Source organism: Vibrio coralliilyticus, assembly GCF_024449095.1.
GTDB lineage: Bacteria > Pseudomonadota > Gammaproteobacteria > Enterobacterales > Vibrionaceae > Vibrio > Vibrio coralliilyticus_A.
The window spans coordinates 57,672-288,357 of sequence record NZ_CP024627.1 but is presented as its reverse complement, the minus strand read 5'-3'; the positions used below and the strand labels follow the sequence as shown (position 1 = coordinate 288,357).

Below are 230,686 nucleotides of genomic sequence, written 5' to 3'. Positions count from 1 at the left end.
GGGCTGATTAGTAGGTGGTCTAACGCGCCCACTTCATCATTGTACGAGTAGCTCCAGCTATTTGGGTGCTTCATCGCAACAGCATTAATGTAGTTGTATCCTTCAGTAATCACCGCACCGTTATCACCAAACTGCTCTGTGTCACCAATAAAGGTATTACGTGCCGCTTTGATCTGCTTACCGTATTTCTCTTCACTGTAATCGGTCAGAACCAGCATCGGATCTTCCATACCGTAAGAGTTCAAGTCACCAAGAATCACTTTATGACCTTTTATGTCTTTCAGCGCGTCGCCCAGTGCAACCGCCGCTGCAACACGGAAGTTTTCACAAGAACCTTGCTGATCAGCATCTACACCGCCCTGACCACCTTGGTCAACGGGTGCTGCGTCTTCCCAACATTTAGAACCTTTCGATTTGAAGTGGTTAATCGCAACTGTGATCTTCTCATTAGTGCCTTTGATCTTGAACGTTGGCGCTAGAGAGTTACGCTGATAATTCTTACCATCTTCGATCACTTTACCGTCGTCATCTAGTACTTCAGGTGCTTGCTGACTTGGCATCTCGATAACGCGTACTTCTTTCAGCTTCGCCACTTTAGAACGGTAAATAACGCCTGTTGTGATAACGTCAGTACCAATTGAGTCGTTCTCATCCGTCACTTTATCGCCATTGCTGTCAACGGCAACGAAGTCGTAACGGTCTTTCTTCTTATCGATACGCTGGTTTAGCTGCTCAACAAGCTGGCGAATAGCACCACTGTCACCAAAGCCATTGTTTTCGATTTCCATCAAACCAATGATATCAGCGTCAAGGCGTAGAATTGCGTTAACAATTTTCGCCTGCTGAACTTCAAACTCTTCAAAGCTGTTGGCACCACGGTTGTCGCCGTGCTGGTTAGCGTCACCACCAAATGGGGAATTGAAGTAGTTGAGTACGTTGAATGTCGCGATACGCAGATCGCCTTCTTCCATATCGATGCCTTCAGTACGAGGATCGTTACGTACGAAGTTGTCGTTAGTTAGCGTGTTGGTGGCAATCAGACGGTAATCACCGTAGCTGTAGCTTAGAACCCCTTCTAATCCAACGATGGTATCATCGATGCGGATGTAATCTTCTGTTGAGCCATTCTGGTCCGCGTCAGTGCGGCCGAAATCTGGGTAGTAAGGAACCGTGCCATCCGCGGCCTTGGCATCAGACTCAATGAACAGGCGACGCTGTGCGTTTTCAGTGCTCTGCTGTTTCGCTTCGTCAGAACCTGCAGCAAAGTTCTGGTTAGGGTGCATATTGATACGGCCTTGAGCAACCACCATGTTATTACGACGCGATGCGTAATCGTAACCAAAGGTGCGAGTCACGCGCATATCCAACGCTTCAGTCGTCTTAACCAGCATGCCTTCATAGCGCTCTAACGTCTGATCGAAGTTAGCGTCATCCGCCATCACTTCAACTGCCGTCGCTGATGGGGCTGCTTGCTCGCCTTGTTTCACCCAGTTGTTGTTTTCGGCTTTCAGTTGCGTCAGATTGTAGTATTCCTGAACCTTACCTTTGACACACACTACATCGCCAGGCTGAAGATCAGAACTTGATTGGTTAGTGTGGACGAATAAACCTTCCGATGTTTTCGGGTTGTAATCATCTTCTAGTGCTTGTAGATAGAAGCCCTTTGTTAGGCCTGTGGTCACTGCACTAACCACACCTTTGACGAAGAAATCTTCATCTGTGATGTATGGATAGCCATTGATGAATGGGGACGTATCACCTTCACCTTGAATTTCTTGAATCGATGTAAAGACAGGCTCAGCACCATCTTGAGTACAAGCGAACGGCTCTGGTGTCTCACCGCCATCCAGTACTCCTAAACCTTCGATACTGTCTTTTGCCAGCGATGACCATTGAGAAGCGTCATAAGTAGAAGAAGGCGTCATCGCATCAACATTACGTACTAGAGTGACATCCTTTGCGAAATCTGAGCCGCCCATGTTACCCAAGATGTCATGTACGTTGCCGTCTTTCAGTAGCGCAATCGGATCATTACCGTTAAATCCGATCACTGAACCATTTAGGATATCGCTTACTGCTTTGATTTCATCACTTGAACTTGTGTGTGCAACAACCAGAACGCTTTGTGCTTCCAGTACACGGCCACCTAGAGCCAGTTTGCTGCCCCACTCACCGCCGCCGTTGGTCGATTTCGCTAGCTCATAGCCATCCAGCGTCACTGCTGAATCACCAGTGTTGGCAATCTCAATAGCTTTATTGTTACTGCTACCTTCAACGTACTGAGAAATTACGATATCCGCCATTGCTGGAGCGGAGAGAGCACTTGCGACCACTGCTGCAAGTAAGGTTGGGGTTAGTTTTTGTTTCATTCTGTCCACCTTGCATCGCTTTCCGTGTTGTATAGGGTTGAGAAAGCGTGTTCCAAATCACCTTTTCTATTGAGAAAAGACTTATAAAGCACGACAAGTGTTTATCTTTTTCATGAAACTAAAAACAACATTCAGTGACAGTGAGATTTCGATCTCATAGATATGCTGAATATTTGAAGAGACTTCAAAGTTTAAACATAAGGTGAAACGTTTGTTGAACAAATGAGAATAGATCGCTGATTTAGTTTAGCTTTTGCTTATAAATAGAATTAAAGCTCTAGAGGCAAATACAAATAAAGGCGCTGTGACTGCGCCTTTATTTATCAGGTGTTCGCGAGGTTTTGTCCGTTAATTGAGGCGATTATTATCGTCTCCATCCTTACGCTCATATTCCCCTTCAAACGTATTACCGTCTTTAGGTTGGTGATTAAACGGGTCTTGATCAAAAGGGCCTTGTTGGAAGTTTCCAGAACCGAAGCCGCCTTGAAAACCACCACCGACAGACTGCACCGTCATCTTACTCATAAGGTATCTTGCCATCGCAGCGCGTGGTGCCGGTAATAGCACCAACATGCCAAGCGCATCGGTCATAAAGCCCGGTGTCAGCAGTAGTACCCCTGAGACCGCTAGCATCACGCCTTCAAGAATTTGCTGAGCAGGCAGCTCGCCTTGCTGCAAGCGGTTTTGCACTGACATCAAGGTCTGCAAACCTTGGCTGCGTACCAAAGACGCACCGGCAAACGCGGTGATCAGTACCAGTGCGATCGTCGGCCACAATCCTAAGTAACCGCCGACCGAAATAAACAGGCCTATTTCAATAATAGGAACGAAAATAAACATCAATAATAAGATAGGAAACACACGCCCTCCTTTGTTAGGCCCAGTGTAAGCCCAAAGCTGATTCAAGCTCAAATTAAAGCTGTAAAAAAGAGTGATAGAAACCCCAACAAACCACTACTACTTTGTAGTTATTAATACCCTGTTCATATCTTGCAAAAGTTTAACTAAACAAAAGCAAAAAAGGTGATCAAGCTACTATTTTTATCTGCTGGGTACAGTATTATGAGCCCCATAAGTCAGGACGGATTTTACAGCCAAAAATTCTGACGAAAGGATTCTTACACTGCAGAATGGCTAGCATTTTACTTTATCATCAGAATAATTATCTAAGGATCCTGTGATGGCTACCCTAACTGATACTCCTAGCACTACCGCTGCCACTCGTATCGAAGAAGACCTACTTGGCGAACGCCACGTTCCTGCCGATGCTTACTACGGCATCCACACACTACGTGCTATCGAAAACTTCAACATCTCTAATGTCACGATTTCAGATGTCCCTGAATTTGTCCGTGGCATGGTGATGACCAAGAAAGCCGCGGCGTTAGCAAACAAAGAGCTAGGCGTTATTCCTAAAGATGTCGCGAAATACGTAGTCGAAGCGTGTGATTTGATCCTTGAAACAGGTAAGTGCATGGATCAATTCCCTTCAGACGTCTTCCAAGGCGGTGCTGGCACATCAGTCAACATGAATACTAACGAAGTGATCGCCAACGTCGCACTTGAGCTGATGGGCAAGGAAAAAGGTCAGTACGAATTCATTAACCCAAATGACCATGTTAATAAGAGCCAGTCGACCAACTGTGCTTACCCAACGGGTTTCCGTATCGCCGTTTACAATAGCGTTCACACTCTGATTGAAGCGATTGAATACCTGAAAGGTGCGTTTGAACTTAAAAGCCAAGAGTTCAAAGACGTGCTTAAAATGGGTCGTACTCAGCTTCAAGACGCGGTACCAATGACAGTTGGCCAAGAATTCCACGCATGGGCGGTGACTCTGAATGAAGAAATCCGTGCCCTTGAGTACACTTCAAAACTACTGCTAGAAATCAACTTAGGTGCCACTGCGATCGGGACTGGTTTGAACGCAGCTGAAGGCTATCAGAAACTGGCAGTGAAACACTTAGCTGACGTGACAGGCCTAGATGTAGTCCCAGCAGAAGATCTGATTGAAGCGACATCAGACTGTGGTGCTTATGTAATGACACATGGTGCACTGAAGCGTTTGGCGGTTAAATTGTCTAAGATCTGTAATGATTTGCGTCTGCTTTCTTCTGGTCCACGTGCCGGACTCAACGAACTTAACCTGCCAGAGCTACAAGCAGGCTCTTCTATAATGCCAGCTAAGGTTAACCCTGTGGTACCAGAAGTGGTCAACCAAGTCTGTTTCAAGGTACTGGGTAATGACAACACTATCTCATTTGCCGCAGAAGGTGGTCAGCTACAGCTAAACGTGATGGAACCTGTCATCGCGCAAAGCATGTTCGAGTCCATTTCTCTGCTGTCTAACGCATGTGTCAACCTGCGTGATAAATGTATCGATGGCATCACGGTCAACAAAGAGATCTGTGAAGGCTACGTTTACAACTCAATCGGTATCGTAACTTACCTGAACCCATACATTGGCCACCACGAAGGTGACATCGTCGGTAAGATTTGTGCAGAAACGGGTAAAAGCGTTCGTGAAGTAGTGCTGGAGCGTGGCTTACTGACCGAAGAAGAGTTGGACGATATCTTGAACGTGGAAAACTTTATGCATCCTAAGTATAAAGCGAAACGCTACGAATAAGATTGCTACCAAGGAGGGCCCAATAGGGCCCTTTTTTAGGCACCAATACGGTTAACCACAGTTTTATAAGGGTTAATGCCTATCCAATGGGTCCCTCCTTCAATTATCTAAACGTTTAGGCACTGAGTGTTCAGATAATCGAATTTAAGTTAACAATATGAGGTAATTATCATGGTAGCGGTCGAACTATTAGTCGTTCTGCTCTTTATCTTTTTAGGAGCCAGAATAGGTGGGATTGGCATTGGCTTTGCGGGTGGTGCAGGCGTTATCGCATTGTCATTAATTCTTGGCGTACCGACCAGTCAGGCCTACATTCCTGTGGATGTAATTCTGATCATCATGTCGGTCATCACAGCGATTGCCGCGATGCAGGTCGCCGGTGGTATGGATTGGTTAGTACAACTGGCAGAAAACTTCTTGCGCAAAAACCCAGAGCGCATCACCTTTTATGCGCCTATCGTCACTTTCCTTATGACATTAATGGCAGGTACGGGTCACACCGCATTTTCAACGCTGCCTGTTATTGCGGAAGTCGCAAAAGGTCAAGGGGTGCGTCCATCTCGTCCTCTCTCTATTGCTGTGGTCGCATCGCAAATCGCGATTACCGCTTCCCCAATCTCAGCAGCCGTCGTGGCATTCGCTGCGATGCTGGCACCAATGGGGGTTGATTACCTGACACTACTTGCGGTGTGCATCCCAACCACCTTCATTGCTTGTATGATTGGCGCCTTTGTCGCTAACTTTATGGGCAGTGAATTAAAAGATGACCCGATTTATCAGGAGCGCTTGGAGAAAGGTCTGATCAAACTCGCAACGGAAAAGCAGCGTGACATTCTTCCAACAGCGAAAACAGCCACATATATCTTCCTTGCAGCAATTGGTTTCGTGGTTTGCTACGCGGCGGCCATCTCTAAATCCGTAGGCCTGATTGTTGATCCAGCACTTGGCCGTAATGAAGCCATCATGACAGTGATGCTGGCCGCAGCAGCAGCGATCGTTTTATTTACAAAGATTGATGCAGCAAAAATTCCTAACGCCTCAACGTTCCGTTCTGGAATGACCGCTTGTGTGTGTGTTCTAGGTGTGGCTTGGTTAGGTTCAACCTTCGTCAACGCGCATGTGGATGGCATTAAAGAAGTGGCAGGTGCGCTGCTGTCTGATTACCCATGGCTACTGGCGATGGTACTGTTCTTTGCTTCTATGCTGCTTTACTCGCAAGGAGCAACCACAGTGGCTCTGATGCCAGCAGCACTTGCAATCGGTGTCGCTCCGCTCACAGCAGTGGCTTCTTTCGCCGCAGTAAGCGCACTATTCGTTCTACCGACTTACCCAACTCTGCTTGCCGCAGTGGAAATGGATGACACAGGTTCAACTCGCATCGGTAGCTATGTCTTTAACCACCCATTCTTCATTCCGGGTGTGGTGACCATTGCTTCAGCGGTTGGATTAGGTTTCACTTTCGGTGGTTTACTGATCTAACCAAAGGGAAGAACGAACCTCCCGACATATTCAAAAGAATAAAAAAATCCCCAAGCTAGGCTTGGGGATTTTTATTATCTTCTTAGTTCGCGATTACTCGTCAGCAGAGAAACCTGCGTTTAGCAATGCTGCAAGATTGTCAGTGGCTTGCTCTGCTGAAGGACCTTCTTGTTCTTCAGTGCGCTTAGCTTGACGATCTTGGTGGTAAGCGAAACCTGTACCTGCTGGAATTAGACGACCAACAATGACGTTTTCTTTCAGACCACGTAGCTCATCACGTTTACCAGAAACAGCTGCTTCTGTTAGTACGCGAGTTGTCTCCTGGAACGATGCCGCAGAGATGAACGATTCAGTCGCTAGAGATGCCTTAGTAATACCAAGTAGCTCACGCTCGAAACGTACTAACTCTTTGCCTTCAGCTTCTAGCTGACGGTTAGCAATCTTAACGTTCGCGTATTCAACCTGTTCACCAACTAGGAACTCTGTAGAGTCACCTGCGTGAGTGATTGTACACTTACGTAGCATCTGACGAACGATAGTCTCAATGTGCTTATCGTTAATCTTAACGCCTTGCAGACGGTATACTTCTTGAACTTCGTTCGCGATGTACTGAGTCACAGCGTGGATACCACGTAGACGTAGAATGTCATGTGGAGACTCTGGACCATCTGCGATCACGTCACCACGTTCAACTTTCTCGCCTTCGAATACGTTAAGCTGACGATGCTTAGGAATCATCTCTTCGTAAGCGTCACCGCCTTCACGAGTGATTACTAGACGACGCTTACCTTTCGTTTCTTTACCAAAGCTCACAGTACCTGTGTGCTCAGCAAGGATCGCAGGCTCTTTAGGCTTACGAGCTTCGAATAGGTCAGCTACGCGTGGTAGACCACCGGTGATATCTTTGTTACCGCCAGATTTCTGAGGGATACGAGATAGCGTATCACCCACGCCTACTTCTGCGCCATCTTCGATGTTTACAATCGCTTTACCAGGTAAGAAGTAGTGAGCTGGCATATCTGTACCAGGGATCATTACGTCGTTACCTTGCTCATCAACAAGTTTGATAGCTGGACGCATATCTTTACCTGCTGCTGGGCGAGCGGCAGCTTCTGTAACTTCGCTTGAAGATAGACCCGTTAGATCATCGGTTTGACGAGAAACTGTCACACCATCGATCATGTCTACAAACTGGATGCGACCTGCCACTTCAGTAATGATTGGCATGGTATGCGCTTCCCAGTTCGCTACTGTTTCACCAGCTTCAACGGCATCGTTGTCGCCTTTAGAAAGTAGAGAGCCGTATGGCAGTTTGTGCTTCTCTTTAGTACGGCCAAATTCGTCAATGATGGTTAGCTCTGATGCACGAGAAGTGATCACTAGCTTGCCATCTTTGTTTGTAACGAATTTCGCGTTATGAAGCTTAACCGTACCTGTAGTCTTAGCTTGGATGCTGTTCTCTGCAGCTGCAGTCGATGCTGCACCACCGATGTGGAACGTACGCATTGTAAGCTGTGTACCTGGTTCACCGATAGACTGAGCAGCAATAACGCCGACAGCTTCACCTTGGTTCACTAGGTGACCACGTGCTAGATCACGGCCGTAACACTGTGCACAACAACCGAAGTCCGCATCACAAGTAACTACAGAGCGCACTTTCATGCGGTCAACTGAGTTCTCTTCCATGATCTGACACCACTTCTCATCAATTAGAGTGTTACGTGGGATCAGAACATCGTCCGTACCTGGCTTCAGTACGTCTTCTGCAACAACACGGCCTAGAGCAAGCTCAGAAAGCGCAACTTTAACGTCACCACCTTCAATGTGCGGCATCATGTCGATACCTTCGTGCGTGCCACAGTCATGCTCGTGTACAACAACGTCTTGAGCAACGTCTACTAGACGACGAGTTAGGTAACCCGAGTTCGCTGTTTTCAGTGCCGTATCCGCAAGACCCTTACGAGCACCGTGCGTTGAGATAAAGTACTGAAGTACGTTTAGACCTTCTTTAAAGTTCGCTGTGATCGGCGTTTCGATGATTGAACCATCTGGACGCGCCATCAGACCACGCATACCTGCAAGCTGACGAATCTGAGCTGCAGAACCACGTGCGCCCGAGTCAGCCATCATGTAGATGCTGTTGAACGATTCTTGTTGCTCGTCTTCACCTTCACGGTTCACTACCGTTTCAGATGAAAGGTTTTCCATCATCAACTTCGCGACACGATCGTTGGTTGAAGCCCAAATATCGATCACTTTGTTGTAGCGCTCACCCGCAGTTACAAGACCAGATTGGTACTGTTCTTGAATTTCGCGAACTTCTGCTTCTGCTTCTTCGATCTCAGTGTATTTCGCATCTGGCACAACCATGTCGTCGATACCAACCGATACACCAGAAAGTGCTGCATAAGCAAAACCTGTGTACATGATTTGGTCAGCGAAGATAACCGTATCTTTCAGACCTAGCTTACGGTAAGCCTCGTTAAGTAGGTGAGAGATTTGCTTCTTACCTAGCTTCTGGTTAACGATGCTGAACGGAAGACCAGATGGCACGATTTGCCATAGCATTGCACGACCGATAGTAGTATCAACTAGCTTAGTCTTTGTAGTGCTGTTGCCATCTTCATCTTTCACTGTCTCAGTGATACGAACTTTAACGCGAGCGTGTAGCTCTGCAGACTTAGTACGGTATGCTTTCTCAGCTTCAGCTGGGCTAGCAAGGTACATACCTTCGCCTTTGACGTTGATCTTGTCACGAGTCATGTAGTAAAGACCCAATACAACGTCCTGCGAAGGTACGATGATCGGATCACCTGACGCTGGCGACAGAATGTTGTTTGTCGACATCATCAGAGTACGAGCTTCAAGCTGTGCTTCTAGAGTTAGAGGCACGTGAACCGCCATTTGGTCACCATCGAAGTCCGCGTTGTACGCCGCACACACAAGTGGGTGTAGCTGAATCGCTTTACCTTCGATCAGTACAGGTTCGAACGCCTGGATACCTAGACGGTGAAGTGTAGGGGCACGGTTCAATAGTACAGGGTGTTCACGGATTACTTCGTCTAGGATATCCCAAACGACCGCTTCTTCACGCTCTACCATCTTCTTAGCCGCTTTGATTGTCGTTGCTAGGCCACGAGTCTCAAGCTTGCTGTAGATAAATGGTTTGAATAGCTCAAGTGCCATCTTCTTAGGAAGACCACACTGGTGCAGACGAAGGTATGGACCTACTGTGATTACAGAACGACCAGAGTAGTCTACACGTTTACCTAGAAGGTTCTGACGGAAACGACCTTGTTTACCCTTGATCATATCAGCAAGAGATTTCAGAGGACGCTTGTTCGAACCTGTGATCGCGCGACCGCGACGACCGTTGTCTAGTAGCGCATCAACAGACTCTTGCAACATACGTTTTTCGTTACGTACGATGATGTCCGGAGCAGCAAGCTCTAGTAGACGCTTCAAACGGTTGTTACGGTTGATTACGCGACGGTATAGATCGTTCAGATCAGAAGTCGCGAAGCGACCGCCATCTAGTGGTACTAGAGGACGTAGATCTGGCGGAAGTACCGGAAGCACAGTTAGGATCATCCACTCTGGGTTGTTACCAGATTGAACGAACGCTTCAACTAGCTTCAGACGCTTAGTGATCTTCTTACGCTTAGTCTCTGAGTTAGTAGACTGAAGCTCTTCACGCATTTCTTCGATTTCAGCAGGCAGATCCATAGACGCAAGTAGGTCTTTGATCGCTTCTGCCCCCATCTTAGCCGTGAATTCATCGCCCCACTCTTCTAGACGATCCAGATACTCTTCTTCAGTCAGCATCTGAGATTTTTCTAGATCCGTCATACCTGGTTCAGTTACTACGTACATTTCGAAGTAGAGAACACGTTCGATATCACGTAGAGGGATATCCATTAGTAGACCGATACGAGACGGTAGCGATTTTAGGAACCAGATGTGAGCAACTGGTGAAGCAAGCTCGATGTGGCCCATACGGTCACGACGAACTTTAGTTTGTGTAACTTCAACGCCACACTTCTCACAAATAACACCACGGTGTTTCAGACGCTTATATTTGCCACAAAGACATTCGTAGTCTTTAACTGGACCAAAGATACGCGCACAGAACAGACCATCACGTTCAGGTTTGAACGTACGATAGTTGATCGTTTCAGGTTTTTTAACTTCACCGAAAGACCATGAACGGATCATGTCCGGTGAAGATAGACCGATTTTGATTGCATCAAATTCTTCGGTCTTATGCTGTGCTTTTAGAAAGTTTAATAAGTCTTTCACAATCAGCTCCTGTAAGGAGTTAAAAGGAGCCCACCCGCAAAACTAGGTGAGCACCTTCAACCAAATAACCCCGTGGGGATTACTCTTCGTCTTCTAGCTCGATGTTGATACCTAGCGAGCGAATCTCTTTCAACAGTACGTTGAACGATTCTGGCATGCCAGGTTCCATGCTGTGGTTACCGTCTACGATGTTTTTGTACATCTTAGTACGGCCGTTAACGTCATCCGACTTAACCGTTAGCATTTCTTGAAGCGTGTAAGCAGCACCGTATGCTTCTAGTGCCCATACTTCCATCTCACCGAAACGCTGACCACCGAACTGAGCTTTACCACCAAGTGGTTGCTGAGTTACTAGGCTGTACGAACCAGTAGAACGAGCGTGCATCTTGTCATCAACAAGGTGGTTCAGTTTCAGCATGTACATGTAACCAACCGTTACAGGACGCTCAAACGCATCACCTGTGCGACCATCAAACAGCGTTAACTGACCAGATTCTGGCAAGTCACCGAGTTTGAGAAGCTCTTTGATTGACGTTTCATTCGCACCATCAAATACTGGTGTCGCGATTGGCAGACCACCACGCAGGTTGTTGATCAGCGTACGAACTTCATCATCAGAAAGCGATGCAATGTCGACTTGCTGACGAGTTTCGCCAAGATCGTAAACTTTCTGTAGGAAGTCACGGAACTTAGCCAGTTCTTGCTGCTCTTTCACCATTTGGTTGATCTTGTCACCGATGCCTTTCGCTGCCAGACCTAAGTGAACTTCTAGGATCTGACCGATGTTCATACGCGAAGGTACACCCAGTGGGTTCAGTACGATGTCAACCGGCTGGCCTTTCTCATCGTAAGGCATGTCTTCAACAGGGTTGATCTTAGAGATTACACCCTTGTTACCGTGACGACCCGCCATCTTATCACCAGGCTGGATACGACGTTTAACCGCAAGGTAAACCTTAACGATCTTCAGTACGCCAGGTGCGAGATCATCACCTTGTGTGATCTTACGACGCTTGGTTTCAAACTTCTTATCGAAATCAGCACGTAGCTCGTCATACTGCTCAGCAAGCTGTTCAAGTTGAGTCTGTTGAGCATCATCTTCAAGCGTTAACTCTAGCCACTTCTTACGATCGATAGTGTCTAGTTTCGCTTCAGTGTAACCACCATCGATGAGTACAGCTTTAACGCGGTTTAGAAGGCCACCCTCAAGAATCTGGAATTCTTCAGTCAGGTCTTTCTTCGCTTCTTTTAGCTGCATCTGTTCAATTTCAAGTGCACGTTTGTCTTTTTCGACACCGTCACGAGTAAATACTTGAACGTCGATGATCGTACCGGATACAGAGTTTGGTACGCGTAGAGACGTGTCTTTAACGTCTGATGCTTTCTCACCGAAGATAGCACGTAGTAGCTTCTCTTCAGGCGTTAGCTGAGTTTCACCTTTAGGCGTTACTTTACCTACAAGGATATCACCGCCTTTCACTTCCGCACCGATGTAAACGATACCTGACTCGTCTAGTTTAGACAGAGCAGATTCACCTACGTTTGGAATGTCAGCTGTAATTTCTTCAGCACCAAGCTTAGTATCACGCGCCACACAAGATAGCTCTTGAATGTGGATAGTCGTGAAACGGTCTTCTTGAACTACGCGCTCAGATACTAAAATCGAGTCTTCGAAGTTGTAACCGTTCCAAGGCATAAACGCGATACGCATGTTCTGACCAAGAGCTAGTTCACCAAGGTCTGTTGAAGGACCGTCAGCAAGAACGTCGCCACGTGCTACAGGTTCACCCGGCATCACACATGGACGCTGGTTGATACACGTGTTTTGGTTAGAACGAGTGTATTTAGTTAGGTTGTAGATATCGATACCTGCTTCGCCAGGGATCAGCTCGTCTTCGTTAACTTTAACAACGATACGAGAGGCATCTACAGACTGGATTACACCACCACGTTTCGCTACCGCTGTAACACCAGAGTCAACGGCGATGTTACGCTCGATACCAGTACCAACTAGAGGCTTGTCAGCCTTAAGTGTTGGAACGGCCTGACGTTGCATGTTCGCACCCATCAATGCACGGTTCGCATCATCGTGTTCTAGGAACGGGATAAGCGATGCAGCGATAGATACAACCTGGTTAGTTGCAACGTCCATGTAGTCAACATGTTCGCGTGGGTGTAGGCCAGATTCACCTTTCTGACGAGCTGTGATTAGCTCTTCAGCAAATGTACCTTGCTCAGAAAGTACCGTGTTCGCCTGAGCGATAACGTACTGACCTTCCTGAATAGCAGATAGGTAATCAACTTCGTCTGTTACTACACCATCTACTACGCGACGGTATGGAGTCTCAAGGAAACCGTACTCGTTACAACGTGCAAACGCAGATAGGGAGTTGATCAGACCGATGTTTGGACCTTCAGGCGTTTCGATAGGACACAGACGACCGTAGTGAGTTACGTGTACGTCACGTACTTCGAAGCCAGCACGTTCACGAGTAAGACCACCAGGACCCAAAGCAGAGATACGACGCTTGTGCGTAACTTCTGATAGCGGGTTGTTTTGGTCCATGAACTGTGACAGCTGTGAAGAGCCAAAGAATTCTTTAACCGCAGCAGAGATAGGCTTAGCGTTGATTAGGTCTTGAGGCATGATTGCATCAAGATCACCAAGGCTTAGACGCTCTTTAACAGCACGTTCAACACGTACTAGACCAACGCGGAATTGGTTTTCTGCCATTTCGCCAACAGAACGGATACGACGGTTACCTAGGTGGTCGATATCGTCCACTTCACCGATGCCGTTACGGATAGCGATAAGCTTCTTCATCACTTCAACGATATCAGTTTCGTCAAGTGTGCCTTGCTCTTGAGCATCTTCACGTTCGATAGAGCTGTTAAACTTCATACGACCAACAGTCGATAGATCGTAACGCTCTTCTGAGAAGAATAGGCTGTCGAATAGTGCTTCAGCAGCTTCTTTCGTTGGTGGCTCACCAGGGCGCATCATGCGGTAGATTTCTACCAGTGCAGAAATACGATCAACCGTGCTGTCGATACGTAGCGTGTCTGACATGAATGGACCGTGATCTAGGTCGTTCGTAAATAGAACTTCTAGAGCTTTATGGCCTGCCTGAGATAGATTCGCTAGTGCTTCAAGACTGATTTCTTGGTTAGCCGCAACGATGATCTCGCCAGTCGCTTCGTTGATGTAGTCTTTCGAAGACACTTTGCCTACGATGTACTCTACTGGTACTTCGATGTGCTCAACGCCATCTTTTTCAAGCTGACGGATGTGGCGTGCCGTTACACGACGGCCTGTTTCAACGTAAGTCTTGCCGTTTGCTTCGATATCGAATGACGCAGTTTCACCACGTAGACGATCAGGAACCAACTCCATAAGTAGAGTTTGATCTTTAACCTCGAAGTTCACCTTCTCAAAGAAGATGTCCAGGATCTCTTCTGTCGTCTTACCTAGTGCGCGAAGAATGATAGATGCTGGTAGCTTACGACGGCGGTCAATACGTACGTATAGGTTGTCCTTAGGATCAAACTCGAAATCAAGCCATGAACCACGGTAAGGAATGATACGTGCGTTATATAGAACTTTACCTGAAGAGTGGGTCTTACCTTTATCGCTGTCGAAGAATACACCTGGGCTTCTGTGCAGCTGGGATACGATAACCCTCTCGGTACCATTGATAACGAAGGTACCATTGTCTGTCATAAGCGGAATTTCGCCCATGTAGACTTCTTGTTCTTTAATGTCTTTTACAGTACCTGCTGGCGCGTCTTTATCAAAGATAACTAGGCGTAGTTTTACGCGAAGTGGTTTTGAGTAAGTTACGCCGCGAATTTGACATTCTTTAACATCAAAAACTGGCTCACCAAGACGGTAGCTAACGTATTGCAGCTCGGAATTGCCGTTGTAGCTCTGAATTGGAAATACAGAACGGAAAGCAGCTTCAAGACCGTATTGACCTTCAGGATCCTGTTCGATGAATTTTTCGAACGAATCGAGCTGGATCGATAGCAGGTATGGAATGTCCAACACTTGTGGACGAGTACCAAAGTCCTTACGGATGCGCTTTTTCTCGGTATAAGAGTAAACCATGGGGTTCCTCAGCTCGCTGATAAGTGACCCAAACTGTCTCCAATCGTTATGAGACAGTGACTAACACCTGTTTGAATGTAGTGACATTTCATTAAGCTGTAATGAAATGTTTTTTGCTAGGAACCTGGGTGCTCAAACAGCGGAAAAATCACCCAACCCCTACAGCGCAAAAAGGCCGGTGGTTATAAAACCACCAGCCATTAGCCGTTAGGCTAAGAAACTATGCAATAATTACTTAACAGTAACACTTGCACCAGCTTCTTCTAGCTGAGCTTTAAGAGCTTCAGCTTCATCTTTCTCGATGCCTTCTTTTAGAGGTGCAGGTGCGCCGTCTACTAGAGCTTTAGCTTCTTTAAGACCTAGGCCAGTTGCGCCACGTACTGCTTTGATTACAGCAACTTTGTTACCGCCAGCAGATTCTAGGATTACGTCGAATTCAGTTTGCTCAGCAGCAGCTTCGCCACCAGCAGCGCCGCCAGCTACAACAGCAGCAGCAGCAGAAACACCGAATTTCTCTTCCATTGCTTCGATTAGTTCAACAACTTGCATTACAGACATTTCTGCAACTGCGTCTAGGATTTGCTCGTTAGTAATAGACATAACAATTCTCTTTTAAAATCAACAATAAGTTTAATTAGCAACCAGTAAAAAGCAAGGCTTATGCCGCAGCTTCTTCTTTTTGATCGCGTAGTGCAGCGATAGTACGTACCAGCTTGCCTGCAGAAGCTTCTTTCATGCACATCATTAGGCGTGCAATTGCTTCGTCGTAAGTTGGTAGTGTCGCTAGTACTTCAGCATCAGTAACTGCGCCTTCGAATGCAGCAGCTTTGATCTCGAACTTGTCGTTCTCTTTAGCGAAGTCTTTGAAAAGACGCGCTGCGGCACCTGGGTGCTCGTTAGAGAATGCGATTAGAGTAGGACCAGTGAAAGTGTCTGTTAGACACTCGTAGTCTGTACCTTCAACCGCACGACGCGCTAGAGTATTACGAACAACTTTCAGGTAAACGCCCGCTTCACGAGCTTGTTTACGTAGAGAAGTCATCGCGCCTACTTCAACGCCACGAGAGTCAGCTACAACTGCAGAAAGTGCACCACTGGCAGCTTCGTTGACTTCAGCAACAATTGCTTTTTTGTCTTGAAGGTTTAAAGCCATCTTGGATTTACTCCTGGTTGTCGTTACACCACTCACTATTATCACAACAGTGAGAGCTATTGAGGTGCTTCCCAGAAGAAAGGTAACTATTTACATAGAGCTTTCTGTCAGTTCGGGCACCATCTACGTAGGGTAATTAAGTCTTTATTTATCAAATAAATTCAGACGCCTACGGTCTTGGACGGAGACTGGGTCTTAATTCTTACAGAACCAAAGTTCAGCCCCAACCACAAATATTAGGCGCGAAATTATACACAAATTTCGCGCCTAAGCAAATATATTAGTTTGCTAGAGTGTTCAGGCTAGCCTGATCAACAGCAACACCAGCACCCATAGTAGTAGAGATGCTTACTTTCTGCAGGAATGTACCCTTAGCAGAAGATGGCTTAGCTTTCTTCAGAGCAACTAGAAGTGCTTCTAGGTTCTCTTTGATCTGCTCAGCAGAGAAGTTTGCTTTACCGATAGTAGTGTGGATGATGCCGTTCTTGTCGTTACGGTAACGAACCTGACCAGCTTTAGCGTTCTTAACTGCTTCAGCAACGTTAGGAGTTACAGTACCAACTTTAGGGTTTGGCATTAGACCGCGAGGACCTAGGATAGTACCTAGTTGACCTACAACGCGCATTGCATCTGGAGAAGCAACAACTACGTCAAAGTTCATTTCGCCTTTCTTCACTTGCTCAGCAAGATCTTCCATACCAACGATATCTGCGCCAGCTTCTTTAGCTGCTTCAGCGTTTGCACCTTGAGTGAACACTGCAACGCGGATTTCGCGGCCAGTACCGTGAGGTAGTACAGTCGCACCACGTACGTTCTGGTCAGATTTACGAGCATCGATGCCTAGGTTAACAGCAACGTCTACAGACTCAACGAATTTAGCAGTTGCTAGTTCTTGAAGAAGAGCAACAGCTTCGTTGATTTCGTATTCTTTAGTTACGTCAACTTTTTCGCGGATTACGCGCATGCGCTTAGTTAGTTTTGCCATGATCTTAACCCTCTACCACTAGGCCCATTGAACGAGCAGTACCCGCGATTGAACGCTTCATTGCTTCGATGTCAGCACCAGTCATATCAGCAGCTTTAGTTTCTGCGATTTCTTGGATTTGAGCGTCAGTTACAGTACCCACTTTTTCAGTGTTTGGACGACCTGAACCAGACTTAACGCCAGCCGCTTTCTTAAGAAGAACTGCAGCAGGTGGAGTCTTAGTGATGAACGTGAAAGAACGGTCGTTGTATACAGTGATAACAACAGGAGTCGGGAGACCTTTCTCGATAGATTCTGTTTTTGCGTTAAACGCTTTACAGAATTCCATGATGTTAACACCGTGTTGACCTAGAGCAGGACCAACTGGTGGACTTGGGTTTGCCATACCAGCAGCAACTTGCAGCTTGATGTAAGCTTCAACTTTCTTAGCCATGATTTTTCCTAATTTTGGGTACAAACGCTAATCGACCGATCAGCTCCCCGTTTACGTAAATAACTTTTTGCTTCGACAGAAGCAAAAAGGCGCGAAATTATAGTCATAATTCGCGCCTTAAACAACCCTAAAAAGGTGTTTTTTTAATCAAGTTTTTCAACCTGACCAAACTCAAGCTCAACTGGTGTTGCACGACCAAAGATCGATACAGACACTTTCAGGCGGCTCTTCTCATAATCCACTTCTTCAACCGTACCGTTGAAGTCAGCAAATGGACCATCAGTAACACGTACCACTTCACCGGCTTCGTACATAGTACGCGGGCGAGGAGACTCGCTCGCTTTCTCAAGACGGTTAAGGATAGCATCAGCTTCTTTATCAGTGATAGGAGCTGGACGGTCAGAGGTACCACCAATGAAGCCCATGACACGCGGCACGCTGCGTACTAAGTGCCATGATTCATCGTTCATAATCATCTGAACGAGGACGTAACCTGGGAAGAATTTACGCTCAGACTTACGACGTTGACCTGCACGCATTTCCACTACTTCTTCAGTAGGAACAAGAACTTCACCAAACAGCTCTTCCATGCCATGCATTTTGATATGCTCGCGAAGAGACTGAGCTACACGGCCTTCAAATCCAGAGAAGGCTTGAACCACATACCAGCGTTTTTTAGGAGCTTCACTCATGAATTAAAACCCTCTATACCCCAGTCACAAAGTTGACAAGACGAACCATAATGCCGTCAATGCCCCAAAGTGCTAGAGCCATTACAATACTTACAGCTAAAACGATCAAAGTAGTTTGCATAGTTTCTTGACGTGTAGGCCAAACCACTTTACGAACTTCCATACGAGATTCTTTAGCGAACTCGATCGCAGCTTTACCTTTTGTTGTTGTAGCAGCAACACCTAGTGCCGCAGCAATCAATACAACAACACCTGCAGCGCGAATCACTACAGACATTTCACCATACAGGTAATTACCCACAACAGCGGCAGTCAGCAGAACGAAAGTGACAATCCACTTGAAGATATCTGCGCCATTTGAGCTTTCAGGAGTTTCAGCATTATTTGCTTTCATAAAACCAAACCTGTCACAAGTCTTAATATAGACGACAACAACCCCGCTGTTGCAGGGCAAATCCATGAGACGCTAACCTTACTCGATTGGCGAACTCTCTTAATGACCAAGAAGCAACATCTTGGGCAAAAAATCCTGCTTAATATTTGCTTGGATAAGAAATTAGCAAACATTATATTTAGTGCAGAAAAAGGGCATCAAATGATGCCCTTTTTGCTACTGGTTCGTCAAATCTTATTCAAAGATTTTTCAGAAGTCTTCAGCAATTCCTAAGAATTAGTCGAAGATCTTAGCAACAACACCAGCACCTACTGTACGGCCACCTTCACGGATCGCGAAACGAAGACCTTCGTCCATTGCGATTGGTGCGATTAGCTCTACAGTCATCTTGATGTTATCGCCTGGCATTACCATTTCTACGCCTTCTGGTAGCTCGATGTTACCAGTTACGTCAGTTGTACGGAAGTAGAACTGTGGACGGTAGCCTTTGAAGAACGGAGTATGACGGCCGCCTTCGTCTTTAGAAAGTACGTATACTTCTGACTCGAACTTAGTGTGTGGGTTGATTGACTTAGGAGCTGCTAGTACTTGACCACGCTCTACTTCGTCACGCTTAGTACCACGTAGAAGTGCACCAACGTTCTCACCCGCACGACCTTCGTCTAGAAGCTTACGGAACATCTCAACACCAGTACAAGTAGTTGTTGTAGTTTCTTTAATACCTACGATTTCTACTTCGTCACCTACTGTTAGGATACCACGCTCGATACGACCAGTTACTACTGTACCACGACCTTGGATTGAGAATACGTCTTCGATAGGCATTAGGAATGGCTGATCGATTGCACGCTCTGGCTCTGGGATGTAGTTGTCTAGTGCTTCTGCTAGCTCAACGATTTTCGCTTCCCACTGCTCTTCGCCGTTTAGGGCGCCTAGTGCAGAACCTTGGATAACTGGTAGGTCATCACCTGGGAAATCGTACTCAGATAGAAGTTCACGAACTTCCATTTCTACTAGCTCAAGTAGCTCTTCATCGTCAACCATGTCACATTTGTTCATGAATACGATGATGTATGGGATACCAACCTGACGGCCTAGTAGGATGTGCTCACGAGTTTGTGGCATTGGGCCATCTGTCGCAGCAACAACTAGGATACCACCGTCCATCTGTGCAGCACCTGTGATCATGTTCTTAACATAATCCGCGTGTCCTGGACAGTCTACGTGTGCGTAGTGACGAGTTGGAGTGTCGTACTCAACGTGAGATGTTGCGATTGTGATACCGCGCTCACGCTCTTCTGGAGCGTTATCGATTGATGCGAAGTCTTTCGCTTCACCGCCGTACACTTTAGATAGAGTTGTACAGATTGCAGCAGTTAGAGTTGTTTTACCGTGGTCAACGTGGCCGATAGTACCAACGTTTACGTGCGGTTTCGTACGTTCAAATTTTTCTTTAGACATGAGTTGTCCCTCTAGGTACGGATTTAGGTGGCTTTGATGACCACGCAACCAAAAAGTCTTGGTGATAAACTTCTCTTAATCACTAAACGTAGTTTAGTTAAAAGAAAGTATCAAAAGGAAACATTGCTTAGAGCTGGTGCTGATAGGCAGACTCGAACTGCCGACCTCATCCTTACCAAGGATGCGCTCTACCACCTGAGCTATATCAGCACTCAAATTAGAGTGGAGCGGGCAGCGGGAATCGAACCCGCATCATCAGCTTGGAAGGCTGAGGTAATAGCCATTATACGATGCCCGCAACACGTAACTCTGAGAGCTATTTCCTTAAGAATATGGTGGAGGGGGACGGATTCGAACCATCGAAGGCAGTGCCAGCAGATTTACAGTCTGATCCCTTTGGCCACTCGGGAACCCCTCCAAATTTTTCATCCATTCCTCTCATAAAAGGAGAAATGGTGCCGACTACCGGAATCGAACTGGTGACCTACTGATTACAAGTCAGTTGCTCTACCTACTGAGCTAAGTCGGCATAAGTGGTGCGCATTCTATTGAAGGATTATCGACCTTGCAATAGCTAAATTAAAAAAAAACCAGATTTTATCCACTTTCGGTTTGTTTGCTGAAAAATCACACAAAATCATCGACAAAACGGCCTCTTCCTTGCCTTGTCATTTGGCAATTTGCACAGGTTGTTGTATTTTCGCAGCTCTTATCGCGAATCTCAGTTAGGAAGACTATGACGCCATATCTCTCTTTTAACCGTCAACAATGGGCAGAACTACGTAATTCTGTCCCTATGACGCTATCCGAAGAGGATCTTATCGAGCTACAAGGCGTCAATGAAAGCCTGACGATGGAAGAAGCTGTTGAGATCTATCTGCCATTGGCGCGACTTCTCAACTTATATATCGCAGCGAGGCAAAGTCGCAATTCTGTACTGAACAACTTTCTCGGCAATCAAGAAAGTGCGCCACCTTTTATCATTGGTATTGCAGGCAGTGTCGCGGTCGGTAAGAGCACTACGGCTCGCTTATTAAAAGCTTTGCTATCCCGTTGGGAAAACCACCCCAAAGTCGAACTGGTGACGACAGATGGTTTTCTGTACCCGAAAAAAATACTCAATGATCGCGGGATCATGCATCGTAAAGGTTTCCCAGAGTCTTATGACATCAAGCGTTTGGTAGAGTTTGTTTCTGATGTAAAAGCCGGAAAGCCCAACCTCGAAGTTCCGGTCTACTCGCATATTACTTATGACATTACCGATGAGGTAAAGGTCGTTGATCGACCTGATGTGTTGATCATTGAAGGGTTGAATGTACTTCAAAGTGGGATGGACTACCCTCATGATCCCCATCGTGTATTTGTTTCCGATTTCTTAGATTTCTCTTTGTACGTTGATGCAAAAAGCGATGTGATTGAGCAGTGGTACGTAGAACGGTTCTTAAAGTTCCGTTTCGGCGCATTTACCAAACCTGGTTCTTACTTTAGCCACTACACAGAACTCACAGAAAAAGCAGCGATAGAAAAAGCACATTCAATCTGGCAATCCATCAATGGCATTAACCTAACAGCCAATATATTACCGACCAAAGGGCGTGCTCAGCTGATTTTGAAAAAAGGCCAAGATCACAGAGTAGAAGAAATATTACTCAGAAAATAGCACACTGTAATGGCTCAATGTGAGTTAATGCAGCGAGCCTTTATTCGCAGTTACACCCGATTGAGGACTGCCCTGAGCTTGAGCGGTTTGACTGGCTTAGGAATAAAGCTAAATCCGTTAGATTTAATCCCCTCCATCATGTCGTTGGTTCGATCCGCACTGATGATCACACCTTTAAAACTATCTCCTAAACGCAGTCGACATTGCTGTAAAACTTCAAGCCCAGTGCGACCATTATCCAAGCGGTAATCAGAGAGAATTACATCAGGCAGCCACTCTTCGTCTAGACACTTCAAACTCGTTACCAAGTCAGTCGCCGTGCGCACATTACATCCCCAGCGCGCCAGCAAGTTTTCCATCCCGACCAAGATTTCCGGCTCATTGTCGACACAGAGTACATTCAGGTGACTAAGATCAGAGACGGCAGCTGAAGGCGCTGCTTGCGGCTGTACCAAAGCTTCATTGCTACGATTGAGCGTAATTGAGAACACGCTACCTTTACCTGGCCAAGATCGCATGGCAATCTGATGACCCAGCACGTGGGCGATGCCTTTCGAAATCGCTAAACCAAGTCCAAGCCCTTGATCCGAACGCACCTGACTACCGCGGGTAAACTCTTCAAAAATTTCCTGCTGTTTGTCTTCATCGATACCGGTGCCGTTATCCCACACTTCAATCCTCGCCTGTTGACCTACCCGCCTTACCCCTAGCACCACCTTGCCTTTGGGATTGTAACGGAAAGCATTGGTCAGGAAGTTCTGCACCACCCTGCGCAGCAGTTTCGGGTCAGATTGAACAATCAGCTGGCTTGGCACCATCTCAAACTCAATCCCCTGCTGTTTTGCCAATGCACTGAATTCAGCGTTTAGATTGGAGAGAACGTCATTAATTGCAAAGCCATGCACATTAATATCAAGTTTGCCTGACTCCAACCGAGAGATATCAAGCAAGTCACCGATCAGATCTTCAGCGGCCTCCAAAGCGCTTTCAATATGCTTGGAGAGGCGCTTGGTTTCCTCTTCTTGTGCCACCTCAGACAATGATGAAGCAAATAAGCGTGCGGCATTGAGCGGTTGCATCAGATCATGACTGACCGCCGCAAGAAAGCGCGATTTCGATTGAGATTCATGCTCGGAACGTTGAGTGGCAGAGACCAGCTGTTTGTTGAGTTGCTCCAGCTCTTGAGTTCGTTCATGCACCCGTTCTTCCAAACTTTCGTTAGCGTCTTTCAGTGCCTGCTCTGCATCACGGAACACCGTAATGTCAGTAAAACTCATCACAAAACCACCGCCGGGCATCGGGTTGCCCTGCACTTCAATAACCCGACCATCAGGCCGAACTCGTGAAGAAGTATGACGGGTGCCTTGTTCAAGGTGATAGATACGGCGACGGACATGGTCTTCTGGGTCACCGGGGCCACATAGCCCCTGCTCAGCATTGTGACGAATCACATCCGCGATCGGCCTTCCCACCTGAATCAACCCTTGAGGAAAAACAAACAGCTCCAGATATCGTTGGTTCCATGCCACCAGGCGAAGCTGCTTATCCACCACAGCAATACCTTGGCCAATATGCTCAATCGCCCCTTGGAGAAGCCCGCGGCTAAAGTCGTACAGCTCAGAGGCTTCATCGACAATAGTCGCAACTTCTTCCAGTTGCATGTTGCGCCCTTGCAGGGCAGAGGTCAGGACCAACTTTGCTGAAGAGGCGCCAAAGACGCCAGCCAACACTCGCTCCGTATGGCGGATTAAACTGGCAGGTGCCTGCTGATTTGGCAACATAGTTTCGTGTTGCTGGGCCCAGTACTGTTCAAAGGCGTTTCGAACCCTTTGCCGGCCCACGAATCTCGATGCCAGCATTTCCAGCTCCCCTACCGTCACGCGGCTTTGGTAGAGGCTGATGTTCTCACTTTCTGGCATTGGCGTACCGACAAAAGACGCCGACTGCAAACGCTCACTCAGACTTGAACGCGTCATTAACGAAACCACTACATAGCACAGCGCGTTGATCGTCACGCTGAGGACAATTCCCCAGTCAGAACCTTTAATACCTGCAGCCTGTAAAGCCTCTGGCGGTGTCACTAGCCACAGAAGGAAGTTACTGTTGGCATCGCCAGCCAGCATATCGGTCTGACTCATTAAGGTAATAAGCCATAAGCCAAAGCCAAACGCGAGGCCAACATAGACCCCTTTTCGGTTACCATTTCGCCAGTACATTCCACCCAGAAGAGCAGGCGCGAACTGAGTAATCGCTGCAAATGAAAGAAAGCCAATCGCCGATAGGGAGTGGATATTGCCCAGTGCCTGATAGAAGCCCCATGCACCAAGTAACAGCAATAGAATCAAACCACGTCGAATAACCAGTAATAAGCCTGAAAAGTGGCGGTGGTTTCGCTGAGCAAGCTTCATCCGGCGCAGCAACAGCGGCATCACCAAATCGTTCGACACCATGATGGCTAACGCAATGGTCGAGACAATAACCATGCCGCTAGCGGCAGACGTCCCACCGAGAAAAGCCAGCAAAGCAATATCCTGTGCACCTACGGCCATCGGTAAGCTAATCACATACGTATCAGGGCTCGCACTACTAAGCAGCCCCTGCCCTACCCAAGCAATAGGCAAAACAAAGATCCCCATCAACACCAGATAGACGGGGAATAACCAGCGCGCCGTATGCAAGTCCTGCGCGCGCTCGTTTTCCACTACCATGGTATGGAACTGACGCGGCAGACAGACAATCGCCATCATGGTCAGCACAGTATGAATTAATAATGTCGGCAGGTTTGGTGACTGATAGGTGTCAGAGGCAATCGACATCAGCTCGATGTCGCTGCGATTGAGTGCCAGATAGAGGATGAAACACCCAACGACGAGGAATGCCACCAGCTTGACGAGCGACTCATATGCGATCGCCATCATCATTCCGCGATGATGCTCTGTGTTGTCGATGTGGCGCGTACCGAACAACATGGTAAATATCGCCAATGCACCAACCACAAACCAAGATACATCCATGCCCTGAGCGTTAAATGCTTCCGGTAATTCCGGAGAAACGATCTCCAACCCCATGGTAATGCCACGCAGCTGTAAGGCGATGTAGGGCAAGATCCCCGCAACCGCTATCAATGTAACCACCACAGCCAGGCCTTGAGATTTACCATAGCGAGCAGCGATAAAATCGGCAATCGATGTGATGTGTTCTCGTTTCGCAGTGATCACCAAACGTGCCAGTACACGCCAACCAAGAGTAAACACCAGTATCGGCGCAATATAAATCGGCAGGAAGGACCACGGATTGTCACTAGCTTGGCCCACCGTGCCGTAGAAAGTCCATGAAGTACAATAGACCGCAATCGACAGACTGTAGATCCACGGCCGCCAGCGAGCTAGCCAACGATGCTGCTTATCGCCATACCAAGCAATGAGAAAGAGGAGTCCGAGGTACATCAGTGATACGGTGATCACTAGCCAGCCTTGCATCTGATTTCCTTATCGTATTGAAGTCTGCTGCGTTATTTATACAAACAAAAACCTCTCCATATTGGAGAGGTTTCATTTAACTAAGGAAGCGAATTGAACTCAAACAGTTCCGCTTAATTCTGTGCTTTAACGTCGATAACCGAGGCACGCTCACGTTTTGGTTCAACACGAATAAACAGTGCCAGAATGCCCATCACTGCCATCGCCCAAAAAACGTTCGCACCCCAATTCTCATACCCCCAGCCACTCAAGGCGGTCATCAGAGCGATGAATGCACCGAGCGGAATCGCATTGTACAGTGCTTGAAGAGCGACCATTTTTCTTGGCTCCGAATGCTGGATGTATTGAATAGCAGCGATGTGTGCGACGGCAAACGTCACACCATGGAGTAATTGGATTAAGACAAGCCCTATCAGTACCGTTGTCGAAGCGGTCAACCCCCAGCGAACCACGACGCCAATAGCAGCAACTAAGAACAGTGCACGTAAAGACCAACCGGCAAACAGGCGTTTACTTAAGGCGAAAACTGCCACTTCCGCCACCACACCTAGGCTCCACAGATAACCAATAATATCTTCAGAATGCCCGGCTTCTTTCCAGTATATTGAGCTAAAACTGTAGTAAGCGGCATGACTGCCCTGAATCAAAGTCGCCAGAGCGAGGAACTTCAAGACGGAAGACTCCTTTAGTAGATCGGTCAATTTCGGTCTTTCTGCCTGCTCTTCTTCCGTCGTGACAGGCATCGGATTGGTGTTACGCATCCCGACCAAAATGGCAAAAAATACCCCCGCTAGCGCGGTATACAAAATCATATCAGTGCCGAATTTGGCCACCAAATAGCCGACCACCGTCGAACCCGCAATAAAGGCCACGGATCCCCAGAGTCGAGCACGCCCATAATCGAGCATCTTCAGCCGCGCATAGTAGTTCGCCATCGCATCAGACAGCGGCACAATCGGCCCGCAGCAGAGGTTAAACAGCACAGTTGCACCCGCCATCAACCAAAAACTGCCGCCAGTAAAGAAGTGAAAACCGATAAAAATTAGGGCAGCGATGCTCAGCCAACGCAGTGCAGGCATCAGGTGCTCAACCTTATGAATACGTGGCGTTAACACCATATTGGCGACACAACGAGTCGCAAAACCAATGCCGACTAATAAGCCGATATCCGTGGCTGAAACGCCCTGTTCCTCAAACCACAACGCCCAGAATGGCAGATAGACACCATAGGCAAAAAAGAATCCGACAAAGTATTGAGATATCCAGCCGTAGGGAGACGGATTGAGCATTATGACCTCTGAATGCGATATGAGAGCAGATGCTGCATTATCTCTGCTTACTTGCTGAATAAAAAGGGAAGATTACTCACCAATCTGTTTCCGCACAGCCATCCTAAATTAGAGTAATTCGACCAAAGTCGTCTGGCACTTAAAAGGAAACTTGTCACACTTAAAGCATGGTTTCTTTTCTCACGTGGGTCCGGTATGCCAGATAAATTCAACATGCACTCTCCACCGTTTGATCGTCTCGACGAAAGACAGCAGAACAAGCTACGGGCCTCGTTGGATGTTGCCTACTTCCGAGATAAAGAAGTGTTGCTGGCGACCGATGGAGAAAGCCAGCACTTGCATATTCTGATTAAAGGCGCTGTTGAGGAGCGCAGTGCTAATGGAGAGGAAGTATTCGCCCATTACGCCAATGATGACTTATTTGATGTACGCGCGCTGTTTGAAGGTAAAGTCCGCCATCACTACGTTGCGCTGGAAGATACGCTCACCTATCTGCTACCTAAAGCGGTCTTTCTTGAGCTATACAACGAAAATGGCCAGTTTGCGGCCTATTTCGATAACAATCTCGCCAAACGACAGCAATTGATTGAAGCCGCCCAACAACAACAGAATCTGGCCGAGTTTATTCTCACTAAAGTTGACCGCGATATCTATCACCCTCCGATGATTCTTAGCCCTGAGCAGCCACTTAATGAGGTCACTCAGGTATTAAAGCAGAATGGAATTGATGCCGCTTTAGTCAGGCTTCATGACGACGACCCACGCTTGACCAACAATCCAAATCAGCTGCCTTTCGCTATCGTCACCCGAACCAACATGCTGCATGCCGTAATGCTTGACGGTCATCCGCTGGATACTCAGATCAGCGCGATTGCAACCTTTCCGGTGGTTCATGTCGACGATGGCGATTTTCTATTTAACGCGATGATAAAGATGACCCGTCAGCGTATGAAGCGGGTCATGGTGGCGGACGGTAAAGAAGCGGTCGGTATGCTGGATATGACCCAGATTCTCAGTGCCTTTTCTACCCATTCTCATGTATTAACCTTGAGCATAGCCCGCGCATCCAGCATCGAAGAACTGGCATTGGCATCCAATCGCCAACGTCAGTTAGTCGATAGCCTGCTAGGAAACGGCATTCGTACCCGTTTTATCATGGAGCTGATTTCTGCGGTCAACGAGCAAATTATCGAAAAAGCGTTTGAACTGATTGTTCCTCCTGCCCTTCACGATCATTGCTGTCTGATCGTTTTAGGCTCAGAAGGACGTGGGGAACAGATCTTAAAAACCGACCAAGACAATGCATTGATTATCAGAGACGGATTGGACTGGCCTCAGTGCGACACCGTTATGGCTCAACTGACCCACACTTTACAACAACTAGGCTACCCACTTTGCCCAGGTAATGTGATGGTCAACAACCCGAAATGGGTGAAAAGTCAGTGTGACTGGCAGACAACATTAACACGTTGGTCTAAGCCTTCTTCTGCTGAGCACGTCATGGATCTGGCCATTTTCACCGATGCTCACGCGGTCGCTGGCAACAAGACGTTGCTCACTCCTGTGCGACAACACCTCAAAGGGCTGATGCTGAATAATATGCTGGCGCTACAGGACTTCACTCGACCCGCGTTGCAGTTCTCTCTGCCACTGACTCTGTTTGGCAACGTCAAATCGGACAAACAAGGAGTCGATCTGAAAAGTGGCGGTATCTTCCCAATCGTTCACGGGATTCGCACCCTAGCACTGGAATATGGCTTAGAGGAAAACAACACCTTTGACCGGATTGAAGCGTTGCGTAACAAGCGCATCTTAGAGCCAGAAACCGCGGACAACCTCAATGAAGCATTGAAACTGTTCTTTAAACTCCGTCTTAGCCAACAGGTCGCGAATCAACATAGTCACAACCGCATCAACCTCAAACTGCTCGAACGCACGGAACGTGACTTACTGCGACACAGCCTGCATGTGGTCAAAAAGTTCAAACAGTTCCTTGGCTACCACTATCAAATTCGGGACTAATGATGAACTGGATTCAGCGCCGTTACTGGTATCACAAATTGAAGGGCTCTCCTTATCAGCCCCTGTTTGCCTCAGTCCAAAAGGGTGAGTATGTCTCGCTCGACTGTGAAACCACCAGCTTAGATCCAAAGCGCGCCGAACTGGTCACCATCGCAGCGACCAAAATCATCGACAACCGCATTATCACCAGCCAACCTTTCGAAGTGAGATTAAGAGCTCCCCAATCGCTGGATTCTAATTCGGTCAAGATCCATCAGATTCGCCATTCAGATCTGGCCGATGGTATCGATGAAAAACAGGCACTGACACAGTTACTGGCTTTTGTCGGCAATCGGCCACTGGTGGGATACCACATTCGCTATGATAAGAAGATCCTAGACTTAGCTTGCAAACGTCAACTAGGGTTCCCTCTTCCCAACCCTTTGATTGAGGTCAGTCAGATTTACCACGACAAACTGGAGAAACACTTACCTAACGCCTATTTCGATCTGAGTCTAGAAGCCATTTGCAAGCATCTCGATTTACCGATGCAGAGTAAGCACGACGCTTTGCAAGACGCTATATCTGCTGCTTTAGTGTTTGTTCGCCTCACTAAGGGAGATCTACCCAGTTTGAATTTCCCCTACACTCGCTAATCATTCCGTCGATCCAAATCGCAAAATCAAACATAACAGCGTCATTAATAAGCAGAATCAGCTCTCTCATCCTAAAGTCTAATTGTCGAATTACGCTAGGTGCTAGAAAGTGATAGATATAGGGATTTTCGACAAACGTGAAAACGTTTTAAACGAGCACTTGCTTGATTCGAGCAGAATTAAGCTCAAGGAGAGAAACAATGAGTGAAGCCCATATTTATCCGGTAAAGGACAATATCAAAACAAATACCCATGCGGATAATGACACCTACCTCGCCATGTACCAACAGTCTGTCTCTGACCCAGAAGGATTCTGGAGTGAGCACGGTAAGATTGTTGATTGGATCAAACCCTTCACCAAAGTAAAAAACACGTCATTTGACACAGGCCATGTCGATATTCGCTGGTTTGAAGATGGTACGCTCAACGTCTCTGCCAACTGTATTGACCGCCACCTAGCTGAGCGCGGTGACGACGTGGCAATCATCTGGGAAGGTGATGACCCAGCAGACGATAAAACACTGACATTCAACGAACTGCACAAAGAAGTGTGCCGTTTCTCTAACGCTCTAAAAGAGCAAGGTGTACGTAAAGGCGACGTCGTGTGTCTTTACATGCCAATGGTACCTGAAGCAGCCGTTGCTATGCTGGCTTGTACTCGTATCGGTGCAGTCCACACGGTTGTTTTCGGTGGTTTCTCTCCAGAAGCACTATCGGGACGTATCATTGACTCAGACGCCAAAGTCGTTGTCACAGCCGATGAAGGCGTGCGCGGTGGTCGAGCGGTTCCACTGAAAAAGAATGTCGATGAAGCATTGACCAACCCAGAAGTGAAAACGATCGATAAAGTATTAGTGCTGAAGCGCACTGGTGGTGATATTGACTGGCATGAGCATCGTGATGTTTGGTGGCATGAGGCAACAGCATCTGTTTCAGATGATTGCCCACCGGAAGAGATGAAAGCGGAAGATCCACTTTTCATCCTCTACACATCAGGTTCAACCGGTAAACCTAAAGGTGTCCTTCACACCACAGGCGGTTACCTAGTTTACGCCACCATGACTTTCAAATATGTCTTCGACTATCAACCAGGTGAAACCTTCTGGTGTACCGCTGACGTAGGTTGGATAACCGGCCACACTTACCTCATCTATGGTCCTCTAGCTAATGGTGCAAAAACCATTCTGTTCGAAGGGGTACCAAACTACCCAAACACCAACCGCATGAGTGAAGTCGTTGATAAGCACCAAGTCAATATTCTTTACACTGCGCCAACCGCGATTCGCGCGTTGATGGCAAAAGGCAATGAAGCGGTAGATGGCACTACCCGTGATAGCCTGCGTATTATGGGCTCAGTAGGTGAACCGATTAACCCAGAAGCATGGGAGTGGTACTACAAGACGATTGGTAATGAAAAATCTCCGATTGTCGATACTTGGTGGCAAACCGAAACCGGTGGCATCCTCATCACTCCACTACCAGGTGCTACGGCACTAAAACCTGGCTCTGCCACTCGTCCATTCTTTGGCGTACAACCTGCGTTAGTCGATAACATGGGTAACATCATTGAAGAGACCGCAGCTGAAGGTAACTTGGTGATCCTTGATTCATGGCCAGGCCAAATGCGTACCGTTTACGGCGACCATGAGCGCTTTGAGCAAACCTACTTCTCTACGTTCAAAGGCATGTACTTCACCAGTGATGGCGCTCGTCGTGACGAAGACGGCTACTACTGGATCACAGGCCGTGTTGATGACGTACTCAACGTCTCCGGTCACCGTATGGGGACCGCAGAAATTGAATCGGCTTTGGTTGCCCACGATAAGATTGCAGAAGCAGCAATTGTCGGCATCCCGCATGACATCAAAGGTCAAGCCATTTACGCTTACGTTACACTTAATGATGGTGAGTTCCCATCAGCAGAGCTGCACAAAGAAGTGAAGGACTGGGTACGTAAAGAAATTGGACCAATCGCTACGCCGGACGTGCTGCACTGGACTGACTCACTGCCGAAAACTCGCTCCGGTAAAATCATGCGTCGTATCCTACGCAAGATAGCCACTGGTGATACCAGCAACTTAGGTGACACCTCAACACTGGCTGATCCAAGCGTTGTTGATAAGTTAATCGCCGAAAAAGCCGAACTTGCGTAGAAATAGTAAGCAAGACTAAGCCGTCACATTTGTGGCGGCTTTTTTATTGGTTGGAACATATCTAGCGACCTAAAGTCCAAGGTAAAGCGGTCAAATTTGTTACCTTGGTAGCAGTTTTTTGTCTTCACCACAGGAGATTAGACCAGTAAATTGCTGCTAAATGTACTGAATTAGCTATAATCTGGGTCTATTTTAAAGATCTAGCGTAAATTTTTACAATATAATTACGCTGAGTCAGCAATATCATGGGAAGATTCCATTTCATATCATGAAGTAGGAAGATGGCAGCACAATGACAGCTAAATCACGCATTCTTGTCTTAAATGGTCCAAATTTAAACCTGTTAGGTCTACGCGAGCCGGGTCATTATGGTTCTCAGACCTTACCACAGATTATCGACACTTTGACTGAGCAAGCCCACAAAGCTGGCGTTGAGCTAGAGCATCTGCAATCAAATCGCGAATATGAATTGATTGAGAAGATCCACGAATCCTTTGGACAAGTTGACTTCATCATCATCAATCCAGCTGCATTTACCCACACCAGTGTTGCGCTGCGGGATGCCCTACTCGGCGTCTCAATCCCATTTATTGAAGTACATTTATCTAACGTGCACGCACGCGAGTCTTTCCGCCATCACTCTTATCTATCTGATAAGGCGCAAGGTGTGATTTGCGGTCTAGGTGCACAAGGTTACGAATTCGCTTTGTCTGCTGCCGTAAACACATTGCAGGCACAGTAGCTTATTACTATCACAGTAAATGAACACACTCTGCAGCTCACTAGAGCTGTCTTATTCACAAGATAAAAGAGAAAGAAAAGATGGATATCCGTAAAATCAAAAAGCTTATCGAGTTAGTTGAAGAATCTGGCATTGCTGAGCTAGAAATCTCTGAAGGTGAAGAGTCGGTACGAATCAGCCGTAACGGTTCAGCGGCACCAACTCCAATTCAATATGCAGCAGCACCAGTTGCAGCGGCACCAGCAGTAGCTCCTGCGGCGGCACCGGCAGCAGCACCTGCTCCAGCAGCAGAAGCAGCAGCGCCAGCAGTACCAGCGGGTCATCAAGTTCTTTCTCCAATGGTCGGTACTTTCTACCGTGCTCCAAGCCCTGATTCGAAATCATTTATCGAAGTTGGTCAATCTGTAACCGCTGGCGAAACACTGTGCATCGTTGAAGCAATGAAGATGATGAACCAAATCGAAGCAGACAAATCTGGTGTAGTTACTGCAATCCTAGTTGACGATGGTCAGCCAGTTGAATTCGACCAACCACTTGTTGTTATCGAATAATAGAGGCTGTCTCTTATGTTAGATAAATTAGTCATCGCGAACCGAGGCGAAATTGCGCTTCGTATTCTTCGCGCATGTAAAGAATTAGGCATCAAAACCGTTGCCGTACACTCAACAGCAGACCGTGATTTGAAACACGTACTTCTTGCTGATGAAGCAATCTGTATCGGTCCTGCTCGCGGTATCGATAGCTACCTAAACATTCCACGCATTATTTCAGCAGCAGAAGTAACAGGTGCAGTCGCTATCCACCCAGGTTACGGATTTCTATCTGAGAACGCTGACTTTGCTGAGCAAGTTGAGCGTAGCGGCTTTATCTTTGTCGGTCCAAAGGCAGAAACCATTCGCATCATGGGTGACAAAGTATCCGCCATCACTGCGATGAAAAAAGCAGGTGTTCCTTGTGTACCAGGCTCTGATGGCCCACTTGACAATGATGAAGTGAAAAACAAAGCTCACGCGAAGCGTATTGGCTACCCAGTCATTATCAAAGCCTCTGGTGGTGGCGGTGGTCGTGGTATGCGTGTAGTTCGCTCTGAAGCTGAGCTGGTAGAAGCTATCGCTATGACCCGTGCTGAAGCAAAAGCAGCGTTCAACAACGACATGGTTTACATGGAGAAATTCCTAGAAAACCCACGTCACGTTGAAGTACAGGTGATTGCTGATGGTCAAGGCGGTGCTATCCACCTTGGTGAACGTGACTGTTCTATGCAGCGTCGTCACCAGAAAGTGGTTGAAGAAGCGCCAGCTCCAGGTATCACAGCAGAAATGCGTAAGTACATTGGTGAACGTTGTACGCGTGCTTGTTTGGAAATTGGTTACCGCGGTGCAGGTACTTTCGAGTTCCTTTACGAAAACGGCGAATTCTACTTCATCGAAATGAACACGCGTATTCAGGTAGAACATCCAGTAACAGAAATGGTGACGGGCGTTGACCTGATCAAAGAGCAGCTTCGTGTAGCAGCCGGCCAGCCTTTGTCATTCACTCAGGATGACATCAAGATCCGCGGCCATGCGATTGAGTGTCGTATCAACGCAGAAGACCCTGAGCGCTTCCTACCTTCACCAGGTAAAATTGACCGCTTCCACGCACCGGGCGGTATGGGCGTTCGTTGGGAGTCGCACATCTACACGGGCTACACAGTACCACCGCACTATGACTCAATGGTCGGTAAGCTGATCACATTTGGTGAAAACCGTGATGTTGCGATTGCTCGCATGAAGAACGCACTCGGTGAGATGATCATCGAAGGCATCAAGACCAACGTTCCGCTGCAAGAAAGCATCATGAACGACGAAAACTTCCAACATGGTGGTGCGAACATCCACTACCTAGAGAAGAAACTCGGTCTGCAGTAATTCGATTACTGACACGATACAAATGCTCACTTCGGTGAGCATTTTTGTTTTCAGTGCAGTCTGGGCTCAAATACTCTCCCGAGTTCTGCTACACTCTGCGCAAATTTAAATCTAACCATCTAGACGAGCACATACCCATGCCTTGGATTCAAATCAAACTCAATGCGACCAATGACAACGCTGAGCAAATCGGCGACATGCTAATGGAAGAAACAGGAGCACTGTCTGTAACCTTCTTAGACGCGCAGGATACGCCAGTATTTGAACCTTTGCCGGGAGAAACTCGTCTGTGGGGTGATACCGATATTCTCGCTTTGTACGATGCTGAAGCAGATACCCAGTTTATTATTGAACAAACCAAAAACAGTAACTTGCTACCAGAAGGCTTTGCTTACAAAGTGGAGCAGTTGGAAGACAAAGACTGGGAACGAGAGTGGATGGACAACTTCCACCCAATGAAGTTTGGTGAGCGTTTATGGATCTGCCCAAGCTGGCGAGATGTCCCAGAGCCGGATGCGGTCAACGTGATGTTAGATCCTGGCCTCGCTTTTGGTACTGGCACTCATCCAACTACTGCGCTGTGCCTGGAGTGGCTGGAAGGGCTAGACCTATCGGGTAAAACCGTGATCGATTTTGGTTGTGGCTCTGGCATCTTAGCGATCGCTGCGATCAAGCTTGGTGCTGAAAAGGTCATCGGGATCGATATTGATCCTCAGGCTCTCATCGCTTCAAAAGACAACGCCGAGCGCAATGGCGTTGCCGATAAGCTCGAAGTTTTCCTACCACAAGATCAACCAGAGGGCCTGAACGCTGACGTCGTCGTCGCGAACATCCTTGCTGGTCCACTTCGTGAGTTGTCGCCGATTATCAAGTCTCTAGTCAAACCGAACGGCCAGTTGGCAATGTCTGGCGTGCTGGATACACAAGCAGAAGATGTGGCTAACTATTACCGTGATGAGCTTCACATTGATCCTATCAAGGAACAAAGTGAGTGGTGTCGAATCTCGGGCTGCAAGCAAGGCTAGACAAGACTTTCAGGGCTAATTGTTTGAAATTCATACAAATTACAAAAACAATTTGTAAATGCTCAAATATTAGTCTTTTCACAGCGGAAAAAAATGCGTAAAATGCGCGCCCTTGCTGGTACTAAGCTGTGAAGACGTTTTGAAAATCGGAAATCATCAACTTAAGAATAATCTCATCGTCGCCCCGATGGCGGGAGTGACCGATAGACCGTTTCGAGAGTTATGCCTCCGCTATGGTGCTGGGATGGCCGTCAGTGAAATGATGTCCTCAAACCCAAAGCTATGGAAAACGTCTAAGTCCAAGCAACGCATGGTGCATGAAGGTGAATCGGGCATTCGCTCTGTACAGATTGCGGGTGCGGATCCACAACTGATGGCCGACGCTGCTCAGTTTAGCGTTGAGAACGGTGCGCAAATCATCGATATCAACATGGGCTGCCCAGCAAAAAAAGTGAATAAGAAGCTTGCCGGTTCTGCACTGCTTCGCTTCCCAGATATCATCGAAGGTATCCTTAAAGCGGTAGTCAATGCAGTCGATGTCCCAGTGACACTCAAAACCCGAACAGGCTGGGACCCAGATAATAAAAACTGTGTCCAAATCGCTAAATTAGCCGAAGACTGCGGCATACAAGCGCTTGCTCTGCATGGCAGAACAAAAGCCTGTATGTACAAAGGTGAGGCAGAATATGACAGCATCAGAGCAGTCAAGCAGGCAATTTCGATACCGGTTATCGCAAACGGTGATATCGATAGCCCAGAGAAAGCCAAGCGCGTACTGGAGTACACCGGTGCAGACGCTCTGATGATTGGACGTCCCGCCCAAGGTCGTCCATGGATTTTCCAGGAAATCCAACACTTTTTGGAAAACGGCACCACGCTGCCTGACCTTCCGTCCACGGAAGTGAAAGACATTCTGCTGGGTCATGTGAATGCGCTCCACGATTTTTATGGAGAGTACTTAGGGCCACGAATCGCGCGTAAGCACGTAGGTTGGTACCTAAAAGAGCATGAGCAAGCAAGTGAGTTTCGCCGTACCTTCAACGCGATTGAGGCAGCAGAGCTGCAACTTGAAGCGTTAGAAGCGTATTTTGATAAAGCCTAACTATTTAAAGCGAACGCTTTAGATACAATAGGTAAACGTTGCATCATAATTAAGAGAAGAGCTAGACCGAATATGTTCGAACAAAATCTGACTTCAGAAGCATTAACAGTAACGACAGTAACGTCACAGGACCAAATTACTCAGAAACCATTACGTGACTCTGTTAAAGCGTCTCTTAAAAACTACTTGGCTCAACTAAACGGCCAAGAAGTCACAGAACTATACGAATTAGTTCTAGCTGAAGTTGAACAGCCACTACTAGATACCATTATGCAATACACTCGCGGTAACCAAACTCGCGCAGCAACTATGATGGGTATTAACCGCGGTACTCTTCGCAAGAAACTTAAAAAATACGGCATGAACTAATCGTTCTGACGAGTTTTTTCTAAGAAAGCCGATTCCTCAGGGATTCGGCTTTTCTCTTTATCATCGCTTGCCATTTATTCACTTAATTTCATAGTAATTATTTGGCTCTCCAGCTCAGCTAGTTCACTGATTTTAAGGCTAAAGCGTACAAACCAAGCGCATATTACGTCTCACTTTCACATCCTATAATTGAGCAAATAGTAAGCAAACTGTGATCTCTCACGATTGTCATCACTACCTGTCTAGATATAATGCGGTGTTCACCTATTGTTGGATAAAACTATATGCTTGATAAGCAAAGGGAAGCATGGCTGAGCCAGATTCTTAATGAACTTCCTGACCGACTTTTCGTTTTGGATCAATCGGGGCGCTTTATCGAGGGTTTTGGGGGAACGTTCCATTCTGTTCGCCTCGAAAAAAGTGGCTATACCAACAGAACACTCCATGACCTCCTTCCGCACGATAAAGCCGATCAATTGTTCAGCTATATACAAACGGTAACAGCATCAGCAAAGCCGCAGATTGTGCAGTACAGTGTTAGCCCTATCGAGTGTCTGCACTTCTCCATTAATGAACTGGACAATTTAAATGGGCGAGATGAAATGTGGTTTGAAGCGACGATCAAACCCCTGTGTATCGTGGATGGAGCTCAATATGTGCTGTGGCAAGAACGCGACATCACCAGTACTTACCACCGCCAAGAAGAACTGAAGCGACTTTCAGAAACCGATGAACTCACGGGTATCTTCAACCGACGAGCCTTCTTAGAAGCACTAGAAAGTGAGCTGACTAGCAGCAAAGACACACAGCATGGGCTATCGTGTTTGATGATTGATATTGACCACTTTAAAGAGATTAACGATCAGGTGGGCCACCTCTCAGGAGATGAAGTCATCACACATGTGGCGAAAATTTGCCAGCAACAAATCCGTGGTAGTGATTATATTGGGCGATTAGGAGGAGAAGAGTTCGGTGTCGTGCTGTCTAATATCAATGCGATAAAAGCTTACGACATCGCTGAACGCATTCGTCAATCCATCGAGAGTACCCCCTGCCATGTCGATGAACATATTATTCACCCAACCGTAAGCATCGGCATTGCGGAAAGCACACCTGACATCCAAAATGTCAAACAGCTGCTAATCCAAGCGGATAAAGCCATGTACTACTCAAAACAAACAGGTCGTAATCAGGTTACGCTTTACCACAGTAGTTTGCCCGATATGAAGGTGCAATCGGCTACCCAAGCTCGGATTCGTCAGGCGGGTTAATCTTCAGAACAACACGATTGTTCATGCTCTTCATTTCCCAGCGCACCTAAAATCGAACAGTGACTGGCATCATCATCAACATGACCACAACACGCATCGTTGATTTTCTTCAATGCTTGGCGAATGCGGTTTAGCTCTGCAATTTTTTCATCAATCACTTCGAGCTTTGCCGAGGTGATGGCTTTTACTTCGGCACAACTGTGCTCGGTGGCTTCTAGCTTTATCTCTAGCAGCTCGCGAATTTCTTCCAGACTTAGCCCTAAGTCTTTGGCTTTTAGGATAAAACCGACCTGTTTCTGATTTTCTTCGTTATAAAGACGATAACCCGATTCACTGCGCCCCATGGGGCGGATCAGTTCATTTTTCTCATAGAAGCGCAAAGTATCGGTGGTCACACCACAACGCTTTGCCAGTTCTCCAATCTGGAACATAACTTTCCTTATTAACTATCTCGTTACTTTTTAAGTTAAAAAGCACGGTTTTCATAATTATTTTTGAGATGCCAAACGATTGCGCGAGCTTTTTTGTAATAAATTAGTTAGAATGTGCGCCATCAAGTTTAGAGTCTAATATCTGTCCAGTCTCGACTGGCAAAAAGGTCTTTACCAAAACTGGCCAATATTTTATCCCTACGAGATAAAAACAAGTTCATTTTTGGCAAATATCTTTAGTTTAACTCCATGACTTTGAGGAAGATGGAAGCATGAACAACGCTCGTCCAATTCGCCGCGCCCTTATCAGCGTATCAGACAAAACCGGTATTGTTGAGTTTGTCCAAGCGCTTGCTGAGCGCGGTGTCGATATCCTATCCACTGGTGGTACAGCCCGCTTACTTGCTGAGCAAGGCATTAACGTTACTGAAGTATCCGATTATACGGGTTTCCCGGAAATGATGGACGGACGCGTGAAAACGCTACATCCAAAGGTTCATGGTGGTGTTTTGGGCCGTCGTGGCCAAGATGATGACGTGATGGAAAAACACGGCATCAAACCTATCGATATGGTTGTTGTAAACCTATATCCATTCGCAGAAACCGTTGCTAAAGAAGGCTGTACCCTAGCTGATGCGGTAGAGAACATCGACATCGGTGGCCCAACAATGGTCCGTTCTGCAGCGAAAAACCACAAAGACGTGACTATCGTTGTGAACGCTCACGATTACGACCGCGTGATCTCAGAAATGGACGCAAACGAAACGTCTCTTACGCTAGAAACGCGCTTCGACCTCGCTATCGCGGCATTCGAGCACACCGCGTCTTATGATGGCATGATCGCAAACTACTTCGGCACTATGGTTCCATCTTACGGTGAGAACAAAGAAGGTGATGAAGAGTCTAAATTCCCACGTACTTTCAACCAGCAATTCAAAAAGAAGCAAGACATGCGCTATGGTGAGAACAGTCACCAAGCAGCTGCTTTCTACGTTGAAGCAAACCCTGAAGAAGCTTCGGTTTCTACTGCTCGCCAAATCCAAGGTAAAGCCCTTTCTTACAACAACATCGCAGACACGGACGCAGCACTTGAGTGTGTGAAAGAGTTCAACGAGCCAGCATGTGTGATCGTAAAGCACGCGAATCCATGTGGTGTGGCTCTAGGTAAAGACATTCTAGAAGCTTACAACCGCGCTTACCAAACTGACCCAACATCTGCATTCGGCGGTATCATTGCCTTCAACCAAGAGCTAGATGCCGAAACAGCATCTGCGATTGTTGAGCGTCAATTCGTTGAAGTAATCATCGCACCTTCTATTTCTGCTGGCGCGATTGAAGTGGTTGCGGCGAAGAAGAACGTGCGTCTGCTTGAGTGTGGCGAATGGACAACTAAGACGACGGGCTTTGACGTGAAACGCGTGAATGGCGGTCTACTGGTTCAAGACCGCGATAAAGGCATGGTAAGCCTAGACGACCTAAAAGTAGTTTCTAAGCGTCAACCAACAGAAGAAGAGCTAAAAGATGCCCTATTCTGCTGGAAAGTAGCGAAGTACGTGAAATCAAACGCGATCGTTTACTCGAAAGGCGACATGACGATTGGTGTAGGCGCGGGCCAAATGAGCCGCGTTTACTCTGCGAAAATCGCAGGCATCAAAGCTGCTGACGAAGGTCTACAGGTTGAAGGTTGTGTGATGGCATCAGATGCATTCTTCCCATTCCGCGACGGTATCGATGCGGCAGCAGAAGCAGGCATCAAGTGTGTTATCCAACCAGGTGGTTCTATGCGTGACGACGAAGTTATCGCAGCAGCGGACGAACACGGCATGGCGATGATCTTTACGGGCATGCGTCACTTCCGCCACTAATTCTCTTGTCATCATTGGGGCGGTAACTGCGTTGACTACGCTCGCTTACCCTAATCACATAGCGAGCTATGCTCATAGGGATAAGCTCGCTTGTCGCCTTGTTAGCGCTCCCACTGATTTAAAGAGACCTCGAATAGTTGAATGGCGTACACACCAACTACTTTGAGCAAAACTTATTTAATTTAGCTAATTTGAAATACTCTTAGTTTCAGGAATTTTCATTTTAGAGCAAAGCCATATTGATAAGGTCAAGGAGAGCTCGCGGAGTTTATAACTATAAATGAGCAAGCTCGACGCAGAGATTAACAATATAGCGCAGCTATCAAAGGATAAATAAAATGAATGTACTTATTATTGGTGCCGGCGGTCGTGAGCACGCTTTAGGTTGGAAAGCAGCACAAAACCCGAACGTTGAGACAGTTTTCGTTGCGCCTGGTAACGCAGGCACAGCGCTTGAGCCAAAGCTAGAAAACGTAAACATTGGTGTTGAAGCAATCTCTGATCTGGTTGCATTCGCCAAAGAGAAGAAAATCGAGCTGACGATTGTTGGCCCAGAAGCGCCACTTGTTATTGGTGTCGTTGATGCTTTCCGTGAAGCGGGACTACCTATCTTTGGTCCTACTCAAGCCGCTGCGCAGCTAGAAGGTTCTAAAGCGTTCACCAAAGATTTCCTTGCTCGTCATAACATTCCGACGGCTGCGTACGCTAACTTCACTGAAATTGAACCAGCTCTGGCTTACGTTCGTGAGCAAGGTGCTCCTATCGTCGTAAAGGCAGATGGCCTTGCTGCAGGTAAAGGGGTTATTGTTGCGATGACGCTTGAAGAAGCGGAAGACGCAATCAAAGACATGCTGGCTGGCAACGCGTTTGGTGAAGCCGGTAGTCGCGTGGTGATCGAAGAATTCCTCGACGGTGAAGAAGCCAGTTTCATTGTCATGGTAGACGGTCAGAGCGTTCTGCCAATGGCCACCAGTCAAGATCACAAGCGTGTGGGCGATAAAGACACTGGCCCTAACACTGGCGGCATGGGTGCTTACTCCCCAGCACCAGTGGTAACCCCAGAGATCCACGAACGTATCCTTGAAGAAGTTATCTACCCAACCGTGCGTGGCATGGATGCAGAAGGTCACCCTTATACTGGTTTCCTTTACGCTGGTCTTATGATCGACAAAGACGGTACACCGAAAGTCATCGAGTACAACTGCCGCTTTGGCGATCCAGAAACGCAGCCTATTATGATGCGTATGGAATCTGACCTTGTTGAGCTTTGTCTGATGGCTATCGACGAAAAGCTTGATGCAGCCGAGTCTAAATGGAACCCACGTGCGTCTATCGGTGTGGTTCTAGCCGCAGGGGGCTATCCAGCAGACTACGCAAAAGGTGATGTGATTTCCCTACCGGCTACCGAAGTCGAAGGTCAGAAGATCTTCCACGCCGGCACTGCAAACAACGAAGCTGGCGACATTGTGACGAACGGCGGTCGTGTTCTATGTGCAACGGCTTTGGGAGATAGCGTCTCAGACGCTCAGCAGCAAGCGTACGCGCTAGCTAAGCAAGTCAGTTGGAATGGTATGTTCCATCGTAATGACATTGGTTACAGAGCGATAGAGCGCGAAAAAAGCGAATAACCTCTCAGAATCAAAAAAGGCGCTTTAAAAGCGCCTTTTATTTGTTGAGTAGCTTAATCCGAAAGCAAACTTGGCCTCTCGATACAAGAATGGTCTTCATCTGCTAACATCAATAGGTCTTCAACCGTCACCCGATTGGTTCGGGTTGAGCCTAAGAATGCGACATAGTTATCCACACCCGCCAAACGATTCACTACAAAAGAAGGCAGAGTCTGATTAAACTCAAGTCGAGAATAACTTTGCCCCGAGCAAGTTTCAAAGGTTGTACCATCCCAGTAACCTTGGATCAGTTCTTGACCTTTTTTATCTTGTTCTTTCGTTACACTGGTAACAGACTCGGCGTCACTCTTATAACGTTCCAGTTCAGCAGGTTTCACAGGAAAAACTTTTCCATCCAAACGATATTGCTGGTAAACCGCTTCACCCTCTTTGTTAAAGCGAACATGAACTCGGTACGACACCAGTCCTTGCTCCCCTTTTAATTGCTCACCTTCACGAATCAGCTCTCGAAGTTCACCTTCAATCCAGCGATAGTCTGTCTTGTACCAGCCGTAATCTCCAGCAGTGACATAGTCTGCAGCAGTGCTTGGAGAGGCTTGCTTTTCGGTATACCAATATAAACTTGTCGCATCACCCATACTCTTTCCACCCGTATAATATGCGAATTGGTCTAAGTTAGGTCGAGGAGCGTTGGAAGAACAACCAACAATAGAAGATATGATTAGTGAAGAGAATAAATATTTTTTCATGAGACAGTGATGCGCCAAGACAGAAGACTACCTTGGCGCATTATAAATTATTTCACTGCGTCTTTCAGAGCTTTACCTGAAACAAATGCAGGAACGTTTGCAGCAGCGATTTGGATCTCAGCACCCGTTTTTGGGTTACGACCAGTGCGAGCCGCGCGGTGGTTTACTTTGAATGTACCAAAACCAATTAGTTGAACTTGGTCACCCTCTTTAAGTGCATCAGTCACACCATCAAGAGTTGCTTCAAGAGCAGCCTTAGCTTGTGCTTTAGATAGATCTGCTTTCTCTGCGATAAAGTCGATTAATTGGGTCTTGTTCATTAGGTTTCCCTTCTCATATGTTATCGAATTCAACTCACTCTAAAGCATAAATGCCCCATCTGGCAAAGGTTTGTAAGCGATCTTTAGCTTTCATGACGTACTTTTAACCATAATATGAGTATTAACTCACAATTTGTTACCTTCCTCTCCTATGAGAAGGCTTGTTTTTCATCATAATTAACCTTATTTATAAAGCGCTGATGGTCCACGAAGCCTGATATTGTGGGGCTTGAAGCGAATATAAAATACTCACACCAATAATGCCCAGGCATAATGGCTCATTTCATGATTGATAATTTTGATGAGTGCATTGCAAAATTTGGTGCTGGTATAACCTATATAGGACACTTATGTTACTGCTAACCATATACGTCTCTGTTGCGATTGGCGTATCCTTTATCTGCTCCGTTTTGGAAGCGGTTCTTTTGAGTATTACCCCGAGCTATTTGGCTCAATTGCGTCAGCAGGGACACCCTGCGGCCAACAAACTCTCTAAGCTCAAAGCAGATATAGACCGCCCATTGGCGTCGATTCTAACCCTAAACACAATTGCTCACACTATTGGTGCGGCCAGCGCTGGTGCTCAAGCGGCTGTTGTATTCGGCAGTGAGTGGCTAGGGGTGTTCTCTGGTGTCCTGACACTGGGTATTCTGGTGCTATCTGAAATTGTGCCGAAAACGATTGGGGCGACCTACTGGCGACAGCTTGCCCCTCTAGCGGCAGTGATATTGCGATGGATGGTTTGGGCATTAACCCCATTTGTGTGGTTCTCAGAGCAGATTACTAAACGCCTCGCACGTGGCCACGAAGCCCCAAAAATGCGCGACGAGTTATCGGCGATGGCCATCCTAGCGAAAGAAAGTGGTGAGTTTGCTGAAGGCGAAACCAAAATCCTTAACAACTTACTGGGTATCCAAAATGTGCCAGTCACTCAGGTAATGACACCACGGCCAGTAGTATTCCGCGTTGATGCTGAAATGAGCATCAATGAGTTTCTTTCTGAATATAAAGAAACGCCTTTTTCACGCCCGCTGGTGTATAGCCAATCAAAAGATAACATCATTGGATTTGTACATCGCTTAGAACTCTTCAAACTCCAACAAGCAGGCTGTGGTGAAAAACAACTGGGGGCGGTAATGCGTCCTGTCCATGTGTTACTAAATAACTTGTCTCTGCCTAAAGCATTCGAGCAGATGATGGCTAAGCGTCTCCAGCTTGCGATGGTGGTTGATGAATATGGTACAGTGCAAGGTATTCTGACATTGGAAGACATCTTCGAGCACTTAGTGGGAGAAGAAATTGTCGATGAAGCGGATCGCGCAACCGATATGCAAGAATTAGCCTTTGAACGCTGGGAAAAGTGGAAAGAAACCCACGGTGTGATTGAAAGTCGAGACGACGACGAGGATCAAGCGTCAGAATTCAGTAGAAAAGAAGATAACTAATCATAACGGGAGCCTTGAGCTCCCGTTACAGATTAAAGGCTCACACCAATATTACTCATGCCTTCTTCTCTGAGCTCTAAACGAAGATCTTTAATTAAATCGATATCTCGTTCTTGAGCGTCTTTCAGTGGTCGGAAAATAGCCCACTGAACGTCCCACTCTTCACATACGGCTTCATTGTCTTTCTGATTTTCATTGGTTATACCAATACCCGTTTGAGCTTCCTCGAGCTGGGCAACTGTCTGTACTGATTGTTGACTGACCTTTTGCATACTTTCAAACAAGTCATCACGATCTAGCAAACCATGCAATAATGTCGACAGGCCAACACACGCATCAATAGCAGGCAACACCCCATAAAAGTCGAAATCTGCGGAGCTCGGAATAATCTCTTCTAATTTCTCTAGCTGACGTTCATAGTTTACTTTCGCATTTTTAACCGTCAGCTGTTCCCATACACTATCGAGAATATCGCGATAAATTCGTGCCTCAGCAAATTCCGTACTGTCACAAAACATCGCATAATTAGGGTACATACGTTCACACAGACACGCCATGAAGGTAATCTGCTTCCAAGGTTCTAACTTCTCGAGACGAAGTTGAAGAGGGTTCTGTAGCATAGGGACTCATTGGTTCAGAAAAAGACAGCGGAAGTGTACTTGATAACCATAGTGGAAAAAAGCAAAGCCGATGAACAATTTTACCAACAAAGTCTATTTACTGACTGAGCACAACGAAACTTACCAGCATCAGATCGACAAGCTGCAGTTACCGGATCTCGAGATCACCGACAATCCAGAAGATGCTTCTATTTTACTCGCATCTCCACCACTGGTCGCCAAGCGGCTTAGTGACTTTCCCAACGTAAAATGGATGCAATCTGTCTATGCAGGAGTGGATGCGCTCGCTACAGTAGAAAAGTCCGATTTTCTTCTCACCAATGTGAAGGGAATATTTGGTCAACAAATCTCAGAATATGTGTTGGGGTACCTCATCCAACACCATCGCCACTTTTTGCCCTATCAAGAAAGTCAGAATCAGGCCAAATGGGTGCCCAAACCCTACCAATCTCTAAGCGCACTCACTCTATTGGTCTTAGGGACAGGCTCGATAGGTAGCCACCTCGCCAAAACGGCTCAAGCATTTGGCATAAAAGTGATCGGCATTAATCGTAGCGGCATTCCGGCCATGCACTCGCCTTTCGCGGAGACTTACCATATTCAAGAGCTGGAAAGTGTACTCAGCCGAGTCGACGTTATTGTTAACACGCTTCCGAGTACACCCGATACACTGCATATTCTCAATAGCCAATCTCTTTCTCATTGTCGCTCTGCGCTACTGTTCAATGTTGGCCGTGGTAATGCTATCTGTGAATCTGGCCTATTGTCTGCGATTGAAAACCAATCTATCACTCACGCCTATCTTGATGTGTTTGAAAACGAACCACTAGAAGCCCAGCATCCCTTTTGGCATCATCCTGCCATTACTGTGACTCCTCATATCGCCGCGCTCAGTTTTCCTGAGCAAGTTGTCGAGATCTTTGCTGAGAACTATCAACTCTGGCGAGACGGCTTTTCACTCATCAATGAAGTCGATCTCGAGAAAGGTTATTGATGCTAGAAAAATTACTCAAAGAGGTTCGCCAGTGTAAGCTTTGTGAGCCAGAGCTACCGCTCGGTGCAAATCCAATCATTCAGGCAGGTAAGCAAGCCAAATTGCTAATCATAGGGCAAGCGCCAGGTACCCGAGTGCACAACACCTCCATCCCTTGGAATGATCCAAGTGGTGACAGGCTTCGTCAATGGCTTGATCTCGACAAAGCTCACTTTTATGACTCAAATAATATCGCCATCATGCCCATGGGGTTGTGCTATCCGGGTAAGGGGAAAAGTGGTGACCTCCCACCGAGAAAAGAATGCGCTCCTCAATGGCACAATAAAATTCTTGAGCAGTTACCCAATGTAGGGATGACATTGTTAATCGGCCAATATGCGCAAAATTACTACCTGCAAGATAAACCGAGGACGCTGACTGAAACCGTGAGAGTCTGGCAACAATGGGCCCCACGCTATTTACCTCTACCCCACCCTTCGCCGCGAAATACGCTCTGGCTAAAGCGTAACCCTTGGTTTGAGAATGAAGTAGTCCCGTTCATTCGACAATATGTGCATGAGCATTTAGGGCATTAAGTCACTATATAGATTCTAAGCGAGTCGCATTTTTGTAATAAAATTTCAACAAATATAGAAAACACCGTCTAGCCAAATTGATTACATTCATTTGCACAATATCTGCAAACTTAGCCTACACCATTTGACTCAAAGCGATATTTTTCGCTAGATTGTCTACTTAACAAGGAACAATGGATGTAATTTTTTTACAAGGCAGGATGACAATGAACGAGAAATACTCTGCTCTCAGAAGTAATGTAAGCATGCTAGGGCATTTACTTGGCAACACGATCAAGGATGCGCATGGTGATGCCCTTCTAGAAAAAGTAGAAACTATTCGTAAACTTTCTAAATCCGCGCTTTCTGGTAATCAATCTGATCGTGAAAGCTTGATTGAAGAGATCAAAAGCTTACCTGATGAGCAACTCACTCCTGTTGCGCATGCCTTCAACCAATTTCTCAACCTCACCAACATGGCAGAGCAGTACCATACGATCTCTCGTCATTGTGACGCGCACGTCTGTGAACCCGATGCCATCAATACCCTGTTTTCCAAACTAAGCCAAAATGGCATCAGTAAACTCGATACCGCTCAAGCGGTCCGTGACCTCAATATAGAGTTGGTACTTACAGCGCACCCCACTGAGATCACACGCCGCACGATGATCAACAAACTGGTCAAAATCAATAAGTGCTTATCGAAATTAGAGTTAAACGATCTGTCAGTGAAGGAACGTCAAAAGACAGAACGCCGCCTCGAACAATTGATCGCCCAAAGTTGGCATTCAGACACCATTCGCCAGCAGCGTCCGACTCCCCTTGACGAAGCTAAATGGGGATTCGCGGTTGTAGAAAATTCACTGTGGGAAGCAGTGCCTGATTTCCTACGCGAATTGGACGGCCGCCTACGAGGCTACCTTGAAGAAGGCCTGCCCATTGATGCACGCCCTGTCCACTTCTCGTCTTGGATGGGAGGGGATCGTGACGGTAACCCGTTTGTCACTCACACCATTACCCGTGAAGTGATGTTGCTGTCACGCTGGAAAGCGGCAGATCTATACCTTAATGATATCAATGAGTTGGTAAGTGAACTCTCAATGACTCGTTGTAATGATGCGGTACGTGCACTAGCTGGTGAAGATGAACATGAGCCTTACCGCGCGGTACTAAAGCAACTACGCTCCCTACTGACCGAAACCAAAGAAATACTTGATGCAAAAGTAAACGGCCAGAAGCTAGCCGTTAAAGCCCCACTTCAGCGTGTCGAACAACTATGGGCACCACTTTATGCGTGTTACCAATCTCTACATGAATGTGGTATGGGCATTATTGCAGATGGTTCTCTACTCGATACCCTGCGACGTATCAAAGCCTTCGGGGTGCATCTGGTACGCTTGGATATCCGCCAAGAGAGTACCCGCCATTCAGATGCGTTATCCGAATTGACTCGCTACCTTGGCATTGGTGACTACAACCAGTGGAGTGAGCAAGACAAAATCGCCTTTCTGACCAATGAACTGGCTTCTAAACGTCCACTTCTCCCACGTGACTGGCAACCATCAGAGCCCGTCCAAGAAGTACTGGATACCTGTAAGATTGTCGCAGCCCAACCGCGTGAAGCATTCGGGGCTTACGTTATTTCGATGGCGCGTACCGCCTCTGATGTTTTAGCGGTACACCTATTACTGCAAGAAGCGGGATGCCCATATCGTATGGATGTCTGTCCACTTTTTGAGACGTTGGACGATCTGAATAATGCAGAGTCAGTGATCAAGCAGCTAATGGGCATTGATCTCTATCGTGGTTTTATTCAAAACCACCAAATGGTCATGATTGGCTATTCTGACTCAGCGAAAGATGCCGGAGTAATGTCTGCAGGCTGGGCTCAGTACCACGCGATGGAGTCCTTGGTGAAAGTCGCTGAAGAAGAAGGAGTCGAGCTCACCCTATTCCATGGTCGAGGTGGAACGATTGGCCGTGGTGGTGCCCCGGCTCATGCCGCTTTATTATCTCAACCACCAAAAAGCCTGAAAGGTGGCCTTCGAGTGACCGAGCAAGGCGAAATGATCCGCTTTAAGCTGGGCTTACCAGAAGTGGCAGTAAACAGTTTCAACCTATATGCCAGTGCAATTTTGGAAGCTAACTTGCTACCACCACCAGAGCCGAAACAGGAATGGCGCGATCTGATGAATGTCCTATCAGAAGTGAGTTGTGAAGCTTATCGACGAGTCGTCCGCGGTGAACCTGACTTTGTTCCTTACTTCCGTCAGACTACCCCTGAATTAGAGCTCGGTAAATTGCCTCTTGGTTCTCGTCCAGCGAAACGTAACCCTAAAGGTGGAGTAGAAAGCTTGCGTGCGATTCCATGGATCTTCTCTTGGAGCCAAAACCGTTTAGTCTTGCCAGCATGGTTAGGAGCAGGAGAAGCCATTCAGTATTCTATCGACAAGGGCCATCAAACATTGCTTGAAGAGATGTGCCGTGAGTGGCCGTTTTTTTCCACTCGCCTAGGCATGCTCGAGATGGTTTATACCAAATGTAACCTTGAGATCTCCCGATACTATGACGAACGTTTGGTCGAGCCAAAGCTCTTACCTCTTGGCGATAAGCTTCGAACGCAGCTACAAAAAGACATCAAAGCCGTACTGAATGTCGAAAACAATGAGAACTTAATGCAAAGCGATCCTTGGGGGCAAGAGTCTATTCGCCTGAGAAATATCTACGTTGAGCCATTGAACATGCTGCAAGCTGAGTTACTCTATCGCACTCGCCAAAGTGAAACAGCTTCTCCTGAACTTGAAGAAGCATTAATGGTCACGATTGCTGGTATTGCAGCAGGTATGCGTAATACTGGATAAACCATTACCAAAGCACAAAAAGGCTGTCATCCTAGACAGCCTTTGCTATATCTGATTCTAAAAACGTCAAAGCAATTAGCATTATTTAAACAAAAAATAGTAACAATACAGATTCCACAGAATAATAATCCAAAATATTTATTTATTGAGCAAATTATCAGTTTTTTGGTTTATTTTGTTCTTCTATTCCACTTTATGCTTATTATTTAGATATAATGTTGCTCCCTTGCGATACACAACAACATCTACATATCGCTCTAGGTGATAAAACGGCTTTTTTAAGGTGACATGGCCAACTTTGTTGGCGCTGCTTAAATACATTCACTGATGATAAGTGCCAAAGAAGCACGACAGTAACTAAGCAGTTGTTAGTAGTTATTTGACCATTTGGATTGAAGACATGTCATTACCACACGTTATCCTGACAGTTCTAAGCACGCGCGACGCAACTGGATATGATATCACCAAAGAATTCTCGGCCACTATTGGCTACTTCTGGAAAGCCAGCCACCAACAAGTTTATCGTGAGCTAAATAAAATGGCTCAAAACGAGTTGGTTACCTGTGTTTTAGAGCCTCAAGAAGGCAAGCCAGACCGAAAAGTATATTCTATTACCGACTCCGGTCGTGTTGCATTAGGTGAATGGTTTGATCAACCCACAGCACACCCAACCGTTCGTGATGAATTCTCTGCGAAGCTGATGGCTTGTGCTGTTCAGCCTTCAGCGCCTTATCGTGAACAACTTGCAGAACTTGTTGAAGAATCACGCAAGTTAGTCGCTCACTATCAGGAAATTGAAAACGCATATTACTCAACACCTGCAACGCTGGATAAACAGCAACGCTTAGAACGTTTAACGCTTCGCCGTAATCTCTTGGTGCGCCAAGCATGGATTGAGTGGGCAGAAGAAGTGCTCGCGGAACTAAGCTCTCTAGGTTAAAGAGACAAAAAAGGGTTGAAGCCAAAGCTTCAACCCTTTTTCTTTTAAGAAAGAACCTTCTTAAATACCATCGCCACCAATAAAACTCTGCGAGCGCCCATTGAATTGTTGATCCATATCCAATGATGGCTTATCTGTCTTGGGTCGACCAACGATCTTAGCTGGTACTCCAGCCACAGTCGTATGAGCAGGGACAGCTTGCAGTACCACTGAGCAAGACCCAATTTTAGCACCCTCACCGACTTCAATATTACCCAAAATCTTAGCTCCGGCTCCGATCATTACGCCTTCTCGGATTTTTGGGTGACGATCACCGCACTCTTTCCCCGTACCGCCCAACGTCACGTCTTGCAAGATCGACACGTCATTTTCAACCACAGCCGTTTCACCAATCACTATGCCGGTTGCGTGATCCAGCATGATGCCTTGGCCAATTTTCGCAGCAGGATGAATATCAACTTGGCATGCAACTGAAATTTGATTTTGCAAGTAAGTCGCCAAAGCAATGCGCCCCTGGCTCCATAGCCAGTTTGCTACACGATAGCCTTGCAGGGCATGATAGCCTTTGAGGTATAAAAGAGGCATTGAATACATGGAAACCGCAGGGTCTCGATTCACTGTTGCACAGATATCACAAGCAGCGGCCTCCGTGATCGAGTGATCAGCGTTAAAAGCTTCTTCTACGACTTCACGAACAGCCATCGCTGGCATCGAAGCTGTGTTCAGCTTGTTCGCCAAAATATAGCTTAGAGCAGCAGCTAAGCTCTCATGCTTAATGATCGTCGCATGGTAGAAGCTTGCGAGCATCGGCTCCTGCTCTGACAGCTCTCGAGCTTCACGGACAATGGCTTGCCAGACTTTCTGTTTTTCACAATGTTTCATTTATCAACCCTTCACCTAAGCCGGCTTAAGTGCTTATCGCTTTCCATTTCTATCAGCGTTTACGCCTCTGATTTCTTATCTCGAGCAAGCAAATCTTTTGCTGCCAAGTGAGCATCTTTTCCTTGATACAATACTTGATAAATTTGGTCAACAATCGGCATCTCCACGCCCATTCTCTGAGACAGCAACCAAACCTCTTTTGTGTTGCGGTAGCCTTCAACAACTTGGCCAATCTCTTCCTGCGCCGTATCGACATCTTTACCTTGTCCTAGAGCGAGCCCGAAACGGCGGTTACGTGATTGATTATCTGTGCAAGTCAAAACCAAATCGCCAAGTCCTGCCATACCCATGAAGGTCTCTGGCTGCGCGCCTAATGCAGCGCCAAGACGCGTCATTTCCGCAAGACCACGGGTAATTAATGCCGTACGTGCATTCGCACCAAAACCAATGCCATCGGACATTCCAGCCCCTATAGCAATCACATTCTTCACCGCACCACCCAACTGCATACCGGTGAAATCGCTGTTGGCATATACTCGAAAGGTCTTACTGCAATGAATTTTCTCCTGCAGATCAGAAACAAAACCTTTATCAGGAGAAGCCACAGAGATTGCTGTTGGCATTCCCATCGCTAGCTCTTTCGCAAAGGTCGGCCCTGACAAAACCGCCATTGGGTGGTTTTCTCCTAAAGCTTCAACTGCAACTTCTTTCAACAATCGACCTGTTTCAGGCTCAAGCCCTTTGGTTGCCCAACAAATTCTGGAGTCCGGCCTTAGGTAAGGCTTAACATTATTCAGTACAATACCAAAAACATGGCTGGGTACGACAACCAATAGGTCACGACTTGCCTGTACAGCCTTTTCTAGATCTGATTCAATAATCAGTGAGTCAGGAAAATCAATCGCCGGTAAAAATTCGTGATTAGCTCTATCAGATTCCAAGCGCGCCATATGCTCAGGGTCATGCCCCCAAATCACCACATTCGCACCATTTCTCGCGAGTGAAATAGCTAGAGAAGTACCATAGGAACCCGCGCCAAGCACTGTCATTGCTATCTCTTTACCATAGCTGTTTTGAATGTCTGAGTCCGTCATTAATCCGCCTGATCGTATCTAATATGTGGAACTTGGAATGATTTCAGTGTAAGGCACTATTATCAGCAATAAATAAAAAATGCACAGCACATCCCTCGATGCTCTGTGCATTTCTTTAAGAAATAGCGATGAAACAATTAAGCTTCCGCTGTACCTTCTTGCTGAGCTTGCTGCTGTAGGTAGTTCATAAACAGAGCATCAAAGTTAACTGGTGCTAGGTTAAGTTGTGGGAACGTACCTTTAACCACTAAGCTAGAAATCGTCTCACGAGCATATGGGAATAGAATATTAGGGCAGAACGCACCTAGACAATGCGCAAGCTGGCCTGCTTCCATCTTGTCCGCTGTGAAGATACCACCTTGTTGTACTTCACATAGAAATGCTGTTTCTTCTTCGTTTTTAACCGTCACGGTTAGACGTAAAACCACTTCGTACACACCTTCACCTAGCTCACGGCTCTGGGTGTCTAAGTCCAATTTCACGTCAGGATTCCACTCTTTCTGGAACATATTTGGTGAGTTAGGCGCTTCAAAAGAGACGTCTTTTAAGAAAATACGTTGGATTGCGAAATTTTGCGCTTCTTGTTGGGGTGCTGCTTCAGCCATTTTAAAATCCTTTAATAGATCAAGTCGTCTGCTTGGAGACTAACTGAGAGAGTTGATTGTGACTAGGTTTTCCAAACAATTCGTGGAATTGTTCACATCTCTCTCTAATAAGCGCTGATTTTTTATTCAGCGCTTTCGTAAAATTCATGCCATTTACTTCTTGCCTTTTACCAGAGGCAAATTCGCTTCATTCCAGGCGATCAAACCATTCTTCAGCAAACTAACATTTTCAAAGCCAGCTTTTGCTAGGAGATTAGCACTCTCTTGTGCTGTTTGGCCCGTTTTGCATACCACAATAATTGGGTTAGATTTATGGTTTTCAAGACTACCTAAATTACCTGCTTTAATGTCAGAAGGTAAAATGTGAACTGCATCAGTAATATGCCCCTTACGGAACTCGTCTTTACTACGAATATCAACCACAACACCATTTTCACGATTCATAAGTTGTGTCGTTTGAGAGGCCGTCACTTCTTTATATGCCGCCGTTGTGGATTTTACGATATTCATGATTAAGGCAACCAAAAGGCCCACCCATACTAGAGAAAGTATCATGTTCTCTTGAAAAAATGCGATATATTCTTGCATGTCCTGTGCTCTTAAATTGTAGAGCGGCCTAAATATAAGCAGCTCTGGACTCAAATTCAGTTTGGGAGTATAGCGAGGATAAGAACTTAAGGCGAGAACACCTTAAGTTTGATAGTTAATTAGCTAGTCATTCTCTCGACGAAATGCATAACGAACCAATACAATAGCAACTCCCAACATCCCTCCCAGCAACGTCGCTAATACGCATATCAATGCTCGTTTGGGCCCGTTTTTTTCTTCTGGTACTACAGGAGGATCAATCACTTTAAATGCATATTCATCTTTCACTTCTGCTAGCATGAGTGTCTTAGTTTGTTCCTCAATCAATTGATAAAACACATTCTGCATATCTACCACTTTAGTTCGTTCTAATTGTTGTTCTAGATACTCAATATTGCGATTAGTTTCCGTTAAAGATTCTTCTTTCATCCATAAATTCAGCTCCTTCACCAACCATTGAGTCCATTGCTGAGCAACAAAAGGTGATAAATGAGTGATACTGACAGTGACAATTCCTGTGTCTTTTGCTTCAGATACATTTAAGAGTTCTTTAAATGCTTTATAAGCTTGCCAAGCGGTGGGTTCTAGTGATAGTTCAGAATTATCAGGATCATTTAACCAACGGGTGCCATCATAAAGCTCTGGGTCAAGTACCAACTTATTATTCTCTTTATCCCAAGATTGCGTTGCCATCAAAATCGGTAGTAATGCATACTTGTCAATAAAGGCATTGATAAACTTACGCGATTCCAATGTAGCTAAAGACAAAGACTTATCGTCCGTTTTTCCGCTATTCACATTAATACCAGCCAATGACGCTAGCCCACCAAATTGGCTGGCCATAGCCGCAAGGCCACCACTTTTTTCATCGTTAGCAGCAACTAAGGTGGCTGACGCTTGATAAGTGTTAGGTTGAGATAAAGCAAATAGCACACCGCCTATCGCAAACAATGCAGTCGTACAGAAAATGATCCATTTTCCCTTCCATATCGCCAAACATAATTCTCTCAAATCAATTTCATCTTTGGCTACTGAAAAGTCTTGCACATGCGTAAAATGGTTATCATGAATAATAGGTTTGTTCATAGTCTCTTCTTATAATATGAAGCCCTCTAACAATCGAGGGCTTCTTATACCACTAGTCTTTTATTGCACTCCAAGCCACACCAATTTGGTAAAGGATCTGTGTTGCTGAAGTTAAGGTGCTTAAGCCATCTAGGTAATCCGTATCGAGCGGCACAATAATCGTATCGCCAGGCTCTAAAGGCATCGACTGACGACTAAACCAAAATGAGTTGTTGGGTAACATAACGGAGCCATCAGCACGCACAACATAGATTCGGTCTGTATCCGCTTGTTTTTTCGTTCCACCAGCAGAGGAAATATAGTCTTCGATCGTCATCCCTGGAGTAAAGGTGTGGTTAGAAGAAAACTGAACTTCCCCCATCACACTGACAATGGGCTGCCGAGCAGGAATATATAGCTTGTCCCCTTTCTCGACCATAATGTCAGCGTTCGGTTCTCCTGAGAGCGCTTCGGGTAAATCAATCACTAAGCGACCAATGGCCTCTGCGGAGGCAAGCTCATCGGCAATAGCCATCGCTTCAGTAGGACTCGTAGTATAAGTAGCACTTGAATTCTGTCGGCGTAGCGCTAAATTACCAATCTCCTGTTTTAATTGTAGATTGAGTAGCTTTAAACGTTCTGCTTCTTGGCGACGTAAACTCTCACGACTAAACACCGCCCCTTGCGCATAGGCAAACTGGGTCAGCCCACCGGCACGCTCGATGAGATCTTGGATAGTTTCACCACGCTGGAATGTGTAAATTCCTGGAAAAACCACTTCACCTTGTAATTCGATAGCGTTACCGCGCTGCCAATTGGGCTGAGTCTTGATCACAATATGATCTTGAGCTTGAATATCGAGTTTCTCTTGACCACTCAATATTTCCTGAGGAGAAAAAGAGTAGTGTTGAACCACAAAGTCTTGTTTAACCTTCTCCGAACGACTTAACTCTGCGCTGTAGAGAAATGCTTGCTCAGCAAAACCACCGGCTGCACTAATAAGTTTTTCAAAACTGGCATTCTCTGTTAATGGATAAACACCGGGGTATTTTACTGCGCCAGTCACTTCAATAATCTTTGCCTGCTCAGAGAGATTTGCTTGAGCTTTCAGCCTTTCAATTATCGGTTTTAACAATGATTCTCGACTAGAAAGTCGGAAATCATCCGCTTCCGCAAATTTATCAGCGTCAGCAATATCGAGTTCCTTTTGCCGCTCTTTCTCTATTAGCGCTCCTGTCGCAGAATCTAATGTCGCAACACTTTTGGATTCCGTTACTGAGTTTTCTGTATTATTCCCACTGACGTGTTCACTCAGCTCTTTCGCTCTCTTTGAGCTGGTCGATTTCTGCTCTCGATACCAATAGTCAACGTTTAGGCCATTATCAAATACAAATAACTGGTCGCCTTTTTGAAGAGAGTAATTTTCGCTCGTACTTGGTGAAGTTAGCACTTCACCTAAGTTAAATTGCCACACGCTAATATCACGACTTTTAGGCTCTTCTCTAACCAGTAGCGCATAAGTCAGATCGGCATTTTCTTTCAAATCCTCGAAGCCAATCACATCACTGATCTGCAGTCCATTTTTGAATTGGTACGCCCCTTGACGAAACAACTCACCACGCAATGCTATCGCATTATCCAAGTTATCCCCAGTAGGTAACAAAGACACTTCGTCACCGGCTTGTAGCTTAAAGTTCTTTCCATGAGGTGATGACAGGTCCAATGTTAGCTGCTCAATACCATTTGCATTTCGTCTTTTAACGTTAGCTTTTGACAAGTACGCACTAGGTAAAGCGCCACCAGCAATATCAATTAAATCATTGATATTATTATCCTTGCCAAGCTCGTAATGAGCGGGACGAAGCACTTCTCCTTTAATCACCACATCAGATTTTTTCGCAGGGACAAGGATGGTATCTCCTGCTTGTAAACGAACATCTTGGCTAGAGTCACCATTGACAATCAAATCGTAGGCATCGAAGGTTACTACTGTTTTACCTAGCCGTTTTACTTTAATGCTTCTAAGACTACCGGATAATTTGATCCCACCAGCCGCAATCAAAGCTTGTGATAACGTCGTTAAACCATTGACATTGTAGGCTCCTGGCTGCTTGACATCACCAGTAACAAAGACTTGCATAGTGCGCATTGCACTTAAAGATACAACCGCTTCAACACCAATCGATTTGCGCTGAATAAGAGACGCTACGTAATTTTTTAACTCACTAAACGTCTGACCAGCCACATACTCCGGCCCATATTCAGGTATATTGAGCTTCCCTTCGCGATCAATTTTCAACTTTAAGTCACTAAACGATTTGCCAAATAATTGAATACGAACTTCATCTCCTGGCGCGATGATATAGTCATGAGGCACTGGTAAATGATCGACAGGTGTAAAGTCTAGCGAAACACCAGAGAACACATCGTAACCAAAATAAGGTAGCTCTGAAGCCATTACTTCTTTGCTTTTTCCACGAGCAGTCTTGGTCCCTCTGTCTGACGCATCAGTCGCTCTTTCTGGTTTTTTTACTTCAGGGGGCGCTGTATCTGTGCTTAAAGATGCGCTATCAAGAGAGTTTATACTAGAAAGATCGACTCCCATTTGTCGCGCAAGCTGCTCTTGTTGAGCCTTAGAAAGAGACTGGAACTGATTAATCTGTGCCTGAGTTGGCGTTGCAGCATGAATACTCGCACTTAGGAGCATTGGGATGGCCAACATATTTATGTTTATATTTAACTTCAACGTTCTGCTACTCATTAATTTATGTAATACTCTCTTCTCTGACATTAGTAACGCCAATCAAAACCTAAACTCATACTTCGAACCAAATACCGTTTCACTGGCAGTGGTACTTTTATTGATGTAATCAATGTTAAGCTTAATTTTTCCTTTGAGTGCAGGGAGCTGATAAGCCAACTGATATTGTTCCTGCTTTTCGTTGTTATCATTCAATAACTTTTTTGTCGAAATAATAGCAGAAATTTGATGGTCATTAACAAGCTGTAAATAACTACTCAATGACCAGCTAGCCTTATTCAAATAGCTAGACTGCAGATAATCGTCAATCCCATCACTAATAATGGACTGACTCTCCTCTGAAGACATTAATTGATATTCAGCCACTATACGTAATGAGCTATCAAATATCGACTTGTGTCCGCTCCAACCCACTAGATACGCACCTAATCCGTTATCTTTTTGAGCTGAAGACATTTCTGTATACAGTCCATGCTGCACACTATATATTTCCGGTAAGGTCAACTTTACATCAACAGCGACTTGCTTTTGGCTCTTCAAAGCTTGCTGCTTGTTTGCCTCAAACCAATAATGCTGAGTCAAGCCAAGTTCGAACCAACTATTTAATTTACTCGCATACCTTAATGAGGCTCTGTAATCATAATCAAGTTTGTCTAACTTTGACGTCACAACGTTTAGATTCCAAACACCCAATAGCGGATTCTCTCCGATCCAGCTCAAGCCAGCATCTAAATCTTTTCCTGATGTAGTTAAAATGAGACTATGATTCCAGCCGTGCCCCCACCACCTAGGAAGCATTCCTACATCAAATAGTGTGTGGCCAGCATTCAAGGCGATATAACTGTCCGTAAATGAAGTTTCTTTGCTCTCATCATTTTCTCGGTATGAAGAATTCAGCCTAAACGCATAACTATCAGTGAGGTGCTCATAACTTGCCTCCACCGTGCATTTGTCACGGCTAACATCAGAAAACCAACCATTGTCCAGATCCGAATTCCCTCCAGACATCACAAAACGACGATTACCTCGGTTGAGCTTAGCCGTATTCAGAGCGTATTTGAAATGCTCAAGTTCAGTACCAAGATGATTATTGACAGTGACAAGAGCGTCACTTCCTGCCACGGAAGACCAACGCAAAGGAAAATTACTTGTTACACCACTAAGTTTGCTTGCATCACTTAAAGCCGTCATGGATGACCTTAAAAAAGGGTCATTTGCTTCGATCCAAGGAGAAGAATAACTATTACTACTTATTAACAGAATAGGTATAAGTACTATCGATAAGCTGAACCTCTCAATCCTTGGCATGTGTCCTACTTTAATTTTCTAATTCACCTATAAAGCACAAATAATGTAGTGTGAATTGCCTAAAAATGAATTCATTATAAAGGCCGATTTAGATTAAGCAATCCACCATACTGTGATCGTCTTGCATTAAAGTTATTTTAATTTTTACAGATATAATAAAGTGAAATAGAATCAGAATTGGAGCAGGTGAAATTTGCTCCAACATCGATGTTAATTTGTAAATTTACAAAGGGATACTCAATGAAAAAAATTGCTCTAACCATGTTAGTGGCGCTATGTGCTTCTGCTGGGGCTTTCGCTGAGGAAAGTACCGCGGCGAGTACTGCAGGTGGCTCTACCGCTGGTGGTACAGCAGCTGGCTCTACTGCAGCTGCGTCTACTGCAGCTGCTGGCGTAGCAACCACGACGGCCGTCGCGGTAGGCGCAGCTGTTACTGTTGCTGCGGTTGCGGTTGCTGCATCAGATAATGATGGTACTGACGGCACAAACTAAATTAGTGCTACTAGTCACAAACACCCTTAGTTTTGCTAAGGGTGTTTTTTTGCAATATTAAGGCCTGAGCTTTCATAATGTCCAATAAAATACTTGCTCTATTTATCGCGACTTTAATCCTATTCTTAAGCGGCTGTACCCAACGCTTCTCTGATACTAACGAGACCCTTAAAGAGGCCTTTTGGGGATTTGAAGACGTGAATTTAGATAAAGAGTCGATAGAAAACATCCCTTACGCCAGCAGCTATTTTAAAATCAATGATGGGCCACAAATTTTCATGGTGCTTGCATTCGTTGAAAATAACCCCAACACAGGAAAAACTCAGTATAAGTGGTTATCCAGTGATAAAGCGATGATTGTGACCGAAGAAGGGCGTATCGTTAAAACATATAACCTTCCAGACGCAAACCTAAGGGGTACAATTCCTTCCAAAGAAATGACCCACTTTAAAACGCCTCAGTATACTTGGGATGCAGTTTATGATTGGCAACCAGGTTACCACTATAATCATCATGCCAAAATTATGACAGAATCCGTTGCTACGACTCAATTAAACTCGGTACTGTGGTCTCAACAAGTTAAGATTTGGCAAGAGTACATTTCATTTGAAAAGCTAGGCAAAAACATGCAAAGCACCTTTTGGGTAAACGATAAGGGCCATGTACTAAAGTCGGCTCAATGGGTCATTCCAGACCAGCTTTTTATCGAACAAGAAGTACTCAAGCCATATCAAGGATGAACTTAATGACACGTGGTTTTATATTTTTATTAACTTTGAGTTCTTTCGCAAACGCTATTGCCGCTAACGTCACTGTTGAACTTCCCAGTGAGCAAATCGTGATGGATTATACTGCTCCGATTCGTTTAGAAAGAGCCCTCGCTGACACCATAGAGCATAGTCAGAGAAATACTCCTTTTAGCTATCCGATCAATAACGCTCTATTCAACTTGGATAAACAAAGAGTTGCCAACAACAAAAAACAATCGGCACTGAATCTGATTGATAAACTCAAACAACAAGAAGCCGAACTGTATGAAAGTCTAGGTATTTTACGCGAGCAAGTTAAGACTTGGCAGGTAGGTTATCGAGAAAACCTCTCATTGGATCTCGACTTCGTTCGTCTCACTCCTTCTGCCAACCCTATGCTAACTGGCCACTATCAATTCGAATACCCAGAGCGGCCGACAACTATCACCCTAGAAGGACTGTTTTTCAGTCCGACGATGTCTGAAGTAAAACCCGATTGGACAGTGAAAGATTACTTATCAACATCCAAAGTACTTTCCAGCGCAAATAATAGTCATGCTTGGGTGATTTACCCAGACGGTCACTACAAACAAGTCGGTTTCGCTTACTGGAACGATGAAAAAACACCTCTGCCTCCAGGCTCTAGCATCTTCCTAGGGTTTAACAATCCATCCAAAGAACTCTCTCAACTTGAGCAAGAGATCGTCTCTCTGATTGCCTGGAGAAGAAATTACTAATGAAACTTAATCCAATCACAGCGCTATTTCTTTCCCTTGGTTTCGTTTCCATCAGTCAAGCAAGTGATAATCTCAAAGTCTCTCAAACGGATTTTGGTGGCGTCGGGCTAATGCAAATGCCTTCTGGACGCATGGCTGAAGAAGGTGAGTTCAACATAGGTGTCAGCATTAACGATGACTACCAACAATATACAGCATCAATTCAGTTGATGAGCTGGCTCGAGTCTACCGTCCGCTACACACGGGTACCCGATCTATTGTTTAGCAGCGATCCTGCCTATAGTGGAGATAATTTATATACTGATAAAGGAATCGACTTCAAAGTCCGCCTTTGGCAAGAGGGGTTCTGGCTACCTGAGACGTCAGTTGGGGTTCGTGATTTTGGCGGAACAGGGCTATTTGACGGTGAATTTGTTGCCGCCACAAAACGCTTTGGCAGTGTAGACATCACCCTAGGGCTTGGCTGGGGCTACCTAGGCCAACGCGGCAATGTGACCAACCCTTTCTGTAAAGCAAGCGATGAGTACTGTAATCGTGACAGTGACTTTAAAGGTACCGGTGGTAGTGTCGATTATGAGCGCTGGTTTAAAGGCCCTGCGGCGATATTTGGCGGTTTGGAGTATCAAACGCCTTACGCGCCACTTCGTTTAAAGCTGGAATACGACGGTAATGATTATACCCAGGACTACCCTGTTGTTCGCGCTGGTAAGCCTCTGCCTCAACATACTCCGTGGAATATAGGGGTTAACTATCGTTTAGGAGATTGGGGGGACGCCAAAGTCAGCTATCAACGTGGCGATACCATCACTTTTGGGATTAATCTCTACACCAACTTCAATGAGATGAAAGCAACATGGCGTGATGAGCCTAGACAAGCAATCAATAACACTGATACCCCTAATCCAGATTGGCAATCGGCAGCAAAACAGATTGAGTCAAACGCAGGCTTTGAGCAAAACTCTGTTACGCTTGATGGCGATACCATCATCGTCAAAGGCCAGCAGAAGAAGTACCGCGACAGAGAAGAAGCGCTTGACCGAACCGCAGCAATTTTGTCTAACCACTCAAACGACTTGATTCGTGTATTTAAAGTCGTTGAACAACAAGATGGTATGAACCTTAAAGAAACCACCATCGATAAACAGAAATACCTCACTGCGGCGAATTACTTATCAACTGAAGCAAAGGTCAAAGACAGTTTTGAAGAATTAGAGCCTAGCAATAATATTGCCAATGCACCTGCTGAAGAAAATAAGGAGCGTTGGGATTATGGCTTAGAGCCAGTGCTAAAACAAAGCATCGGAGGCCCTGAGTCTTTCTACTTGTACAGTTTAGGCATCAGCGCCAACTCAAGCTACAAGCTAATGGATAACCTCGAGTTCGGCGGTTCTATTATCTTCAACTTAATCGATAACTACGACAAGTTTAACTACGTTGAAAACTCTCCGCATGTAAGGAACTACTCGACACCGAGAGTTCGAACCATGTTCCGCGCCTACGTACATGATAATCCTGTCAGGCTTGACCACCTCCAGCTCACATGGTTTGAGCAGCCATTCGAGCAAGTTTATACCCAGATGTACGCAGGCTATCTCGAAATGATGTTCGCAGGTGTAGGTGGTGAGATCCTATATAGGCCGATGAACACAAACTGGGCGCTAGGCTTTGATGCCAACTTAGTGAGCCAACGTGATCCCGATTCATGGTTTGGCACATACAGCGAAGATTATTTCTTTTATGATGAGGCAAGCTGTAGTGATCCGATCCCTTCCTGCCAAGCATATGTGTTAAGTAAAGGGACAACGGGACATGTGACCGGCTACTATATGCCAAACTGGGATTTCCTCACTGGTACACTTTTCAAAGTCAGTGCAGGCAAGTTCTTGGGAGGTGATATGGGAGCGCGCTTCGATTTTTCTAAGCAATTTAATTCTGGAGTTATCGTCGGTGCATACGCGACCTTTACCGATCTGACAGCAGAAGAGTATGGCGAAGGAAGCTATAACAAAGGCTTCTATATTTCGATTCCTCTGGACATTATGACGATTAAGCCAAGTACCAGTCGCGCTGACATCTCTTGGGAGCCAATTACCCGAGATGGCGGGCAAATGCTGAAGAAACAATACAACCTATTTGAGAAAACAGACGTTCGTTCTCAATGGTATCAACGACCTAGCTCCGTTGAGTAGAATTGGCGAAGGCTGGCAGTGATGCCAGCCTTTTCCTCTTACGCTCTAGGGAAAGGGAATGCGGTTACCTTATCAATATGATCATTATTGGTTGCCAGCATAACTAGACGATCGACACCTAATGCTACTCCTGCGCATCGTGGTAAGCCTGCTTCTAATGCCTTAATCAAATAATGGTCAATGGGTTGTGTGGTTAGGCCCATTTGTTGTCGTTTAACGTTATCTAACTCAAAGCGTTTAAGCTGCTCTTCGGCCCTATCCAGTTCATGGAAGCCATTTGCTAACTCTATTTCTTTAAAATACACTTCAAAGCGATCGGCAACACGGCTGTCTTGGCCGTTTATCTTTGCCAATGCCGCTTGTGAGGCAGGAAAATCGTACACAAAGGCAGGAACTTGCTGACCAATTTCAGGCTCAACACCAATACTAAACAATAGCTGTAGCAAGGTGTCCCTGTCTTGCTCAGGTTGGGCAATATCACTGAGCCCGAGTTTATCAGCAGTCATCTTAAGCTCTTCCATCGTTCCCTCTAAAGGACACACACTTAGCACTTGTAGAAACGCCTGCTGATAGGTCATACGATCTGCGGCTCCAACCTTCAGAATCAGTTGCAGTAGCTCATCCATCTCATCCATCAACTGATGGTGATCAAAGCCAATCCGATACCACTCAAGCATGGTGAACTCAGGGTTGTGATATCGGCCATTTTCTTCATTGCGAAAAGATTTACAGATCTGGTAGATACAGCCACTTCCTGCAGCTAGCAAACGCTTCATATGAAACTCTGGGCTGGTCATTAGATAGAGATTCTTACCTTGAGAATAGCCAGGGCCAACAAATTTGGTTTGAAACGTGTGCAAATGAATATCTGTCACTGTTGCATGACTCATCGCGGGTGTATCAACCTCAAGGACGTTTTTATCCTTAAAAAACTGACGTATCTGCCCAATCAAATCCGCGCGTTGCCTTAACCGTTCAATGCTTGCCGTGGGTTGCCAATCTGCCTGCATAGCTCTTCTCTCGTGACGATGTATTGTGGCGCAAACTATCATCTTTCACTCAAATTGCAAATGAACAGCTCTTAGTCTGAAGCGTTAAAATAACGTACTACAAGAAATAATTCCCCAGCATTAACATTGATGAAATTAATAACAAATCTCACTCGCAACATACCCGTAACAGCGGGTTCTGCAGAGACTTAGAGCTAAAATAGGTTTGCCGTGATAGTAATCACATAACCTGTATTTTCTATGCTCTCATATGCATTACTGGGGAAAAAACCTAAATACATCAACTTTTCCATAACGATACTCTTCTACACTACCCCTACCACTTTTGGGGGAATTCCCTCATTTTATGATAACAAGCGGAACACTCCGCAATTTCACACTGGAGGATAACTGTGCAAACTATCATCACAGATATCGCAGTCATCGGCGCTGGCGGCGCTGGTCTTCGCACTGCTATTGCAGCAGCTGAAGCAAACCCTGATTTAGAAGTCGCACTGATTTCTAAAGTTTATCCAATGCGTTCTCACACAGTCGCAGCAGAGGGTGGCTCAGCAGCAGTTATCAAGGATGAAGATAGCCTAGACAATCACTTCAACGACACCGTTGGTGGTGGTGACTGGCTATGTGAACAGGACGTTGTCGAATATTTTGTAGAAAACGCGACTCGCGAAATGATCCAAATGGAGCAATGGGGCTGCCCATGGAGTCGTAAAGAAAACGGGGAAGTCAACGTACGCCGCTTTGGTGGTATGAAGGTTGAGCGTACATGGTTCGCGGCAGATAAAACTGGCTTCCACATGCTTCACACCCTATTCCAGACATCAATGAAGTACGACAATATCAAACGTTTTGATGAGTACTTTGTGGTGGATCTTCTTGTCGATGAAGGTGAAGTGCAAGGTCTTATCGCCATTCACATGTCAGAAGGTGAACTCGTTACGATTAAAGCTAAGTCTGTTGTTTTAGCAACAGGTGGCGCAGGTCGTGTTTATCACTGTAATACTAACGGCGGTATCGTAACCGGTGATGGCATGGCAATGGCTTACCGTCATGGCGTACCTCTACGTGATATGGAATTCGTTCAGTACCATCCAACTGGTCTTCCAGGAACAGGTATTCTGATGACTGAAGGCTGTCGTGGTGAAGGCGGTATCATCGTTAACAAGAACGGCTACCGTTACCTACAAGATTACGGTATGGGCCCTGAAACTCCAGTTGGCCAGCCAAAGAACAAATACATGGAACTCGGTCCTCGCGACAAGGTTTCTCAGGCTTTCTGGCACGAACAGCAGAAAGGCAACACCATTAAACACCCTCTAGGTGATGTGGTTCATCTAGACCTTCGCCACCTTGGTGAAGAGTACCTGCAAGAGCGTCTACCGTTTATCTGTGAGCTAGCGAAAGCATACGTTAACGTTGACCCTGCGAAAGAGCCGATTCCAATTCGTCCAACGGTACACTACACCATGGGTGGTATTGAAACGAACGGCGAATGTGAAACGCGCATTAAAGGTCTATTCGCGGTAGGTGAATGTGCTTCTGTTGGTCTTCACGGCGCTAACCGTCTAGGTTCTAACTCACTGGCTGAGTTCGTGGTATTCGGCCGTGTTGCTGGTGAACAAGCTGTGAAGCGTGCAGCAGAATTCAAGGGCTGGAACGAAGAGTCTATTGCAGCTCAAGTCAAAGACGTTGAGCAGCGTATCGCAGCACTAATGAACCAAGAAGGCGATGAAAACTGGGCAGATATCCGCACTGAAATGGGTCATACCATGGAAGCGGGCTGTGGTATCTACCGCCAAGAAGATTTGATGCAAGCCACCATAGACAAAATCACGGAGTTGAAAGAGCGTTACAAGCGTATCAGCATCAAAGACAAAGGCAAAGTGTTCAACACTGACCTTCTGTACGCTATCGAAGTCGGTTACGGCCTAGAAGTCGCAGAAGCAATGGTTCACTCTGCGATCCTGCGTAAAGAGTCTCGTGGTGCCCATCAGCGTCTAGATGATGGCTGTACTGAACGTGATGACGTAGAGTTCCTCAAACACTCGCTGGCTTTCTTCCAACCAGATGCAGCGCCAACTATCGACTACAGCAAGGTGACTATCACTAAGTCACAGCCTAAAGCTCGTCTATACGGTGAAGCTGCTGAGAAAGCAGCCGCTGAAGAAGCAGCAAAAGCGGCACAGAAGAACGCAGAGGAGCAAGCATAATGTCAGCAAATCGCATCCAAAAAGTAGAGATTCTGCGTTATGACCCAGAGAAAGACGCAGAACCGCATTTCCAGACCTTTGAAGTGCCATTCGATGAAACTATGTCGACCCTTGATGCACTTGGCTACATCAAAGATAACCTAGATAAAGATCTGTCTTACCGTTGGTCTTGTCGTATGGCGATCTGTGGTTCATGCGGCATCATGGTTAACGGCGTACCAAAACTTGCTTGCAAAAGCTTCCTGCGCGATTACCCAAACGGCGTGAAGATCGAGCCATTAGCAAACTTCCCAATCGAGAAAGACTTGATTGTCGACATGACACCATTCATTGAGCGCCTTGAAGCCATCAAGCCTTACATCATAGGTAACGATCGTAAACCTGAAGACGGCACTAACCTACAAACGCCAGAGCAAATGGCCAAGTACAAGCAGTTCGCTGGTTGCATCAACTGTGGTCTTTGTTACGCTGCGTGTCCGCAATTTGGCCTAAACCCAGAGTTCATAGGCCCAGCGGCACTGACTCTTGCCCATCGTTACAACCTAGACAGCCGTGACAACGGTAAAGATGAGCGTATGTCACTCATTAATGGCGAGAACGGTGCTTGGGGCTGTACCTTTGTGGGTTACTGTTCTGAAGTTTGTCCGAAGAATGTAGACCCTGCAGCTGCAGTAAACCAAGGTAAGGTCGAGTCTTCTATGGACTTCGTGATCTCAATGTTCAAGCCTGATGGCACACCAACAAAGACTACACAGGAGGCGTAAGATGAGTAACCGTAAACCTTACGTTCGCGAGGTAAAACGAACTTGGTGGAAAGATCATCCATTTTACCGCTTCTACATGCTGCGTGAAGCAACGGTACTGCCTCTGATCCTCTTTACGCTCTTCCTAACTTTCGGTTTAGGTTGCTTAGTAAAAGGGCCAGAAGCATGGCAAGGTTGGATTGAGTTTATGGCCAATCCACTTGTAGTCACGATTAACATCGTTGCGCTTGCGGGTAGCCTACTGCATGCTCAAACGTTCTTCAGCATGATGCCACAGGTAATGCCGATTCGCTTAAAAGGTAAGCCAGTGGATAAGAAAATCATTGTGCTTACTCAATGGGCAGCCGTGGCATTTATTTCTCTGATTGTGCTAGTAATCGTTTAAGGAGCTATGACTATGAAACCTAATTTTTCTGTAGATAGAGCTCCTAAGCGTTCTGATGAACCAATTTGGTGGGGACTGTTTGGCGCTGGCGGTACTTGGTTTGCCATGATTACACCAGTGACGATTCTGGTTCTTGGTGTACTTGCTCCATTAGGCATCATCAATGCAGAAGCCCTAAGCTATGAGCGAGTGGTTGATTTTGCCACAAGCATCATTGGCGCTCTATTTATCATTGGTACACTCGCGCTACCAATGTGGCATGCAATGCACCGTGTTCATCATGGTATGCACGACCTTAAATTCCATACCGGTTTGGTCGGAAAAATCGCTTGTTACGCATTTGCAGGCTTGATCTCTGCCCTCGCAGTGATCTTTATCTTTATGATTTAAACAACTGAGTTCTTAGGTGATAAAATAAGCCCGCTCAATGGAGCCAATGTAGATCAGATAAGGATCGGTTGACCGATCCTTATGATGAGAGACAATCGGAAATCTGTTTATAGGTTTCCGATTTTTTATGTCTATTCAACACTTCTTTGCCGATTTCCTTGAAGAAAACCCTGTTGATGTTGCCCAACTCACCACCTTTTCTGAACACATTCCCGATGCGTGGGTAGCTAAAGCAGCCTCACTGTCCGATAAAGCGACTATCCGTCGACGCCGATTACCGAGCGATATGGTGTTGTGGCTGATTGTGGGTATGGCTTTTTTCCGCAATGAACCCATTGCCGAAGTCGCTCGAAGAATGAATGTCTGTGCTGACGGTTTGGCTGATGAAGAGCTATTGGCAAAGAGCGCCTTAACCCAAGCAAGACAACGCTTAGGCAAAGCAGCACCCGAATGGCTGTTTAAGCAATGTGGGAAAACGTGGGGACTTGAGCGATACCCTGATGATACATGGCAAGGCTTACAAGTTTTTGCTGTCGATGGCGCTCTTTTTAGAACGGCTGACACACCAGAATTGAGGGAACATTTTGGCTCTGGAAATACGTCTAGCAACAGACAAACACCTCATCCAGTATTGAGAGTTGTGACTATGATGAATGTTCGCTCTCATGTCATCGTTGATGCGGCGATAAGCCCGTATCGCCGAGGTGAAATTCCTCTAGCGATGCCTTTCATCAACGCTCTACCAGACAACTCAGTGACGTTACTGGATAAAGGTTTTTATGGTGCAGATTTACTCCTTTCTCTGCAAAACAGTGGAATAAATAGACACTGGCTTCTCCCTGCAAGGAAAGGAGTCAAATATACTCTACTGGATGATAAAGAAAGCAGTGACATGCTTGTGGAGATGAAGGTCTCACCGCAAGCTCGTAAAAAGAATCCTCGTCTTCCAGAAAAATGGACAGTCAGAGCCGTCAGTTATGAGGTTCAAGGTAAATCCAAAACGGTGTTTACCTCGCTTCCTAGAGAGCTGTATGACGCTCAATCTGTGGCAGAGCTTTATCATGAAAGATGGGAAATCGAATTAGGTTATCGTGACATCAAGAGCTCAATGCAACACAACGCTTTAGTGTTGAGAAGCAAAACAGTCGAACTCGTCTATCAAGAGCTGTGGGGGTTATTACTTGGTTATAACTTGGTGAGACGAGAGGCTAGTCAAGCTGCCGTTGAACACGGACGCTTACCTAATGAAATCAGCTTTAAGTACGCTTGCCAATTTATAGCCAGCCAGCTCAAAATGATGAGTAAAGCGGAGTCTTTAGGTAACACGCCGAAACGCTTAAAGAGCCTTCGAGGAGATTTATCTATCCTCTTTATAGACAAACGCCCTAAGCCAAATCGGCCTAGGGCGGTAAAAATATCAAAGACCCGATACCCTGTTAATCGCTACGCAGCTCCTCTTAAGTGAACTACGTTGCGCTCAATGGAGCGGGCTTATTACTATCTAAGCGAAGCTAAAGAATAAAACGACTCAGATCTTCATCTTCGACTGTATTGCCCAGTTTGGCTTTTACATAGTCAGAGTCTATCGTCAATTTCGAGCCGGATTTATCCGTTGCTTCAAACGAGATCTCATCCATCAAGCGTTCCATCACCGTATGCAGGCGACGAGCGCCAATGTTTTCCGTGGTTTCGTTAACCGTCCACGCCGCTTCAGCAATTTGAGTAATACCATCCTCGGTAAATTCGATATCCACATCTTCAGTTTTCATCAGAGCAATGTACTGCTCTGTCAACGATGCTTTAGGCTCTGTCAGAATACGTTTGAAGTCATTGCTTGAGAGCGCTTCTAGTTCAACACGAATTGGCAAGCGACCTTGTAATTCAGGGATAAGATCTGATGGTTTTGCCACTTGGAATGCGCCAGACGTAACAAACAAAATGTGATCAGTTTTTACCATACCATGCTTGGTTGAGACCGTACTGCCTTCAATAAGCGGCAGTAAATCACGCTGAACACCTTCGCGAGACACATCTGGGCCAGAGCTTTCACCGCGCTTACAGATCTTGTCTATTTCATCGATAAATACGATACCGTTGTTTTCAACATTAAAGATCGCCTGCTCTTTTAGCTCCTCTTGGTTCACAAGCTTCGCAGCTTCTTCTTCTGTGAGCGCCTTGAAGGCATCTTTAATTTTCAGTTTACGCTTCTTCTTGGTGTCACCCGCTAGGTTTTGGAACATACCCTGCAGTTGGTTGGTCATCTCTTCCATACCAGGAGGCGCCATGATCTCAACCCCCATCTGCGGAGCTGCCACATCGATTTCGATCTCTTTGTCGTCTAGCTTGCCTTCACGTAGCTTCTTGCGGAAAATTTGACGTGTATTTGAAGCACTTTCGTCCTGTTGCTCGTTTTGCCCCCATGCATCTCGTGCGGGTGGTAAAAGCGCATCAAGAACACGTTCTTCAGCTTGTTCTTCAGCACGGAATTTTACTTTTTCCATTGCTTGCTGATGCGTCATCTTGATGGCAACATCCGTCAGATCACGAATGATAGTCTCGACCTCTTTACCAACGTAACCTACTTCAGTAAATTTGGTCGCTTCCACCTTGATAAATGGCGCGTTCGCCAACTTTGCAAGACGGCGAGCGATTTCCGTTTTACCCACACCCGTAGGACCAATCATCAAAATATTTTTCGGGGTAACTTCGGCACGCAAGCTTTCTTCTAGCTGCATACGACGCCAGCGATTACGTAGTGCAATTGCTACAGAGCGTTTCGCATTATCTTGACCGATAATATGGCGGTTCAGTTCATGCACAATTTCGCGAGGAGTCATTTCAGACATAATCAAATTCCTTAAATTGTAGTAGCCACTATCTTGGGTTATTCAGCACTTAATAGAGCTGGAATTTCTAGTTCTTCGATAGTGTGGTGATGATTAGTAAACACACAAATATCACCGGCAATTTTCAATGATTTTTCAGCAATATCACGCGCATCCAGTTCGGTGTTCTCTAGTAATGCGGTCGCTGCAGCTTGAGCAAAATTACCGCCTGAACCAATCGCAATCAGATCATTTTCAGGCTGAACCACATCACCATTACCTGTGATGATCAAAGAGGCAGTCTCATCCGCCACAGCCAATAGCGCTTCTAATTTGCGCAACGCACGGTCACTACGCCAGTCTTTGGCCAACTCTACCGCCGCTTTCGTCAAATGGCCTTGATGCATCTGCAGCTTGCTTTCAAACTTTTCAAACAGCGTGAAGGCATCCGCTGTACCACCAGCAAAGCCAGCAAGCACTTTGTTGTTGTACAGGCGGCGCACTTTGCGCGCATTACCCTTCATTACTGTGTTACCCAAAGATACTTGTCCATCACCAGCGATGACGACTTTGTTGTTACGACGTACAGATACAATGGTAGTCACGAGTAGGGCCTCATAATAGTTTTCATCTTAGTGTTAGAAGATATATGAGGTTAGCTTAAAGGGAATTCAAGGGCAGTCGGTGCTAAGGAACCACGCTTAAAGGAAGCAATGAGCATCAAGATATTGCTACAAGCACGTAGAACAAAATCTCTAGCGAACTTAGGCTCGATACAAGAAAGCGAGCCAATTGGCTCGCTTCATTTATCTACTGACTGTCTTTCCAGATCGCACAAGGTTCAATCTTAGCACGCTGAAGTTTGTGCTTATCTCGTTCTGCATCACGCTTGAACTTATATGGCCCTAACACCACACGATACCATTTGCTGCCCTCTTTCTTGCGGACCTTGCTGTTGATCCCCTGAAAAGCAATATCGAGCTTACGCGCTTCGGCCTGAGAAGCATTGGTGTACGCCCCACACTGCATGATATAAGGGATCTCGGACACCACCTGCTCCTTGGCTGTGACTTCAATCTCACGACTGGGAAGGGATTCAACGTAGTCCCACTTTTCTTCCGGAGGAGGTGGTAACACCTTATCAGCCTTTGGTTTAGGTTTCGGCTTGGTTTGTTGCACAACAGGCTGGGGGGGCTCAGGGTCATTGTTCAATGTATAAAGTCCGTAGCCAAACCCTCCTACCAGCAAAATTGCCAGTAACCCGCTTCGCCATGGCTTTCTTTTGGGAGCCGACTTTTTACGCACGGGTTTGCGCCCGCTGTTACCACGACCGCGCTTTACATAATCTCTATTTGCCACTGCTGTACATCAATGTCTATTACCTCTTTGGCTATGGTAATGCAGTTTGCGCCCTGATTACAGAGGGGAAATGGAAGCGGCGCATCAAAATGCACCGCTGAGGGGAAAGCTATCCTCAGATGACTCGCGGTGGAGCGGCACTTTCTCTGACCACTAACTGAGTTTCCAACAATCTTGAACCTGCTCGAACATCATGTCCTCGCAACAACTCCAACATCATCAACATCGCTTGACGGCCAATTTCGTAGCGCGGCTGAGAAATGGTGGTCAGCGGAGGATCGCAGTACTGAGCAAATTGAATATCATCGAAGCCAACGACTGAAAGATCTTGTGGTACTCGTAAGCCTAATTTCTTCGCTTCCTGAATCGCACCAATGGCCATTGCATCGTTGTGACAGAAAATAGCAGTTGGAGGCTCAGGTAGAGATAGAAGCTGTCTCACTGCTTTTGCGCCATCTTCAAACGAGAAATCACCGTAGATAGTGTAGTTGGGGTTCATCGTGATCCCCGCTCGACGCAGTGCTTGCTGGTAACCTTGGAAACGGAATTGACACAATACAGCTGAGTCCGGCCCAGAAATCTGGGCAATACGTTTATGCCCCATTTGTGTCAGATAGTTCACTGCTTCAAATGCCGATGTCAGGTTGTCAATGTGAACCGTCGGCAATTCCAACTCTGGAGCAAATTCACACGCCATCACCATAGGTGGCAAGTTTTTCTGCTCTGGTTTGCTGACGTCAAATGGCAGATCCGTACCAAGCAGCAACATACCATCTGCCTGCTTAGTAAAGACAAGGTTAACAAAAGAACTTTCTCGTTTTTTCTGCTGACCACTATCTCCTAGCAGTACTATGTACCCATGCTCCATTGCTGCATCTTCTATCCCGCGAATAATCTCTGTGTAGTAGGGATCACAAATATCTGGGATGATAGCAATAATGGTTTTGGACTCATTTCGGCGCAGGTTGCGCGCCAGAGAATTTGGTGAATATCCGGCTTCTAAAACTGCATCTTCGACCCGCTTCCTTGTGGCTGAAGATACTTTTTCCGGGTTCATTAGAGCACGCGATACTGTTGCAGTTGAAACACCGGCCAGCTGAGCAACATCCTTCATTGTCGCCATATATTAATTACCCTCTTTATTTCCTAAACATGGTAGCGCCTAGTGCCACCTAAACCGATTTTGATGAGCTGAAACCCATTCTTATGTTTATTGCCTAGAGCAATCGTTTACCTGTCTTATATCACTCAATTTATTCAATCAAGCTAATCCATAGTTTATTCATTTCGAAACAGAAAGTTACGGGAAGATTAACAAAATTAAACCCCGCAGCGAGACGTGAATCACAATTAAATGAAAAAGATGAAAATCAACTCAGATCTTGCGGCTCAATATCTAAAGACCAGCGAACCTTTTTTGCATTAGGTAGCATTTGGATCGCGGGTTTGGCACTAGCCAGTAGTTTTTGCATCCTTGGGCGAGTTTGCGTCTGCAACATTAGCTGCCAACGGTGCTTACCAGCTCGTTTTGCCAGCGGAGCCGGTGTGGGGCCCAAAACCTGACAATAACCGTCAAAGAGAGGATGAGCTTCCAAGGTATGACGAACCTGACGCAAAAATGCTTCCACGTGTTGGGAGTTATTCGCCTCGGCACGAAACAGTGTCAAATAAGAATAAGGTGGCAGCAGGGCAAATTTACGTTCCTGTAATGCAGTCTCAGCAAAATGGCGATAACTTTTGGTCAGCAGTGCCTGTAACAAACTGTGCTCAGGGTGATGGGTTTGTAGTATCACCTCCCCGGGTTTGCTCGCACGACCGGCACGCCCTGCTACCTGAATAAACAATTGAGCCAAACGCTCTGATGCCCTGAAATCACTGCTGTATAGTGAACCATCAACATCCAGCAATGCTACCAATGTCACATCAGGGAAATGATGACCTTTCGCCAACATCTGAGTACCAATCAATATTTGGTATTTACCGCTACGAATTGCACCTAGCGCTGATTCAAGGCTCCCTTTACGCCGAGTGCTGTCGCGGTCAATCCGTATGGTTTTATATTCAGGAAAGAGCTCACCCAGTTGCGCTTCAAGCTGCTCAGTACCAACGCCCACCGTTACTAAGTTGGATGAACCACACCCTTTACACTGATGAATAGTAGGCTGCTGAGAACCGCAATGGTGACAACGAATTTCATTGCTGTATTGATGGTAGGTGTAATACGCATCACAACGCTTACATTCGGCAATCCAACCGCAATCATGGCACATCAAGGCTGGCGAAAAACCGCGGCGATTGAGAAATAGCATCACTTGATTGCCCGCGCTGAGGTGTTGACGCATTTCAGCAATTAAAGACGCAGATAAGCCACTTTCCAGATACTGGCCTTTTACATCCAACACCTTATTTGTCGTCGGTACAGCATTGCCTGCGCGCGCTGTCAGTGTCAGATGGTGGTACTTGCCTGATAAGGCGTTATGCAGCGTTTCCAACGCAGGCGTTGCTGAGCCAAGAACAATCGGGATTTGTTCCTTATTGGCCCGCATTACGGCGACATCACGCGCATGATAGCGAAGGCTGTCTTGCTGTTTATAAGAAGCATCGTGTTCTTCATCAACAATGATGATGCCGAGATCTGAAAAAGGTGTCAGTAGTGCTGAGCGTGTACCAATTACGATGCCAGCCGCTTTATCACGAGCACTTAACCAAGCATTTAACCGCTCACTGTCATTGAGCCCCGAATGAATAACAGCAACTGGAACTTCAAACCTATGACGAAAGCGATTGATTGTTTGAGGCGTCAGACCAATTTCGGGGACCAACACCAATGCTTGCTGCCCTTTCTCTAGTACTGGCTTAATAAGATTTAGGTAAACTTCCGTTTTCCCTGACCCAGTGACACCTTCTAGTAGAAAGCAGCCAAATCCACTTAAGCTATTGACGGTTGCAATCGCCACAGCCTGTTCTTCATTAAGCTTTGGCTTATCAACATCCGCCTCCACCTGCTGGCTCCAATCGCGAATTTCTGGTTTTCGTTCAACTGACTCAATCCAACCTTTCTCATTTAATCCCTTAAGGACACTGGTACTGATCTCCTCATCAAGAAAATGCTGGTGTGGTACAGGACCAACTTCTAACCTATGCATCACTTTGGCTCGCTTCACAGTTAAACCAGAACCAAGCATTAACTGCTCACGACCAGAAGCGGTTAAACGCCATTCCACCAGCGAAGCAAAATCCGCTTTTTTTCCCTTACGTAACGCACTGGGCATAGCATTGAATAGCGTTTCGCCAAGCGGATAATGATAGAACTGGCTACACCACTGCAGCAACTCATAGAGGCTATCTGGCCAGACAGGCTGAGAGTCCAACACCTGTTTCAGCGGTTTGAGTTTATCAATGCTAAATTCTGATTGATTAACAAGCGCAGTCACCACCCCCACCAAAGTCTGGGGGCCAAAAGGCACAGACACACGTCCACCAATAACAGGGAATAGGTGAGCGGGGATCTGATAGTCAAATTGTTTGTCGAGCGGTACAGGCAAGGCTACTCGGGCAATCGTCGGTCGCATATAAGCTTAAATACAATCAAAGGTACCCAATTAGTCTAAGGGAAAAGCGCTAAACGGGGAAGCAACGACATCATGAACTTCAGTTCTGCGATGATTCAACCTCATAGGCGAAAAAAGTAGCAACTTTATTGGTAAATCGGTTGATCCCAGAGAACGTATTCATTACTATATCGCGCCTTAGTGATATGGCTTGCTTTTGAGCAGCGGTATCCAAAGTGACATTTTATTAACTACGTGTGGTGTCCGGCTTAGAATCGGATAGCGACACGGCCTATTACAGAGGTTCTCCCATGAAAGCTGGTATCCACCCAGAATACAAAGCAGTTAAAGCAACTTGTTCTTGCGGTAACTCTTTCGAGTTCAACTCAACTCTAACTAAAGAGTCAATCCACCTAGACGTATGTGACAAATGTCACCCATTCTACACTGGTAAGCAGCGTATCGTTGATACTGGCGGCCGTGTAGATCGCTTCAACAAGCGTTTCGGTGCTCTTTCTTCTAAGAAATAATTTCTTTTTAGATGAAGAGAAAAGGACGCTACGGCGTCCTTTTTTGTTATCTGCTTTTGCCCCAACCCATTCAGAATAATCTCTTCCACTGTTTGATATTCGCTAGCCATATCTCTACCCATCTGGTCTTATCTCCAGTGATTTAGCACATTTTATTGCTTTAGCTCGCATTCTGACCTAGGCAGCTTGACTTAGTTACTCTAGAATGGATTTCCCCTATCCTAATTATTATTAACGAGTACCTACACCTATGTCCGATGACAATCGCCAAGAACTATCCCCTGAAGAACAATTCCGTCAGCAAGCGCTGGATTACCATGCTTACCCAACAGCAGGTAAAATTTCGGTGGAGCTGACAACACCAGCCGAAACGGCAGGTGATCTGGCGTTAGCGTACAGCCCAGGCGTGGCTGAGCCTGTACGTGAAATTGCACAGAATGCAGATAATGTCTACAAGTACACCTCTAAAGGTAACATGGTGGCGGTTATCTCTAACGGAACAGCAATTCTTGGTCTTGGTAACTTAGGTCCACTGGCATCAAAGCCAGTCATGGAAGGTAAAGCTCTTTTGTTCAAACGCTTTGCAGGTTTGGACTCTATCGACATTGAAGTCAAACACCGCACAATCGAAGAATTTGTCGATACGGTTGCCAACATTGCCGATACGTTTGGCGGTATCAACCTTGAAGACATTAAAGCCCCAGATTGTTTTGAAATTGAAAAGCAATTAATCGAGCGCTGTGATGTGCCGGTTTTTCACGATGACCAACACGGTACAGCGATCGTAACCGCAGCCGGGATGCTTAACGCAATTGAACTGCAAGGCAAAAAGCTAGAAGACGCGACGATTGTCTGTCTTGGCGCAGGCGCTGCTGCAGTAGCTTGTATGGAGCTACTGATCAAATGTGGTGCGATGCGCGAGAAAATCTACATGCTTGACCGCAAAGGCGTTATCCACACTCGCCGTGATGATCTCAACGAATACAAGCAGCTATTTGCGAATAACACTGACAAGCGTACGCTGGAAGATGTTATTGAAGGCGCAGACCTGTTCTTAGGCGTATCTGGCCCGAACTTGCTCGCTCCTGAAGCTCTCAAACTGATGGCTGACAAACCTGTTGTCTTTGCGTGTTCAAACCCAGATCCGGAAATCAAGCCAGAGCTGGCACATGAAGTCCGTGATGATTTAATCATGGGTACAGGTCGCAGCGACTACCCGAACCAAGTAAACAACGTGTTGTGCTTCCCATTCATCTTCCGCGGTGCTCTCGATGTTCGTGCTAGCGAAATCAACGATGAAATGAAACTCGCTGCGGTGGACGCCATTCGTGAACTGGCGAAAGAAGAAGTTCCAGCGGAAGTACTGAAAGCCGCAGGTGTGGATAAGCTGGAATTTGGCCCTGACTACATTATTCCTAAGCCAATGGACTCCCGCCTATTACCGCGTGTTGCAAAAGCGGTTGCTCTAGCGGCAGTGGAATCAGGTGTAGCTCGTATTGAGATGCCAGAGAATTACATGGAAGCGTAAGCGTTTCTCTCTGAAACAAAAAACCGCTGAATATTCAGCGGTTTTTTTGTATTTAGCGAAATAAAAATAAGGTGTGCAGCTGGTGATTACTCTTCATCATACGCTTCGAATTCAATCCCCATCTCAGTCATGAGTTTTTTCACTTCCGCGGGAATATCATCTGGGCGATCTTTACGTAAATCTTCATCAGTAGGTAGTGGCTGGCCTGTATAAGCATGCAAAAACGCTTCACAAAGCAGTTCACTGTTGGTCGCATGGCGCAGGTTATTAATCTGACGACGGGTTCGCTCATCAGTTAAAACCTTCAATACTTTCAATGGAATAGAAACCGTAATCTTCTTTACTTGTTCACTTTTCTTTCCATGTTCAGCATACGGACTAATGTATTCGCCGTTCCAATCTGCCATTGCGCACCTTTATGATTCATTATGTATAAAATTAGAAAGCGTAATTTTAGCGGGATTTATGGCCACAAGCAAAGACATATAGACGTCTAGAAGTGTTGACGTCTTTAAAAATGAGAAGTAAAGTGAAGAGACATACGATTGGAATAACATATATCTAACATCCGGCAAACAGGTATAGTGTAATCTCCAGCCAAGTCACTACAGTTCGAAAGGAAACACTTATGAGCGCCCGTAAACCAGCCACAATCGCGGTACGTACTGGTATCGAGTCAGACACTCAGCATCACGCCGTTGTGCCACCTATTTACCTCTCGACTAACTACGGTTTTCCCGCCTTTGGCGAAGTGCCAAAATATGACTACACTCGCTCGGGTAACCCAAACCGTGGCTTGTTAGAAAAAGCTCTGTATGAGCTGGAGTCTGGTAAAGGTGCGGTAGTAACCAACTGTGGAACCTCTGCATTGAACTTATGGGTCTCTGCATTTCTTGGCCCAGATGATCTGATCGTCGCACCACACGATTGCTACGGCGGTACGTACCGTTTGTTTAATACCCGCGCTCAAAAAGGTGATTTCAAGGTCCAGTTTGTCGATCAGTCCGATCAAAAAGCCTTGGACGAGGCTATTGCAAAAAAACCTAAACTGATTCTGTTAGAAACACCGTCTAACCCTTTGGTCCGCGTAGTCGACATTGCCGCGGTATGTGAAAAAGCCCGTCAGGTTGGTGCACTGGTCGGCGTCGACAATACCTTTTTGACACCTGTGTTCCAAAAGCCTCTCGAACTCGGCGCTGACTTCGTCATTCACTCGACAACCAAGTACATTAATGGTCATTCTGATGTCATCGGTGGCGTGGTGATCACTAAAACTGAGCAGCATGCTGAAGATCTTGCTTGGTGGGGCAACTGTATCGGCGCAACAGGCACACCATTCGATAGCTACATGACATTACGCGGTATTCGCACCTTGGGCGCACGCATGAAAGTACATGAAGAAAGCTCAGCGCACATTCTCAATTACCTACAGTCTCAGTCTCTGGTAGGTAATATCTATCACCCTAGCTTGCCGGATCACCCTGGTCATGAGATTGCGAAAAAGCAGCAGTCTGGATTTGGCTCCATGCTTAGCTTTGAGTTTGCAGGCAGCTTTGAGCAGCTCAAACACTTTGTTGGTCAGCTAGAACTCTTCTCACTCGCTGAATCACTTGGCGGCGTAGAAAGCCTGATTTGCCACCCAGCGTCGATGACACACCGAGCAATGGGAGAAGCGGCACTAGCTGAAGCTGGTGTGTCCCAACAATTACTACGCCTTTCAGTTGGTCTAGAAGACGCTGACGACCTGATTGCAGACCTTGAGCAGGCATTTCATAAAACCAAGGAGGCGTTGTCATGAGTCAGCAACGTCAATTGCATAAATTTGGCGGCAGTAGCCTTGCGGATCCAGAATGTTACCGCCGCGTCGTCAACATACTCAAAGAGTATTCAGACAAAGAAGATTTGATTGTTGTCTCTGCTGCGGGTAAAACCACCAACCGTTTGATCGAATTTCTCGACGCATTAAGCAAAGATGGCCGCCTCGCGCATGAGGCATTGCAAACGTTGCGTCAGTTTCAAACCCAGCTGGTTGAGGAACTACTCCAAGGAGAGACTCAACAACAGTTGATCGCAACACTCAACGATGAATTCAGTACACTGGGTGAGCTAACAGCTCCGTTAACTAGCGCCGAGCGCGCAGCCGTATTAGGTCACGGAGAAGTGTGGTCTTCACGACTACTGGCAGCATTACTGAATCAAAATGACCTACAGGCTGTCGCTCAGGACGCAAGAGCCTTCCTACGTGCCGAAGCAGGCACACAACCTGAAGTTGACCGAGGCACCTCCTATCCGCTGATCAAGGAAGTGCTCGCTCAACACGCCCATCACCGCGTTGTGATCACAGGTTTTATGGCACAGGATGAGCAAAGCCATACCGTTCTGCTTGGTCGTAATGGTTCAGATTACTCCGCCACTGTCATTGGTGCACTAGCCGAAGTAAAACGCGTGACCATCTGGAGTGATGTTGCCGGTGTCTACAGCGCAGACCCTCGTTTAGTTTCGGATGCTTGCCTGTTGCCATTACTTCGCCTTGACGAAGCCAGTGAATTAGCCCGGCTTGCAGCGCCCGTTTTACACAGTCGTACTTTACAGCCTGTTGCACAAAGTGCGATGGATTTGCACCTACGTTGTAGCTATGACCCCGAAGCTGGATCAACTCGAATCGAACGTGTTCTTGCATCAGGCCGCGGTGCTAAAATTATCTCCTCGTTAAAAGAAGTACTGCTTATTCAACTCAACTTTGCCTCTGGGCATGACTTCAAACGCCTTGAACAGGAAACCTTGGCAAGTTTGAAACGAGCACAGCTAGAACCCTTAACCTACGAGGTTCAGGAAGATCAGCAAACCCTACGCCTCGCCTACACTGCCGAGATTGCAGGTGGTGCGCTCGAATATCTGCAAGATGCGGCGATAGAAGCAGAAATTAAGCTCAAAGAAGGCTACTCCCTGATTGCGGCTGTCGGCGCAGGCGTGACGAAAAATGCGAGCCATTGCTATGGTTTTTATCAGAAGCTCAAAGCTGCACCTATCGAGTTCATATCAGAATCCCAATCTGGTTTGAGCTTAGTCGCTGTACTGCGCAGTACGGATACTTCTGTTCTGGTTAAGTCAATCCATAGCCAGTTATTTCAAGCTCAAAAACGTGTCGGCATTGCTCTATGTGGTAAAGGCAACATTGGATCGAGCTGGCTCGAACTGTTCGCCGAACAAAAAGCTGAACTGGAAAAGCGTCGCGGCATGAACTTTGAACTGGTTGCCGTTGTTGGCAGCCAAAATTATTGGTTCAATCCTGAAGGGATTGATGCCAGTACCGTCAGCGATCACTATGAAGAAGAGGCCGTTGAATACCAAGGTAATGAGTGGGTAAGAAAGCTCGGCGCCATCCAAGGTTACGATGACGTAGTCGTACTTGATGTGACGGCAAGCCCACAGCTGGCAGAACGTTACCTAGAGATTGCAGAACAAGGCATGCACCTTATCTCGGCGAATAAGGTCGCCGGCTCTGCGTCCAGCAGTTATTATCATCAAGTGCAAGATGCCTTTGCCAAGATAAACCGCTACTGGCTGTACAATGCAACAGTCGGGGCAGGTTTACCCATTAATCATACCGTCAAAGATCTACGTGAGAGTGGTGATGATATTCATGCCCTATCCGGAATTTTTTCCGGCACGTTATCTTGGTTATTCCAACAATATGATGGCAGTGTCCCTTTTGCTGAGCTGGTGGATCTCGCTTGGCAGCAGGGGTTAACTGAACCCGATCCGCGTAGCGATCTCGACGGTTCCGATGTTATGCGAAAATTGGTTATCCTTGCTCGTGAGGCAGGACTCGACCTCGAGCCTGAAGCCGTCAAAGTCGAAAGCCTAGTTCCCTCTGAACTCGCAGAGTTATCTCTCGATGACTTCCTCGATAATAGCCAACTATTAAGTGAGCTATTAGCTGAACGTTTAGAAAAAGCTCAGCGTGAAGATAAAGTACTTCGTTATGTTGCTAGGTTGGAAAAGAACGGTTCTGCAACCGTGGGAGTTGAGGCACTTAGCAAAGAACATGTATTAGCTAACTTGCTGCCATGTGACAACATCTTTGCCATCGAAAGTAAATGGTACAAGGATAACCCTCTAGTCATTCGCGGCCCGGGCGCTGGTCGAGAAGTAACCGCAGGTGCGATTCAGTCCGATCTCAACTTACTTTCCAGCTTCTTATAATCGACTTTAGCGCAGCCCTCAGCTGCGCTTTTTCTTTCCCGCACAACTATTCACCTTTCAAGTTGAAAGCGTCTAATATTTAACTTGAGAAAAATTCATAATCGTATTGTTGACTTTAAATCGTATTCAATACATCCTGTGGACATATAGACGTCTAAACGTCGATTTGAGGAATTTGAGTTTTCGTGGTCTTGGTTACCACATGGAGAGAGTAAGATGGGATACACACACGCAGGCCATATTGATGCCTTAAATCAAAATATCGCCGAGCTTTCTGACAACATCAATGTGTCATTTGAGTTTTTTCCACCAAGCAGTGAAAAAATGGAAGAAACATTGTGGAACTCTGTCCATCGCCTCAAAACACTAAAACCTAAGTTCGTTTCTGTTACATACGGAGCCAACTCGGGTGAACGTGACCGCACTCACTCCATCATTAAAGAAATCAAGGCAGAAACCGGCCTAATCGCCGCTCCTCACCTAACGTGTATTGACGCGTCACGCGAAGAGTTAGTTCGCATTGCGGATGATTACTGGGCAAATGGTATTGAGAGCATTGTCGCCCTTCGTGGTGACATCCCACCGGGTGGCGGTAAGCCAGAAATGTACGCCTCCGATCTGGTAGAACTGCTGAAAGAGCGTCATGACTTTGATATTTCCGTCGCTGCTTTCCCAGAAGTGCATCCTGAAGCAAAAAGTGCTCAAGCCGATTTGCTCAACTTAAAACGCAAAGTGGACGCGGGAGCAAACCGTGCTATCACTCAGTTTTTCTTTGACGTCGAAAGCTACCTACGTTTTCGTGATCGCTGTGTTGCAGCGGGTATCGACGTTGAAATCGTACCAGGTATTTTGCCGGTTTCTAACTTTAAGCAAGCGTCACGCTTTGCCGCACAAAACAATGTCAAAGTACCAAGCTGGATGGCAAAACAGTTTGAAGGTCTGGATGATGATCCAACCACGCGTCAATTGGTTGGTGCAAGCCAAGCAATCGATATGATTCGAGTGCTGAGCCGTGAAGGTGTGAAAGACTTCCACTTCTACACACTAAACCGTGCAGAGATGACCTATGCACTTTGCCATACACTAGGTGTACGTCCTCAAGTGTAACCTGTCTGGTAACTCCTCTTCCTCTCAAACGTAAAAGGGTTGGCCACAAGCCAACCCTTTTCTCATTAAGACAGGACTTATTCGACTTCGTCCATCTTACCGAGCAGATTACGGATACGCTCCTGCCATGCAGAGTGCTCTTGCTGCATTTGCTGTGCTTTCTGTTCAATCTCTTCACGGCTAGAGCGAAGCTCATTAGCTTCTACAGCTAGCTTTTCTTTTTCTTCTTTCAGCTCTTCCACTTCCATTTGTAGAAGTGCAATGGTGTCAACTGCAGTTTGGATTTTCGCTTCTAGTTTTTCTAGTACTTCAAAAGACATCTTAGCCTACCTTGTATTGTCCGGTTATTGTGAAGAGCTTTCTCCACCTAATACTCTCATTCTACTTAGGCAGAGAGTGATAAACACGCCCTATATTCTATATTTCGTATCATTCGGTCAAAAAAACAGCATACATTGACAATGTACTGACGGAGAAGTGTTGCGGGTAATTTTTTTGGCGATTTGCACCTCATTTTGATCGAGTTCAATCTCACTAGCCTAAAATAGCAAACGTTTACTTACGAATGTGCTAAAATCCTGCGCGTTTAATTCATTCCCCTATTCTCTAGATTTGGAGTCCTCATGAAACGCGATTTAGCAATGGCATTTTCCCGAGTAACTGAAGGCGCCGCACTGGCTGGTTATAAATGGCTAGGACGAGGTGACAAAAATGCGGCCGATGGTGCTGCCGTTGAAGTAATGCGAATCTTACTTAACAAAACAGAGATCAGTGGCGAAATCGTAATTGGTGAAGGCGAGATTGACGACGCCCCCATGCTATATATTGGAGAAAATGTTGGCCTAGGCGGTGATGACATCGATATCGCAGTTGACCCTATTGAGGGGACACGCATGACAGCTATGGGTCAATCAAATGCCCTAGCAGTCCTCGCTGCAGGTGAAAAAGGCAGTTTCCTTAAAGCACCAGACATGTATATGGAAAAGTTGGTTGTTGGGCCTGGTGCGAAGGGCTGCATCGATCTCAACAAACCACTGAGAGATAATCTAGAGAATATCGCCCAAGCACTAAATAAAACCCTAGATACTTTGGTCGTTATTACACTGGCTAAACCCCGCCATGATCAGGTGATTGCGGAGATGCAGGCAATGGGAGTACGTGTCTTTGCTGTACCCGATGGTGACGTAGCGGCTTCTATTTTAACCTGCATGCCAGACAGCGAAGTCGATGTAATGTACTGCATTGGCGGCGCACCTGAAGGGGTGGTGTCTGCTGCAGTCATCCGTGCTCTGGATGGTGACATGCACGGCCGTTTACTGCCTCGTCATGAAGTTAAAGGCGATACAGAAGAAAACCGAATTTATGGCACGGCAGAGCTAGCACGCTGTAAAGAAATGGGTGTAGAAGCCAATGTCGTACTCACCATGCAAGACATGGCGAAGAGTGATAATGTGGTCTTCTCAGCAACTGGTATTACTAAAGGTGATCTGCTGGATGGCATTACTCGCCAAGGTAACATTGCTACCACAGAAACACTGCTTATCCGAGGTCACTGCCGTACCATTCGCCGCATTAAATCCACCCATTATCTTGAGCGCAAAGATGCTGAAGTAAGAGAGATTATTCTCTAACCTCTAGCAGAGTTATTTGATAGTAAATAAACCTCTGCTTATAAATCAGATATGAAAACGGAGCCTAAAGGCTCCGTTTGAATCACTACTGTGACTAAGAGTCGGAGCCAAACAGATCTCTTGTATAAACTTTATCAACAACGTCAAGAAGCTCATCCGCCATCCTATTTGAGACGATGACATCCGCTGTAGACTTAAACTCCTCTAGGCTTTGATAGACCTTTGAATTAAAGAACTCCGGTTCCTTCAAAACAGGCTCATAGACAATCACTGAAATACCTTTAGCTTTAAGTCTTTTCATAATCCCCTGAACAGAAGAAGCTCTAAAGTTATCTGATTCCGACTTCATAATTAGTCGATAAATGCCCACTGTGTGAGGATTACGCTTTAAGATTGATTCAGCGATATAGTCTTTACGTGTACGATTAGCCTCAACTATAGCTCCGATTATGTTATTAGGGACATCTTCGTAGTTAGCTAGAAGTTGTTTCGTATCTTTGGGCAAACAATAACCACCATACCCAAATGAAGGGTTATTATAGTGATTACCAATTCTAGGATCTAAGCCAACGCCTTGTATTATTTGACGAGCGTCTAACCCATGCGCTTCTGCGTAAGAATCCAACTCGTTAAAGTAAGCTACGCGCATTGCTAGGTAAGTATTAGAGAATAGCTTAACAGCTTCAGCTTCTGTCGAGTTGGTTAGTAGCACTTCAATATCTTGTTTTTTGGCTCCTTCAATAAGTAAACTTGCAAACTCACGAGCACGATCACTCTGTTCGCCGACAATAATTCTCGAAGGATATAGGTTATCGTGAAGCGCTTTACCTTCTCGTAGGAACTCTGGTGAAAAGATGAGATTATTACATTGCAGATCTTGTTTAACTCTCTCTGTATACCCAACGGGTACCGTAGACTTGATAACCATAACTGCTTGAGGGTTTATTTCCATCACATCTTTAATAACAGATTCTACTGATGAAGTGTTAAAGTAATTGGTTTCTGGATCATAGTCTGTTGGTGTAGCTATAATTACAAATTTGGCACCGACATAGGCGTACTCCCTATCTGTCGTTGCTTCAAAATCTAATGATTTATTTATCAAAAATTCTTCTATTTCGGTATCAGCAATCGGGGATATTTTGTTGTTCAACAGTTCCACCTTTTGCTCAATCACATCTAAAGCAACCACTTGATGATTTTGAGATAACAACATCGCATTTGATAGACCAACATAACCTGTACCAACAACCGCAACTTTCACAACGCACTCCATTATAAATCGATGGAAAAATCAGTCCTCTTTCCATTTGCATTAGAAAACTCAGACATAATAACACCACATACAGGTGGAGTTACTGTTAACACCGATGTCTAAGCTATTTTGTGGCAAAACAAAACGGAGACCAAAGTCTCCGTTTATACTTATTAAGCTAAGTAGCTCACGGGTAATTACATCATCCCCCCCATACCACCCATACCGCCCATGCCACCCATATCAGGCATCGCAGGTGCATCTTTCTGAGGTAGATCCGTAACCATCGCTTCTGTTGTGATCATTAGGCCAGCCACTGATGCCGCAAACTGAAGTGCAGAACGAGTGACTTTTGTTGGGTCTAGGATACCCATCTCAAGCATGTCACCGTACTCACCAGTTGCCGCATTGTAACCGTAAGAACCTTCACCACCTTTCACGTTGTTGGCAACCACTGATTCTTCATCGCCTGCGTTCATAGTGATTTGACGGATTGGTGCTTCCATTGCACGTAGAGCAACACGGATACCAACGTTTTGCTCTTCGTTATCACCTTGAAGTTCAGTGATCTTAGAAGCTGCGCGGATTAATGCTACACCACCACCAGCTACTACACCTTCTTCAACTGCAGCGCGAGTCGCGTGTAGAGCGTCTTCTACGCGATCTTTCTTCTCTTTCATTTCAACTTCAGTCGCAGCGCCAACTTTGATGACTGCAACACCACCAGCTAGCTTAGCAACACGCTCTTGCAGCTTCTCTTTGTCGTAGTCTGAAGTCGCTTCTTCGATTTGCTGACGGATTTGAGCAACACGGCCAGAGATCATTGCTTCTTCACCTACACCATCGATGATAGTAGTGTTTTCTTTAGTGATCGCAACACGTTTCGCTTGGCCTAGGTCTTCAAGAACCACTTTTTCTAGCTCTAGACCCACTTCTTCAGAAATGACCGTACCACCTGTTAGGATAGCGATGTCTTGAAGCATTGCTTTACGACGATCACCGAAGCCTGGCGCTTTAACTGCCGCCACTTTCACGATACCACGCATGTTGTTCACAACTAGCGTTGCTAGTGCTTCACCTTCTACATCTTCAGCGATAATAAGTAGAGGGCGAGACGCTTTTGCTACAGCTTCTAGAGTCGGAAGAAGCTCACGGATGTTTGAAACTTTCTTGTCGATCAGAAGAATGAATGGGTTTTCTAGATCAACAGAACCTGCCTCTTGGTTATTGATGAAGTAAGGTGATAGGTAACCGCGATCGAACTGCATACCTTCCACTACGTCTAGCTCGTCTTGCAGAGCCTGACCTTCTTCAACTGTGATAACGCCATCACGACCCACTTTTTCCATCGCTTCAGCAATGATGTTACCAACGCTTGCATCGGAGTTAGCAGAAATAGTACCTACCTGAGCAATCGCTTTAGTATCTGCACATGGAACCGATAGCGCTTTTAGCTCTTCAACTGCAGCAACTACGGCTTTGTCTATACCGCGCTTAAGATCCATTGGGTTCATTCCAGCAGCAACCGCTTTTAGACCTTCGTTAACAATAGCCTGAGCAAGCACTGTTGCCGTTGTTGTACCATCACCTGCAGCGTCATTTGCTTGCGAAGCGACTTCTTTAACCATCTGCGCGCCCATATTTTGGAACTTGTCTTCAAGCTCGATTTCACGCGCAACAGATACACCATCTTTAGTAATAGTTGGTGCACCGAAAGATTTGTCTAGAACTACGTTACGGCCCTTAGGACCTAGTGTTACTTTTACTGCGTCCGCTAGAACATTGACGCCTTCTAGCATTTTAATACGTGCGTCATTACCAAATTTAACGTCTTTAGCAGCCATCTTTAGTTTCCTTTTCTAAATTCTTCGTTTTGATTTGTCTTTGAACCTGAGCAAAAAATTACTCAATGATTGCTATTACTCAACGATAGCCATAATGTCATTTTCAGACATCACTAGCACTTCTTTACCGTCGATTTTTTCCGTTTTAGTACCGTAACCTTCAGCGAAGATAACAGTGTCGCCAACTTTAACGTCCAGTGGCATCACAGAGCCATTTTCTAGAATGCGGCCTTTACCCACAGCCAGAACTACACCGCGAGTTGATTTCTCTGCAGCAGAACCAGTTAGAACGATACCACCAGCAGACTTAGATTCAACTTCTTGGCGTTCTACGATAACTCGGTCGTGTAATGGACGAATGTTCATCGGTCGTCTCTCCTGATTAGTTTCCATATTTACATGATGAATGGCCATAACAGCCTAATGATGTCTATATGAGGACGGATAAGAGAAACCCAAGGGGGAAGGAGGAATTTTTGTGTGATTTAGGTCTTAGATGCTATTGAGAATGAAAAAGCCGGATGACTAGGAGGTCATCCAGCTAGAAGTCGGTCTCTATTTAATCTAGCTCTCGGCGGAAGGCGAAGCGTATCAGCACGATAGCCACACCCAACATACCACCAAGTAAGGTACCTAGGATTACTATAAGAGTACGTTTAGGTTTATCACGCGTAATCGGCTGCTCAACATCCTCTAAGAAACGGAAGGTTTGAAACTGGATTGAGCGGTTAACTTTGAGGTTATCCAACATTTCCAGTTTTGCATTAACTTGTTGAAGACGAGGTTCGATAACGCTTAAGTTTTTTATTGAACTTAGTACATCTAATTTAGCGGCTAGAGCTTTTGACCCCATATTAATATCGAAAATCTCTCTACTATCATGAGATTGAATCGGGGATGTGATACCTGCCGCTTGCGCTATACTCAATGCATAGCGAGACTTATCCGCCTCAACGAGTAAGCTGTTCTTCGCTTGCACTTCTAGGATTCTTTTTTGTTGTACCAACTCATTTTTTTTCGCTGATACTATTGCCTTTAAATTACTCAATGCATCTTGATGTACTTTAGCTTTAATCGCTTTAATATAATTCACTAACAGTAGATAGCTGCTTTCACTTGTCGTTGACTGGAAACTGATATTATAAGGCGTCCGCTTATTTTTAGAGTTTTCTTCTTTAGCAACAATCTTATCAAACCATTCGGAATAGAGAGTTCTCCTCGCTTTAATTAATGCCTCACCACTTAGTTCAGCATTAATTTTTTCTTTAAACTGCTGAAACTCTTCACTTGAGTCCAAAAAGCGGCGCTTATTATCACTCGAGTTGAAAGCACTAACAAACCTGCCAAATAGCACCTCAGGATCAGTTAACTCATCAAGCTCTTCACTCACCAAAACCGTTCCATCGTCTTGATAAATGTCAAAAACAGGCTGAAACTGCTTCACTTGTTGCCTGTATGCAGATATGTCTTGCGCTTGCGCCCAACCTACTTTTGCTTTTGAAGACCACCACTCTTGAGAATTCAATGCAACAGCCACCGCTGCTATCGCAAATAAAACTGTTGTAGCAATAATGATCAGCTTCCCACCCCAAAGAGCCTTGAATAATTCTCTTAGGTCAATCTCATCATTGCTTTGAAACGAAGAGGGTATTTGAGGTGAGTATTGCTGTTCTTGAGGTGATTGTTGAATTTGCCCGCTCACACTTAATCCTTTTAAGGCCATAAAGCCCTAACAACTATTTCAGAAATTCTATTTAGCGCGGAAGTGTAACATAGAGGCCACACTGTGAACATAGACAACTAGTTTGACTTAAGCCACAAGGTGTTAGCGCCACTCATCTAAAACGATAAGATCAATATCCTTATACTCCTTATCTAGAACATCGCCTTCAAGAGCCTCATGGAACTTACCCATTTGACTGACTAACTCTCGCATCAGCACGACATTGGTGTGATTCGGGTTCTTACAGTGCCCAACAACCCTATCTATATGACTTTGCTGGGCCCACAACCTCCCTTGCATTTCCTCAGAGGCAGAATTGATCATCTCCTTACACATATTCTTTTTAAAGCGATTAAACTCTTCTGGGTTATTTTGTGCTAGAGCCATGAGCTCATCAAAAGATGGTAAAGTTTGATTGATTAGTGCCGCACTCATGATTCCTCCCATATAGTGATAGTTTTATCACCACCATAAAAAGAGTTTAGATTAACGACAGAAAAAGGGAAATGTACAGTTCCACATTCTCATAAGTGAGAACATCTATTGCTCAATAGGGGTAATGTCATAGCAACAACGACGTTGTCCTTGGATGATGTGCTCCGTCCGAGTAATCACACACAAGTCTCCAAGAAGCTTCTGGAACACATTCAGTTCAGACTGACACAAAGAAGGACAATGCACCGCCGCATTACAAATAGGACAGTGGTTTTCGATCAATAGATAGCGATTATTACACTCTTCAAGCTCCGCCATATAGCCTTCTTGCTGTCTCAATTCCACCAGTTTAATCAAACGCTGTTCCAGTCCAGACAATTCGCTAAGTTGCATTTGATAGCTGAGAAAGGTGCTCCGCTCGCGTTCCTCTGCAACTTTTTTGAGCCCATCCTCACCAAATAGATGCTCCACCGCATCAATCACTTGGATAGTCAGCTCTCCATGACGATCCGCAAACTGCTTATGGCCCAAGGCCGTCAGTAACCAATGGCGTGTAGGACGCCCAATCTTTGCCTTGCGATCTTCATATGATAGCAACCCATTCTTCTCAAGCTTTTGTAGGTGCTGCCTGACTCCCATAGTGGTCATACCAAGTTCTTGTGCAAGCTCCTTAACCGTAACAGCGCCACGAGTTTTGATGACTTGTAAAATTTTCTCCGTGCTTTTCATATCACTTCCTTTCATCACAATAATCATTATTGCGCACGGGCTTAATAACGCAACTCATTGATATACTGATACATCACTGCAGCAAGAATTGCATTGGAACTAATTTCTTATTTCGGTTGTAACGATGAAACCGCTCTTTTAGTTGACCGGGCAAGCCTGAAGGTTCTATTGTTGCAAACCCATGCTGAGCGTAGAAATTTTCTAGGTGTTCGTAAGCAAAACAGTAGTCCCTACCAGCAAGGATATTAGCAGAGCAATATTGCATCAATTGATGACCTAAACCGAGTTGACGTTTATCAGGCACAACCAACATACCCGTAAGTAATCTGATATTTTCTATCGTTTTCAAGCGCACAACCGACACAATTTGATCATCGAGATACCCTACTAATGTCAGCTCATCCTTTTTAGCCTTACCGGATGGGTAAAACTGCTTATACAAACGCGTGACTAAAGGCAATTTTAGCGGATCAATCTGTTCTATCTGCATGGCGTTCATTATCACCCAACCTTTATTTGAGGTAGAATGTGCGCAGTTTAGATTACTCAATAAATCCGATGCAAATATTAGCTAACGCAGATCTTAGTCGCTTCCATACTTTCTCCATTTCTCAAACCTGCTCTTACCTAGTTGAAGTGACAAACGTTGAAGAGATTCAACAAGCCTATCAAAAACGAGAATGGTTGGATCTTCCAAAGCTCATTTTGGGTAAAGGCAGCAATGTTTTATTTACTCAACCCTATCAAGGCGTTGTAGTCGTGAATAATTTACTCGGTAAGTCAATCACTGAAAGCGACACTCATTGGCACCTGCACATTGCAGGCGGTGAAGATTGGCCTAGCTTAGTCAAATGGAGCGTTGAGCAAGGTTATTATGGATTGGAAAACCTCGCCCTTATTCCTGGTTGTGCTGGCAGCGCCCCAATTCAAAATATTGGCGCTTACGGCGTTGAACTGAAAGATGTTTGCGAATACGTCGACATACTTTGTTTGGAAACCTTCCATACAAAGCGATTGAGTACTGAAGAATGTCGATTTGGCTACCGAGACTCCATTTTTAAACATGAGCTGTTTCAGAAAGTCATGGTTGTCGCGATTGGCTTAAAGCTCCCCAAGCAGTGGTCAGCGAATATCGAATATGGCCCACTTCAATCTCTGCAAAGCGCCCCCCTCAACGCACAGCAAGTGTTTGAACGAGTTTGCCAAATCCGAACGGAAAAACTGCCTGACCCTACCAAGCTAGGCAATGCAGGGAGCTTCTTTAAGAACCCAGTGGTATCAAACCAGCAGTTCGAAAATTTGAGTAAACAATTCCCCAATATTGCCGCGTATCCAACACAAGGTGGCGTAAAAGTAGCCGCTGGCTGGCTAATAGATCAATGCCAATTGAAAGGCCATCAAATCGGCGGGGCTCAAGTTCACCCTAAGCAAGCCTTGGTGTTGGTGAATAAAGACAACGCAACAGCAAAGGACGTTGTCAAATTAGCTGCTACAGTGCGACAAACTGTGTTTGAAAAGTACCAGATAACCCTAGAACACGAGGTAAGATTTATCGGCTCTCAGGCAGAAACCAATCTTGAGGAGATATTGGAGAATCAGCAATGAAAGAACATTCCGTAAAGCTCTCTATCTTGAAGACTTTATCTCAAGGAGGCTTTCACTCGGGAGAGGAGCTTGGAGAGAAGTTTGGCGTCTCTCGAGCAGCGATAAGTAAACACATCAAAGGTATCCAAGCTTGGGGCGTCGATGTATTTCGCGTGCAGGGAAAAGGCTACCAACTCGCTAAACCTATCCAGCTACTCGATCAGGAAATACTCCAAAATAGCCTAGCTAACCACGTAGATCTAATCCCCATTATCGACTCAACCAACCAATATCTACTCGATAGAATCGATAGCTTAGAATCAGGGTCAGTTTGCCTTGCAGAGTATCAAGCCAAAGGCAGAGGTCGCCGAGGACGAGAATGGGTATCTCCTTTTGGCTCAAACCTATACCTATCGATGTTTTGGCGTTTAGATGCTGGTATGGCAGCCGCGATGGGGTTAAGCCTTGTAGTTGGCGTAGCAATTGTCGAAGCTCTCGAAGAAATGGGACTGACAGGTGTTAAGTTAAAATGGCCGAATGACCTCTATTATCAAGATAAGAAGCTCGCAGGCATTCTGGTCGAAATGTCAGGTCAGGCTGGTGCAGCGGCCAACCTTGTAATAGGTATGGGGCTCAACTTGATGATGTCAGACTCGACGGAAGGTATTAACCAACCTTGGTCTAGTCTCTCTGAGGTGGCAAACAATCAGGATATTGATAGAAACCAGCTCGCGATTTCCATGATAACTACACTGCATAAAGCGTTGACTGATTATGAACTATATGGAATGGTCGGGTTTGTGGAAAGATGGAACCGACTGGATAACTTCATCAACCGTCCAGTTAAACTGCTCATGGGACCGAGAGAGATCACTGGGCTCGCTAGAGGTATTAACGAACAAGGCGCGGTACTTTTAGAAACGAAAAATGGTTTAGAAACCTATATTGGTGGTGAGATCAGTCTTCGCTCAAATAAGTAAGTCACAAGCTTTACCACTGCGATTGTCGAAGCAAGATCTGGCCGCTAGGAACTGCTAGCACATTTTGCTAATATCCATGTCCACGTTAAGTAAAGGTAACCCATCCAACATGATGACTAATAGGAATTTATTCGAACAACTTCCTACTTTGGCGCAAGATCCCGCTCAGTTTGAAACCCTTTATGCGGCTAAAGATTTTCGGATTCGCTTAATTGAAGCGATTCGTCAGGCAAGTAAACGAATCTACCTGGTTGCTCTTTACTTAGAAGATGATGAAGCGGGAAGAGAAGTCTTAACAGAGCTCTATGAAGCCAAGCAGCGTAACCCTGGCCTAGAAGTGAACGTCTGTGTTGACTGGCACCGTGCTCAACGTGGTTTGATTGGATCCGAACCGGGGGAAACCAATGCTTCCATGTATAAAAACTTTGCAGATAGATACCGGCATAAAATTCCAATCTATGGCGTACCTGTTCGAGGACGTGAAGTCTTTGGCGTCTTGCACTTAAAAGGCTTCATTATAGATGACTCAGTCATCTACAGTGGCGCGAGTCTTAACAACATCTATCTTAATTATAAAGAACGCTATCGTTTTGATCGCTATCACGTTATGAACAATAAAGCACTTGCAGACAGCATGAGCAGTTTTGTGCAAAAAGAGATGATCGAACATCCGGCAGTGAATGATTTAGCTTGCCCGAGTAAGCCTGATACCAAAGAGATAAAAGTACAGATTCGCCAGCTACGTGCCTCTCTAGCGAAGTCCACCTATCAATTTGAAACTCAGAGTGTCTCTCAAGAACAAGTCGCGATCACGCCAATCGTCGGGGTTGGGAAAAAGCGTAATAAACTTAATCAAGGCATCAATCAATTACTAGCAAAAGCGAAAGATGAAATTTTCATCTGCACGCCCTATTTTAACTTCCCACGCAGTGTTGCCAAAGAAGTCAGAAAGGCCCTAAAACGTGGGGTAAAAGTGACTATCGTCGTAGGTGATAAAACAGCCAATGATTTTTATATCTCGCCTGAGGAAGAGTTTAAAACGATTGGTGGCTTACCTTATCTCTATGAGCGTAACTTGCGCCAATTTGCTAAATCTAATGAAGCCAATATCGCAAGTCGTAAGCTTTCTATCCATTTATGGAAACACGAAGAGAATAGCTTCCACTTAAAAGGCATTTGGGTAGATAAGCGCTACATGCTAATTACGGGTAACAACCTAAACCCAAGAGCTTGGAGTCTAGATCTCGAAAACGCGCTCTTTATTCAAGACCACTTCCACCACCTCACTTCTCAATTTGAGAAAGAGGTGGAGAATATTCTTCAGCATACTCAGCTAATTTGTACTTATAGGCAGTTAGAAAAAGCGGAAGATTACCCCGAGGCTGTGCAGAAGCTAATACGTAAGATAACTCGCGTAAAAGCAGATCGAGTGTTGAAGCAAATTTTGTAAGCTTCAAATTAACGTGAATAACAGTAATAAAACAGAAAGCAATTACAGTGAAAAAACATATTTTATCCAACTCAGTGATTAGCCATGGCTTAGGCATAGCATTAATTTTTTGCTATCTAGTAGTATTATCCGGTGGCGAATTTTCAACTCTTCCAGAGGCGGTCAAGTACAGTATATTTAGCGTTTTAATTACGTATGCCGCTGCTGCGAGCACACTCCCGCAGATAAGTAAGTATTTATTAGTAGAGAGGAAATATTACATACTCCCCGTCCTGCTAACAATGTTTGCTATTTTAGCTGGCGTTATTGCATTAACTAGACTTGAGTACTCTCGTACAATTATAGTTCATGGTTTTACCATAAGTTTTGCGTGGTTATACACAAGCAGTTTGATGAGAAAAAACTATAAGAAGCTCAAACTTTCTGCTATCGATAACTTTGACCTAGCTATATTTAAGAACCATAAAAATATTGAAGTTATACCTTTACCCCTTGATAGAAATATTGCTTCTATTCAGTCTGGACTCATTGTCAACTTACACAAAAAACTTAGCGCGGAAGACTCAAAGTTCGTGGCTGATTGCAGTATAAATAACATCCCAGTGTTCCACTCGGAGAGCATCAGGGAAATGATTGAAGGTAAAGTTCAAACATGCCACCTTTCAGAAAACGCAATTGGTACTCTTAACCCAAACCCTATCTATTTCAACTTGAAACGCATATGGGAATCGCTGCTAATCATAGCCTCAGCTCCAATAACAATCCCCATCATGGCTTTAACCGTATTGCTTATAAAAATAGAGAGTCCCGGACCAGCTTTGTTCACCCAAGAAAGGGTTGGGCAAAAAGGCAAATCCTTTAAAATCTATAAGTTCAGAAGCATGACCGTGAAACAACCCCATGATACAGATAAGTTTGCGACCGAAGAGCAAGCAAGAATCACAAAGATAGGTAAGTTTATTAGGAAAGTGCGTATAGACGAATTACCTCAATTCTTTAACGTCTTAAAAGGTGAGATGTCACTGATCGGCCCAAGACCGGAACAAGAGAGCTTTGTAAATAAGTTTGAACAAGATATACCATTTTATGGCTATCGCCATATGGTGAAACCAGGGATTACAGGTTGGGCTCAAACTGTACAAGGTTATGCAGATGATACTGACTCTACAAGAGAAAAGTTAGCTCATGACCTTTATTATATAAAGCACTTATCTTTTTGGCTAGATATGAATATTGTATTAAAAACAATACGTACGATGCTTACTGGTTTCGGCGCACAATAATTATAAAGCTCCCCTTCAGTGCAACGTAGTTCACTTAAGCGGTGCTGCGTTGCGATTAACCGGTGCTGCGTTGCGATTAACCGGATAGCGGGTCTTTGATATTTTTACCGCCCTAGGCCGATTTGGCTTAGGACGCTTGTCTATAAAGAGGACAGATAAGTCACCACGTAAGCTCTTCAGGCGCTTAGGTGTATTCCCTGGTGTTATTGCTTTGCTCATTACTTGCAACTGACTGCTGGCTATGAACTGACAAGCGTATTTGAAGCTGATTTCATTCGGCGAACGACCGTGTTCAACAGCAGCTTGACTGGCCTCTCTTCTTACCAAATTGTACCCAAGTAACAGCCCCCCATAGTTCTTGGTCAACAAGGTCTACGGTCTTACTTCTCAGCACTAAAGCGTTGTTTTGCATTGAGCTTTTTATGTCTCTATAACCAAGCTCTATCTCCCACCTCTCATGGTATAGCTCAGATACCTGGTCGCGAGATAGCGAGGTAAACACGGTCTTGGCCTTCCCTTGTACCTCATAGGTGACGGCTCTTACTTTCCATGTTTCTGGAAGGTTAGGATTCTTCTTACGAGCATTCGTCTTGCAACTGGTTCGTTGCGGAAGAATGCCATTCCAACGATGAGCCAAAGGACAATGTCACCGGGTAATCGACGTCGACGAATCGTTGCTTTATCTGAGAGCACAGCGGCTTTGGCTATCCACTTATCGGGAATGTGTTCAGAAAAGTGGTGAGTTGGGCGACATCAACAGGTTTTCTTCAAGAAAGTCAGCAAAGAAGTTTTGAATAGACATAAAAATAGGAAACCAATAAACAGATTTCCTTGTAGTGGCATAGTGAATTTGGCCACCTGATTAGAGGTGTTAAGATGCACCTCGTACATAACAGGTGGAACTATGAAAAAACGTACGAGCAGAACTTTCAGCCCAGAATTCAAACTTGAAGCAGCGCAGCTTGTTGTTGACCAAGGGTACTCTGTTGACGAAGCAGCCAAGGCCATGAACGTCAGCAAGTCGGCCATGGATAAGTGGGTCAGGCAGCTCAAACAAGAGCGAAAAGGTATTTCGCCAAAGGCCTCCCCCCTTACGCCCGAACAGATTGAAATCCGAGAGCTTAAAAAGCGGATCGCAGAGCTTGAAGAGTACAATGAAATCATAAAAAAGGCTACAGCTCTGTTAATGTCGGACTCACTGAAAAATTCTCGATAATCGAGCGACTCAAACAGAGCTACCGCATCACTACGCTATGCAAGGTCTTCTGCATCCACTGAAGTAGTTACAAGTGTTGGAAGCGGCGATCAAGAGCCATTCCTGCATTAGAAGTTCAAACTCGAGCGCTTGTACAAGAGGCTCATAGTGCCAGTAATGGGTCCGCAGGAGCTCGGACGGTAGCAGGGATCGTAACTAATTTGGGCATTAACTTGAGTCGCTATCGAGCAACTAAGATCATGAAAAAGCTTGGATTAGTGAGTCGACAGCTACCGAAGCACAGATATAAGATGCAGCCTCTCGAGCATGTGGAGATCCCGAATCACCTTGAACGACAGTTCGCGGTTACGGCCCCAAACCAAGTGTGGGTTGGTGATGTGACTTATGTCTGGACTGGCAACCGCTGGGCTTATCTAGCCGTTGTGCTGGACTTGTTTGCTCGTAAACCAATTGGTTGGGCGATGTCTTTTTCGCCCGACAGCCAGCTGACAAGCAAAGCCTTAAAAATGGCTTATGAAAGCCGTGGCAAGCCTAAAGAAGTGATGTTCCATAGCGATCAAGGTACGCATTACACTAGCCGTAAATTCGGCCAGACTTTATGGCGTTATCAGATAAAACAAAGTCTGTCGCGTAGAGGTAATTGTTGGGATAACAGCCCCATGGAGCGCTTCTTCAGAAGCCTAAAAACAGAATGGGTGCCAGCTAGTGGCTATCGGAATTTAACAGAGGCCTGGAACAGCATTGTTGGCTACATCATAAGATATTACAGCCAAATCAGACCACATCAGTACAATGGCGGTCTCACACCAAATGAGTCGGAACGGCTCTACTGGCAAACTTACAAAACCGTGGCCAATTTTACTTGACCACTACACCTATTGTCTCTCATCAGAAGGATCGGTCAACCGAACCTTATCTGATCTACATTACCCCTTCAGTGGCACAATTAACTTGGCTACCTGATTAAAGACGTTAAGATACAACTGATAGAAAACAGGCTACACTATGACCCAATCTACCAGAAGAAGTTTAAATTCAATGTTCCTGAGTAAGGCTACCCGTGACCGGATCTCCAACGAAATTAAAATGTAAATCAGCAATCGATAAATGATATGAATAGATCTGCAAGGCATGCCCGATACGCCCGACTTTGCGACTGTAGAGAGCTTCTATAGCGTACAGATAATAGTGTCGATCTCTAGCTTTTGAAGGAAAGAGTGTCATACCATCCATCCCCCTTGCCGGTGGCTTCGACGGCATTCTACTCCAATGAAGGCGTCGGTTATGAAGTTATACTCGACACTGAGACGATATACTCACTTTTATCAAGCAGTATCGTCACGATTCCGATTCTATTCGGAATTCAACTCGCGAACTCGAGAAAATAACATTGCGTTCCCTGGTCGTCTGTGTAGCAGTTTTAATGCCTTCTTTTTACTGGGGTAAAGCAATATTCACCCCCCAAAAAATTGATTAAACTTTAACAAAGGTCTCAATTAAGTCAGAGGAGGAAAACTTCATCTAGACTTTTCGTACTAACCCTTTATATACGTAACAACCAAAATATCTAACTGATTTTGTAAACGATAGTTTTTCTACATCTCGATATATACGCCATTGATAGCTTAACACATTAAACTTATTTGAAGACAAAGATTTAACACCGACCCTATATCTAGCTAAAGGTCTATCAACAATACCCTTTGCAACAACTCCAGATTTTAATATTTTTAACCATAGAGCCATATCCTGCCGCTTAGCAATGTTTGGCATATAAACTTTACCGAGAAGGTCGACACTATATATAGCGGTAAGACAACCTATTTGATTGGATTTCAATATATCAAAATATGTTAGCTCTTTAGGCGGGACTCTTAAACCTAGAACTTTACCATTATGATCAAAAACCTCATAAGAGCAATAAGAAAGAGCTACCTGGTTATCCAACATGAACTTTATTTGTCTTTCTAATTTCTCTGAATGCCAAATATCATCCGCGTCTAGGAATGCTATAAAACTACCTTTTGCTTCTGAAATACCTCGATTACGTGTTACCGCGGCACCGCCATTCCAAGAACGTTTGATATATTTAATCTTGGGGTCACTTTTAATTTGACGCTCAAGTTCGCTCGAGTGATTCAAAAATGAGCAATCATCGATTATAATATGCTCATAGTTTTGATACGTTTGCTTTCTGACACTTTTAATTGTTTCTAAAAGCTCAGAACCAGGATTAAAGCAAGGCGTTATAATTGAGACTAGCATAATATTAATGACTAACCATAATTTTAAAAAATAATATATTCATAAAAAAATCAGAGTTTTACAATAACTTGTGACCGCCGCTTGCCATGGGGAGAATCAATAGTTACGAATCGACCACACTCCGAGTATCGAGGATGAAAGTCAACTCGGTCGACTCCCCTATATTTAAAACGACTATAAACATCAAAAATAACAGTAGCAGTCAAATTTTCAGAATCACATTCATATAAAGACTGACGTCTAGATCTATCCGGGTAGCAATCAGTGATAAATTTACTTGAAAAACCGTTCTGCGTAAATGTCGAAGGGTGACCATCTCGCGCCAAAGCTTCAATATCTAATCTAATGAATTTCATTGTATCAACATTAAACACATAGTACCCATCGAGGCTATTTACAGAACAATAAGCTAATATCTCACTATCATTCAACCAGCATAAATGAGACACCATACCAGATGTGTTTAGCATTTTAACTTTACCTGTTTTCAAGTCTACGACTAGCAGTACTGACGTATTGTAATTCTTATTATTTGAACGATATAGGAAATAACAATACTCATCATTGGGACTAAATGATGAATGAGAGAAATATTCAAAGCCATGGCTTGACAAGTCAACAAAGTTTCTTGCATCAGATAAATCGAATTCAAAGATTTTTTTATTGCTCTCCAAGCAAAAAATGAAGAAGCTTGTATTTAATTCATCAGTGCAATCCCCATTGTCATAACCATAACCATAACCATAACCAGGCATACCTCGTTCAAATCTTTTAAAGCAAATAGATGTTAAATATTTTCTATTATTAGAGAGGGAATAAAAATGAAATGGTAGCTCTAACGATATATTCCCTGACATATCGAGGATTTGCGTTATAGGATTGCCATTAGACGACAGATTATTAAAAATCACTTTCTCCGAAGAAAACCAAGTGAGCATTGAACCTTGTTGGTAATTACAGCAAGTCGTAGACGCTAAAAAATTATACTTTTTCCCTTCATCTGAAACATCATAATAGCCAATTTTAGCCTCACCTTTACCATTAATAAATGGAGCAACTTCCTTGTGAGCCAACAAAAAACCAGATTTATTAAGGGAAATACGATCATGAAAACCAAAAAAAGAATCTTCATATACCTCATAAGTTTTACCAGATATAATTCTTGGTTTTATAAAACCTCCAACTGAAAATATAAATTGATATATATATAATACAGCGTTTTTCATTCTTCTATTTTTCTTAAGGTAGTCATATACTTTACTTTCTATTTTATTAATCACAAACTGCACTCCGAATATAATCAACCAATTTATTTCTTGGAACATTTAGCATCTTCTTTATAATAAAAAAAGCGAATAATGCACTACCAAGAAAATCTCCATATATATGTATAAACATATACTTCCTAGCTAAAACATTCCAGTGAGAGTAAAAGTCATGCCCACTATTTTCCTTTGGGTGGTAAGTTATAACGTGTGGTAAATACATTCCAACAGCGCCTTTACTTAGGAGGTCTGAGGCAAATATTGGCTGCTCGCATGCGGGATATAAAGATCCAAGTCCAAACATTTCATCAAATCGAACAGAATGTTTCTTGATAAATGACATATCATAGCAGTTTTCAATAGAAGACAATCTCAAGATAGTTCGTTTTGTATGGTAATAAGGTTTATCTTTATAATCTTTGAATAGCCCACCCATTTTATCGCCAATAATAAAAGAAAAGAAATGGGCATTTGAGTTGTTTTTTATTTCATTAGTAACAATTTGATATAGGTTATCGTTGTACGAATTATCATCATCACTAAATATTATGAAATCTGTTTTACATTTACTTAAAGCTATATTGCGACTAAGAGACAGTCCTTTTGTCCGGGAGATGATAATCTCGGCATTATTATGCGCTTTGACTTTCTTATATACCGATGAATACTCATCTTCTGTTGAGTCTAGTACTTGATGGATGACCAAATAGTTCATATTGTCATGTTGAGGATAAGAGTTCTCTAGAATCTTATGTATTCCTTGCCCCATGGTCGATATTGCAACAGTGATAGTATGCTTATTGTTCTTCAAAAAAATTCATCCTCGATAATAAAAATGAAAGAAATACCAGTGTAAAAATGAATCCCTCATGACTTATTGCAGACAGGGATAATATCATACCCAGACTAAAAACAAGCCAAGAAAAAAGAACTGATTTCCGTTTTAGACTCATATTAACATTTAATATTTTAACGAAAAATAAAGATAATGAAATAGAGAATAATGTGAAGCCAAATATTCCTGACTCAACCAATATATCTAGATAAGTATTATGTGTATGATGTGCGTCATTAAATAATGCCATATTCCATTTAGCAAAACTATAAACACCAACACCAAAATAAGGATTGTCGATAATAATATCAATAGCATTTGACCAAATATCAAAACGGCCGCTGGCACGGTGCACATCACTAAGCCTTCTTTCAATTAATTCTTGTAAAGAGAAAATTTCAACAGAGAAGTAAATAATTAGAGTAAACAAAAAAACAAAAATTAAAGTTCTATAGCTAAAAGTGAAGTTTTTAATAAAAGACATACTATTAAATAAAATCAAAAATAGCAGAACAACTACCAACACCGCTATTGCGGCTCGTGACCATGTCATGAATAATAGTAGTGAAAAGAACAAAACTACTATATCGAATTTACCTCTATTTAAAAATAACCGCAAAAACAATGGTGCCGAAATAAATAAAGAGACCATATTAGGATCCGGAGCATATGCTACTAACCTAGGCATCCCTTTATTAACCATAAATACACCTAAAATACTACCTTCGTAACTAGTATAAGAATTTCCATATGCGAACAAAGTTATTATATAGATCACGAAAGCTATAGAAAATATTACCAAGTTAAACTTAATAAAAAATGTAACTAGATCATATAATCCGTATTGAGATGTATAACTATTTAAGCATGCATAAATAACTGAGAAACAAAACAAATTGATAATCATTAAGAAAACCATTCTTGAGCTTGACTCAACATATTCAGACCAAAGGCTCGTCATGCAAAAATAAAAAATAAAAAACAAAAAAGCACTCATTTCAATAGACAAAGCTGGTAACTTTAAATACTTGAAATATAGAAAAAAAACCACCAAACTTGCCAACATATACGGTTTTAAACTAAAACCCACATCAATACCATAGTTCATAAATGGTAATAATAGGCAAGGGGATAATAGTAAAATCTTATTAAGTAATTTCATAATTGAGAGTAATAGAGATCATTAAGGGGGTACCTATACTAAATTCAGGCGCTATGAGTAAAACCTAAAATATTAGTAGTTAGAGTCATAGCTATCAAAAAATGGAATTTCACCTAGTTTTCCCTTCAAAGCTGGATGAATTCCAGTTCCTAATACAATTAGCCTAGCAGAACCAACATCTGAGCTATACACTGACGCAGATGAAACCGTACATATCACACTAAACTTTAATGCTAAAAATAACGATTCAGATAAAATATGCGGCTTTAACACATTCACGTTTTCCGATTCATCAAAATATTCTTGATACATGGTTGTTTCTCTAGGGTGTGGTTTAATTATTACATTTTTCAACCTATACTTTGAAATTACCCCTTTATATAAGTTTACTTTCTCCAACTCAGTTATCGCGCCTTCTTCCGATAAGGGTTGCGTAATAATCAATGAATACAGTTTTTGGCTTTGTAAGTCAGGTGAAAATACCCCATTCCCTAAAGTAGTTAACGACTTTAAAAACAACTGTTTATCTATCCAGTTTACCTTTGCCTTAAAGCTTTTTGGAAGAGGTAATAATCCTGTCAAGTATATTTCGTCATGTTTACTGTTATATCCTTTTGAGTGTGCTCTTTTGAAAATAACCTTCTTCAAAAACTCCTTACAAACTCCTTGTTTTTTTGGTTCAAAATAGTTTGACAAGCCGTCTTCAACTAATGTTATCTTATGATCTTTAAATAATCTCGACACTACTAAGTGATCATGTCCATAAATACTATCGATAGTACTCAATAATCCCCATAACTCATCAAACCTTTTCCTTTTTATGCCAAGCAAAAAAAACAGGGCATCGGAGATGCCCAAAAAACCCACTTGTTTTTTATCAAAAACAATAACATTTTCCAAACTATTTAACACTTCAGTGTATGATATATTATCTCCAATTAAAAAAATTGTATCCGATACGTCATCATTCATAATGTGTCTATATAACGCAATCGAATACAAAGATTCTGAGATCATTAACTTATTATATATCTTGGTTATCTTTTTAAATTTAATGACACTCATTACTTTTGACACCTATTTCAATTGATTCCAACCAAAACCACATTAGCTATTGCTAAAACTAAGCAGGTTGCAGTTTATAGATAGCCAGCCATTTTTTCATAAGTCGAAAACAAAAGCACTTGCTCTTCGATTTTACATAAAAACTTGTCGTCACCTGATAAGAATGATTCAACTTGTTTATAAAGACCAGGCTTAAACTGTAAATCCAAAGAGTTGTCAATATCTATATCCACAATAGGAATCGTTCCTCTTCTCTGCACTTGAAGTGTTTCTATTGGACGGAGAATATAACGATTTTCTTTAGTCAATACTTCAACGGACCAACGGCCTGCCGACTCCCAATTTGCCGCATAATTGAATAATGCACCTGAGTCGCTAATGCCTGCGCCAGAAAAGACAGAAGCTGCAGGATGCCATGCCAATTTACCTTGAACAAAACTGGCTAGCTCTTTTGGCCTGCCTCCTAAATAAAATGCTAAATCTGCTACATGAGTTGAGTTAGCTAAAAACCATTTTTTTAAGGCACTTTCAGGTTTGTCAATTTTTTCAATAACATGCGCCCATTCTGTCAGTTCAAAATTAAACGAGGTGACACCTCCCTCTTCTTTGATCTTATTTTCCAAAGCTAGAACTGAAGAAAAGAACCTTCTATTGTAAGCAATATATACTTTACACGCGTTAGTCTGGCTGCGCTGATGAAGAGTATCTACTTCAATCTGACTCATCCCACCAGGCTTTTCAACCAAAATTTTTTTTACACCAGCTTCAATAAGTGCCAAGGTTGTTTCATACAACTGAGCAACACCAACACTAACTATTGCTGCTTTAGGTAACTCAGGAGCTGAATCCAGAAAGCTCTCAAGTCCCCCTTGAATCACTTCTTTACCCGTTTGCGCTGTAAAGTCAGTAGCTGAACGTTTTCCTCTACCAATCACTAAGTAATCGTGTTGTTGCGATTCTAAAACTTTAGCGTAATCTATGGACATAAGGCCGGAGCCAACTAGCCAAATCATTATTTCTCCAAATATTTAGGTAATAGGACAAGCGTCCAATTCTTTTTCAAGAACTGCTGACATATGCATCAACTGAGATTTAATAAAAGGGATATGAAGAGCACATGACTGTGAAAATGGTGTTAATCCGCAAGTATTCGATAACACTAAGTCATCAATATTCCCGCCAGTTAACTCGCTTTGAAGTAACGGGATATATGCTTTCTCAGTCTGAACTCCACCAACACTCTGTGTCCAATTGCCATCAGACTCATTAATGATATATTTATCAACACCATTTTCAATAGATAAACTCAAGTTTAACTCATCACCGCGATTACATTCTAACACCAGCGAATGCTCTTCTGAAATAAATTTCATTTTCCCTGTTGTCTCATAGAATCCCACACGTTTACTTTCAATTAACTCTGGGCTTAGTTCTGATTCAGTTAAATTTAATGATGTACTGTCAATCAAATAAGAAAAAATATCAATAAAGTGAATACTATTACATGACATACCCCAAGCATTGCCTTTAACCGCCATGCTAATTGGCTTAGATGTATTTAATGCTTCTTTTAATTCTACATATGTTGAAAATAGTCGCCTAGGGCAATTAACCCATCCAGTAGTATTGGTATCTTTTAAAATTTTTCTGACTTCCGTATAATCTACTAGCTTTTGAAATAATACCTTTTCAAAAATAATATGTTCGACCCTACTGAAAGCCAAAAGCTGCTTTGTTACAGCAGCACGAACTTTCGCAGCTGTAGCTATAATACAAACATCATATGATTTATTTTTTGGGATGTCCGAGGAGTAAATAATTGTCGAATTAGCATTCCCAAACTGAACTTGGCCTGCTCTTTCTTTAGCAACATCCAATGATTTCGGTGAAGGATCAACAACCGTGATATTTAATTGATTAACACTCAACAGCGCACCCTGTAAGTGCCGGCTTCCTAATTGGCCAGCTCCAATAATTAAAACATTATACATTTTTTTCCTTATATTTTAGAATTGCTTCGGCTACTAGAAAGTCTAGTTCATGATCAATATCTACAGAACATTCGTTGTCCATTTTATAAGCATAAATATTTGATGATAATAACATGGTACTCTCTTCATAAAACCTTTTGACATTTGATAAATAAATAGCGCCATTCAGCCTATAAAAAGAGGGAAGATCCTGACTACGAGTATTTTTTATATCATCCGTTATGAACTGGTCCATAGATAAATCATCAGGTAACGTATTGGTCCATAGTGGAGAATGCTCACTTTTACATACGGATACGACTGCATCTGCCTCTTTCAATTGTAATAATTTTATAGCCTCGGTAACGTGTTCAGCATTGCGAATTGGAGAGGTCGGCTGTAGCAATAGAACATAATCAAAGTATTCACCTTGTCTTTCGTAAAATTTAAGGGCATGTTTGACCACATCCGTGCTTGAGCTAGTATCACTAGCTAGCTCTTTTGGGCGCATAAATGGTACTTCACCACCAGATTGTGACGCAATTTTTGCAATCTCAGGAGAGTCTGTAGAGACTATAACGCGGCTGATTTCTTCGATGTCAGATGCCGACTCAATTGCCCACTGAATCAAAGGCTTACCATGTAAGCATTTTATATTTTTTCCTGGTAGGCGTTTGCTTCCACCTCGCGCAGGTACAATCGCTAGTATTTTCATTCGTATTATAGACCTAATGTCAAAATATCAACTTGTGCACGTTTGAAGTCATCCATGCGTCCGATATCCAACCAATATTCGTGGAAAGGGAAGACATGAGCATCATTGCCAATATGCGATTCAAACAAGGTCGGCATATCCAGGTACTCTTCTTTTTTAACCTTTGAAATCAATGACTTGTTAATGACGTAGATACCCGCATTTACATGAAAGCGATACGTTGGTTTCTCAACAATGTTGGTGATTTTAAAATCATGTTCTTCAACAACCCCAAAAGGAACCTGATATTCAAATTCCCGTACACACATAGTAGCGTTAGATTGTTTACTATTATGAAAGGCAAGTACGTCCTCGAAATTGATCTTTGTCAACACGTCTCCATTCATCACTATCACAGGTAGATCTGGTAAATCCTCTGGCAATAGTCCAAGAGCTCCCCCCGTACCCAACGGTGTATCCTCATGAATATACTGAATGTTCACCCCCCATCGAGAACCATCACCAATGGTATTTTGAATCATCTCGGGTAAGTAATGGGTAGAGATATAAAAGTTGCTGAAACCATATCGGATAAAGCTCAGAATCACAGTTTCTAAGATTGGTCGATCACCTACCTTCAGCAACGGCTTAGGACAATTGTCTGTCAAAGGTTTAAGGCGTGTACCAAACCCACCCGCCATCAAAAAAACAGGATTATCATATTGCGGCTTATGCAATATGCCATGCAGAGTTTCTAATCCGATCACTACTTGGTTATCAAGTACTGGTATCGCATGAAGTTCCTTTTTTTCCATTAGCAATAAGATACTCTCACGAGTCATACTGACGTCAGCAGTGGTTGGATTGGAATTCATCACCGTCACCACTTCGTCTTCTAATGAAGAATCTTTTAAAATAGCCCGGCGAATATCACCATCACTAACAGTACCGAGCAACTTATTATCTTGATCAACCACTAATGCAAGTTTAAGGGCTTGTTGATCAATGGTTTTCAATACTGATCTTATAGTCTCTGCCGAAGAGACCAATATTTCTTTCCAATTATGACTCATATAACTTTATTTCTATTGTAGAAAGATAAAAAACTCAAAGGTGCTCTGATAAATTTATAGATTAATAGTAATTTATTTTCCATCGTTGAATATCTGGTGTAGTAATAAATATAACTCATCATAAGACTCACAATAATGATGAGCAGCTTCACCAACTTGCGACTCATAAATTAAATTGTCATTCTCTGACTTATTAGATAAATGAATTGAATGCATCCCAGAATGGTTTGGGTATACGAAGTCCTTCTTGATGTTATCACCAATATAAACGCTATCTTGATGATGAACCTTCAACTTGCTCAATACGTATTCAAAGGGCTCTGAACTAGGTTTTTTGACATTATCCCCCAACTCAGAGGAACACAGTATCAAATCAAAGTCTGAGGCAATACCTAAAGCATTGACCTTAGATTTTTGTATATCAAGAGGCCCATCCGTGATGATAGCAAGCTGAAACTTTTCTTTTAGCTTTTCAATATACTCGTTAAAGCCTTTATAAGGTGTTAACTCGGGCTTAAAGCTTCGGTAAGTCTGAACTAATACGTTAAAAATATAGTCTTCAGAACAAGCTATTCCAGCATTCTCGAGCGCTAAACAAAAAAGGTTCTGGTAGTTTTTTTTCTTAAACTGCTCTTCGATATATGGATAGATATCTACAGAGTAATCTTCAAGAAATCTATCAGCAGCAGCCCTATAACATGCTAAATTGTATTGCTGCTCTGGATAAATAGTATCGTCCAAGTCAAAAATTACGAGTTTTTTCATCTCAACCTTCAGAGAATACTGACATATCATATCTCATCATAGTCAGGTTTCTTTTCAAACCAGAAAACCAATCATGATCCTGACTTAAAATGTGATATGGGCTATTCAATCCAGCCTCAATGGACAGAATTGAACCACCCCCAAATCTAGCATTGATCTCAATAAAGTACGGACGAGAAGTAGTCTCATCCACAATCGCTTGTAAAGTCACAGGCCCAAAGAAACCACCTGAAGATAATACCTTTTTAGCTTGCTTCTCTAATTCTGGTAGCTCAACTGTTTTACTTACGGTTACTTCCCCACCTCGGACTCTCAGTCTTTCTCTTGGGGAAACTACCGTTTCGCCATTAATATCAACAAAGCAATCTAGAGTGTACTCTTTCCCCGAAACGTACTCTTGAAAAATAGGATCATGCTCTCCAAATTCAATTAAATAGCTTTCTAAATCGGAGGCATCAACCAGTAGTTTAGCGCCAAAGGAACCACTTCCTTTTACTGGTTTCGCAAAGGTGGGGAAGTTTATAGATGCTTGGTCATATAACTGCGGTGTGGATACTCCAATTTGATTGAAAAACTGTGCAGTTTTTCGCTTATCTGATGACGCATCAATGATATTTACATCTGAAAGCAGGAGTTCCACATTCTTGCTGTTTACAGTCGACAAAGCGCCCCTGTGCTGCGAAAAAAACTCTAAATCAGGGTCAATCGTGCAAACCACAATGTCCACACTATTTGTTTCTATAATTTCAAGAAAACGCTCAAGTGTGTTTAAATTTCGCTCTTTCGGGAGGAGATAAGTCTTATCACAAAATGACAGCGCAGGTGCGTTTGTTGTGATATCGGTACCAATAATAGTAAGGTCAATATCATTTTCTTTAGCTGCCATTTGAAAACGTTGAATCAACTCAACTCGACGCCCTGCATTTGGAAAAAGTACTGTCTTTTTCATATTATTTCTCAATCAAGTCGTCTTCGATATAGTCTCGTTCAGCGACAGTCCCAATTACCTCATCCCAAAGCATTGGACTTAGTCCCGTAGCTGGACGCTTGGTGGTAATATTATCAACTGTAAGCAACTCACCTTTTTTTATCTCACAGCTAGCTACAATCGAGCGACGCGCTATCTCAATGTTTTTCTTCTCACTTTCAGAAGGGATCTTTTCACCAGAGCCACCAATAGCCGCTTGAATATTTCTAATTGATTGAACCATCAGCGCTAACTCGTCTGGCTCAATGCTCGCAACATGATCTGGTCCCGGTAAAGTACGATCTAAAGTAAAGTGTTTCTCAATACATGTAGCTCCTAATGCAACAGCAGCAATTGGAACCTCAATCCCTTTTGTATGATCTGAGTACCCAACAGCAACATCCAACTCATCTTTGATTTGAGTCATGGCCTTAAGGTTCACATCCCCCATAGGTGTTGGGTATTCTGTATTACAGTGGAGAACTGTGATGTTTGCTTTATCTACACCACCTTTCACCAACACATTTACGGCTTCTGTAACCTCTGCCATATCTGCCATACCAGTAGATAAGATAATCTTAATACCTTCTTCACAGTGCATACGTAGATACGGCAAATTGTTTACTTCGCCTGATGGGATTTTATAGGTATCTACACCTAAAGTCTTAAGCACCTCAAAAGATGGGTGATCAAAAGCAGTCGCAAGAAACGTAATCCCAAGATCATCACAATAAGCTTTTAATCCCGCGTAATCTGATAGATCTAGATGCAGCTTTTTACACATTTCTAGTTGGCTTTCATCACTACCGGTATTTACTTCTTGGTAGTCTGCTTTACCGGCCCATTTTGTCATCACTAATTCGGGAATAGCGATTTGAAATTTAACTGCATCAACACCAGAATCCTTAGCAACTTCGATCATTTGTTTTGCCATTTGGTAGTCTGCATTATGGTTAACGCCTGCCTCTGCAATAATGTAGACATGACTATTATTTTGCATCATAGAATTCCTTCTTGATAAGCCCTTTAAGTTTGATACTTTTAAGGATATTTACAATTTTCTCTGCACTATCACCCTCACCATAAGGGTTTTTAACTTCTTGGCATTTATGTTTAAACTCATCACTAAGAGCTAGCTTAAGTGCACGCTGTATGTCATCAGACTCATATCCGACATTTATCACAGAGTAAGCACGTATGCGCCCCTGTTGTCGACTTCCAATGTCAATGGTCGGTATTCCATAAGAAGGGACTTCTGTTATTCCACTCGAAGAGTTTCCTACAACAGCATCAACATACCTTAATAATGAGTGATAACGACGCATACCCAATGATTCGCGAACACAGATTGAATATGGGCTTTCTGACTTAACTTTTAAAATACTTTCGATTATCGTATCGCCCCCCGCATCATGGTTTGGGTACGTGATTATGATTCCCACATCCTTTAGGTTTGATAAAGCATCAAAGAAAATATCGTTTAAAACTCGTTGATCACCATATGTTGTTTCTGGGTGAAGAGTGACTAGAATGTTTCTCTCAAATTTATCCAAATCAAAATCTAAGAAAGATTCTAACTCAGCTTTGGATACTGGTAACACTTTTTTAACGTTGTCGATACATAAATTTCCGACGTTAAATACCTTATCAGGCTGTTCACCAAGTTGTATTACTCGCTCTCTATACTCTTCCGTTGTTGGAAAATGAATATGAGATAGTTTTGTAATGCTATGTCGAATAGAGTCGTCCAACGCACCTGAAGTTACGTCTCCTCCTGAAATATGAGCTACTGGGATTTTCAGTAGAAATGCAGCCATGGCTACCGATAAAATCTCATAACGGTCACCTAGCAGGATGACAAGATCCGGGTGCAATTTATCAAGCTCAAACGCAAACTTTTCTACAGTTTCAGCCGCAGATTTTGCAACGCCAATTTCAGTCGTATCTGAAGTATCAATATCAATAACGGCAAGGTCTTTGAAACCTTCAGATTTAATTTCTTGCAGTGTGCCTCCTCGAACAGTGTCTGTATGACTGCCCGTAGCTAAAATGGTAACGCTAAAAAAAGGGTCTGCTTCTAACTTATGAATAAGTGGTAATAGGATCCCGAAATCCGCTCGTGTGCTAGTTACTATTGCAACTCTCATGACATCTCCGTAGGAGTACTAGGTAAATTCACCAAGCGTGCTTCGATAAACTCAGAGTGAGTTAAATCACTACGTATTGCATTTTCAAACATAGGTAATCTATGCATAAGTTGCCAAATTGGTCGAGTCATAACACCCAAACTATTCGTAGTAGCAATAATCTCTTCGCGGCTCTCTTTATCTGGACAAATGATCGCATTTAACCAATAGTTTGACTGCGCATATTCAGGTTCAGTGACAAACTTGATGTCTGAACCTTTAAAAAAGTTATTGTAACCTTCGGCGAGCACTCTCTTTTGTTTTAGGTACTGCTCGATAACTTCCATCTGAGCACACCCTAGAGCCGCATTCAGGTTTGGCATACGATAGTTGAAACCAGGTTCATCATGGAAGAACTCATACGGATGAGGAACTTTTGCTGTCGTAGTAACATGCTTAGTATGCGCGCCTAATTCTTGAGTCTTACATAACACCATGCCACCACCGCCTGTGGTGATGATCTTATTGCCATTGAAGCTGACAGCACCAAAATCACCAATAGTACCGGTGTGTTTGCCCTTATAGAGCGATCCTAGACTTTCTGCTGCATCTTCAACCAACGTGATGTTCCATTTCAAGCAAACGGCAACCAGTTCATCAAGCTCTACAGGGTGACCAAACGTGTGCATTGGTACAACGGCTTTGATTCTTCTACCTGTTTTTTTATGGATACACCCCGCGTCTGTGACTTCAGCATTCTCTTCTAAAAATGCATCTACAGCCTTCGGACACAACCCTAAACTCACTGGAGATACATCCAGAAAAATAGGCTCAGCCCCCATATGATAAAGAGCGTTGCAGGTTGCAACAAAAGTCAAAGCTTGTGTGACGACCAAGTCGCCTCTTTGAACATCAGCCATGTACAATGCAGCATGCAATGCTGCTGTACCGTTCACTGTCGCTACAGCTTTAGCCGTACCAGTGTAAGCTTCAATTTTTCTCTCAAAATCATCAACAAACTTACCGACGCTAGAAACAAATGTACTTTCAATCGTTTCCATTACGTACGCTTTTTCGTTGCCATCGAACGTTGGTGCATGTAAGGGAATAAATTCGTCTGTTTTGTAAGTATCTCTCACAAATTCAACAATAGTTGTCGCTTTCATTGAATGCTCCACTTACATCTTACTATCGAGGTATTTCCCCGTTTCTTTGTGCCCAAAATCAGGGATCATGGTAAAGAACAGTTTCACAATCTGCTCTTTAGTCCAAGCTCGCTCACCTTTCATCTCAGAAATGCTGTTTTCAAACAAGGTGAGAAGTTCTTGCTCATAAAGAGGTTCATTTTTGATGATGCCCAGATTTTCGAATCGCGACATATCTAACTCTTCTTTATCTGTAAAAAACTCTTCAAAGTCTTTTTCACCCGTCGTATCACTTGCAGTAAACAAACATGGCCATTTCCCTTGCTCTGGAAGCGTATGTGCAAGTTGGCGGGCTTCTTCTTCTGTTTCACATAGGTGAGGCTCAAAGCCAAGTTGCTCTAGGTATTTCACCGCAATATCTGCAAACGAAATAAGATGTAGAGCTTCACTCAATTTCGGGAAAAAAATGTCACGATTTTCACCAAAAATACAAGACATTAAACACAGTTCGCCTGACTCTTGAGGAGTAACAAAGTAGCGTTTGATGTCGTTCGGCGCCACGATAGGTTGACGCTTTTGGATACGTTGGTTAAACCCGTGAAGCAAAGAGCCATCCGAGAATGCTACATTTGCAAATCGAGCAGTTGAGATTGCCATTTGTTCGCTTTTACGCATCAGGAACATTTCCATAATACGCTTAGACGCCCCCATCATATTGACTGGGTTTGCAGCTTTATCTGTTGAAACACAGAAATACTTTTTCGCACCAGCATCAATAGACTGTTGGATCGTTTTCTCTGTATTAAAAACATTTACATCGATCATGCGCATCAATGTATAAGGATCTTTTTCACTTCTAACATGCTTAAGCGCAGATAAGTTCAGCACATAATCGAACTGACCGTCGGCTTTAATGAATGCATCGTACTCTAGAGAACCTATGTCCAAAGCAAATGTTTGGAAGTCACCATCTATGTAACCAAACGAACTGCGAATATCTCGAACAAGCTCCACCATGTTGTTTTCACTAATATCAACAACATGTAACTTCTTGGGATTACGTTTGAAGATCTCTTTAGTTACGGCTTGTCCAATTGACCCAGCGCCACCCAACACCAAAAACCGTGATTCACTGACAATATTAGACAATTCGACTTCGTAACAACAAATGTCTTGGGTAAATAAGTCTTTATTACGGCCAATTAAAGACAAAATAGTATTCATTAACTACCTTCCTATGTTATAGAGATATGTTATTTTGGTTTATCTTTATGAGAACTTATCCATTTCTTTAAACTTTTCATTATTCTCTAATAAGTATTCATAACTACCTTCATCGACTACCCTACCTTTATCCATAAAATAAATACGGTCACAACTCTTTATAGTTTTAAGCCGATGAGCAATCATTATAATCGTCTTTTTCCCAGACAAGTTTTTGATGGATTCCATGATTTGACTCTCAGTTATTCCATCTAAAGCGCTAGTAGCTTCATCAAAAATAATAATATCTGACTCGAAGTATAACGCTCGTGCAATACTAATTCTTTGTCTTTGGCCCCCAGAGATTTGAACGCCATTCTCTCCAATTTGGCTATTAACGCCTTCAGGTAATCGTTCTATTAGTTCTGACAAACAAGAAAGTTCAATTGCTTGGTTCAGTTTTTCCCAATCAATATCATTATAACTCACGCCAAAAGCAATATTCTCAGCAATAGAAGCATCCAACAAGGTAACTAACTGCGGTACATAAGAAATATTGCTCGACCATGATGAATTATCGTTAATAGCATTCCCATCAACCTTAAAGTTACCTTCCTGTAAAGGTATCAACCCACAAAGAACGTCAATTAAAGTTGACTTACCAGAACCGGAATGTCCGACTATTCCTATTTTTTCTAGACGCCTAATTTTAAGACTCACAGAGTCTAAAGCTAGCTCCTTGTTATTATTATAGGAAAATGTCCCTTTTTCTATTTCAAGCACATCTTTAAAATGGAATGATTCAGCAGACTTCTTCGGCTCAGTGTCATCTAAACCATGCTTCAAGTCTGAATACAATATATGTAGTACTGATATATTACCCTTTATTGTAGAGAGGTTATGATAAACTTGTTGGAGTGACGGTAATAACTTGAAAGCGGCCAAACCATAAATAGTAAGTAAGGGTAGTACAGAGGAAAAATCATCTCCATTTATCACAAGGTTTAAAACTATTATCATGATCATGCTTATATAGGCTAACCACTCCATCAAGTACTTGGGAGCACCCGAGATCGTCATTGTGCTGGCATGAGACTCGGAATAGTTCAAACTTTCCACTTCGAAAGATTTAATAAAGTAATCTTTTTTACCAAGCAATATTGAAGACTTTATGTTTAAAAATGACTCCTTAACAACTTTGCTTTTATATTTATTAGCTCTCACAAGATTCTTACTATTCCTTATCAGCTTATTCTTGAGAAGTAAGGATATAATAATATAGCTACATATAAAAAAGGTCATTATTATTAATGTCATTTTAACATCATAGTATAAAATAGCGAATCCAATTAAGGTGATGAACACTAGCCTAGATAGTAGATTTACAGCTGGGGTAAGTATTGCTATAGCCAGACGTCCGCTTTCGATGAGTACTCGATTAGAAAGATCGCTAGTATTTTTATTCAAGTAATACAGCCAATCTTGGCTTTGATAATATTTAAATAAACGCAGCGTAATATCATGACCTAAAATAAGTGAAATTCTATTTATTTTTTTAGTCATGATAACAGAGAGTAAAGAACTTACTGTGAGACAAGTAACTATAAGTAGTGATAAATAAAGTAAAATAGATTGAGTAGTCAGCTTTCCAGAAAATAAGATATCAAACAAGTATGAATATTCTTCCAGTTTGCCAGTATCACTAATGATACTCATGAATCCAGCTACCATTCCAATGGTAACAATCTCAAAGACTGAGATCGCAACTACCATTACCTGTAGTAAAACCAATTTTTTTTTCTGCTTCGAAGAGAAAAGGTCCCACAGCCTTTTTATATCTCTGCTCATATTAAAAACTCTAAATACCGAATTAAAACCACAATCATTATTTGTACGAATAAAACCCATAAATCATAGGCTATAAATTCAAATATACAACTTCACTATATGACTCATTAAAAATAACCCGCTTATCGAAGGGTTAACGTTTAAGTCTAACTATTAATTTAAACAAGTAATTGGTTGGAATTAATATCTTTGACAGAATAAAAGTAAAGAAGTCGCCAGTTATAACCTTTAATGCTTCTCTAATAATATACATTCTTCGAGATAAGTTAGAAATTCGAGACGAGTTAATCAATAGGGACAATGCGATTTTATTTCTATACCTAACAACAGGAATATTTTTCTCAATCAAATTTGACTCATAATTTTCGATAAACTTAATAGCTTGCAACTTTTGTTCTAAAACTAGTCTAAATTGATAAAGGTCACTATAATAATCTCTAGAAATTATTCGTTCTTCTCTCTCAGTTACAAATAGAGGAATGGAAGCGATAAAATCATTAAAAAGATGATACTCCAAATGAAAATCATAATCCCAGAACCAATTTTTAGACATTTTCACTTTATATCTAAACTGTTCAGTTCTTATAACCGTTGCCATCTGGGACATTTTGTAATCCCCACCAATTAATAAGCTCTTCAGGTACTTATCAGTACTTATAATTTCAAGTCTATCTTTAGAAACTATTTGGTCCGCATTTATGCTATCCTTACCTACTGTTATTTTCTGTTTTTGCCCCCCGTGTGCTAAAGAAGCTTCAGGATGATCATACAGAGCCTTTACCAAGACTTGTAATGTATTAGGCATCACTCTGTCTCCAACACCGAAAAACATAAAAAACTTAGTCTCGACTACATCATGCCATTTTTTAAATACATGAGGAACACCGATTCTGCTATCATTTCTTATATATTTTATTTTCAATGCTTTATAACTTTGACAAACAGATTTACTAGAGTTAATTAAATCCTCACTCTGATTGTCATCTATAACAATAATATTTATTCCAGAATGTTCATAAGCAAGGAAACTATTTAATGTGTCATTAAGCTTATTTACATCACCATACGCACCAATAACTATCGTAAGTTCATTTAAATTCATTTCTTAAAATACCATAGAGGTAATAATTTATATACTTACCATTTCGATAAATGGCTTCTCTCAAAACACCTTCTTTTTGAAAGTTAAGACCTTCATACAAAGAAATAGCTTTGACATTTTCATCTAATACATAAAGATAAAGGCGATTCAAATTCAAACTGTTAAAACAATACTCCATCATAATATGGTAAGTTCCTTTAGCTATTCCCTTGCGCTGATATGAAGGATGAACGTCAACACCAATACACGCACATCTATTGATCATATCAATATTATTCAGTCTTACAATGCCAACACGCTCACCTGAAGATCTTATTATAAAATACTTATTTTTAGAACTTTGAATAGACTTTATCCATTCAGATTGGCCGTCCATATTTAGTGGTTCAATATTTTCTAAATTTTCCCATATATCTTTACTGTTACGAAGGTGAAACATAAAGTTTGCGTCTTCGCTACAGGCCAAATCAATAGATAGATCTCCTTTAGATAGATATGAACTTTTAATTACAGACATGATTCTGAAAACTCTTTGATAGAATCTACAATATATTTTCTCTCGTTATCCTCTAGCCACCAGCCTACAGGAATTGATACTTGAGTTGCGTTAAATATATCTAAAAAAGGGAGTTCGCTTTTATACTCCGAGAATGCACTATGCTTATCATTTCTTTCGTGAACTCGCGAGACCTGAATCCCCTTATTACTCATCCAGTCCATGAAAAAGTCTCTTTTTTCAATATGTAGAGTATATAGCCAACTAGAGCTTCCTCTTTTTATTTCAGAAGGAATTAATCGAACACCCTTGATATTTTCTAATTGCTTATCATAGTAGTCTTTATTATCAATGTGCTTACTAACTATTTCATCAACATATTTAAGCTGCTCTATACCAATTACAGCACAAACATCGTTCATATGATATTTATATCCATATTCTGGGATGTCATCTTCGCAGCGAAAACCTTTAGCTTTTGTTTCTCGGTCTATACCATACCATCGCAGCAACTTCCCTCTTTGATAGTCACTTTTGGACTTACATAAAAGTAAACCGCCATCGACTGTCGTGATATGCTTGATTGCTTGCAATGAGAACATTACAAAATCAGAATGACATCCTATCTTCTCGCCATTATATTCACTACCAAACGCATGAGCTCCATCTTCTATTACTTTAATACCTCGGGCTTTTGCAATTTTAGAAATTTTAGAAATTTCGCAAGGAATACCGCCAAAATGAACAATAACAATTGCTTTGGTCTTTTGGGTTATTTTTTCCTCTATACTCTCAGGGGATATTAATCCAGTTACAGGATCTACATCAGCCCAAACAATCTTTGCACCAGACGAAATTATAGGCATATTTGTCGCCGTACAAGTCATTGCGGTTGTAATAACTTCATCTCCGGCCCCAACATTCGACAACCTTAAAGCAAGATGTAAACCCGATGTTCCTGAGTTTAAAGTTAGAACATTACTATTACCAAAATAGTCACCAAGTTTTTTTTCAAATTCATTAACTTTTTTTCCTTGACCGATAAAACCTGAATGAATTACTTCCAAAAGTGGCTTATCTACAGAGTCTGGCATAAAAACTTTAAATTGCGGTATCATATCAATATATTTCCTTTAAGTTTGAAAACTTTGGTAGTAACTTGTCTTTTTCCGATATTTCGGGGCACTCATTAGGCCAATTTATATTTAAACAGGGATCATTCCAAATTATCCCACCTTCATCATTAGGATTGTAATAGTCAGTACACTTGTAATTGAAAATAGCCATATCGCTAAGCACATAAAAACCATGAGCAAAACCAGGAGGTACATATAATTGTTTTTTCTTCTCGGAGTCTAGTATTACAGAAAAATATTCTCCAAATGTTTTCGACTTGGGGCGCATGTCAACTGCTACATCAAAAACTTCCCCGTATGCTACTGATACTAACTTTCCTTGAGGATTACTCTTTTGAAAATGTAGGCCTCTTAGAATGCCTTTTTTTGATAGTGATTGGTTATCTTGAACAAAATTAATATTAAGTCCAGCAAGTTCCATATACCTAGTATAGTTATAGGTTTCTAGAAAGTGCCCTCTATTATCATTAAAAATACGAGGTTCAATTAATAAGCATCCTTCAAGGTTTGTTTCTAATACCTTCATTTCTCTTTCTCTTTTTCTTTCTCTTTTAGAAGTTTAACTAGGTATCTACCATAATCATTCTTGTCCATCTTTCGAGCCAAAGTCAGTAGTTGGCTATCATCAATCCAATGATTTCTCCAAGCTATTTCTTCTAAGCAAGCTACTTTCAACCCTTGTACATGTTCAATAGTTTGAACAAAAGAAGATGCCTCATGAAGACTTTCATGAGTTCCTGTATCTAACCAAGCAAAACCACGCCCAAGAAGCTCTACATTGAGAGAGTTGTCATTTAGATACATTTCATTAAGTGTTGTAATCTCTAATTCTCCTCGCGCTGATGGCTTTACTTGTCTTGCCATCTCTACTACGCGGTTGTCATAAAAATAGAGCCCAGTCACGGCATAGTTTGATTTAGGAATGAGAGGCTTTTCTTCTATAGAAACAGCTTTCATTTCTTTATCAAACTCAACGACTCCAAATCGCTCAGGGTCTTTCACTTGATATCCAAACACCGTGGCACCATATTCTCGCTCTGCTGCTCGCTTCAACGTGTTTGAAAAAGATTGTCCATAGAATATGTTGTCACCTAACACCAAACAAACACTTTCTTCACCAATAAATTCTTCGCCGATGATAAAGGCCTGAGCAAGGCCATCTGGACTAGGTTGGATCGCGTATTCTAGATTAATACCAAAATCTGTACCGTCACCCAATAAGCGCTTAAAGCCTGCATTATCCTCTGGCGTTGTGATAATCAAAATATCTTTGATACCTGCTAACATTAGTGTTGATATTGGATAAAATACCATTGGTTTGTCATATATAGGCAAAAGTTGCTTAGATACACCACGAGTCAGTGGATATAAACGAGTACCAGAACCACCAGCAAGAACAATACCCTTCATTATTTTTGCCCCTCTATAGATACACCCAAACGTTCACCCGCATAAGATCCGTCAAGTACACGAGACCACCAAGTTTTATTCTGTAAGTACCATTCTACTGTTTTACGGATACCTGACTCGAATGTTTCTTCTGGCTTCCACCCTAGTTCACGTTCAATTTTACTCGCATCAATTGCATATCGAACATCATGGCCAGGGCGGTCCGTTACATATGTAATGAGGTCATGGTATCGAGCTACACCTGACGGTTTATTCGGAACCAACTCTTCAAGGAGGCTACAGATCGCTTTCACAACTTCTATATTGGCCTTCTCATTATGCCCACCAATGTTGTATGTTTCACCAACAACTCCGTCAGTAACAACTTTGTATAAAGCTCTTGCATGGTCTTCAACAAATAGCCAATCGCGAATTTGCATGCCATCACCATACACTGGCAATGCTTTACCGTCCAAAGCATTTAAGATCATTAGAGGGATTAACTTTTCAGGGAAGTGATAAGGGCCGTAGTTGTTCGAGCAGTTAGTCACAATAGTGGGTAAGCCATATGTGCGTAACCAAGCTCTAACTAAGTGATCACTCGATGCTTTTGATGCCGAATAGGGACTGGATGGCTCGTATGAAGTCATCTCAGTAAATAGGTCATTTGTACCTTCAAGATCACCATACACTTCATCTGTTGAGATATGATGAAATCGGAATGCACGTTTAGACTCTAGATGAAGTTCATTCCAATATGAACGAGTCGCTTCTAGTAAAGTGTAAGTGCCAACAATATTCGTTCTGATAAATGCCGCTGGGCCATCGATTGAGCGGTCAACATGAGATTCAGCGGCTAAGTGCATTACTACATCAGGTTTGTACTCATTAAAAATTCGGTCTAGCTCATTACGGTCACAGATATCAACTTCTTCAAATACATATCTAGAGTTTAAAGCTATGTCCCGAAGCGACTCTAAATTGCCCGCGTAAGTTAATTTATCTACGTTTATAACGCTGTCAGAGGTGTCATTAATAATGTGACGAATGACTGCTGAGCCAATAAACCCTGCTCCACCTGTAACTAATATTTTCATTTAGCTGTTCCCTAACTGCATCAACTTTCACTCACACCTAAATCAAAACACTTGTCAATAGTGAGTAGTTAAACCCAGTAATATTTATTCTTAATCAATGTAAAATATGACAAATTATACCGTAACATCCTTACTGGATCGACCTTAAGGTTAGTCCGCTTTAAACTAATTGATACATAGATATAGCTCCCCCCAAACTTAACAGACAGTTGGACATTGCAAGAAGCATGTTATACTACGATTGAAAATCAATTTGCGTAGGCGTATTACATGATAATCGTAACAGGCGGTGCTGGCATGATTGGCAGCAACATCGTTAAAGCACTTAATGAAAAAGGCATTAACGATATTTTGGTAGTCGACAACCTTAAGAATGGTAAAAAGTTCCAGAATTTGGTTGATTTAGATATCACAGACTACATGGACCGTGACGATTTTCTAACTCAAGTCATGGCGGGTGATGACTTTGGCCCTATCGAGGCTATTTTCCATGAAGGTGCTTGTTCTGCAACGACAGAGTGGGATGGCAAATACATGATGCTCAACAATTATGAGTATTCAAAAGAACTACTACACTTCTGTCTAGATCGTGAGATACCATTTCTTTATGCCTCTTCAGCTGCAACTTACGGTGAAACAGATACTTTCATTGAAGAGAAAAAGTACGAAGGAGCATTAAACGTATACGGCTACTCAAAGCAGCAATTTGACAATTACGTACGCCGTATTTGGCAAGACGCAGAAGAGCATGGTGAGCAATTGTCTCAAATCACTGGCTTCCGTTACTTCAACGTTTATGGTCCACGTGAGCAACACAAAGGTTCAATGGCATCTGTTGCCTTTCATCTAAACAACCAGATGAACGCAGGTGAAAATCCTAAACTATTTGCTGGCAGTGAAACATTCAAGCGTGACTTCGTTTATGTCGGTGATGTTGCAGCAGTAAACTTATCATTTTTAGAAAGTGGCCAGTCAGGTATCTTTAACTTAGGTACAGGGAATGCTGAATCTTTCGAAGAAGTCGCTAAAGCCGTGATTAAGTTCCATGGTAAAGGTGAAATAGAAACTATTCCATTCCCTGAGCACCTTAAAGGCGCATACCAAGAGTTTACTCAAGCAGACCTAACAAAACTACGTGCAGCAGGCTGTGATCACCAGTTTAAAACAGTATCCGAAGGTGTTGCTGAATATATGCAGAAGATAAACAAGTAGCCTCTGATATTTTAAAAGCTTACTATAGAAAGGTGGTTTCAATGCCACCTTTTTATTGCCTCTTCACTAGATAAAGGTAAGTTGTGACAAAACCAGCAATTCTTCATATTTGTCTTTCCCAAGGCTGGGGGGATTAGAGATGTATCCGATTAGAACTGGCAAAGAGTTTCTTCAGCGTGGCTATAAAGTTTATGGCCTATGTACTAGGGGGACACAAGTTGCCTCAGGAATGCGAGAGTCTGGTATTGAAGTCTTTGAGGTATCAAGCAAAGGGCAAATAGCATCTCAACTTTTACGACTGAACCACTGGTTAGAGCAAAGAAACATCGAAATTATTCATTGTCATAAATCTGGTGATATTCTTGTTTCTGCACTACTGAGTTTATTAACTAGACGGAAAACTTTTTTCACAGAACACATGGGGGTTACTCGCCCTAAAAAAGACCTTTACCATAAGTGGGCATATTCACATGTTGACCAGATTTTTTCGATCAGTGATGAAACCTATAGACGTAACCTAAAAGCACTCCCTATACCTGAAAATAGAATTACCCGACTCTGGCTAGGCACTGACATCCCAGAGCAGCCAATTGATAACCCAAATCAAATTGCCACTATAAAGGTTGAATTGGGATTACCTACAGATAGTGTAATTGTTGGTAATCTTGGTAGGGTCTGCTCTGGTAAGGGTCAAATGGAACTTTTAGAGGCCTTCAATTTACTGAAAGACACATACCCCAAGCTTCATCTATTACTAGTCGGAGGGTTAGATGTTTCAGAAGGTTCGGACAACACTTTCGTTCACAAGCTAAAAGATAAAATTAAACACCTAAATTTAACCCAGCGCGTTCATCTAGTTGGATTTAGGACAGATACTAATCGTATGCTAGCAGCAATGGATATTGTATGCCTACCAAATCACAATGAAGCTTTTGGTTTAACTGCAATAGAAGCCATGGCAGCCAAGAAACCCATAGTAGCTGCCAATACTGGAGCGCTGCCAGAAATACTAGTATCAACAGCTATACTAACAAGCCCATTAGAGCCTCAGAAAATAGCAGCTAGCCTAGAGTCCTATCTTCTTGACAATGAGTTGATGAAGAAAAATTCAGCTCTAGCTTATCAACGAGCACAGTCAGAATTTTCGATGAGTGCACATATTGAGAAGCTAGCAAAGTACTATCATGAGTAACCTCCATCAACCAGATTAACTTGACCTTGAGTCCATCTGATTCATAGAGAATAAACCAACCACCAAGGTGAACAAATAAACTACATGCGTATGGTGAAAAGGTACATCGGATAGGCCTGCAATGAAGAGAAGCATAATCAACACTTGGGTAATTACATTCTCTTCTTCTTTGGCCTTATTCAGCTTTATTGGGTAAAAAAGCCAAATCATCATAATTAACAGGCCAACAAAACCGTATCTAGCAAAAGTGTCTATATATTGATTATGGAGATGAGGTTGTCGATAGGCAACTCTATTAGGAACTTCACTAATTTTTTTCTCTAACACAACATCGCCAGCCCCAGCAATAGGCACTTCAATCCAAATGTCAGCCCCCAATTCCCATAGTGCTAATCGCGCTCCAATAGATGTTTCATAGTTTCCTTTGCTTATAGAATTAAACTCAGCCACTGTTCGGTCAATACGCTCATTTATCATCGGTTTAAATGAAAAATAAACAACGTTCAAACCAATCAATGTTAAAGCCCCTATTTTCACAAATGACAAAGTATTAAAGCTTCTGTACATTACAAACATCATCACTATTGGGTATGCTACCCAGACCCCACGAGTGTCAGTCAAGACTAGTGCCCATAGAGACAGTACAAAACCAATAATACATAAACTTTGAATAATTCTAGATGTATAGCGCTTAGCCAAAACCAAAGATGATAAAGATAAAAATGAACAGTACAGCGCATAAGGTATTGGATTAGTTGCCATGCCGACCCTAGCCACATTTAAATAGTAGTGTTCGAATATAGCATTAAGCCCACATACATATGCGGAAAATATAATTGTATTATATACCCAAGCTCTAGAAAACTTACTCCAAGGAATAACTGACAAATAGATTAAACAAGTAATTAAAGTTCGAGGCAACCCAAAATTATCTCCCCTCAAAACATACATAAAAGAGCAGTATGTAAAGGTCAAAATGCTAGCTAAAAAAAACTTTTTATAATTATTCTGTTCAAAATTAACCTTAATATGTTGCCTATATCTTACAACACTATAAATAATAACAATAACTGTGGCTCTTGAAACTAAATATTTAGTATCAATAAAGTTAAATATTGAGATTAAAACTAAAAAAGTTGGAGAGAAAAGAAACACCTTCTCCAATTGCTGAACTGCATTCTTCATTGATACTTTCTATTGTAAATACGTAAGACAATCTTTCTATATAGAGAGTACAGCTCTCGAGTAGGTTTTCGATACCAACTAGCTTTACTTTCTTCACCTAATTGAATTGTTGTTTCGAATTCTTGGGGGTTTTCAACAACAGCAGGGGAAAGTATATAAGACGGCATGTCATGCAGATACAAAGAGCCAACATAGTTATCTACTGGCATGCACCATCGTTTAGAGTGGCGAACAAGTTTTTTGGCAGCACTCGGTGAAATCGCATAGCACCTGAGTCCGCCATAGTTATTTGTCATAAAAGAGATACTAAAATTATCACTTTCTTCTTTGAGGTACAAAACCCCTTTGTCAGTTTTAGGCTCTAAACGCAAAAATCCATAACTATCGATTTTTTCTTGAACCACTTTTAAACTACTCGGAAATGAAGGCAAGATTGCTGCGTCATCCTCAAAAACTATAATAGGCTCATCAAGCTCAATCGACTTTTTCCACAAAAGGTAATGACTTCCGTATACACCTAGCTCTCCTTTCGAGGGCATTCTGCCGCTGGTAAGCCATAATCGTTTAGCATAGTTGTAATTTTCGAACAACTTGTGAGGAGGCTCAGCCCTGCCATCAACTGCATCAAAAAACTCAAAATCAATATTAAGTTGGTCTAGCTGCTTCTTGATGTACTCTCTACGCTCAGGGCTACGTTTTAAACTAATAACAAAAACTTTCACTAAACACTACCAAACCAAGAGAAATGGACGCCATTAGACCATATATGACAATTAAATTGAACCGAATTTCACCAACACTCACACAAACCTAACGTCACATATACATCCCACGACCTTCTTAATAGTTGATGTTTACCCGACGAATCAAGAACACGAAAGCAACTGGTTTCACCCAAAGACTTGTCCAAGTGTTTAGCACAACTCAATCATAACTACGTTCAATAGCCATAAACCCAACTATATTAACTGTGTTTTCAACACAGTAATAGACAACGTCATTTCATGGTCATTGCTTTATATTTTAGTTAATGAGCTATACCATATAAAAATGATATGGATAGATATAGGTGAATACAATGTTCAGTTTTACTAACAGACTAAGAAACAAAATAAAAATATCGGGTCGACATCAATTCGCAATAGATCCATCTTCAAAAATACGACAATGTAAGATTGTTATTAAAGGAGATAACAACAGCCTAAAAATAGGAAAAAATGCAAACTTGCGTCGTTGCAACATTGAAATAGATGGTAATAATTGTCATTTAATAATTGATGACAACACAATCATAGGCCATGACTGCTACCTATCCGCCAGAGAAAATGGAATTAAGCTCAGAATAGGTGAAGGAAGCATGCTATCCCGAAACGTAAAAATCATGACCAGTGATGGTCATAATATTACTAAAGATGGAAAACGCATCAACAGTGCTCAAAGTATCGACATTGGCTCTAAGGTTTGGCTAACCGATAATGTAACCGTTTTAAAAGGAGTGACTATCGGTGAAGGATCGATCATTGGCATTAATTCTACTTTGACTAAGTCAGTCCCATCGGGCGTCATTGCGGTTGGTAACCCTGCCAAAGTCGTACAGAATGAAGTATCATGGCAGCATGAACTGACTTATTAGATGAACCCTAGCTTCCTAAATGAAAATTCTCATTATCGGTCCCTCTTGGGTTGGCGACATGGTTATGTCGCAAAGCTTGTATACGACACTCAAAGCCAAACATCCAGACTGTGAGCTGGATGTCCTTGCTCCTGCTTGGTGTAAGCCCATACTAGAGCGTATGCCTGAAGTACATCAAGCCATAGAGATGCCGATTGGTCATGGTGACTTCAACCTGTTTGGTCGAAGAGCTATTGGGTATGAACTACGTAAAAATAATTATAGTCATGCATACATCTTACCTAATTCAGCAAAATCAGCTCTAATTCCATGCTTTGCTCGAATACCGAAACGAACAGGTTGGAAAGGAGAGTTCAGATACGGTCTGCTGACAGATCTTCGTCCTGATAAGCGTGTATTTCAATATATGGTTGAAAGGTACGTCGCTCTGGCTTCAACTTCTAAAAAGATGTTGGAAGAGGTTAAGTTAGCCAATTGTCCAAAGCCAAGCCTAACAGTCGACATTACTTCACAACTCGCGGCTCGTCAGAAATTAGGTCTAGAGAAGCAACTTCCAGTCGTAGGCCTATGTCCTGGGGCAGAGTTTGGCCCAGCAAAGCGCTGGCCAGAAAAGCACTACTCAGCTCTTACCAAATATCTTATAGATAAAGGCCAGCAAGTTTGGTTGTTTGGCTCAGAAAAAGACAAAGCTGTCACCGAACAAATCAAATCAGCTCTTACACCAGAACAACAACAATACTGTTTTAATTTAGCAGGGAAAACGTCCCTTATCGAGGCGGTGGATTTGTTGGCAGCCTGTCATACCGTTGTATCAAACGATTCAGGCTTAATGCATGTTTCTGCGGCGGTCGGGTGTAATATAGTCGCTATTTACGGCTCTAGTTCACCAAAATATACGCCACCTCTGACTGACACGTTAGAAATGGTGCATACTGACGTTGAGTGTCGGCCGTGCTTCAAACGAGAATGCCCACTTGGTCACCAAGACTGTCTCAATAAACTAATGCCTTCTCAAGTCATCAATGCTGTTGATAAATTTCTAGAGCAATAATTCATGAAACACCTATGGTTTGAGCGTGGTGCTTACGCTTCTAAAAAAGCACGCAAGTATATTCAAGATGATTTTCAGCCTCAAAAAATCAAGAAAATAGCAGTAATTAGACACGCAGCACTTGGGGATCAGGTTGTTGTTCGCCCATTTTTGGTTGAAGCACGGAAGTTTTTTCCTAACGCAGAGATAACCTTAGTGCCAGTCTCTAACTATATGTATGGTATACCGAGTGACTTAGTTGATCATGTTCATGTGATGCCAGGAAAAGAGCCAGGGAAAACAACATCTGTCAAAGAAAAAATTCAAAACATCAAACAACTAGGCGAACAAGACATAATTTTCGATTTGGCGAGCACTAACCGTTCTCATTGGATGACAGCATTAAGTAAAGCCAAGCTAAAAATAGGCTTTCCATACAAATGGTACTTCTGCGGTACTTTATTTAATGTTGCCGTTCATCGCTCTGATTTTCAGCCAGAAGTGGAATGCATGTTAGATATGCTCAAGCTACTAGGCCACAACCCCTCTCACCCACTAGACTTTGCCTATCCAGATCATCGCGAACTGGTAGACACTGAAGTTCCCTATGTGCTCTATTTTAACGGCGCCTCGCAGCTGCGAAAAATATTATCCAAAGAACAAATGTTTGCGGTATTAGAGAAGGCAGTCCAAGAGAACCCAAATCATACTCACGTGTATCTGGAAGGCAAAAATGACTTTGAGAAAGGGGATTTTTGTCAAAGCCTTTTAAAATATCCTAACTTTAAAATTCAGCCGTGTTTGCCACTTGACGAACTCGTAGACTTAACGGCGAAAGCAACGTTAATGGTCGCTCCTGATACTGGCGTCCGGAACATTGCAATATCAACCCATACACCAACTGTAGGCATTTTCTATGCGACAGTACCGTTTAGATATACGCCTTTGTATGAGCACCATGATATCGTGATGAATGCTAATGGCTCAATACCGACCACGGTACAAATCACAGATGCAATTTCCCGTGCCCTATCGAGCCAATAACTTCATTTCGGAATTTTATAAGCAGCAATGAAAAATCTATCAATTTTAGTTTCCAATCGACTCATTAGGCTCATCGGCAACATTTTTAAAATGTTGTCATACCCTTTTCATGCTTTGTTTCCAAATAAACGCTTTACGATTCCATCTTTGTCTAAGCCGAAAGTGTTTTCTAGTGAGCAAACCAAGATTCCCAAGATAATATGGCAAACCAACTTCTCTGCACGAAGTACTTTACCTGTTTATCTTAACTACCTGTTCAATCGCCTGATGTCATTAGATTATGAGTATCGCTATGTTAGTACAGAAGAACGTGCCGAGTTCATCAAAGCAAATGCTTCTGAGCGAGTATATAACGCTTACATGCAATTAAATGATGGTGCTGCACAAGCTGATTTATGGCGACTCATTACTATCTATACCCATGGTGGTATTTACATGGATATAGACGCAACACTCGTATGGCCGCTCAAGCATATCCTGCCTCAAGATGATAACGCGATGTATGTGAAGCTTGAAAAGAATCAACACTTTACAAACTTCTTTCTCGCATCAGAACCCAAAAACCCAGATTATGAATTAGCCATCAACAAGATTGTCGAGAACATTGAAAGTCGAAATATTGCGCAAGGCGTCTATTTTTTAACGGGCCCGATGGTGATCACTGAGGTTCTAGAAAATAAACAGGTTGCTTACAAAGAAAGAAAGTACGTTTGTATACAAGGCACATTTACGAATGAGCACTTTCAATACCTAGATAAACCTCGTAGTAAATGGACACATAAAAAACCGGAAGATCTCCTCAAGTGATACGAGCTCTATATACACTTTTACTAGCCATTGCTCTTCCTTTCCTTTTACCAAGCTTATATAAACATAAGCTTGGTAAACCTTCCGTGGGCTCTCGCTGGAAAGAACATTTCGGTTTCACACCTAGCCTGAAAAACCCTGAGAAAAAGCCTGTCATATGGATTCACGCTGTTTCAGTGGGAGAAGTTATTGCTGTATCACCGTTGATTAAGAAGATACATCAAGCCCAGCCAAATGCTAAAATCCTTGTCACTACTACAACTCCAACAGGTGCTAAGCAGGCAGAAAATTTAAAGAAATATGCCGAACATAGATATATGCCTCTGGATTTTACTTGGGCAGTCAAAACCTTTTTAAAAACAGTCAGGCCAAAACAGTTAATCATTATCGAAACTGAACTATGGCCCAATACATTGATAGCGGTATCTAAACAGAATATTCCTATCACTATCGCAAACGCACGTTTATCCGATAAATCGTTTCGAGGCTATACAAAAATCAAGCCTTTGTTTGATAGCTTTTCTCCTGCTTTAAGCCAAGTCATCTGTCAGCACAAAGATGATGCTAAAAGGTTTGAGAAACTGGGAATACCACAAAGTAAAGTCTATGTCTCAGGCTCCATAAAGTTCGATATCTCTATTTCAGCTAAGCAATTAGAAACGGCAAACCGACTCAGGTCTGAGTTAGGCTACTCTCGCCCGATTTGGATTGCTGCCAGCACCCATGAAGGTGAAGATGAAAAAATACTCGCTGCCCACTCACAAGTTGTTGAGCATGTACCAAATGCCCTACTCATACTGGTTCCTAGACACCCCGAACGATTTAATGATGTCATGGTACAATGCAGTGAACACTTCACAACTGTACGTCGGACAACCAAAGTAGCAGTTACAGAAAATACAAAAGTGTATTTAGGTGACACTATGGGTGAAATGTTGACACTTATTGGCGCGAGTGACGTCTGCTTTATGGGGGGGAGCTTGGTTGGAAGTAAAGTGGGAGGGCATAACCTATTAGAGCCGGCCGCACTCTCAAAACCAACCCTGACTGGACCGAGTTATTTTAATTTTGCCGACATCACACAACAGTTATTGACTGCAAATAGTTGTCAAATTATCAATTCAGAGTCTGATCTAGCAGACAAAATCATTTTGCTTCTTCAGTCTCCAGCGCTCAGGGGTGAACAAGGCCAAGCAGCCTTAGATGTAGTGGAGCGGAACCGAGGCGCACTCGAAAAAACAGTCCAATACATATTTGGAGAAAAGTGATGAGTTTGAAGAAGTTGTCCAAGTTATACCACTATGTGAGATGCGTACCCAAAACACTCTTTTTTAATTTTTATTACCTTCCATTGAGCCAAGCGATAAAATTGCCAATTCTGGTTAATCATCGCACCAAGTTTGTGTCTTTAGGCGGTAAAGTATCTATTCCTGAGTCTGCCAAGCTAGGGAAAATCAAACTAGGGTTTGGCCGTGTACAAATTGCAGACAACAAGTACTCTCGCTTTATATGGAACGTAGATCAAAACGGGCACATTAAGTTAGGCCATCACATTAAGATAGGTACAGGTTCCAAACTTCACATCACTGGAACATTAACCATTGGTTCGGGAAGCAACTTTACAGGCGAAGCGACTATTGTTTGTCATCGAGAAATATCTTTCGGTCACAACTGTTTAGTCTCTTGGCAGACTCTATTTATGGATTCAGATCTACACAAAATTACCGATTCAGAAAACCAACAAACTAATCCAGATCAACCAATAACCATTGAAGATAAAGTATGGGTTGGCGCTAGGTCTACGATTCTTAAAGGGGCTCACATAGCAACCAATTCCGTTATCGCAAGTACTTCTACTGTGTCTCGTCAGTTTGACGGCAATACCGTTATCGGTGGAAACCCAGCACATGCCATTGCAGACTTTACAGGGAAAACGTTCCACCTATAACACTTAGAGCCTGCTATTTTTCATATTCCATAAAGACAGTCGTATAAAAACGTAAAAACGATAAATTTCACGAGTCACTTTAAAATAAATAGGCGTTTTGAGTTTCGCTCCGCTATTTTGAATCGTGGTTCCCATGTCTGCAGGATCTAACACTAAATAAGGAATAATACCGGTACACTTTAAACCTGTGCGGTATGACTCACCGATATGGTTATCCACTGCGCATAACCAGCGCTTACTCTTATCAAGAAGCTTCTTTGCGCCGCTAGGAGAAATACTGTATCCACGTGTTCCCCCACGGTTATCGTGCCAAAATACACTGTGAGAACCATTAATTTCTTCTAATAGAGTCGCTTTGCCATTTTGCGGCTCAACTCGAATATATTCATAACCTCTATTATGCATTTGCCCTAAAGTGTTTAAAGACGACTTCATAAAGTGAGTAGGCAAACAATCGTCTTCAATAATCAAAATCGGCTCATTGAGTTCTATGCATTTTTGCCATAGACGATAATGACTGGCATAACAACCACGCTCACCTGGAGTTAATGGTCTGCTACGAAATATTCTCCGATGTTGATCATCCGGTAAATTGATCAAGTCTTCAGGTAGGCCTTTTCGTCCATCGACAGCATTGAAGAACTCAAATTTGATGTCTTGAGCTTCTAGCGTATTCTGGATTCTCTCTTGTCGCTCAGTAGACTCTATCAACGATATTACAAAAACTTTCATAGAGAACACCTTTATAAAAACAACTTTGTTACGTCTTTAAGCACAGACCAGAAAAATCGAATACGGAAAATACGCATGATCTTCAAATCACGATCTGTAATATTCATATGTTCTTTAATGACATTGAAATCAAGATTAGGGTTAACCCGAGATAAACGTTCAAAATACCTCATAGATAGCACTCTGCATGTTAAAGTCGTTAGAGGTGTCTGCTTATAAAAACGTGTTCTCATATCAAAATCATTACAAACAAACCTTTCTAATACCTCTTTCTTCATGCTTTCATTCTCAGCCCATCGATAATAAGAAAGATTCGCTTTAACTCTAATCGAATTATAACTATTGATATAGCGACATAAGAAGTCATAATCTGCTGTAGGGTATAAATCCGGGTTAAAGCCTCCAATATCCAAGCACACCTGTTTATCCATAAGTATGCCCAACGAGCCTGGGTTAATATTTCCCCAAAAGCAATCCTTTAATTTAAGTTCTTTTTCTTTTATTTTCTTATCACCATTATATGGATGAATATCACTTTGGTTGGTAAAGCTCTGGTTATCTACTTTAACAAAACTATATTTTCTGTATTTTGAAACAATATCTAACCAGTCTTTATCGAGTAAATCATCATCATTAAGTATTGTAATTCTACTTGCGTCGGCAAGTTCAATACATCGATTCCAATTCCCAAACATACCGATATTTTCATCATTAATATAATAACGAATATTACTGTCTATACCTTTTAAACTCTCTATTATTTGCTTAGAGAATTCTCGACTATCGTCATTATCAACAATCACTATTTCAAACTTGATATGTCCCGATTGCTGAGCAGCAGACTTTACGGCTTCCAGTAGAAGTTTTGGCCTTCTATAAGTAGGAATTGTGATTGAGACTTCGACCGCCTCTTCTTGCTCTATTACATTACTCCACAATAATTGAGACTTTACTGCTGTATATTTATTAAAGTGATTGGTAGTCGATGTTAAATCAAACATTTTATTTTGGCCCTAAAAGATCTTTAATACCTTCTTGCAGTGAAATTTTTTTCTTCCACCCGGGAAGTGGGGTATAAGCATGATGAGGAGGAGCCATAACTTCTCTGTCACGATAAGGGCGCATCCCCCAATTGATTCTGAGTGGTAGCTGGGTAACACTTTCAACAAGGCTAACTAGCTCTCTTAGCGACGTGTCATCCCCAGTTAAAATGGAAAATTCCTCACATCTAGGAGTATCTGATAAGGCGACTCGCTTTAATGCTACGTTCAACGCGTTAATAGCATCACTAATGTGGCAAGCTTCAAACCTTTGCTCCCCGAGGCTCATATCTAAATCATTGCCTTTCTCAGCGGTTTCAATCAGTAATTGAATAATTTTTTTTCGATGATCTTCTTTGCCGTAGGTATCGTTGAAATGTAAATGTAGGCTATGCCATTTATACGCATCAGAGTAGAAATTCAATAACTCCTGAAAAGCCTGCTTGGTCGCAGCATATAGATTGGCGTAACGATAATGCTCTCCCTCAAACTTTTGCCATGTTGTACCTACATTGACGATTCGGCATGTGCCCGTTTGATTCATCGCTTCGAGTAGTTGAGTGCCAAATACAATATTAGCCTCTAGCATCGGGGTGATATCGCTTTCCTGATGGGCAGCCCGATAACAGGTAGCAAGATGCAAGACGACATCAATGTCCGTTAACGCAGCCTTAATTGAACTGATTGTTCCATCGTATTCATGAATATGAGCACCTGTAATAGAGCCATTGTTCGCCCTTACCAATGCATGAATGTCATACTCATTTCTCCAGGTGGCAATAAATTGCTGACCAATAAAGCCTGTCGCACCTGTCACTAATACTTTCATAAGAATGGGCTCTCATAGTTTTCTAAACTGGGAAATGATTGATCTCTCTCAGAAATAATCAATTCTCCTAGTGATGCACCCTCAGTGTCTAGGCCCACACTTGACCATAAAATACCCTTATCTAGCTCTGGTGCATAAACATTATCAGTTTTGTAAAGCAACGTCGCATGCTCTGATCGCGTAAGAAAGCCATGGGCGATACCTTTAGGGAGATAGACAAGTTGCGGTTTATTTGCATTCAATTCCACCGTAACAAGCTTGCCATAAGTCTGGGATGATTTCCGGATATCAACGAAGAAGTCGAGTACTTCCCCCTCTAGGCAAGTCACGATTTTATTATGTGCAGCAGGTGGCTCTTGAAAGTGAAGCCCCCGCAGAACATTCTTTTTCGATACAGAATAAAACTCTTCTTGAAGGTCAAACTCAGAAATTGGCGTACCTTCAAAGAAGCTTGGATGGAAGGTTTTAATAAAGGCGCCGCGATGATCTTCAAACTTTGGAAGATCAATTAAGTAGCAGCCTGAAACATCGAGGTGCGTTATATTCATAAAATAAAGCCAATGATTTCTCATTGGCTTTCCATTCTTTATTGCTGTTTTTAGAAACTAACACCGAAAAACTCTTCAAACTTTTCGATAACAAAGTCCAAGTGATCTTGCCCTAGACCTGGATAAACACCAATCCAGAAAGTGTTATTCATGATCAAGTCTGTGTTAGTTAAATCACCAACCACTCGATAATGCACATTCTCAAAATACGGTTGACGGGTCAGGTTACCGGCAAACAGAAGACGAGTACCAATCTTATATTGGTCCATGAACCTCAGCAGATCGACGCGATCAATACCTGAGTCTTCACGTATAGTAATTGGGAAACCAAACCAAGAAGGCTCTGAGTTCTCCGTCGCTTCTGGCAGAATAATAAACTCTTCACATGACGCTAAGCCGTCACGTAAATACACATAGTTGTACTTACGTTTTTGAACGAGCTCTTCTACTCTATCCATCTGAGCAAGGCCGCATGCTGCCTGCATGTCGGTAATTTTCAAGTTGTAACCTAGATGAGAGTAGGTGTACTTATGGTCATAACCATCAGGAAGTGAGCCTAGCTGCTGGTCAAAGCGCTTGCCACAAGTATTGTCACAGCCCGGTGGACAATAGCAGTCACGTCCCCAATCACGAAAAGACTCTACTAACTTGCGTAGTTCTTTATCTTTTGTAAAAACAGCGCCTCCCTCACCCATGGTGATATGGTGAGCAGGATAAAAGCTGACAGTGGCAATATCACCAATCGTTCCAACCATTTGACCATTGTATGTTGAGCCTAAAGCATCACAACAATCTTCGATTAACCAAAGGTTGTACTTATCGGCAACACGACGCGCTTCGGTAAGGTCAAATGTATTACCCAAAGTGTGAGCCACCATGATTGCCTTAGTTTTCTCCGAAACGGCAGCTTCTATCATTTCTGGCTTAATTTGGTAGGTTGGAATATCGACATCAACAAATACAGGCACCAAGCCATTTTGGATCGTTGGGTTTACTGTCGTAGGGAAACCTGCAGCAACGGTAATCACTTCATCACCAGGCTTTAGTTGACGTTCACCTAGTTTAGGGGATGTTAGTGCAGTTAACGCAAGAAGGTTAGCTGAAGAACCTGACGTCGTAGTCAACACATAAGGAACCCCCAAGTACTCTCCCAGGCGCTGCTCAAAAGCGTCATTGAATCGACCAGTTGTTAACCAGCCATCAAGAGAGGCTTCAACCATTAATTGTAGTTCTCTTGCTCCAAGCACTTTACCTGAAGGAGGAACCACACTTTTTCCACCAACAAACTCTTTAGGTGCGTACTCTAGCTCTGCATATTGCTCTACAAGGTCTGCAATTTGAGCTCTTAATTGCTCTTTCGACATTATCTATTACCTGCTCTTGCGGTCATGTATTCTTTGATTTCATTTATCGTGTAGGACTTAATGTCTTCACCACTAAGCCAAGCTTTTTGCCAGCTTACAATTTTCTCCAGCGTCGTCTCTAGGCTCCAAACAGGTTGCCAGTTCAAGCGCATCTTTGCTTTAGAACAATCCAACTTTAGGTAATGAGCTTCATGAGGATGAACCTCTTGGCTCAAGAACCATTGAGCATCTTCACCCCACAACTGTGCTATTCGATTGACGATGTGCTCAACAGGTTGAGCATCTTCATCTCTAGGGCCAAAGTTCCATCCTTCGGCAAAGCTCGGGCCTTCTAAGTATAACTTTTCAGCGATAGCGATATAACCTGATAATGGCTCTAAAACATGCTGCCATGGTCGAATGGCGTAGGGGCTTCTGATCTCAACTTTCTTATTATTGGCAAATCCTTGAAGAATATCAGGGATAAGGCGGTCCTCAGCCCAGTCACCACCACCGATCACGTTACCAGCTCGAACCGATGCGAGTGCACAGCCATGTTCTTGATACTTATCTGAGTTGAAGAAAGATTGACGATAAGATGAGGCCACCAATTCAGCACAGCCTTTGCTATTACTGTATGGGTCATACCCTCCCATGGGTTCATCTTCTCGGTAACCCCATACCCACTCACGGTTTTCATAACATTTATCGGAAGTGATATTGACGACCGATTTGACACCACCAACTTGTTTAATGGCTTCCAGGAGATACACGGTGCCCATAACGTTTGTCGAATAAGTTTCGATGGGTTCTTCATACGAAAGACGAACGAGAGGCTGAGCAGCCATATGGAAAACAATTTCAGGCTTAAAGTCGTGTATTGCCTGTCTTAAATGCGTAAAGTCGCGAATGTCTCCTTCTTGCGATGACATCCCCTCCCATACCTTTGCTTCTTCAAACAGGCTTGGGGTCGTTGGCGCTGCTAGAGAGTAACCTTGGACAACCGCCCCCATTTCTTGTAACCACAGAGACAGCCAACTTCCTTTAAAACCTGTATGGCCAGTGACAAAAACTCGCTTACCTGTCCAAAACTTAGGATTCATGCTTTACTCCCAAACTTTCCAAGGCGCTTTACCTGACTGCCAAAGGCTTTCAAGATACACCTTGTCACGCAATGTATCCATTGGCTGCCAAAAGCCATGGTGCTCAAAAGCCATCAGTTCGCCATCTTTCGCTAATTGATTTAAAGGATACTGCTCCCAAACACAGTCATCACCATCAATGTAGTTCAATACCTCTGGTGAGAGAACAAAGAAGCCGCCGTTAATCATCGCCCCATCACCTTTGGGTTTTTCTTTAAAGCTCTGTACTTGGCCCTCTTTCATGTCCAAGGCACCAAAGCGACCAGGTGGAAACGTTGCCGTCAATGTTGCTTTCTTACCATGTGACTTATGAAATTTGATAGTTTCAGTAATATCAATATCACCGACACCATCGCCATAAGTAAAGCAGAAAGCCTCATCGTCCTTCAGGTAGTCTGCGACACGCCCTAAGCGTCCACCTGTCATAGAATTGTCACCTGTATCTACCAGTGTGACAGTCCAAGGCTCTGCACGCTTACGGTGAACCTTCATCTCATTATTTTGCATATCAAATGTAACATCAGACATATGCAGAAAGTAGTTAGCGAAATATTCTTTAATGACATAACCTTTATAGCCACAGCAAATAATGAATTCATTAATACCATGCGAGGAATACTGTTTCATGATGTGCCATAAGATCGGTTTTCCACCGATCTCAACCATTGGCTTAGGTTTTACAGAGGTTTCTTCACTTAGGCGCGTTCCTAAGCCGCCTGCGAGAATAACTGCTTTCATTACTATCTCCAGTTATTAGACGCTACTTTGCGGGAGTAAAGGCGTCCGAGTGAAAGTGTTTCAATGGTAAATTATGATCTGAGAATAATGCTTTGGCTGCTTCAATCATAGAAAGAGAACCGCATGCATATACATCATACGGTTCTAAATTGGCAATGTCCTCGATAACGGCATTTTGCACATAACCTACTCGACCTCCCCATTCTGGAGATCGAGACAAAACAGGGATAAAGCGGATGTGCTTGTTACCTTTCAGAAGTTTTATAAACGCCTCATCATAAATTTCATCTGGCGTTCTCATCCCCCAATAAATGGCTACATCCCTTTTATCATTATCGTGAATTAGTTGTTCGACCATGGCTTTTACAGGCGCAATTCCCGTCCCTGTCGCTAAGAAAACAATGGGCCGATTGGACGCTCTCACAAAGAATGTACCTTTAGGCCCTTCAATGCGCATCAACTGATTGTCTTTTAGGTCATTAAACAGAAGATCTGACATCTTGCCCTTAGGGACCTTACGAATATGCAGTTCTAACTCCTGACTATCAACCATTGCATTAGCAATTGAATAACTGCGTTTCACTCCCTTAAAAATGAGGTCTAGATACTGCCCCGGACGAAAAATGAAGTTAGCCGTGGGAGGAAAGCGAAACTTGATGATCAAGATATCCTCTGTAGGAAAAGTGATATTAGACACTTTACACGGCAGGGTTTGCTGTTTAATTGCGCTAAGTTCTGGATAGAATTCAGCTTCAAGAACCAAGTCCGATATGGCTTTAGACTGGCAGGTCAGAATGCTCCCAGAGTGTACTTTTTCACCAAGTTCATTCAGCACTTCTCCGGAAATAACCTTTGCTTCGCAGACACCACAATCTCCGTTTTTACAACTATGTTCCAGCGTGATCTCCTGCGATAGTGCATCATCTAATAAATTATCTTGGCTGCTAAAACGCACTCCTGAGGGAGAAAGGGTTATGTCATATTGCATCGGTTTTATGTATTAAGTTACAAGAAAATAGGCCTAGATTATAGTATTTAGGGCAAGACTGTGCGAGACGAAAAGCAACAATCAGGGGGTTATTTGGATTGATAACCAATCCACCTCACACCAATGAATATTGCGCTTACCGACTTCCTTCTCAAACGACCTTTTCAATCTATCCAAGTTGCTCTGCTTCCAGCCATTTCCTGATTGCTGATAGCATTTATCAAAATCGATTATCCACACTTTGTTCTGTTCATCTATCAGGATATTGTGAATATTAAGGTCGGTGTGATTGACTTGCGCATCATGCATCTTGCGAATTTCGCAGCCAATCTTCTGATACATTTCTGCGGGAAGTGGCTTTTCTATCAGAATAGAAACCAAATCTCGTGCATTGGGGATTTTCTCACTCAGAAGGTCCGCTTGGTAAGTGAAGCCAGCTTTCACCGCTCGGGCAGCAACTGGCCTAGGCACGTTGACACCAGCTTCAATCAAAGTATTTAGCAGCTGAAATTCCTGATAGCTGCGAGTTTTTTCCCAGCTTGAAAAGAGATAACTATCTTCCACTAGTTTTCCAAACAAACCACCGCGGCGATAATGCCTGAGTGCCGCTTCAATAGTTTCCGTTTGTACAAACCAAGTGGTACCACGTCCTTGGGCGCTACCGATGACTTTACCGGCATTTTGCCAAAATTCAGCGTCAAACACCTGCCTAGGGTCTTCCTTAAGCAAGCTTTCGTCATACCAGATGGTTTGGTTGTCCAATTGCACGGTTTTCATGCGGTGGCTATCTCTGATTAAATTTCAGTGGCCATTTTACATTTATTGACTGCCTCTGCATAATCTTCACCATTGCTAGCCAAAAGAATTATTTATGAGCCTTTTTTCTTCTGCCCCTGACTCTTTGTGTATTCTGCGTTTATCTGCGATTGGTGATGTGTGTAATACCGTTGCGGCAGTGCAAGCCATTCAGCGTCAGTGGCCGCAGACCGACATTGTCTGGGTCACAGGTAAGCTTGAAGCCAAGCTTATTGAAGGCATACCCGGTATTTGTGTGATTGTGTTTGATAAGAAGGAAGGCTGGCAGGGCTATAAAAAACTCTGGGCTGCATTAAAAGGACAAAAATTCGATGCACTGCTGCACATGCAGTACGCATTTAGAGCCAGTATTGCCACCCTTGGCATTAAGGCAAAATACAAGCTCGGCTTTGATTCTATCCGCAGTCAGGACTTCCAAACTCTGTTCACCAATGTCAAAGTGGCGTCACCTGATTCCATGCACGTCTTAGATGGGCTGCTCGCCTTTGGCCGCACACTTGGCGTTGAAGATATGAGCCCCGTCTGGACGCTTGAATATTCAGATTCAGATAAACATTGGGCACAACAGCAATTATCTGCCGACAAACGCAACCTAGTTGTCGTGCCTGCGGCAAGTAAAGCCTACAAGAACTGGACAGCAGAAGGCTACGTCGAACTTATCCAGCACGCCGTCAATCAAGGCTGGCAGGTCACCTTAGCTGGTAGCCCAGCGCAAGTAGAATTAGACCTCGCAAAGAAAATTGAGAGCAAGCTGACATGCACTGTCAACAATCAGGTCGGCCAAAGTTCGCTGAAGCAAATGCTGGCACTGTTAGACCAAGCTGATTTGGTGATCGCCCCTGACACTGGCCCAGCTCATATGGCCAATGCGGTCAATACACCGGTTATTGGTTTGTATGCCCACCATAATCCTGAACGCACTGGGCCTTATCAATATCGCCAATATGTAGTGTCTGCTTATGAAGACGCAATTCAAGCTGAAACGGGGAAATCTGCAACTCAGCTTAGCTGGCGTGCACGCGTAAAAGACAAAAATGCCATGCAGCGCATTCAACCTCAGCAAGTCATCGCCATGTTTGATAAAGTAACCGCAGAACTCCATTTAAAATAAACTCCGAGAGACTTCAGAGGTACCACAGTGAGTAAACCAACCATTGCCGTCGCACTTATCGTCAAGAACGAAGCGCAGCACCTGAAAGCTTGTTTAGAAACTGTTCACGACTGGGTTGACGAGATTGTGGTACTTGACTCCGGAAGTACAGACAATACCGAACAGATTGCACGCCGTTTTACGGACAAGTTTTTCGTCAATCCTGAATGGCCTGGCTTTGGCCCTCAGCGCCGCTTAGCTCAGTCCTATGTTGAGTCGGATTACGTCCTGTGGTTAGATGCCGATGAGCGGGTCACTCCTGAGCTCAAGCAAAGTATTTTAGATTCAGTGAGTGCCAACAAGCCGGATACCATTTATCAAACGGCGCGTCTAAGCTGGGTGTTTGGACGCTATATTCGTCATTGCGGTTGGTACCCAGACCGTGTACTGCGCTTATACCCGACAAAGCTGACGCAGTACAATGACGCTCTGGTTCATGAAAAAGTCGAGGTGGCGAAAACCATGAAAGTCGAAAACTTGAATGGCGACTTGATTCACTTCACCTATAACGACATGAATCACTACTTAGTGAAGTCGGCGGGCTATGCCAAAGCCTGGGCTGAACAGCGCGAGAAAAAAGGTAAGAAAAGCAGCATCTCACAAGGCATTTTGCACGCATTAGGCTGCTTCTTGAAAATGTATGTTGTTAAAGCCGGCTTTCTTGATGGCAAGCAAGGCTTCTTGCTCTCCCTACTTTCAGCACACTCTACTTTTGTGAAATATGCGGCTCTGTGGATTCGCAGTGAAACAGACAAGATGCCGGATAAATTCTAATCTTTTCAATCCAGACAAAAGGCGATATTTCTATCGCCCTTTTTATCAATTCAGCTTACGACTTATCCATGGTTGTAACTCTCTCAAGACCACATCTATATCAATTCTGGCCATATTTTCCTGACTGGCTTTATCTTCAGCCACTGGTGGGCAAAAAGCGATATGGTTGCCTGCCGAGTTAATTGGCTTCCAGCGTAGAGGAGTCGCTGAACGCTTACTTGGAAAAAAGCCAACGGTCGGTACATCTATCGCCGCCGCGATATGCAAGGGCCCAGTAGAACCTGCAATAAACAAGTCGGCACAAGCAATAGAACAAGAGAAATCGACCAAGCCATCGTTCTTGTCGTACACCACCGAGGCTCTGCCCTTTTCTTTCAGTAGGCTATGTAACTCAGCGGCTTTCTGTTCTTCTCCCGGCCCAGCTGTCAGTATAATTTCAAACGGCTCCGGCATATCGCAAATTAACTGAGAGTACTGCTGAAGAGATAAGTTATTGGCTGAGCCACCACTACCGGCATGAACGAACACCCATTGTTTCTCTACATTTAAATCCAACTGTAGTGAGAGTTTGTGCTTTTGTTGCTGCAGATCGTCAGCTGAGAAAGAGAGGTAAGGTGCATCAGGCTCAACCACTGCTTGACCAATATCCGTTAAAAACGCACGCACTAAATCTAGGTTGTATTCGTATTCTGGTTTTGCTGATTGTGAACGCTTTTGTTTGATACGTTTGTTGTAAAAGATCTGCGCCAGCTTTGTCGCCGGAGCAAGGCGATATGGAATTTTCGCTTTCCAGACCAATTTAGCGTTATATGTCGTAGAGAAAAGGTTAATGGATGCATCAAAGCGCTCCGCTTTTATCTGCTCAATTAAAGTCAATTGCGCCTGTTTAGAGCTATTCTTAGTAGGATCAACCAACACGTTATCAATCCAAGGGCAAAGCTCTGCCAGGGCCACAGTGTAATTAGGTACCAGCGCTGTAATCTGACAATCCGGCATCGAAGCTTTCAGCATCGCGAAACTGGGCCAAGCCAGCATAAAGTCGCCTATTTTGTCGTTACGAACTACCAGTATCTTTTTCATTACTTTTCCTAACTCTCAATCTTTACTCCCAATGATAACGGCTAAGTTGGGTAAATGTGAGCCTTTTTGTTACCATTAAGCGATATAAAAGAATCATTTGAGTAACTGACTGTGAGCAAAAAACGCCTTTCCCGAGTGATCTATCCAGGGACCTTTGATCCTATTACTAATGGCCATTTGGATTTAATCGAACGTGCGGCAGATATGTTTGATGAAGTGATCATTGCTGTTGCTGCCAGCCCAAGTAAGAACACCATGTTTACGCTAGAAGAGCGCGTAGCTTTTGCGCAGCAGGTGACTCAGCATTTGGACAATGTAAGCTCGAAGGGATTTTCGGGTTTGATGGTCGACTTTGCCAAGCAAGAAAATGCCAATGTTCTTATCCGTGGTTTACGTACCACCGTCGACTTTGAGTACGAATTTGGTTTAACCAATATGTATCGTAGACTGATGCCCGGATTAGAAAGCGTTTTTCTCACACCCGCGGAAGAGCACGCATTTATCTCCTCGACCATAGTCCGTGAAGTGGCTATTCATGGAGGGGATGTCACCAACTTTGTGCCTAAAGCGGTCGCGGAAGCGTTAAAAAGCAAAGCAAAAGTCTAACTTTAATAGAAATATAGAGCTGGCATAAAACCTCAGCTCTATATTTAACTACTTCTGGCAATGGCTACAAAAAAACGTATTGCGCTGGCCAATTTTCTGCTCTTCAATCGCTTCACCACAGCTAGGGCAAGCTTCACCTGCTTTGCCATAAATTTGCAGCTCTTGAGCAAAATAGCCCGGTTTACCATCCGCCTGAGCAAAATCTTTTAATGTCGTCCCGCCCTGCTTAATGGCCGTATCGAGCACCTGTTTAATCTCTTTAACCAAACGTTGCCACTCTTTCGCCGTTAGTGTGCCTGCTGCCCGTGTCGGATGGATACGTGCACTAAATAATGACTCATTGGCGTAGATATTTCCTACCCCAACTACGACTTTGTTATCCATAATGAACTGCTTCACCGCGACGCGCTTATTCTTTGCCTTGTCTGCGATATATTGTGCATCAAAGTCTTCCGTTAGCGGCTCTGGCCCCATATGGCCCAACGCATCATGTTCACCATCTTCGGTCCATAACCAGGCTCCAAAACGTCTAGGGTCGTTATAACGTAGTACCTTGCCATTGGTCAGTTTCAGATCGACATGATCGTGTTTTCCCGGCTCCATGTCTGCATCCAGTACACGTAAAGACCCCGACATACCCAAATGGACAATCGCGCTACCCACATCGGTTTCAATCAGCAAATATTTAGCCCGGCGAGAAATACTGCGGATCACCTGACCTTCCATCTTCTTTAGCTCATGCGGGATATCCCAACGCAGCTTAGGGGTACGAAAAGTCAGCTTGGCAACAATTTGTCCAGCCAGATGAGGGGTGATCCCCATACGACTGACTTCAACTTCAGGTAATTCAGGCATAGTGGTTAAGCAATTAATAATTCTGGGCGTTTAAGGTAGCAGATATTCCGGAGCAACTGAAACAGCGATCCATTGATCCTGCCAGTTTTTCAGCAGCCAAAATTGCGGCGTTTGGTAGAAGGTGATCCTTTGAGGCTCTTCCTGATCACGATACCAGACTTCAATCGTCTGCGGTGCGGACAATTGAGGCTTTAAGCTATCAAACGTTTTCTGGTCTACTTCGGTCCCGACGAGACCCACCCAGCGCTCAACCAATTCCTGCGCAGCAAGGGGGCTTTGCTGAGTCAGAACCCATTCACCATTTACGAATTCCAACGACCAGTCAGAAAAATGCAGAGCTTTCAATTCTGCGGAGGGGTTGAGCAAATAAGGGTAAGGACTAACTTCAGCGGTTGTTTGGTCGTCAATCAAATAGGTTTTGATGATAGTCGGCAAATTGAGGATCGCGATAAACGCGATAATGCCCAATATCATGATGTTATTCCAGCGACGGCGTCGTGAGGTAGAAACACGCATGAACTTATACTTCCCTAAAGGTAACTACAAGAAAGGTAGCAGAAAATAGCAAAGGGGGGAATGAAACAAAGAGGAAGAACGGTTGGTTGCTATTAGGATAACAGGCAATAAAAAACCCAGCGAGAACGCTGGGTTTCAAATACAGACTTCTGTTTAAGAAGCTTCAAAGAAGAATCAATTACTTGATTTTCGCTTCTTTGTACATAACGTGCTGGCGAACAACTGGATCAAACTTTTTGATCTCAAATTTGCCTGGCATGTTACGTTTGTTCTTGTCAGTAGTGTAGAAGTGACCAGTACCTGCAGAAGATACTAGACGGATTTTCTCACGTACGCCTTTCTTTGCCATTGCCTATTTCCTCTTAAACGTTTTCGCCGTTTGCGCGAATGTCAACAAGAACAGCATCAATGCCCTTCTTATCGATGATACGCATACCTTTAGCAGATAGACGTAGTTTAACAAAACGTTTTTCGCTCTCTACCCAGAAACGATGAGTTTGTAGGTTCGGCAGAAAACGACGCTTAGTAGCATTGCGTGCGTGTGAACGGTTGTTACCCGTTACTGGACGCTTACCAGTTACTTGGCATACTCGTGACATGAATGTCTTCTCCAAAATCGTTTCAGCTCGATATCAACCTTGGTGGCCGAACCTCTCTAGTTCTCTAAGAAGAATTTCGAGGTCTTATACCGCTATGGAAACCCATACAAGGCTATCAAAGGTCGCGCATTATACTAACTTGACTAGCATTGCTCAAGACCCGAACAGATCCTTTTTCAAGGTTTTCGTGATCTTTTTTAGGCAGAGCTGATAATAGTTCAAAAAATGTCGGGGGATTGTAGCAGAATTCGCGCAACTCACAACAAATAATGTGATTTAAATCCATCCACGTTCTGCAAAGGAGACCACCTCTCCATCTCCGACGACGAAATGGTCGAGAATTCGAATATCCACTAGCGCCAATGCATCACTGATTCGCTGGGTAATTCTACGGTCGGCTTGGCTTGGTTCCGCAATCCCTGATGGGTGGTTATGAGCAAGAATCAACGCTGCCGAGTTAAACTCTAATGCCCGTTTGACAACTTCTCTTGGATAAACAGACGCTGCATCAATCGTACCTTCGAACATCATTTCGTCTTTAATTACCCGATGCTGATTATCGAGAAACAAAATATAGAAAGCTTCACGCTGGCGATCGCGCAGCATACTCGAAAGGTAAAGTTTGGTTTGTTGCGGGCTGGTCAGAGCCTCCCCTCGCTGTAAGGTTTCACTCAAATAGCGCTGTGTCATCTCAAGTACCGCTTGAAGCTGAACATATTTCGCTTCACCGAGCCCTTTATGCTGGCAGAACTCTTCTTTGCTCGCAGCGAATAAACTTCGTAACGAACCCAGCTCTTTGAGTAGTTTGTCTGACAGCTGAAGAACATTCATGCCCTGAGTACCAGTACGCAAGAAAATCGCCAGCAATTCAGCATCGGTAAGTGACTGCGGGCCTCTGGTTAACAGCTTTTCTCTCGGCATTGACTCACGAGGTAACATAGTTAGAACACACCCTTCTACGGTAAACACAGTACCTCTAGCTTAAACAAGCTTGTCATCAAGCTCGTGCGCTGAAACTTTATCTTCGAAGTAGTGAAAGATTTTCTGTAAATAATAGGTATATAAAGAAGCAAAAAATAAAAAAGCAAAAACGTGCTGAATCTGCAACAACACTTTCCATTTCTAGAGTCTCTAATTGCTGCGTGGTAATCTACCTCCAGTATTTTTTAAGGATGTTCATCATGCAAACACTCGCGGGCAAAAAGATCCTACTTGGTATCGGTGGTGGTATTGCCGCTTATAAATGTGCCGACCTAACACGTCGTCTGATTGAACGTGGCGCTGAAGTTCAGGTTGTTATGACCAAAGCAGCAAAAGAGTTCATTACCCCCTTAACGATGCAGGCAGTCTCTGGTCGCCCAGTTTCCGACAGCTTATTAGATCCGGCAGCAGAAGCCTCTATGGGCCATATTGAGCTGGCTAAATGGGCGGATTTGGTCTTACTTGCACCAGCCACCGCTGATCTAATTGCGCGTATGGCAGCTGGCATGGGCAATGATTTACTCACCACACTGGTACTTGCGACCGATGCTCCAATTGCAGTCTCTCCGGCCATGAACCAGCAGATGTATCGCAATCCAGCCACACAAGAAAATATCGCGACGTTAAAAAGGCGTGGCATGCATATTTGGGGGCCCGCTGCTGGTGAGCAAGCTTGTGGTGATATTGGCCCTGGCCGCATGTTAGAGCCGATGCAATTAGTTGACTTATGTGAACAGTTTTGGGGCGACAAACCTCTTAGCGGTAAATCGATATTGATTTCTGCCGGTCCAACCCGCGAAGCTATTGATCCGGTACGCTACATTACCAATCATAGCTCAGGGAAAATGGGCTTTTCATTAGCAGAAGCAGCAGCTCAGCTCGGTGCGACGGTCACGTTAGTCGCTGGCCCAGTGACTCTTCCAACGCCAGTCGGCTCGAAGCGCATTGATGTTTCCAGCGCAGAAGACATGCACAACGCTGTCATGGATAAAGCTTGTGAACATGATGTTTTCATTAGCTGTGCCGCTGTAGCGGATTATCGCCCACAAGCAGTGTCTGAGCAGAAAATTAAGAAGACGGATGACAGCGATCAAATGACCATCACTATGGTTAAAAACCCAGATATTGTCGCGTCCGTTGCCGGTATGACTCAGCAGCGTCCCTTTACCGTCGGTTTCGCTGCAGAAACGCAAGATGTGGAACATTACGCGCGAACTAAGCTGACCAAGAAAAATCTCGATATGATTTGTGCCAACGATGTCTCATTAGAGGGGCAAGGCTTCAACAGCAACAACAATGCGATTAACCTATACTGGAAAGATGGTGAGCAATCACTTACCCTTGCATCAAAACAACAAATTGCGAAGCAGATACTTACAATTATCGCCGCAAAGTTAGACAATTAAGTCGCTATTCTAACAATCAGAAATTCGTCTATTTCGTTCACCTTAGCTTAGTAAGGTGGACGAATGCCTGTGTTTATGGGCATCAACAGTGGTAACAAAAGGAACTCGTTCATGGCCGGAACAAGAAAAAGTAATCGCCGGGAAGAAATCTTACAAGCACTTGCTCAAATGTTGGAATCCAACGATGGTGGCTCTCGTATCACCACCGCCAAACTTGCCAAGCATGTTGGAGTCTCGGAGGCGGCGTTATATCGCCATTTCCCCAGTAAAGCTCGCATGTTTGAAGGCCTGATCGAGTTCATTGAAGAGTCCTTAATGTCACGTATTAACCGTATTCTGGATGAAGAAAAAGACACGCTGACACGTATACGACTGGTTCTCCAGTTGATTCTGGCATTTGCTGAGCGTAACCCTGGCCTAACCCGTATTCTTTCAGGACACGCATTGATGTTCGAGAATGAACGCCTACGTGATCGTATCAATCAATTGTTTGAACGCATTGAAACATCCATCCGTCAGATCTTGCGTGAGCGCAAGCTGAGAGAAGGCAAATCCTTCCCTGTCGATGAGACCATTCTGGCAACGCAGTTACTCGGTCAGGTGGAAGGTAGCTTGAACCGTTTTGTGCGTTCAGACTTTAAATATCAACCAACAGCAAATTTTGAACAATACTGGTCACTCTTAAGTGCACAGATCAAGTAAACACTATGAGCAAAAAAAATAGCGTCGAAAAGCCTCAATTTACACTAGCCCTGCTCCACCCCAAATATTGGGGGGTTTGGTTTGGGTTTGGTTTGTTGGCTCTGACAGTCAACCTTCTACCTTATGCGGTACTACTTAAAATAGGCCGAGGCATCGGAGCGATCGGTATGAAGCTGGGTAAATCCCGGGTAAAGATCGCTAAGCGTAATCTTGAACTGGCCTTTCCAGAGATGGAAGAGACAGAAGTCGAGCGCATGGTCGTAGAAAACTTCAAAAATACCGGTATGGCTTTGATTGAGACAGGCATCACTTGGTTTTGGCCGACGTGGCGTTTCAAACGTATTTTGATTGCGAAAGATATCGAAGAGCTAAAGAGACTCAATGACGAAGGTAAAGGTGTACTACTTTGCTGCGTGCATGCCCTCAATTTGGAAATTACCGCGCGAGCTTTTGGTGTACTTGGCCTACCGGGTTATGGCGCTTACCGTCCCCACACAAACCCGGCTTACGAGTTCATCCAATATAGAGGACGCACACGTAACGGCAACCAACTCATTTATCGTCGCGATCTTAAACAGATGGTACGCGTGTTGCGCCAAGGCCATCGCCTGTTCTACCTACCAGATCAGGACTACGGCCATAACAAATCTGTGTTCGTGCCTTTCTTTGCCGTCGAAGAAGCCTGTACAACGACAGGAACCAGCATCCTTGCTTACACTAGTAAGAGTGCCATCGTTCCAGGTTCTGGATTCCGTAACCAAAACGGCAAGTATGAAATCATGGCGGATAAGTCTATCGACCAAGATTTTCCACAAAAAGATGAAACGGCGGCCGCGGCCTACATGAATAAATTCGTCGAAGAGATTATCATGCGCGCTCCGGAACAGTGGATGTGGCTACACAAGCGTTTCAAGTCGATGCCAGACCACTCTCTCACTAACTCAAGATATCAATAACATAGGTGCTGCTTTCAATGAGCAACAACGATAAAAATAGCATCGATAAACATTTGCATAACCCTACCTTCGAGTGGGCATTTTTACATCCTAAACACTGGGGGACATGGCTGGGCATTTTATTTGCCGCCCTGTTTGCTTTTATTCCGTACCGCTGGCGCGATAACTTGGCACGCAAAATGTCTGTCTTTGCAGTGCGTAAAAACGGACGAGTGGTACGCCGAGCGCGTGTCAATCTTGAGTATTGCTTTCCTGAAAAATCAGACCAAGAACGCCAAGATATTCTGGAAGAGACCTTCGTTAAGGCTGCACAGTATCTGTTGGGTTATTCGGAGTTTTTGGTTCGTTCAACCAAACATAACCAAGAGCGTGGCGTCATGATTGGCGAAGAAAACATCCTACCGCTGCTTGATGCCGGAGAGAAAGTCATCATCTTAGCGCCACATGCTTGGGCGGTCGATTACCCTGCGGTCATGTTGGCTGCAAAGGGCTACAAAGTCACCACCATCATGAAGCCGCAACGTAACCCTATCGGGGACTGGTTGATGCAAGTGCAACGCATGCAATATGGCGGTCGTATTTTTGCTCGTGAAGCCGGGGTGAAGCCTTTCGTGCGTTCAATTAAAGATGGTTACCTTGGTTACTGGCTACCAGATGAAGATTTTGGCCCGGCCAACTCAGTATTTGTGCCTTTCTTTGGTACAGAAAAAGCAACGCTAAAAGGCTTTGGTAAAATGGCCCGCCTATCGAAAGCCAAAGTGATCCCAGTGTTACCTGCCTACAACGACAAATCAGGCAAGTATGAAGTGCATATTCTGCCTGCGCTCGAAAACTTTCCAACTGGCGATGAAGAAGCCGATGCTCGCGCAATGAACCAAGCCATTGAAGACTTAGTCAGACCGCATCCAGAACAATACATGTGGAACCTATCGCTACTCAAAACTCAGCGCGATGGAAGTGAGATTTACGATAACTCTCACAAAGGTACTAATAGCTAGCGAGCGATAAGGGTTGGTATTGTCACTCCAACCCTACAAGCCTTTCTCTCTATGCCTTCGAATACATGTCTCTATCCCCCAGCCAACGTTCAATTATTGCCGCGGCGCTGTCTGGGAAGTACTCATGAATATGACGCGCAACTCGCTGAACTTCTGGAATCAAATGCTGATCTCGAATCAGATCAGCAATTTTAAAATCAGCCATGCCCGTTTGCTTAGTGCCTAGTAGCTCACCTGGGCCACGAATTTCCAGATCGCGCTGAGCAATAACAAACCCATCATTACTTTCACGCAGCACACCTAAACGCTTTTGTGCGGTTTTAGACAATGGGGAATGGTAAAGCAGCACACAGTGACTAGCAACACTCCCCCGTCCAACTCGTCCTCGTAACTGGTGCAGCTGAGCCAACCCTAAGCGCTCAGGATTCTCGATGATCATTAAGCTTGAATTGGGGACATCAACACCGACTTCGATCACGGTAGTAGCCACCAGCAAGTGAAGTTTGTTGTCTTTAAAATCCTGCATTACGGCCTGTTTTTCTGCAGGTTTCATCCGGCCATGCACTAAACCGATTTTGACATCAGGCAGCTTTCTTTGCAGTTCTTCTGCGGTGTCAGCCGCAGCTTGAGCTTCTAATACTTCTGATTCATCAATCAATGTACACACCCAATAGGCCTGCTTTCCTTCATTGAGGCAGGCATTGCGTACACGTTCAACAATATCATCTCGTTTGGTATCTGGAATAGCGACCGTCTGGATAGGCGTTCGCCCTGGGGGTAATTCATCAATAACGGAAGTTTCAAGATCCGCATAGGCGGTCATCGCCAATGTACGCGGGATCGGGGTAGCCGTCATGATCAGTTGATGAGGAAATACGCCCTGTTTCGCGCCTTTTTCTCTTAGTTCGAGGCGCTGGTGTACACCGAATCTGTGTTGCTCATCAATAATGACTAACGCAAGATGATGAAAAGCAACGTGTTCCTGAAACAAAGCGTGAGTACCAACCACCATTTGCGCTTCGCCACTGGCTATCTTGGCTAACTCAGCATCTTTGGCTTTACCTTTCAGTTTACCTGCTAGCCAGCCTACATGTATCCCCATAGGTTCCAGCCACTGGGCAAAGTTGATCGCATGTTGCTCTGCCAGCAGTTCAGTCGGGGCCATTAAAGCCACCTGATAGCCATGTTCTAGTGCTCGAAGCGCTGCTAAAGCGGCAACCAAAGTTTTTCCTGAGCCGACATCTCCCTGAACAAGACGCATCATCGGGTGAGGTTTCGCAAGATCTTGTTCAATTTCCGCAACAACTCGAGATTGCGCTTTGGTTGGGGAGAAAGGCAACTGACTGAGCAGCTTTTGTTTCAGTTCATTGCGTTCAGCCAGTGGCAGAGCAATGTCTTGCTGACCTTTGCTCCGCACTGAGAGCATCGAAAGGTTCTGAGCCAGCAGCTCTTCCATAATCAGGCGTATTTGCGCTGGGTGCTTACCTTCATCAAAGGCGTGTAAATCGATATCGGGTGTTGGCCTGTGAATCGTGTGCAGCGCCTGAGCAAGCGAGATTTGCTGATCATACAGGCCGGCAGGCAAGAGCTCTTGCACTGCCGACTTATCAAGTAATTCTAACGCTTGATCAGTCAAGTTACGTAAAGTGATTTGACGTAGGCCATCTGTGGTCGGATAGACCGGTGTCAGGCTCTGTTCTACCTCAGCAGGCTGATTCGGCGCATAGAATTTGTAGTCTGGGTGGACAATTTCTAAACCATAGCTGCCCCGTTTAACTTCACCATAGGCATGGACAGTTTTGCCCTCAGCAAAGTTGTTCTTCATCCCTGCGGTAAAATTGAAAAAGCGCAAGGTGATGGTGCCATTACCATCACTGATTTTGACCGTCAGCATCTTACGCTTACCAAACAAAGTATCGACGCTCATGACCTTTCCCTGCACTGCCGCCCATAAGCCGGCATGTAACTTCACAATAGGATAGATACGCGTTCGATCCTCGTAACGCAGTGGGAGATGAAATAAGAGATCTTGTACCGAATGTAGCCCGACTTTTGCTAGCTTTTCTGCCACTTTGGCACCAACACCAGTCAGAGAAGTCAAAGGAATAGCAGATAGCAATTGGGACATAACAGAGCTCGGTAAGTTATTCAGTAAGTTACATAGGTGTCTAAACCTAATAGTTAACCATTGAGCTGTGTTTTTGTACAGGGAAATTTAGTCTGGTAATAAGAGTATAACGCCTTCAAGCAGTCGGCATTGGTGATGAGCAGAAAATCAAAAGGGTTGACGCATTCGCTTCAACCCCTAACGTTCATTGACATTACTTCTTCTGCATTTCCTGCCACCACGCTTCATCAGCAATGATCTGACCTTCTTCATCAAGCGGCGGATAAGGTAGCCCCTTGCGTTTTGCAACTTTCGCAAGCACAGGGTGGCCTCGCTCAAACAGAATACGATGAATCGTTTCTTCAGGTAGCTTGCTAACCTGATTGTTATACATGCCAGCCGCTTCGCGCTGACGCTGAGCTTCGTACATGATGACAGCACTGGCAACCGAGACATTAAGCGACTGGACCATGCCCATCATAGGAATGATGATATCTTGATCGGCCAGTTGCTTTGCTTCTTCAGAAGCGCCAATTTTTTCGCTCCCTAGAATGATCGCCGTCGGCTGAGTGTAGTCAATCTCACGAAAGTCAACCGCGTTGTCAGACAGGTTCGTCACTAGAACCTGCATACCTTGCTCTTTAAGCGTTTTGACGGCTTTGCTAATCGTATCGTGAGTGTCGACTTCAACCCAGTTTCGTGCTCCCGCAGAAGTATGGCTAAGCGTGCGCATATCATTGGGCCACACAGCATGAATCTTATGAATTCCCGTCGCATCAGCGGTACGGATAACTGCGGAAACATTATTAGGTTTGTGCACTTCTTCAAGACAGAAAGTCAGATCAGCCTGCCGAGACTTGAGGACTTGTTGAATTCGGTTGTAACGTTCTAAGTTCATAATGATAGTAAAATAAAAGCCCCTGAAACCGTAATTTCAAGGGCGTTTTGCTCGATGAATATACCGCTAGTTTTTACGGCGACGTACTTTTAGTGCGTTCGGCATTGCCTTGATCTTACGCATGATACCCGCAAGATGAACACGATCTTTGGTCGTCAGTAATACCGTCACCGTATACAATCGACCATCTTTCTCTTCCGTCGAAAGACCATGGATATTCGAACCTGTTTTGGAGATCACATTGGTCAGCTCGGCCAACACCCCCTGACGGTTTTGGACATCGACATATAGCTCAGTGATAAACTCTTGGTCATAATCTTCTGACCATTCCACTGCCATATACTTATCTGGCTCTTTCTGGTAGCCGCGCACATTTGGACACGTTTCACGATGAACAACCAGCCCTCGCCCAGGAGAAACATGAGCAATGATGTGATCGTCAGGAATTGGATGGCAACAGTTAGCAAATGTCAGTAGCAGGCCTTCCGCACCACGAATTGGCAGCTTCTTCTTCGGTTTATTACTGTCAGCCTGCTCAACTTGAGTCAGCTCCTCAACATCACCAAGTAGACGACGGGCAATAACAATACTCATCAATTCGCCAAGGCCAATATCGGCTAGCAAGTCCTCAACGCTATCGACTTTCAGTTCTGACAGGACGTGGTTGATGTTCTCTTCATCAATATCCGAAAGAGACAGGTCACCCAAGGCATGATTGAGCAGACGTCGGCCAAGTGTCACCGACTCTTCACGGCGCATGGTTTTCAGCACTTGGCGGATCTTCGTGCGAGCACGTGAAGTCACCACGTAGTTGAGCCAAGCCGCATTCGGACGCGCTCCTGGCGCACTAATGATTTCGATCGTCTGACCATTTTTCAGCGATTTGCTGAGTGGATAAGGGTTACGGTCAACACGAGCACCTACACAAGTATTACCCACATCAGTGTGGACGGCATAAGCAAAATCAACCGCAGTTGCGCCAACAGGCAGCTCGACAATGCGTCCTTTCGGTGTGAAGACGTAGATTTCATCCGGGAACAGATCCGATTTCACATTTTCGATGAACTCAAACGAGTTACCCGCACTTTGCTGAAGCTCAAGCAGGCTTTGCATCCAACGCTGAGCCTTCACCTGCGCCGTAGTACCAGTACGATCACCATTCCCTTTGTAAGACCAGTGTGCCGCCACCCCTTTATCTGCCATCTGGTCCATGTCTTCGGTGCGGATCTGCACCTCGACAGGTACCCCATGCGGGCCAACCATCGAAGTATGAATGGACTGATAACCATTAGCCTTGGGTACCGCGATGTAGTCTTTTACACGCCCCGGACGCGGCTTGTACAAGCTATGAACCTGTCCGAGTACCCGATAACAAGTATCGGCATCTTCAACCACAATACGAAAAGCGTAAATATCCATGATGGTGTGGAAGCGTTGCTCTTTGGTCTTCATCTTGTTGTAGATGGAGAACAGGTTTTTTTCTCGACCAAATACGCGTGCTTTCAGCCCAACCTCTTCAAGACGTCCTTCAATCTCACTATGGATATTTTGGATCATCTCTTTACGATTACCACGCGCCGATTTGACCACGGCTTTAAGAACACGGTAGCGGTTCGGGTAAAGGGCTTCAAAACCTAACTCTTCGAGTTCCGTTTTGATGTTATGGATACCGAGACGATGCGCAAGCGGAGAATAAATCTCCAGGGTTTCACGAGCGATACGGCGTTTTTTGTCCGCGCGTAATGCACCGAGCGTGCGCATGTTGTGCGTACGGTCAGCAAGCTTGATCAGAATAACGCGAATGTCCTGCACCATAGCAAGAACCATTTTGCGGAAGTTTTCAGCCTGAGCTTCTTTGCGATCACGAAATTTAAGCTTATCCAGCTTAGATACACCATCAACCAACTCAGCCACTGTGGTGCCAAATTGAGTTTCTAACTCTTCTTTAGTGACTTCTGTGTCTTCAATAACATCATGAAGTAGAGCGGCTTGCAGTGTTTCGACATCAAGGCGCATTTCGGCCAAGATTCGAGCAACAGCAACAGGATGGATGATATAAGGTTCACCGCTGGAGCGGGTTTGCCCTTCATGAGCGTCTTTCGCTACCACATAAGATTGACGCAGAGCCTCAACTTGAGGCTCTGATAGGTATTCTTGGGCAACGTCTTTTAGGCTATCGAATAGATACAAACTTTAGGCCCGGAAGATAGTTGATGAGAAGGACGTCAGATTAACGACTGTGAGCAATGCTGCTTACGGCTGCTAGCTCTGCTGCTTCTTGTTCCTGCTGCTCCTGACGCTCACGAGCATCAAGGATTTCTTTCGTGATCAGGCCTTCTTCGATTTCGCGAAGGGCGATAACCGTTGCCTTATCGTTCTCTTCTGGCACTAGTGAATCTTTACCGCCAGTTTGCATTTGACGAGCGCGGCGAGCCGCAATGAGAACTAGGTCGAAACGGTTGCCAACTTTTTCAACAGCGTCTTGAACAGTTACGCGTGCCATGAGGACTCCAAATTAGTTAACTAAAATTTTGTATGACGAGAAATTATACAGTCTCTGTGTTCCCAGTGTCTAGATCAGAGTAGGCAGAGACAGTATTTCTTGATAAACAGCTTGTTAACAAGCCGGTTTATTCTGCTAAAAGCGCGTCAAGCATGCCTTTATATTTAGCAGCTTGCTTATCTTGCTTCAATCTTTCTGCACGTATGATGGCTTTAAAGTCCATCAGTGCGCTATCGAAATCGTCATTGACGATCACATAGTCGTATTCGCTGTAGTGTGAAATCTCTGATTTTGCCTCAGCCATGCGTTTAGCGATCACAGCATCGCTGTCTTGGCCGCGAGCATTGAGGCGACGCTCAAGTTCACCATTCGATGGCGGCAATATAAAGATGCTTTGTGCCTGTGGCATTTGTTCACGGATCTGGCGTGCACCCTGCCAGTCAATATCAAGGAAAACATCGATACCTTTATCGAGGTTTTCTTCGATCCATGGACGCGATGTACCGTAGTAATTACCAAACACCTCGGCGTATTCCAAGAATGCGCCTTGCTCGATCAACTCTTCAAAGGACTCTTTCTGGACAAAATGGTAATGGACACCATCTTGTTCACCCGGACGCATGCCACGTGTAGTGTGTGAAACAGACACCTTCATTGCGTAAGTCGGGTTGGTCTCCAGCATGGCGGAAATCAAGCTCGATTTACCAGCGCCACTTGGTGCAGATACAATATAAAGAGTGCCTTTGCCCATAGGTACAATTCCACGTTTGGTTTGATCTTGCCAGCTTAACAAGCCGACATGTTAAAGATAGCACCGACCTTGCAGGATCACCGAAGTGGTGAAAATTAGGTCAGAAAAATGGAGGCGAAGAGTAGCATGATCCTAAGGATCTTCACAAGTATTTGAGTGCGTGGTTGTGCCATTTTCGTGGTGCCAATTGATGTTGATGCGGGACTGAAAAAACCAGTGGAAGCGCTCAAACAAGAGTTCACTACATAAACCACGACGCTAAAGGAAGCCAGCCGCAAGAATCTTCATAGGGAAGTTATACTCAAGGGGTTACTCTCAAGTACCTGCGTGAGCTTAGCGAGCTCTTCTCGCCAAAAGCAAACGTTTGCTAAATTTTTATAAAAGCATTGAGATTTCACTCAAGATCCTTACAATCCGCGCAAACGATTAAATGCTGTATATGTCTGATGAAATGGATTAGACGTTTCTACCATTGAGCCTATCTCGGTGACTACAGTCGCTATACTACTTTTCTTCTGCTACAGCATTGAACCCGTTGCCTGTTTATCCCCACTTTTAAAGGTTTCATTGTGAGTGTCGAATCAACCCTGAAAAGCCAGAATCAATCCGGTGTGCTGGAATCAGTATTTAAAATTACTCAACGTAAAACGACCCTAGGTACTGAGTTGTACGCGGGTTTCATTACTTTTTTGGCGATGAGCTATATTCTGGCGGTGAACCCCGCCATTCTAGGTAGTATTCCTGGTATGGATAAAGGCGCAGTCTTTACCGCGACAGCCATTGCAGCCGCAGCAGCCACGTTAATTATGGGCATTTGGGGCAATTACCCTGTGATGTTGGCACCGGGAATGAGCATGAATGGCTTTTTCAAAGGTATGTTGCTGAGTAGCTCGGTGGCATTGGTATGGCACGAAGCCCTGTTTGGCATTTTTCTCTCCGGTGTACTGTACCTGATTTTGTCGATGACCAATATCCGCAAAGCGATGATTGAGTCGATACCAGAGGATCTGAAACTGGCGATCACCGTTTCGCTTGGTTTATTCATTGCCTTTCTCGGCCTAAAAAACGCTGGCATTATTGTTTCTAACCCCATCATTCTCGTCAGTATGGGCAAGGTGACAGATCCACAAGTCATCATTGCGTACATCAGTATTTTTGTCGCTCTGGGATGCATGGTCCGTGATATCAAATTAGCGACCTTTATTTCGTTCATTACAGCCATAGTGTTAACAGTCTTTGCAGACATGATAATGGGTACCAATAACGCGCCGATTCCAGAACAATTTGTCTCTGCCCCACCAAGCTTAGCGAGTAGTTTTGGTGCCGTCTTTGACTTTTCTGGACTGACCGCAGACAAAATGTTCGATCTGCTGTTTATTGTGATTATTTTCCTCATCGTCGATTTCTTTGATGGTCTGAGCACGATTGTTGGTGTTGGGCGTGATGCAGGGATCATTGATAAGGATGGTAAAGTACCGAATGCACGCTCTGCTTTGGTCGCAGATGCGGGTGGGACAGTGATTGGTTCCGTTTTAGGCACCACCTCCATCACGGCATTTTCAGAGTCAGGCATCGCCTCTTCTCAGGGAGCAAAAACCGGATTAGCCGCTGTGATGGTCGCAGGGCTATTCCTGCTTTCATTATTCCTATACCCGCTGTTTTCTATTTTCTCAGCCGCGATGGTAGCACCAGCAATGGTTGTGGTTGGCATCTACATGATTGGACGGTTAGGACAAATCAGCTGGGAGCAAAAAGAGTCGCGCATTGCGGCATTCTTTACCATCATGTTCACTGTACTGAGTTTCTCACCAGCCAACGGCATGGCGATGGGCTTCATCAGCTACGCATTTACTATGGTCGTCGCCGGCAAAGGTAAGCAAGTTCATCCGGTGATTTACGCCCTATCCGCACTCTTCTTGATGTATTTGATCCTGCTTTAATCAGATTTAGATTAAAAAAAAGCCCCCACTCCAAGAGTGGGGGCTGCATAGCATAGGTCAACCTATTCAATATTTTGGATCTGTTCACGCATTTGCTCGATGAGCACTTTCAGCTCAACACCAGACGCAGTGATGTCCGTACTAATAGACTTAGAGGCTAAGGTATTGGACTCACGGTTGAACTCTTGCATCATAAAGTCGAGACGACGTCCGACTGCGCCCCCTTTCTTCATGATGTTAGTGGTTTCTTTTACGTGTGAATCTAGGCGGTCAAGCTCTTCGGCTACGTCTGATTTTTGCGCCAGCAGGATAAGCTCTTGCTCTACTCGTGATGGGTCGAGTTCTACCTTTGCATCTTCAAACTTCGAAAACAGGCGCTCACGTTGCCATTCTAGAATTTCCGGCATACGCGCGCGTACTTTCACGACTTCTTCAGAAATAGTCGTTAAGCGCTGCTCAATAAGCGCCTTCATGTTGTCGCCTTCACGACCACGGGCTTCGATAAAGTCGCTCAATGCGGCATCGAAAGCCGCAATCAGGTCTTTATTGACGGCGTCCATATCTTGCTCTGGTGTTTCCATCACTCCAGGCCAGTTCATGATCTGGAAAGGATTTAAACGGCTCTCATCGCCAGATAAAGCCATCACTTGGTTAGCGGCACTGATCACTTGCTTCGCCAGATCTTCGTTGATGGTCAACTCACCTTTTGCTGCAGGGTTGGCTTCAAATCGAAGTGCACACTCGACTTTACCGCGTGCAAGGCGCTTACGAAAACGCTCGCGCAATACAGGTTCCAAGCCGCGGAACTGCTCTGGCAGACGGAAGTAGGTCTCAAGGTAACGCTGGTTTACCGAGCGAATCTCCCATACTGCTGTACCCCAATCACCTTTCGCCTCTTTACGCGCATAGGCTGTCATACTGTAGATCATCGAATTTTCCTGTTTATTATCTGTGAAAATAACGCGAGCCAATAGTAGCACATGCACTGGTGCTTAGCTGAAGGAATCCACATAGCTTTGTCTACTAAACTTCGCTATAATCCTGCTCCAACCAAATTCGTCTCCCCCTATCAGCAGATAGATAACTAAGGTAGATGCCCATGCGTCCAAACGATCGCAAGGCGGATCAAGTTCGCCCAATCAAAATTACTCGTAACTACACTGCGTATGCAGAAGGCTCTGTGCTGGTTGAATTCGGCAATACTAAAGTGCTGTGTAATGCGACCGTTGAAGAAAACGTCCCTCGCTGGCTAAAAGGTCAAGGTAAAGGCTGGGTAACCGCTGAATACGGCATGCTACCTCGTTCAACGCATTCACGTATGCGCCGTGAAGCCGCAAGCGGTAAACAAGGCGGCCGTACGATGGAAATCCAACGCCTGATTGCTCGCAGTCTTCGTGCTGTCGTAGACCTAGAAGCAATGGGTGAAATCATGGTGACGGTTGACTGTGACGTGATTCAGGCTGATGGAGGTACACGTACTGCGTCTATCTCTGGCGCGAGTGTCGCAATGGCGGATGCTTTCCAACACCTAGTTGAGAAAGGCAAATTAAAAGCTAATCCGATGAAGGGCCATGTGGCTGCTGTATCTGTGGGCATCTTAGGTGAAGACATTCTGTGTGACCTTGAGTACACCGAAGACTCCGCAGCCGATACTGATATGAATGTGGTGATGACGGAAGATGGCCGTATGATCGAAGTTCAAGGCACAGCAGAAGGCGAACCCTTTACTCATGCTGAGCTGATGACGCTGCTGGAGTCGGCGACCAAAGGCATTAGCGAAATTGTAGCGGCGCAGAAAGCGGCGTTAGAAAATTGATTGTTATTAAATAGCTTCCATTTGGAAGCTATTTTTTTATCTCCATTTCTTTAGGAGATAGTTCATTAGTGTTTATAAACCGTCTAGACAACTAGACCTTTTATTTAGAGAGAAAGTGATGAAAGCATACCAGCGTGAATTTATTGAGTTTGCATTAGAGAAAGAAGTCCTAAAATTTGGCGAATTTACTTTAAAATCTGGCCGTAAGAGCCCTTACTTCTTTAACGCTGGTCTTTTCAATACTGGTCGTGACCTAGCGCGTCTCGGTCGTTTTTACGCAGCGGCACTGGCGGATTCTGCAATTGAGTTCGATGTACTATTTGGCCCAGCGTACAAAGGCATCCCAATTGCGACGACAACAGCCGTAGCCTTGGCCGATCATCATGATATCGACACGCCATACTGCTTCAACCGTAAAGAAGCGAAAGACCATGGCGAAGGCGGTAACTTAGTCGGTAGTGCACTTGAGGGGCGCATCATGCTGGTAGATGATGTGATCACTGCTGGCACGGCAATCCGCGAATCAATGGAAATCATTAAAGCCAATGGTGCTGACCTAGCGGGTGTTTTAGTGGCAATCGACCGCCAAGAGAAGGGCAAGGGTGAGCTGTCTGCGATTCAAGAAGTCGAGCGTGACTTTGGTTGTGCTGTGATTTCGATTGTTAGCCTAGGTGACTTGGTGACTTACCTTGAAGAAAAAGGTAATGCGACGGAACACCTTGAAGCTGTTAAAGCTTATCGCGCTGAATATGGTATCTAAAATATCGCTAGAGAGCTGGTTGTGCCGCAGTGACCCGAGTCGCTAACTGCCACCAAACTGGCTCTTTTTCTGCACGTACAAAGAAGGGCTGATGTATTCACACCAGCCCTTCTTTCATCAAGCACGGACGTTAAGCGCCCTTGTGACGCTAATCTTTAACTTGAAGAATTTCATCCCAAGGTAACACTTCATCACCGAGCACGATGAAATTAGGGTTTTCCAACGTTTCGCGCTCATTGTAAGACAAAGGTTCAAGCTGCGTACTCAAAATACGGCCACCCGCTTCTTCAACGATACATTGCGTTGCCGCAGTGTCCCACTCACCAGTCGGGCCAAGGCGAAGGTAACAATCCACCGCACCTTCTGCCACTAAGCAAGCTTTCAGTGCTGCTGAGCCGAGTGGTACTAAATCATAGTTCCAACCACTGCTCATGCGGCTGGTAATACGGTTGATATCTTGACGGCGGCTAATGGCAATCGCAATCGGATGCGCTCGGCCATCATGGTTGTGGGATGAGATCCGAACGCTTTCATCCATATCGGGTATTTTCCACGCGCCTTTGTTCTTGTATGCGTAGTAAGTCACACCAGACACTGGACCGTACACCACTCCCATAATAGGTTGGTTATTCTCGACCAAGGCGATAATCGTCGCAAAGTCACCGCTACGAGCGATAAATTCTTGTGTCCCATCTAACGGGTCAACCAACCAATAACGGTCCCATTGAGAGCGTTTATCAAGGCTTATCTCCGCGTCTTCTTCGGACAGGATGGGAATATCAGGGGTAAGCTCAGAAAGCTTTTCCATGATCAGCTTATGTGCAGCTATATCTGCACTGGTTACTGGTGTTTCGTCACTTTTGGTATAGGCTTGATATTCTTTTTTCTCGTAGATATCGAGAATTAACTGACCTGCCGAGCGAGCAATGGCAATAACGGCAGGCAAATGGTGAGAAAGGTCGTCTGTCATTGGCATAGTCAATCCTTCACGCTCTACATTGATTATGGTTTTAAGATACGTAGAGCCAGCATCAGCGCGGTAATACTGCGCGCCTCACAAAAATCGAGGTGAGTCAGAAGCTCTTCAGCTTGAGCAAGTGGCCAGCGAATCACTTCTAGAGGTTCTGGTTCATCCCCTTCTAATTGTTCTGAGTATAGTTCTTCTGCGATAAACAGAGTCATTTTGCTTGAGAAATAAGAAGGGGCAAGCACAACCTCTTTCAAGGGTGTCAGCTTATGAGTGCCTAAACCAATTTCTTCCTTCAACTCACGATCTGCTGCTTCAACTGGCGACTCTCCAGCATCAATCAAACCTTTAGGAAAACCCAGCTCATAACGCTCTGTGCCCGCCGCATACTCACGAACCAATAATATGTCTCCTTCCGCTGTCACAGGTACCATCATTACTGCATTGCGCCCACTCGGTTTCATGCGTTCATAAGTACGTTCGACGCCATTGCTAAAGCGTAAGTCGAGTGCCTCAACAGCAAATAACTTGGATCGAGCTACTGTTTGTTTTGCCAGAATTTCTGGTGGATTCCGTTTAGCCACTTGCTGACTCCTTAGCCATGGGGGAAGCCACTAATATATGAGAAAATTACTATGTTTGAAAACAAAAAAAGGGCTGACTCTCTCGTCAACCCCTTGTATTGCATATGGTTAAATCAAAGACTTAAGTCATGATCAGTAATAAGAGTGCTCACCACGGTCGTGCTCTGTTGCATCACGAACCGCAGACAATTCACCTTCAAACTGTTGTAGCAGCTCTTTTTCAATGCCTTCTTTTAGCGTCACATCCACCATTGAGCAACCATTACAACCACCACCAAAGGCAACAATCGCAACGCCGTCATCGGTAATTTCTACCAGATTGACATGACCACCGTGACCCGCTAACTGAGGATTTACCTGTGTTTGAATCGCATATTCAACACGCTCGACTAAAGGCGCATCGTCAGACACTTTACGCATTTTTGCATTAGGCGCTTTCAGCGTCAGTTGAGAGCCCATTTTATCCGTCACGAAGTCGATTTCAGCATCTTCTAGAAATGGCAAACTTAGCTCATCAACATAAGCCGAAAATCCCTCGTACTGAAACTCCGTATCTGTAGCTTCAATAGCTTCAGGAGGACAGTAAGAAACGCCACACTCTGCATTTTGCGTTCCTGGGTTCACAACGAATACGCGGATGTTTGTCTCTTCTGGCTGCTGGCTCAAAAGGTTAGCAAAGTGTTTTTGAGCATTTTCTGTAATAGTAATAGGATTTGACACGACGAATACCTGAGTAAATTTGTAGGCTATTTAAGCACCATTTTACTCCTGATTTCCTCAAGATCTAGCCTTTTAGATCAAATCACCGTCACTTTAACGGTTCGACGGTTCAGGAGTGCGGCAAATACAATAAATATCAACGGTTTTTACCCCGTTACCAAGCAATAATTTACATAATTGATGTACGGTGCTCCCTGTGGTTAACACATCATCGACAATAGCAATATGCTCTACCTCGATTGCCTTAGTTAGGCAAAAAGCCTGACGCACATTGTTCCTACGTTGCTTCTTATCCATCCCTTGCTGTCTTGGTGTTGAACGCACTTTTTTAAACACCGCATCACAAGGAATAGCTAACTCTCGGCTGATCTGCCACGCCAAATGCTCACTTTGGTTATAGCCTCGATAGCAATAACGGCGCCAATGCACAGGCACAAAAGTGATCAAGTCTGGTCGGGTGTCGATTCGCGGAGCCAAGAGCCCAGACAAAGTTTTTGCCTGCCAATACTGCCCTTCATATTTAAGGCGATGAACATAACTCGCCAAAGGGGGCTGATAATCTCCAACACAATACAAGCGCGTCCATAATGGCGGTGAAACTAAACACTCTCCGCACATCTCAGTCACTTCTGGCGTCACTAAGCCGCAACGACGACAACGTATTGTTGGCGCAAACCTCAGCTGACAAGTGACACAAAATTGAGGATGAAAGGCCTCAGGCTCTATCACCATATGGCACAGTTCACAATGACTCGGAAACAGGTAGGTTGTGTGTTTCTTAATCCAATCAGTTAACATAGGGGCCAAGTATCAACGAATTTAGCAATCAGCTTATCGCTTTAGCTCGGGTGTAAAGGATGAAAAACGTGGCACACAATGAGATCAAACCAGAAACGCCTTACTGGCACTCCACCGGTCAGGGTGAGGATTTGGTCTTGGTTCATGGCTGGGGTATGAATGGTGCGGTCTGGCATCAAGCCGTTGAGCAATTAAGCCTGCATTTTCGTGTGCACGTCGTTGACCTACCAGGCTTTGGCCATAGCCATCAATTACACTTCGACACGATGGAAGAGCTCGCGCAGCAAGTGTTGCAAAACGCACCGGACAAGGCGATTTGGCTAGGCTGGTCTTTGGGCGGCTTGGTGGCAACGCATATCGCGATTCATCACCCAGAACGGATCGCTAAACTGATCACCGTGGCCAGTTCACCAAAATTTTCCGCTGAAAAACGCTGGCGCGGCATACAGCCTCAAGTCTTGAGAGCATTCACCGAGCAATTGGTCGAAGACTTTCGCGTGACGGTTGAACGCTTTATGGCCTTGCAAGCTATGGGGAGCCCCTCTGCGCGTCAGGATGTCAAAAGTCTCAAGCAAGCGGTATTATCTCGCCCTGAACCGAACCCTCAATCTTTGCTGTCAGGTCTGCAATTACTAGCCGATATCGATTACCGCCAAGCACTCACGGAGATTTCCACACCGACTCTGCGCCTCTACGGACGCCTCGATGGCTTAGTTCCAGCCAAAGTCGCCGCTGAAGTCGATAACCTCATGCCCGGCAGTGAAAGCTATATGTTTGACGCCTCTTCTCACGCCCCTTTCATGACCGAATTTAGCGATTTTTGTCAGCAAGTTATTCGCTTTTCAGTCAGCAAATAGAAATTATTTTGCCTAATACGCTAAAATTTTGACTATCAAGGCCGATAAATAATCGAGCCAAGAAAACGCTGTTTTATTGCATTTTCTGGCTGGGCGTGAGGAGGTTTAAATGCTCGTATCACCTACCAATGTAAGTGTACCGCTGATCGCCCCATCGGTTAATGTGCAAACGGAGCAGGCAGCTCGAGACAATAAAGTTCGCGAACCCGTCACTCCAACAGTGGCATTAACCAAAAGTAACGCTGAACGTAAAGTTAAAGCCGATGATAAAAGGCGAAGGCAATCCTCTTGGGATCCGGCAGAGCATCCAAGCTATGAAACCGGTGAACAAGAAGAAGTCAAAGCTACTTATCAGGAAGATCCTAAAGATACACTCGAACGGATTTTCCAGCTGATTGCTCTGGATAGCTACAGCGAAGATCAGGGCAAAGGCTACGCAATGCGCTTTCGGTTACCTAGGCACATAATCGATGCGGCGATAACTGAAGGCAAAATGGCCAAACGCAGAACTGTGATTAAGTTTCACTATGGTGATGCGGTTGCACCCAATACACCTTCAGATGTCATTGCGGTGTTGTAGTTCCTAAGCCAAATGATTAGGAAATGCCGAAAAAATCCCCGCGATTGCGGGGATTTGTCTTTCTAGGGGTTATTTTTTCGCTTTGGCAAAGGCAGCAGCAAACGCCCCGCCCATCGCCCCACTAGCAGGTTCATCACGACGTCGTTGAGCACCTTTGCTACCATGGCTTTGACGCTGCTGAGCGCGAGTATCTGAAGAGCGTTGCGAACGATTATCCTGACCTGGCTCATCGGTAAGACGCATCGACAAACCGATACGTTTACGCTGGATATCCACTTCCATCACTTTCACTTTCACGATATCACCGGCTTTCACTACTTCGCGCGGATCCGATACAAAGCGATCCGTCAATGCTGAAATATGCACTAAGCCATCCTGATGCACACCAATGTCAACGAAAGCGCCAAAGTTGGCCACGTTAGAAACCACTCCTTCCAATACCATCCCTGGCTCAAGATCTGACACTTGATTCACCCCATCGGCAAATGTCGCGGTTTTGAATTCTGGACGAGGATCCCGCCCCGGTTTATCTAGCTCTTTAATAATGTCACTGACCGTCGGAACACCGAAGTTATCATCAGTATAATCGACCGCATGAAGCCCTCGTAAGAACTGAGTATCACCAATCAAAGCACGAACGTCTTTGCTGTTTTTCTCCGCTATCGCTTTTACCACTGGGTAAGCTTCTGGGTGAACGGATGACGCATCTAGCGGGTTTTTACCATCCATGATACGTAGGAATCCGGCACACTGTTCGAATGCCTTAGGCCCAAGGCGCGCCACCTTCTTCAATGTGGTTCGCGCTTCAAAGCGGCCATGTTCATCGCGGTAATCAACGATATTTTGAGCAAGGGTACTCGATAAGCCAGCAACACGAGTCAGCAAAGCAGGGGATGCCGTGTTCACATCCACACCCACGGCGTTTACACAATCCTCAACCACGGCATCCAAACGCTTAGCCAACATTGACTGGCTGACATCATGTTGATATTGGCCAACACCAATCGATTTAGGGTCAATTTTAACTAGCTCCGCGAGTGGGTCCTGCAGACGACGAGCAATCGACACTGCGCCGCGCAATGACACGTCAAGATGTGGAAACTCTTTCGCGGCCAATTCAGAAGCGGAATAAACCGATGCCCCCGCTTCACTCACCATGATCTTCTGCACTTTTAGGTTGTTACGCTTTATCAGATCGGCGACGAAGCTGTCGGTTTCACGTGAGGCGGTACCATTACCAATAGCAATGAGGTCAACATTGAACTGTTGCACCAGTTTCGCCACCACTTGTGCCGACTTATCGTACTGGTTCTGTGGTGGGTGAGGATAAATTGTCTCGGTTGCCAGTACCTTACCTGTTGAGTCTACAACCGCGATCTTTGAGCCTGTTCTCAGACCAGGATCGAGCCCCAATGTGGCACGAGGGCCAGCCGGTGCTGCCATCAACAAATCTTTCAAATTCGTGGCAAACACCTCAATCGCTTCAATTTCAGCCCGCTCTTTCATCGCGCCCATCAACTCGGTTTCCATGTGCATCGAAACTTTGATGCGCCACGCCCAACTGATCACTTGCTTACGCCAACCATCAGCAGGCGCCTGACTCAGCGAGATACCGTAATGGTCCGCGATCAGGGTTTCGCAATACGATTGACGCGCCCCCTCTTCTTGATCAGGGTCAGCATTCATCGCCAATGTCAGAAAGCCTTCATTTCGCCCACGCAACATTGCAAGTGCGCGGTGTGAAGGCACCTTGCTCAGTGCTTCATTATGCTCAAAATAGTCTTTGAACTTTTCACCCTCTCGCTCCTTACCTTCCACAACACGAGACATAATCTCTGCATTACGGTTCAGATGAAGACGAATTTTCTCTAGCAAGTTAGCGTCTTCAGCAATCCGCTCCATAACAATGGCACGCGCACCATCAAGAGCCGCTTTTACATCAGCAACCCCTTTTTCAGCATCAATGTAATGCGTTGCTTCCTGTTCGGGATCCGTTTGCGGTTCGTTCCACAGTTTGTCCGCCAGCGGCTCCAAGCCAGCTTCAATCGCAATCTGGCCTTTGGTGCGACGCTTAGGTTTGTATGGCAGATACAAGTCTTCAAGGCGAGTTTTGCTATCCGCTTGATTGATTTCCGTTTCAAGCTCAGCCGTCAGTTTGCCTTGTTCCTGAATGGATTTCAGAATCGTCTGACGACGATCATCCAGTTCACGCAGATACGCTAAACGGCTGTCGAGATTACGTAATTGGGTATCGTCCAGACCACCTGTCACTTCTTTACGGTAACGGGCAATGAATGGCACCGTATTACCATCATCGATCAGATTAACAGCAGCGGTAACTTGCTCAGTACGAACATTCAGTTCTTGAGCAATCATTTGACAGATAGCTTGGCTCATCCGTGGATTCTCTTAATTCTATAATGTGAAGGAGTATTTCAGCCCTAGACATTGGGGCAATTCATCGATTTTGCAATGTTTTTAATCTTACCCTGAAAAAATCACCGTTCCTTGATAGACACTGTGCACATTTGTGTCAAAACTGCAGTCGCATTGTGCATTTATTCATTATATTTAAGTCAGTTATATTTACGTGAAATCGTTTACTTATATCGATACCTTGATTTGTTTGGAAACCATTGCATGAAAAAGCTCTCTTTATTTTTGACGTTAACCAGCGTTCTGTTAACCACTCCACACGCTTGGTCAGAGTCCCTTTCAGCCACCACACAGCAACCAGCTTATCAGGTGGATAACGATCTGATTCTAGGCCGCATAGAAAACGTCTACTACAACGATATTCCAGAGCTAAAAGATGTTCCTTTTATGGGTAAGATCGATACTGGTGCCGATACCACCTCGATTCACGCCGAAAACATTCATCTATCCAGCACACACCCTGACTTTAAACACCTGACCGACAACGATCTGCTGTGGGCGGTAGTTAACGACCGACGTAAGAAGAAACTCAAACGTACAACGGAAACCTATTTGTCTTATCAGGTCACCATTGCCTTCACCATCCGTCACCCATACACAGGTGAAAATATTAATATTAAAGATGATCTAGAACGCATCAGCATTATTCGCAGTCGAACCAGCAAAAAGCCAATTCTCCGTCCGGCGGTCAAGATGCCTTTGACCATCGGCGGACGAACAGTCGAGGCCATGATCAATCTCACCAAACGCAGTCAATTTTCCGCACCGATTCTGATTGGTAAAACCTTCCTAGAAGACAATGCCTGGGTCATGGCTGGGTATGACTATCTGCAAGAACAACCTCACGCTCAGGTAATCGGCAAGAAAGAAACGGTGCAAGTCGATGGCCTACCTTATAAGGTCAGCGTAGCAACCACCAGCCGCTACTCCAATGCTCATGCTCTGGATGTCAACATCGATAAGAAGAACAACTTAGTTTCATTCAAACTGGAGGGAGAGAACGGTGAGAGAAAGTCTATGACATTGCCTCTGATTCGCACTTTGAAAACAAGCGAAGCTGAACGCCCTCTGGTGTACTTACCCGTCAAACTTAATCAAGACCAAACTCAACACTGGCTGGTTTATCTGCGTGATCGCGGCCATTTAGACAGCCAGATTAGCCTCGGGCGCGATGTGGCCAGCGAACACTTTGTGATCAACACCGAGAAAGAAAACCTGCTCCAAGGCGCCGACACCAGCTTTAAAAGCGCTCTTAAATCAGACCCTCTGGTGATCTCACCAAAGGAAACCATCACCATAGATCAAGATTACCAGCTCCCTGCTCATCCGAGCTTTGTCGTCAAAACACCGCTTCTGAGAGTTACAAAGTTCAAGCTAAGTAATAAAAATGGCAAAGAGCAGGTCAGTTTCACTCTTGAAAACAGCCAAGGTGAAATGAAAACGGTGACTAAGCCTGTCCTGCGTAAACTCAAAGTTGGTAAATCCGTTCGTCCGGTTGTCGAGGGCGTATTCGAGTTAGGAGACAAAAAACGCGAGCTGGAGTTCGCTATCGACAAACTAGGGAAAGGCGATGCTCAACCCTTCTTCGTCATGGGGCATAGCATGGCTAAAAATGGTGTGCTGTTAAATACCAGAACTGAAAACCTGCTCACACCGCACCCGTTGTTCAAAGCAGGGTACATCGAAGTTGCCCAAGTGGAAGAGTTGTCGTTTCCCGTCAAACTCGATACTGGCGCTGATGTCAGCTCGATAAACGCACAAAACATCAAACAGTTTCAGAAAAACGGCAAAGACATGGTCACTTTCACTTACGAAAATGATGTCGGCATGAAACAGGAGTTCACACGGGAAGTGGTCGATGTGATGAGAATTAAAGCCAAGAAAGGCGAAAAAGACAACGTTCGCCCAGTGGTCGAGATGCGAGTCAGACTAGGAGAGATAGACCAAACGATTCGCGTCAATTTGCAAGATAGAGGCCGTTTCCATTACAGCATGATTTTAGGAGAGAACTTTCTCAAATACGGAGCGATCGTCAGCAGTGACCAAGCCTATATCGTGACGGATGAACCTGACTACGAAAAATAGTAACTCAGTGCCGCGCTCACCGGCGCGGCACTGGTGTCATTCTGAGTAGCGGATACTGTTCACAAACCACTCTTTCTCGCCTTCTGGCGTCCTGACACTGAATTCATCATCAACTTCTTTTTTTAATAACGCTCGAGCCATCGGGGAATCAATCGAAATGTAATCCTTGGCATCACCGTAAATCTCATCCGGACCAACAATACGAAATTTCTTTACATCTCCCGCTTCATTTTCTACTTCAACCCACGCCCCAAAAAACACTTTACCTTCCTGCTGCGGCGCATAATCCACCACTTTCACCTGCTCTAAGCGTTTGCGTAGATAGCGCACACGACGGTCAATTTCACGTAGACGCTTCTTGTTATATTGATAATCCGCATTCTCAGATCGATCACCTAAGCTCGCCGCCCACGTTACTTTTTTAGTCACCTCTGGGCGTTCTTCTTTCCATAAAAAATCGAGTTCTTTTTTAAGTCGATCAAAGCCTTCGCGTGTGATTAGGTTTGTTTTCATATTTCTGACGCTAGTGAATTGAATATGGCGTATACATTAGCTAAAAAGGAGTGAAAAAGGTAATAATCGTTAACAATTCTTTGCGCCACTTTCCTCAGAACAATGTTACATTCTGACTTGTGAAAAAGGGCTGAACAGCGGCTCTGTCAAAGCGCTAAGCTTATTTAATAGGTGGAATCATTACATGCAAGAAAATCACAAGATCTTAGTCGTTGATGACGATGCACGCCTGCGTGCATTGCTAGAGCGTTACTTGTCTGAACAAGGATTCCAAGTACGCAGTGTTGCTAACAGTGAACAGATGGACCGCCTGTTAACCCGTGAAAACTTCCACTTGATGGTGCTTGATTTAATGCTGCCAGGTGAAGATGGCCTATCCATTTGCCGTCGACTGAGAAATGCAAATAGCTCATTACCCATCCTAATGCTCACCGCCAAAGGGGATGAAATTGATCGTATCGTCGGCTTAGAGGTCGGTGCCGATGACTATTTGCCAAAGCCGTTCAACCCTCGTGAGCTACTTGCTCGCATCAAAGCTGTCTTACGTCGCCAAACCACAGAGCTGCCTGGGGCACCGAGTGCGGAGGAGTCGATTGTCGAATTTGGTGAATTCAGCCTTAATCTAGGCACACGTGAGATGTTCCGTGGAGATGAAGCCATGCCTCTCACTTCCGGTGAGTTTGCTGTGTTGAAAGCGCTGGTCACTAACGCCCGTGAGCCGATGTCACGCGATAAGTTGATGAATATGGCTCGTGGTCGTGAATATTCTGCCATGGAGCGTTCGATTGACGTTCAAATCTCCCGTCTGCGCCGTATGCTTGAAGTGGACCCTAGCAAACCTCGCTATATCCAGACCGTGTGGGGGCTAGGCTACGTATTTGTGCCAGATGGCAAAGAAGCTTAATAGCTAATTCAATAAGAGTGCGAGACAATGTCTCGCACTCTTTGCTTTCACCGTTCACAAGGTCGAATATATGCGTATTCGCAGCTCGTTTACCCAGTCTATTTTCATTTTTCTCACCCTACTAATTGCCAGTCAGGTTTACTCTTATTACGCCGTGTTTAACTATGCACTGATGCCAAGCCTGCAGCAGTTCAACAAGATCCTCGGTCATGAAATCAACCTGATGCTCGATGACTCGGCCGCATTTAAAGATGGCCTACCTATGGATGCCCCTCTACGTCGACGTGTGCTGGAACAATTAGGTGTAACCATTCATGCTGATGACAGCCCAATAGCAGATGAGTACTACCATGCGGTGAGCATCGACTTGATGAGCGAGGAAATGAGTAAAGAGCTCGGCTCAGCCACCGATGTGCGCATGATGCTCGGTTCCGACAGCTACATTCTATGGATGAAAATTGACTCTCTACCCGGCTCGCTGCTGCGCATTCCACTATCTGAATTACAGGAAGAAGATTTCGCTCCCTTATTTCATAACAGCTTGGTGATGGCATTATTGATCGTTGCAGGAGGCTGGTTATTCATTCGTTTACAAAACCGGCCTTTGATCGCCTTGGAAAAGGCGGCTAAAGGCGTTGGCCGTGGCGAAATCCCTCCCCCCTTACTAGAAAAAGGCACATCAGAAATCCGCTCCGTCACCCGAGCCTTTAACCAGATGTCGAAAGGGATTCAAGCATTGGAAGAAGACCGTGCACTACTGATGGCGGGTATCAGTCATGATTTAAGGACACCACTGACACGCATCCGCCTCGCGACTGAGATGATGTCACCAGAGGATAGTTATTTAGCGGAAGGCATAATCAGCGACACAGAAGAGTGTAATGAAATCATCAGCCAGTTTATGGACTACCTCAAACCGGTCAATAAAGAATCGTTTATCGACGTTGATCTGAATGAAATCGCCAATGATATCGCCACTTCTGAGGGAGGCTATGAAATCCAAATAGAAACCGAGCTTCAGCATCCGATAAAATTGACCAGCGGCAGCCCGATCGCCATCAAGCGTGCAGTGAGTAATCTGGTTGTTAATGCCATCCGTTATGGAAATGGCTGGGTCAAAGTCAGCACTGGTGTCACCGCTGATAACAAGCTGGTATGGGTTTGTGTCGAAGATAACGGCCCAGGTATTAAACAAAGCCAGATAGCGAAGCTGTTTGAACCTTTCACCCGTGGCGATGCCGCGCGAGGTAGTGAAGGCACAGGGCTTGGGCTAGCGATTGTCAAGCGTATTGCCAGTCAGCACAACGGCAGCGTGATCATTAATAATCGCAGTGGTGGCGGTTTACGCGCCCAAATCAGTTTCCCTACTCAAGGAAAGTAAGCTAAGTAAAAAGAGCGACATGACGCCGCTCTTTTATTATGTCTCTGTGTTTACAGGCGCCCCTGATAGGTAAATTGGTAGCGCCCTTCTCCATCTGGCGATGGTAACCATTTTAACTGCTCAGCCAGTGAGCTGGGAAATTTCCCTTCCGGCTTAAACCAAGCTGATGCCTGATAGTTACGGTTTGCCTCAAGCACTACTTCTGCAGCGCTGCTGACTTGCTCACTGTTCTGGTCACCCTTCAATGTGATCAAACTGTCCTGACAGCTAAAGTCCACAACCACAGGTCCAACATACAGCTCATCAAGTGGAGTCACCACTTTGTCGGTATTCCACACCAACGATCCTTCTCCCATTTGGCAGTAAGGCAACGCATAAACCATAGATTTAATACTCAGTTCGACCTGTCCCGTCAGCTCAACGGGAATCGGCATCGGAGGCGTGAACTCAAGAATTTTTTCAACCGGCAAAGACGCAATCAAGTTTTCCGCATAAGGCCCAGAAGTGCTGTATCCCACGATACCACGGCCTGTGATCTGCATATCACTACCACGACCAAAACGAACTTGCGCTTCCGCTTTACCCGTTAACAGTTTCAACGGTGCCAGTTGCCAATGCAGTGCACCTAGCTTCTGTTTTTGCCAAATTACACTGGCGGCTCTTCCTTCCCAGACCGTCCCCGAGACACCATTGATCACCAACTGTTGTGGTAATGGTGCATAGCTCAACACCACCTGAGCAGGAATATGGACTATCGCACTGGTGATAAACACCATAATCAAAGCCAGACTGAGTAAAATAACTTTTCTCACTTAATCTTACCCTTTCACAAACTGTAAGCGCTTGATTTCAACCACACCTTCTTGCTCAGCTTTATCAATGTCAATAAAGGTCGCAGAAACAGCATGCTTTTCTTTGAGGAAAGTCATCCATTCCACCAAACGATTAAACGGCATCGGTTGAATCCATACCTGAAGCTCTTCCCCTCTTGGTTGCACTCGCACCAACTCAGCACCAAAACGAGCTGCCGTAGAAGAAATCGACTGGTTAAGCGGCAAATCCGAGGAAGCGACACCCCCCTTAGCACGCAGCTGGCTAATATTATCGGCTTTGTTTTTCACCCAACTCAGTAGCTGTCTTTCGCTTTGAATTCGGTTCGTCGCCATTTCTGCTCGTTGGCTGACAGGTTGCAGAACGCCCCAGTAAATCACGCCAAGGAGCAGTAAAATAGCACACGCAATGAGCAAGCGTTGTTCACGCTGGCTCGTTCCCATCCACCACGTTTGCAGTGAAGTCATTAACTGTTTCATCACGGCTCCCCTATAAACGCTTAAGCACAAAGGTGCCATTAACGAGAGCGCCCGACTTGCTCAGTTGCCCTTGCTCAACCGTAAACTGACTCGACATCAGCTCACGCGCTTTTTCAAATGTCTGAAAGTCGTTGCTTTGCGCTTGAAGCCTTACTTCGCCACGAGTACTGTCATATTTGAAGCTGGTCAGCTTAAGGCCTGGGACCTGCTTCATCACTTGTGGCATCTTCACCATCCACTCAAGTACCGAGTCACCACTACCGCCACCGGACAGCCTGCTTTCCTCTCGCTCCATTTCGCGCTTGAGATAGGTGACAGTCGGAATTTTATTCTTATTCGTCATTTGGCGGAAAATACGCTCACTTTCCTGACGATAAGCATTGGCTTGTGTTTCTGCACTCTGAATCTGCAGCCAGTTATCCACGCTTAAGACCACAATCAATACACCTGCAGCAATCGCGGCTTTGCGCCACACTTTCAAGTGACGACCCAAGGAAGATTTTGGCTTGAACTCACCAGACAGCAGATTAGTTTTGCTCTTTACCGCTTGCTCAGCAAGCAACTGCATCACTAATTGCGGCTCTTCATTACGCCATTCTTGTCCATCGGCATAAGGCAGCTCTGGTAATGGTGAAAATGCTTGCAGTGGTAGGTAATCTTCCCCCTGCTTTACCCAATCAGATTGAACGAGAAGAGGCAGCCAAGCAGGTTCAACACTCACTCCACTAAACTGACCTTTCTTGACCAGCCATTGACCATCAAGCTCCACCGCACTCAAACCGCAGTTGTCATCAAGTGGCAATGCCAACGCATCTGGCATGACTTTACGCACCACAAGACCCAACTGCTGCATATCTGCCAAGATGGATTCCAACCAGTGATAGTCAATCCCACAGACATAGGCCTGACCAGCTTCTTTGGCTAATACAGTAAAGTGCAGCTCATCAACATCCTGAGCCACATCATCTTCCAACATAAATGGCAGCATAGAGTCAAATTGACGATTGGCACCTGCAGGAACGTCTAGTTGAGTCAGAACCAAATTAGCGGCTGACACCAAAACAACGACCTGACGCCCTTCAGCGTAATTGGCAAGCTCAGCTAAATCCTGATGATCTTGCAGTTCGCCGCTCGCTATCACTTCCTTTTGGCTTTCTGACCAAACCAGCCATTGAATCGCTGCTGTTTTACTTTTGCTCAGCCGAACGACTAGAAACTCGTTCACCGATCCCTCCAAAGCGACGGCGTATTACCGTTGCAGTTTCTCGATTATTACTAAACAACAGGCTGCGAATTCGCACCCTGGATTTATCCACTAGCACCTCAGCGTCCAGCTCGAAATAGACGCTATCGACGCTCAAGTAACCTTTGACTTGCTTTTTAACATCCTCACTCAAACCACTCAGGTCGGATTCAGCGAAAAAGTCATCCGTTGATGCCCAGCCATCGGGGCCACGATTTTCCAAAATCTGTTTGGCCTGAGATGTACTCAGGTTCGGATAGAACATCGCCGCCAACAAAGCGGCATGCTCCGGCATAATGGTGTTCACATTGAGGCGAAAGTCCGTGGTCGGCAACGCACAGATCATTGGGCTGACTTTTTCCATCACTTCACCACTCACCTGATTCACCGCTCGCAGCTCGCTGCTGTCAGCCAGCAAGGTATTGGCACTCAAATAAGCGGGAGACAGCCCCTCGTAATGGCTGTCTTCGACACCAGACGATGAATTAACGGAATCATTACTGTCTACAAATTCCCACAGCGATTGTGCAACGGTTTCTGCTTCATAATTATCCACTTGCAGCTCTTCTAGTAGGTTCTGAAACTTCTCCACGAGAAAAGGTAACTGCGCAGACCCTGCGGTTTGCTCCAACTCAGACAACGCATTGATATTAAAACATGCCTGAGCATCATATAACTTACCGCTTACCGTGCCATAGTCCAGCGGCATACTGTCCAGCTCTTGAGCCCAAGGCTGCGACAAATTAATACTGTCATCGTTGTCTTTATAGCTTTGCTCAATACCATATTTTGCTAGTGCTTCAACCCCCAAGCTATACCAGTACGCTTGTTGATAATTGATTTGGCTGCCAGCACGCTTAAACTGGCTGAACAAACGGTCGGCCATACTGGCGGCAATACTGACCATAACGGCAAGGAGCAGTAAAATTACAATCAGAGCAACACCGCGCTGAGGACGCTTAGCTGTCATCGCTTTTCTCCTCAGCACCACCTATGCCACCACCCGCTGTCATATAAATGCGTTCAATTTTGCCGTAATCTTCCAGCTCAAGTTCAACGGCTACAGCCTGAGGCAGCATGGCTTTCTGATCCCACTCTTTCTTCCAATCTGAGCCGTCAAAGAACTTCACATTAAACTTTTCCACTTTGTCGATCAGTGGCATCGTTATTCCCGCTTGCCCTGCGGGCGTATCCGCATAGCGCCACCAAACACGCTCGAGCACATCATCCTTGATTCGGTAACCTACTTTGCTGATTTCGCCACGGGGAAATTGCTGCTGAGGATTGTGCCAGCCTAAGCGAGTAAACATGATCCCTTTCGCATCGGAATCAAGTAGATACTCTTTCCAGTGCAGCAATAGGCCATTCGATTCTTCGCCATTGGTGCGAGTCTGACGCAATGCCATCTGGCGAAAATCACCGTCCATAAATACCAGAGCCCGTTGCAGTGTTTTCAATCGTTCACTTCGCTCAAGCGACAAAGCATTGCTGCGCTGAACTTGATTGAGTACCTGATAAGCACCGACGCTCAAACTGGCAAAGATAGCAATGGCGACCAAAACTTCAATTAAAGTAAAACCGCTTTGGAAAGCTGACTGCTTATTTCGGCACATAACTTCTCACCGTGACTACTGGCGAACTTTTCTCGCTGGTGGCAACCTTGACATCAAACGCCTGCAATATATCTCCTGCAGTCTCCACCGGTTCTACTGACCAAAACCATTCTCGCCCTGCCAATTCTTCTTTGCCTTTTTTCTTACTCGGTTTACTGCCTGCTAGCATGACTTTCGCCATCTGGTTATCAGCAACCAGCGCCGCGAATGTTTTTTCTTCCAAGTAATTCAACGTGTTAATGTGCTGGCTAACAGAACGAATGGTTGCAATCGCTGCCGTTGCGAATATCGCAAGCGCCACCAACACTTCCAACAGTGTCATGCCCCGCTTAGCTTTCATCTTCGCTTTCTCCCGGAGCCAATAGCACCACTTCGCCATTTTCTTTTGCCACGACTTTCCAAGCATCCTGCTCTTGATCACCTTGCTGGGGATAAATGGCAATAGAAAATGGTGTCACTTCACCACTAGAGACAATAGACACCTGTGGTGGGCGCAGTTTTTTTTCTTCTTTATGTTCAGCAAACATCTCTTCATCAAACAGACTGCCCGGCTTAAACAAGCGATCATCATCTGCCCACGCCCCTCCACCTAATGTGAGAGTGATCGCCACTGATTCGTTCAGCTTTGTCTCATAAGGAATTTGGTCGATATTGAGTTTCTGCCAACCTTTACTTTCCAAAGACATTAGGTAGTAGGCCGACTTTTTTTCATCAACACGTAAACCGAAATCACGACCACTGAGCATCGCTTCTTCATTCAGCAACAAAACGCGCTGAAAAAGGGATTTCGCCTGCTTTTCTGCCACATCTTTTGAACTGGTCGGTAAGGTGGAAATCACTGCAACCGAAGCGAGTGAAACCAATACCAGAACCAGTAAGATTTCTAGCAGGGTAAAGCCGGTTCGAGAAAGAGTCGGATAACTTTGACGCATGGGAAAAAGAGGGCGGCTTATGCCGCCTCTGCCTTATTGAAAGTCCTGAATATTCCAGTTACCGATGTCAGCATTGACCCCTTCACCGCCTTCTTGGCCATCGGCACCAAGAGTGAAAATATCGATATTGCCGTTGTCACCTGGGCTCAGGTATTGGTAATCATTGCCCCAAGGGTCAGTAGGCAGACGTTTAATGTAACCACCATCGCGGTAGTTGCGTGGTTCTGGGCTGGACGGCTTATTAACTAACGCTTCCAAACCTTGGTCAGTGCTTGGGTAAACGCTGTTGTCTAGCTTGTACATATCCAGTGCATTTTCTAGGGCAACAATGTCAGTGATGGCTTTCTGTTGGTCCGCTTTTTCTTTATTACCTAAAAGGTTAGGAACAACAAAGCTCGCTAAAATACCTAAGATGACGACAACAACCATCACCTCTAAAAGCGTAAAGCCAGACTGCTTGTTCATTTTTCTTTTCATTATATTCTCCAAATAAAAATTCATAGCGAGAGATTAAACTGCTCTCAGTATGACTATCCACTCATTAAGTTGTTCATTTCTAAAATTGGCATCAGGGTCGCCATTACGATAAACAGTACTAAGCCAGCCATCAGTGCTATTAATGCTGGAGTGAAAATACCTAAGGCGATATTGACCGTTGATTCAAAGTTAGCATCTTGGTTATCAGCCGCGCGAGTCAGCATGCTTTCCAATTCACCACTTTGCTCACCACTGGCGATCATATGCAGCATCATCGGCGGGAAGAGTTTGGTTTGCTCAAGTGACTTACGCAGGCTTGCCCCTTCACGAACATTATCTGTCGCACTCAGCACCTGCTGTTTAACATAATGATTAGACATCACATCCACTGCCACTTTCATGCCATCTAAAATCGGAATCGCACTGGAAGTACAAATCGACAACGTGCGCGCAAAACGCGATGTATTGAGGCCTCGGGAGATTTTGCCAATCATAGGCATATGAACGATTTTTCGATCCCAGCTCAGACGCAAATTCGGTTTGCTAAGGGCAAACTTAAACAGATATACAACGGCAGTCAAAGCCACCAGAATCTGAATCCCCCAATTCTGAATGAATTCACTAGACGCGAGTAGAAATTGCGTCGATTGAGGCAATTCCTGCCCCATCTGCACAAACTGACCTACAATTTTCGGTACTACTGCCGCGAGCAAAAAGGCGACAATACCAATCGCAAACACCACCAACACAACAGGGTAAATCATTGCCTGCTGCAACTTGGAACGCATTTTCTGGCGGTTTTCAGCGTAATCAGCTAGGCGCTCTAACACCGCATCTAAGTGGCCCGATTTCTCACCAGCAGACACCATAGAACGGAACAAATCATCAAAGATGTGCGGAAAATCCGCCAGACTGTCCGACAAGGTGTAACCTTCGGTAACTTTAGAACGTACCGCCAATAACATAGTGCGAATACGCGGTTTCTCCGACTGCTCCGATACGGCTTTAAGGCACTCTTCCAAAGGCATGCCAGATTGCACCAAAGTCGCCAGCTGACGAGTGATCAATGCTAAATCAGGCGTACTGATACCGCGTTTGAACGTCAACCCTGCCTGTTCCGTTTGCTTTTTCGCTTTCTGGCGTGTTTCACTCACTTCTACGGGCATCAGCCCTTGTTCTTTGAGCCTAGCTCGGACCTGACGAGCGTTATCACCTTCAATTACCCCTTTCTGGGTTTTGCCTTTCTTATTGAGGGCTTTATATTCAAACGCTGCCATTAGCCTTCCTTAGTCACCCGAATCACTTCTTCGAGAGACGTAATACCCAGACGCACTTTGCTCAAGCCATCTTCACGAATGCTTGGTGTGTACTCACGGATGGCTTTTTCTATCGCTTGCTCTCCCGCTTCGCTGTGAATTTTTTCCTGCACCTGCTCATCCACGACGAGGAGTTCATGAATACCGGTACGTCCACGGTAGCCTTTGTGGTTACAGTGCTCACAGCCGTTGGCTTTGTATAGTGTCAGCTCATCATCACTCGATAGTTCAAACAACTTTTTGGTTTCATTATCCGCCTCATAAGGCACTTTACAGTCTGGACACAGTGTTCGAACTAAGCGCTGGGCGAGCACGCCAAGCAATGAAGAAGAAATCAGGAATGGTTCAATCCCCATATCACGCAAGCGAGTAATCGCCCCCACTGCCGTATTAGTGTGTAAGGTCGACATTACTAGGTGACCGGTCAAAGAAGCTTGAACAGCAATCTGAGCTGTTTCTAGGTCACGGATCTCACCGACCATCACAACATCTGGATCCTGACGTAATATAGCGCGCAGGCCACGAGCAAAGGTCATGTCTACTTTGGGGTTGACCTGTGTCTGGCCGATACCATCAATATCGAATTCAATCGGGTCTTCAACGGTCAGGATATTGCGTTCATTGCTGTTGAGCTCCTGAAGGCCAGCATACAAGGTGGTCGATTTACCTGAACCCGTAGGACCAGTGACCAAGATGATGCCGTGAGGACGCTCAATCATGCTGCGGAAGTTTTCATGGTTAGCCGGCGTCATGCCTAGACTGTGTAAGTCCAGTCGAGTGGCGTTCTTGTCAAGCAAACGCATAACCACACGTTCACCATGAGAAGACGGCATGGTGGACACACGCACATCAACAGCTCGCCCGCCAATACGCAGTGAAATACGGCCATCTTGAGGCACTCGTTTTTCCGCAATATCCAGCTTGGCCATGACCTTAACACGAGAAACTAATAACGGTGCAAGCTTACGACTTGGTGATAGGACATCGCGCAACACACCATCCACTCGGAAGCGAATGGAAAGCGCTTTTTCGAAGGTCTCGATGTGAATATCCGACGCCCCTTCTTTGATCGCTTCACCGAGCATGGCATTGATCAGTTTGATGATTGGTGCATCGTCATCCGACTCGAGCAAGTCTTCATCCTGTGGGAGATCTTCCGCTAACGAGAAAAAGTCATCATTATCTGCACCAAGATCTTCCATTAGCTGACGGGCTTCTGAGGAGTCACGCTGATAGGCTTCCGTCAGTTTGGAGTCAAACTCATCTTTCGACACTTCACGCAACTCAAACTGTTCACCCACCACGCGCTTCACTTCAATCAAGGCTTCAAATGCCAATGGCTCAACATAGTAGAGAGTGAGTCCCTGTTCTGTTGGCTCAAGAACCAATTTGAAGCGATTGGCAAAGCTGAATGGTAAGCGACGAAATGTGGCTATTTCATCCATCACTGAGTTTCCATTTGGTCAAGGAAGGCTTGAATCTCTGCTGGGTGACTGATCTCTTCACCAAACTTAGGCAGTACCGGTGTTCGAGCATCTTCCATCAGCTTCAGACCTTGATCCGCTTTGTAAAGCTGCTCAGCACGAATAAAGTTGTACTTACGCTGAGTAATACCGTCAGCCGTCATACCATCACGAATGATGGTTGGCTTGATGAAGACCATCAGATTAGATTTTTGCATTTGTGAACTGGTCGACTTAAACAAGCGGCCAAGATACGGGATATCACCAAGCAGCGGTACTTTAGACTCACTTTCTTGCGCACGCTCGTCAATCAAACCACCCAGTACAATCATTTGGCCATCTTCTACCATAACCGAGGTATTAAGCTGACGTTTCGCAAAACTGACATCCACCGCTGCATTACTGGTTGCCGGTAGCACGTTAGACACTTCTTGCTCAATGGTGAGCTGGACTGAGTTGCCTTCATTGATTTGTGGTACAACTTTCAGCTTGATACCGACTTCTTTACGATCCACCGTCTGGAATGGGTTATCGTTGTTCGAACCAGCGGCTGAACCCGTGATGACAGGTACCTCTTCACCGACAATGAAAGACGCTTCGCCATTATCCATAACGGTAATGCTCGGAGAAGACAGAATGTTAGAGTTGGTGTCGCTTGATACTGCGCTGATCAGTGCGGTCCAATCTCCCATTACTACACTAAGTGCCGCACCATTAACGCCAGAGAGCGCGGAAGCTAGCGTGGAATAATCACCAGGTTCAGTCACATCATACGGTACTCGATTACCGTTATTATCAGTGTAATACTCTGTACTCTTCTGATCTTCGGCTTCTTCGAGGCCAACCATCACTTGGCCAATGGGTGTGCCCGTATTACCGTACTGAATCATCGCACCAGTTTCGAGCGAGCCCCACTGGACACCTAAGTTAATACCGTCACCTTCTGTCATTTCGACAATCAGGGCTTCAATCAGCACCTGTGCACGGCGAATATCCAATTGAGAAATGACATCTTGCAGCGCATTCATAATATCTGGCGGCGCGGTCAGAACAAGCGCATTGGTGCCAGGGTGAGCTGAAATCATCACTTCGCCGCGCTGGGCACTGGAGGATTGCTTAGTACCTGAGGACTTTTCGGCTTGAAGGTTATCCGACACCCCTTTGAGTACATCAACGAGGTCTTCTGCTTTAGCGTACTTGAGGTACACCACACGGTTGTTGCCTTTGGTCGCCATCTCGACATCCAGCTGCTTAATCAACTTACGCAACCGCTGGCGAACTTGAGGATCACCGGAGATAAGGATGGAGTTAGTACGGTCATCGGCCACCAGCTTTGGCTGAAGAAAGGCTGGTGTACTTTTCGCGTCATTAGTCTTGTTCAACGCTTCAACAATTCGCACCATTTCGGCCGCTGAAGCATTGTCTAACTCAACCACTTCGATTTCTTTGTCACCGGCTTGGTCAACACGTTTGATGATGTCGGCTAATCGGTTAACCACCGCTGCACGGCCGGTAATCAAGATGATATTGGCAGGATCGTAGTGAACCACATTACCCGCCCCTGCATTATCATTCAATTGACGCAGCAAAGGGGACAATTCACGCACCGAAACATTACGAACCGCTACGACACGAGTGACCACTTCGTCACCTTGAACGGAACCATCACCGACAACAGGGATCGCTGATGTTTTGGCGTCTTTCGACTTGATGACTTTGATAACACCGTTATCCATTTCAACAACAGCGTAGCCATAGACTTCGAGCACATTTAAGAAAAAGCTGTAGTACTGCTCTTCTGACAACATATCGTAACTACGAACATCAATCTTGCCACGTACTGACGGGTCAACGATGATGGTTTTTTCCAGATTCCGACCAACAATGTTGATGAACTCTTGAATATCTGTGCCTTTAAAGCTCGCACTGTATTCATTCGCGAATACAACGGCAGGTGACGTCAACAAGCTTCCTGCTAAAAGCCAAGCGCTTTTTTTAAGCCAATGGTTCACTCTCTACTCCTCGGAATGATTCACGCATCTGCATCATTCTTATAATTCAATATAAATTTCATAAGGCTGGCCATCTCTCTCTACCGTTAAATTAAGTTCGGTAAGTTGAGACATATTTTTGAAGATCTCCCCCATCGCTGCAGGGTTACTGAGATCTTGGCCATTGATTTGTGTTGCTATATCCCCTGACTGTAAGCCAACCGATTCGAATAGTTCTTTCTCTTTACCTGGGGTTAAGCGATAACCAATAACTTCACCGTCTCTTTTTATTTGAGACATGCGAACATATTGGAAAATTTGTTTGGCATCTTTGCGAATAACAGAACGAATTTCTTCCAGCTTATCGGCGGAAACGTCTGCTTTTATTGATTTGGTCTTTGGTTGTGGCTGCGGATCTTTGGTGTATTTTAGCCCTTCTAACATGACTGTTTCATTGCGACCTGAGTTATCGACGATAATTCGGTCATACAACACCTGTACAACCGTCGCTCGAGTTCCTTCCAGTGCTTCACCAATACCATAAGTGGCCTGTTGACCTCTACTGGCAACTACTGCAAGGTTTTTATCCGGTTCGGTACTCGTCACAACACCAACCAAAATTACATTCAAGCGACTTTTTGGGGCTTCTGTCACCACTGGCTTTTTCACAACAGGGGCTTGTTGTGCTTGGTAACGGCCAAACAGGTGACTATTTTGCAGATCAGCAATGTTCAAACCTGAACCTTTACTCACGCTGCCCGAAACCAATGTCGGCTGCCATGGCGTCACAGATTGCGATTCCATCGGTTTCCAGATCATCGCACCAGCCACCCAAGCACTCAGCCCTAACAATAACACTGTTGCCATTGAGCTCAGGCGGTCCTGATTTTTTATGAAACTGTCCTGTCGAATTACACCACGTATGTTCACTCACAATCCTTTTGATCACCAGCTGACGAAGCCATGCAAGGTACTGTTTACCAAGCAAAGTACTCTATAATTAGAGTTTTTATTTGAACCAAGCATTCTACCAAAATATGAAATAGGCTAAATAGCTAACGGCCTGATTAACATGTAAAGCGGCGGAATTTTACCACATACCTTGAAAAATGCGCGCTTCATCACCATTGTTACACCAATAATTTGGCACAAGATTCACCACCAGTTAGAGGCGAGTATCCACAATGGGTTCCCAAACTGAAGCAGTTAGACTTGATAAATGGCTATGGGCAGCACGTTTTTACAAAACTCGCTCCATTGCTCGAAATATGGTCGACGGCGGCAAAGTTCACTATAATGGCCAGCGCAGCAAGCCGAGTAAAGCTGTAGAGCTTGGCGCAATGATTACGCTTCGTCAGGGGCATGAGGAAAAAACCGTCATCATTGAAAAGATTTCCGATCAGCGTCGTGGCGCACCGGAAGCTCAGACTCTTTATACAGAGACGGTAGACAGCCTTGCTAAACGTGAAGAAAATGCCTCCCGTCGCAAACTTCACGCCCATAACCCAAGCCCAGATCGTCGCCCTGACAAAAAGCAGCGTCGCGACATCATCAAATTCAAACATCAATAAGTATCAGCCCAAACTGGCCTGATATCAGTACCATACGTACGAGGAAATGCTTACATGGCAAACAATGTTTTAAATCGCTACCTTTTTGAAGACCTGTCTGTACGTGGCGAGTTGGTACAATTGGACGACGCTTACCAACGTATTATCTCCAGCAAGGAATACCCAGCCCCACTTCAGAAGCTACTGGGTGAGCTATTAGTATCTACAACCCTGCTGACTGCAACCTTAAAGTTCGAAGGCTCTATTACTATGCAGCTGCAAGGCGATGGCCCAGTTTCTCTGGCTGTCATTAATGGTGATAATGACCAGAAAATTCGCGGTGTCGCGCGCTGGGAAGGTGATATTGCTGACGACGCTAGCATTCATGACATGATGGGCAAAGGTCACTTAGTCATCACTATCGATCCTAAGAAAGGTGAACGTTACCAAGGTATTGTTGGCCTAGATGGTGACAACTTATCTGAAATTCTTGAAAGCTACTTCGCCAACTCAGAGCAGTTAAAGACTCGTATTTGGTTGCGCCTCGGTGAACACCAAGGTCAACAGCATGCTGCTGGCATGCTGATCCAAGTTATGCCAGATGGTACTGGAACGCCTGAAGATTTTGAACATCTAGAGCAACTGACAGATACCGTTAAAGACGAAGAGCTATTCACACTTGAAGCCAACGATCTGCTTTACCGTCTATACAACCAAGAGAAAGTTCGTCTGTTTGAACCACAGCCAGTGACATTCCACTGCGGCTGTTCACGCGAGCGCAGCGGTGCCGCGATCGTCACTGTCGAGCGCTCAGAAATCAATGACATTTTGGCAGAGGTTGGCTCAATTTCTTTACATTGTGATTACTGCGGCACGAATTACACGTTTGATGAAGCTCAAGTTGCAGAGCTGTTCGATCAGACTGATTCGGGCAACAAAACGTTGCATTAATTTTTATAATTTAAGAAGCACGTAATTTACCAGTCAAAAGGCCAGCATATCGCTGGCCTTTTTGTGATCAAAGCCCCGTTAACATTAGGCTTTAACGTAATAAAACAACCACTTAATTTTAGTCAATTAATAATCCTTCTTGCTCTAGCGCAATCCTTTGCGTGCACGATACACTATCTCGGCCAATATGTGATGAGTCGCTTAAAACCCCATAGAAATCATGGATAAATTTTGAGCTATATCCCTGTTTTCACAGAGACCCGTTGCTAGCATGGTGAGCAGATAACCATCAAAACATTATTACAAAATCCCTACAAAATATTCCTACAAGGAGCACCTATGACCGTTATGGAACATGCAAAGGCTGCAACAATTGATCTTACCAAACACGGGCTTCACAACGTAAAAGAGGTTGTCCGCAATCCAAGTTACGAAATGCTGTTCGAAGAAGAAACGCGCGCAGATCTGGAAGGCTACGAGAAAGGGGTAGTCACAGAGCTCGGTGCAGTCGCCGTGGACACGGGTATCTTTACTGGACGCTCACCAAAAGATAAGTACATCGTTAAAGACTCAACAACAGAAGAGCACATGTGGTGGACTTCTGATAAAGTCAAAAACGACAACAAACCCATCACTCAAGAAATCTGGAATGATCTCAAAGAACAAGTAACTAACCAACTCTCAGGTAAACGTGTCTTTGTGATTGACGGTTACTGCGGTGCCAACCCAGATACACGCCTCAGCATCCGAGTTATTACTGAAGTCGCTTGGCAAGCACACTTCGTTAAGAACATGTTCATTCGCCCAAGTGAGGAAGAGTTAGCAACATTCGAGCCTGACTTCGTCGTCATGAATGGCGCGAAGTGCACCAACCAGAAATGGCAAGAACACGGTCTGAACTCTGAAAACTTCACAGTTTTCAACCTGACTGAGCGCATGCAATTGATCGGTGGCACTTGGTACGGCGGTGAGATGAAGAAAGGTATGTTCGCTATGATGAACTACTTCCTCCCGCTCAAAGGCATTGCTTCTATGCACTGCAGCGCCAACAAGTGTAAAGAGAATGGTGATGTTGCAGTCTTCTTTGGCCTATCAGGCACAGGTAAAACCACACTCTCTACTGATCCTAAGCGCGAGCTGATCGGTGATGATGAGCACGGCTGGGATGACGATGGTATCTTCAACTTCGAAGGAGGGTGTTACGCCAAGACCATCAAGCTATCGAAAGAAGCCGAACCGGACATCTACAATGCAATTCGTCGTGATGCTTTGCTTGAGAACGTAACAGTACGCAGTGATGGCTCCATTGACTTCGATGACGGCTCAAAAACAGAAAACACGCGTGTGTCTTACCCCATCGAACATATTGAAAACATTGTTAAACCAGTATCGAAAGCCGGCCATGCAAATAAGGTGATTTTCTTATCTGCAGATGCGTTCGGCGTGCTACCTCCGGTATCAAAATTGACGCCAGAACAAACCAAGTATCACTTCCTATCGGGCTTTACCGCAAAACTAGCTGGTACAGAGCGTGGCATTACCGAACCCACTCCAACCTTCTCAGCGTGTTTTGGCGCGGCATTCTTGACCCTGCATCCAACCAAATACGCTGAGGTACTGGTGAAACGTATGGAAGCGGCAGGAGCAGAAGCTTACCTCGTCAATACTGGCTGGAACGGCAGTGGTAAGCGTATCTCTATTCAAGATACCCGTGGCATCATTGATGCGATCTTAGATGGCTCGATTGAGAAAGCGGAAACGAAGCATATTCCTATCTTCAACTTGGAAGTTCCAACTGCGTTACATGACGTTGACCCAACAATCCTAGATCCTCGCGATACCTACACTGACCCGCTGCAGTGGGAAAGCAAAGCGAAGGATTTGGCACAGCGCTTTATCAACAACTTCGATAAGTACACCGATAACGCTGAAGGTAAGTCACTGGTTGCCGCTGGACCTCAGCTAGATTAGTGATATCGCCACCAATTGCTTAGCTAAGCCCCTCTTGGGAGGGGCTTTTTGTTGCCTGAAAAGAAAAAATGTTCCAAGCTAGCAACATTACTTAGAGGAAAGGTCGAGATTTTGAAGAAAGCATTGCTGCTAACTGCCATTGCAATTGTCAGCCTGATCAGCTTACCGCTACTGGCCCTGTTCGTTCTGCTCAACACTAGCTATGCGAGCCAAGTAGTCAACGGGATGCTACAAAATCTAACCCCCTATACCATCACTACTCAACGCGCATCCTACACACCTCCGTATCAACTGACATTAGAAGATGTTGAAATCGGTGCTGAATCAAACGCACTGCACATTCCTAAACTGACACTTTGGCTAAGCCCATCGCTGTGGAAAAACAATAAAGCCAGCTTGGATTCAGTTTTGGTTGAGGGGGCCACTGTCGACCTGACTGATTTCAATTCGCCCTTGCTACAATCGGTTAACTTAGAACAGCTGGCTCTACAACACGTCGATATCACCGCTCCCGGCTGGTCTGCCCGCGATGTCAACCTTCAAGTCACACAACCTCAATGGAGCAGTGCACAGCAATACTTACCCTATGGGGATGTTCAGCTTTCCGCCCAACAGCTTTATATTAAAGGAGAAGCTCTAGATAACCTGCTGATCGACGCTCAATATCAAGCCCAAGACAGCACCATCTATGGCGCCTCTTTCCAATGGCACGGCGCTGACATCTCAGGTCAAGCTGAACAATTTTCTCAAGGCTGGTCATTGATCAATGTCACCGTCAATAAGCTTGAAATGCCGTCAAGCACCTCAGCAGAAAAATTGCTCTCGCGCTTGGAATCTCTCAATCTACCGGTGTACCACATAAATAGCCTCGATCTTCTCAGCAGCAACATCCACTATGCTGGGTGGCAATTTAATCAGCTCGATGCATCCCTCGAAAATCTCTATCTCGACCGTCCACTTTGGTTACAGGAGAATGGCTACATCTCCTTTGATGCTGAAAGTGCCGATTTCGAACAAATTCGCCTCATTTCGCCAACTGCAAGGTTAGGCTTGAGTGCTAACCAAATCGCCATAGATGAGTTTGATGCCGATTTCAAACAAGGAAGAATCCAGTTCAACGGCAAGATCACACCAAACAAAGTAGCCTTGAATCAACTCAAGGTTTCCGGAGTAAAATGGCTAGAACAAACAGACCAGCTTCTCCGCACACTCTCCGATGTGTCGAAGCCACTTCACTCATTGAGTATCGCTGATCTCGACATCGAAAATGCACAACTGATACAAGTAGAACGCTCACCCTATTGGCAAGTGTCCGGTTTGAATATCGAAGGAGAGAATCTCACCTTGATTCATCAAAATCAGGTAGGATTGCACAACGGTCATCTAGAAGTCAGTGTTAACAACGCCAGCATTGAGCAACTGATGACGACACAAGCCGTACTCACCGCCACTGCACAGCAGGGAGACATTACTTTACAACGCGCGTTCGTGCCGTTGGATCAGGGCTATATTGAAGCAAGCGGACAATGGCAAAGGCAATCAGCCAGTGCACCTTGGCAGCTTTCATTGCATATCGATGGGTTTCAGGTCAATCAACCACTTCTGCAAGCACAGCTGCCGTTTAAACTGGCGGGCCTGGCAGAAGTCGAATTGGAACTGAGTGGGCTCTCAGGTGACTACGCCATGCTGGCGCACAGCTTAACAGGTTCAATCAATGCTTATCTGCATGATGGTGCCTTGGAAGCAAAAACCGTGGATGGAGCAATCAATCACCTCCAGCTTTGGCCCCTTGATAAAGTGACAGTTGACGTTGATCGTGGTCGAATTAAAGTCTCTTCAGACGGGGAAAGCGCAGAGCTTGCCGGACAAATTGATCTGACTAAACCTCAATTTGGCACACTCATTTTTACCAGTAAGCATCACTGCCAAAGATTGTGGTCCGATATATTCACTCGTACCAATATAATTGAGGATGTGTGTGGCGAGCAGGTCGAATCTACCTTACCCGCCAGCGAAGAAAATCATTCTTCTGAAGATGAAGACGCAGGCAAATCCAACATCGATTTATAATTCGGTAGCAGCATATAAGTGCCGATAAACTCTACTGCTTCCGTATCACCACTGTGAATAGTGACATGAATGACAATACGTGCCTTTCGGCCTGAGGCAAGGCGGTCTAAGTCGCCACTGATCCCATCCAAAGACGTTGAAGCAACCGGGTTTTGAGTCACTGGGTGACGATAACGGATCTGGCTATCAGCCAACACAATATCACCACTCAAACCTCGCTCTTTCATCAGCAGCCATGTCATCCCCCACCCTGTCAGGGTCGCAAGGGTAAACGCTGAGCCCGCAAACATCGTATTATGTGGGTTTAAGTTCGGATTGAGTTGAGAACAACACTCAAATTGATAGCCGGTATACTGATTGATCTTGATGCCCATCTTGTCGCTGATCGGGATCTGATGTTCCCAGCGCTCTTGCAGCTCAGTACACCATTCAGGCTTGCGCAGAACATTCGCCATTGGATCAAGTTTTTTCACCATCTGTTGGTGTCGTACTGGGCCACGTTCATCGGTCAGTTCACCTCGGCGCTCAAAGTCATTCTTTTCGTAGAACGAAATTGCGTCTTCACGTGCGTTACACACCAGACGTTTGGCCCCTTCTTGCCTCGCCAGTGACTCCAGAGCCACCAGTACCAACGACCCCATGCCTTTACTACGACGGTTGCCTTTGACCGCCATATAACGAATCTGCGCTTCGTTATCTGGCGTGATATAAAGTCGACCAATCGCCATAGGGCGTCCTCGGCCATCCACTATCATACGATGATGGCTCATTGCATCGTATTCATCACGCTCGGAACCTAACGGCATCCGCCAAGGTTCGCGCAGCATCTGCCAGCGAAAATGATAATATTTGTTGAGTTGGTTTTCCGTTTTTGGCGTGATCAGCTTAAACATAAAAATCCTTTTTTAACGGTAACAATTGTACGTTACCCTTCTAGCCTATCTTTCTCATTATACCTGCAACCAGAAGGTCACCGGGCCATCATTGATCAAAGATACTTTCATATCCGCCGCAAAACGCCCCCGTTCAGTTGGTAGAACCTGTGCGCATTGGTCAGCAAAATAGTGGTATAAACGCTCAGCGTCTTCGGGATGTGCACCGCGAGAAAAGCCCGCACGGGTACCTTTCTTCGTATCCGCAGGTAAAGTGAACTGAGACACCACCAGCACTTTACCATCAACCTGTTTCACGTTGAGGTTCATCTTCCCATCATCGTCACCAAATACTCGGTAAGTCGTTACACGCTCCATCAGACGCTTGGCTTTGGCTTCATCATCGTCCTTTTCTACACCAAGCAGGACAAGTAGACCTTGGTCGATTTCGCCAACCACTTCACCATCAACACGTACCGCGGCTTCACTCACTCTTTGTATCAGCGCTATCACTATCCACTCCTTGTTGCTGAGGTTGCATCGTTTGCGCAGAGTGTACCATTTCTTGGTCCTCACTCCACTGCTCTCGCTCACCTAACGCTGCCGTTACCTCAGCGCCAACCAATACAATCAGCCAGCACAAATACACCCACACAAACAATATTGGAATGGCCGCTAGCGCGCCATAAATCAATTGATAAGAAGGAAATTGAGTGATGTACGCGGCAAAGCCTTTCTTACTCGCTTCAAACAATAGTGCTGCGACAATCGCCCCAACTACTGCATGAGACACATAAACCTTCTTGTTTGGCACTAAGATGTACAACCCCATAAACGCAAAAAAGGACAATAAGAAAGGCAGCCAACGCAGTAGCAAATCGTAAGCGCCAGAAATGGCTTCGCTGTCAAGAATTTTAAGGGACGTCACATAAGACGTTGCAGCGATACTCGCACCGACCAAAATGGGACCAAGTGTCAGTACCATCCAATACATAGAAAAGGAGAACACCGCTCGGCGCTTACGTTGTACTCGCCAGATATAATTAAGATTTTTATCGATGTTAGAAATCAACATTAACGCTGCAATAAACAAAAACAAACCACCTACAGCGGTCATCTTTCCTGTGTTGGCAACAAACTCAAACAAAGCCAATTTAACTGCGTCCCCTGCTGCGGGAACAAAATGAGTAATAACAAAATCTTGAATCACGTCACCGGCATTGGCAAAGACAGAAAAAGAAGACAGTACTGACAGCAACACCGTCAACATAGGTACGATCGACAATAAGGTAATGTAAGCCAAATACCCCGCATTAACGTTTACTCTGTCATGTCCCATGCGAATGAACAGATAGCGCCCGAAATTTAGGCTCTGCTTACTCAGTTGTTCGATATTCAACTTGTATCTCCTTATCAACTACGCCATCCTAACATCATCATTTTAAAGGAAAGGACACGATCATGCCGTACTTACTGGTGCTGATGCTCTCCATTTTTGCCCTTTCGGGCTGCCAATCTGCCTATTACTCAGCTATGGAACAAGTAGGCTATCACAAACGCGATATCATGGTAGATCGTGTTGAAGATGCCAAGCAGTCACAACAAGAAGCCCAGCAAGAATTCACCAGCGCACTAGAAGCACTGTCGACACTGACCAACTTCAACGGTGGTGAACTAGAAGCCGTCTACAATAAAATCAACGCTAAATACCAAGACAGCGAGCAAGCCGCGCAAGAAGTGAGTGATCGCATTGCCGCAATTGAGGACGTATCAGACGCACTCTTTACAGAATGGCAAAGCGAACTGGATCTCTATACCAGCGACAAACTTCGTCGCACCAGTGAGCAGAAACTGAAAGAAACACAGCGTTCATACAAGGCGATGTTAAGTGCAATGAAGCGTGCAGAAGATAAAATGACGCCAGTGCTCAATACATTGCGTGACAATACGCTTTACTTGAAGCACAACCTTAATGCGAGTGCGATTGGGTCTTTGCAAGGCGAATTCGCAAGTTTAGAACAAGATATCCAGTACGCGATCAACGACATGAATGCAGCGATCGCAGAATCAGACAAGTTCCTGAAAAAACTCAATCAAAAGTAGCCCTTTCACACCTCAGTCACTAAACCAGTGACCTGACGAATAAAGGCTACCCGTTCTTTTACGGTTCCCCATGGCACTTCTATCACTTGATAACCCAGCTCAGAATAGGTTTTAACTAGCATGTCGTGAATGTCGACGGCCTCTTCAAAGCTATGAGGACGCACATCATCTTGAACGTAAATCGAGGCTTCAGGTCGACAACTCAACACCTGACTATGGTACCCAGCACTTTGAGCTAGAAACTCTTGCTCCACTTTACAGCCACCCACTTTAAGATAGGCAACAATATCAGCAATAGCCCGATCCATAAAAGCGACTTGCGATTGCTGAGCGGTGAGTTTTTGCTCCACCATCAGCTCTAAGCATAAACGGGCAAACTCAGGCAGATCAGTCCAAGGCAATACCCCTTCTGGTTGTTGGCTCTGCTGCTCAATCAACGTACGTGATCCTTCAGAAAAAGTGGCATAACCATATTCAGCTAACGCTTCAATTAAGGTCGTTTTACCCGCCCCCGGACCACCAGTAACGATAATGGGTTTCATTTTTACTGCTCTGTAATAACAAAAAGCCCTAAGTTGTATCAACTCAGGGCTTTATAGCTTAAAGAACGACTAAGTGAAATTACTTAGCGTTACGCGCTTCTCGCTTACGATCACTTTCCGTTAGGAACTTCTTACGGATACGGATACTTTCAGGAGTTACTTCTACTAGCTCGTCATCATCGATGAACTCAAGTGCTTGCTCAAGTGTCATGATGATTGGCGGAGTAAGGACCTGTGCATCATCAGTACCAGAAGCACGAACGTTGGTTAGCTGCTTACCTTTCAGTACGTTTACTGTTAGGTCATTGTCACGGCTGTGAATACCAACAACCATGCCTTCGTATACTTCTACACCGTGACCGATGAACATACGGCCACGCTCTTGTAGGTTGAATAGTGCGTTGGTTAGCGCTTTACCCATACCGTTAGAGATTAATACGCCGTTGATACGTTGACCGATCTCGCCGCCTTTGTGTGGACCGTAGTGATCGAATGTGTGGTAAAGAAGACCAGAACCCGATGTTAGCGTCATGAATTCAGTTTGGAAACCAATCAGACCACGAGAAGGCATGATGAAGTCCATACGTACACGACCTTTGCCATCTGGAGACATGTCAGTCAGCTCACCTTTACGTAGGCCGATGTTCTCCATGATGCCGCCTTGGTGCTCTTCCATCACATCGATAGTTACCGTTTCGTACGGTTCCATTAGCTGACCATCTTCTTCTTTGATGATAACTTCAGGACGAGAAACCGCTAGCTCGAAGCCTTCACGACGCATGTTTTCGATCAGGATAGATAGGTGAAGTTCACCACGGCCTGATACGCGGAATTTGTCTGGATCATCGAGTTGCTCAACGCGCAGTGCTACGTTGTGTACTAGCTCTTTTTCTAGACGCTCAAGGATGTTACGTGACGTTACGAATTTACCTTCTTTACCAGCAAACGGAGACGTGTTTACTTGGAACGTCATGGTTACCGTTGGCTCATCAACAGAAAGTGCTGGTAACGCTTCAACTTGGTTTTGTGCACAGATAGTATCGGAAATTTTCAGCTCACCAAGACCTGTGATTGCAACGATGTCACCTGCGTTAGCTTGCTCGACTTCGTGACGTTCAAGACCTAGGTAACCCATTACAGTGCCGACTTTACCGTTACGAGTCTTACCGTCCGCACCGATAACAGTAACCTGTTGGTTAGGCTTAACGCTACCACGAGTGACACGAGCAACACCGATAACACCAACGTAAGAGCTGTAATCTAGCTGAGAAACTTGCATCTGTAGTGGACCGTCTAGGTCAACTTGCGGTGCTGTCACTTCTTCAACGATGGTTTCGAATAGCGGTTCCATATCTTCGCCAGTTTCGCCTTCTTCTAGAGAAGCCCAACCGTTAAGCGCTGATGCGTAAACCACTTTGAAGTCTAGCTGTTCGTCAGTGGCACCTAGGTTATCGAATAGGTCGAATACTTGATCCATAACCCAATCAGGACGAGCGCCAGGACGGTCAATCTTGTTGATAACAACAATTGGCTTAAGACCGTGAGCAAATGCTTTCTGTGTTACGAAGCGAGTCTGAGGCATAGGGCCATCAACAGCGTCAACAATCAGCAGCACTGAGTCTACCATTGACATAATACGCTCAACTTCACCACCGAAGTCCGCGTGTCCCGGAGTATCTACGATGTTGATGCGGTAGTCATTCCAGTTAATTGCTGTGTTTTTAGCAAGAATGGTAATGCCGCGCTCTTTTTCGATGTCGTTCGAGTCCATGACTCGCTCTTCAGCTTCACCGCGAGACTCTAAAGTGCCTGATTGCTGTAGCAGTTTATCAACCAGTGTTGTTTTACCGTGGTCAACGTGCGCGATGATCGCGATATTTCTCAATTTATCAATCTGTGGAGTAGCCATGGATTTGATTCACTCGATAGTAGAAGCTCGCTTCAAACATAGTCGATGAATGAAGCGAGCTTACTTGATTAAAAAAACGGCCATAATGTACCAGATTTTAGCGAAAAACCCAGAAATATGTGATCTGATACGCTGGTTTTCTGATGAATGTGCTTTGATCGAACTCAATATCGCTCTGAATATACGAAATTATGCGTTGACATAGATGACGAATAGCGGCTGAATGGAATACGCTTTTGTTACATATTGGTGCAACACATGCACATTGCACCACAAGGGTGCATTCTTAGTTCATTTTGGTGCAGAACTTTGCACCAATCTGACACTTAAACAATTAATTGCTTGAAATTAATGGAATAATTTTTTTGGCACGGTTTTGGCTTTATTTAAATCAGCATCGATTAATACGATTGAAATGAAATTAATCAATGCTGGATTTGTTAAACCAATCGAGCTAACCCGCTTTAATAACACTGGAGGTTATCCAAGATGTCAGTTGAAAACGTTCTATCGCTGATCCAAGAAAACGAAGTTAAGTTTGTTGACCTACGCTTTACCGACACAAAAGGTAAAGAGCAACATATCTCTATCCCTGCTCACCAAATCGATGCAGACTTCTTCGAAGAAGGTAAGATGTTCGATGGTTCTTCAGTTGCTGGCTGGAAAGGCATCAACGAGTCAGATATGGTTATGATGCCAGATGCATCCTCTGCTGTACTCGACCCATTTACTGAAGATGCAACTCTAAACATCCGCTGTGACATCCTTGAGCCTGCAACGATGCAAGGTTACGATCGTGACCCACGCTCTATCGCTAAACGCGCTGAAGATTACATGCGCTCTACAGGCGTTGCTGATACCGTACTTATCGGTCCTGAGCCAGAGTTCTTCCTATTCGACGACGTGAAGTTCGCGACCGATATGTCAGGTTCTTTCTTTAAGATCGACGATGTGGAAGCAGCATGGAACACAGGTTCTGATTACGAAGAAGGCAACAAAGGTCACCGCCCTGGCGTGAAAGGTGGTTACTTCCCAGTAGCTCCTGTCGATTCATCTCAAGACATCCGTTCTGCTATGTGTCTAATCATGGAAGAAATGGGTCTAGTTGTAGAAGCGCACCACCACGAAGTAGCGACTGCAGGTCAGAACGAAATCGCGACTCGTTTCAACACACTGACTTCAAAAGCAGACGAAATCCAAATCTACAAGTACGTGGTTCATAACGTTGCTCACGCATTTGGTAAGACAGCGACCTTCATGCCGAAACCACTAGTTGGTGACAACGGCTCTGGTATGCACGTGCACCAATCTCTAGCTAAAGACGGTGTTAACCTGTTCGCGGGTGATAAGTACGGCGGTCTATCTGAAACGGCACTTTACTACATTGGCGGTATCATCAAACACGCTCGTGCAATCAACGCATTCGCAAACGCGTCGACTAACTCATACAAGCGTCTTGTTCCTGGTTTCGAAGCGCCTGTAATGCTAGCTTACTCCGCTCGTAACCGTAGTGCTTCTATTCGTATCCCTGTGGTACCAAGCCCGAAAGCACGTCGCATCGAAGTTCGCTTCGGTGATCCATCTGCTAACCCATACCTATGTTTTGCAGCAATGCTAATGGCTGGTCTTGACGGTATTAAGAACAAGATCCACCCAGGTGAAGCAATGGATAAAGACTTATACGATCTACCAGCAGAAGAAGCAGCAGAAATCCCAACAGTGGCTTACTCACTGAAAGATGCACTAGATTCACTAGATGCAGACCGTGAGTTCCTAACAGCTGGCGGCGTATTCTCTGACGACTTTATCGATTCTTACATCGGCCTTAAGTCTCAGGACGTAGAACAAGTAAACATGACAACTCACCCACTTGAGTTTGAACTTTACTACTCTGTGTAATCGCTCCGTCGATTAACTCCTTCCTTAGAAAGGCTCACCGATAACGTGAGCCTTTTTTATATCTAACCCACTAACAAAAAGCTTTTTATTCAATATCTTATGCTCGGCAAGCTTATTGCATTATTCAGTTCATGACGGTGCAATCAGCAATGATGGTGCTTAAAAGCGATGATATATGGCCTTTTTACTTCTTCTGCATGAGTTATTGCGCCATACTTGGAATGTAACCGCACCAAAATGGTGCATTGCACATTTTAAGGTCAAGGATGAGGGACGACAGTGAGCAGCGAACTCGATAACATCATACTCAATCATCAGGTCACGTCTGTACTGATCATGAATGAATCACTGCAAGTCCGTTATGCTAATCCAGCTGCGGAGCAGTTGTTTTCACAAAGTGCCAAACGCATCGTTGACCAGCCGTTGTCCAAGCTCATCCAGCACGCTTCTATGGACTTAGCACTACTGTCTCAGCCGCTACAAAGCGGCCAAAGCATTACCGACAGTGACGTCACCTTTGTGGTAGATGGTAAGCCGCTTATGCTCGAAGTGACGGTCAGCCCGATCTCTTGGCAAAAAGAACTCATGCTGTTGGTCGAAATGCGCAAGATTGGTCAACAACGGCGTTTATCGCAAGAATTGAATCAACACGCACAACAGCAAGCAGCCAAACTACTGGTGCGTGGGCTCGCTCATGAAATAAAAAACCCGCTAGGTGGCTTGCGCGGCGCGGCGCAGTTACTCGAACGCATGCTGCCAGATCAATCCCTGACGGAATACACCCAAATCATCATCGAACAGGCAGACAGACTACGTTCCTTAGTCGATCGCCTGCTTGGTCCACAAAAGCCGGGCAAAAAACAACAAGAAAATCTCCACCTGATATTGGAGAAAGTACGTCAACTAGTCGAGTTAGAAGTCGATCGGTCCGTCACCATCGAGCGTGACTACGACCCTAGTTTGCCGGAATTCTTAATGGATTCGGATCAGATTGAGCAAGCGCTTTTAAATATTGTCAGTAATGCTGGGCAAATTCTGCAGAAGCAGAACAATGGCAATATCATCATTCGCACCAGAACAGTGCATCAAACCAATATTCATGGTCAGCGCTGCAAGCTGGCTGCGCGGGTAGAGATCATCGACAACGGGCCGGGCATCCCCGCAGAATTACAAGACACCCTTTTCTATCCAATGGTCAGTGGAAGAGAAGGCGGTACAGGACTGGGCTTATCAATCGCTCAGAACCTAATAGACCAGCATCAAGGCAAAATTGATGTCGAAAGCTGGCCAGGCAGAACCACATTCACCATATATCTGCCTATTTAAATTTACGTAAGTTGCATTGCTGAAAGGATAAGTTCGTTATGAGTAAAGGATACGTTTGGGTGGTCGATGATGATAGCTCCATCCGTTGGGTCATGGAGAAAACCCTTTCGTCAGCAAATATTAAGTGCGATACATTTTCCGACGCTGAAAGTGTCTTACTGGCACTGGAACGTGAAACGCCCGATGTGCTGGTCTCCGACATTCGTATGCCGGGTATCGATGGCATCGAACTACTAAGACAAGTACATGACCGTTCACCCGAATTACCGGTGATCATCATGACGGCGCACTCCGATTTAGATGCCGCCGTCAATGCCTATCAAAAAGGCGCATTTGAATACCTGCCAAAGCCCTTTGATGTCGATGAAACGCTCACACTAGTAGAACGTGCTATTGCGCACAGTCAGGAGCAAAAGCGCGACCAAGCGAGTTCAGATTCCAATGATTACAATACACCAGAGATCATTGGTGAAGCTCCTGCGATGCAGGAAGTCTTTCGTGCGATAGGTCGGTTATCTCGTTCATCCATTTCAGTCCTGATTAACGGTGAATCAGGAACGGGTAAAGAATTGGTCGCTCATGCACTACACCGACACAGCCCGAGGGCCAGCAAACCATTTATTGCGCTTAACATGGCGGCAATACCCAAGGACCTGATTGAGTCTGAATTGTTTGGTCATGAAAAAGGGGCATTTACGGGAGCCAATAGCATCCGACAAGGGCGCTTTGAACAAGCGAACGGGGGCACATTGTTCCTTGATGAAATTGGTGACATGCCACTCGACATTCAAACTCGATTACTACGGGTACTTGCTGATGGCCAGTTTTATCGCGTTGGTGGTCACTCTCCGATCAAAGTGGATGTCCGAATTGTCGCAGCGACTCACCAAAACCTAGAGAGATTAGTGCATCAAGGCGATTTTCGTGAAGATCTATTTCATCGCCTAAACGTTATACGTATTCAAATTCCAGCATTGCGTGAGCGCAAACAAGACATTGAAAAACTCACTCTACATTTTCTTGCCTTGGCCGCAGAGGAGCTGGGGGTGGATGTCAAAACGCTTCACCCTTCTGCAATTGAAGCGCTCAATAGGCTTAACTGGCCAGGCAATGTCAGGCAATTGGAGAACATCTGTCGCTGGCTCACTGTGATGGCAAGCGGGAGTGAAATCCTCCCAGCGGATCTCCCAACTGAATTATTGGAAGAGAAATCCAACGCTCACTTCGATACAGATGTAAGCTGGCAGCAGCAGCTTTCTAGCTGGGCAAGACAGTCTCTCTCTCAAGGGGATACCGAATTGCTGACCTACGCACTTCCTGAATTTGAACGTATACTTTTGGAAGCAGCCTTAGAGCATACCAACGGCCACAAGCAAGATGCAGCCAAAGTTCTCGGTTGGGGAAGAAACACGTTAACCCGAAAACTAAAAGAGCTTTATTAACACCTAGCTCAATTAATGTATTCCATAAAGCCTGTCGCATTGTACAATTGGTAAGCATTTTAGGGCTTTATGGGTCAGCACCAGTGCACTATGGCTGTTTGCTTGCAGACTCAAACCTGCTATACGGATTTTAGTTTCAAGTATTTAAGGACAGCATGTCGTCAACTACGCAAATCACATTAAGAACCGCAGTCGTTCTCCCTTTTGTAATGATTTTTCTCTTTACAATTGGCGTTATCGTCACTGTGCAAAAGCGCAGTTATGAAGAAATGGTCTTGGACATCAGTGACAAGCAACTGACTGCGCTCACCGATAACGTCACTCTAGAGCTAGATAACTTTTTGAGTCGACCATTTCAGGCCAGTTTATCCCTCAGCCACAACATAGGCTTCAACCAATTGTACGAGAAAGGGAACACCTCTGTGATTGAGAAATTTCTTCTCACTAGCTTCCATGACTTGTATCGTTCAATCCCTCAACTTGATGTGATTGGCTTCGGTGGCGAAGGCGCCGAATACATTGGTTTTCGCAAAGAAGCCAACCAAAATTACACCTTGATGATTCAAGATGATCGCACAGAACAAAAATTGGTTATATACCGAGGACAAGTTGTCAGTGACGATATTCGTTCAGTCTTTGAAGGCTATGATCCTCGCATTCGCCCTTGGTATGCGCCAGTTGCAAAAAGCCGCGTCCCTATGTGGTCGTCAATTTATGCTAATGCTGATGAACGTCAAGAGATTACCCTGTCAGCCTTAACTCCGGTATTTCAGCAACAACGTTTTCAGGGGGTCGTGGTTGCCGATATCAAAATTGGCACTTTCAACACGTTCCTAAAGAAACAACAAGAAAAAACCAGCGCAGCAATTTATCTATTTGATCAAGAACGCAGGCTCGTTGCTCACTCAACTGGGGGAAATGTGGTCTCTTGGGGAACGCCATTAAGTGATAAAGGCCAACGTCTACTCGCAACAGAAAGCTCAAATCCCATCGTCAAAAAAAGTGCAGAACATGCATTTAATCACCAATTCCATTCCTCGCCAAAAACCAATCGCTTCAGCTTGGATGTTAATGGAAAACGCTATTTCAATCACATTACACCCTATACCGATGAATTCGGCCTCAAGTGGTACATCGGCGTCGCTATATCTGAATCCGATCTACTTGGTCAATTGCCCGAAAGTCAAAGAGACAGTTGGATCATTGGTGTCATTGCCAGCTTTATCGGCATCGTGATTGGCCTAGTCGCTTTTAATCGCATAGTGACCCCAATTACTTCTACAGCCGCTGCGGCCAAGCATTTGGCTAAAGGTGACTGGGATAGCACCATGCCAAAACCTGGGTATATCTATGAAACCAACATGTTAGTGTTCGCCTTTAACGAAATGGCCAACAACCTCAAAGCGTCTTTTCGTGCCCTTCGCTCTCAATTGTTATTTGATTCACTGACTAAACTCTATAGCCGAGAAGGCTTTATCGATACCTGTGATGGATTGCCAAAAATGAATGGCTGCTTGCTGCTTATTGGGATCAACAAATTTCGTGATATTAACGATAGCTTAGGTCATTACAAGGGAGATCAGCTACTCGTTATTATTGCAGAAAGACTTAAAGCCCTGTTTGATGAAGATTGCTACATGGCCAGAATTGGTGGGGATGAGTTTGCAATCTACTTCACTGACCATCTCAATAGTGAGCAAATCACATTTGCTACACATAGAATTCAACAAATGTTTGCCGCACCTTTCGTCATGGAGCAGGAAAGTGTGGTGGTCAGTGTAGCGATCGGTGTTGTAACCGAGAGCGAACACAACAGTATGACGCTATGGCTGCGCAACGGTAGTATAGCCTTAAGTACCGCCAAGCAAGACCTCAATCAGGTCAGTCACTACAAGCCTGAAATGGCCGATATTTCGCGCAAACGCACGCTGATGCAAGCCAAAATTAAGGATGCTCTAGAACATAACGAGTTTGTGCCATTTTATCAGCCAATCGTCAATCTCAACACGGGCGAGGTAATTGGCGCGGAAGCACTGGCTCGCTGGCTATCTCCTACCTCTGGCTTGATATCCCCTCTGGATTTCATTCCTATTGCAGAAGAGAGTGGCTTAATTGGCTTAATTGGTGAGCAAATACTTACTCAGGCCTGTGAAGATACCGTGAAAGGTATGGAAGAAGGCAAATGGGATAAGAATTTTCACCTCCATGTCAACTTATCAGTGAAACAGCTCTCTAACCCCGATTTAGGGGAATCACTGCGTTCAATACTTACGTCATCAGGTTTAAATGCCGACAACTTGACGTTGGAAATCACAGAGTCGCGTATTGTGGATAATGATCCGGTGATTATTCATAACATGCAATCTATACGTGACCTTGGTATTCACATTGCTATCGACGACTTTGGTACCGGATACAGCTCATTGGCATATCTACACAAGCTGCCCTTTGATTGCCTCAAAATCGATCGCACTTTCGTCCAGAAAATGGAAAAAGAGCACCTCGACACTTCCATTGTCGCTGCCATCATCAATATGACTCAAGGAATGAAAGTTGATCTTGTCGCTGAAGGCATCGAAACCGCAGAGCAGGCACAAATGCTCGTCTCTCTTAACTGCCCACAAGGTCAAGGATTCTTATTTAGCCACCCGGTACCGTTCGAAGAGTGGCCAACAGATCTAGTGAACATGAAATAAATATCAGCACTATTAGTCGGTTTTACACGCAATGCTTACTGACACTTCTGGCATTGATTCTTATACTTAGTGCAATTCAGACAACTGGAATTACAATAATGATAACCAAGAACTTACCACTTACAGACTTGCACCGTCACCTTGACGGAAATATCCGCACCAAGACAATCTTAGAGCTTGGTCAACAGTTTGGCGTCGCACTTCCAGCGTATGATGTCGAATCACTCACTCCGCATGTACAGATAGTTGAAGCAGAACCATCTTTGGTAGCCTTCCTTTCAAAGCTCGATTGGGGAGTGGCAGTTCTTGGTGACCTGGATGCCTGTCGCCGCGTTGCTTACGAAAACGTTGAAGACGCACTGAATGCGCAGATCGATTATGCGGAGCTACGCTTCTCTCCATATTACATGGCAATGAAACACAAATTGCCTGTTGCAGGCGTGGTCGAAGCGGTTGTCGATGGCGTGGAAGCTGGTATACGTGATTTTGGTATCAAAGCAAACCTGATTGGCATCATGAGCCGTACCTTTGGTACTGACGCTTGTCAGCAAGAATTAGATGCGATTCTGACTCAAAGAGATAAAATCGTTGCTGTTGACTTAGCTGGAGATGAATTGGGTCAGCCTGGCGATCGCTTTGTTAAACACTTCACTCAAGTTAAAGATGCGGGTCTGAATGTGACAGTTCATGCTGGTGAAGCTGCTGGTGCCGAAAGCATGTGGCAAGCAATTCAAGAGCTGGGAGCCACTCGTATTGGTCATGGAGTCAAAGCTATTCACGACCCTAAGCTAATGGATTACCTAGCAGAAAACCGCATTGGTATTGAGTCATGCCTAACCTCTAACTTCCAGACAAGTACGGTAGAGTCACTAGCCAACCACCCTATTAAACAATTCCTGGATCACGGCGTGCTAGCCTGCCTAAATACTGATGATCCAGCGGTAGAAGGCATTGAGCTACCATACGAATACGAAGTAGCAGCGCCTCAAGCCGGTCTATCACAAGATGAAATTCGTCAGACACAGATCAACGGATTAGAGCTGGCATTCATCTCAGATGCAGAGAAGAAAGAACTTAAGGATAAAGTCGCCAACCGCGCTTAATCTTTTTACTCGCTTTTATTTAGCCGGCATTAAATGTCGGCTTTTTTGTATCTTCAGAAGCAAGATATAGAGGGTGCAGTACTCAGTGTTTGCGCCTCCAGAGGCTACTCTTTGTTGAGAAACAGTATGTATCAGGATAATGTATTTTTAATTCTTGGAATGCAAAAAGCCCGTTGCTAGCGCAACGGGCTTTTTAATAGTGGCGGAGAGATAGGGATTTGAACCCTAGATACGCTATTAACGTATGCCGGTTTTCAAGACCGGTGCTTTCAACCACTCAGCCATCTCTCCACAAATTGTCATCGTCAGATTAGTACACTGATGATGTTGTTACCCGTTTAAACGAATAACGATATTTAAAGCCTGGCGATGTCCTACTCTCACATGGGGAAGCCCCACACTACCATCGGCGCTATTGCGTTTCACTTCTGAGTTCGGCATGGGATCAGGTGGGTCCACAACGCTATGGTCGCCAAGCAAATTCTTTATCAATTTGCTCGCAAATTCAAACGCACTTTAGTACGGCCCTTTAGGGTGAGATTTGCTTGCAAATCGAATAATTCGGAAAGCTGTTATTGTGTTCTCTACACATTCAATCTGTTCTACTTTGAGTCCATCAAAACCCTTTGGGTGTTGTATAGTTAAGCCTCACGGGCAATTAGTACAGGTTAGCTCAACGCCTCACAACGCTTACACACCCTGCCTATCAACGTTCTAGTCTTGAACAACCCTTTAGGACCCTCAAGGGGTCAGGGAAGACTCATCTCAGGGCTCGCTTCCCGCTTAGATGCTTTCAGCGGTTATCGATTCCGAACTTAGCTACCGGGCAATGCCATTGGCATGACAACCCGAACACCAGAGGTTCGTCCACTCCGGTCCTCTCGTACTAGGAGCAGCCCCCTTCAATCTTCCAACGCCCACGGCAGATAGGGACCGAACTGTCTCACGACGTTCTAAACCCAGCTCGCGTACCACTTTAAATGGCGAACAGCCATACCCTTGGGACCGACTTCAGCCCCAGGATGTGATGAGCCGACATCGAGGTGCCAAACACCGCCGTCGATATGAACTCTTGGGCGGTATCAGCCTGTTATCCCCGGAGTACCTTTTATCCGTTGAGCGATGGCCCTTCCATTCAGAACCACCGGATCACTATGACCTGCTTTCGCACCTGCTCGAATTGTCATTCTCGCAGTCAAGCGGGCTTATGCCATTGCACTAACCTCACGATGTCCAACCGTGATTAGCCCACCTTCGTGCTCCTCCGTTACTCTTTGGGAGGAGACCGCCCCAGTCAAACTACCCACCAGGCACTGTCCTCAACCCGGATAACGGGTCTAAGTTAGAACATCAACACTACAAGGGTGGTATTTCAAGGACGGCTCCACCGATACTGGCGTACCGGGTTCAAAGCCTCCCACCTATCCTACACATGTAGGGTCAATGTTCAGTGCCAAGCTGTAGTAAAGGTTCACGGGGTCTTTCCGTCTAGCCGCGGGTACACTGCATCTTCACAGCGATTTCAATTTCACTGAGTCTCGGGTGGAGACAGCGTGGCCATCATTACGCCATTCGTGCAGGTCGGAACTTACCCGACAAGGAATTTCGCTACCTTAGGACCGTTATAGTTACGGCCGCCGTTTACCGGGGCTTCGATCAAGAGCTTCGACTTACGTCTAACCCCATCAATTAACCTTCCGGCACCGGGCAGGCGTCACACCGTATACGTCATCTTACGATTTTGCACAGTGCTGTGTTTTTAATAAACAGTTGCAGCCACCTGGTATCTGCGACTCTCAATAGCTCCATCCGCAAGGGACTTCACCGTCAAGAGCGTACCTTCTCCCGAAGTTACGGTACCATTTTGCCTAGTTCCTTCACCCGAGTTCTCTCAAGCGCCTTGGTATTCTCTACCCGACCACCTGTGTCGGTTTGGGGTACGATTCCTTACAATCTGAAGCTTAGAGGCTTTTCCTGGAAGCATGGCATCAATGACTTCACATCCGTAGATGCTCGACATCGTGTCTCAGCCTTAAAGAGAGCCGGATTTACCTAACTCTCAAGCCTACGCACTTGAACCTGGACAACCGTCGCCAGGCCCACCTAGCCTTCTCCGTCCCCCCATCGCAATTGTAAGAAGTACGGGAATATTAACCCGTTTCCCATCGACTACGCCTTTCGGCCTCGCCTTAGGGGTCGACTTACCCTGCCCCGATTAACGTTGGACAGGAACCCTTGGTCTTCCGGCGTGGAGGTTTTTCACCCCCATTATCGTTACTCATGTCAGCATTCGCACTTCTGATACCTCCAGCAAGCTTTACAACTCACCTTCAACGGCTTACAGAACGCTCCCCTACCCAATACATAAAATGCATTGCCGCAGCTTCGGTTTACAGCTTAGCCCCGTTACATCTTCCGCGCAGGCCGACTCGACTAGTGAGCTATTACGCTTTCTTTAAATGATGGCTGCTTCTAAGCCAACATCCTAGCTGTCTAAGCCTTCCCACATCGTTTCCCACTTAGCTGTAATTTGGGACCTTAGCTGGCGGTCTGGGTTGTTTCCCTCTCCACGACGGACGTTAGCACCCGCCGTGTGTCTCCCGGATAGTACTTACTGGTATTCGGAGTTTGCAAAGGGTTGGTAAGTCGGGATGACCCCCTAGCCTTAACAGTGCTCTACCCCCAGTAGTATTCGTCCGAGGCTCTACCTAAATAGATTTCGGGGAGAACCAGCTATCTCCAGGTTTGATTGGCCTTTCACCCCTAGCCACAAGTCATCCGCTAATTTTTCAACATTAGTCGGTTCGGTCCTCCAGTTGATGTTACTCAACCTTCAACCTGCCCATGGCTAGATCACCTGGTTTCGGGTCTATATCCAGCAACTTGACGCCCAGTTAAGACTCGATTTCTCTACGGCTCCCCTAGATGGTTAACCTTGCTACTGAATATAAGTCGCTGACCCATTATACAAAAGGTACGCAGTCACACCACGAAGGTGCTCCTACTGCTTGTACGTACACGGTTTCAGGTTCTATTTCACTCCCCTCACAGGGGTTCTTTTCGCCTTTCCCTCACGGTACTGGTTCACTATCGGTCAGTCAGTAGTATTTAGCCTTGGAGGATGGTCCCCCCATATTCAGACAGGATATCACGTGTCCCGCCCTACTCGATTTCACCTAAAATGCGCTGTCGGTTACGGGGCTATCACCCTGTATCGCAGACCTTTCCAGAACTTTCACCTGACGCATTATAGACTTAAGGGCTAGTCCAATTTCGCTCGCCGCTACTTTCGGAATCTCGGTTGATTTCTTTTCCTCGGGGTACTTAGATGTTTCAGTTCCCCCGGTTCGCCCTGTTAACCTATGTATTCAGTTAACAGTAACTGCTTATGCAGTTGGGTTTCCCCATTCGGAAATCCCAGACTCAAATGACTTTTACTGTCTAATCTGGGCTTATCGCAAGTTAATACGTCCTTCATCGCCTCTGACTGCCAAGGCATCCACCGTGTACGCTTAGTCACTTAACCATACAACCCCAAAGGGTCTTACAGTCAACTAACCAAAGTTGTCTGCAATTATTTAAACATGATGCAGACTCGATTTTGCCGGACTCAAATATCTTTTTACTTTACTTTTTTATAAAAAATGAAAACAAAAAGCCAAGAACACTTGAATGTGTGTTGGTACCTAATTCAAAGAATTAGGATTTGAGAACTTTTAATTGAATAACAACGCATCTCAAAGAGATGGGGATTGTTGTTATTCGTCAGCTTTCCAAATTGTTAAAGAGCTAGATTCATTTAAGAACCATTTTTAAGAACACTTAAGCAAGTATGCTTAAAGATGGTGGAGCTAAGCAGGATCGAACTGCTGACCTCCTGCGTGCAAGGCAGGCGCTCTCCCAGCTGAGCTATAGCCCCATCAAGGTGTCGATACTGTTGCCAATCTCCTGGGAGGAAGATTGGTGGGTCTGAGTGGACTTGAACCACCGACCTCTCGCTTATCAGGCGAACGCTCTAACCACCTGAGCTACAGACCCAGTATCGTCTCTTAAACTACATAAACCATCAATCTGTGTGGACACTCATCGTGAGTAATCATCGTATAAGGAGGTGATCCAGCGCCAGGTTCCCCTAGCGCTACCTTGTTACGACTTCACCCCAGTCATGAACCACAAAGTGGTGAGCGTCCCCCCGAAGGTTAAACTACCCACTTCTTTTGCAGCCCACTCCCATGGTGTGACGGGCGGTGTGTACAAGGCCCGGGAACGTATTCACCGTAGCATTCTGATCTACGATTACTAGCGATTCCGACTTCATGGAGTCGAGTTGCAGACTCCAATCCGGACTACGACGCACTTTTTGGGATTCGCTCACTTTCGCAAGTTGGCCGCCCTCTGTATGCGCCATTGTAGCACGTGTGTAGCCCTACTCGTAAGGGCCATGATGACTTGACGTCGTCCCCACCTTCCTCCGGTTTATCACCGGCAGTCTCCCTGGAGTTCCCACCCGAAGTGCTGGCAAACAAGGATAAGGGTTGCGCTCGTTGCGGGACTTAACCCAACATTTCACAACACGAGCTGACGACAGCCATGCAGCACCTGTCTCAGAGTTCCCGAAGGCACCAATCCATCTCTGGAAAGTTCTCTGGATGTCAAGAGTAGGTAAGGTTCTTCGCGTTGCATCGAATTAAACCACATGCTCCACCGCTTGTGCGGGCCCCCGTCAATTCATTTGAGTTTTAATCTTGCGACCGTACTCCCCAGGCGGTCTACTTAACGCGTTAGCTCCGAAAGCCACGGCTCAAGACCACAACCTCCAAGTAGACATCGTTTACGGCGTGGACTACCAGGGTATCTAATCCTGTTTGCTCCCCACGCTTTCGCATCTGAGTGTCAGTATCTGTCCAGGGGGCCGCCTTCGCCACCGGTATTCCTTCAGATCTCTACGCATTTCACCGCTACACCTGAAATTCTACCCCCCTCTACAGTACTCTAGTCTGCCAGTTTCAAATGCTATTCCGAGGTTGAGCCCCGGGCTTTCACATCTGACTTAACAAACCACCTGCATGCGCTTTACGCCCAGTAATTCCGATTAACGCTCGCACCCTCCGTATTACCGCGGCTGCTGGCACGGAGTTAGCCGGTGCTTCTTCTGCAGCTAACGTCAAATGAATGCGCTATTAACACATCCACCTTCCTCACTGCTGAAAGTACTTTACAACCCGAAGGCCTTCTTCATACACGCGGCATGGCTGCATCAGGCTTGCGCCCATTGTGCAATATTCCCCACTGCTGCCTCCCGTAGGAGTCTGGACCGTGTCTCAGTTCCAGTGTGGCTGATCATCCTCTCAGACCAGCTAGGGATCGTCGCCTTGGTGAGCCATTACCTCACCAACTAGCTAATCCCACCTGGGCATATCCTGACGCGAGAGGCCCGAAGGTCCCCCTCTTTGAGCCGAAGCTATTATGCGGTATTAGCCATCGTTTCCAATGGTTATCCCCCACATCAGGGCAATTTCCCAGGCATTACTCACCCGTCCGCCGCTCGACGCCGTTATCGTTCCCCGAAGGTTCAGATAACTCGTTTCCGCTCGACTTGCATGTGTTAGGCCTGCCGCCAGCGTTCAATCTGAGCCATGATCAAACTCTTCAATTTAAGATTTTGTCGGCTCAATGAATACTGACTTCAAAACTACTGTGTAATTTTAAAGCTATTATCGTTCCAACAGAACGATAATGAATTGACTGTGCCAAGTCCGAGGACTTGATTGGTCACTCAGTTCATTGAAACCTAATTTGAAACCGAAGTTTCTAATTGGATTATCATCAACGAGTGCCCACACAGATTGATAGGTTTATATTGTTAAAGAGCTGTGCTTTCAGTGCCTTAGCACCTAAGCAGGACGCGTATAATACGCGACTGACTGTTGAAGTCAACATAAAACTCTAAACTTTTTTAGAATCTTATGGTGACTTGCTTAGTAAATAAGCAAAGTCGAAATTAAAGCCTGGCGATGTCCTACTCTCACATGGGGAAGCCCCACACTACCATCGGCGCTATTGCGTTTCACTTCTGAGTTCGGCATGGAGTCAGGTGGGTCCACAACGCTATAGTCGCCAAGCAAATTCTTTAATCTGGAAAGCTGTTTTAAGTTCTGTGTTTACACATTCAATGTTCTTATCTGAGTCCATCAAAACCCTTTGGGTGTTGTATGGTTAAGCCTCACGGGCAATTAGTACAGGTTAGCTCAACGCCTCACAACGCTTACACACCCTGCCTATCAACGTTCTAGTCTCGAACAACCCTTTAGGACTCTCAAGGAGTCAGGGAAGACTCATCTCAGGGCTCGCTTCCCGCTTAGATGCTTTCAGCGGTTATCGATTCCGAACTTAGCTACCGGGCAATGCCATTGGCATGACAACCCGAACACCAGAGGTTCGTCCACTCCGGTCCTCTCGTACTAGGAGCAGCCCCCTTCAATCTTCCAACGCCCACGGCAGATAGGGACCGAACTGTCTCACGACGTTCTAAACCCAGCTCGCGTACCACTTTAAATGGCGAACAGCCATACCCTTGGGACCGACTTCAGCCCCAGGATGTGATGAGCCGACATCGAGGTGCCAAACACCGCCGTCGATATGAACTCTTGGGCGGTATCAGCCTGTTATCCCCGGAGTACCTTTTATCCGTTGAGCGATGGCCCTTCCATACAGAACCACCGGATCACTATGACCTGCTTTCGCACCTGCTCGAATTGTCATTCTCGCAGTCAAGCGGGCTTATGCCATTGCACTAACCTCACGATGTCCAACCGTGATTAGCCCACCTTCGTGCTCCTCCGTTACTCTTTGGGAGGAGACCGCCCCAGTCAAACTACCCACCAGGCACTGTCCTCAACCCGGATAACGGGTCTAAGTTAGAACATCAACACTACAAGGGTGGTATTTCAAGGACGGCTCCACCGATACTGGCGTACCGGGTTCAAAGCCTCCCACCTATCCTACACATGTAGGGTCAATGTTCAGTGCCAAGCTGTAGTAAAGGTTCACGGGGTCTTTCCGTCTAGCCGCGGGTACACTGCATCTTCACAGCGATTTCAATTTCACTGAGTCTCGGGTGGAGACAGCGTGGCCATCATTACGCCATTCGTGCAGGTCGGAACTTACCCGACAAGGAATTTCGCTACCTTAGGACCGTTATAGTTACGGCCGCCGTTTACCGGGGCTTCGATCAAGAGCTTCGACTTACGTCTAACCCCATCAATTAACCTTCCGGCACCGGGCAGGCGTCACACCGTATACGTCATCTTACGATTTTGCACAGTGCTGTGTTTTTAATAAACAGTTGCAGCCACCTGGTATCTGCGACTCTCAATAGCTCCATCCGCAAGGGACTTCACCGTCAAGAGCGTACCTTCTCCCGAAGTTACGGTACCATTTTGCCTAGTTCCTTCACCCGAGTTCTCTCAAGCGCCTTGGTATTCTCTACCCGACCACCTGTGTCGGTTTGGGGTACGATTCCTTACAATCTGAAGCTTAGAGGCTTTTCCTGGAAGCATGGCATCAATGACTTCACTGCCGTAGCAGCTCGACATCGTGTCTCAGCCTTAAAGAGAGCCGGATTTACCTAACTCTCAAGCCTACGCACTTGAACCTGGACAACCGTCGCCAGGCCCACCTAGCCTTCTCCGTCCCCCCATCGCAATTGTAAGAAGTACGGGAATATTAACCCGTTTCCCATCGACTACGCCTTTCGGCCTCGCCTTAGGGGTCGACTTACCCTGCCCCGATTAACGTTGGACAGGAACCCTTGGTCTTCCGGCGTGGAGGTTTTTCACCCCCATTATCGTTACTCATGTCAGCATTCGCACTTCTGATACCTCCAGCAAGCTTTACAACTCACCTTCAACGGCTTACAGAACGCTCCCCTACCCAATACATAAAATGCATTGCCGCAGCTTCGGTTTACAGCTTAGCCCCGTTACATCTTCCGCGCAGGCCGACTCGACTAGTGAGCTATTACGCTTTCTTTAAATGATGGCTGCTTCTAAGCCAACATCCTAGCTGTCTAAGCCTTCCCACATCGTTTCCCACTTAGCTGTAATTTGGGACCTTAGCTGGCGGTCTGGGTTGTTTCCCTCTCCACGACGGACGTTAGCACCCGCCGTGTGTCTCCCGGATAGTACTTACTGGTATTCGGAGTTTGCAAAGGGTTGGTAAGTCGGGATGACCCCCTAGCCTTAACAGTGCTCTACCCCCAGTAGTATTCGTCCGAGGCTCTACCTAAATAGATTTCGGGGAGAACCAGCTATCTCCAGGTTTGATTGGCCTTTCACCCCTAGCCACAAGTCATCCGCTAATTTTTCAACATTAGTCGGTTCGGTCCTCCAGTTGATGTTACTCAACCTTCAACCTGCCCATGGCTAGATCACCTGGTTTCGGGTCTATATCCAGCAACTCGACGCCCAGTTAAGACTCGATTTCTCTACGGCTCCCCTAGATGGTTAACCTTGCTACTGAATATAAGTCGCTGACCCATTATACAAAAGGTACGCAGTCACACCACGAAGGTGCTCCTACTGCTTGTACGTACACGGTTTCAGGTTCTATTTCACTCCCCTCACAGGGGTTCTTTTCGCCTTTCCCTCACGGTACTGGTTCACTATCGGTCAGTCAGTAGTATTTAGCCTTGGAGGATGGTCCCCCCATATTCAGACAGGATATCACGTGTCCCGCCCTACTCGATTTCACCTAAAATGCGCTGTCGGTTACGGGGCTATCACCCTGTATCGCAGACCTTTCCAGAACTTTCACCTGACGCATTATAGGCTTAAGGGCTAGTCCAATTTCGCTCGCCGCTACTTTCGGAATCTCGGTTGATTTCTTTTCCTCGGGGTACTTAGATGTTTCAGTTCCCCCGGTTCGCCTCATTACCCTATGTATTCAGATAATGATAACTGCTTATGCAGTTGGGTTTCCCCATTCGGAAATCCCAGACTCAAATGACTTTTACTGTCTAATCTGGGCTTATCGCAAGTTAATACGTCCTTCATCGCCTCTGACTGCCAAGGCATCCACCGTGTACGCTTAGTCACTTAACCATACAACCCCAAAGGGTCTTCTAGTCAAACAACCAAAGTTGTCTGCAATTATTTAAACATGATGCAGACTCGATTTTGCCGGACTCAAATTTCCAAGAACACTTGAATGTGTGTTGGTACCTAATGAACAAGTCATTAGGATTTGAGAACTTTTAATTGAATAACAACGCATCTCAAAGAGATGGGGATTGTTGTTATTCGTCAGCTTTCCAAATTGTTAAAGAGCTATGTTTCTTCACAAGGAAGTTACATTTTCTAAAGACTTTCAGCGGCAAAAATCCAACCACGTACGTATTACTGAAGTGGTTTGGAAATCTGAATCCAAAAATACTTAGAGAATGGTGGGCGATACCGGGCTCGAACCAGTGACCCCCTGCTTGTAAGGCAGGTGCTCTCCCAACTGAGCTAATCGCCCACATAAGTTTTGATTCTTCGTGGAGAAGAATGGTGGGTCGTGCAGGATTCGAACCTGCGACCAATTGATTAAAAGTCAACTGCTCTACCAACTGAGCTAACGACCCAATGGTATCCCGTAGGGGAGTCGAACCCCTGTTACCGCCGTGAAAGGGCGGTGTCCTAGGCCTCTAGACGAACGGGACACTAAGTTGAAGATATTGGGATATCTTCGTTCTCTTAAACTACATAAACTTATCAATCTGTGTGGACACTCATCGTGAGTAATCATCGTATAAGGAGGTGATCCAGCGCCAGGTTCCCCTAGCGCTACCTTGTTACGACTTCACCCCAGTCATGAACCACAAAGTGGTGAGCGTCCCCCCGAAGGTTAAACTACCCACTTCTTTTGCAGCCCACTCCCATGGTGTGACGGGCGGTGTGTACAAGGCCCGGGAACGTATTCACCGTAGCATTCTGATCTACGATTACTAGCGATTCCGACTTCATGGAGTCGAGTTGCAGACTCCAATCCGGACTACGACGCACTTTTTGGGATTCGCTCACTTTCGCAAGTTGGCCGCCCTCTGTATGCGCCATTGTAGCACGTGTGTAGCCCTACTCGTAAGGGCCATGATGACTTGACGTCGTCCCCACCTTCCTCCGGTTTATCACCGGCAGTCTCCCTGGAGTTCCCACCCGAAGTGCTGGCAAACAAGGATAAGGGTTGCGCTCGTTGCGGGACTTAACCCAACATTTCACAACACGAGCTGACGACAGCCATGCAGCACCTGTCTCAGAGTTCCCGAAGGCACCAATCCATCTCTGGAAAGTTCTCTGGATGTCAAGAGTAGGTAAGGTTCTTCGCGTTGCATCGAATTAAACCACATGCTCCACCGCTTGTGCGGGCCCCCGTCAATTCATTTGAGTTTTAATCTTGCGACCGTACTCCCCAGGCGGTCTACTTAACGCGTTAGCTCCGAAAGCCACGGCTCAAGGCCACAACCTCCAAGTAGACATCGTTTACGGCGTGGACTACCAGGGTATCTAATCCTGTTTGCTCCCCACGCTTTCGCATCTGAGTGTCAGTATCTGTCCAGGGGGCCGCCTTCGCCACCGGTATTCCTTCAGATCTCTACGCATTTCACCGCTACACCTGAAATTCTACCCCCCTCTACAGTACTCTAGTCTGCCAGTTTCAAATGCTATTCCGAGGTTGAGCCCCGGGCTTTCACATCTGACTTAACAAACCACCTGCATGCGCTTTACGCCCAGTAATTCCGATTAACGCTCGCACCCTCCGTATTACCGCGGCTGCTGGCACGGAGTTAGCCGGTGCTTCTTCTGCAGCTAACGTCAAATGAATGCGCTATTAACACATCCACCTTCCTCACTGCTGAAAGTACTTTACAACCCGAAGGCCTTCTTCATACACGCGGCATGGCTGCATCAGGCTTGCGCCCATTGTGCAATATTCCCCACTGCTGCCTCCCGTAGGAGTCTGGACCGTGTCTCAGTTCCAGTGTGGCTGATCATCCTCTCAGACCAGCTAGGGATCGTCGCCTTGGTGAGCCATTACCTCACCAACTAGCTAATCCCACCTGGGCATATCCTGATGCGAGAGGCCCGAAGGTCCCCCTCTTTGAGCCGAAGCTATTATGCGGTATTAGCCATCGTTTCCAATGGTTATCCCCCACATCAGGGCAATTTCCCAGGCATTACTCACCCGTCCGCCGCTCGACGCCGTTATCGTTCCCCGAAGGTTCAGATAACTCGTTTCCGCTCGACTTGCATGTGTTAGGCCTGCCGCCAGCGTTCAATCTGAGCCATGATCAAACTCTTCAATTTAAGATTTTGTTCGGCTCAATGAATACTGAACATTACATAAAGTAATGTTTGAATTGACTGTGCTCTTATTGGTTTTCACTTTTGAAAAAGTAAAACAAAACAGCTCAAGGCTGCTTCCCAGTTCGAATGGTCACTTCGTATCATTGAAACCTAAATTGTTTCCGAAGAAACTATTTGGATTATCATCAACGAGTGCCCACACAGATTGATAGGTTTATATTGTTAAAGAGCGTTCTTCTTTTGTGATTAACATCACTTCGGAAGAGGCGGTCATTTTAGCGAGATAAAGTTTAGTGTCAACCACTTTTTTCAAACTTATTTTCAAGCGTTTCCGCTTGGCTAATCGACCTCGCTAACTGGGTTTTATGGTTTCGAAACATAAGCTTCGAAGCGTTCCCGTGTCAGCGAGGGGGCATTATAGAGATCAGCGTCACGTTGGCAACCCCTTTTTGCAGTTTTTTTTGATTTTTTTGCCGTTTGAGTATTTTCTATTCAAAGATAGCTATTTTCCTTACTCTTCTACCTCTGTTTATCCAGAATTCCTCTATATAAGGAGAAAAAATGAGCGCCTTGCGTAGTTATAAAGATACACGCCCCGTCATTGGTGAGCGTGTCTATATTGATCAAAGCTCAGTGTTGGTGGGCGATATTAAAATTGGCGATGATTCGAGCATCTGGCCTTTGGTTGCGGCTCGCGGTGATGTCAACCATATTCACATTGGCAAACGAACCAATGTCCAAGATGGCAGCGTATTGCATGTTACGCACAAAAATCAGGAAAACCCTGATGGTTACCCGCTTATTATTGGCGACGACGTCACTGTCGGCCATAAAGTGATGCTACATGGGTGCATTATCAAAGACAGGGTGCTAGTAGGTATGGGTGCGATTGTATTGGATGGGGCAGTAATAGAAGAAGACGTCATGATTGGTGCAGGCAGTTTGGTCCCACCTGGGAAGACTCTCGAAAGCGGCTACTTATATGTAGGTAGCCCAGTCAAACAGGCACGTCCTCTTAACAATAAAGAACGCGCTTTCCTACAAAAGTCAGCAGACAATTATGTGCAGAACAAAGAAGATTACCTGCATCATGTCGATGTGATTAGCAAATAACTTCGACCTGCCCTGACTGATTGAAGGTTTCGTCTTCAATCAGCTCTTCGGCTAACTCTTCCAGGTCAAATCGGTGCTGACTAAAGCAAACGAGAGCTTGCTCAGCACCTTGAAGTTTTTGCCCAGCCAATACTTCCAGCTGATTCAAGGTAACCACGCACTCTATCAACGCGCCTGACTGCTGCGCGGAAAACACTACTGCTTGCAGTTGGTCATCCCAATGCTGCATATCGGGAAACAGAATCGACTGATTCATTACATACCCTCTAGATTCTTTCTTAATTCGCGTAGAATTTGTTTTGTCCCTGGGCGGATACCTCGCCATAACATGAAGCTTTCCGCAGCCTGCCCCACCAGCATGCCCAATCCATCGTATACCACCGCCGCATTATGCTCAATTGCCCACTGATTGAATGTCGTGTGACCAGAGCCATACATCATGTCATAAACGGTAGAGTTAGATGAGAAGATGGCCGATGAAATCGCAGGCAACTCGCCACTGAGACTGGAGGACGTCGAGTTGATGATAATATCGTAGCTCTGTTCGATGTGTGCCATCTCAACTGCTTTGATCGAACCAAAGCTCGCGAACATCTCTTGTAACGTCTGCGCTTTGGATAAGGTCCGGTTGGTAATCACAATTTCAGCAGGTTTTTGGTCAAGCAAAGGCTTGATTACACCACGAGCCGCTCCTCCTGCACCGATCAAGAGAATTCTTGCACCTTCAATCACGACCTGATTCTGCAATAGGTCCTGTACCAGACCTTCACCATCGGTGTTATCACCCAAGATCTCACCATCATCGATCTTTTTCAGTGTATTGACGGCACCCGCCAACTGAGCCCGCTCTGTTAAACGTGTCGCCAGTCGGTAAGCATCTTCCTTGAATGGCACAGTGACATTGCATCCTTTTCCGTTTTGAGCAAAAAAAGTTTCAGCCGCCGCAACAAATCCATCCACAGGAGCCAGTTCAGCGGTATACGTCAGTGACTGATTGGTTTGACGAGCGAACAGCGTATGTATAAAGGGAGACTTACTTTGGCTTATCGGGTTTCCGAAAACGGCATAACGATCTATCTGCTGGGTCATATCCTTACCTACTCAAAACAAAAAGGGCCATTGCAAACCAATGACCCTATCATTAACCCTATAAGGAAGAAAGTGTTACCAATCGCGAGGCTTCAAGTAGTCCTGATACAACTCTGCTTCATGGGTTCCCGGCTCCACTTGGTAACTGTATTCCCATCGTGCCAGTGGTGGCATCGACATCAGAATCGACTCTGTACGCCCACCACTTTGCAGGCCAAACAGCGTTCCGCGGTCATAAACCAAGTTAAACTCAACATAGCGGCCACGACGATAGAGCTGGAACTGACGCTCTCGCTCACCGTATTCGGTTGCTTTGCGGCGCTCGACAATTGGTAGGTAGGCTTGGCAATACCCTTCACCAACGGCTTTGATGTAATCAAAACACTTATCGAACTCCCAATGATTCAAATCGTCAAAGAACAAACCACCAACACCACGTGTTTCATCACGATGAGGTAGGTAGAAATATTTGTCACACCACTCTTTATGCTCTCGATACACTTCACTCCCAAACGGTGCACACACCTCTTTGGCAGTGTTATGCCAATATTGGGCATCTTCTTCAAACGGATAGAAAGGTGTCAGGTCAAAGCCACCACCAAACCACCAGATAGGCGCTTCACCATCTTTCTCAGCAATAAAGAAACGCACATTGGCGTGGGATGTGGGGATATAAGGGTTTTTCGGGTGCATGACCAAAGACACGCCCATCGCTTCAAATCGACGGCCTGCAAGTTCAGGGCGATGTGCCGTAGCCGACGCTGGCATTTCCTTTCCCTGTACGTGCGAAAAGTTCACACCACCTTGCTCAAATACAGCCCCCTCTTTCATCACTCGAGTGCGGCCACCACCACCTAAACGTTCACCAGGCTCACGACTCCACGCATCTTCTATAAACTCAGCATGGCCGTCGGCCTGTTCAAGTTGCTGACAAATGGAATCCTGTAGCTCCATCAGGAACTGTTTAACTGCTTGCTTGTCGATGGCTGACATGTTTCTACTTCCTTTGCAGGGTTAACCCTGTCTTAATACCTTGGATGTTTTTGCGTCGCGAATTTCACTTGGCTTGTCTCGCCCACCCGTTTCTCCCGCCAGAATTGCAACTAAGCGATCACCGAGTTGTTGCTCCACTTCTGCGGTTGTCATACAAGGGGGTTCACCGGTCAAATTTGCGCTGGTAGAGGTTAACGGCTTTCCAAGCGCATTACACATCTTTTGTACCAAAGGATGATCGGTCACACGCACCGCAATCGAGTCAAACTGGCCTGAAACCCAATCCGACACTTTATCGCTGCACGGCATGATCCAAGTAACAGGGCCAGGCCAAGTCTGATGGACTTTCTGTAGCTGCTCATCCGTCAGCTGAGACTCGTCAATGTATGGCAGCAATTGTTCATAGCTAGCAGCGATCAGGATCAGACCTTTTTCCACTGGCCTTTGTTTCAGTTCTAATAGTTTCTGAATCGCTTCAGAGTTGTCAGGATCGCAACCAACACCGAACACACCCTCCGTCGGGTACGCAATCACTTCACCGTTTTTCAGAGCCAATAGAGCCTGCTCAAAATTATCCACTGATTCTTTCCTGTCTGATGTACTGTCTAATCACTAAGTTTACAAACAATCATTGGTAGTGACTAAAGCTATTTATTTATAAATTGTGTCAATCTGGATTTAAACTTCGCGCAAACGTTTGCTTGAGAGTAAAATCCCCGTATAATGCGCTCAAATTTATCTGCTCATCAATAGAGTTGCATTAAAGGAGTTTAAGATGAAAGTCGGTATCATCATGGGTTCTAAATCTGACTGGCCAACCATGAAACTAGCAGCAGAAATGCTGGATCAGTTTGGCGTCGAATATGAAACAAAAGTGGTGTCAGCTCACCGTACTCCGCAGCTTCTTGCTGATTATGCCAACAGCGCTAAAGAGCGCGGCCTGAAAGTCATCATTGCCGGTGCTGGTGGCGCTGCTCATTTACCAGGCATGGCGGCCGCTTTCACTAGCTTACCTGTTCTCGGTGTCCCTGTTCAATCGCGTGCATTAAAAGGGATGGACTCGCTACTATCAATTGTTCAAATGCCAAAAGGTATCGCGGTAGGCACATTGGCCATTGGCGAAGCAGGTGCGGCGAATGCGGGCATTCTCGCGGCTCAGATCATCGGCACACATGATGATGCCGTGATGGAGAAAGTTGAAGCATTTCGCAACCAGCAAACTGAAACCGTGTTAGCGAACCCAAACCCGGCAGAGGACTAATCCCATGCAAGTGTTAGTGCTTGGAGCGGGACAGCTGGCACGCATGATGTCACTGGCTGGCGCTCCTCTGAACATCGATATTATTGCGTATGATGTTGCGAACGAAAATATCGTCCATCCGCTGACTCAGTCGCTACTGGGCAAAGGGTTGGACAATGCGATTGAGCAAGCAGATGTAATTACCGCCGAGTTCGAGCATATCCCACATGATATTCTTGATGTTTGCCAAGCAAGCGGAAAGCTCTTCCCCTCTGCCGACGCCATCAAAGCTGGCGGTGACCGACGAATCGAAAAAGCATTGCTGGACAGGGCTAAGGTCCACAACGCCAAATACCATGTGATCCAGACACGCGAAGACTTTGCTCACGCTATTGAGCATGTCGGTATCCCAATGGTACTAAAGAGTGCGTTAGGTGGTTATGACGGCAAAGGCCAGTGGCGACTCAAAAACCCTGCTCAGATAGACGCAATATGGGCTGAGATGGAAACGTGTATTGGCGCCACCGAAACACAAGCAATTGTTGCGGAGGAGTTTGTTCCTTTTCAACGTGAAGTGTCGCTTGTCGGTGCACGCAGTCAAGGTGGTGAAGTCGCGGTCTACCCACTTGCAGAAAACGTCCACACCAACGGGGTACTGAGCGTCTCAACAGCCATTGCCGATACTGAGTTGCAACAACAGGCACAAGAGATGTTCACTGCGGTTGCTAACGAGCTCAACTATGTGGGCGTGCTAGCCCTTGAGTTCTTTGATTTGAATGGCACCTTACTGGTCAACGAAATTGCACCTCGTGTCCACAACTCTGGCCACTGGACACAACAAGGTGCAGAAACCTGTCAGTTTGAGAATCACTTACGAGCAGTGTGTGGTATGCCACTGGGTAGCACCAAGCTGATCCGCGAAACGTCGATGATCAATATCCTCGGTGAAGATACCCTGCCAGAAAGCGTGCTCGCTATGCCTGGATGTCACGTTCATTGGTATGGGAAAGAAAAGCGCGCAGGACGCAAGATGGGCCACATTAACGTGTGTGGTGATTACAGTGGTGAACTGCAACGTCAATTATCTGCTCTGGCAGAAGTCTTAGACGCGAATGCTTTCGCGGCGGTTCATGAGATCGCGCGTCACATTAAGCACTAGTCATCGCAAAATTAATAAAAACAAAAATGGCGCTGTTTCAGCGCCGTTTTTATTGTTCACTCTGGGTATGATGACATTTTCGGTCAGCGCACTGATGTTTCATCCCACTAGCGAACTTCTTCTCGATCAATAAAGGAAAACCACACTTTTCGCACTTACCCTTAACTGGCGGCTGATTGACCGCAAACTTGCATTTTGGGTAGTTATCGCAGGCAAAGAAGGCTTTGCCAAAACGGTTCTTCCTCTCGACTAAATGACCTTTACCACACTCCGGGCACGCATGTTCTGCCTGAACCTCTTGTTCAGTCGGTTGCTCAAGCGACTCGATATGGTCACAGTGCGGATAATGACTGCAACCAATAAACATACCGTAACGCCCTTGGCGGAGCACCAATTCATTCGAGCACTCAGGACAGGGGACGCCCAGCTCTTTAATGATATGGCCGTCATTCTGATATAAAGGTTGGATAAAGTCGCAGGTTGGATACTGATTACAGCCCAAAAACGGGCCGTGCTTGCCGTGGCGAAGTTGTAGCTCGCCTTCACGCTGTTCAGACTGGCACTTAGGGCACGCTTTATGTTCTAAAGCGTGCTCATGGGCCGAAAACAACTGATGATCTATTTTACCGCTCATAGCCACTCATGGAGTTTAGTGAAGAATACCTTGCTCTTTGGTATACAACAGCTCTTCCATAAGCGTGTAGGCGTTTTCATTACCTGGAACATTGAACAGCACCATCAGAACAATCCATTTCAGATCATCCAGTTCGAACTCGTCTGTTTCAAGCCCCATGATACGGTCAATCACCATCTCACGCGTCTCAGTCGTCAGCACATTGACCTGCTCAAGGAAAGTCAAAAAACCTCGCGATTCAAGGTTTAGGCGCTCACACTCTTTCGCGGTATAGATACGCGTTGAGGTGGATGTGCTACAAATGGAAATCGCGGAATGCGTTTCGCTTTGCTGCAATGCAGCCAACTCTTCCAGCCAGACAAGGGCTTTATAGATGTCTTTTTGATGAAAGCCAGCACGAAGTAACTCTTCTTCTAGCTCATCTTGATTGACCTGTAACTCTGCATCGCTATGGATGTAAGTTTCAAACAGATACATTAGGATATCCATCATCATAGCTAGCCCCTCCCCTTTCGAATATAGCCACCGGAAACCGCAACAACATGCCCTGAGAGCTCAAGCTCCAAGAGCTGCATCATGACTTCATGCACAGGTATATTGGTCCTGCTTGCAAGAATATCAACTGGTGTAGCCTTACTTCCTACGTTAGCTAACAGCTGAGGAAATGGCAATTCTTCTTTGCAATCAATTTGTTCAAATAGATCGTTTTGCACTGGCGGCTTATTAATATCAGACCAGCGAATCAAGCTGTCGATTTCATCGGTTATGTCAGAAACCTGTTGAACCAAGCACGCACCTTGCTTTATCAACAGGTTACAGCCTCTCGCATGGGGATGATGAATCGAGCCCGGTATGGCAAACACTTCTCGACCTTGCTCCATCGCGTAGCGAGCAGTGATTAAAGAACCACTTTTCTCTGCCGCTTCTATGACTAAAACGCCCAATGACAAACCACTAATGATTCGATTTCGGCGTGGAAAATTATCGGCTTTTGGCTTCACATTAGGATGGAACTCAGACACCAACGCCCCTTGTTGAACGATGCGTTGAGCTAACTTTTTATGCCTTGCCGGATACACAGAGTTTAAGCCACAACCGAGCACGGCGATAGTTTGGCCATTGCCATTCAGAGCCCCATCATGGGCATAACCATCAACGCCTAGCGCCAAGCCGCTGGTCACGACCATGTCTTGATTCACCAACTGGGTTGCAAAGCTGCGTGCAGTGTTAAGCCCATCAATACTGGCATTGCGACTGCCCACAATCGCCATTTGTGGCTGAGACAGGCTCTCTAGCCGACCTTCAACAAACAGCGTTGCTGGCGCAGCGTCAGCCTGTTTCAGTAATGCCGGATAACCATGGTCACTCAAAGGCAGAATAGTTCTGACACTGGACGCTGCTTGCCACTCAAAACACGCTTCAATATCCTCGGCAGCTCGGTGTTGGAGATAGTTCAGTTGCAAGTCGGAAAAGCCTAAGCGGCGTAATGTCTCGGGTGAAGAGTCAATGATGTTAATTGGAGAATCTACCGCCACCAAACGCTGAAACGTTTTGGGCCCAATCCGCGGCGTAAAGTACAAGCTCAGCCAAGCCGTCAGTTCTTCTTTCGTCATAGGAAAATTTAATCCGGCCTAGCACCTTATTATACGACGCTGACGAGCTAGAGCAAGTCAGCCTAAACCTCTTATTTCAAGCAAAGTTTGACCGCTTAGTGTTCGCCAAATTTGACATGATTCACAGTGCAATTTAACTCGGGGAAAATACGCAAAAGTGTAATGAGGCTGTCATTTGGGTAGCAAAATGTCTAGAATTGAGCCAACAAGGTTTATCCTGATTCGGCTCAGTTCAACATTTCGAGTGTATATGTCTGTATTACAAGTATTAACATTCCCAGATGAGCGCCTTCGCACTGTTGCAAAACCAGTGGAGAAGGTGACCCCTGAGATTCAAAAGTTCGTCGACGACATGATTGAAACCATGTATGACGAAGAAGGTATTGGTCTTGCGGCAACGCAGGTCGATTTCCACCAACGCATCGTCGTTATCGATATTTCAGAAACTCGCGATCAGCCAATGGTTTTGATCAACCCTGAAATTCTTGATAAGCGTGGCGAAGATGGCATTGAGGAAGGCTGTTTGTCTGTTCCTGGTGCACGAGCACTGGTTTCACGTGCTGCAGAAGTCACAGTTAAAGCACTTGACCGTGATGGCAAAGAATACACATTTGAAGCAGATGACCTGCTTGCTATCTGTGTTCAGCATGAGCTTGACCATTTAGAAGGCAAACTTTTTGTCGATTATCTTTCGCCTCTAAAACGCAAGCGCATTCAGGACAAACTGGCAAAAATCAAACGCTTTAACGAAAAGCAAGCCAGCCAAGCCTAATGGCTAACTAAAGGAACGTACTTTGAGCAAACCTTTGAAAATTGTTTTTGCCGGTACTCCGGACTTCGCCGCCCGTCACTTGGCGGCGTTGTTGTCTTCGGAGCACGAGGTTATTGCGGTCTACACCCAGCCAGACCGTCCTGCGGGTCGAGGTAAAAAGCTGACGGCCAGCCCAGTAAAGAATATCGCGCTTGAGCATGATATCCCGGTTTACCAGCCAGAAAACTTTAAGTCAGATGAAGCTAAGCAAGAACTGGCTGATTTGAATGCGGATCTGATGGTCGTGGTCGCTTACGGATTATTGCTGCCACAAGCCGTACTTGATACGCCGAAGCTGGGTTGTATCAACGTTCATGGTTCGATTCTGCCACGTTGGCGCGGTGCCGCCCCTATCCAGCGCTCTATTTGGGCTGGCGATCAGGAAACAGGCGTCACTATTATGCAGATGGATATCGGCTTAGATACTGGCGATATGCTAAAAATTGCCACTTTGCCGATCGAAGCGACAGATACCAGCGCTTCTATGTATGAAAAGCTGGCAGAGCTTGGCCCGCAAGCTCTGGTTGAATGTCTGGCTGATATTGCTGACGGCAAAGCATCACCTGAAAAGCAAGATGACGAGCTGGCGAATTACGCCAAAAAGCTCAGCAAAGAAGAAGCACGCATTAACTGGGGTGATGACGCCGAGCATATTGAACGTTGTGTGCGCGCCTTCAATCCTTGGCCGATGAGCCATTTTGAAGCCGCCGACAACAGCATCAAAGTCTGGCAAAGCCGCGTTGACGTTCAAACGACAACTGAGGCACCCGGCACCATACTGCAAGCAGATAAAACGGGGATCTATATTGCCACTGGCAAGCATGTTCTGGTTCTCGAACAGCTTCAGGTACCCGGTAAAAAAGCCATGCCGGTTCAGGATATCCTCAACTCGCGTGCCAGCTGGTTTGAAGTCGGCACTCAGCTGACCTAATTTATACGTACTTTTTGAAGGTGGAGACACCCTCCCTTACTGTTAAGGTATTCAACATGAATGTTCGCGCTGCTGCGGCTAATGTCCTTTTCCAAGTGGTCGATAATGGCCAGTCTCTGTCTAACGCACTTCCCGCGGCTCAACAACAAGTCAAACCTCGCGATCAAGCGTTGTTACAGGAAATCTGTTACGGCTCGTTACGCTATTTACCTCGCCTTGAATCGATCGCGAATGAGCTGATGGATAAGCCTCTTAAAGGCAAACAACGCGTTTTCCACCACCTGATTCTGGTCGGTATTTACCAACTGAGCTTTATGCGTATTCCAGCGCACGCAGCCGTCGGTGAAACCGTCGAAGGCACCAAAACACTCAAAGGTCCACGCCTACGCGGATTAATCAATGCAGTGTTGCGTAACTATCAACGTAGCCAAGAAGAGCTAGACGCTCATGCCATGAGCCACGATGCTGGTAAATATGGTCACCCGAGCTGGTTACTTAAACTGCTTCAGGACGCCTACCCACAGCAATGGCAAGACATTGTGGAAGCCAACAACAGCAAAGCGCCAATGTGGCTGCGCGTGAATCACCAACATCACAGCCGTGACGAATACCAGCAACTGCTCAAAAATGAAAACATAGATAGCAGTATTCACAGTGAAGCGAGCGACGCCCTAAAATTGGCCGCTCCGTGCGATGTGACAAAACTGCCAGGCTTTGAGAAAGGTTGGGTTTCCGTTCAGGATGCCGCTGCTCAGTTGTCGATTAACTACCTAACGCCAAAAGATGGCGAGTTAATTCTAGATTGTTGTGCCGCACCGGGAGGCAAAACTGCCCATATTCTTGAACATACTCAAGATGCACAGGTTGTGGCCATTGACTGTGATGACAGCCGCCTCAAACGCGTACACGACAACCTGCAACGCCTTCAGCTGAAAGCGCAAGTTATTTGCGGTGACGCACGTAAGCCAAAAGATTGGTGGCAAGGCGAGCAATTTGATCGCATCCTGCTTGATGCACCTTGTTCGGCCACTGGCGTCATTCGTCGCCACCCAGACATCAAATGGCTGCGTCGTGGTGATGACATCGCAGCATTGGCAGAGCTACAAAGCGAGATTCTGGATGCAATGTGGCAACAGCTGAAGCCGGGCGGTACGCTGGTTTATGCAACCTGCTCTGTGACACCACAAGAAAACGGTGAACAGGTGAAAGCGTTTCTGGCGCGCACCGCGGATGCTCAGTTAGAAGGTTCTCCAGCAGACAATCCAGGACGCCAAGTGCTTCCAGGCGAAGAGGACATGGATGGCTTTTATTACGCCATCCTGACAAAAATCGCGTAGTAATTCGGGGATCTTCGATCCCCTAAATTTTGGTTAGACGAGAAACGGTATGAAAATCATCATTCTTGGCGCTGGTCAGGTAGGCGGTACACTGGCAGAGAATCTGGTCGGTGAAAACAACGACATCACCATAGTCGACAGAAACAGCGATCGACTGCGTGAGCTGCAAGATAAATATGATTTACGGGTAGTGAACGGCTACGCCAGCCACCCAGATGTACTGCGTGAAGCGGGCGCACAAGATGCCGACATGTTGGTCGCCGTGACCAATATGGATGAAACCAATATGGCCGCTTGTCAAGTTGCCTTTTCTCTGTTTAATACTCCCAACCGTATCGCTCGTATCCGCTCGCCACAATACTTGGCCGAGAAAGAAGCGCTATTTCAATCCGGTGCCGTTCCGGTTGACCACCTCATCGCACCTGAAGAACTCGTGACCAGCTACATTGAGCGGCTGATCCAATATCCGGGGGCACTGCAAGTAGTGAGCTTTGCCGAGCAGAAGGTGAGCTTAGTAGCGGTGAAAGCGTATTACGGGGGCCCACTAGTGGGTAACGCCCTATCAGCGCTGCGAGAGCACATGCCGCACATTGATACACGCGTTGCTGCTATCTTCCGCCAAGGTCGTCCAATACGCCCTCAAGGCACCACCATTATCGAAGCCGATGATGAAGTATTCTTCGTTGCTGCCAGTAATCACATCCGCTCGATAATGAGCGAGCTACAGCGTTTGGAAAAACCCTATCGCCGCATCATGATTGTCGGAGGCGGTAACATCGGTGCCAGCTTGGCTAAGCGCCTTGAGCAATCATACAGCGTCAAGCTGATCGAGCGTAGTTATAAGCGTGCGGAAAAATTATCTGAAGAGCTGGAAAACACCATTGTCTTCTGTGGTGACGCTGCGGATCAGGAGCTACTCACCGAAGAGAACATCGATCAGGTCGACGTGTTCATCGCCCTAACCAATGAAGATGAAACCAATATCATGTCCGCTATGCTGGCGAAACGCATGGGTGCAAAAAAAGTGATGGTGCTTATCCAGCGCGGCGCCTATGTGGATCTGGTTCAGGGTGGAGTGATTGACGTCGCTATCTCACCTCAGCAAGCAACCATTTCCGCCTTGCTAACGCACGTCCGTCGTGCCGATATTGTTAATGTCTCTTCACTGCGTCGCGGCGCAGCGGAAGCCATTGAAGCCATCGCTCACGGTGATGAAACCACCTCTAAAGTCGTTGGCCGCGCGATTGGCGACATCAAACTACCACCAGGCACAACGATCGGTGCGATTGTACGGGGTGAAGAAGTGTTGATCGCCCATGACAGAACCGTGATTGAGCAAGATGACCACGTAGTGATGTTCCTGGTGGATAAAAAGTACGTCCCAGACGTCGAAGCGTTATTCCAACCGAGTCCTTTCTTCCTCTAGGATTGACACTATGGTCAATTTCCGTCCTGTATTGTTTGTTATTGGGCTGGTTTTGTCGAAACTGGCCCTGTTCATGTACGTTCCAACATTGGTGGCTTTCTTTACCGGTACGGCAGGGTTTCTTGAGTTTGGTCAGTCAGTCATTATTACTCACCTAGCTGCTTTCACCTGTCTGACGATTGGCCGTACCAAGCGCTTCAAACTCAGCGCACGCGATATGTTCCTAATCACCAGTCTGGTGTGGATGGTCGCCAGTGCTTTTGCTGCTCTGCCGTTTGTCTTCATCAATCACATCAGCTTTACCGATGCGTACTTTGAAACCATGTCTGGCATTACGACTACTGGTTCTACCGTACTCAGTGGGCTAGACAGCATGGCACCGAGTATTTTGCTGTGGCGTTCTATCTTGCAGTGGCTTGGCGGAATCGGCTTCATTGTCATGGCGGTCGCGGTGTTGCCGATGCTCAACGTCGGTGGTATGAAGCTTTTCCATACCGAATCTTCTGACTGGTCAGATAAAAGCAGCCCACGCGCCAAGACCGTGGCAAAAAACATCATGCTGGTCTATCTGATCCTAACTGGATTGTGCATGGTGGGTTACCTTCTGACTGGTATGAATGTATTCGAAGCCATCAATCATGCCTTCACCACGCTTTCTACCGGAGGCTACTCAACTTCTGACGGTTCAATGAACCACTTCTCCAATGGCTCACACTGGGTAGCGACCTTGTTTATGTTCCTTGGTGGTTTGCCATTTTTGCTGTTTGTAGCCGCAATGCGCAAACGCCGACTGGATGAGTTGATCAATGATGCTCAGGTGCGAGGCTTCACCTACCTGTTTCTTATCACCAGCCTGATCATTTCAGCTTGGCTAGTCATAAGGGATGGCTACAGCGTTATGGATGCGCTACGGGTGTCGATGTTCAATATCGTCTCTGTAGTAACAACCACAGGGTTTGGTCTAGAGGACTTCACCGCATGGGGCGCACTGCCAACCACCTTATTTGCCTTCTTGATGATGGCGGGGGCCTGTTCCGGCTCCACCTCAGGTGGTATCAAAGTCTTTCGTTTTCAAATTGCGAAGACGCTGCTCAACAAACAGATGATGAAGCTAATCCACCCTTCGGGGGTGTTTGTTCAGCGCTATAACCACAGACCAGTCAATGATGACATTGTGCGCTCTGTAGTCGCCTTTGCCTTGATGTTCTTTATCACAATTATTTTTATTGCTGGGTGCCTAAGTGCATTAGGGTTAGACCCTATTACCAGTATTTCCGGGTCTATCACCGCCGTGGCCAACGTTGGCCCCGGCATGGGTGCGGTGATCGGTCCAACAGGTAATTTTGCCCCATTACCCGATGCCGCTAAGTGGCTCCTCAGCTTTGGAATGCTGATGGGACGACTGGAAATTCTCACCTTATTGGTGCTGTTTTTCCCGGCTTTCTGGCGACGTTAAGGACACAACAATGAAAAAACTTCTCGGACTTTTTACCTTGCTAACCAGTCCACTGGTGTTTGCCAGCCAAACTGTCACTCTTGAAGATGGTCGCCAAGTCCAGCTTAATGACGATTTCACTTGGCAATATGTAGAACCAGTGGAAGCAACCAAAACCAATGAGATGGTCATGACTCCAGAGACCACTCAACCCACTGCTACCATTCCGGTCAAGAAAGTCAAAGTGGCAGCCATTCCGCTGATCGAAAAAGCGGTAGGAACCATTGTCACTGTCGGTAGCGATCGTGCCACCATGCAGTTGTCTGACTCAGGTGTTGAAGTGTTACTAGGTGCGGTGAGCTATCAAGATGGTCAGTTGATGATTCCAACCTCAATAACAAACCAAAGCAGCCAGTCAGTGATTTTAGTTGAAATCGAAATTCAGGTCTCGACAACCTCAGGAAACGTGCTGAGTAAAGAGTCAGTCAAAGTATGGCAGTCTATCAAGCGCATGGCCGATACCTATCTACGTCCTCAACAAGTAGAACAGGGCAAAACGATTGAACTGGCGATTGATCAAGCCGAGCAGTACTTAGTGACCGCCAAAGTCATTAATCTCGAAACACGTTAGATCGGCTCAACGTAGAGATAAATCGCCAGAAAGTGACAAGCGCATCCTGCTAAAACAAACCCATGCCAAATAGCATGATTATACGGGATGCGCTTGGCAACATAGAAAATAACGCCCAATGAGTAGATCACCCCTCCCGCAGCCAGTAACGTTAACCCGCCAACATCCAGATTCATTGCCAATTGATAGATGACTACCAGCGATAGCCAACCCATCAATAAGTAGGTCACAAGCGAAAGCTTTTTAAAGCGATAGACAAACGCCAATTTCATAATGATACCTACCAGAGCGATGGTCCAGATGACGATCATCAGACCAATCGCTAAAGGGGTTCTGAGGCTGACAAGCAAAAATGGGGTATAGCTGCCTGCAATCAACAAATAAATCGCACAGTGATCAAACGTCTTCAGCGCCCGCTTGGCTTTTTGATAAGGGATCGCGTGATACAGAGTGGAAGCAAGAAACAACACGATCATGCTGCCGCCGTAGATGCTCATACTGGTAATAGTCAGAGCATCCGCATTATGATCGACAGCTTTGATCAGCAGCAATACCAAACCCATGATACCAAGGACCATCCCGATACCATGAGTTAGCGTGTTAGCGATTTCTTCTTTGATGCAATAAGGCTCAGTGTGATTAGTCGACATAACAAACCATACTCTGGTGGAATATTTACTCCAAAGTATGGCACACTCAGCTTACACTTGTAAGCCCAAATTGTTAACTTTGCGTTAAGAGTGGCTATCGAGATATTTGAGAACTTGCTGACCAGCCTCATCAGCAGGTGTATGAACGGAGATCGTCAGTTGGCGTTTTAGCTGGCCACCACCTAATAAGCTGGCGAGCATTCCCTTGGCACCTTCTCGATGACGATCGATTTCAAACCACATCTGAAGCTCATCATTATTGCGATACGCTACCATTTCCAATTCGCGCCAACGACCATGAAAGGGCCCAGTGGTCGGAACAAACTCAAACTCCTGAACAAAAGGTAGCTCAAATCCCTCTACCGCTTCACACTCTACCTGACGAATACGCAACCCATGCTCTTCCAATGCCGTGAAAATACCGTCTAATAAGGGATCAGGGCGCACCGTAAGAATATCAGTGTCACTGGGATCCTTTGCTAGGGCAATATTGAGCCCTGTTTCCAGCCATACTTTAGAGTCACCAATGGTGACCGGTGCATTCCATGGCACATCCAACTCGACTTCGAAATCACGCTTCTCTCCGGGCTCAATAGTAAACGCATAAGGTAATGTCCAGTGAGCCAGAGTGTAACTGGTTGGCATGCGGCGCATATGGCCACGATGATGGTCATCCCTACCCTGATTCGCTGGTACTTCTTTGATGTAACGACAATAGAGTTTCATCTCTATATTGTCGATTTCCTGCGCTGTCGAGCCACCATAGACATGGACAGTCACGTTGACCTTTTCACCTGGATATAACACTTCTTGCTGTAGTACAGAATCGACCTTTGCAGAGCCGATACCAAAACTTGCGAGGGTTTTCTTAAAGAACGACATACACACCTCCGTGGCAAAACGCAGCCATCAATATAATCACACGGTATCATATTAATCTGCACGTCTGTCTCACTGCTACTACGCTTCTCACATAATTGTAGTGATAGAAGTCAGATAGGATCGAATAGATATCGATCAATGGATAGGATGGTGCTAATCTAATCACTGATATGCATAATTCATATCATTATTCCTGATTAGCTACTTGGATTGGCGTGAGCCAGAAGAGCCACCCTTCAGCAATGAAGCATAACTCATAGCTAATCAGGCCATAAGTTCGGCAATGGATGTGCCTGGCAGTTAGGTTAATTAATGCGCCCAACAGCAGTCAGGTGTACGTCGCACACAAATCGTGCGATGCGTCGTCGTAGTGGCTTTGTCACTACTCCAGCGACAAAAAAACTCGCGCCCGGAATGACTTTAGTGGAAAAGACGACGTTAATGTCATCGACCCCAGCCAAAGTCACTAAGGCGGCATAGGTACAAAGCGCAGTTTCCACTGCGCTTTTTCTTTTCTCCTTTCCCTCTCTTCAGCCCTACCCCGTGGTATTGGTCTGCCTGATTTGATACCTTTAATGCTATACCAATATAAAAAATGTGGAGAAAGCCGATGAAGTGTCATCGCATTGAAGAGCTACTAGAGTTACTTGAACCCGAGTGGCAAAAAGATCAGCAAATGAATTTGCTGCAATTTATCGTCAAGTTAACTCAAGAAGCGGGCTACCAAGGCAAACTGGAAGACCTTACTGATGATGTTTTGATCTACCACCTTAAGATGCGTAATAGCGCTAAAGATGAAATGATCCCAGGGCTGAAAAAAGACCAAGAAGATGACTTCAAAACCGCAATCTTAAGAGCACGCGGGATCATAGAATAACCCCATTAAAAACAGCGGCCGCAAGGTCGCTTTTTTATATCCAAATCATTAAGAGGGATAAAACTGTTAGGCAATTTATTTATAAAACTGTACTGCTCTTTGTGCTTAAAGGTTGATAGCCTTAAAGAAATAAAAAAGAGATTGCGTATATAATCGCCGT

General features: G+C 45.1%; 200 protein-coding genes, 10 tRNA genes, 6 rRNA genes, 2 pseudogenes and 1 riboswitch (1 of these 219 running past the window's edge). Of the genes and pseudogenes, 83 read left to right on the top strand and 135 right to left on the bottom strand.

Translation table 11 applies throughout. From position 1 onward, the window contains the following. On the bottom strand, positions 1–2,369 hold the 5' portion of the coding sequence (locus tag CTT30_RS01310; protein ID WP_252035845.1) for an ExeM/NucH family extracellular endonuclease. Its footprint begins 229 nt before the window's first position; the window shows 2,369 of its 2,598 coding nt (coding positions 1–2,369); its start codon is at positions 2,367–2,369; its stop codon lies off the left edge, out of view. 348 nt (positions 2,370–2,717) lie between these two features. After that, positions 2,718–3,230: an FxsA family protein gene (locus tag CTT30_RS01305; RefSeq protein ID WP_252035844.1), complete on the bottom strand. Its 513-nt coding sequence runs from the start codon at positions 3,228–3,230 to the stop codon at positions 2,718–2,720. Between the two features lie 319 nt (positions 3,231–3,549). Between CTT30_RS01305 and aspA the strand changes: the two genes are divergently transcribed. Beyond that, positions 3,550–4,998, top strand: a complete 1,449-nt coding sequence (aspA, locus tag CTT30_RS01300; protein WP_239866907.1) for an aspartate ammonia-lyase — start codon at positions 3,550–3,552, stop codon at positions 4,996–4,998. A gap of 171 nt (positions 4,999–5,169) precedes the next feature. After that, positions 5,170–6,477, top strand: coding sequence for an anaerobic C4-dicarboxylate transporter (locus CTT30_RS01295; RefSeq protein ID WP_239866910.1), 1,308 nt, complete (start codon positions 5,170–5,172; stop codon positions 6,475–6,477). 93 nt (positions 6,478–6,570) lie between these two features. Here CTT30_RS01295 and rpoC read toward each other — a convergent pair whose 3' ends face one another. The 13 genes from rpoC to CTT30_RS01230 all read right to left on the bottom strand — a co-directional run bounded on the left by rpoC (position 6,571) and on the right by CTT30_RS01230 (position 20,531). Next, positions 6,571–10,776: a DNA-directed RNA polymerase subunit beta' gene (gene rpoC, locus CTT30_RS01290; RefSeq protein WP_252035843.1), complete on the bottom strand. Its 4,206-nt coding sequence runs from the start codon at positions 10,774–10,776 to the stop codon at positions 6,571–6,573. 79 nt (positions 10,777–10,855) lie between these two features. Further along, a complete protein-coding gene (gene rpoB, locus CTT30_RS01285) occupies positions 10,856–14,884 on the bottom strand; it encodes a DNA-directed RNA polymerase subunit beta (protein WP_252035842.1) in 4,029 nt (1,342 codons plus the stop codon). A gap of 231 nt (positions 14,885–15,115) precedes the next feature. Beyond that, positions 15,116–15,484, bottom strand: coding sequence for a 50S ribosomal protein L7/L12 (rplL, locus tag CTT30_RS01280; protein ID WP_006957113.1), 369 nt, complete (start codon positions 15,482–15,484; stop codon positions 15,116–15,118). Positions 15,485–15,542: 58 nt separating this feature from the next. Beyond that, positions 15,543–16,037: a 50S ribosomal protein L10 gene (rplJ, locus tag CTT30_RS01275; RefSeq protein ID WP_006957114.1), complete on the bottom strand. Its 495-nt coding sequence runs from the start codon at positions 16,035–16,037 to the stop codon at positions 15,543–15,545. Between the two features lie 280 nt (positions 16,038–16,317). After that, positions 16,318–17,022, bottom strand: a complete 705-nt coding sequence (gene rplA, locus CTT30_RS01270) for a 50S ribosomal protein L1 (RefSeq protein WP_004747603.1) — start codon at positions 17,020–17,022, stop codon at positions 16,318–16,320. Between the two features lie 4 nt (positions 17,023–17,026). Next, entirely contained in the window at positions 17,027–17,455 is a 429-nt protein-coding gene (gene rplK, locus CTT30_RS01265; RefSeq protein ID WP_006957115.1) for a 50S ribosomal protein L11, read from the bottom strand. A 143-nt stretch (positions 17,456–17,598) separates the two neighbouring features. Continuing rightward, entirely contained in the window at positions 17,599–18,147 is a 549-nt protein-coding gene (nusG, locus tag CTT30_RS01260; RefSeq protein ID WP_239838041.1) for a transcription termination/antitermination protein NusG, read from the bottom strand. Between the two features lie 13 nt (positions 18,148–18,160). After that, complete coding sequence (gene secE / locus CTT30_RS01255; protein ID WP_239838038.1) at positions 18,161–18,541, bottom strand: preprotein translocase subunit SecE; 381 nt, start codon at positions 18,539–18,541, stop codon at positions 18,161–18,163. A gap of 276 nt (positions 18,542–18,817) precedes the next feature. Next, positions 18,818–20,002 (bottom strand): elongation factor Tu, encoded by a 1,185-nt coding sequence (gene tuf, locus CTT30_RS01250; RefSeq protein WP_038509321.1) that lies wholly within the window; start codon positions 20,000–20,002, stop codon positions 18,818–18,820. Between the two features lie 134 nt (positions 20,003–20,136). Next, positions 20,137–20,212, bottom strand: a tRNA-Thr gene (locus CTT30_RS01245). Positions 20,213–20,225: 13 nt separating this feature from the next. Further along, a tRNA-Gly gene (locus CTT30_RS01240) sits at positions 20,226–20,300 on the bottom strand. Positions 20,301–20,335: 35 nt separating this feature from the next. Continuing rightward, positions 20,336–20,420 (bottom strand) — tRNA-Tyr (locus tag CTT30_RS01235). A 35-nt stretch (positions 20,421–20,455) separates the two neighbouring features. Further along, positions 20,456–20,531: transfer RNA gene (locus CTT30_RS01230), tRNA-Thr, on the bottom strand. Positions 20,532–20,738: 207 nt separating this feature from the next. On the opposite strand from CTT30_RS01230, the gene coaA reads away from it, so the two are divergent. After that, positions 20,739–21,662 (top strand): type I pantothenate kinase, encoded by a 924-nt coding sequence (coaA, locus tag CTT30_RS01225; RefSeq protein ID WP_239838035.1) that lies wholly within the window; start codon positions 20,739–20,741, stop codon positions 21,660–21,662. Between the two features lie 50 nt (positions 21,663–21,712). Here the strand turns inward: coaA and CTT30_RS01220 are convergent, their stop codons facing one another. After that, positions 21,713–25,141, bottom strand: a complete 3,429-nt coding sequence (locus CTT30_RS01220; protein WP_252035840.1) for a PAS domain-containing hybrid sensor histidine kinase/response regulator — start codon at positions 25,139–25,141, stop codon at positions 21,713–21,715. Positions 25,142–25,254: 113 nt separating this feature from the next. Then, positions 25,255–26,430, bottom strand: a complete 1,176-nt coding sequence (locus CTT30_RS01215; RefSeq protein WP_252035838.1) for a 3-phenylpropionate MFS transporter — start codon at positions 26,428–26,430, stop codon at positions 25,255–25,257. A 195-nt stretch (positions 26,431–26,625) separates the two neighbouring features. Between CTT30_RS01215 and CTT30_RS01210 the strand changes: the two genes are divergently transcribed. The 10 genes from CTT30_RS01210 (at position 26,626) to CTT30_RS01165 (ending at position 37,659) form a co-directional block, all read left to right on the top strand. After that, positions 26,626–28,452 (top strand): DUF294 nucleotidyltransferase-like domain-containing protein, encoded by a 1,827-nt coding sequence (locus CTT30_RS01210; protein WP_252035836.1) that lies wholly within the window; start codon positions 26,626–26,628, stop codon positions 28,450–28,452. 2 nt (positions 28,453–28,454) lie between these two features. Then, positions 28,455–29,087 carry a 3'-5' exonuclease gene (locus CTT30_RS01205; RefSeq protein ID WP_252036588.1) on the top strand — a complete coding sequence of 211 codons (633 nt, stop codon included), beginning with the start codon at positions 28,455–28,457 and terminating at the stop codon, positions 29,085–29,087. Positions 29,088–29,287: 200 nt separating this feature from the next. Continuing rightward, positions 29,288–31,240 (top strand): acetate--CoA ligase, encoded by a 1,953-nt coding sequence (gene acs / locus CTT30_RS01200; RefSeq protein WP_239838029.1) that lies wholly within the window; start codon positions 29,288–29,290, stop codon positions 31,238–31,240. Between the two features lie 292 nt (positions 31,241–31,532). Further along, the gene (gene aroQ / locus CTT30_RS01195) at positions 31,533–31,982 is read left to right on the top strand and encodes a type II 3-dehydroquinate dehydratase (protein WP_239866934.1); all 450 of its coding nucleotides are present in this window, start codon (positions 31,533–31,535) and stop codon (positions 31,980–31,982) included. A gap of 80 nt (positions 31,983–32,062) precedes the next feature. Beyond that, on the top strand, positions 32,063–32,533 hold the full coding sequence (gene accB, locus CTT30_RS01190) for an acetyl-CoA carboxylase biotin carboxyl carrier protein (protein ID WP_252035834.1): 471 nt from the start codon (positions 32,063–32,065) through the stop codon (positions 32,531–32,533). Positions 32,534–32,548: 15 nt separating this feature from the next. Next, positions 32,549–33,892, top strand: a complete 1,344-nt coding sequence (gene accC, locus CTT30_RS01185) for an acetyl-CoA carboxylase biotin carboxylase subunit (RefSeq protein WP_252035832.1) — start codon at positions 32,549–32,551, stop codon at positions 33,890–33,892. A gap of 137 nt (positions 33,893–34,029) precedes the next feature. Then, on the top strand, positions 34,030–34,917 hold the full coding sequence (gene prmA / locus CTT30_RS01180) for a 50S ribosomal protein L11 methyltransferase (protein WP_252035831.1): 888 nt from the start codon (positions 34,030–34,032) through the stop codon (positions 34,915–34,917). 139 nt (positions 34,918–35,056) lie between these two features. Beyond that, on the top strand, positions 35,057–36,019 hold the full coding sequence (gene dusB, locus CTT30_RS01175; RefSeq protein ID WP_252035829.1) for a tRNA dihydrouridine synthase DusB: 963 nt from the start codon (positions 35,057–35,059) through the stop codon (positions 36,017–36,019). Between the two features lie 72 nt (positions 36,020–36,091). Next, positions 36,092–36,388, top strand: coding sequence for a DNA-binding transcriptional regulator Fis (gene fis / locus CTT30_RS01170; RefSeq protein WP_000462885.1), 297 nt, complete (start codon positions 36,092–36,094; stop codon positions 36,386–36,388). A 284-nt stretch (positions 36,389–36,672) separates the two neighbouring features. After that, positions 36,673–37,659: a sensor domain-containing diguanylate cyclase gene (locus CTT30_RS01165; RefSeq protein WP_252035827.1), complete on the top strand. Its 987-nt coding sequence runs from the start codon at positions 36,673–36,675 to the stop codon at positions 37,657–37,659. Here the strand turns inward: CTT30_RS01165 and zntR are convergent. Then, positions 37,656–38,090, bottom strand: coding sequence for a Zn(2+)-responsive transcriptional regulator (zntR, locus tag CTT30_RS01160; RefSeq protein WP_239838021.1), 435 nt, complete (start codon positions 38,088–38,090; stop codon positions 37,656–37,658). The two genes, CTT30_RS01165 and zntR, sit on opposite strands and share 4 nt — an antisense overlap. Before the next feature lie 272 nt (positions 38,091–38,362). Between zntR and purH the strand changes: the two genes are divergently transcribed. Together purH and purD are read left to right on the top strand one after the other, a co-directional pair. Next, positions 38,363–39,955: a bifunctional phosphoribosylaminoimidazolecarboxamide formyltransferase/IMP cyclohydrolase gene (gene purH / locus CTT30_RS01155; protein ID WP_252035825.1), complete on the top strand. Its 1,593-nt coding sequence runs from the start codon at positions 38,363–38,365 to the stop codon at positions 39,953–39,955. A 338-nt stretch (positions 39,956–40,293) separates the two neighbouring features. Next, a complete protein-coding gene (purD, locus tag CTT30_RS01150) occupies positions 40,294–41,583 on the top strand; it encodes a phosphoribosylamine--glycine ligase (RefSeq protein ID WP_252035824.1) in 1,290 nt (429 codons plus the stop codon). A gap of 53 nt (positions 41,584–41,636) precedes the next feature. On the opposite strand, the gene CTT30_RS01145 is transcribed toward purD, so the two are convergent. Both CTT30_RS01145 and hupA read right to left on the bottom strand, forming a co-directional pair. After that, positions 41,637–42,332 carry a DUF1481 domain-containing protein gene (locus CTT30_RS01145; protein WP_252035822.1) on the bottom strand — a complete coding sequence of 232 codons (696 nt, stop codon included), beginning with the start codon at positions 42,330–42,332 and terminating at the stop codon, positions 41,637–41,639. A 47-nt stretch (positions 42,333–42,379) separates the two neighbouring features. Next, entirely contained in the window at positions 42,380–42,652 is a 273-nt protein-coding gene (gene hupA, locus CTT30_RS01140; protein WP_239838011.1) for a nucleoid-associated protein HU-alpha, read from the bottom strand. 350 nt (positions 42,653–43,002) lie between these two features. Between hupA and CTT30_RS01135 the strand changes: the two genes are divergently transcribed. After that, on the top strand, positions 43,003–44,097 hold the full coding sequence (locus tag CTT30_RS01135) for a CNNM domain-containing protein (protein ID WP_239876213.1): 1,095 nt from the start codon (positions 43,003–43,005) through the stop codon (positions 44,095–44,097). A 32-nt stretch (positions 44,098–44,129) separates the two neighbouring features. Here CTT30_RS01135 and CTT30_RS01130 read toward each other — a convergent pair whose 3' ends face one another. Next, positions 44,130–44,717 (bottom strand): YjaG family protein, encoded by a 588-nt coding sequence (locus CTT30_RS01130; protein WP_239876212.1) that lies wholly within the window; start codon positions 44,715–44,717, stop codon positions 44,130–44,132. 70 nt (positions 44,718–44,787) lie between these two features. On the opposite strand from CTT30_RS01130, the gene CTT30_RS01125 reads away from it, so the two are divergent. The 4 genes from CTT30_RS01125 to CTT30_RS01110 all read left to right on the top strand — a co-directional run bounded on the left by CTT30_RS01125 (position 44,788) and on the right by CTT30_RS01110 (position 50,066). Then, a complete protein-coding gene (locus CTT30_RS01125; protein WP_239876211.1) occupies positions 44,788–45,711 on the top strand; it encodes a D-2-hydroxyacid dehydrogenase in 924 nt (307 codons plus the stop codon). After that, a complete protein-coding gene (locus tag CTT30_RS01120) occupies positions 45,711–46,286 on the top strand; it encodes a uracil-DNA glycosylase family protein (RefSeq protein WP_239866954.1) in 576 nt (191 codons plus the stop codon). The genes CTT30_RS01125 and CTT30_RS01120 overlap by 1 nt, the downstream gene beginning before the upstream one ends. Positions 46,287–46,492: 206 nt before the next feature. Next, entirely contained in the window at positions 46,493–49,126 is a 2,634-nt protein-coding gene (gene ppc / locus CTT30_RS01115) for a phosphoenolpyruvate carboxylase (RefSeq protein ID WP_239876210.1), read from the top strand. 400 nt (positions 49,127–49,526) lie between these two features. Continuing rightward, positions 49,527–50,066, top strand: coding sequence for a PadR family transcriptional regulator (locus CTT30_RS01110; protein ID WP_239838003.1), 540 nt, complete (start codon positions 49,527–49,529; stop codon positions 50,064–50,066). 60 nt (positions 50,067–50,126) lie between these two features. On the opposite strand, the gene cysE is transcribed toward CTT30_RS01110, so the two are convergent. The 7 genes from cysE to CTT30_RS01075 form a co-directional block, all read right to left on the bottom strand. Next, positions 50,127–50,948, bottom strand: coding sequence for a serine O-acetyltransferase (gene cysE, locus CTT30_RS01105; RefSeq protein ID WP_239866957.1), 822 nt, complete (start codon positions 50,946–50,948; stop codon positions 50,127–50,129). Positions 50,949–51,007: 59 nt separating this feature from the next. Beyond that, positions 51,008–52,042, bottom strand: a complete 1,035-nt coding sequence (gpsA, locus tag CTT30_RS01100) for an NAD(P)H-dependent glycerol-3-phosphate dehydrogenase (RefSeq protein ID WP_239876209.1) — start codon at positions 52,040–52,042, stop codon at positions 51,008–51,010. A 137-nt stretch (positions 52,043–52,179) separates the two neighbouring features. After that, complete coding sequence (gene secB, locus CTT30_RS01095) at positions 52,180–52,647, bottom strand: protein-export chaperone SecB (RefSeq protein WP_239838000.1); 468 nt, start codon at positions 52,645–52,647, stop codon at positions 52,180–52,182. A 153-nt stretch (positions 52,648–52,800) separates the two neighbouring features. Next, a complete protein-coding gene (locus CTT30_RS01090; RefSeq protein WP_239837999.1) occupies positions 52,801–53,235 on the bottom strand; it encodes a rhodanese-like domain-containing protein in 435 nt (144 codons plus the stop codon). Between the two features lie 123 nt (positions 53,236–53,358). Next, on the bottom strand, positions 53,359–54,321 hold the full coding sequence (locus CTT30_RS01085) for a Wzz/FepE/Etk N-terminal domain-containing protein (protein WP_239876207.1): 963 nt from the start codon (positions 54,319–54,321) through the stop codon (positions 53,359–53,361). Between the two features lie 52 nt (positions 54,322–54,373). After that, positions 54,374–57,007: a polysaccharide biosynthesis/export family protein gene (locus CTT30_RS01080; protein WP_252035821.1), complete on the bottom strand. Its 2,634-nt coding sequence runs from the start codon at positions 57,005–57,007 to the stop codon at positions 54,374–54,376. 96 nt (positions 57,008–57,103) lie between these two features. Further along, positions 57,104–58,252 carry a capsule assembly Wzi family protein gene (locus tag CTT30_RS01075; RefSeq protein WP_252035820.1) on the bottom strand — a complete coding sequence of 383 codons (1,149 nt, stop codon included), beginning with the start codon at positions 58,250–58,252 and terminating at the stop codon, positions 57,104–57,106. Between the two features lie 357 nt (positions 58,253–58,609). Here CTT30_RS01075 and CTT30_RS01070 point away from each other — a divergent pair, with 357 nt between their 5' ends. From CTT30_RS01070 to CTT30_RS01055, 4 genes are all read left to right on the top strand, one after another. Beyond that, on the top strand, positions 58,610–58,861 hold the full coding sequence (locus CTT30_RS01070; RefSeq protein WP_252035818.1) for a hypothetical protein: 252 nt from the start codon (positions 58,610–58,612) through the stop codon (positions 58,859–58,861). 77 nt (positions 58,862–58,938) lie between these two features. Beyond that, entirely contained in the window at positions 58,939–59,601 is a 663-nt protein-coding gene (locus CTT30_RS01065) for a YjbF family lipoprotein (protein ID WP_252035816.1), read from the top strand. 5 nt (positions 59,602–59,606) lie between these two features. Continuing rightward, entirely contained in the window at positions 59,607–60,347 is a 741-nt protein-coding gene (locus CTT30_RS01060) for a capsule biosynthesis GfcC family protein (RefSeq protein WP_252035814.1), read from the top strand. Continuing rightward, positions 60,347–62,536 (top strand): YjbH domain-containing protein, encoded by a 2,190-nt coding sequence (locus CTT30_RS01055; RefSeq protein WP_252035812.1) that lies wholly within the window; start codon positions 60,347–60,349, stop codon positions 62,534–62,536. Before CTT30_RS01060 ends, CTT30_RS01055 begins: the two co-directional genes overlap by 1 nt. Before the next feature lie 38 nt (positions 62,537–62,574). On the opposite strand, the gene epmA is transcribed toward CTT30_RS01055, so the two are convergent. Continuing rightward, the gene (gene epmA, locus CTT30_RS01050) at positions 62,575–63,546 is read right to left on the bottom strand and encodes an elongation factor P--(R)-beta-lysine ligase (RefSeq protein ID WP_252035810.1); all 972 of its coding nucleotides are present in this window, start codon (positions 63,544–63,546) and stop codon (positions 62,575–62,577) included. Between the two features lie 392 nt (positions 63,547–63,938). On the opposite strand from epmA, the gene frdA reads away from it, so the two are divergent. The 5 genes from frdA to CTT30_RS01025 all read left to right on the top strand — a co-directional run bounded on the left by frdA (position 63,939) and on the right by CTT30_RS01025 (position 68,760). Then, positions 63,939–65,756 (top strand): fumarate reductase (quinol) flavoprotein subunit, encoded by a 1,818-nt coding sequence (frdA, locus tag CTT30_RS01045; RefSeq protein ID WP_239866964.1) that lies wholly within the window; start codon positions 63,939–63,941, stop codon positions 65,754–65,756. Further along, complete coding sequence (locus CTT30_RS01040) at positions 65,756–66,520, top strand: succinate dehydrogenase/fumarate reductase iron-sulfur subunit (RefSeq protein WP_239866966.1); 765 nt, start codon at positions 65,756–65,758, stop codon at positions 66,518–66,520. Before frdA ends, CTT30_RS01040 begins: the two co-directional genes overlap by 1 nt. A gap of 1 nt (position 66,521) precedes the next feature. Further along, positions 66,522–66,905 carry a fumarate reductase subunit FrdC gene (frdC, locus tag CTT30_RS01035; RefSeq protein WP_252035808.1) on the top strand — a complete coding sequence of 128 codons (384 nt, stop codon included), beginning with the start codon at positions 66,522–66,524 and terminating at the stop codon, positions 66,903–66,905. A 12-nt stretch (positions 66,906–66,917) separates the two neighbouring features. Further along, positions 66,918–67,295 (top strand): fumarate reductase subunit FrdD, encoded by a 378-nt coding sequence (gene frdD, locus CTT30_RS01030; RefSeq protein WP_239866970.1) that lies wholly within the window; start codon positions 66,918–66,920, stop codon positions 67,293–67,295. 127 nt (positions 67,296–67,422) lie between these two features. Further along, positions 67,423–68,760, top strand: a complete 1,338-nt coding sequence (locus tag CTT30_RS01025) for an IS4 family transposase (RefSeq protein ID WP_252046617.1) — start codon at positions 67,423–67,425, stop codon at positions 68,758–68,760. Between the two features lie 46 nt (positions 68,761–68,806). Here the strand turns inward: CTT30_RS01025 and hslU are convergent, their stop codons facing one another. The 5 genes from hslU to priA all read right to left on the bottom strand — a co-directional run bounded on the left by hslU (position 68,807) and on the right by priA (position 75,051). Further along, on the bottom strand, positions 68,807–70,141 hold the full coding sequence (hslU, locus tag CTT30_RS01020) for an ATP-dependent protease ATPase subunit HslU (RefSeq protein ID WP_239866972.1): 1,335 nt from the start codon (positions 70,139–70,141) through the stop codon (positions 68,807–68,809). A 38-nt stretch (positions 70,142–70,179) separates the two neighbouring features. Then, positions 70,180–70,725 carry an ATP-dependent protease subunit HslV gene (gene hslV / locus CTT30_RS01015; RefSeq protein WP_239837981.1) on the bottom strand — a complete coding sequence of 182 codons (546 nt, stop codon included), beginning with the start codon at positions 70,723–70,725 and terminating at the stop codon, positions 70,180–70,182. Between the two features lie 205 nt (positions 70,726–70,930). Continuing rightward, positions 70,931–71,479, bottom strand: a complete 549-nt coding sequence (locus CTT30_RS01010) for an SPOR domain-containing protein (RefSeq protein ID WP_252035804.1) — start codon at positions 71,477–71,479, stop codon at positions 70,931–70,933. 115 nt (positions 71,480–71,594) lie between these two features. Further along, positions 71,595–72,602: a DNA-binding transcriptional regulator CytR gene (gene cytR, locus CTT30_RS01005; protein ID WP_239837977.1), complete on the bottom strand. Its 1,008-nt coding sequence runs from the start codon at positions 72,600–72,602 to the stop codon at positions 71,595–71,597. A gap of 247 nt (positions 72,603–72,849) precedes the next feature. After that, positions 72,850–75,051 (bottom strand): primosomal protein N', encoded by a 2,202-nt coding sequence (gene priA, locus CTT30_RS01000; RefSeq protein ID WP_252035802.1) that lies wholly within the window; start codon positions 75,049–75,051, stop codon positions 72,850–72,852. Between the two features lie 290 nt (positions 75,052–75,341). On the opposite strand from priA, the gene rpmE reads away from it, so the two are divergent. Together rpmE and CTT30_RS00990 are read left to right on the top strand one after the other, a co-directional pair. Then, positions 75,342–75,560 carry a 50S ribosomal protein L31 gene (gene rpmE, locus CTT30_RS00995; RefSeq protein WP_006963341.1) on the top strand — a complete coding sequence of 73 codons (219 nt, stop codon included), beginning with the start codon at positions 75,342–75,344 and terminating at the stop codon, positions 75,558–75,560. 250 nt (positions 75,561–75,810) lie between these two features. Further along, entirely contained in the window at positions 75,811–77,088 is a 1,278-nt protein-coding gene (locus CTT30_RS00990; protein ID WP_252035800.1) for a malic enzyme-like NAD(P)-binding protein, read from the top strand. A gap of 86 nt (positions 77,089–77,174) precedes the next feature. Here CTT30_RS00990 and metJ read toward each other — a convergent pair whose 3' ends face one another. Next, positions 77,175–77,495, bottom strand: a complete 321-nt coding sequence (gene metJ, locus CTT30_RS00985) for a met regulon transcriptional regulator MetJ (protein WP_006963343.1) — start codon at positions 77,493–77,495, stop codon at positions 77,175–77,177. Between the two features lie 221 nt (positions 77,496–77,716). On the opposite strand from metJ, the gene CTT30_RS00980 reads away from it, so the two are divergent. From CTT30_RS00980 to metF, 3 genes are all read left to right on the top strand, one after another. Next, complete coding sequence (locus tag CTT30_RS00980; RefSeq protein ID WP_252035798.1) at positions 77,717–78,886, top strand: O-succinylhomoserine (thiol)-lyase; 1,170 nt, start codon at positions 77,717–77,719, stop codon at positions 78,884–78,886. Further along, positions 78,883–81,294, top strand: a complete 2,412-nt coding sequence (gene metL, locus CTT30_RS00975) for a bifunctional aspartate kinase/homoserine dehydrogenase II (protein ID WP_252035796.1) — start codon at positions 78,883–78,885, stop codon at positions 81,292–81,294. Before CTT30_RS00980 ends, metL begins: the two co-directional genes overlap by 4 nt. 216 nt (positions 81,295–81,510) lie before the next feature. Next, positions 81,511–82,401 carry a methylenetetrahydrofolate reductase gene (gene metF / locus CTT30_RS00970; protein ID WP_239837970.1) on the top strand — a complete coding sequence of 297 codons (891 nt, stop codon included), beginning with the start codon at positions 81,511–81,513 and terminating at the stop codon, positions 82,399–82,401. A gap of 77 nt (positions 82,402–82,478) precedes the next feature. On the opposite strand, the gene zapB is transcribed toward metF, so the two are convergent. Then, positions 82,479–82,721, bottom strand: coding sequence for a cell division protein ZapB (zapB, locus tag CTT30_RS00965; protein ID WP_006963347.1), 243 nt, complete (start codon positions 82,719–82,721; stop codon positions 82,479–82,481). A 303-nt stretch (positions 82,722–83,024) separates the two neighbouring features. On the opposite strand from zapB, the gene glpX reads away from it, so the two are divergent. Next, positions 83,025–84,032, top strand: a complete 1,008-nt coding sequence (glpX, locus tag CTT30_RS00960; RefSeq protein WP_252035795.1) for a class II fructose-bisphosphatase — start codon at positions 83,025–83,027, stop codon at positions 84,030–84,032. Between the two features lie 94 nt (positions 84,033–84,126). Here glpX and CTT30_RS00955 read toward each other — a convergent pair whose 3' ends face one another. The 7 genes from CTT30_RS00955 to CTT30_RS00925 all read right to left on the bottom strand — a co-directional run bounded on the left by CTT30_RS00955 (position 84,127) and on the right by CTT30_RS00925 (position 90,517). Beyond that, positions 84,127–85,296, bottom strand: coding sequence for a nucleotide sugar dehydrogenase (locus tag CTT30_RS00955; RefSeq protein WP_252035794.1), 1,170 nt, complete (start codon positions 85,294–85,296; stop codon positions 84,127–84,129). Between the two features lie 188 nt (positions 85,297–85,484). Then, positions 85,485–87,131, bottom strand: a complete 1,647-nt coding sequence (gene groL / locus CTT30_RS00950) for a chaperonin GroEL (RefSeq protein WP_239876191.1) — start codon at positions 87,129–87,131, stop codon at positions 85,485–85,487. Between the two features lie 75 nt (positions 87,132–87,206). Beyond that, entirely contained in the window at positions 87,207–87,497 is a 291-nt protein-coding gene (locus CTT30_RS00945; RefSeq protein ID WP_239837966.1) for a co-chaperone GroES, read from the bottom strand. 193 nt (positions 87,498–87,690) lie between these two features. Beyond that, on the bottom strand, positions 87,691–88,854 hold the full coding sequence (locus CTT30_RS00940) for an LPS O-antigen chain length determinant protein WzzB (RefSeq protein WP_252035792.1): 1,164 nt from the start codon (positions 88,852–88,854) through the stop codon (positions 87,691–87,693). Positions 88,855–88,956: 102 nt separating this feature from the next. Continuing rightward, a complete protein-coding gene (locus CTT30_RS00935; protein WP_239837964.1) occupies positions 88,957–89,289 on the bottom strand; it encodes a DUF3135 domain-containing protein in 333 nt (110 codons plus the stop codon). Between the two features lie 105 nt (positions 89,290–89,394). Continuing rightward, a complete protein-coding gene (locus tag CTT30_RS00930; protein ID WP_252035790.1) occupies positions 89,395–90,018 on the bottom strand; it encodes a helix-turn-helix transcriptional regulator in 624 nt (207 codons plus the stop codon). Between the two features lie 73 nt (positions 90,019–90,091). Next, positions 90,092–90,517, bottom strand: a complete 426-nt coding sequence (locus CTT30_RS00925) for a GNAT family N-acetyltransferase (protein ID WP_252035789.1) — start codon at positions 90,515–90,517, stop codon at positions 90,092–90,094. A 59-nt stretch (positions 90,518–90,576) separates the two neighbouring features. On the opposite strand from CTT30_RS00925, the gene murB reads away from it, so the two are divergent. From murB to CTT30_RS00905, 4 genes are all read left to right on the top strand, one after another. Further along, entirely contained in the window at positions 90,577–91,623 is a 1,047-nt protein-coding gene (gene murB / locus CTT30_RS00920) for a UDP-N-acetylmuramate dehydrogenase (protein WP_252036587.1), read from the top strand. After that, a complete protein-coding gene (birA, locus tag CTT30_RS00915) occupies positions 91,620–92,582 on the top strand; it encodes a bifunctional biotin--[acetyl-CoA-carboxylase] ligase/biotin operon repressor BirA (protein WP_252035787.1) in 963 nt (320 codons plus the stop codon). Before murB ends, birA begins: the two co-directional genes overlap by 4 nt. A 109-nt stretch (positions 92,583–92,691) precedes the next feature. After that, positions 92,692–94,032 carry a CDP-diacylglycerol--serine O-phosphatidyltransferase gene (gene pssA / locus CTT30_RS00910; RefSeq protein ID WP_252035785.1) on the top strand — a complete coding sequence of 447 codons (1,341 nt, stop codon included), beginning with the start codon at positions 92,692–92,694 and terminating at the stop codon, positions 94,030–94,032. A 47-nt stretch (positions 94,033–94,079) separates the two neighbouring features. After that, positions 94,080–95,315 carry a sugar transferase gene (locus tag CTT30_RS00905; RefSeq protein WP_252035783.1) on the top strand — a complete coding sequence of 412 codons (1,236 nt, stop codon included), beginning with the start codon at positions 94,080–94,082 and terminating at the stop codon, positions 95,313–95,315. Between the two features lie 30 nt (positions 95,316–95,345). Here the strand turns inward: CTT30_RS00905 and CTT30_RS00900 are convergent. Both CTT30_RS00900 and CTT30_RS00895 read right to left on the bottom strand, forming a co-directional pair. Next, positions 95,346–95,898: pseudogene (locus CTT30_RS00900) on the bottom strand (transposase); the annotation flags it as partial. Next, positions 95,856–96,008: a transposase domain-containing protein gene (locus tag CTT30_RS00895; RefSeq protein ID WP_252035782.1), complete on the bottom strand. Its 153-nt coding sequence runs from the start codon at positions 96,006–96,008 to the stop codon at positions 95,856–95,858. The pseudogene CTT30_RS00900 and the gene CTT30_RS00895, both read right to left, overlap by 43 nt. A 211-nt stretch (positions 96,009–96,219) precedes the next feature. Here CTT30_RS00895 and CTT30_RS00890 point away from each other — a divergent pair. Next, positions 96,220–97,397: pseudogene (locus tag CTT30_RS00890) on the top strand (IS3 family transposase). 655 nt (positions 97,398–98,052) lie between these two features. Here the strand turns inward: CTT30_RS00890 and CTT30_RS00885 are convergent. The 22 genes from CTT30_RS00885 to rfbB form a co-directional block, all read right to left on the bottom strand. Then, complete coding sequence (locus CTT30_RS00885; protein ID WP_252035780.1) at positions 98,053–98,796, bottom strand: glycosyltransferase family 2 protein; 744 nt, start codon at positions 98,794–98,796, stop codon at positions 98,053–98,055. Positions 98,797–98,846: 50 nt separating this feature from the next. Next, positions 98,847–100,121, bottom strand: a complete 1,275-nt coding sequence (locus tag CTT30_RS00880; RefSeq protein WP_252035779.1) for a hypothetical protein — start codon at positions 100,119–100,121, stop codon at positions 98,847–98,849. Continuing rightward, complete coding sequence (locus tag CTT30_RS00875) at positions 100,069–100,872, bottom strand: glycosyltransferase (RefSeq protein ID WP_252035777.1); 804 nt, start codon at positions 100,870–100,872, stop codon at positions 100,069–100,071. The genes CTT30_RS00880 and CTT30_RS00875 overlap by 53 nt, the downstream gene beginning before the upstream one ends. Beyond that, the gene (locus CTT30_RS00870; protein ID WP_252035776.1) at positions 100,859–101,599 is read right to left on the bottom strand and encodes an O-antigen ligase family protein; all 741 of its coding nucleotides are present in this window, start codon (positions 101,597–101,599) and stop codon (positions 100,859–100,861) included. Before CTT30_RS00870 ends, CTT30_RS00875 begins: the two co-directional genes overlap by 14 nt. Positions 101,600–102,130: 531 nt before the next feature. Further along, on the bottom strand, positions 102,131–103,030 hold the full coding sequence (locus CTT30_RS00865) for a glycosyltransferase family 52 (protein ID WP_252035775.1): 900 nt from the start codon (positions 103,028–103,030) through the stop codon (positions 102,131–102,133). A 167-nt stretch (positions 103,031–103,197) separates the two neighbouring features. Next, positions 103,198–104,136 (bottom strand): Gfo/Idh/MocA family oxidoreductase, encoded by a 939-nt coding sequence (locus CTT30_RS00860; RefSeq protein WP_252035773.1) that lies wholly within the window; start codon positions 104,134–104,136, stop codon positions 103,198–103,200. A 15-nt stretch (positions 104,137–104,151) separates the two neighbouring features. After that, positions 104,152–105,114 (bottom strand): Gfo/Idh/MocA family oxidoreductase, encoded by a 963-nt coding sequence (locus CTT30_RS00855; RefSeq protein WP_252035772.1) that lies wholly within the window; start codon positions 105,112–105,114, stop codon positions 104,152–104,154. Continuing rightward, entirely contained in the window at positions 105,107–105,808 is a 702-nt protein-coding gene (locus CTT30_RS00850) for an acylneuraminate cytidylyltransferase family protein (RefSeq protein ID WP_252035771.1), read from the bottom strand. The genes CTT30_RS00855 and CTT30_RS00850 overlap by 8 nt, the downstream gene beginning before the upstream one ends. A gap of 5 nt (positions 105,809–105,813) precedes the next feature. Further along, complete coding sequence (locus tag CTT30_RS00845; RefSeq protein ID WP_252035769.1) at positions 105,814–106,860, bottom strand: nucleotidyltransferase family protein; 1,047 nt, start codon at positions 106,858–106,860, stop codon at positions 105,814–105,816. A 72-nt stretch (positions 106,861–106,932) separates the two neighbouring features. After that, positions 106,933–107,625, bottom strand: coding sequence for an HAD family hydrolase (locus CTT30_RS00840; RefSeq protein WP_252035767.1), 693 nt, complete (start codon positions 107,623–107,625; stop codon positions 106,933–106,935). 1 nt (position 107,626) lies between these two features. Further along, entirely contained in the window at positions 107,627–108,574 is a 948-nt protein-coding gene (locus CTT30_RS00835; protein ID WP_252035764.1) for an ATP-grasp domain-containing protein, read from the bottom strand. A gap of 1 nt (position 108,575) precedes the next feature. Continuing rightward, the gene (gene neuB, locus CTT30_RS00830) at positions 108,576–109,595 is read right to left on the bottom strand and encodes an N-acetylneuraminate synthase (RefSeq protein ID WP_286037071.1); all 1,020 of its coding nucleotides are present in this window, start codon (positions 109,593–109,595) and stop codon (positions 108,576–108,578) included. After that, the gene (neuC, locus tag CTT30_RS00825) at positions 109,582–110,739 is read right to left on the bottom strand and encodes a UDP-N-acetylglucosamine 2-epimerase (RefSeq protein ID WP_252035762.1); all 1,158 of its coding nucleotides are present in this window, start codon (positions 110,737–110,739) and stop codon (positions 109,582–109,584) included. The genes neuB and neuC overlap by 14 nt, the downstream gene beginning before the upstream one ends. Further along, complete coding sequence (locus tag CTT30_RS00820; protein WP_171375100.1) at positions 110,736–111,884, bottom strand: LegC family aminotransferase; 1,149 nt, start codon at positions 111,882–111,884, stop codon at positions 110,736–110,738. The genes neuC and CTT30_RS00820 overlap by 4 nt, the downstream gene beginning before the upstream one ends. Positions 111,885–111,896: 12 nt before the next feature. Continuing rightward, the gene (locus CTT30_RS00815; RefSeq protein ID WP_252035760.1) at positions 111,897–113,087 is read right to left on the bottom strand and encodes a UDP-N-acetylglucosamine 4,6-dehydratase; all 1,191 of its coding nucleotides are present in this window, start codon (positions 113,085–113,087) and stop codon (positions 111,897–111,899) included. 45 nt (positions 113,088–113,132) lie between these two features. Then, positions 113,133–114,914, bottom strand: a complete 1,782-nt coding sequence (locus CTT30_RS00810; protein ID WP_252035758.1) for an ABC transporter ATP-binding protein — start codon at positions 114,912–114,914, stop codon at positions 113,133–113,135. Between the two features lie 133 nt (positions 114,915–115,047). Then, positions 115,048–116,016, bottom strand: a complete 969-nt coding sequence (locus tag CTT30_RS00805) for a glycosyltransferase (RefSeq protein WP_252035756.1) — start codon at positions 116,014–116,016, stop codon at positions 115,048–115,050. After that, positions 116,003–116,533 carry a GNAT family N-acetyltransferase gene (locus tag CTT30_RS00800; protein WP_252035754.1) on the bottom strand — a complete coding sequence of 177 codons (531 nt, stop codon included), beginning with the start codon at positions 116,531–116,533 and terminating at the stop codon, positions 116,003–116,005. The genes CTT30_RS00805 and CTT30_RS00800 overlap by 14 nt, the downstream gene beginning before the upstream one ends. Beyond that, entirely contained in the window at positions 116,524–117,630 is a 1,107-nt protein-coding gene (locus CTT30_RS00795) for a DegT/DnrJ/EryC1/StrS family aminotransferase (protein WP_252035753.1), read from the bottom strand. The genes CTT30_RS00800 and CTT30_RS00795 overlap by 10 nt, the downstream gene beginning before the upstream one ends. A 1-nt stretch (position 117,631) precedes the next feature. Then, a complete protein-coding gene (rfbC, locus tag CTT30_RS00790; protein ID WP_252035752.1) occupies positions 117,632–118,174 on the bottom strand; it encodes a dTDP-4-dehydrorhamnose 3,5-epimerase in 543 nt (180 codons plus the stop codon). Continuing rightward, entirely contained in the window at positions 118,171–119,058 is an 888-nt protein-coding gene (rfbA, locus tag CTT30_RS00785; RefSeq protein WP_252035751.1) for a glucose-1-phosphate thymidylyltransferase RfbA, read from the bottom strand. The genes rfbC and rfbA overlap by 4 nt, the downstream gene beginning before the upstream one ends. Then, complete coding sequence (gene rfbB / locus CTT30_RS00780) at positions 119,058–120,134, bottom strand: dTDP-glucose 4,6-dehydratase (protein WP_252035750.1); 1,077 nt, start codon at positions 120,132–120,134, stop codon at positions 119,058–119,060. Before rfbB ends, rfbA begins: the two co-directional genes overlap by 1 nt. A 270-nt stretch (positions 120,135–120,404) precedes the next feature. Here rfbB and rfaD point away from each other — a divergent pair, with 270 nt between their 5' ends. After that, positions 120,405–121,346: an ADP-glyceromanno-heptose 6-epimerase gene (rfaD, locus tag CTT30_RS00775; protein WP_252035748.1), complete on the top strand. Its 942-nt coding sequence runs from the start codon at positions 120,405–120,407 to the stop codon at positions 121,344–121,346. 139 nt (positions 121,347–121,485) lie between these two features. Then, positions 121,486–122,538 (top strand): glycosyltransferase family 4 protein, encoded by a 1,053-nt coding sequence (locus CTT30_RS00770; protein ID WP_255906050.1) that lies wholly within the window; start codon positions 121,486–121,488, stop codon positions 122,536–122,538. Positions 122,539–122,553: 15 nt separating this feature from the next. Here CTT30_RS00770 and CTT30_RS00765 read toward each other — a convergent pair whose 3' ends face one another. Both CTT30_RS00765 and CTT30_RS00760 read right to left on the bottom strand, forming a co-directional pair. Beyond that, positions 122,554–123,723: an O-antigen ligase family protein gene (locus CTT30_RS00765; RefSeq protein WP_252035746.1), complete on the bottom strand. Its 1,170-nt coding sequence runs from the start codon at positions 123,721–123,723 to the stop codon at positions 122,554–122,556. After that, positions 123,720–124,445: a glycosyltransferase family 25 protein gene (locus CTT30_RS00760; RefSeq protein ID WP_252035744.1), complete on the bottom strand. Its 726-nt coding sequence runs from the start codon at positions 124,443–124,445 to the stop codon at positions 123,720–123,722. Before CTT30_RS00760 ends, CTT30_RS00765 begins: the two co-directional genes overlap by 4 nt. A 356-nt stretch (positions 124,446–124,801) precedes the next feature. On the opposite strand from CTT30_RS00760, the gene CTT30_RS00755 reads away from it, so the two are divergent. The 6 genes from CTT30_RS00755 to CTT30_RS00730 are packed head-to-tail and all read left to right on the top strand — an operon-like array spanning position 124,802 to position 130,185. Then, positions 124,802–125,356, top strand: a complete 555-nt coding sequence (locus tag CTT30_RS00755; RefSeq protein ID WP_252035742.1) for an acyltransferase — start codon at positions 124,802–124,804, stop codon at positions 125,354–125,356. Between the two features lie 19 nt (positions 125,357–125,375). Further along, positions 125,376–126,407: a lipopolysaccharide heptosyltransferase II gene (gene waaF / locus CTT30_RS00750; RefSeq protein ID WP_252035741.1), complete on the top strand. Its 1,032-nt coding sequence runs from the start codon at positions 125,376–125,378 to the stop codon at positions 126,405–126,407. A 3-nt stretch (positions 126,408–126,410) separates the two neighbouring features. Beyond that, complete coding sequence (locus CTT30_RS00745) at positions 126,411–127,430, top strand: glycosyltransferase family 9 protein (RefSeq protein ID WP_252035740.1); 1,020 nt, start codon at positions 126,411–126,413, stop codon at positions 127,428–127,430. Between the two features lie 27 nt (positions 127,431–127,457). After that, positions 127,458–128,237 (top strand): glycosyltransferase family 32 protein, encoded by a 780-nt coding sequence (locus tag CTT30_RS00740; RefSeq protein ID WP_252035738.1) that lies wholly within the window; start codon positions 127,458–127,460, stop codon positions 128,235–128,237. After that, positions 128,234–129,505, top strand: a complete 1,272-nt coding sequence (gene waaA / locus CTT30_RS00735) for a lipid IV(A) 3-deoxy-D-manno-octulosonic acid transferase (protein WP_252035736.1) — start codon at positions 128,234–128,236, stop codon at positions 129,503–129,505. The genes CTT30_RS00740 and waaA overlap by 4 nt, the downstream gene beginning before the upstream one ends. Continuing rightward, positions 129,505–130,185 (top strand): acyltransferase, encoded by a 681-nt coding sequence (locus tag CTT30_RS00730; protein ID WP_252035735.1) that lies wholly within the window; start codon positions 129,505–129,507, stop codon positions 130,183–130,185. The genes waaA and CTT30_RS00730 overlap by 1 nt, the downstream gene beginning before the upstream one ends. Positions 130,186–130,188: 3 nt before the next feature. Here CTT30_RS00730 and CTT30_RS00725 read toward each other — a convergent pair whose 3' ends face one another. The 9 genes from CTT30_RS00725 to CTT30_RS00685 all read right to left on the bottom strand — a co-directional run bounded on the left by CTT30_RS00725 (position 130,189) and on the right by CTT30_RS00685 (position 138,322). Beyond that, a complete protein-coding gene (locus CTT30_RS00725; RefSeq protein ID WP_252035734.1) occupies positions 130,189–130,917 on the bottom strand; it encodes a glycosyltransferase family 25 protein in 729 nt (242 codons plus the stop codon). A gap of 11 nt (positions 130,918–130,928) precedes the next feature. After that, the gene (locus CTT30_RS00720) at positions 130,929–131,918 is read right to left on the bottom strand and encodes a glycosyltransferase family 2 protein (RefSeq protein ID WP_252035732.1); all 990 of its coding nucleotides are present in this window, start codon (positions 131,916–131,918) and stop codon (positions 130,929–130,931) included. A 1-nt stretch (position 131,919) separates the two neighbouring features. Beyond that, complete coding sequence (locus CTT30_RS00715) at positions 131,920–132,786, bottom strand: NAD-dependent epimerase/dehydratase family protein (protein ID WP_252035731.1); 867 nt, start codon at positions 132,784–132,786, stop codon at positions 131,920–131,922. Then, positions 132,783–133,358, bottom strand: a complete 576-nt coding sequence (locus CTT30_RS00710) for a dTDP-4-dehydrorhamnose 3,5-epimerase family protein (RefSeq protein ID WP_252035730.1) — start codon at positions 133,356–133,358, stop codon at positions 132,783–132,785. Before CTT30_RS00710 ends, CTT30_RS00715 begins: the two co-directional genes overlap by 4 nt. Positions 133,359–133,384: 26 nt before the next feature. After that, on the bottom strand, positions 133,385–134,698 hold the full coding sequence (gene rfbH / locus CTT30_RS00705; protein ID WP_252035728.1) for a lipopolysaccharide biosynthesis protein RfbH: 1,314 nt from the start codon (positions 134,696–134,698) through the stop codon (positions 133,385–133,387). After that, a complete protein-coding gene (rfbG, locus tag CTT30_RS00700) occupies positions 134,698–135,780 on the bottom strand; it encodes a CDP-glucose 4,6-dehydratase (RefSeq protein ID WP_252035727.1) in 1,083 nt (360 codons plus the stop codon). The genes rfbH and rfbG overlap by 1 nt, the downstream gene beginning before the upstream one ends. A gap of 3 nt (positions 135,781–135,783) precedes the next feature. Next, positions 135,784–136,557 (bottom strand): glucose-1-phosphate cytidylyltransferase, encoded by a 774-nt coding sequence (gene rfbF, locus CTT30_RS00695; protein WP_239837920.1) that lies wholly within the window; start codon positions 136,555–136,557, stop codon positions 135,784–135,786. Positions 136,558–136,579: 22 nt separating this feature from the next. Beyond that, positions 136,580–137,545, bottom strand: coding sequence for an FAD-binding oxidoreductase (locus CTT30_RS00690; protein ID WP_252035726.1), 966 nt, complete (start codon positions 137,543–137,545; stop codon positions 136,580–136,582). Between the two features lie 81 nt (positions 137,546–137,626). Beyond that, positions 137,627–138,322, bottom strand: coding sequence for a 3-deoxy-D-manno-octulosonic acid kinase (locus CTT30_RS00685; RefSeq protein WP_252035725.1), 696 nt, complete (start codon positions 138,320–138,322; stop codon positions 137,627–137,629). Between the two features lie 94 nt (positions 138,323–138,416). Here CTT30_RS00685 and CTT30_RS00680 point away from each other — a divergent pair, with 94 nt between their 5' ends. Both CTT30_RS00680 and CTT30_RS00675 read left to right on the top strand, forming a co-directional pair. Then, the gene (locus CTT30_RS00680; RefSeq protein ID WP_252035723.1) at positions 138,417–139,472 is read left to right on the top strand and encodes a glycosyltransferase family 9 protein; all 1,056 of its coding nucleotides are present in this window, start codon (positions 138,417–138,419) and stop codon (positions 139,470–139,472) included. A 27-nt stretch (positions 139,473–139,499) separates the two neighbouring features. Further along, a complete protein-coding gene (locus CTT30_RS00675; RefSeq protein ID WP_252035721.1) occupies positions 139,500–140,285 on the top strand; it encodes a glycosyltransferase family 2 protein in 786 nt (261 codons plus the stop codon). 45 nt (positions 140,286–140,330) lie between these two features. On the opposite strand, the gene CTT30_RS00670 is transcribed toward CTT30_RS00675, so the two are convergent. Beyond that, positions 140,331–141,365, bottom strand: a complete 1,035-nt coding sequence (locus CTT30_RS00670) for a glycosyltransferase family 9 protein (protein ID WP_252035719.1) — start codon at positions 141,363–141,365, stop codon at positions 140,331–140,333. Positions 141,366–141,476: 111 nt separating this feature from the next. On the opposite strand from CTT30_RS00670, the gene coaD reads away from it, so the two are divergent. Next, positions 141,477–141,971 (top strand): pantetheine-phosphate adenylyltransferase, encoded by a 495-nt coding sequence (gene coaD, locus CTT30_RS00665; RefSeq protein ID WP_038514047.1) that lies wholly within the window; start codon positions 141,477–141,479, stop codon positions 141,969–141,971. Between the two features lie 48 nt (positions 141,972–142,019). Here the strand turns inward: coaD and mutM are convergent, their stop codons facing one another. The 5 genes from mutM to radC form a co-directional block, all read right to left on the bottom strand. Then, entirely contained in the window at positions 142,020–142,826 is an 807-nt protein-coding gene (mutM, locus tag CTT30_RS00660) for a bifunctional DNA-formamidopyrimidine glycosylase/DNA-(apurinic or apyrimidinic site) lyase (RefSeq protein WP_252035718.1), read from the bottom strand. A 30-nt stretch (positions 142,827–142,856) separates the two neighbouring features. Then, positions 142,857–143,342 carry a hypothetical protein gene (locus CTT30_RS00655; protein ID WP_239876140.1) on the bottom strand — a complete coding sequence of 162 codons (486 nt, stop codon included), beginning with the start codon at positions 143,340–143,342 and terminating at the stop codon, positions 142,857–142,859. 178 nt (positions 143,343–143,520) lie between these two features. Next, positions 143,521–143,691 (bottom strand): 50S ribosomal protein L33, encoded by a 171-nt coding sequence (rpmG, locus tag CTT30_RS00650; protein WP_004410866.1) that lies wholly within the window; start codon positions 143,689–143,691, stop codon positions 143,521–143,523. Positions 143,692–143,704: 13 nt separating this feature from the next. Beyond that, entirely contained in the window at positions 143,705–143,941 is a 237-nt protein-coding gene (gene rpmB / locus CTT30_RS00645; RefSeq protein WP_004410867.1) for a 50S ribosomal protein L28, read from the bottom strand. 276 nt (positions 143,942–144,217) lie between these two features. Next, a complete protein-coding gene (gene radC, locus CTT30_RS00640) occupies positions 144,218–144,880 on the bottom strand; it encodes a RadC family protein (RefSeq protein ID WP_252035716.1) in 663 nt (220 codons plus the stop codon). 242 nt (positions 144,881–145,122) lie between these two features. Here radC and coaBC point away from each other — a divergent pair, with 242 nt between their 5' ends. From coaBC to lpxM, 4 genes are all read left to right on the top strand, one after another. Next, a complete protein-coding gene (gene coaBC / locus CTT30_RS00635; protein WP_252035715.1) occupies positions 145,123–146,328 on the top strand; it encodes a bifunctional phosphopantothenoylcysteine decarboxylase/phosphopantothenate--cysteine ligase CoaBC in 1,206 nt (401 codons plus the stop codon). Between the two features lie 111 nt (positions 146,329–146,439). Next, positions 146,440–147,030 carry a nucleoid occlusion factor SlmA gene (gene slmA / locus CTT30_RS00630; RefSeq protein WP_239837909.1) on the top strand — a complete coding sequence of 197 codons (591 nt, stop codon included), beginning with the start codon at positions 146,440–146,442 and terminating at the stop codon, positions 147,028–147,030. A gap of 5 nt (positions 147,031–147,035) precedes the next feature. Continuing rightward, on the top strand, positions 147,036–147,986 hold the full coding sequence (gene lpxL / locus CTT30_RS00625; protein WP_239876137.1) for a Kdo(2)-lipid IV(A) acyltransferase: 951 nt from the start codon (positions 147,036–147,038) through the stop codon (positions 147,984–147,986). A gap of 17 nt (positions 147,987–148,003) precedes the next feature. After that, positions 148,004–148,984: a lauroyl-Kdo(2)-lipid IV(A) myristoyltransferase gene (lpxM, locus tag CTT30_RS00620; RefSeq protein ID WP_252035714.1), complete on the top strand. Its 981-nt coding sequence runs from the start codon at positions 148,004–148,006 to the stop codon at positions 148,982–148,984. Between the two features lie 49 nt (positions 148,985–149,033). On the opposite strand, the gene recG is transcribed toward lpxM, so the two are convergent. The 5 genes from recG to gmk form a co-directional block, all read right to left on the bottom strand. Next, on the bottom strand, positions 149,034–151,112 hold the full coding sequence (gene recG, locus CTT30_RS00615; protein ID WP_252035713.1) for an ATP-dependent DNA helicase RecG: 2,079 nt from the start codon (positions 151,110–151,112) through the stop codon (positions 149,034–149,036). A 193-nt stretch (positions 151,113–151,305) separates the two neighbouring features. Beyond that, the gene (gene trmH, locus CTT30_RS00610; protein WP_239837905.1) at positions 151,306–151,989 is read right to left on the bottom strand and encodes a tRNA (guanosine(18)-2'-O)-methyltransferase TrmH; all 684 of its coding nucleotides are present in this window, start codon (positions 151,987–151,989) and stop codon (positions 151,306–151,308) included. A 66-nt stretch (positions 151,990–152,055) separates the two neighbouring features. After that, positions 152,056–154,179 carry a bifunctional GTP diphosphokinase/guanosine-3',5'-bis pyrophosphate 3'-pyrophosphohydrolase gene (gene spoT / locus CTT30_RS00605; protein ID WP_239837904.1) on the bottom strand — a complete coding sequence of 708 codons (2,124 nt, stop codon included), beginning with the start codon at positions 154,177–154,179 and terminating at the stop codon, positions 152,056–152,058. Between the two features lie 40 nt (positions 154,180–154,219). After that, positions 154,220–154,492 (bottom strand): DNA-directed RNA polymerase subunit omega, encoded by a 273-nt coding sequence (rpoZ, locus tag CTT30_RS00600; protein WP_006957184.1) that lies wholly within the window; start codon positions 154,490–154,492, stop codon positions 154,220–154,222. Between the two features lie 127 nt (positions 154,493–154,619). After that, on the bottom strand, positions 154,620–155,243 hold the full coding sequence (gmk, locus tag CTT30_RS00595) for a guanylate kinase (protein WP_239837903.1): 624 nt from the start codon (positions 155,241–155,243) through the stop codon (positions 154,620–154,622). A gap of 413 nt (positions 155,244–155,656) precedes the next feature. Next, a riboswitch (purine riboswitch) is annotated at positions 155,657–155,756 on the top strand. A gap of 56 nt (positions 155,757–155,812) precedes the next feature. On the opposite strand from gmk, the gene CTT30_RS00590 reads away from it, so the two are divergent. Continuing rightward, complete coding sequence (locus CTT30_RS00590) at positions 155,813–157,183, top strand: NCS2 family permease (RefSeq protein WP_239876135.1); 1,371 nt, start codon at positions 155,813–155,815, stop codon at positions 157,181–157,183. A 62-nt stretch (positions 157,184–157,245) separates the two neighbouring features. On the opposite strand, the gene CTT30_RS00585 is transcribed toward CTT30_RS00590, so the two are convergent. Beyond that, positions 157,246–158,112 (bottom strand): YicC/YloC family endoribonuclease, encoded by an 867-nt coding sequence (locus CTT30_RS00585; protein WP_252035712.1) that lies wholly within the window; start codon positions 158,110–158,112, stop codon positions 157,246–157,248. Between the two features lie 170 nt (positions 158,113–158,282). Here CTT30_RS00585 and rph point away from each other — a divergent pair, with 170 nt between their 5' ends. After that, positions 158,283–158,999, top strand: a complete 717-nt coding sequence (rph, locus tag CTT30_RS00580; protein ID WP_239837900.1) for a ribonuclease PH — start codon at positions 158,283–158,285, stop codon at positions 158,997–158,999. A 118-nt stretch (positions 159,000–159,117) separates the two neighbouring features. Then, positions 159,118–159,759 (top strand): orotate phosphoribosyltransferase, encoded by a 642-nt coding sequence (pyrE, locus tag CTT30_RS00575; RefSeq protein WP_239837899.1) that lies wholly within the window; start codon positions 159,118–159,120, stop codon positions 159,757–159,759. A 148-nt stretch (positions 159,760–159,907) separates the two neighbouring features. On the opposite strand, the gene cysQ is transcribed toward pyrE, so the two are convergent. The 4 genes from cysQ to CTT30_RS00555 all read right to left on the bottom strand — a co-directional run bounded on the left by cysQ (position 159,908) and on the right by CTT30_RS00555 (position 162,828). Further along, complete coding sequence (cysQ, locus tag CTT30_RS00570; protein WP_239867152.1) at positions 159,908–160,735, bottom strand: 3'(2'),5'-bisphosphate nucleotidase CysQ; 828 nt, start codon at positions 160,733–160,735, stop codon at positions 159,908–159,910. A gap of 26 nt (positions 160,736–160,761) precedes the next feature. Next, on the bottom strand, positions 160,762–161,310 hold the full coding sequence (nudE, locus tag CTT30_RS00565; protein ID WP_239837897.1) for an ADP compounds hydrolase NudE: 549 nt from the start codon (positions 161,308–161,310) through the stop codon (positions 160,762–160,764). Between the two features lie 132 nt (positions 161,311–161,442). Beyond that, a complete protein-coding gene (gene nfuA, locus CTT30_RS00560) occupies positions 161,443–162,030 on the bottom strand; it encodes a Fe-S biogenesis protein NfuA (RefSeq protein ID WP_239837896.1) in 588 nt (195 codons plus the stop codon). Between the two features lie 93 nt (positions 162,031–162,123). Then, positions 162,124–162,828 carry a ComF family protein gene (locus tag CTT30_RS00555; RefSeq protein ID WP_252035711.1) on the bottom strand — a complete coding sequence of 235 codons (705 nt, stop codon included), beginning with the start codon at positions 162,826–162,828 and terminating at the stop codon, positions 162,124–162,126. Positions 162,829–162,887: 59 nt separating this feature from the next. Between CTT30_RS00555 and bioH the strand changes: the two genes are divergently transcribed. Together bioH and CTT30_RS00545 are read left to right on the top strand one after the other, a co-directional pair. Further along, positions 162,888–163,685 (top strand): pimeloyl-ACP methyl ester esterase BioH, encoded by a 798-nt coding sequence (gene bioH / locus CTT30_RS00550; protein ID WP_252035710.1) that lies wholly within the window; start codon positions 162,888–162,890, stop codon positions 163,683–163,685. 109 nt (positions 163,686–163,794) lie between these two features. Beyond that, positions 163,795–164,265 (top strand): ATP-dependent Lon protease, encoded by a 471-nt coding sequence (locus CTT30_RS00545; protein ID WP_239837893.1) that lies wholly within the window; start codon positions 163,795–163,797, stop codon positions 164,263–164,265. A gap of 69 nt (positions 164,266–164,334) precedes the next feature. Here the strand turns inward: CTT30_RS00545 and CTT30_RS00540 are convergent, their stop codons facing one another. Next, positions 164,335–166,662 (bottom strand): Tex family protein, encoded by a 2,328-nt coding sequence (locus CTT30_RS00540; protein ID WP_252035709.1) that lies wholly within the window; start codon positions 166,660–166,662, stop codon positions 164,335–164,337. A gap of 243 nt (positions 166,663–166,905) precedes the next feature. Between CTT30_RS00540 and CTT30_RS00535 the strand changes: the two genes are divergently transcribed. Next, positions 166,906–168,786 carry a putative ATP-dependent zinc protease gene (locus CTT30_RS00535; protein ID WP_252035707.1) on the top strand — a complete coding sequence of 627 codons (1,881 nt, stop codon included), beginning with the start codon at positions 166,906–166,908 and terminating at the stop codon, positions 168,784–168,786. 36 nt (positions 168,787–168,822) lie between these two features. On the opposite strand, the gene greB is transcribed toward CTT30_RS00535, so the two are convergent. Beyond that, positions 168,823–169,299, bottom strand: coding sequence for a transcription elongation factor GreB (gene greB, locus CTT30_RS00530; RefSeq protein WP_252035705.1), 477 nt, complete (start codon positions 169,297–169,299; stop codon positions 168,823–168,825). A 184-nt stretch (positions 169,300–169,483) separates the two neighbouring features. Between greB and ompR the strand changes: the two genes are divergently transcribed. Further along, entirely contained in the window at positions 169,484–170,203 is a 720-nt protein-coding gene (gene ompR / locus CTT30_RS00525) for an osmolarity response regulator transcription factor OmpR (protein WP_239837889.1), read from the top strand. 70 nt (positions 170,204–170,273) lie between these two features. Further along, on the top strand, positions 170,274–171,584 hold the full coding sequence (gene envZ / locus CTT30_RS00520) for a two-component system sensor histidine kinase EnvZ (protein ID WP_252035703.1): 1,311 nt from the start codon (positions 170,274–170,276) through the stop codon (positions 171,582–171,584). Positions 171,585–171,634: 50 nt separating this feature from the next. Here the strand turns inward: envZ and gspN are convergent, their stop codons facing one another. The 12 genes from gspN to gspC are packed head-to-tail and all read right to left on the bottom strand — an operon-like array spanning position 171,635 to position 182,859. Next, positions 171,635–172,396, bottom strand: coding sequence for a type II secretion system protein N (gene gspN, locus CTT30_RS00515; protein WP_252035702.1), 762 nt, complete (start codon positions 172,394–172,396; stop codon positions 171,635–171,637). Positions 172,397–172,402: 6 nt separating this feature from the next. Next, positions 172,403–172,894 carry a type II secretion system protein M gene (locus tag CTT30_RS00510; RefSeq protein WP_252035701.1) on the bottom strand — a complete coding sequence of 164 codons (492 nt, stop codon included), beginning with the start codon at positions 172,892–172,894 and terminating at the stop codon, positions 172,403–172,405. 10 nt (positions 172,895–172,904) lie between these two features. Then, positions 172,905–174,119 carry a type II secretion system protein GspL gene (gspL, locus tag CTT30_RS00505; protein WP_252035700.1) on the bottom strand — a complete coding sequence of 405 codons (1,215 nt, stop codon included), beginning with the start codon at positions 174,117–174,119 and terminating at the stop codon, positions 172,905–172,907. Further along, a complete protein-coding gene (gene gspK, locus CTT30_RS00500; protein ID WP_239871757.1) occupies positions 174,082–175,107 on the bottom strand; it encodes a type II secretion system minor pseudopilin GspK in 1,026 nt (341 codons plus the stop codon). The genes gspL and gspK overlap by 38 nt, the downstream gene beginning before the upstream one ends. Further along, positions 175,097–175,750: a type II secretion system minor pseudopilin GspJ gene (gene gspJ / locus CTT30_RS00495; protein ID WP_239837883.1), complete on the bottom strand. Its 654-nt coding sequence runs from the start codon at positions 175,748–175,750 to the stop codon at positions 175,097–175,099. Before gspJ ends, gspK begins: the two co-directional genes overlap by 11 nt. Continuing rightward, a complete protein-coding gene (gspI, locus tag CTT30_RS00490) occupies positions 175,737–176,090 on the bottom strand; it encodes a type II secretion system minor pseudopilin GspI (protein WP_239837882.1) in 354 nt (117 codons plus the stop codon). Before gspI ends, gspJ begins: the two co-directional genes overlap by 14 nt. Continuing rightward, positions 176,080–176,682 (bottom strand): type II secretion system minor pseudopilin GspH, encoded by a 603-nt coding sequence (gspH, locus tag CTT30_RS00485; protein ID WP_239837881.1) that lies wholly within the window; start codon positions 176,680–176,682, stop codon positions 176,080–176,082. Before gspH ends, gspI begins: the two co-directional genes overlap by 11 nt. Positions 176,683–176,715: 33 nt before the next feature. Then, positions 176,716–177,159 carry a type II secretion system major pseudopilin GspG gene (gspG, locus tag CTT30_RS00480; RefSeq protein WP_239837880.1) on the bottom strand — a complete coding sequence of 148 codons (444 nt, stop codon included), beginning with the start codon at positions 177,157–177,159 and terminating at the stop codon, positions 176,716–176,718. 53 nt (positions 177,160–177,212) lie between these two features. Continuing rightward, positions 177,213–178,436 (bottom strand): type II secretion system inner membrane protein GspF, encoded by a 1,224-nt coding sequence (gene gspF, locus CTT30_RS00475; protein ID WP_239871754.1) that lies wholly within the window; start codon positions 178,434–178,436, stop codon positions 177,213–177,215. Then, positions 178,436–179,920: a type II secretion system ATPase GspE gene (gene gspE, locus CTT30_RS00470; RefSeq protein ID WP_252035698.1), complete on the bottom strand. Its 1,485-nt coding sequence runs from the start codon at positions 179,918–179,920 to the stop codon at positions 178,436–178,438. The genes gspF and gspE overlap by 1 nt, the downstream gene beginning before the upstream one ends. After that, positions 179,920–181,950 carry a type II secretion system secretin GspD gene (gene gspD / locus CTT30_RS00465; RefSeq protein WP_252035697.1) on the bottom strand — a complete coding sequence of 677 codons (2,031 nt, stop codon included), beginning with the start codon at positions 181,948–181,950 and terminating at the stop codon, positions 179,920–179,922. The genes gspE and gspD overlap by 1 nt, the downstream gene beginning before the upstream one ends. A gap of 39 nt (positions 181,951–181,989) precedes the next feature. After that, complete coding sequence (gene gspC / locus CTT30_RS00460) at positions 181,990–182,859, bottom strand: type II secretion system protein GspC (RefSeq protein ID WP_239871742.1); 870 nt, start codon at positions 182,857–182,859, stop codon at positions 181,990–181,992. 254 nt (positions 182,860–183,113) lie between these two features. On the opposite strand from gspC, the gene hslR reads away from it, so the two are divergent. The 4 genes from hslR to CTT30_RS00440 all read left to right on the top strand — a co-directional run bounded on the left by hslR (position 183,114) and on the right by CTT30_RS00440 (position 188,471). After that, positions 183,114–183,500 carry a ribosome-associated heat shock protein Hsp15 gene (hslR, locus tag CTT30_RS00455; protein WP_239871739.1) on the top strand — a complete coding sequence of 129 codons (387 nt, stop codon included), beginning with the start codon at positions 183,114–183,116 and terminating at the stop codon, positions 183,498–183,500. A 54-nt stretch (positions 183,501–183,554) separates the two neighbouring features. Then, entirely contained in the window at positions 183,555–184,430 is an 876-nt protein-coding gene (gene hslO, locus CTT30_RS00450) for an Hsp33 family molecular chaperone HslO (protein ID WP_252035695.1), read from the top strand. Positions 184,431–184,769: 339 nt separating this feature from the next. Then, positions 184,770–186,401, top strand: a complete 1,632-nt coding sequence (gene pckA / locus CTT30_RS00445; RefSeq protein ID WP_252035694.1) for a phosphoenolpyruvate carboxykinase (ATP) — start codon at positions 184,770–184,772, stop codon at positions 186,399–186,401. 111 nt (positions 186,402–186,512) lie between these two features. Next, positions 186,513–188,471: an AsmA family protein gene (locus CTT30_RS00440; protein WP_252035693.1), complete on the top strand. Its 1,959-nt coding sequence runs from the start codon at positions 186,513–186,515 to the stop codon at positions 188,469–188,471. Here the strand turns inward: CTT30_RS00440 and CTT30_RS00435 are convergent. Genes CTT30_RS00435 through CTT30_RS00425 form a run of 3 tightly spaced genes read right to left on the bottom strand, consistent with a single transcriptional unit; the run spans position 188,423 to position 190,742 of the window. Beyond that, the gene (locus CTT30_RS00435; RefSeq protein WP_252035692.1) at positions 188,423–189,364 is read right to left on the bottom strand and encodes a bifunctional GNAT family N-acetyltransferase/hotdog fold thioesterase; all 942 of its coding nucleotides are present in this window, start codon (positions 189,362–189,364) and stop codon (positions 188,423–188,425) included. The two genes, CTT30_RS00440 and CTT30_RS00435, sit on opposite strands and share 49 nt — an antisense overlap. Before the next feature lie 57 nt (positions 189,365–189,421). Further along, positions 189,422–189,856: a D-aminoacyl-tRNA deacylase gene (gene dtd / locus CTT30_RS00430; RefSeq protein ID WP_239876111.1), complete on the bottom strand. Its 435-nt coding sequence runs from the start codon at positions 189,854–189,856 to the stop codon at positions 189,422–189,424. Continuing rightward, on the bottom strand, positions 189,828–190,742 hold the full coding sequence (locus CTT30_RS00425; RefSeq protein ID WP_252035691.1) for a virulence factor BrkB family protein: 915 nt from the start codon (positions 190,740–190,742) through the stop codon (positions 189,828–189,830). Before CTT30_RS00425 ends, dtd begins: the two co-directional genes overlap by 29 nt. A gap of 62 nt (positions 190,743–190,804) precedes the next feature. On the opposite strand from CTT30_RS00425, the gene CTT30_RS00420 reads away from it, so the two are divergent. Continuing rightward, entirely contained in the window at positions 190,805–191,446 is a 642-nt protein-coding gene (locus CTT30_RS00420) for a DUF2959 domain-containing protein (protein ID WP_239837869.1), read from the top strand. 5 nt (positions 191,447–191,451) lie between these two features. Here CTT30_RS00420 and CTT30_RS00415 read toward each other — a convergent pair whose 3' ends face one another. After that, positions 191,452–191,988, bottom strand: coding sequence for an AAA family ATPase (locus tag CTT30_RS00415; protein ID WP_252035690.1), 537 nt, complete (start codon positions 191,986–191,988; stop codon positions 191,452–191,454). 79 nt (positions 191,989–192,067) lie between these two features. Further along, a complete protein-coding gene (typA, locus tag CTT30_RS00410) occupies positions 192,068–193,897 on the bottom strand; it encodes a translational GTPase TypA (protein WP_252035688.1) in 1,830 nt (609 codons plus the stop codon). Positions 193,898–194,386: 489 nt separating this feature from the next. Between typA and glnA the strand changes: the two genes are divergently transcribed. From glnA to add, 5 genes are all read left to right on the top strand, one after another. Then, the gene (glnA, locus tag CTT30_RS00405) at positions 194,387–195,796 is read left to right on the top strand and encodes a glutamate--ammonia ligase (RefSeq protein WP_206375592.1); all 1,410 of its coding nucleotides are present in this window, start codon (positions 194,387–194,389) and stop codon (positions 195,794–195,796) included. Between the two features lie 279 nt (positions 195,797–196,075). Further along, complete coding sequence (gene glnL / locus CTT30_RS00400) at positions 196,076–197,122, top strand: nitrogen regulation protein NR(II) (protein WP_252035687.1); 1,047 nt, start codon at positions 196,076–196,078, stop codon at positions 197,120–197,122. A gap of 38 nt (positions 197,123–197,160) precedes the next feature. Beyond that, complete coding sequence (glnG, locus tag CTT30_RS00395) at positions 197,161–198,564, top strand: nitrogen regulation protein NR(I) (protein WP_252035685.1); 1,404 nt, start codon at positions 197,161–197,163, stop codon at positions 198,562–198,564. Positions 198,565–198,719: 155 nt separating this feature from the next. Continuing rightward, positions 198,720–201,260, top strand: coding sequence for a phosphodiesterase GepA (gene gepA, locus CTT30_RS00390; RefSeq protein WP_239871714.1), 2,541 nt, complete (start codon positions 198,720–198,722; stop codon positions 201,258–201,260). Between the two features lie 98 nt (positions 201,261–201,358). Further along, positions 201,359–202,363, top strand: coding sequence for an adenosine deaminase (add, locus tag CTT30_RS00385; RefSeq protein ID WP_239876106.1), 1,005 nt, complete (start codon positions 201,359–201,361; stop codon positions 202,361–202,363). Positions 202,364–202,563: 200 nt separating this feature from the next. Here add and CTT30_RS00380 read toward each other — a convergent pair. The 12 genes from CTT30_RS00380 to CTT30_RS00325 all read right to left on the bottom strand — a co-directional run bounded on the left by CTT30_RS00380 (position 202,564) and on the right by CTT30_RS00325 (position 213,705). Beyond that, positions 202,564–202,654: transfer RNA gene (locus CTT30_RS00380), tRNA-Ser, on the bottom strand. 70 nt (positions 202,655–202,724) lie between these two features. After that, positions 202,725–202,840, bottom strand: a 5S ribosomal RNA gene (gene rrf, locus CTT30_RS00375). Positions 202,841–203,000: 160 nt separating this feature from the next. Then, positions 203,001–205,889, bottom strand: a 23S ribosomal RNA gene (locus CTT30_RS00370). A gap of 317 nt (positions 205,890–206,206) precedes the next feature. Continuing rightward, positions 206,207–206,282 (bottom strand) — tRNA-Ala (locus CTT30_RS00365). 42 nt (positions 206,283–206,324) lie between these two features. Beyond that, a tRNA-Ile gene (locus CTT30_RS00360) sits at positions 206,325–206,401 on the bottom strand. Positions 206,402–206,467: 66 nt separating this feature from the next. After that, positions 206,468–208,019: ribosomal RNA gene (locus tag CTT30_RS00355) — 16S ribosomal RNA — on the bottom strand. A gap of 350 nt (positions 208,020–208,369) precedes the next feature. Continuing rightward, positions 208,370–208,485 (bottom strand): 5S ribosomal RNA (rrf, locus tag CTT30_RS00350). A gap of 90 nt (positions 208,486–208,575) precedes the next feature. After that, a 23S ribosomal RNA gene (locus tag CTT30_RS00345) occupies positions 208,576–211,464 on the bottom strand. Between the two features lie 339 nt (positions 211,465–211,803). Beyond that, a tRNA-Val gene (locus tag CTT30_RS00340) sits at positions 211,804–211,879 on the bottom strand. A gap of 30 nt (positions 211,880–211,909) precedes the next feature. Then, positions 211,910–211,985 (bottom strand) — tRNA-Lys (locus tag CTT30_RS00335). 2 nt (positions 211,986–211,987) lie between these two features. Continuing rightward, a tRNA-Glu gene (locus CTT30_RS00330) sits at positions 211,988–212,063 on the bottom strand. A gap of 90 nt (positions 212,064–212,153) precedes the next feature. Then, positions 212,154–213,705 (bottom strand): 16S ribosomal RNA (locus tag CTT30_RS00325). Together the 16S, 23S and 5S rRNA genes with 6 tRNA genes alongside form the textbook arrangement of a ribosomal RNA operon. Before the next feature lie 561 nt (positions 213,706–214,266). On the opposite strand from CTT30_RS00325, the gene CTT30_RS00320 reads away from it, so the two are divergent. Then, a complete protein-coding gene (locus CTT30_RS00320) occupies positions 214,267–214,818 on the top strand; it encodes a gamma carbonic anhydrase family protein (protein ID WP_252035684.1) in 552 nt (183 codons plus the stop codon). Here CTT30_RS00320 and CTT30_RS00315 read toward each other — a convergent pair. The 4 genes from CTT30_RS00315 to tsaC form a co-directional block, all read right to left on the bottom strand. Next, on the bottom strand, positions 214,808–215,074 hold the full coding sequence (locus tag CTT30_RS00315) for a DUF1488 family protein (RefSeq protein WP_252035683.1): 267 nt from the start codon (positions 215,072–215,074) through the stop codon (positions 214,808–214,810). The genes CTT30_RS00320 and CTT30_RS00315 overlap by 11 nt on opposite strands. After that, positions 215,074–215,907 carry a shikimate dehydrogenase gene (gene aroE / locus CTT30_RS00310; RefSeq protein ID WP_252035682.1) on the bottom strand — a complete coding sequence of 278 codons (834 nt, stop codon included), beginning with the start codon at positions 215,905–215,907 and terminating at the stop codon, positions 215,074–215,076. The genes CTT30_RS00315 and aroE overlap by 1 nt, the downstream gene beginning before the upstream one ends. A gap of 75 nt (positions 215,908–215,982) precedes the next feature. Continuing rightward, entirely contained in the window at positions 215,983–216,900 is a 918-nt protein-coding gene (gene hemF / locus CTT30_RS00305) for an oxygen-dependent coproporphyrinogen oxidase (protein WP_252035681.1), read from the bottom strand. Positions 216,901–216,921: 21 nt separating this feature from the next. Next, entirely contained in the window at positions 216,922–217,479 is a 558-nt protein-coding gene (tsaC, locus tag CTT30_RS00300; RefSeq protein ID WP_252035679.1) for an L-threonylcarbamoyladenylate synthase type 1 TsaC, read from the bottom strand. A gap of 196 nt (positions 217,480–217,675) precedes the next feature. Between tsaC and purE the strand changes: the two genes are divergently transcribed. Further along, positions 217,676–218,161 (top strand): 5-(carboxyamino)imidazole ribonucleotide mutase, encoded by a 486-nt coding sequence (purE, locus tag CTT30_RS00295; protein WP_006957519.1) that lies wholly within the window; start codon positions 217,676–217,678, stop codon positions 218,159–218,161. Positions 218,162–218,165: 4 nt separating this feature from the next. Next, positions 218,166–219,299, top strand: coding sequence for a 5-(carboxyamino)imidazole ribonucleotide synthase (locus CTT30_RS00290; RefSeq protein WP_252035677.1), 1,134 nt, complete (start codon positions 218,166–218,168; stop codon positions 219,297–219,299). A gap of 49 nt (positions 219,300–219,348) precedes the next feature. On the opposite strand, the gene CTT30_RS00285 is transcribed toward CTT30_RS00290, so the two are convergent. From CTT30_RS00285 to dprA, 3 genes are read right to left on the bottom strand one after another with little or no spacing between them, the layout of a single operon-like run. After that, complete coding sequence (locus tag CTT30_RS00285; RefSeq protein WP_252035674.1) at positions 219,349–219,933, bottom strand: DNA topoisomerase family protein; 585 nt, start codon at positions 219,931–219,933, stop codon at positions 219,349–219,351. A 15-nt stretch (positions 219,934–219,948) separates the two neighbouring features. Then, a complete protein-coding gene (locus CTT30_RS00280; RefSeq protein ID WP_006957516.1) occupies positions 219,949–220,428 on the bottom strand; it encodes a DUF494 family protein in 480 nt (159 codons plus the stop codon). 2 nt (positions 220,429–220,430) lie between these two features. After that, on the bottom strand, positions 220,431–221,546 hold the full coding sequence (dprA, locus tag CTT30_RS00275) for a DNA-processing protein DprA (RefSeq protein WP_252035672.1): 1,116 nt from the start codon (positions 221,544–221,546) through the stop codon (positions 220,431–220,433). A 250-nt stretch (positions 221,547–221,796) separates the two neighbouring features. Between dprA and def the strand changes: the two genes are divergently transcribed. The 6 genes from def to CTT30_RS00245 are packed head-to-tail and all read left to right on the top strand — an operon-like array spanning position 221,797 to position 228,117. Then, the gene (gene def, locus CTT30_RS00270; RefSeq protein WP_006957514.1) at positions 221,797–222,318 is read left to right on the top strand and encodes a peptide deformylase; all 522 of its coding nucleotides are present in this window, start codon (positions 221,797–221,799) and stop codon (positions 222,316–222,318) included. Positions 222,319–222,340: 22 nt separating this feature from the next. Continuing rightward, a complete protein-coding gene (gene fmt, locus CTT30_RS00265; protein WP_252035670.1) occupies positions 222,341–223,288 on the top strand; it encodes a methionyl-tRNA formyltransferase in 948 nt (315 codons plus the stop codon). A gap of 56 nt (positions 223,289–223,344) precedes the next feature. Then, positions 223,345–224,625 (top strand): 16S rRNA (cytosine(967)-C(5))-methyltransferase RsmB, encoded by a 1,281-nt coding sequence (rsmB, locus tag CTT30_RS00260; protein WP_252035667.1) that lies wholly within the window; start codon positions 223,345–223,347, stop codon positions 224,623–224,625. Between the two features lie 49 nt (positions 224,626–224,674). Further along, positions 224,675–226,051: a Trk system potassium transporter TrkA gene (trkA, locus tag CTT30_RS00255; RefSeq protein WP_239838838.1), complete on the top strand. Its 1,377-nt coding sequence runs from the start codon at positions 224,675–224,677 to the stop codon at positions 226,049–226,051. Between the two features lie 10 nt (positions 226,052–226,061). Then, complete coding sequence (locus CTT30_RS00250; protein ID WP_252035665.1) at positions 226,062–227,507, top strand: TrkH family potassium uptake protein; 1,446 nt, start codon at positions 226,062–226,064, stop codon at positions 227,505–227,507. A gap of 10 nt (positions 227,508–227,517) precedes the next feature. Next, positions 227,518–228,117 (top strand): DUF3157 family protein, encoded by a 600-nt coding sequence (locus tag CTT30_RS00245; RefSeq protein WP_252035664.1) that lies wholly within the window; start codon positions 227,518–227,520, stop codon positions 228,115–228,117. Here the strand turns inward: CTT30_RS00245 and trhA are convergent. The 3 genes from trhA to CTT30_RS00230 form a co-directional block, all read right to left on the bottom strand. Continuing rightward, positions 228,114–228,767 carry a PAQR family membrane homeostasis protein TrhA gene (trhA, locus tag CTT30_RS00240; protein WP_252035662.1) on the bottom strand — a complete coding sequence of 218 codons (654 nt, stop codon included), beginning with the start codon at positions 228,765–228,767 and terminating at the stop codon, positions 228,114–228,116. The genes CTT30_RS00245 and trhA overlap by 4 nt on opposite strands. Before the next feature lie 84 nt (positions 228,768–228,851). Then, a complete protein-coding gene (locus CTT30_RS00235; protein ID WP_252035660.1) occupies positions 228,852–229,649 on the bottom strand; it encodes a sporulation protein in 798 nt (265 codons plus the stop codon). Positions 229,650–229,954: 305 nt separating this feature from the next. Beyond that, the gene (locus tag CTT30_RS00230; RefSeq protein WP_239838847.1) at positions 229,955–230,149 is read right to left on the bottom strand and encodes a hypothetical protein; all 195 of its coding nucleotides are present in this window, start codon (positions 230,147–230,149) and stop codon (positions 229,955–229,957) included. 110 nt (positions 230,150–230,259) lie between these two features. On the opposite strand from CTT30_RS00230, the gene CTT30_RS00225 reads away from it, so the two are divergent. Further along, on the top strand, positions 230,260–230,526 hold the full coding sequence (locus CTT30_RS00225; protein ID WP_239870760.1) for a YihD family protein: 267 nt from the start codon (positions 230,260–230,262) through the stop codon (positions 230,524–230,526). Positions 230,527–230,686: the final 160 nt, after the last annotated feature.

What these genes read in the sequence shown, in the direction of transcription:
- aspA (WP_239866907.1), top strand. Translation starts at nt 3,550, where the DNA reads ATGGCTACCCTAACTGATACTCCTAGCACTACCGCTGCCACTCGTATC.
- CTT30_RS01295 (WP_239866910.1), top strand. Translation starts at nt 5,170, where the DNA reads ATGGTAGCGGTCGAACTATTAGTCGTTCTGCTCTTTATCTTTTTAGGA.
- rpoB (WP_252035842.1), bottom strand. Translation starts at nt 14,884, where the DNA reads ATGGTTTACTCTTATACCGAGAAAAAGCGCATCCGTAAGGACTTTGGT.
- rplL (WP_006957113.1), bottom strand. Translation starts at nt 15,484, where the DNA reads ATGTCTATTACTAACGAGCAAATCCTAGACGCAGTTGCAGAAATGTCT.
- rplJ (WP_006957114.1), bottom strand. Translation starts at nt 16,037, where the DNA reads ATGGCTTTAAACCTTCAAGACAAAAAAGCAATTGTTGCTGAAGTCAAC.
- rplA (WP_004747603.1), bottom strand. Translation starts at nt 17,022, where the DNA reads ATGGCAAAACTAACTAAGCGCATGCGCGTAATCCGCGAAAAAGTTGAC.
- rplK (WP_006957115.1), bottom strand. Translation starts at nt 17,455, where the DNA reads ATGGCTAAGAAAGTTGAAGCTTACATCAAGCTGCAAGTTGCTGCTGGT.
- nusG (WP_239838041.1), bottom strand. Translation starts at nt 18,147, where the DNA reads ATGAGTGAAGCTCCTAAAAAACGCTGGTATGTGGTTCAAGCCTTCTCT.
- secE (WP_239838038.1), bottom strand. Translation starts at nt 18,541, where the DNA reads ATGAAAGCAAATAATGCTGAAACTCCTGAAAGCTCAAATGGCGCAGAT.
- tuf (WP_038509321.1), bottom strand. Translation starts at nt 20,002, where the DNA reads ATGTCTAAAGAAAAATTTGAACGTACGAAACCGCACGTAAACGTTGGT.
- coaA (WP_239838035.1), top strand. Translation starts at nt 20,739, where the DNA reads ATGACGCCATATCTCTCTTTTAACCGTCAACAATGGGCAGAACTACGT.
- CTT30_RS01220 (WP_252035840.1), bottom strand. Translation starts at nt 25,141, where the DNA reads ATGCAAGGCTGGCTAGTGATCACCGTATCACTGATGTACCTCGGACTC.
- CTT30_RS01215 (WP_252035838.1), bottom strand. Translation starts at nt 26,430, where the DNA reads ATGCTCAATCCGTCTCCCTACGGCTGGATATCTCAATACTTTGTCGGA.
- CTT30_RS01210 (WP_252035836.1), top strand. Translation starts at nt 26,626, where the DNA reads ATGCCAGATAAATTCAACATGCACTCTCCACCGTTTGATCGTCTCGAC.
- CTT30_RS01205 (WP_252036588.1), top strand. Translation starts at nt 28,455, where the DNA reads ATGAACTGGATTCAGCGCCGTTACTGGTATCACAAATTGAAGGGCTCT.
- acs (WP_239838029.1), top strand. Translation starts at nt 29,288, where the DNA reads ATGAGTGAAGCCCATATTTATCCGGTAAAGGACAATATCAAAACAAAT.
- aroQ (WP_239866934.1), top strand. Translation starts at nt 31,533, where the DNA reads ATGACAGCTAAATCACGCATTCTTGTCTTAAATGGTCCAAATTTAAAC.
- accB (WP_252035834.1), top strand. Translation starts at nt 32,063, where the DNA reads ATGGATATCCGTAAAATCAAAAAGCTTATCGAGTTAGTTGAAGAATCT.
- accC (WP_252035832.1), top strand. Translation starts at nt 32,549, where the DNA reads ATGTTAGATAAATTAGTCATCGCGAACCGAGGCGAAATTGCGCTTCGT.
- prmA (WP_252035831.1), top strand. Translation starts at nt 34,030, where the DNA reads ATGCCTTGGATTCAAATCAAACTCAATGCGACCAATGACAACGCTGAG.
- fis (WP_000462885.1), top strand. Translation starts at nt 36,092, where the DNA reads ATGTTCGAACAAAATCTGACTTCAGAAGCATTAACAGTAACGACAGTA.
- CTT30_RS01165 (WP_252035827.1), top strand. Translation starts at nt 36,673, where the DNA reads ATGCTTGATAAGCAAAGGGAAGCATGGCTGAGCCAGATTCTTAATGAA.
- zntR (WP_239838021.1), bottom strand. Translation starts at nt 38,090, where the DNA reads ATGTTCCAGATTGGAGAACTGGCAAAGCGTTGTGGTGTGACCACCGAT.
- purH (WP_252035825.1), top strand. Translation starts at nt 38,363, where the DNA reads ATGAACAACGCTCGTCCAATTCGCCGCGCCCTTATCAGCGTATCAGAC.
- purD (WP_252035824.1), top strand. Translation starts at nt 40,294, where the DNA reads ATGAATGTACTTATTATTGGTGCCGGCGGTCGTGAGCACGCTTTAGGT.
- CTT30_RS01145 (WP_252035822.1), bottom strand. Translation starts at nt 42,332, where the DNA reads ATGAAAAAATATTTATTCTCTTCACTAATCATATCTTCTATTGTTGGT.
- hupA (WP_239838011.1), bottom strand. Translation starts at nt 42,652, where the DNA reads ATGAACAAGACCCAATTAATCGACTTTATCGCAGAGAAAGCAGATCTA.
- CTT30_RS01135 (WP_239876213.1), top strand. Translation starts at nt 43,003, where the DNA reads ATGTTACTGCTAACCATATACGTCTCTGTTGCGATTGGCGTATCCTTT.
- CTT30_RS01130 (WP_239876212.1), bottom strand. Translation starts at nt 44,717, where the DNA reads ATGCTACAGAACCCTCTTCAACTTCGTCTCGAGAAGTTAGAACCTTGG.
- CTT30_RS01125 (WP_239876211.1), top strand. Translation starts at nt 44,788, where the DNA reads ATGAACAATTTTACCAACAAAGTCTATTTACTGACTGAGCACAACGAA.
- CTT30_RS01120 (WP_239866954.1), top strand. Translation starts at nt 45,711, where the DNA reads ATGCTAGAAAAATTACTCAAAGAGGTTCGCCAGTGTAAGCTTTGTGAG.
- ppc (WP_239876210.1), top strand. Translation starts at nt 46,493, where the DNA reads ATGAACGAGAAATACTCTGCTCTCAGAAGTAATGTAAGCATGCTAGGG.
- CTT30_RS01110 (WP_239838003.1), top strand. Translation starts at nt 49,527, where the DNA reads ATGTCATTACCACACGTTATCCTGACAGTTCTAAGCACGCGCGACGCA.
- cysE (WP_239866957.1), bottom strand. Translation starts at nt 50,948, where the DNA reads ATGAAACATTGTGAAAAACAGAAAGTCTGGCAAGCCATTGTCCGTGAA.
- gpsA (WP_239876209.1), bottom strand. Translation starts at nt 52,042, where the DNA reads ATGACGGACTCAGACATTCAAAACAGCTATGGTAAAGAGATAGCAATG.
- secB (WP_239838000.1), bottom strand. Translation starts at nt 52,647, where the DNA reads ATGGCTGAAGCAGCACCCCAACAAGAAGCGCAAAATTTCGCAATCCAA.
- CTT30_RS01090 (WP_239837999.1), bottom strand. Translation starts at nt 53,235, where the DNA reads ATGCAAGAATATATCGCATTTTTTCAAGAGAACATGATACTTTCTCTA.
- CTT30_RS01085 (WP_239876207.1), bottom strand. Translation starts at nt 54,321, where the DNA reads ATGAACAAACCTATTATTCATGATAACCATTTTACGCATGTGCAAGAC.
- CTT30_RS01080 (WP_252035821.1), bottom strand. Translation starts at nt 57,007, where the DNA reads ATGCTCCTAAGTGCGAGTATTCATGCTGCAACGCCAACTCAGGCACAG.
- CTT30_RS01075 (WP_252035820.1), bottom strand. Translation starts at nt 58,252, where the DNA reads ATGACGGCTTTAAGTGATGCAAGCAAACTTAGTGGTGTAACAAGTAAT.
- CTT30_RS01070 (WP_252035818.1), top strand. Translation starts at nt 58,610, where the DNA reads ATGAAAAAAATTGCTCTAACCATGTTAGTGGCGCTATGTGCTTCTGCT.
- CTT30_RS01065 (WP_252035816.1), top strand. Translation starts at nt 58,939, where the DNA reads ATGTCCAATAAAATACTTGCTCTATTTATCGCGACTTTAATCCTATTC.
- CTT30_RS01060 (WP_252035814.1), top strand. Translation starts at nt 59,607, where the DNA reads ATGACACGTGGTTTTATATTTTTATTAACTTTGAGTTCTTTCGCAAAC.
- CTT30_RS01055 (WP_252035812.1), top strand. Translation starts at nt 60,347, where the DNA reads ATGAAACTTAATCCAATCACAGCGCTATTTCTTTCCCTTGGTTTCGTT.
- epmA (WP_252035810.1), bottom strand. Translation starts at nt 63,546, where the DNA reads ATGCAGGCAGATTGGCAACCCACGGCAAGCATTGAACGGTTAAGGCAA.
- CTT30_RS01040 (WP_239866966.1), top strand. Translation starts at nt 65,756, where the DNA reads ATGTCAGCAAATCGCATCCAAAAAGTAGAGATTCTGCGTTATGACCCA.
- frdC (WP_252035808.1), top strand. Translation starts at nt 66,522, where the DNA reads ATGAGTAACCGTAAACCTTACGTTCGCGAGGTAAAACGAACTTGGTGG.
- frdD (WP_239866970.1), top strand. Translation starts at nt 66,918, where the DNA reads ATGAAACCTAATTTTTCTGTAGATAGAGCTCCTAAGCGTTCTGATGAA.
- CTT30_RS01025 (WP_252046617.1), top strand. Translation starts at nt 67,423, where the DNA reads ATGTCTATTCAACACTTCTTTGCCGATTTCCTTGAAGAAAACCCTGTT.
- hslU (WP_239866972.1), bottom strand. Translation starts at nt 70,141, where the DNA reads ATGTCTGAAATGACTCCTCGCGAAATTGTGCATGAACTGAACCGCCAT.
- cytR (WP_239837977.1), bottom strand. Translation starts at nt 72,602, where the DNA reads ATGGCGACAATGAAGGATGTTGCTCAGCTGGCCGGTGTTTCAACTGCA.
- priA (WP_252035802.1), bottom strand. Translation starts at nt 75,051, where the DNA reads ATGCGACCGACGATTGCCCGAGTAGCCTTGCCTGTACCGCTCGACAAA.
- rpmE (WP_006963341.1), top strand. Translation starts at nt 75,342, where the DNA reads ATGAAAGCTGGTATCCACCCAGAATACAAAGCAGTTAAAGCAACTTGT.
- CTT30_RS00990 (WP_252035800.1), top strand. Translation starts at nt 75,811, where the DNA reads ATGTCCGATGACAATCGCCAAGAACTATCCCCTGAAGAACAATTCCGT.
- metJ (WP_006963343.1), bottom strand. Translation starts at nt 77,495, where the DNA reads ATGGCAGATTGGAACGGCGAATACATTAGTCCGTATGCTGAACATGGA.
- CTT30_RS00980 (WP_252035798.1), top strand. Translation starts at nt 77,717, where the DNA reads ATGAGCGCCCGTAAACCAGCCACAATCGCGGTACGTACTGGTATCGAG.
- metL (WP_252035796.1), top strand. Translation starts at nt 78,883, where the DNA reads ATGAGTCAGCAACGTCAATTGCATAAATTTGGCGGCAGTAGCCTTGCG.
- metF (WP_239837970.1), top strand. Translation starts at nt 81,511, where the DNA reads ATGGGATACACACACGCAGGCCATATTGATGCCTTAAATCAAAATATC.
- zapB (WP_006963347.1), bottom strand. Translation starts at nt 82,721, where the DNA reads ATGTCTTTTGAAGTACTAGAAAAACTAGAAGCGAAAATCCAAACTGCA.
- glpX (WP_252035795.1), top strand. Translation starts at nt 83,025, where the DNA reads ATGAAACGCGATTTAGCAATGGCATTTTCCCGAGTAACTGAAGGCGCC.
- groL (WP_239876191.1), bottom strand. Translation starts at nt 87,131, where the DNA reads ATGGCTGCTAAAGACGTTAAATTTGGTAATGACGCACGTATTAAAATG.
- CTT30_RS00945 (WP_239837966.1), bottom strand. Translation starts at nt 87,497, where the DNA reads ATGAACATTCGTCCATTACACGACCGAGTTATCGTAGAACGCCAAGAA.
- CTT30_RS00940 (WP_252035792.1), bottom strand. Translation starts at nt 88,854, where the DNA reads ATGGCCTTAAAAGGATTAAGTGTGAGCGGGCAAATTCAACAATCACCT.
- CTT30_RS00935 (WP_239837964.1), bottom strand. Translation starts at nt 89,289, where the DNA reads ATGAGTGCGGCACTAATCAATCAAACTTTACCATCTTTTGATGAGCTC.
- CTT30_RS00930 (WP_252035790.1), bottom strand. Translation starts at nt 90,018, where the DNA reads ATGAAAAGCACGGAGAAAATTTTACAAGTCATCAAAACTCGTGGCGCT.
- CTT30_RS00925 (WP_252035789.1), bottom strand. Translation starts at nt 90,517, where the DNA reads ATGAACGCCATGCAGATAGAACAGATTGATCCGCTAAAATTGCCTTTA.
- murB (WP_252036587.1), top strand. Translation starts at nt 90,577, where the DNA reads ATGCAAATATTAGCTAACGCAGATCTTAGTCGCTTCCATACTTTCTCC.
- birA (WP_252035787.1), top strand. Translation starts at nt 91,620, where the DNA reads ATGAAAGAACATTCCGTAAAGCTCTCTATCTTGAAGACTTTATCTCAA.
- pssA (WP_252035785.1), top strand. Translation starts at nt 92,692, where the DNA reads ATGATGACTAATAGGAATTTATTCGAACAACTTCCTACTTTGGCGCAA.
- CTT30_RS00885 (WP_252035780.1), bottom strand. Translation starts at nt 98,796, where the DNA reads ATGCTAGTCTCAATTATAACGCCTTGCTTTAATCCTGGTTCTGAGCTT.
- CTT30_RS00880 (WP_252035779.1), bottom strand. Translation starts at nt 100,121, where the DNA reads ATGTTCCAAGAAATAAATTGGTTGATTATATTCGGAGTGCAGTTTGTG.
- CTT30_RS00870 (WP_252035776.1), bottom strand. Translation starts at nt 101,599, where the DNA reads ATGGTTAATAAAGGGATGCCTAGGTTAGTAGCATATGCTCCGGATCCT.
- CTT30_RS00865 (WP_252035775.1), bottom strand. Translation starts at nt 103,030, where the DNA reads ATGAATGATGACGTATCGGATACAATTTTTTTAATTGGAGATAATATA.
- CTT30_RS00860 (WP_252035773.1), bottom strand. Translation starts at nt 104,136, where the DNA reads ATGATTTGGCTAGTTGGCTCCGGCCTTATGTCCATAGATTACGCTAAA.
- CTT30_RS00855 (WP_252035772.1), bottom strand. Translation starts at nt 105,114, where the DNA reads ATGTATAATGTTTTAATTATTGGAGCTGGCCAATTAGGAAGCCGGCAC.
- CTT30_RS00850 (WP_252035771.1), bottom strand. Translation starts at nt 105,808, where the DNA reads ATGAAAATACTAGCGATTGTACCTGCGCGAGGTGGAAGCAAACGCCTA.
- CTT30_RS00845 (WP_252035769.1), bottom strand. Translation starts at nt 106,860, where the DNA reads ATGAGTCATAATTGGAAAGAAATATTGGTCTCTTCGGCAGAGACTATA.
- CTT30_RS00840 (WP_252035767.1), bottom strand. Translation starts at nt 107,625, where the DNA reads ATGAAAAAACTCGTAATTTTTGACTTGGACGATACTATTTATCCAGAG.
- CTT30_RS00835 (WP_252035764.1), bottom strand. Translation starts at nt 108,574, where the DNA reads ATGAAAAAGACAGTACTTTTTCCAAATGCAGGGCGTCGAGTTGAGTTG.
- neuB (WP_286037071.1), bottom strand. Translation starts at nt 109,595, where the DNA reads ATGATGCAAAATAATAGTCATGTCTACATTATTGCAGAGGCAGGCGTT.
- neuC (WP_252035762.1), bottom strand. Translation starts at nt 110,739, where the DNA reads ATGAGAGTTGCAATAGTAACTAGCACACGAGCGGATTTCGGGATCCTA.
- CTT30_RS00820 (WP_171375100.1), bottom strand. Translation starts at nt 111,884, where the DNA reads ATGAAAGCGACAACTATTGTTGAATTTGTGAGAGATACTTACAAAACA.
- CTT30_RS00815 (WP_252035760.1), bottom strand. Translation starts at nt 113,087, where the DNA reads ATGAATACTATTTTGTCTTTAATTGGCCGTAATAAAGACTTATTTACC.
- CTT30_RS00810 (WP_252035758.1), bottom strand. Translation starts at nt 114,914, where the DNA reads ATGAGCAGAGATATAAAAAGGCTGTGGGACCTTTTCTCTTCGAAGCAG.
- CTT30_RS00805 (WP_252035756.1), bottom strand. Translation starts at nt 116,016, where the DNA reads ATGAATTTAAATGAACTTACGATAGTTATTGGTGCGTATGGTGATGTA.
- CTT30_RS00800 (WP_252035754.1), bottom strand. Translation starts at nt 116,533, where the DNA reads ATGTCTGTAATTAAAAGTTCATATCTATCTAAAGGAGATCTATCTATT.
- CTT30_RS00795 (WP_252035753.1), bottom strand. Translation starts at nt 117,630, where the DNA reads ATGATACCGCAATTTAAAGTTTTTATGCCAGACTCTGTAGATAAGCCA.
- rfbC (WP_252035752.1), bottom strand. Translation starts at nt 118,174, where the DNA reads ATGAAGGTATTAGAAACAAACCTTGAAGGATGCTTATTAATTGAACCT.
- rfbA (WP_252035751.1), bottom strand. Translation starts at nt 119,058, where the DNA reads ATGAAGGGTATTGTTCTTGCTGGTGGTTCTGGTACTCGTTTATATCCA.
- rfbB (WP_252035750.1), bottom strand. Translation starts at nt 120,134, where the DNA reads ATGAAAATATTAGTTACAGGTGGAGCAGGGTTTATTGGCTCAGCAGTC.
- rfaD (WP_252035748.1), top strand. Translation starts at nt 120,405, where the DNA reads ATGATAATCGTAACAGGCGGTGCTGGCATGATTGGCAGCAACATCGTT.
- CTT30_RS00770 (WP_255906050.1), top strand. Translation starts at nt 121,486, where the DNA reads ATGTATCCGATTAGAACTGGCAAAGAGTTTCTTCAGCGTGGCTATAAA.
- CTT30_RS00765 (WP_252035746.1), bottom strand. Translation starts at nt 123,723, where the DNA reads ATGAAGAATGCAGTTCAGCAATTGGAGAAGGTGTTTCTTTTCTCTCCA.
- CTT30_RS00755 (WP_252035742.1), top strand. Translation starts at nt 124,802, where the DNA reads ATGTTCAGTTTTACTAACAGACTAAGAAACAAAATAAAAATATCGGGT.
- waaF (WP_252035741.1), top strand. Translation starts at nt 125,376, where the DNA reads ATGAAAATTCTCATTATCGGTCCCTCTTGGGTTGGCGACATGGTTATG.
- CTT30_RS00745 (WP_252035740.1), top strand. Translation starts at nt 126,411, where the DNA reads ATGAAACACCTATGGTTTGAGCGTGGTGCTTACGCTTCTAAAAAAGCA.
- CTT30_RS00740 (WP_252035738.1), top strand. Translation starts at nt 127,458, where the DNA reads ATGAAAAATCTATCAATTTTAGTTTCCAATCGACTCATTAGGCTCATC.
- CTT30_RS00730 (WP_252035735.1), top strand. Translation starts at nt 129,505, where the DNA reads ATGAGTTTGAAGAAGTTGTCCAAGTTATACCACTATGTGAGATGCGTA.
- CTT30_RS00725 (WP_252035734.1), bottom strand. Translation starts at nt 130,917, where the DNA reads ATGAAAGTTTTTGTAATATCGTTGATAGAGTCTACTGAGCGACAAGAG.
- CTT30_RS00720 (WP_252035732.1), bottom strand. Translation starts at nt 131,918, where the DNA reads ATGTTTGATTTAACATCGACTACCAATCACTTTAATAAATATACAGCA.
- CTT30_RS00715 (WP_252035731.1), bottom strand. Translation starts at nt 132,786, where the DNA reads ATGAAAGTATTAGTGACAGGTGCGACAGGCTTTATTGGTCAGCAATTT.
- CTT30_RS00710 (WP_252035730.1), bottom strand. Translation starts at nt 133,358, where the DNA reads ATGAGAAATCATTGGCTTTATTTTATGAATATAACGCACCTCGATGTT.
- rfbH (WP_252035728.1), bottom strand. Translation starts at nt 134,698, where the DNA reads ATGTCGAAAGAGCAATTAAGAGCTCAAATTGCAGACCTTGTAGAGCAA.
- rfbG (WP_252035727.1), bottom strand. Translation starts at nt 135,780, where the DNA reads ATGAATCCTAAGTTTTGGACAGGTAAGCGAGTTTTTGTCACTGGCCAT.
- rfbF (WP_239837920.1), bottom strand. Translation starts at nt 136,557, where the DNA reads ATGAAAGCAGTTATTCTCGCAGGCGGCTTAGGAACGCGCCTAAGTGAA.
- CTT30_RS00690 (WP_252035726.1), bottom strand. Translation starts at nt 137,545, where the DNA reads ATGCAATATGACATAACCCTTTCTCCCTCAGGAGTGCGTTTTAGCAGC.
- CTT30_RS00685 (WP_252035725.1), bottom strand. Translation starts at nt 138,322, where the DNA reads ATGAAAACCGTGCAATTGGACAACCAAACCATCTGGTATGACGAAAGC.
- CTT30_RS00680 (WP_252035723.1), top strand. Translation starts at nt 138,417, where the DNA reads ATGAGCCTTTTTTCTTCTGCCCCTGACTCTTTGTGTATTCTGCGTTTA.
- CTT30_RS00670 (WP_252035719.1), bottom strand. Translation starts at nt 141,365, where the DNA reads ATGAAAAAGATACTGGTAGTTCGTAACGACAAAATAGGCGACTTTATG.
- mutM (WP_252035718.1), bottom strand. Translation starts at nt 142,826, where the DNA reads ATGCCTGAATTACCTGAAGTTGAAGTCAGTCGTATGGGGATCACCCCT.
- CTT30_RS00655 (WP_239876140.1), bottom strand. Translation starts at nt 143,342, where the DNA reads ATGCGTGTTTCTACCTCACGACGCCGTCGCTGGAATAACATCATGATA.
- rpmG (WP_004410866.1), bottom strand. Translation starts at nt 143,691, where the DNA reads ATGGCAAAGAAAGGCGTACGTGAGAAAATCCGTCTAGTATCTTCTGCA.
- rpmB (WP_004410867.1), bottom strand. Translation starts at nt 143,941, where the DNA reads ATGTCACGAGTATGCCAAGTAACTGGTAAGCGTCCAGTAACGGGTAAC.
- radC (WP_252035716.1), bottom strand. Translation starts at nt 144,880, where the DNA reads ATGTTACCTCGTGAGTCAATGCCGAGAGAAAAGCTGTTAACCAGAGGC.
- coaBC (WP_252035715.1), top strand. Translation starts at nt 145,123, where the DNA reads ATGCAAACACTCGCGGGCAAAAAGATCCTACTTGGTATCGGTGGTGGT.
- slmA (WP_239837909.1), top strand. Translation starts at nt 146,440, where the DNA reads ATGGCCGGAACAAGAAAAAGTAATCGCCGGGAAGAAATCTTACAAGCA.
- lpxL (WP_239876137.1), top strand. Translation starts at nt 147,036, where the DNA reads ATGAGCAAAAAAAATAGCGTCGAAAAGCCTCAATTTACACTAGCCCTG.
- lpxM (WP_252035714.1), top strand. Translation starts at nt 148,004, where the DNA reads ATGAGCAACAACGATAAAAATAGCATCGATAAACATTTGCATAACCCT.
- recG (WP_252035713.1), bottom strand. Translation starts at nt 151,112, where the DNA reads ATGTCCCAATTGCTATCTGCTATTCCTTTGACTTCTCTGACTGGTGTT.
- trmH (WP_239837905.1), bottom strand. Translation starts at nt 151,989, where the DNA reads ATGAACTTAGAACGTTACAACCGAATTCAACAAGTCCTCAAGTCTCGG.
- rpoZ (WP_006957184.1), bottom strand. Translation starts at nt 154,492, where the DNA reads ATGGCACGCGTAACTGTTCAAGACGCTGTTGAAAAAGTTGGCAACCGT.
- gmk (WP_239837903.1), bottom strand. Translation starts at nt 155,243, where the DNA reads ATGGGCAAAGGCACTCTTTATATTGTATCTGCACCAAGTGGCGCTGGT.
- CTT30_RS00585 (WP_252035712.1), bottom strand. Translation starts at nt 158,112, where the DNA reads ATGATCTACAGTATGACAGCCTATGCGCGTAAAGAGGCGAAAGGTGAT.
- rph (WP_239837900.1), top strand. Translation starts at nt 158,283, where the DNA reads ATGCGTCCAAACGATCGCAAGGCGGATCAAGTTCGCCCAATCAAAATT.
- pyrE (WP_239837899.1), top strand. Translation starts at nt 159,118, where the DNA reads ATGAAAGCATACCAGCGTGAATTTATTGAGTTTGCATTAGAGAAAGAA.
- cysQ (WP_239867152.1), bottom strand. Translation starts at nt 160,735, where the DNA reads ATGCCAATGACAGACGACCTTTCTCACCATTTGCCTGCCGTTATTGCC.
- CTT30_RS00555 (WP_252035711.1), bottom strand. Translation starts at nt 162,828, where the DNA reads ATGTTAACTGATTGGATTAAGAAACACACAACCTACCTGTTTCCGAGT.
- bioH (WP_252035710.1), top strand. Translation starts at nt 162,888, where the DNA reads ATGAAAAACGTGGCACACAATGAGATCAAACCAGAAACGCCTTACTGG.
- CTT30_RS00545 (WP_239837893.1), top strand. Translation starts at nt 163,795, where the DNA reads ATGCTCGTATCACCTACCAATGTAAGTGTACCGCTGATCGCCCCATCG.
- CTT30_RS00540 (WP_252035709.1), bottom strand. Translation starts at nt 166,662, where the DNA reads ATGAGCCAAGCTATCTGTCAAATGATTGCTCAAGAACTGAATGTTCGT.
- CTT30_RS00535 (WP_252035707.1), top strand. Translation starts at nt 166,906, where the DNA reads ATGAAAAAGCTCTCTTTATTTTTGACGTTAACCAGCGTTCTGTTAACC.
- greB (WP_252035705.1), bottom strand. Translation starts at nt 169,299, where the DNA reads ATGAAAACAAACCTAATCACACGCGAAGGCTTTGATCGACTTAAAAAA.
- ompR (WP_239837889.1), top strand. Translation starts at nt 169,484, where the DNA reads ATGCAAGAAAATCACAAGATCTTAGTCGTTGATGACGATGCACGCCTG.
- envZ (WP_252035703.1), top strand. Translation starts at nt 170,274, where the DNA reads ATGCGTATTCGCAGCTCGTTTACCCAGTCTATTTTCATTTTTCTCACC.
- CTT30_RS00510 (WP_252035701.1), bottom strand. Translation starts at nt 172,894, where the DNA reads ATGAAACAGTTAATGACTTCACTGCAAACGTGGTGGATGGGAACGAGC.
- gspK (WP_239871757.1), bottom strand. Translation starts at nt 175,107, where the DNA reads ATGACAGCTAAGCGTCCTCAGCGCGGTGTTGCTCTGATTGTAATTTTA.
- gspJ (WP_239837883.1), bottom strand. Translation starts at nt 175,750, where the DNA reads ATGTGCCGAAATAAGCAGTCAGCTTTCCAAAGCGGTTTTACTTTAATT.
- gspI (WP_239837882.1), bottom strand. Translation starts at nt 176,090, where the DNA reads ATGAAAGCTAAGCGGGGCATGACACTGTTGGAAGTGTTGGTGGCGCTT.
- gspH (WP_239837881.1), bottom strand. Translation starts at nt 176,682, where the DNA reads ATGCGTCAAAGTTATCCGACTCTTTCTCGAACCGGCTTTACCCTGCTA.
- gspG (WP_239837880.1), bottom strand. Translation starts at nt 177,159, where the DNA reads ATGAAAAGAAAAATGAACAAGCAGTCTGGCTTTACGCTTTTAGAGGTG.
- gspF (WP_239871754.1), bottom strand. Translation starts at nt 178,436, where the DNA reads ATGGCAGCGTTTGAATATAAAGCCCTCAATAAGAAAGGCAAAACCCAG.
- gspE (WP_252035698.1), bottom strand. Translation starts at nt 179,920, where the DNA reads ATGGATGAAATAGCCACATTTCGTCGCTTACCATTCAGCTTTGCCAAT.
- hslR (WP_239871739.1), top strand. Translation starts at nt 183,114, where the DNA reads ATGGGTTCCCAAACTGAAGCAGTTAGACTTGATAAATGGCTATGGGCA.
- hslO (WP_252035695.1), top strand. Translation starts at nt 183,555, where the DNA reads ATGGCAAACAATGTTTTAAATCGCTACCTTTTTGAAGACCTGTCTGTA.
- pckA (WP_252035694.1), top strand. Translation starts at nt 184,770, where the DNA reads ATGACCGTTATGGAACATGCAAAGGCTGCAACAATTGATCTTACCAAA.
- CTT30_RS00435 (WP_252035692.1), bottom strand. Translation starts at nt 189,364, where the DNA reads ATGTTTAAGCTGATCACGCCAAAAACGGAAAACCAACTCAACAAATAT.
- CTT30_RS00420 (WP_239837869.1), top strand. Translation starts at nt 190,805, where the DNA reads ATGCCGTACTTACTGGTGCTGATGCTCTCCATTTTTGCCCTTTCGGGC.
- CTT30_RS00415 (WP_252035690.1), bottom strand. Translation starts at nt 191,988, where the DNA reads ATGAAACCCATTATCGTTACTGGTGGTCCGGGGGCGGGTAAAACGACC.
- typA (WP_252035688.1), bottom strand. Translation starts at nt 193,897, where the DNA reads ATGGCTACTCCACAGATTGATAAATTGAGAAATATCGCGATCATCGCG.
- glnA (WP_206375592.1), top strand. Translation starts at nt 194,387, where the DNA reads ATGTCAGTTGAAAACGTTCTATCGCTGATCCAAGAAAACGAAGTTAAG.
- glnG (WP_252035685.1), top strand. Translation starts at nt 197,161, where the DNA reads ATGAGTAAAGGATACGTTTGGGTGGTCGATGATGATAGCTCCATCCGT.
- gepA (WP_239871714.1), top strand. Translation starts at nt 198,720, where the DNA reads ATGTCGTCAACTACGCAAATCACATTAAGAACCGCAGTCGTTCTCCCT.
- add (WP_239876106.1), top strand. Translation starts at nt 201,359, where the DNA reads ATGATAACCAAGAACTTACCACTTACAGACTTGCACCGTCACCTTGAC.
- CTT30_RS00320 (WP_252035684.1), top strand. Translation starts at nt 214,267, where the DNA reads ATGAGCGCCTTGCGTAGTTATAAAGATACACGCCCCGTCATTGGTGAG.
- CTT30_RS00315 (WP_252035683.1), bottom strand. Translation starts at nt 215,074, where the DNA reads ATGAATCAGTCGATTCTGTTTCCCGATATGCAGCATTGGGATGACCAA.
- aroE (WP_252035682.1), bottom strand. Translation starts at nt 215,907, where the DNA reads ATGACCCAGCAGATAGATCGTTATGCCGTTTTCGGAAACCCGATAAGC.
- hemF (WP_252035681.1), bottom strand. Translation starts at nt 216,900, where the DNA reads ATGTCAGCCATCGACAAGCAAGCAGTTAAACAGTTCCTGATGGAGCTA.
- purE (WP_006957519.1), top strand. Translation starts at nt 217,676, where the DNA reads ATGAAAGTCGGTATCATCATGGGTTCTAAATCTGACTGGCCAACCATG.
- CTT30_RS00290 (WP_252035677.1), top strand. Translation starts at nt 218,166, where the DNA reads ATGCAAGTGTTAGTGCTTGGAGCGGGACAGCTGGCACGCATGATGTCA.
- CTT30_RS00285 (WP_252035674.1), bottom strand. Translation starts at nt 219,933, where the DNA reads ATGAGCGGTAAAATAGATCATCAGTTGTTTTCGGCCCATGAGCACGCT.
- CTT30_RS00280 (WP_006957516.1), bottom strand. Translation starts at nt 220,428, where the DNA reads ATGATGATGGATATCCTAATGTATCTGTTTGAAACTTACATCCATAGC.
- dprA (WP_252035672.1), bottom strand. Translation starts at nt 221,546, where the DNA reads ATGACGAAAGAAGAACTGACGGCTTGGCTGAGCTTGTACTTTACGCCG.
- def (WP_006957514.1), top strand. Translation starts at nt 221,797, where the DNA reads ATGTCTGTATTACAAGTATTAACATTCCCAGATGAGCGCCTTCGCACT.
- rsmB (WP_252035667.1), top strand. Translation starts at nt 223,345, where the DNA reads ATGAATGTTCGCGCTGCTGCGGCTAATGTCCTTTTCCAAGTGGTCGAT.
- trkA (WP_239838838.1), top strand. Translation starts at nt 224,675, where the DNA reads ATGAAAATCATCATTCTTGGCGCTGGTCAGGTAGGCGGTACACTGGCA.
- CTT30_RS00250 (WP_252035665.1), top strand. Translation starts at nt 226,062, where the DNA reads ATGGTCAATTTCCGTCCTGTATTGTTTGTTATTGGGCTGGTTTTGTCG.
- CTT30_RS00245 (WP_252035664.1), top strand. Translation starts at nt 227,518, where the DNA reads ATGAAAAAACTTCTCGGACTTTTTACCTTGCTAACCAGTCCACTGGTG.
- trhA (WP_252035662.1), bottom strand. Translation starts at nt 228,767, where the DNA reads ATGTCGACTAATCACACTGAGCCTTATTGCATCAAAGAAGAAATCGCT.
- CTT30_RS00235 (WP_252035660.1), bottom strand. Translation starts at nt 229,649, where the DNA reads ATGTCGTTCTTTAAGAAAACCCTCGCAAGTTTTGGTATCGGCTCTGCA.
- CTT30_RS00225 (WP_239870760.1), top strand. Translation starts at nt 230,260, where the DNA reads ATGAAGTGTCATCGCATTGAAGAGCTACTAGAGTTACTTGAACCCGAG.